This window comes from Kineobactrum sediminis (assembly GCF_002868715.1).
Lineage (GTDB): Bacteria > Pseudomonadota > Gammaproteobacteria > Pseudomonadales > Halieaceae > Kineobactrum > Kineobactrum sediminis.
The window spans coordinates 1-230,686 of record NZ_PKLZ01000008.1 but is presented as its reverse complement, the minus strand read 5'-3'; the positions used below and the strand labels follow the sequence as shown (position 1 = coordinate 230,686).

General features: G+C 57.9%; 207 protein-coding genes, 5 tRNA genes, 1 other RNA gene and 4 pseudogenes (1 of these 217 cut by a window edge). 154 read left to right on the top strand and 63 right to left on the bottom strand.

Annotated elements, in window-relative coordinates:
* The 4 genes from CWI75_RS10825 to CWI75_RS10810 form a co-directional block, all read left to right on the top strand.
* A protein-coding gene (locus CWI75_RS10825; RefSeq protein ID WP_101521516.1) for a hypothetical protein crosses the window boundary here: on the top strand, window positions 1–166 show its 3' end. The gene continues 1,832 nt to the left of window position 1, outside the view; 166 of the gene's 1,998 nt are visible here — the last part of the coding sequence; its start codon lies beyond the left edge, outside the window; it ends in the stop codon at window positions 164–166.
* Window positions 167–275: 109 nt separating this feature from the next.
* Complete coding sequence (gene lpxA, locus CWI75_RS10820; protein ID WP_101521515.1) at window positions 276–1,088, top strand: acyl-ACP--UDP-N-acetylglucosamine O-acyltransferase; 813 nt, start codon at window positions 276–278, stop codon at window positions 1,086–1,088.
* A complete protein-coding gene (locus tag CWI75_RS10815; RefSeq protein ID WP_101521514.1) occupies window positions 1,085–2,077 on the top strand; it encodes a Gfo/Idh/MocA family protein in 993 nt (330 codons plus the stop codon). Before lpxA ends, CWI75_RS10815 begins: the two co-directional genes overlap by 4 nt.
* Before the next feature lie 15 nt (window positions 2,078–2,092).
* Complete coding sequence (locus tag CWI75_RS10810) at window positions 2,093–3,190, top strand: DegT/DnrJ/EryC1/StrS family aminotransferase (protein WP_101521513.1); 1,098 nt, start codon at window positions 2,093–2,095, stop codon at window positions 3,188–3,190.
* A gap of 88 nt (window positions 3,191–3,278) precedes the next feature.
* On the opposite strand, the gene CWI75_RS10805 is transcribed toward CWI75_RS10810, so the two are convergent.
* The 3 genes from CWI75_RS10805 to CWI75_RS10795 all read right to left on the bottom strand — a co-directional run bounded on the left by CWI75_RS10805 (window position 3,279) and on the right by CWI75_RS10795 (window position 7,741).
* Window positions 3,279–5,330, bottom strand: a complete 2,052-nt coding sequence (locus CWI75_RS10805; protein ID WP_101521512.1) for a CocE/NonD family hydrolase — start codon at window positions 5,328–5,330, stop codon at window positions 3,279–3,281.
* 7 nt (window positions 5,331–5,337) lie between these two features.
* The gene (locus CWI75_RS10800; protein WP_101521511.1) at window positions 5,338–6,678 is read right to left on the bottom strand and encodes an ATP-grasp domain-containing protein; all 1,341 of its coding nucleotides are present in this window, start codon (window positions 6,676–6,678) and stop codon (window positions 5,338–5,340) included.
* A gap of 115 nt (window positions 6,679–6,793) precedes the next feature.
* Window positions 6,794–7,741 carry a bifunctional enoyl-CoA hydratase/phosphate acetyltransferase gene (locus tag CWI75_RS10795; RefSeq protein WP_101521510.1) on the bottom strand — a complete coding sequence of 316 codons (948 nt, stop codon included), beginning with the start codon at window positions 7,739–7,741 and terminating at the stop codon, window positions 6,794–6,796.
* A gap of 167 nt (window positions 7,742–7,908) precedes the next feature.
* Between CWI75_RS10795 and CWI75_RS10790 the strand changes: the two genes are divergently transcribed.
* Complete coding sequence (locus tag CWI75_RS10790) at window positions 7,909–8,316, top strand: secondary thiamine-phosphate synthase enzyme YjbQ (protein WP_101521509.1); 408 nt, start codon at window positions 7,909–7,911, stop codon at window positions 8,314–8,316.
* Between the two features lie 74 nt (window positions 8,317–8,390).
* On the opposite strand, the gene CWI75_RS10785 is transcribed toward CWI75_RS10790, so the two are convergent.
* Window positions 8,391–9,575 carry a PrnB family protein gene (locus CWI75_RS10785; protein WP_101521508.1) on the bottom strand — a complete coding sequence of 395 codons (1,185 nt, stop codon included), beginning with the start codon at window positions 9,573–9,575 and terminating at the stop codon, window positions 8,391–8,393.
* A 127-nt stretch (window positions 9,576–9,702) separates the two neighbouring features.
* On the opposite strand from CWI75_RS10785, the gene CWI75_RS10780 reads away from it, so the two are divergent.
* Together CWI75_RS10780 and CWI75_RS10775 are read left to right on the top strand one after the other, a co-directional pair.
* A complete protein-coding gene (locus CWI75_RS10780; RefSeq protein WP_206604701.1) occupies window positions 9,703–10,497 on the top strand; it encodes a glucosaminidase domain-containing protein in 795 nt (264 codons plus the stop codon).
* A 3-nt stretch (window positions 10,498–10,500) separates the two neighbouring features.
* Complete coding sequence (locus tag CWI75_RS10775; RefSeq protein WP_101521507.1) at window positions 10,501–11,562, top strand: polysaccharide deacetylase family protein; 1,062 nt, start codon at window positions 10,501–10,503, stop codon at window positions 11,560–11,562.
* 38 nt (window positions 11,563–11,600) lie between these two features.
* On the opposite strand, the gene CWI75_RS10770 is transcribed toward CWI75_RS10775, so the two are convergent.
* Both CWI75_RS10770 and CWI75_RS10765 read right to left on the bottom strand, forming a co-directional pair.
* Window positions 11,601–12,695 carry an ABC transporter substrate-binding protein gene (locus CWI75_RS10770; RefSeq protein ID WP_101521506.1) on the bottom strand — a complete coding sequence of 365 codons (1,095 nt, stop codon included), beginning with the start codon at window positions 12,693–12,695 and terminating at the stop codon, window positions 11,601–11,603.
* Between the two features lie 4 nt (window positions 12,696–12,699).
* On the bottom strand, window positions 12,700–14,079 hold the full coding sequence (locus CWI75_RS10765) for a hypothetical protein (RefSeq protein WP_101521505.1): 1,380 nt from the start codon (window positions 14,077–14,079) through the stop codon (window positions 12,700–12,702).
* Window positions 14,080–14,303: 224 nt separating this feature from the next.
* On the opposite strand from CWI75_RS10765, the gene CWI75_RS10760 reads away from it, so the two are divergent.
* From CWI75_RS10760 to CWI75_RS10715, 10 genes are all read left to right on the top strand, one after another.
* The gene (locus tag CWI75_RS10760) at window positions 14,304–14,741 is read left to right on the top strand and encodes a DUF2267 domain-containing protein (protein WP_146003581.1); all 438 of its coding nucleotides are present in this window, start codon (window positions 14,304–14,306) and stop codon (window positions 14,739–14,741) included.
* A 47-nt stretch (window positions 14,742–14,788) separates the two neighbouring features.
* Window positions 14,789–15,334, top strand: coding sequence for a Dps family protein (locus CWI75_RS10755; RefSeq protein ID WP_101521503.1), 546 nt, complete (start codon window positions 14,789–14,791; stop codon window positions 15,332–15,334).
* Window positions 15,335–15,689: 355 nt separating this feature from the next.
* Window positions 15,690–16,952, top strand: a complete 1,263-nt coding sequence (locus CWI75_RS10750) for a tyrosine-type recombinase/integrase (RefSeq protein ID WP_101521502.1) — start codon at window positions 15,690–15,692, stop codon at window positions 16,950–16,952.
* Complete coding sequence (locus CWI75_RS10745; RefSeq protein WP_101521501.1) at window positions 16,949–17,464, top strand: hypothetical protein; 516 nt, start codon at window positions 16,949–16,951, stop codon at window positions 17,462–17,464. The genes CWI75_RS10750 and CWI75_RS10745 overlap by 4 nt, the downstream gene beginning before the upstream one ends.
* 105 nt (window positions 17,465–17,569) lie before the next feature.
* On the top strand, window positions 17,570–17,776 hold the full coding sequence (locus CWI75_RS18910; RefSeq protein ID WP_101521500.1) for a helix-turn-helix transcriptional regulator: 207 nt from the start codon (window positions 17,570–17,572) through the stop codon (window positions 17,774–17,776).
* A 19-nt stretch (window positions 17,777–17,795) separates the two neighbouring features.
* Entirely contained in the window at window positions 17,796–18,206 is a 411-nt protein-coding gene (locus tag CWI75_RS10735) for a hypothetical protein (RefSeq protein WP_101521499.1), read from the top strand.
* Between the two features lie 2 nt (window positions 18,207–18,208).
* Entirely contained in the window at window positions 18,209–18,967 is a 759-nt protein-coding gene (locus CWI75_RS10730; protein WP_101521498.1) for a helix-turn-helix domain-containing protein, read from the top strand.
* The gene (locus tag CWI75_RS10725) at window positions 18,964–19,917 is read left to right on the top strand and encodes an AAA family ATPase (RefSeq protein ID WP_101521497.1); all 954 of its coding nucleotides are present in this window, start codon (window positions 18,964–18,966) and stop codon (window positions 19,915–19,917) included. The genes CWI75_RS10730 and CWI75_RS10725 overlap by 4 nt, the downstream gene beginning before the upstream one ends.
* Window positions 19,918–20,111: 194 nt before the next feature.
* Window positions 20,112–20,291, top strand: a complete 180-nt coding sequence (locus CWI75_RS18270; RefSeq protein ID WP_146003580.1) for a hypothetical protein — start codon at window positions 20,112–20,114, stop codon at window positions 20,289–20,291.
* Window positions 20,288–20,740 carry a hypothetical protein gene (locus CWI75_RS10715; protein WP_101521495.1) on the top strand — a complete coding sequence of 151 codons (453 nt, stop codon included), beginning with the start codon at window positions 20,288–20,290 and terminating at the stop codon, window positions 20,738–20,740. The genes CWI75_RS18270 and CWI75_RS10715 overlap by 4 nt, the downstream gene beginning before the upstream one ends.
* On the opposite strand, the gene CWI75_RS18265 is transcribed toward CWI75_RS10715, so the two are convergent.
* On the bottom strand, window positions 20,727–21,044 hold the full coding sequence (locus CWI75_RS18265; RefSeq protein WP_146003579.1) for a hypothetical protein: 318 nt from the start codon (window positions 21,042–21,044) through the stop codon (window positions 20,727–20,729). The two genes, CWI75_RS10715 and CWI75_RS18265, sit on opposite strands and share 14 nt — an antisense overlap.
* Before the next feature lie 32 nt (window positions 21,045–21,076).
* On the opposite strand from CWI75_RS18265, the gene CWI75_RS10705 reads away from it, so the two are divergent.
* From CWI75_RS10705 to CWI75_RS10645, 13 genes are all read left to right on the top strand, one after another.
* Window positions 21,077–21,388 carry a hypothetical protein gene (locus tag CWI75_RS10705; protein ID WP_101521493.1) on the top strand — a complete coding sequence of 104 codons (312 nt, stop codon included), beginning with the start codon at window positions 21,077–21,079 and terminating at the stop codon, window positions 21,386–21,388.
* Window positions 21,385–21,675 carry a hypothetical protein gene (locus tag CWI75_RS10700; RefSeq protein ID WP_101521492.1) on the top strand — a complete coding sequence of 97 codons (291 nt, stop codon included), beginning with the start codon at window positions 21,385–21,387 and terminating at the stop codon, window positions 21,673–21,675. The genes CWI75_RS10705 and CWI75_RS10700 overlap by 4 nt, the downstream gene beginning before the upstream one ends.
* 74 nt (window positions 21,676–21,749) lie before the next feature.
* A complete protein-coding gene (locus tag CWI75_RS10695; protein WP_101521491.1) occupies window positions 21,750–24,005 on the top strand; it encodes a hypothetical protein in 2,256 nt (751 codons plus the stop codon).
* Window positions 24,002–25,183: a hypothetical protein gene (locus CWI75_RS10690; protein WP_101521490.1), complete on the top strand. Its 1,182-nt coding sequence runs from the start codon at window positions 24,002–24,004 to the stop codon at window positions 25,181–25,183. The genes CWI75_RS10695 and CWI75_RS10690 overlap by 4 nt, the downstream gene beginning before the upstream one ends.
* Entirely contained in the window at window positions 25,183–27,576 is a 2,394-nt protein-coding gene (locus CWI75_RS10685; protein ID WP_101521489.1) for a hypothetical protein, read from the top strand. The genes CWI75_RS10690 and CWI75_RS10685 overlap by 1 nt, the downstream gene beginning before the upstream one ends.
* A gap of 2 nt (window positions 27,577–27,578) precedes the next feature.
* Window positions 27,579–28,229: a hypothetical protein gene (locus CWI75_RS10680; protein ID WP_101521488.1), complete on the top strand. Its 651-nt coding sequence runs from the start codon at window positions 27,579–27,581 to the stop codon at window positions 28,227–28,229.
* Window positions 28,230–28,270: 41 nt separating this feature from the next.
* Complete coding sequence (locus CWI75_RS10675) at window positions 28,271–28,618, top strand: hypothetical protein (protein ID WP_101521487.1); 348 nt, start codon at window positions 28,271–28,273, stop codon at window positions 28,616–28,618.
* A gap of 9 nt (window positions 28,619–28,627) precedes the next feature.
* Window positions 28,628–29,143 (top strand): hypothetical protein, encoded by a 516-nt coding sequence (locus CWI75_RS10670; RefSeq protein ID WP_101521486.1) that lies wholly within the window; start codon window positions 28,628–28,630, stop codon window positions 29,141–29,143.
* Between the two features lie 250 nt (window positions 29,144–29,393).
* Window positions 29,394–29,672 carry a hypothetical protein gene (locus CWI75_RS10665; RefSeq protein ID WP_101521485.1) on the top strand — a complete coding sequence of 93 codons (279 nt, stop codon included), beginning with the start codon at window positions 29,394–29,396 and terminating at the stop codon, window positions 29,670–29,672.
* A gap of 430 nt (window positions 29,673–30,102) precedes the next feature.
* Window positions 30,103–30,179, top strand: a tRNA-Arg gene (locus CWI75_RS10660).
* A gap of 253 nt (window positions 30,180–30,432) precedes the next feature.
* Window positions 30,433–30,921, top strand: coding sequence for a DUF2165 family protein (locus CWI75_RS10655; RefSeq protein WP_101521484.1), 489 nt, complete (start codon window positions 30,433–30,435; stop codon window positions 30,919–30,921).
* Between the two features lie 376 nt (window positions 30,922–31,297).
* Window positions 31,298–32,539, top strand: coding sequence for an amidohydrolase (locus CWI75_RS10650; RefSeq protein WP_241521176.1), 1,242 nt, complete (start codon window positions 31,298–31,300; stop codon window positions 32,537–32,539).
* A complete protein-coding gene (locus CWI75_RS10645) occupies window positions 32,536–33,780 on the top strand; it encodes an amidohydrolase family protein (protein WP_101521483.1) in 1,245 nt (414 codons plus the stop codon). The genes CWI75_RS10650 and CWI75_RS10645 overlap by 4 nt, the downstream gene beginning before the upstream one ends.
* A gap of 646 nt (window positions 33,781–34,426) precedes the next feature.
* Here the strand turns inward: CWI75_RS10645 and CWI75_RS10635 are convergent.
* The 3 genes from CWI75_RS10635 to CWI75_RS10625 are packed head-to-tail and all read right to left on the bottom strand — an operon-like array spanning window position 34,427 to window position 39,352.
* Window positions 34,427–35,089 carry a TetR/AcrR family transcriptional regulator gene (locus CWI75_RS10635; protein ID WP_101521481.1) on the bottom strand — a complete coding sequence of 221 codons (663 nt, stop codon included), beginning with the start codon at window positions 35,087–35,089 and terminating at the stop codon, window positions 34,427–34,429.
* The gene (locus CWI75_RS10630) at window positions 35,086–38,214 is read right to left on the bottom strand and encodes an efflux RND transporter permease subunit (protein ID WP_101521480.1); all 3,129 of its coding nucleotides are present in this window, start codon (window positions 38,212–38,214) and stop codon (window positions 35,086–35,088) included. The genes CWI75_RS10635 and CWI75_RS10630 overlap by 4 nt, the downstream gene beginning before the upstream one ends.
* 1 nt (window position 38,215) lies before the next feature.
* Entirely contained in the window at window positions 38,216–39,352 is a 1,137-nt protein-coding gene (locus CWI75_RS10625; RefSeq protein WP_162300054.1) for an efflux RND transporter periplasmic adaptor subunit, read from the bottom strand.
* Between the two features lie 137 nt (window positions 39,353–39,489).
* Between CWI75_RS10625 and ffs the strand changes: the two genes are divergently transcribed.
* The 11 genes from ffs (at window position 39,490) to CWI75_RS10570 (ending at window position 48,142) form a co-directional block, all read left to right on the top strand.
* Window positions 39,490–39,586, top strand: an RNA gene (gene ffs / locus CWI75_RS10620) — signal recognition particle sRNA small type.
* An 86-nt stretch (window positions 39,587–39,672) separates the two neighbouring features.
* Window positions 39,673–41,403 (top strand): DNA polymerase III subunit gamma/tau, encoded by a 1,731-nt coding sequence (gene dnaX / locus CWI75_RS10615; RefSeq protein ID WP_101521478.1) that lies wholly within the window; start codon window positions 39,673–39,675, stop codon window positions 41,401–41,403.
* Window positions 41,404–41,412: 9 nt separating this feature from the next.
* The gene (locus tag CWI75_RS10610; RefSeq protein WP_101521477.1) at window positions 41,413–41,736 is read left to right on the top strand and encodes a YbaB/EbfC family nucleoid-associated protein; all 324 of its coding nucleotides are present in this window, start codon (window positions 41,413–41,415) and stop codon (window positions 41,734–41,736) included.
* 10 nt (window positions 41,737–41,746) lie between these two features.
* On the top strand, window positions 41,747–42,355 hold the full coding sequence (recR, locus tag CWI75_RS10605) for a recombination mediator RecR (RefSeq protein WP_101521476.1): 609 nt from the start codon (window positions 41,747–41,749) through the stop codon (window positions 42,353–42,355).
* Window positions 42,356–43,471, top strand: a complete 1,116-nt coding sequence (rnd, locus tag CWI75_RS10600) for a ribonuclease D (RefSeq protein WP_101521475.1) — start codon at window positions 42,356–42,358, stop codon at window positions 43,469–43,471.
* Window positions 43,471–43,740 (top strand): YcgL domain-containing protein, encoded by a 270-nt coding sequence (locus CWI75_RS10595; protein ID WP_101521474.1) that lies wholly within the window; start codon window positions 43,471–43,473, stop codon window positions 43,738–43,740. The genes rnd and CWI75_RS10595 overlap by 1 nt, the downstream gene beginning before the upstream one ends.
* Entirely contained in the window at window positions 43,733–44,167 is a 435-nt protein-coding gene (locus tag CWI75_RS10590) for a YcgN family cysteine cluster protein (protein ID WP_241521175.1), read from the top strand. Before CWI75_RS10595 ends, CWI75_RS10590 begins: the two co-directional genes overlap by 8 nt.
* A gap of 8 nt (window positions 44,168–44,175) precedes the next feature.
* A complete protein-coding gene (locus CWI75_RS10585; RefSeq protein WP_101521472.1) occupies window positions 44,176–44,532 on the top strand; it encodes a hypothetical protein in 357 nt (118 codons plus the stop codon).
* Window positions 44,533–44,544: 12 nt separating this feature from the next.
* The gene (locus tag CWI75_RS10580) at window positions 44,545–46,056 is read left to right on the top strand and encodes a vWA domain-containing protein (RefSeq protein ID WP_101521471.1); all 1,512 of its coding nucleotides are present in this window, start codon (window positions 44,545–44,547) and stop codon (window positions 46,054–46,056) included.
* Between the two features lie 61 nt (window positions 46,057–46,117).
* Window positions 46,118–46,963 (top strand): AAA family ATPase, encoded by an 846-nt coding sequence (locus tag CWI75_RS10575; RefSeq protein ID WP_101521470.1) that lies wholly within the window; start codon window positions 46,118–46,120, stop codon window positions 46,961–46,963.
* 3 nt (window positions 46,964–46,966) lie between these two features.
* Window positions 46,967–48,142 (top strand): vWA domain-containing protein, encoded by a 1,176-nt coding sequence (locus CWI75_RS10570; protein WP_101521469.1) that lies wholly within the window; start codon window positions 46,967–46,969, stop codon window positions 48,140–48,142.
* On the opposite strand, the gene CWI75_RS10565 is transcribed toward CWI75_RS10570, so the two are convergent.
* Complete coding sequence (locus CWI75_RS10565) at window positions 48,127–48,921, bottom strand: TrmH family RNA methyltransferase (RefSeq protein WP_101521468.1); 795 nt, start codon at window positions 48,919–48,921, stop codon at window positions 48,127–48,129. The genes CWI75_RS10570 and CWI75_RS10565 overlap by 16 nt on opposite strands.
* Window positions 48,922–48,924: 3 nt before the next feature.
* Complete coding sequence (locus tag CWI75_RS10560; protein ID WP_162300053.1) at window positions 48,925–49,833, bottom strand: IclR family transcriptional regulator; 909 nt, start codon at window positions 49,831–49,833, stop codon at window positions 48,925–48,927.
* A gap of 147 nt (window positions 49,834–49,980) precedes the next feature.
* Here CWI75_RS10560 and CWI75_RS10555 point away from each other — a divergent pair, with 147 nt between their 5' ends.
* Window positions 49,981–50,238 carry a glutaredoxin family protein gene (locus CWI75_RS10555; RefSeq protein WP_206604700.1) on the top strand — a complete coding sequence of 86 codons (258 nt, stop codon included), beginning with the start codon at window positions 49,981–49,983 and terminating at the stop codon, window positions 50,236–50,238.
* Window positions 50,239–50,273: 35 nt separating this feature from the next.
* Here CWI75_RS10555 and CWI75_RS10550 read toward each other — a convergent pair whose 3' ends face one another.
* A complete protein-coding gene (locus CWI75_RS10550) occupies window positions 50,274–50,708 on the bottom strand; it encodes a universal stress protein (protein WP_101521466.1) in 435 nt (144 codons plus the stop codon).
* 128 nt (window positions 50,709–50,836) lie between these two features.
* On the opposite strand from CWI75_RS10550, the gene CWI75_RS10545 reads away from it, so the two are divergent.
* From CWI75_RS10545 to CWI75_RS10530, 4 genes are all read left to right on the top strand, one after another.
* The gene (locus CWI75_RS10545; protein WP_101521792.1) at window positions 50,837–51,283 is read left to right on the top strand and encodes a hypothetical protein; all 447 of its coding nucleotides are present in this window, start codon (window positions 50,837–50,839) and stop codon (window positions 51,281–51,283) included.
* A gap of 166 nt (window positions 51,284–51,449) precedes the next feature.
* Entirely contained in the window at window positions 51,450–54,245 is a 2,796-nt protein-coding gene (gene topA / locus CWI75_RS10540; protein ID WP_101521791.1) for a type I DNA topoisomerase, read from the top strand.
* Complete coding sequence (locus tag CWI75_RS10535; protein WP_101521465.1) at window positions 54,242–54,706, top strand: DUF6586 family protein; 465 nt, start codon at window positions 54,242–54,244, stop codon at window positions 54,704–54,706. Before topA ends, CWI75_RS10535 begins: the two co-directional genes overlap by 4 nt.
* Window positions 54,707–54,771: 65 nt before the next feature.
* Entirely contained in the window at window positions 54,772–55,023 is a 252-nt protein-coding gene (locus tag CWI75_RS10530) for a hypothetical protein (protein ID WP_101521464.1), read from the top strand.
* Between the two features lie 22 nt (window positions 55,024–55,045).
* Here CWI75_RS10530 and lexA read toward each other — a convergent pair whose 3' ends face one another.
* Together lexA and CWI75_RS10520 are read right to left on the bottom strand one after the other, a co-directional pair.
* Window positions 55,046–55,648 (bottom strand): transcriptional repressor LexA, encoded by a 603-nt coding sequence (gene lexA / locus CWI75_RS10525; protein ID WP_101521463.1) that lies wholly within the window; start codon window positions 55,646–55,648, stop codon window positions 55,046–55,048.
* A gap of 71 nt (window positions 55,649–55,719) precedes the next feature.
* Window positions 55,720–56,073: a DUF6763 family protein gene (locus tag CWI75_RS10520; RefSeq protein ID WP_241521174.1), complete on the bottom strand. Its 354-nt coding sequence runs from the start codon at window positions 56,071–56,073 to the stop codon at window positions 55,720–55,722.
* A gap of 221 nt (window positions 56,074–56,294) precedes the next feature.
* On the opposite strand from CWI75_RS10520, the gene CWI75_RS10515 reads away from it, so the two are divergent.
* Window positions 56,295–57,053: an S-methyl-5'-thioinosine phosphorylase gene (locus CWI75_RS10515; RefSeq protein WP_101521462.1), complete on the top strand. Its 759-nt coding sequence runs from the start codon at window positions 56,295–56,297 to the stop codon at window positions 57,051–57,053.
* On the opposite strand, the gene CWI75_RS10510 is transcribed toward CWI75_RS10515, so the two are convergent.
* Both CWI75_RS10510 and mfd read right to left on the bottom strand, forming a co-directional pair.
* A complete protein-coding gene (locus CWI75_RS10510) occupies window positions 56,998–58,263 on the bottom strand; it encodes a CsiV family protein (protein ID WP_101521461.1) in 1,266 nt (421 codons plus the stop codon). The two genes, CWI75_RS10515 and CWI75_RS10510, sit on opposite strands and share 56 nt — an antisense overlap.
* Window positions 58,263–61,727 (bottom strand): transcription-repair coupling factor, encoded by a 3,465-nt coding sequence (mfd, locus tag CWI75_RS10505; RefSeq protein WP_101521460.1) that lies wholly within the window; start codon window positions 61,725–61,727, stop codon window positions 58,263–58,265. Before mfd ends, CWI75_RS10510 begins: the two co-directional genes overlap by 1 nt.
* 203 nt (window positions 61,728–61,930) lie before the next feature.
* Between mfd and CWI75_RS10500 the strand changes: the two genes are divergently transcribed.
* From CWI75_RS10500 to CWI75_RS10445, 12 genes are all read left to right on the top strand, one after another.
* Window positions 61,931–63,400 carry a glyceraldehyde-3-phosphate dehydrogenase gene (locus CWI75_RS10500; protein WP_101521459.1) on the top strand — a complete coding sequence of 490 codons (1,470 nt, stop codon included), beginning with the start codon at window positions 61,931–61,933 and terminating at the stop codon, window positions 63,398–63,400.
* A 162-nt stretch (window positions 63,401–63,562) separates the two neighbouring features.
* Window positions 63,563–64,909, top strand: coding sequence for a Na(+)-translocating NADH-quinone reductase subunit A (locus CWI75_RS10495; RefSeq protein ID WP_101521458.1), 1,347 nt, complete (start codon window positions 63,563–63,565; stop codon window positions 64,907–64,909).
* A 3-nt stretch (window positions 64,910–64,912) separates the two neighbouring features.
* On the top strand, window positions 64,913–66,109 hold the full coding sequence (locus CWI75_RS10490; protein WP_101521457.1) for an NADH:ubiquinone reductase (Na(+)-transporting) subunit B: 1,197 nt from the start codon (window positions 64,913–64,915) through the stop codon (window positions 66,107–66,109).
* Window positions 66,099–66,866, top strand: a complete 768-nt coding sequence (locus tag CWI75_RS10485) for a Na(+)-translocating NADH-quinone reductase subunit C (protein WP_101521456.1) — start codon at window positions 66,099–66,101, stop codon at window positions 66,864–66,866. The genes CWI75_RS10490 and CWI75_RS10485 overlap by 11 nt, the downstream gene beginning before the upstream one ends.
* Window position 66,867: 1 nt before the next feature.
* Window positions 66,868–67,530, top strand: coding sequence for an NADH:ubiquinone reductase (Na(+)-transporting) subunit D (locus tag CWI75_RS10480; RefSeq protein WP_101521455.1), 663 nt, complete (start codon window positions 66,868–66,870; stop codon window positions 67,528–67,530).
* A complete protein-coding gene (gene nqrE / locus CWI75_RS10475) occupies window positions 67,530–68,138 on the top strand; it encodes an NADH:ubiquinone reductase (Na(+)-transporting) subunit E (protein WP_101521454.1) in 609 nt (202 codons plus the stop codon). The genes CWI75_RS10480 and nqrE overlap by 1 nt, the downstream gene beginning before the upstream one ends.
* Before the next feature lie 16 nt (window positions 68,139–68,154).
* Complete coding sequence (nqrF, locus tag CWI75_RS10470) at window positions 68,155–69,378, top strand: NADH:ubiquinone reductase (Na(+)-transporting) subunit F (RefSeq protein WP_101521453.1); 1,224 nt, start codon at window positions 68,155–68,157, stop codon at window positions 69,376–69,378.
* Between the two features lie 5 nt (window positions 69,379–69,383).
* Window positions 69,384–70,442 (top strand): FAD:protein FMN transferase, encoded by a 1,059-nt coding sequence (locus tag CWI75_RS10465; protein WP_162300052.1) that lies wholly within the window; start codon window positions 69,384–69,386, stop codon window positions 70,440–70,442.
* Between the two features lie 29 nt (window positions 70,443–70,471).
* Window positions 70,472–70,705: a (Na+)-NQR maturation NqrM gene (gene nqrM, locus CWI75_RS10460; RefSeq protein ID WP_101521451.1), complete on the top strand. Its 234-nt coding sequence runs from the start codon at window positions 70,472–70,474 to the stop codon at window positions 70,703–70,705.
* 33 nt (window positions 70,706–70,738) lie between these two features.
* Entirely contained in the window at window positions 70,739–71,968 is a 1,230-nt protein-coding gene (locus CWI75_RS10455; protein WP_241521173.1) for a lipoprotein-releasing ABC transporter permease subunit, read from the top strand.
* The gene (locus tag CWI75_RS10450; RefSeq protein ID WP_101521449.1) at window positions 71,961–72,656 is read left to right on the top strand and encodes an ABC transporter ATP-binding protein; all 696 of its coding nucleotides are present in this window, start codon (window positions 71,961–71,963) and stop codon (window positions 72,654–72,656) included. Before CWI75_RS10455 ends, CWI75_RS10450 begins: the two co-directional genes overlap by 8 nt.
* Window positions 72,643–73,881, top strand: a complete 1,239-nt coding sequence (locus tag CWI75_RS10445; RefSeq protein ID WP_101521448.1) for a lipoprotein-releasing ABC transporter permease subunit — start codon at window positions 72,643–72,645, stop codon at window positions 73,879–73,881. Before CWI75_RS10450 ends, CWI75_RS10445 begins: the two co-directional genes overlap by 14 nt.
* On the opposite strand, the gene CWI75_RS10440 is transcribed toward CWI75_RS10445, so the two are convergent.
* Window positions 73,856–74,401, bottom strand: a complete 546-nt coding sequence (locus tag CWI75_RS10440) for a DUF2062 domain-containing protein (protein ID WP_101521447.1) — start codon at window positions 74,399–74,401, stop codon at window positions 73,856–73,858. The genes CWI75_RS10445 and CWI75_RS10440 overlap by 26 nt on opposite strands.
* 132 nt (window positions 74,402–74,533) lie before the next feature.
* Between CWI75_RS10440 and CWI75_RS10435 the strand changes: the two genes are divergently transcribed.
* The 10 genes from CWI75_RS10435 (at window position 74,534) to CWI75_RS10390 (ending at window position 85,184) form a co-directional block, all read left to right on the top strand.
* Entirely contained in the window at window positions 74,534–76,834 is a 2,301-nt protein-coding gene (locus CWI75_RS10435; RefSeq protein ID WP_101521446.1) for a DNA internalization-related competence protein ComEC/Rec2, read from the top strand.
* 69 nt (window positions 76,835–76,903) lie between these two features.
* Entirely contained in the window at window positions 76,904–77,527 is a 624-nt protein-coding gene (locus CWI75_RS10430; RefSeq protein ID WP_101521445.1) for a MotA/TolQ/ExbB proton channel family protein, read from the top strand.
* Window positions 77,524–77,955: an ExbD/TolR family protein gene (locus CWI75_RS10425; RefSeq protein WP_101521444.1), complete on the top strand. Its 432-nt coding sequence runs from the start codon at window positions 77,524–77,526 to the stop codon at window positions 77,953–77,955. Before CWI75_RS10430 ends, CWI75_RS10425 begins: the two co-directional genes overlap by 4 nt.
* Window positions 77,952–79,790, top strand: coding sequence for a lipid A export permease/ATP-binding protein MsbA (gene msbA / locus CWI75_RS10420; RefSeq protein WP_241521172.1), 1,839 nt, complete (start codon window positions 77,952–77,954; stop codon window positions 79,788–79,790). The genes CWI75_RS10425 and msbA overlap by 4 nt, the downstream gene beginning before the upstream one ends.
* On the top strand, window positions 79,771–80,766 hold the full coding sequence (lpxK, locus tag CWI75_RS10415; RefSeq protein ID WP_241521171.1) for a tetraacyldisaccharide 4'-kinase: 996 nt from the start codon (window positions 79,771–79,773) through the stop codon (window positions 80,764–80,766). Before msbA ends, lpxK begins: the two co-directional genes overlap by 20 nt.
* A 13-nt stretch (window positions 80,767–80,779) precedes the next feature.
* Entirely contained in the window at window positions 80,780–81,562 is a 783-nt protein-coding gene (kdsB, locus tag CWI75_RS10410; protein ID WP_101521442.1) for a 3-deoxy-manno-octulosonate cytidylyltransferase, read from the top strand.
* Window positions 81,549–82,574, top strand: a complete 1,026-nt coding sequence (gene murB, locus CWI75_RS10405; protein ID WP_206604699.1) for a UDP-N-acetylmuramate dehydrogenase — start codon at window positions 81,549–81,551, stop codon at window positions 82,572–82,574. The genes kdsB and murB overlap by 14 nt, the downstream gene beginning before the upstream one ends.
* Complete coding sequence (uvrC, locus tag CWI75_RS10400; protein WP_101521440.1) at window positions 82,571–84,397, top strand: excinuclease ABC subunit UvrC; 1,827 nt, start codon at window positions 82,571–82,573, stop codon at window positions 84,395–84,397. Before murB ends, uvrC begins: the two co-directional genes overlap by 4 nt.
* Window positions 84,398–84,420: 23 nt before the next feature.
* Entirely contained in the window at window positions 84,421–84,975 is a 555-nt protein-coding gene (gene pgsA / locus CWI75_RS10395; RefSeq protein ID WP_101521788.1) for a CDP-diacylglycerol--glycerol-3-phosphate 3-phosphatidyltransferase, read from the top strand.
* Between the two features lie 135 nt (window positions 84,976–85,110).
* Window positions 85,111–85,184, top strand: a tRNA-Cys gene (locus CWI75_RS10390).
* A gap of 105 nt (window positions 85,185–85,289) precedes the next feature.
* On the opposite strand, the gene CWI75_RS10385 is transcribed toward CWI75_RS10390, so the two are convergent.
* Window positions 85,290–86,192: a helix-turn-helix transcriptional regulator gene (locus tag CWI75_RS10385; RefSeq protein ID WP_162300051.1), complete on the bottom strand. Its 903-nt coding sequence runs from the start codon at window positions 86,190–86,192 to the stop codon at window positions 85,290–85,292.
* A 163-nt stretch (window positions 86,193–86,355) separates the two neighbouring features.
* Here CWI75_RS10385 and CWI75_RS10380 point away from each other — a divergent pair, with 163 nt between their 5' ends.
* From CWI75_RS10380 to CWI75_RS10370, 3 genes are all read left to right on the top strand, one after another.
* Window positions 86,356–88,623 (top strand): TonB-dependent receptor, encoded by a 2,268-nt coding sequence (locus CWI75_RS10380; RefSeq protein WP_101521438.1) that lies wholly within the window; start codon window positions 86,356–86,358, stop codon window positions 88,621–88,623.
* Window positions 88,624–88,745: 122 nt separating this feature from the next.
* The gene (locus CWI75_RS10375) at window positions 88,746–90,323 is read left to right on the top strand and encodes an amidohydrolase family protein (protein WP_241521170.1); all 1,578 of its coding nucleotides are present in this window, start codon (window positions 88,746–88,748) and stop codon (window positions 90,321–90,323) included.
* Window positions 90,320–90,724, top strand: a complete 405-nt coding sequence (locus tag CWI75_RS10370; protein ID WP_101521436.1) for a hypothetical protein — start codon at window positions 90,320–90,322, stop codon at window positions 90,722–90,724. The genes CWI75_RS10375 and CWI75_RS10370 overlap by 4 nt, the downstream gene beginning before the upstream one ends.
* Before the next feature lie 149 nt (window positions 90,725–90,873).
* On the opposite strand, the gene CWI75_RS10365 is transcribed toward CWI75_RS10370, so the two are convergent.
* The gene (locus CWI75_RS10365; protein ID WP_101521435.1) at window positions 90,874–92,178 is read right to left on the bottom strand and encodes a PepSY-associated TM helix domain-containing protein; all 1,305 of its coding nucleotides are present in this window, start codon (window positions 92,176–92,178) and stop codon (window positions 90,874–90,876) included.
* Between the two features lie 9 nt (window positions 92,179–92,187).
* On the bottom strand, window positions 92,188–94,308 hold the full coding sequence (locus CWI75_RS10360) for a TonB-dependent siderophore receptor (RefSeq protein ID WP_241521169.1): 2,121 nt from the start codon (window positions 94,306–94,308) through the stop codon (window positions 92,188–92,190).
* 296 nt (window positions 94,309–94,604) lie between these two features.
* On the opposite strand from CWI75_RS10360, the gene CWI75_RS10355 reads away from it, so the two are divergent.
* The 7 genes from CWI75_RS10355 to CWI75_RS10325 all read left to right on the top strand — a co-directional run bounded on the left by CWI75_RS10355 (window position 94,605) and on the right by CWI75_RS10325 (window position 101,172).
* Window positions 94,605–95,390: an outer membrane lipoprotein-sorting protein gene (locus CWI75_RS10355; protein ID WP_101521434.1), complete on the top strand. Its 786-nt coding sequence runs from the start codon at window positions 94,605–94,607 to the stop codon at window positions 95,388–95,390.
* Window positions 95,391–95,420: 30 nt separating this feature from the next.
* Entirely contained in the window at window positions 95,421–96,647 is a 1,227-nt protein-coding gene (locus CWI75_RS10350; RefSeq protein WP_241521168.1) for an ABC transporter permease, read from the top strand.
* Window positions 96,647–97,894, top strand: a complete 1,248-nt coding sequence (locus CWI75_RS10345; RefSeq protein ID WP_101521433.1) for an ABC transporter permease — start codon at window positions 96,647–96,649, stop codon at window positions 97,892–97,894. The genes CWI75_RS10350 and CWI75_RS10345 overlap by 1 nt, the downstream gene beginning before the upstream one ends.
* 13 nt (window positions 97,895–97,907) lie before the next feature.
* A complete protein-coding gene (locus CWI75_RS10340; protein ID WP_101521432.1) occupies window positions 97,908–98,588 on the top strand; it encodes an ABC transporter ATP-binding protein in 681 nt (226 codons plus the stop codon).
* Between the two features lie 34 nt (window positions 98,589–98,622).
* Window positions 98,623–99,870 (top strand): hypothetical protein, encoded by a 1,248-nt coding sequence (locus tag CWI75_RS10335; protein ID WP_101521431.1) that lies wholly within the window; start codon window positions 98,623–98,625, stop codon window positions 99,868–99,870.
* Window positions 99,871–100,100: 230 nt separating this feature from the next.
* A complete protein-coding gene (locus tag CWI75_RS10330; RefSeq protein WP_101521430.1) occupies window positions 100,101–100,499 on the top strand; it encodes a helix-turn-helix transcriptional regulator in 399 nt (132 codons plus the stop codon).
* Complete coding sequence (locus CWI75_RS10325; RefSeq protein WP_101521429.1) at window positions 100,465–101,172, top strand: succinate dehydrogenase iron-sulfur subunit; 708 nt, start codon at window positions 100,465–100,467, stop codon at window positions 101,170–101,172. Before CWI75_RS10330 ends, CWI75_RS10325 begins: the two co-directional genes overlap by 35 nt.
* 52 nt (window positions 101,173–101,224) lie before the next feature.
* Here CWI75_RS10325 and CWI75_RS10320 read toward each other — a convergent pair whose 3' ends face one another.
* From CWI75_RS10320 to CWI75_RS10310, 3 genes are all read right to left on the bottom strand, one after another.
* Complete coding sequence (locus CWI75_RS10320) at window positions 101,225–102,082, bottom strand: hypothetical protein (protein WP_101521428.1); 858 nt, start codon at window positions 102,080–102,082, stop codon at window positions 101,225–101,227.
* 116 nt (window positions 102,083–102,198) lie between these two features.
* The gene (locus CWI75_RS10315) at window positions 102,199–103,638 is read right to left on the bottom strand and encodes a cryptochrome/photolyase family protein (RefSeq protein WP_101521427.1); all 1,440 of its coding nucleotides are present in this window, start codon (window positions 103,636–103,638) and stop codon (window positions 102,199–102,201) included.
* Window positions 103,639–103,659: 21 nt separating this feature from the next.
* Entirely contained in the window at window positions 103,660–104,499 is an 840-nt protein-coding gene (locus CWI75_RS10310) for an NAD-dependent protein deacetylase (RefSeq protein WP_101521426.1), read from the bottom strand.
* A 92-nt stretch (window positions 104,500–104,591) separates the two neighbouring features.
* On the opposite strand from CWI75_RS10310, the gene CWI75_RS10305 reads away from it, so the two are divergent.
* A complete protein-coding gene (locus tag CWI75_RS10305) occupies window positions 104,592–105,503 on the top strand; it encodes a TIGR01777 family oxidoreductase (RefSeq protein WP_101521425.1) in 912 nt (303 codons plus the stop codon).
* On the opposite strand, the gene CWI75_RS10300 is transcribed toward CWI75_RS10305, so the two are convergent.
* A complete protein-coding gene (locus tag CWI75_RS10300) occupies window positions 105,479–106,780 on the bottom strand; it encodes a sigma-70 family RNA polymerase sigma factor (RefSeq protein WP_101521424.1) in 1,302 nt (433 codons plus the stop codon). The two genes, CWI75_RS10305 and CWI75_RS10300, sit on opposite strands and share 25 nt — an antisense overlap.
* A gap of 159 nt (window positions 106,781–106,939) precedes the next feature.
* Between CWI75_RS10300 and CWI75_RS10295 the strand changes: the two genes are divergently transcribed.
* On the top strand, window positions 106,940–107,971 hold the full coding sequence (locus tag CWI75_RS10295; protein ID WP_241521166.1) for a MerR family transcriptional regulator: 1,032 nt from the start codon (window positions 106,940–106,942) through the stop codon (window positions 107,969–107,971).
* 57 nt (window positions 107,972–108,028) lie between these two features.
* Complete coding sequence (locus CWI75_RS18480; RefSeq protein ID WP_175580211.1) at window positions 108,029–108,202, top strand: hypothetical protein; 174 nt, start codon at window positions 108,029–108,031, stop codon at window positions 108,200–108,202.
* A gap of 31 nt (window positions 108,203–108,233) precedes the next feature.
* Here the strand turns inward: CWI75_RS18480 and CWI75_RS10290 are convergent, their stop codons facing one another.
* Together CWI75_RS10290 and CWI75_RS10285 are read right to left on the bottom strand one after the other, a co-directional pair.
* Window positions 108,234–109,592: a sodium-dependent transporter gene (locus tag CWI75_RS10290; protein ID WP_101521784.1), complete on the bottom strand. Its 1,359-nt coding sequence runs from the start codon at window positions 109,590–109,592 to the stop codon at window positions 108,234–108,236.
* Between the two features lie 68 nt (window positions 109,593–109,660).
* Window positions 109,661–112,435 carry an AsmA family protein gene (locus tag CWI75_RS10285; protein ID WP_101521423.1) on the bottom strand — a complete coding sequence of 925 codons (2,775 nt, stop codon included), beginning with the start codon at window positions 112,433–112,435 and terminating at the stop codon, window positions 109,661–109,663.
* A gap of 132 nt (window positions 112,436–112,567) precedes the next feature.
* Here CWI75_RS10285 and CWI75_RS10280 point away from each other — a divergent pair.
* Window positions 112,568–112,654, top strand: a tRNA-Leu gene (locus CWI75_RS10280).
* 420 nt (window positions 112,655–113,074) lie between these two features.
* The gene (locus CWI75_RS10275) at window positions 113,075–113,491 is read left to right on the top strand and encodes a c-type cytochrome (RefSeq protein ID WP_101521422.1); all 417 of its coding nucleotides are present in this window, start codon (window positions 113,075–113,077) and stop codon (window positions 113,489–113,491) included.
* A 100-nt stretch (window positions 113,492–113,591) separates the two neighbouring features.
* Here the strand turns inward: CWI75_RS10275 and mscK are convergent, their stop codons facing one another.
* Window positions 113,592–116,864, bottom strand: coding sequence for a mechanosensitive channel MscK (gene mscK, locus CWI75_RS10270; protein ID WP_162300050.1), 3,273 nt, complete (start codon window positions 116,862–116,864; stop codon window positions 113,592–113,594).
* A 181-nt stretch (window positions 116,865–117,045) separates the two neighbouring features.
* On the opposite strand from mscK, the gene CWI75_RS10265 reads away from it, so the two are divergent.
* Window positions 117,046–117,675: a dUTP diphosphatase gene (locus CWI75_RS10265; protein ID WP_241521165.1), complete on the top strand. Its 630-nt coding sequence runs from the start codon at window positions 117,046–117,048 to the stop codon at window positions 117,673–117,675.
* A gap of 3 nt (window positions 117,676–117,678) precedes the next feature.
* Window positions 117,679–118,614: a hypothetical protein gene (locus CWI75_RS10260; protein ID WP_101521419.1), complete on the top strand. Its 936-nt coding sequence runs from the start codon at window positions 117,679–117,681 to the stop codon at window positions 118,612–118,614.
* 18 nt (window positions 118,615–118,632) lie between these two features.
* Here the strand turns inward: CWI75_RS10260 and CWI75_RS10255 are convergent, their stop codons facing one another.
* The 7 genes from CWI75_RS10255 to CWI75_RS10225 form a co-directional block, all read right to left on the bottom strand.
* Complete coding sequence (locus CWI75_RS10255; RefSeq protein WP_101521418.1) at window positions 118,633–118,914, bottom strand: 4a-hydroxytetrahydrobiopterin dehydratase; 282 nt, start codon at window positions 118,912–118,914, stop codon at window positions 118,633–118,635.
* A gap of 90 nt (window positions 118,915–119,004) precedes the next feature.
* The gene (gene trmA, locus CWI75_RS10250; RefSeq protein ID WP_101521417.1) at window positions 119,005–120,105 is read right to left on the bottom strand and encodes a tRNA (uridine(54)-C5)-methyltransferase TrmA; all 1,101 of its coding nucleotides are present in this window, start codon (window positions 120,103–120,105) and stop codon (window positions 119,005–119,007) included.
* Between the two features lie 52 nt (window positions 120,106–120,157).
* The gene (locus CWI75_RS10245) at window positions 120,158–120,475 is read right to left on the bottom strand and encodes a TusE/DsrC/DsvC family sulfur relay protein (RefSeq protein ID WP_101521416.1); all 318 of its coding nucleotides are present in this window, start codon (window positions 120,473–120,475) and stop codon (window positions 120,158–120,160) included.
* A 5-nt stretch (window positions 120,476–120,480) separates the two neighbouring features.
* Complete coding sequence (gene tusB / locus CWI75_RS10240) at window positions 120,481–120,774, bottom strand: sulfurtransferase complex subunit TusB (protein ID WP_101521415.1); 294 nt, start codon at window positions 120,772–120,774, stop codon at window positions 120,481–120,483.
* A 3-nt stretch (window positions 120,775–120,777) separates the two neighbouring features.
* Window positions 120,778–121,149 (bottom strand): DsrE family protein, encoded by a 372-nt coding sequence (locus CWI75_RS10235; protein WP_101521414.1) that lies wholly within the window; start codon window positions 121,147–121,149, stop codon window positions 120,778–120,780.
* 3 nt (window positions 121,150–121,152) lie between these two features.
* Window positions 121,153–121,545, bottom strand: coding sequence for a sulfurtransferase complex subunit TusD (tusD, locus tag CWI75_RS10230; RefSeq protein WP_101521413.1), 393 nt, complete (start codon window positions 121,543–121,545; stop codon window positions 121,153–121,155).
* A gap of 69 nt (window positions 121,546–121,614) precedes the next feature.
* Window positions 121,615–122,289, bottom strand: a complete 675-nt coding sequence (locus CWI75_RS10225) for a Bax inhibitor-1/YccA family protein (protein WP_101521412.1) — start codon at window positions 122,287–122,289, stop codon at window positions 121,615–121,617.
* Window positions 122,290–122,463: 174 nt separating this feature from the next.
* On the opposite strand from CWI75_RS10225, the gene dauA reads away from it, so the two are divergent.
* From dauA to arsJ, 6 genes are all read left to right on the top strand, one after another.
* Window positions 122,464–124,272: a C4-dicarboxylic acid transporter DauA gene (dauA, locus tag CWI75_RS10220; RefSeq protein ID WP_206604698.1), complete on the top strand. Its 1,809-nt coding sequence runs from the start codon at window positions 122,464–122,466 to the stop codon at window positions 124,270–124,272.
* Window positions 124,265–125,110, top strand: coding sequence for a CvfB family protein (locus CWI75_RS10215; RefSeq protein ID WP_101521410.1), 846 nt, complete (start codon window positions 124,265–124,267; stop codon window positions 125,108–125,110). Before dauA ends, CWI75_RS10215 begins: the two co-directional genes overlap by 8 nt.
* A complete protein-coding gene (locus tag CWI75_RS10210; protein WP_101521409.1) occupies window positions 125,107–125,619 on the top strand; it encodes a YehS family protein in 513 nt (170 codons plus the stop codon). Before CWI75_RS10215 ends, CWI75_RS10210 begins: the two co-directional genes overlap by 4 nt.
* Before the next feature lie 113 nt (window positions 125,620–125,732).
* Window positions 125,733–126,893 (top strand): cyclopropane fatty acyl phospholipid synthase, encoded by a 1,161-nt coding sequence (cfa, locus tag CWI75_RS10205; RefSeq protein ID WP_101521408.1) that lies wholly within the window; start codon window positions 125,733–125,735, stop codon window positions 126,891–126,893.
* A 172-nt stretch (window positions 126,894–127,065) separates the two neighbouring features.
* Window positions 127,066–128,079, top strand: coding sequence for an ArsJ-associated glyceraldehyde-3-phosphate dehydrogenase (locus CWI75_RS10200; RefSeq protein WP_101521407.1), 1,014 nt, complete (start codon window positions 127,066–127,068; stop codon window positions 128,077–128,079).
* A gap of 3 nt (window positions 128,080–128,082) precedes the next feature.
* Window positions 128,083–129,297: an organoarsenical effux MFS transporter ArsJ gene (gene arsJ, locus CWI75_RS10195; protein ID WP_101521406.1), complete on the top strand. Its 1,215-nt coding sequence runs from the start codon at window positions 128,083–128,085 to the stop codon at window positions 129,295–129,297.
* Between the two features lie 24 nt (window positions 129,298–129,321).
* On the opposite strand, the gene CWI75_RS10190 is transcribed toward arsJ, so the two are convergent.
* Complete coding sequence (locus tag CWI75_RS10190; RefSeq protein ID WP_162300049.1) at window positions 129,322–130,593, bottom strand: metallophosphoesterase; 1,272 nt, start codon at window positions 130,591–130,593, stop codon at window positions 129,322–129,324.
* Window positions 130,594–130,747: 154 nt separating this feature from the next.
* On the opposite strand from CWI75_RS10190, the gene CWI75_RS10185 reads away from it, so the two are divergent.
* Together CWI75_RS10185 and CWI75_RS10180 are read left to right on the top strand one after the other, a co-directional pair.
* Window positions 130,748–133,624 (top strand): TonB-dependent receptor, encoded by a 2,877-nt coding sequence (locus CWI75_RS10185; protein WP_101521404.1) that lies wholly within the window; start codon window positions 130,748–130,750, stop codon window positions 133,622–133,624.
* A 26-nt stretch (window positions 133,625–133,650) separates the two neighbouring features.
* A complete protein-coding gene (locus CWI75_RS10180; RefSeq protein ID WP_101521403.1) occupies window positions 133,651–135,816 on the top strand; it encodes a phytase in 2,166 nt (721 codons plus the stop codon).
* Between the two features lie 26 nt (window positions 135,817–135,842).
* On the opposite strand, the gene CWI75_RS10175 is transcribed toward CWI75_RS10180, so the two are convergent.
* Window positions 135,843–136,277, bottom strand: a complete 435-nt coding sequence (locus CWI75_RS10175) for a MaoC family dehydratase (RefSeq protein ID WP_101521402.1) — start codon at window positions 136,275–136,277, stop codon at window positions 135,843–135,845.
* Between the two features lie 129 nt (window positions 136,278–136,406).
* On the opposite strand from CWI75_RS10175, the gene CWI75_RS10170 reads away from it, so the two are divergent.
* The 4 genes from CWI75_RS10170 to CWI75_RS10155 are packed head-to-tail and all read left to right on the top strand — an operon-like array spanning window position 136,407 to window position 142,115.
* Window positions 136,407–137,522, top strand: a complete 1,116-nt coding sequence (locus CWI75_RS10170) for an LLM class flavin-dependent oxidoreductase (RefSeq protein WP_101521783.1) — start codon at window positions 136,407–136,409, stop codon at window positions 137,520–137,522.
* 50 nt (window positions 137,523–137,572) lie between these two features.
* Entirely contained in the window at window positions 137,573–139,996 is a 2,424-nt protein-coding gene (locus tag CWI75_RS10165; protein WP_101521401.1) for a TonB-dependent receptor, read from the top strand.
* Window positions 139,997–140,001: 5 nt separating this feature from the next.
* Window positions 140,002–140,556, top strand: coding sequence for a gluconate 2-dehydrogenase subunit 3 family protein (locus CWI75_RS10160; RefSeq protein WP_101521400.1), 555 nt, complete (start codon window positions 140,002–140,004; stop codon window positions 140,554–140,556).
* On the top strand, window positions 140,550–142,115 hold the full coding sequence (locus CWI75_RS10155) for a GMC family oxidoreductase (protein ID WP_101521399.1): 1,566 nt from the start codon (window positions 140,550–140,552) through the stop codon (window positions 142,113–142,115). Before CWI75_RS10160 ends, CWI75_RS10155 begins: the two co-directional genes overlap by 7 nt.
* 51 nt (window positions 142,116–142,166) lie before the next feature.
* Here the strand turns inward: CWI75_RS10155 and CWI75_RS10150 are convergent, their stop codons facing one another.
* Window positions 142,167–143,066 (bottom strand): cation diffusion facilitator family transporter, encoded by a 900-nt coding sequence (locus tag CWI75_RS10150; protein WP_101521398.1) that lies wholly within the window; start codon window positions 143,064–143,066, stop codon window positions 142,167–142,169.
* A 161-nt stretch (window positions 143,067–143,227) separates the two neighbouring features.
* Between CWI75_RS10150 and CWI75_RS10145 the strand changes: the two genes are divergently transcribed.
* A complete protein-coding gene (locus CWI75_RS10145) occupies window positions 143,228–143,860 on the top strand; it encodes an acyl carrier protein phosphodiesterase (RefSeq protein WP_101521397.1) in 633 nt (210 codons plus the stop codon).
* 165 nt (window positions 143,861–144,025) lie between these two features.
* Here the strand turns inward: CWI75_RS10145 and CWI75_RS10140 are convergent.
* A tRNA-Ser gene (locus CWI75_RS10140) sits at window positions 144,026–144,115 on the bottom strand.
* A gap of 101 nt (window positions 144,116–144,216) precedes the next feature.
* Window positions 144,217–147,081 (bottom strand): ribonuclease E, encoded by a 2,865-nt coding sequence (gene rne, locus CWI75_RS10135; protein ID WP_101521396.1) that lies wholly within the window; start codon window positions 147,079–147,081, stop codon window positions 144,217–144,219.
* Window positions 147,082–147,707: 626 nt separating this feature from the next.
* Here rne and rluC point away from each other — a divergent pair.
* On the top strand, window positions 147,708–148,628 hold the full coding sequence (rluC, locus tag CWI75_RS10130) for a 23S rRNA pseudouridine(955/2504/2580) synthase RluC (protein ID WP_241521164.1): 921 nt from the start codon (window positions 147,708–147,710) through the stop codon (window positions 148,626–148,628).
* Between the two features lie 106 nt (window positions 148,629–148,734).
* On the opposite strand, the gene CWI75_RS10125 is transcribed toward rluC, so the two are convergent.
* Window positions 148,735–149,313, bottom strand: coding sequence for a Maf family protein (locus CWI75_RS10125; RefSeq protein WP_101521394.1), 579 nt, complete (start codon window positions 149,311–149,313; stop codon window positions 148,735–148,737).
* A 97-nt stretch (window positions 149,314–149,410) separates the two neighbouring features.
* On the opposite strand from CWI75_RS10125, the gene CWI75_RS10120 reads away from it, so the two are divergent.
* From CWI75_RS10120 to CWI75_RS10020, 21 genes are all read left to right on the top strand, one after another.
* Window positions 149,411–149,938, top strand: a complete 528-nt coding sequence (locus CWI75_RS10120) for a YceD family protein (RefSeq protein ID WP_101521393.1) — start codon at window positions 149,411–149,413, stop codon at window positions 149,936–149,938.
* A 12-nt stretch (window positions 149,939–149,950) separates the two neighbouring features.
* On the top strand, window positions 149,951–150,133 hold the full coding sequence (gene rpmF / locus CWI75_RS10115) for a 50S ribosomal protein L32 (protein WP_101521392.1): 183 nt from the start codon (window positions 149,951–149,953) through the stop codon (window positions 150,131–150,133).
* A gap of 123 nt (window positions 150,134–150,256) precedes the next feature.
* Complete coding sequence (gene fabD / locus CWI75_RS10110; protein WP_101521391.1) at window positions 150,257–151,237, top strand: ACP S-malonyltransferase; 981 nt, start codon at window positions 150,257–150,259, stop codon at window positions 151,235–151,237.
* A 24-nt stretch (window positions 151,238–151,261) separates the two neighbouring features.
* Entirely contained in the window at window positions 151,262–152,035 is a 774-nt protein-coding gene (gene fabG / locus CWI75_RS10105) for a 3-oxoacyl-ACP reductase FabG (RefSeq protein ID WP_101521390.1), read from the top strand.
* Between the two features lie 139 nt (window positions 152,036–152,174).
* Complete coding sequence (gene acpP, locus CWI75_RS10100; protein WP_101521389.1) at window positions 152,175–152,411, top strand: acyl carrier protein; 237 nt, start codon at window positions 152,175–152,177, stop codon at window positions 152,409–152,411.
* A gap of 99 nt (window positions 152,412–152,510) precedes the next feature.
* A complete protein-coding gene (fabF, locus tag CWI75_RS10095; RefSeq protein WP_101521388.1) occupies window positions 152,511–153,752 on the top strand; it encodes a beta-ketoacyl-ACP synthase II in 1,242 nt (413 codons plus the stop codon).
* An 11-nt stretch (window positions 153,753–153,763) separates the two neighbouring features.
* A complete protein-coding gene (pabC, locus tag CWI75_RS10090; protein ID WP_162300048.1) occupies window positions 153,764–154,600 on the top strand; it encodes an aminodeoxychorismate lyase in 837 nt (278 codons plus the stop codon).
* On the top strand, window positions 154,597–155,634 hold the full coding sequence (gene mltG / locus CWI75_RS10085) for an endolytic transglycosylase MltG (RefSeq protein ID WP_101521386.1): 1,038 nt from the start codon (window positions 154,597–154,599) through the stop codon (window positions 155,632–155,634). Before pabC ends, mltG begins: the two co-directional genes overlap by 4 nt.
* A gap of 12 nt (window positions 155,635–155,646) precedes the next feature.
* Window positions 155,647–156,318, top strand: coding sequence for a dTMP kinase (gene tmk / locus CWI75_RS10080; RefSeq protein ID WP_206604712.1), 672 nt, complete (start codon window positions 155,647–155,649; stop codon window positions 156,316–156,318).
* Window positions 156,315–157,325, top strand: a complete 1,011-nt coding sequence (gene holB, locus CWI75_RS10075; RefSeq protein WP_101521384.1) for a DNA polymerase III subunit delta' — start codon at window positions 156,315–156,317, stop codon at window positions 157,323–157,325. Before tmk ends, holB begins: the two co-directional genes overlap by 4 nt.
* The gene (locus tag CWI75_RS10070; RefSeq protein WP_101521383.1) at window positions 157,318–157,671 is read left to right on the top strand and encodes a PilZ domain-containing protein; all 354 of its coding nucleotides are present in this window, start codon (window positions 157,318–157,320) and stop codon (window positions 157,669–157,671) included. Before holB ends, CWI75_RS10070 begins: the two co-directional genes overlap by 8 nt.
* 357 nt (window positions 157,672–158,028) lie before the next feature.
* A complete protein-coding gene (locus tag CWI75_RS10065) occupies window positions 158,029–159,114 on the top strand; it encodes a beta-N-acetylglucosaminidase domain-containing protein (RefSeq protein WP_162300047.1) in 1,086 nt (361 codons plus the stop codon).
* A gap of 223 nt (window positions 159,115–159,337) precedes the next feature.
* Window positions 159,338–159,422 (top strand) — tRNA-Leu (locus CWI75_RS10060).
* 86 nt (window positions 159,423–159,508) lie between these two features.
* Entirely contained in the window at window positions 159,509–160,831 is a 1,323-nt protein-coding gene (gene tig / locus CWI75_RS10055; protein ID WP_101521381.1) for a trigger factor, read from the top strand.
* A gap of 60 nt (window positions 160,832–160,891) precedes the next feature.
* Entirely contained in the window at window positions 160,892–161,533 is a 642-nt protein-coding gene (gene clpP / locus CWI75_RS10050) for an ATP-dependent Clp endopeptidase proteolytic subunit ClpP (protein WP_101521380.1), read from the top strand.
* A 116-nt stretch (window positions 161,534–161,649) separates the two neighbouring features.
* Window positions 161,650–162,945 (top strand): ATP-dependent Clp protease ATP-binding subunit ClpX, encoded by a 1,296-nt coding sequence (gene clpX, locus CWI75_RS10045; RefSeq protein ID WP_101521379.1) that lies wholly within the window; start codon window positions 161,650–161,652, stop codon window positions 162,943–162,945.
* Between the two features lie 120 nt (window positions 162,946–163,065).
* The gene (gene lon / locus CWI75_RS10040; RefSeq protein WP_101521378.1) at window positions 163,066–165,477 is read left to right on the top strand and encodes an endopeptidase La; all 2,412 of its coding nucleotides are present in this window, start codon (window positions 163,066–163,068) and stop codon (window positions 165,475–165,477) included.
* Window positions 165,478–165,689: 212 nt separating this feature from the next.
* Window positions 165,690–165,965 carry an HU family DNA-binding protein gene (locus CWI75_RS10035; protein ID WP_101521377.1) on the top strand — a complete coding sequence of 92 codons (276 nt, stop codon included), beginning with the start codon at window positions 165,690–165,692 and terminating at the stop codon, window positions 165,963–165,965.
* Window positions 165,966–166,046: 81 nt separating this feature from the next.
* The gene (locus CWI75_RS10030) at window positions 166,047–167,960 is read left to right on the top strand and encodes a SurA N-terminal domain-containing protein (protein ID WP_101521376.1); all 1,914 of its coding nucleotides are present in this window, start codon (window positions 166,047–166,049) and stop codon (window positions 167,958–167,960) included.
* 10 nt (window positions 167,961–167,970) lie between these two features.
* Entirely contained in the window at window positions 167,971–169,146 is a 1,176-nt protein-coding gene (locus CWI75_RS10025; RefSeq protein ID WP_101521375.1) for a phosphoglycerate dehydrogenase, read from the top strand.
* A 100-nt stretch (window positions 169,147–169,246) separates the two neighbouring features.
* On the top strand, window positions 169,247–169,780 hold the full coding sequence (locus CWI75_RS10020; protein ID WP_101521374.1) for a DUF1285 domain-containing protein: 534 nt from the start codon (window positions 169,247–169,249) through the stop codon (window positions 169,778–169,780).
* A gap of 83 nt (window positions 169,781–169,863) precedes the next feature.
* On the opposite strand, the gene CWI75_RS10015 is transcribed toward CWI75_RS10020, so the two are convergent.
* The gene (locus CWI75_RS10015; protein ID WP_101521373.1) at window positions 169,864–171,516 is read right to left on the bottom strand and encodes an electron transfer flavoprotein-ubiquinone oxidoreductase; all 1,653 of its coding nucleotides are present in this window, start codon (window positions 171,514–171,516) and stop codon (window positions 169,864–169,866) included.
* 272 nt (window positions 171,517–171,788) lie between these two features.
* Here CWI75_RS10015 and CWI75_RS10010 point away from each other — a divergent pair, with 272 nt between their 5' ends.
* Together CWI75_RS10010 and CWI75_RS10005 are read left to right on the top strand one after the other, a co-directional pair.
* Window positions 171,789–172,541: an electron transfer flavoprotein subunit beta/FixA family protein gene (locus tag CWI75_RS10010; RefSeq protein ID WP_101521372.1), complete on the top strand. Its 753-nt coding sequence runs from the start codon at window positions 171,789–171,791 to the stop codon at window positions 172,539–172,541.
* A complete protein-coding gene (locus CWI75_RS10005; protein ID WP_101521371.1) occupies window positions 172,538–173,467 on the top strand; it encodes an electron transfer flavoprotein subunit alpha/FixB family protein in 930 nt (309 codons plus the stop codon). Before CWI75_RS10010 ends, CWI75_RS10005 begins: the two co-directional genes overlap by 4 nt.
* 56 nt (window positions 173,468–173,523) lie before the next feature.
* Here CWI75_RS10005 and CWI75_RS10000 read toward each other — a convergent pair whose 3' ends face one another.
* The 4 genes from CWI75_RS10000 to CWI75_RS09985 are packed head-to-tail and all read right to left on the bottom strand — an operon-like array spanning window position 173,524 to window position 178,280.
* Window positions 173,524–174,531: a hydroxyacid dehydrogenase gene (locus CWI75_RS10000; RefSeq protein WP_101521370.1), complete on the bottom strand. Its 1,008-nt coding sequence runs from the start codon at window positions 174,529–174,531 to the stop codon at window positions 173,524–173,526.
* A 46-nt stretch (window positions 174,532–174,577) separates the two neighbouring features.
* Complete coding sequence (gap, locus tag CWI75_RS09995; RefSeq protein WP_162300045.1) at window positions 174,578–175,570, bottom strand: type I glyceraldehyde-3-phosphate dehydrogenase; 993 nt, start codon at window positions 175,568–175,570, stop codon at window positions 174,578–174,580.
* 57 nt (window positions 175,571–175,627) lie between these two features.
* Complete coding sequence (locus CWI75_RS09990; protein WP_146003578.1) at window positions 175,628–176,443, bottom strand: copper resistance protein B; 816 nt, start codon at window positions 176,441–176,443, stop codon at window positions 175,628–175,630.
* A complete protein-coding gene (locus CWI75_RS09985) occupies window positions 176,427–178,280 on the bottom strand; it encodes a copper resistance system multicopper oxidase (protein WP_101521367.1) in 1,854 nt (617 codons plus the stop codon). Before CWI75_RS09985 ends, CWI75_RS09990 begins: the two co-directional genes overlap by 17 nt.
* Before the next feature lie 170 nt (window positions 178,281–178,450).
* Between CWI75_RS09985 and CWI75_RS09980 the strand changes: the two genes are divergently transcribed.
* Entirely contained in the window at window positions 178,451–180,550 is a 2,100-nt protein-coding gene (locus tag CWI75_RS09980; protein ID WP_241521163.1) for a heavy metal translocating P-type ATPase, read from the top strand.
* Between the two features lie 32 nt (window positions 180,551–180,582).
* On the opposite strand, the gene CWI75_RS09975 is transcribed toward CWI75_RS09980, so the two are convergent.
* Together CWI75_RS09975 and CWI75_RS09970 are read right to left on the bottom strand one after the other, a co-directional pair.
* Window positions 180,583–181,050, bottom strand: coding sequence for a DUF934 domain-containing protein (locus tag CWI75_RS09975; protein ID WP_101521366.1), 468 nt, complete (start codon window positions 181,048–181,050; stop codon window positions 180,583–180,585).
* Entirely contained in the window at window positions 181,034–182,698 is a 1,665-nt protein-coding gene (locus tag CWI75_RS09970; RefSeq protein WP_101521365.1) for a nitrite/sulfite reductase, read from the bottom strand. The genes CWI75_RS09975 and CWI75_RS09970 overlap by 17 nt, the downstream gene beginning before the upstream one ends.
* A gap of 275 nt (window positions 182,699–182,973) precedes the next feature.
* On the opposite strand from CWI75_RS09970, the gene CWI75_RS18495 reads away from it, so the two are divergent.
* The gene (locus tag CWI75_RS18495) at window positions 182,974–183,090 is read left to right on the top strand and encodes a methionine synthase (protein WP_193817266.1); all 117 of its coding nucleotides are present in this window, start codon (window positions 182,974–182,976) and stop codon (window positions 183,088–183,090) included.
* 23 nt (window positions 183,091–183,113) lie between these two features.
* Here CWI75_RS18495 and CWI75_RS18905 read toward each other — a convergent pair whose 3' ends face one another.
* On the bottom strand, window positions 183,114–183,416 hold the full coding sequence (locus CWI75_RS18905) for a DUF2970 domain-containing protein (protein WP_420913254.1): 303 nt from the start codon (window positions 183,414–183,416) through the stop codon (window positions 183,114–183,116).
* Window positions 183,417–183,459: 43 nt separating this feature from the next.
* Complete coding sequence (gene metH, locus CWI75_RS09960) at window positions 183,460–187,152, bottom strand: methionine synthase (RefSeq protein ID WP_101521364.1); 3,693 nt, start codon at window positions 187,150–187,152, stop codon at window positions 183,460–183,462.
* A 155-nt stretch (window positions 187,153–187,307) separates the two neighbouring features.
* Between metH and nfuA the strand changes: the two genes are divergently transcribed.
* Window positions 187,308–187,883, top strand: a complete 576-nt coding sequence (gene nfuA, locus CWI75_RS09955; protein ID WP_101521363.1) for a Fe-S biogenesis protein NfuA — start codon at window positions 187,308–187,310, stop codon at window positions 187,881–187,883.
* 51 nt (window positions 187,884–187,934) lie between these two features.
* Here the strand turns inward: nfuA and CWI75_RS09950 are convergent, their stop codons facing one another.
* Window positions 187,935–189,014, bottom strand: coding sequence for a 3-deoxy-7-phosphoheptulonate synthase (locus tag CWI75_RS09950; RefSeq protein WP_101521362.1), 1,080 nt, complete (start codon window positions 189,012–189,014; stop codon window positions 187,935–187,937).
* A 226-nt stretch (window positions 189,015–189,240) separates the two neighbouring features.
* Here CWI75_RS09950 and recC point away from each other — a divergent pair, with 226 nt between their 5' ends.
* The 3 genes from recC to recD are packed head-to-tail and all read left to right on the top strand — an operon-like array spanning window position 189,241 to window position 198,607.
* Window positions 189,241–192,759, top strand: coding sequence for an exodeoxyribonuclease V subunit gamma (gene recC / locus CWI75_RS09945; protein WP_206604697.1), 3,519 nt, complete (start codon window positions 189,241–189,243; stop codon window positions 192,757–192,759).
* Window positions 192,756–196,472 carry an exodeoxyribonuclease V subunit beta gene (recB, locus tag CWI75_RS09940; RefSeq protein ID WP_101521361.1) on the top strand — a complete coding sequence of 1,239 codons (3,717 nt, stop codon included), beginning with the start codon at window positions 192,756–192,758 and terminating at the stop codon, window positions 196,470–196,472. Before recC ends, recB begins: the two co-directional genes overlap by 4 nt.
* Entirely contained in the window at window positions 196,472–198,607 is a 2,136-nt protein-coding gene (gene recD, locus CWI75_RS09935) for an exodeoxyribonuclease V subunit alpha (RefSeq protein ID WP_101521360.1), read from the top strand. Before recB ends, recD begins: the two co-directional genes overlap by 1 nt.
* 67 nt (window positions 198,608–198,674) lie before the next feature.
* On the opposite strand, the gene CWI75_RS09930 is transcribed toward recD, so the two are convergent.
* The 4 genes from CWI75_RS09930 to gloB form a co-directional block, all read right to left on the bottom strand.
* Window positions 198,675–199,544 carry an LLM class F420-dependent oxidoreductase gene (locus tag CWI75_RS09930; RefSeq protein ID WP_101521359.1) on the bottom strand — a complete coding sequence of 290 codons (870 nt, stop codon included), beginning with the start codon at window positions 199,542–199,544 and terminating at the stop codon, window positions 198,675–198,677.
* Window positions 199,545–199,662: 118 nt separating this feature from the next.
* Window positions 199,663–200,916, bottom strand: a complete 1,254-nt coding sequence (locus CWI75_RS09925; RefSeq protein ID WP_101521358.1) for a class I SAM-dependent methyltransferase — start codon at window positions 200,914–200,916, stop codon at window positions 199,663–199,665.
* A complete protein-coding gene (locus CWI75_RS09920) occupies window positions 200,900–202,174 on the bottom strand; it encodes a LysM peptidoglycan-binding domain-containing protein (RefSeq protein ID WP_241521162.1) in 1,275 nt (424 codons plus the stop codon). The genes CWI75_RS09925 and CWI75_RS09920 overlap by 17 nt, the downstream gene beginning before the upstream one ends.
* A gap of 107 nt (window positions 202,175–202,281) precedes the next feature.
* The gene (gene gloB, locus CWI75_RS09915) at window positions 202,282–203,064 is read right to left on the bottom strand and encodes a hydroxyacylglutathione hydrolase (protein ID WP_101521357.1); all 783 of its coding nucleotides are present in this window, start codon (window positions 203,062–203,064) and stop codon (window positions 202,282–202,284) included.
* Window positions 203,065–203,131: 67 nt separating this feature from the next.
* Here gloB and CWI75_RS09910 point away from each other — a divergent pair, with 67 nt between their 5' ends.
* Genes CWI75_RS09910 through sohB form a run of 5 tightly spaced genes read left to right on the top strand, consistent with a single transcriptional unit; the run spans window position 203,132 to window position 206,963 of the window.
* Window positions 203,132–203,911, top strand: coding sequence for a class I SAM-dependent methyltransferase (locus tag CWI75_RS09910; RefSeq protein WP_146003577.1), 780 nt, complete (start codon window positions 203,132–203,134; stop codon window positions 203,909–203,911).
* Window positions 203,908–204,366 carry a ribonuclease HI gene (gene rnhA / locus CWI75_RS09905; protein WP_101521355.1) on the top strand — a complete coding sequence of 153 codons (459 nt, stop codon included), beginning with the start codon at window positions 203,908–203,910 and terminating at the stop codon, window positions 204,364–204,366. The genes CWI75_RS09910 and rnhA overlap by 4 nt, the downstream gene beginning before the upstream one ends.
* Window positions 204,363–205,088 carry a DNA polymerase III subunit epsilon gene (dnaQ, locus tag CWI75_RS09900; protein WP_101521354.1) on the top strand — a complete coding sequence of 242 codons (726 nt, stop codon included), beginning with the start codon at window positions 204,363–204,365 and terminating at the stop codon, window positions 205,086–205,088. The genes rnhA and dnaQ overlap by 4 nt, the downstream gene beginning before the upstream one ends.
* Window positions 205,085–205,903: an NAD(+) diphosphatase gene (nudC, locus tag CWI75_RS09895; RefSeq protein ID WP_101521353.1), complete on the top strand. Its 819-nt coding sequence runs from the start codon at window positions 205,085–205,087 to the stop codon at window positions 205,901–205,903. The genes dnaQ and nudC overlap by 4 nt, the downstream gene beginning before the upstream one ends.
* A 4-nt stretch (window positions 205,904–205,907) precedes the next feature.
* A complete protein-coding gene (sohB, locus tag CWI75_RS09890) occupies window positions 205,908–206,963 on the top strand; it encodes a protease SohB (protein WP_101521352.1) in 1,056 nt (351 codons plus the stop codon).
* Between the two features lie 262 nt (window positions 206,964–207,225).
* On the opposite strand, the gene CWI75_RS09885 is transcribed toward sohB, so the two are convergent.
* The 8 genes from CWI75_RS09885 to CWI75_RS09855 all read right to left on the bottom strand — a co-directional run bounded on the left by CWI75_RS09885 (window position 207,226) and on the right by CWI75_RS09855 (window position 213,449).
* On the bottom strand, window positions 207,226–208,308 hold the full coding sequence (locus CWI75_RS09885; protein ID WP_146003576.1) for a helix-turn-helix domain-containing protein: 1,083 nt from the start codon (window positions 208,306–208,308) through the stop codon (window positions 207,226–207,228).
* A 185-nt stretch (window positions 208,309–208,493) separates the two neighbouring features.
* A complete protein-coding gene (gene arsB / locus CWI75_RS09880) occupies window positions 208,494–209,522 on the bottom strand; it encodes an ACR3 family arsenite efflux transporter (protein ID WP_101521350.1) in 1,029 nt (342 codons plus the stop codon).
* 142 nt (window positions 209,523–209,664) lie between these two features.
* A complete protein-coding gene (locus tag CWI75_RS18820) occupies window positions 209,665–210,204 on the bottom strand; it encodes a DUF4351 domain-containing protein (RefSeq protein WP_277621764.1) in 540 nt (179 codons plus the stop codon).
* Window positions 210,201–210,614: an Rpn family recombination-promoting nuclease/putative transposase gene (locus CWI75_RS18535; RefSeq protein WP_206604695.1), complete on the bottom strand. Its 414-nt coding sequence runs from the start codon at window positions 210,612–210,614 to the stop codon at window positions 210,201–210,203. The genes CWI75_RS18820 and CWI75_RS18535 overlap by 4 nt, the downstream gene beginning before the upstream one ends.
* A gap of 112 nt (window positions 210,615–210,726) precedes the next feature.
* Window positions 210,727–211,644, bottom strand: coding sequence for an Rpn family recombination-promoting nuclease/putative transposase (locus tag CWI75_RS09870; RefSeq protein WP_101521349.1), 918 nt, complete (start codon window positions 211,642–211,644; stop codon window positions 210,727–210,729).
* 158 nt (window positions 211,645–211,802) lie between these two features.
* The gene (locus tag CWI75_RS09865) at window positions 211,803–212,288 is read right to left on the bottom strand and encodes a DUF4351 domain-containing protein (protein ID WP_101521348.1); all 486 of its coding nucleotides are present in this window, start codon (window positions 212,286–212,288) and stop codon (window positions 211,803–211,805) included.
* A 97-nt stretch (window positions 212,289–212,385) separates the two neighbouring features.
* Complete coding sequence (locus CWI75_RS09860; RefSeq protein WP_101521347.1) at window positions 212,386–212,841, bottom strand: VanZ family protein; 456 nt, start codon at window positions 212,839–212,841, stop codon at window positions 212,386–212,388.
* A complete protein-coding gene (locus CWI75_RS09855; protein WP_101521346.1) occupies window positions 212,841–213,449 on the bottom strand; it encodes a DUF938 domain-containing protein in 609 nt (202 codons plus the stop codon). Before CWI75_RS09855 ends, CWI75_RS09860 begins: the two co-directional genes overlap by 1 nt.
* 414 nt (window positions 213,450–213,863) lie before the next feature.
* Between CWI75_RS09855 and CWI75_RS09850 the strand changes: the two genes are divergently transcribed.
* The 20 genes and pseudogenes from CWI75_RS09850 to CWI75_RS18880 form a co-directional block, all read left to right on the top strand.
* On the top strand, window positions 213,864–214,190 hold the full coding sequence (locus CWI75_RS09850; protein WP_101521345.1) for a MarR family EPS-associated transcriptional regulator: 327 nt from the start codon (window positions 213,864–213,866) through the stop codon (window positions 214,188–214,190).
* A 417-nt stretch (window positions 214,191–214,607) separates the two neighbouring features.
* Window positions 214,608–215,885, top strand: coding sequence for a lipopolysaccharide biosynthesis protein (locus CWI75_RS09845; RefSeq protein WP_101521344.1), 1,278 nt, complete (start codon window positions 214,608–214,610; stop codon window positions 215,883–215,885).
* A 15-nt stretch (window positions 215,886–215,900) separates the two neighbouring features.
* Window positions 215,901–217,091 (top strand): UDP-N-acetylglucosamine 4,6-dehydratase, encoded by a 1,191-nt coding sequence (locus tag CWI75_RS09840; RefSeq protein ID WP_101521343.1) that lies wholly within the window; start codon window positions 215,901–215,903, stop codon window positions 217,089–217,091.
* 7 nt (window positions 217,092–217,098) lie between these two features.
* Window positions 217,099–218,247, top strand: a complete 1,149-nt coding sequence (locus CWI75_RS09835; protein WP_101521342.1) for a LegC family aminotransferase — start codon at window positions 217,099–217,101, stop codon at window positions 218,245–218,247.
* A complete protein-coding gene (locus CWI75_RS09830; RefSeq protein WP_101521341.1) occupies window positions 218,244–218,882 on the top strand; it encodes a PglD-related sugar-binding protein in 639 nt (212 codons plus the stop codon). The genes CWI75_RS09835 and CWI75_RS09830 overlap by 4 nt, the downstream gene beginning before the upstream one ends.
* Window positions 218,879–219,883 carry an N-acetylneuraminate synthase gene (gene neuB, locus CWI75_RS09825; protein WP_101521340.1) on the top strand — a complete coding sequence of 335 codons (1,005 nt, stop codon included), beginning with the start codon at window positions 218,879–218,881 and terminating at the stop codon, window positions 219,881–219,883. The genes CWI75_RS09830 and neuB overlap by 4 nt, the downstream gene beginning before the upstream one ends.
* Window positions 219,880–221,073 carry a UDP-N-acetylglucosamine 2-epimerase gene (neuC, locus tag CWI75_RS09820; protein ID WP_101521339.1) on the top strand — a complete coding sequence of 398 codons (1,194 nt, stop codon included), beginning with the start codon at window positions 219,880–219,882 and terminating at the stop codon, window positions 221,071–221,073. Before neuB ends, neuC begins: the two co-directional genes overlap by 4 nt.
* Entirely contained in the window at window positions 221,070–222,125 is a 1,056-nt protein-coding gene (locus tag CWI75_RS09815; RefSeq protein WP_101521338.1) for a nucleotidyltransferase family protein, read from the top strand. Before neuC ends, CWI75_RS09815 begins: the two co-directional genes overlap by 4 nt.
* Window positions 222,118–222,813, top strand: coding sequence for an acylneuraminate cytidylyltransferase family protein (locus CWI75_RS09810; protein ID WP_101521337.1), 696 nt, complete (start codon window positions 222,118–222,120; stop codon window positions 222,811–222,813). The genes CWI75_RS09815 and CWI75_RS09810 overlap by 8 nt, the downstream gene beginning before the upstream one ends.
* Before the next feature lie 185 nt (window positions 222,814–222,998).
* Window positions 222,999–223,121: pseudogene (locus CWI75_RS18260) on the top strand (transposase); the annotation flags it as partial.
* A gap of 63 nt (window positions 223,122–223,184) precedes the next feature.
* Window positions 223,185–224,191: pseudogene (locus tag CWI75_RS18680) on the top strand (IS3 family transposase); the annotation flags it as partial.
* A 655-nt stretch (window positions 224,192–224,846) separates the two neighbouring features.
* Window positions 224,847–225,476, top strand: a complete 630-nt coding sequence (locus CWI75_RS18675) for a reverse transcriptase domain-containing protein (RefSeq protein ID WP_338152706.1) — start codon at window positions 224,847–224,849, stop codon at window positions 225,474–225,476.
* Window positions 225,477–225,558: 82 nt separating this feature from the next.
* The gene (locus CWI75_RS18670) at window positions 225,559–225,909 is read left to right on the top strand and encodes a group II intron maturase-specific domain-containing protein (protein WP_241521160.1); all 351 of its coding nucleotides are present in this window, start codon (window positions 225,559–225,561) and stop codon (window positions 225,907–225,909) included.
* Entirely contained in the window at window positions 225,906–226,160 is a 255-nt protein-coding gene (locus CWI75_RS09785; RefSeq protein ID WP_277621763.1) for an IS3 family transposase, read from the top strand. The genes CWI75_RS18670 and CWI75_RS09785 overlap by 4 nt, the downstream gene beginning before the upstream one ends.
* Before the next feature lie 21 nt (window positions 226,161–226,181).
* Window positions 226,182–226,372 (top strand): annotated as a pseudogene (locus CWI75_RS18425) (IS256 family transposase); the annotation flags it as partial.
* A gap of 61 nt (window positions 226,373–226,433) precedes the next feature.
* Window positions 226,434–227,534, top strand: a complete 1,101-nt coding sequence (locus CWI75_RS09775) for a polysialyltransferase family glycosyltransferase (protein WP_146003575.1) — start codon at window positions 226,434–226,436, stop codon at window positions 227,532–227,534.
* Between the two features lie 5 nt (window positions 227,535–227,539).
* Window positions 227,540–228,724 carry an O-antigen ligase family protein gene (locus CWI75_RS09770; RefSeq protein ID WP_101521333.1) on the top strand — a complete coding sequence of 395 codons (1,185 nt, stop codon included), beginning with the start codon at window positions 227,540–227,542 and terminating at the stop codon, window positions 228,722–228,724.
* Complete coding sequence (locus tag CWI75_RS18255; RefSeq protein ID WP_162300044.1) at window positions 228,672–229,493, top strand: glycosyltransferase family 2 protein; 822 nt, start codon at window positions 228,672–228,674, stop codon at window positions 229,491–229,493. The genes CWI75_RS09770 and CWI75_RS18255 overlap by 53 nt, the downstream gene beginning before the upstream one ends.
* Window positions 229,486–230,244, top strand: a complete 759-nt coding sequence (locus CWI75_RS09765) for a glycosyltransferase family 2 protein (protein WP_101521332.1) — start codon at window positions 229,486–229,488, stop codon at window positions 230,242–230,244. Before CWI75_RS18255 ends, CWI75_RS09765 begins: the two co-directional genes overlap by 8 nt.
* 316 nt (window positions 230,245–230,560) lie before the next feature.
* Window positions 230,561–230,641, top strand: a pseudogene (locus tag CWI75_RS18880) (transposase); the annotation flags it as partial.
* Between the last annotated feature and the right edge of the window lie 45 nt (window positions 230,642–230,686).

Sequence of the window (230,686 nt, the reverse complement as noted above, 5' to 3'; positions counted from 1 at the left end):
ATTTGCCTCACGGCTTTACATTTTCCACTTCGACCCACTCGAGAGCGGAGAACTGGCGATCATTCCCGCTGAGGAACTGAGCGAGGTGAATGCGCGGATATCCCGAAGCTGGGGCGTTGACCGCTTACCCGCCAACGAGCTACAGGCAAGCCCCGGTACCACCTGAGAACCGCCCGAATACCAGGTTGGATTGCGGCTGACCAGTTATCGTCTATGCTTCAAGAAAGCGAGTCGGTGACTGAAGTCACGGAGCGCGATTCCAAGAGTTCAGGTAAATGGATGGGCAGCTCAATAACCGTAAGGAACATGGGGTGCTTCTGCATCCCACGGCAATTATTGATGCCAGTGCGCAACTGGATTCGGATGTTGTGGTCGGGCCCTATGCCATAGTGGGCCCGCAGGTTGAGATCGGCGCAGGCACACGTATTGCGTCGCATGTGGTGATACTGGGGCATACCCGTATCGGGCGCGATAACTCCATTCATGCACATGCATGCCTGGGCGATGCGCCCCAGGACCTCGCCTACACAGAGGAGCCAACCCGCCTGGAGCTGGGCGACAACAACACAATCCGCGAGTTTGTCACCATACACCGGGGCTCCGCCCGCAGCGATGGTGTTACCCGGGTCGGTGACCGGGGGTTGTTCATGGTCCACAGCCACATTGCCCACGATTGCCAAATCGGTAACCACGTTGTCCTGGCCAATGGTGCGACTTTGGGAGGCCATGTGAGCGTGGGTGACCGCGCTATTGTTGGCGGACTTGCCGGCATTCATCAATTTGTACGGATTGGCGCGCAGGCCATGGTCGGCGCCTGTAGCATGGTAACGCAGGACCTGCCGCCCTTCGTGACAGCTGCCGGCTCTCGCGCCTCCCTGCGGGGCCTGAATAGTCGGGGTCTACAGCGGGCCGGTATGTCAGCGGACCGCCGGCGGACGTTGAAACAGGCTTACAGACTCCTGTTTCGGTCCGGTTTGCGACTGGCCGAGGCTTGCCACGAGGTGCGCGAACAAGGGCTAACCAGTGTTGATGTATTGCAGCTGCTGGCGTTCCTGGAACAAGAATCCACCCGGGGTATTCTGCGATGAAGCCGCTGCGGGCGGCCGTTGTTGGTGCGGGCCATCTGGGTAATTTTCATGCGCAGAAGTACTGCCGCAGCACAGCTACCCGCCTGGCCGCCGTGGTTGATGTGATACCGGCAAGGGCGCACCAGATTGCCCGTCATAGTAATGCTCGAGTCTATTCCGATCATCGGCGGTTATCCGGGCAGGTCGATATTGCAAGTGTGACGGTGCCAACCGTGCATCATTACAACGTAGTGCGTGACCTGCTGGAGGCGGGCATCCATGTGCTGGTGGAGAAACCATTTACCGCGACACTGGCAGAGGGGCGCGACCTGCTGGCTCTGTCCGAATCCGTTAACCGTATTCTCCAGGTCGGCCATATCGAACAGTTCAATGCGGTAACTCGCGCGATCAGGCAGCATATCGACGAGCCGATGTTTATCGAGTCGTGCCGAATTTCGCCCTTCCAGCTACGGGGTACCGATGTCAATGTGGTGCTGGATCTTATGATCCATGATATTGATCTGATTCACTCCCTGGTCAATGCCCCGATACGGCATATCCATGCCAGCGGTGGTGTGGTGCTCAGTAGCCAGATTGATATCGCCAATGCGCGGATACAGTTCGAGAACGGCTGTGTGGCCAATGTAACCGCCAGCCGGGTCAGCAAAAAAAGCGAGCGGAGCATGCGCATTTTTCAAGCGAACTCTTACCTTTCTGCAGACTTTATCAAGCAAACCCTGGCACTCTATTCCAAAAGCGGGACCGTTATCACTGATGATATCGATCCGGAATCGATTCTTTCGACCTCGGTAAAGATCTCCCCGGGAGACGCCCTTGAAGCCGAGATTGATGATTTTGTGGGCAGCGTACAAACGGGCCGGGCACCATTGGTAAGTGGACGCGAGGGCCTGCAGGCCCTCGAAATAGCCTTCGATATTATGCGGCAACTGGAGTCAAATCCTTTGCCGGGACAGCGCCCCCGGCTACACGTGGCCGGCGCGGGATCCTGACCGTGGGGGCCAGCCATGATTCCGATGGTTAATCTGGCCGCATTGCATCGATTGATCCATGAAGAAGTCGAAGCCGGAATGCAGGAAGTGATGCGCAGCAGCCAGTTCCTTGACGGTGCCAATGTTGCCGGGTTTGAAAATGAAGCCGCCAATTACCTCCAGGTTCGCCATGCGATCACCTGTGGTTCAGGGACCGATGCCCTGCATTTATCGCTGCGAGCGCTGGGAGTGGGCGAGGGTGATGAGGTCATCACCACTCCCTTTACTTTTTTTGCCACCGTAGAGGCGATCCTCTATACAGGTGCACAGGTTGTATTCGTGGATATCGACCCTCAATCCTGGACGCTGGATATCAATCAGCTGGAAGCCGCCATTACACCGCGGACCCGTGCCATTATCCCTGTACACCTGTTCGGCAACCCCGCGGCAATGCCGGGGCTTATGGCGCTGGCGCAGCGGCATGGATTGCCGGTAGTCGAAGATTGTGCCCAATCTTTTGGTGCCCGCATTGATGGCAGGATGACCGGGAGCTGGGGAGCGACCGGGTGCTTCAGTTTTTTCCCGAGCAAGAACCTGGGAGCCTATGGTGATGGCGGCATGATAACCACGGATTCTGACTCATTGGCCGACCAGCTTCGAAAATTGCGTAATCACGGTAGTCAAGAGCGCTATCAGCACCAGGTGCTGGGCTACAACAGCCGCCTGGACGAGCTACAAGCGGTGGTATTGCGTACCAAATTGAGACGCATCGAACAGGACAATGAGGCGCGACGCACTGTTGCCCGGCGTTACCGCAAGGCTTTTGCCGGTATTAAAGGGCTGGCGATGCCTCACGAGGCAGTGGGCAGCGTTCATGTCTATAACCAGTACACGGTGCAGCTGCCGCAACGGGACGCTATGTTCGACTACTTGCAGGCACGGGAGATCGGTTGTGCGATTCACTATCCCCGGGCGCTGCACCAGCAACCAGTGCTTCATGACCAGTTTGACGGTCATAGCTTCCCCGCTGCAGAGCATCTGGCGCGACACTGCCTGTCGCTGCCGATATGTTCGCAGGTCACTGATCACCAGGTTGATACGGTGATTACTGCCGTGCAGGAGGCACTGCGGTAACAAGGCGGGGCGGTCGCCGGTAATGGCGAACAATCAGTAAAATTGCCCAATTGAAACAAGCGAGGTTCCTCGCCTGCGTGTAAACCTGTTATAGGAAATCCCGGGCAAAACTCAGGTTCCAGTTTTTGCAGAAAATGCGTTTATCATGCTCCCACGCGTCGAGCTCCGCCCACACATAAAAATACTGCCGGTCAGCAGTGAGCACGGTGCGGGTTGTGGTGCGTACGCACCAGTCTCTGCGCCGGAAAGTGCGCTCGGTACGGGTTTCGCCTTGCAGTGATTCAAAATCATCATCATGGCAGGTATACCAGTTCCAGGTACGCTTACCGACTTCGAGATCGATATCCTCCAGGTAGTGAACCCCTTCGTCCTGGATAACTTCCAGAGTGGAAATATCTTCAGCCAGATCACGATGAACCAGCCAGTTATGGTGCTCGGGTTCGATGAGGCGTGTGGCCGGCGGCGAGGTTGCCTCCGGTTCGGCAAAGTTGATTTCACTATCTGTTTCCCGAAACGGGCGTACCGGTAGCATCAACTCACTGCGCTGCGACCGGATAGTCAGTCTTACGGGTTCTGGCGGGCCCCAGCACAAAGGCCAGTAAGAGGTTGAAATGCTCAGCCGCAGTCGATGCCCCGCCGGAAAGCGCTGAGCGATGTTATTGAGCGAAACCCGGGCCTGGAAAAATGTGCCCGGCTCAAGTGAGGCGGCCTGTTCGTGATCATTGCGATGATTCAGGTTACACAGGCCATAAGTAACGCGGGTGGCTTTGCCATCGGGTGCCACATCGGATAGTCGCGCCGCTACCATGGCGACTGGTCTGTCGCTGGCCACCTCCAGCGTGACTACAACCTGGCCCATGATCTCCAGGTCGGTAGCAAGTGTCGCAGTCTCGAATACCAGTGCGCCGCCATCCTCCTCGCGCTGATCGTGTGGCAGGTCAGGTGCCGCGGTATAGGAGCACCATTTGCCGGCAAAAAGGCCAACGCTGAGGGGTGACTGGATTGCCAGCTCATCATCCTGGTCCCCGTGATTCAGCCGCTCGACACCGGGAGTGTCGCCAGCGACCACCGCATACAAGTCTGCCAGTGAATATACCTGTTCCCGGATCCGGGGGGAGGGCCAGCGGGTCTCGCCGACCCAGCGACCGGGCCTTTCATTATAAGCGGTTGTCGGTGGCACACTGTCCTGCATCCAGGCACGGATCATCGGCTCCCGCATGATGCCTGTGTCTCGCCCCTTCAACCAGTGATCCCACCAACGCAATTGTTCCTGCAGAAAACCGATAGCGGGCCCGGGCATGCCCAGGTGCGGATATTTGTGCCCCCATGGGCCGACCAGGCCCTGCCGGGGAACCTGCAGATGCTCCAGCAACCTGAAAACGGCATTGGTATAACCATCGGCCCAGCCGCCTACGGTCATGACCGGGCACTGGATGGCGCCATAATCTTCGCATACGGAGCCGTGTCGCCAGTAGTCGTCCCGGCGCTGGTGCTGTAACCACGGGTCCAGCCATAAACCGCTGTTTTCAAGCCGGTCCAGCCACATCTCACGCCATTGCTCGCCCACCAGTGCCGGATCCGGCGGGCAGCTGTTGATCGAAAACATGGTAGTGGACTCCGACAGGTTGTCGGTCAGCAGGCAACCGCCCATATAATGCATGTTGTCCAGGTAGAGATCGTCGGTGGAGCAGGCTGTAATGATAGCTTTCAGTGCCGGTGGTCGCCGGGCCGCAACCTGCAGCGCATTAAAGCCTCCCCAGGAAATCCCCACCATGCCGACCCCGCCATCACACCAGGGCTGGGCGGCAATCCATGCGACTGCCTGCACGCCATCGTCGAGCTCCTGTTCGCGGTACTGGTCTGCCAGAATACCATCGGATTCGCCACTGCCCCTGAGGTCAACCCGAACACAGGCATAGCCATGAGCTGCGAGGTAAGGGTGCATTCGGGCATCCCGCTCTCGGGTCATGTGGCGCTTGCTATAGGGTATATATTCCAGTATTGCCGGCACCGGCCGCGCGATTGCGTCCCGCGGGCGCCAGACGGTCGCCGCGAGACGCTGGCCATCAGCCAGCGGTATCCAGTTGTTTTCACAACATTCGACCTGGCAAGGCAGTGCGTCGGGTTTGATCTCGCGCATAAAAAGCTCAGCCAGCGGAGGTTGCGGTGGTAAAGTCGAAGGGCAGCATCTCGACCGCTTCCCTGTAGTTCTCCAGCATTTCGTCGCGGGTCTTGCCGGCGACGAATATTTCCGCCAGCACGTAGCTGTAGGCATCCTCATCCAGCATGGTCGACAGCTTCTGGTCCTGTTCTACCGTAATTTTAACCAGGGTGTCCGGTTGTCGCTTTTTGAGCCTGTCAAGATCTTCCTTGTCTGGTACCCGGGTCACGATCGCATCTTCGGTATCATAACGCCGCAGCAGGCACTTGGCCGCATGTCGATAGCGGCCCGCTCCCGGCTCAAAATGGGGCGCGACTCCCAGCGCAACATGCACGGCTATCTCGTGATTGGACATGCCATCGACCATCTTGAACTGGTAGGAATGGGACTGGGAAATCCGGGGATTGATTTCGATGATCCACAATTGGTCAGTGTCTTCGTCCCAGAAGAACTCCATGTTGAAGCAGCCATTGTCGAAGCCAACCTGGCGCAGTACTTTTTCCGCAATCCGGCAGGCGCGCTCCTGCACGTCGACAGGCACCAGTGAAGGATACTCATAACGGGCAAAACTCTTGTCATTCTCGCCCCGGATCATGTCGAAAGCGCCATGGGTATGAAACTGTCCATCCAGCATATATCCCTCCGGTGCAAATTCGCGTCCCCCAACCAGCTGCTCGGCGATAAGCCAGTTACCGTTGATTTTCTCGATTTCCCGAGGCAGATCTATACGTGATAGAAGGTCGTTGATGGGATCCCCGAGCCGGCGGATTTTTTGCTTCACGATATCCAGCGCCTGTTTCAGTTCCCCTGTGTTGTCAATGCGGAAACCGAGGGCAGAGCCGTAGGCCTTGATAGGCTTCAGCCAGAATGGAAAATCGATGCCCGGGCGGTCGACTGCCTCTTCGTCAAAGGGGTCGATGGCCGCAAAGTCGGGTGTGTTTTCAGGCGCAGCTTTTTCCTGTTCCAGGCGACTCCAGTATTTATGAGAACACTTCGTAATCGCCTCGAGTGACGGCGAGGGCAGCTTGAACTCCGCGCACAGAATCGCGGCGATTGAGGCGGCAGGGAAGTCCCAGTGGCAGATGATGCCATCGATACGTTCATGTTCCTGCAACACGCTGCGGGCACGATCAAGGATATCCTCAAGATCGTATTTTTTCAGGTGAATCAGTTCATTGCTTTGCAATAGCGGGTGGAATTCGAATTGTTCTGGGTCGGCTACCTGGTGGATATACTCACTGTGCTCCTCGTCGAAGCCGAGTACAAAAATGTTCTTATGTGCGGTTTTGTCAGCCTTGCTGACAACATCTTTCTGGTAAGTGTTCATAATACCCTCACTCCCTCATTGGAGATCGTAGCTTCCGTACTGTGCCGGCTAGCAATCAGGTGGTCGCTGGGGGATCGTGGATGATTCCCGACAACAGGCTTATCAGAAAGTATAGTTAAGGATTCGCGAAATCAGCAAATTGCGCCCCACGGCGGCAAACGATCAACGCCAGCGCGGCAGAGGCCTTGCGTGTATGCACCTCGCTGGCCCGGCTGGCCAGGATGACCGGAACCCGTGCCCCAAGCACGATGCCGGCGCCATCAATGCCTGACAGATAGCGCATCTGTTTGTACAGGATATTGCCCGCCTCAATGTCTGGCATGACCAGAATATCCGCGTCGCCCGCAACTTCAGAATGAATGCCCTTGGCCTGTGCAGCGGCTACCGAAATGGCATTGTCCATACCCAGGGGGCCATCGAGTATGCCGCCAGTGATCTGGCCGCGATCAGCCATTTTGCAGAGCGCAGCTGCATCAAGCGTACTCTGTATCTTTTCATCTACGTCCTCGGTGGCGGACAGTATGGCGACTTTGGGTGGCTTGCCTGTCAGAAGCCGGAAGCAATCGATCGCGTTCTGAACTATATCCTTTTTTTGCGCGAGGTTCGGGGCAATGTTAACTACTGCGTCAGTCAGGAATAGTGGCTTGTGATATTGCGGAGGATCCAGGGCAAATACGTGACTCATACGTCGCTCCGTGCGCAAGCCCGAGGTGCGGGACATAACGGGTAACAGCAATTCCCGGGTGTGGATTTTGCCCTTCATGATGGCCTCCACCCGGCCCTCGCGCACCAGCTCCACGGCTCTTTCAGCCGCAGCATGGCTGTGTTTGGTATCCACCAGCTCACAGTCGGCCAGCGACAGCCCGGCCTCTTTGGCTGCTTGCCTGATTTTTGCTTCAGGCCCCACCAAAACCGGAATGATGAGTTGCTGTGCCGCAGCTTCCAGCGCACCGCATATTGACAGTACGTCGACGGGATGTACGACCGCGGTAACCAGTGGTTTCATCTCTGCGGTAAGTGCAATCAGGTGTTTGTAATATCTCCCGGTTTCGTCATTCGTCATGCTCTGCTCCGCGCCATGAGGTTATTCTGCCAGAGGTAGTAGTCTAGACAACCTGGCGCTACCGGGGGTTACAAGAACTGTGACATTTGCGCCGCTGAAATTTGACGGATCTCTGGGGAGGCCATAATACTGGTAAACCAAAGTATCGTATGCCGGGAGGCGACCCGATGATCGAACAACTGCAGATAGATACCCACGGCCAGGGATTGGTGGCCTTTACCGGGCAGCTTGCGCGAGTCGTGCGTGAGAGCGAGCAGCGCGAAGGACTGTGTACAGTGTTCATTCGTCACACCTCCGCGAGCTTGCTGGTGCAGGAGAATCATGATGCGTCCGTGCGGCACGATCTGGAGCAATGGCTGGATCGGTTGGTGCCGGAGGATGACTCGCTGTACACCCATACACCGGAAGGGGCTGATGATATGCCGGGGCATATCAAGTGCGTATTGACCGCGACCAGTCTCGCGATCCCGATTATCGGGGGGGAGCTGGCATTGGGTATATGGCAGGGGGTGTTTCTCTGGGAACACCGACACCATCCGCAGCGCCGATCAGTGGTCGTTCATATCGGGGATTGAGATCGCGGTAAAAGCATGTGTGCAACCGCGCTCTATTGCGTCATCACCATGAACCACAGGTGATTGATCAGCATTCACGTTCCGTTTTCCAACATGTTGCGAAGGCGCTGGATGTCCGGGAAGCGTGAGGGGATATCCGTGCGGTCTGCTGCCGAGCGCAAATCGCACAACGTACGCAAGCCTTTCAATAATACCGGTAGCGGTGGCCCACTGGCGCTGAGGTCCTGCTGGTTCTCCAGACCCGCATCCCGGGCAGGTGCCACGATGAATTTCTCCACCAGCTGCTGGTGATGCTGTTGCGCCACCTGGCCGTGCATTTCGCAGACTTCCAGAAATGCAGCCACATTACGGCGGAACCATGGTGTCTGGCCGTGTGGCTGCAGCTCCTCCAGAAAACTGGCCAACAGGCTCTTGCGACGCATGCAGTCACGCAATACCAGTTGGTCTTCGGGACGCATGAACAAAAACTTGTCCACTAACAGCTGGGAGTAATAGGGGTCATCAGCGCGACACAGCCCCAGCAGCAGGTCAATGACATTGATGCCCGCGAAATCGCCCGCATTTGCGCCGCGGTATTCATGTAACCCTACGCGATGAGGCTTGTAATAAGGACGTATGCAATAGAAAAATCGCTCGGTATCCAGCGCCTGGAACAACTCGCGGTTGGAATCGAATACATCCTCCAGCGCCACTTTTGCGACCCGCAGCAAATCCAGACTGACCGGGTGCGAAATACCCAGCGGCAGGATGTGCAGCAATGCTTCGGCGGCACGAATATAAGCAAAAACACCCCGGGTGTTATAGTCCAGGAAAATACGTTCGTCAGGGAGACTGGTAAAACTCTTATAGACGCCGTTGATCGCGCGGTTATGGGTTTCCAGATGTGCGGAGGCAAAGCGGGGAATAGCCCCCAGCGAAGCGCCCAGCTGCATGGCCAGGGCCGATGCTTCAGTCAGCGGAGAACGGTGCTCGACGGCAGGATCAGTGATCCCATGGCGACGGCACGCGGCCATATAAAAACCGACGTTGCCCAGCAGGTCGAAGCCGTGATCAAATCCCTCGTCTGTATTGCCTTCCTGCAATAACTGAACGATATACTCGCGCCCCTCGTCGACCAGCTGTTGCTTGATATCGTCGCCAACTCCCGTGACCCGTTCGGGATGTTCGCCGCTGAAGTAGAGTTCCTCAAGCCGGGTATTCATATCGCGAAAGTCATCGCGTATCCAGGTATCAAAAGCCTGGGCGAGTGGGGTGCGCATAATGGCAGCGGTGCTCTTTCAGCTGGGACAAAGGCACCAATGGTAACAGCTTTTACTCCAGCTGCCGACTTGCATACTGGGGACACCGGTGCAACCATTGGAGCATGGAGAAGGAGGAATTTAATTGATGGAATGGATTAAGCACCGGCTTGGCCAGCATCAGCCGGGTCCCATAGGCGTTGCAATTATCGTTGGCTCGATCCTGTTGCTGTTACTGATGATCTGGGCATGGAATGCCAATCGTTCCCCGAACTTTGGTGAGCTGCCGGATCTGGCGGCCATCAAGGAAACCGAGGTGATGAAAGTCACGTTCTTTGATTACCTGGCCCCTGTTGTCGAATATCATAACGACCGCATTCGCGAGCAGCGGCAGCGGCTTCGCCTGCTGCACGAGCGTTTTGAGGCCGGTGACGCTCCCGGCTTTTTTGAACAGCGATGGCTCAGTGCGTTGGCGCAGGAATACGAGCTTCATTGGGATCCTGAACAGTCTTTGCAGATTACCCGGCAATTGCTGATGCGGGTAGATACGTTGCCGGTACCATTGGTGCTGGTGCAAGCGGTTAAAGAATCCGGTTGGGGCCGTTCGCGATTTGCGGTGGAAGGTAATAACCTGTTCGGGCAGTGGTGTTACGTTCCCGGTTGCGGAATTATTCCCCGGAATCGCGCGCCGGGCAAGATACACGAAGTACAGACTTTCGACAGTGTTTCGGAAGCGGTCCGCCGCTACATGAACAATCTCAACACCCACGAGAGTTATGCGCAACTGCGACGCATCCGGGCCGATTTGCGGGCCGAGGAAGAGCCGCTCACGGGGCTGGCGCTCGCCAATGGCCTACTGCGTTATTCGGAGCGCCGCGAGGCCTATGTTGCGGAAGTAAAATCGCTGATCCGTCAGTACCATCGCTACGCGCAGGAGGGCTGAAATATGAAGTGGTCGTCACGTCTGGCGCTGGTTTTAATGCTGGGTCCACTGGCAGCGGTGGCTGCAGATCACGGCACAATCCTGCTGTACCATCATGTCGGCACCGATACGCCGGCGAGCACCAGTATTACCCCGAATCAATTCCGGACACAACTGGACTACCTGCAGGAACATGGCTTCAGGGTGATGCCGCTGACAGCGATGCTGGACGCACTCTATGCGGGAGAGTCGTTGCCCGATAATGCGGTCGCGATCACCTTTGATGACGCCTATGAATCAGTCTATTCAAATGCGTATCCGGAACTTGCATCCCGCTCGATGCCCTTTACGGTCTTTGTCGCGACCGAACCGCTGGATAAAGGCTACGATGGGTTTATGCGCTGGCAGGATATGGCGGCCATGGATGCCGATCTCGCTGATTTTGGTGCGCACTCGGTTTCCCACAAGCATTTACTGGCACTTGACCCCAAGGAGCGCCCCAGGGCCTGGTTACGTCGTGCCAGAGATGAGATTGTCGACAGTGCGGCGCGCATCGTCGCCGAGCTGGGCCGGCCCGTGCGAACCTTCGCCTATCCTTTCGGGGAGTACGACACCAGACTGGCGGGCCTGGTGCGTGAACTGGATTTCTATGGCCTCGCCCAGCAATCGGGTGCCGTGGGTTCCGGCACAAACCCCCAGATTATCCCCCGGATACCGATCTCCCGCAGCCATGCCGATGATTTGCAACGGTTTGCCACCGCCATTAATGCCCGACCGCTGCCAGTTCGTGAAGAGGATCCGGGCAGGATTTTGATTCACGCGGATATCGCTGCCCCCGACAGCTTCGCCTTCGAGTTGGGAGAGGGGCCGTTCCGGCGCGGACAACTGGCCTGTTTCAGTGCCTCTGGTGCACCACTGGAGATCACCGCTGTTGATGCCGGGTATCGCGTGGCGTTACCGGAACTGACTCCGGGGCGCAACAAAATCAACTGCACCGCGCCTTCAACAGAGCGAAGTGGTGAGTACTTCTGGTATTCCCGCTTGTGGATACTGGCGGACGAGAAGGGCGTATGGCTGCGGCGCTGAGCCAGGCTCTGGCTTTTTGGGGGCCGTGACCAAAACCCCTAGCGCGGCAGGTACCTGGGCACCATGAAAGGGCGTGAAATCCAGCGGTCAAAACGCTGGTTCACGGCTTCGAGATTCTGCGCCCACCACTCGGCGTCCAGTTCAATCGCGGTGGTGAGGTTGTGCTCTTCGGTAGGTAGCATACGGCGCATGTCCGGTTCAACGTATTGCAGTGCGGATCGTCTTACCGGGCCATAGGGAATCAGATTAGCCTGCCGCGCCAGGCTGTGAGTGGAGGTCGCGAACTTGATAAAGTCCAGTGCCAGCTCGGTGTTACGCCCATTCTTGGGAATACCCCAGACATCGTAAATCCAGATCTGGTGATCCCAGAGTATCTCCAGTGGCTGGCCTCTCTCCACCGCTTCGTGGATTCGGCCACTGAAGATGGAGGACATCGTCACCTGTCCGGTCTCGAGCAGTCGTAGAGCATCCTCGCCGGTACGCCACCAGTCGATATAGGGTTTGATACGGGTAAGCACATCAAACGCACGATCAATACCTTCAGGCGTAGAGAGCACCTCGTAAACCTGCTCCCGTTCCACCCCGTCCGCAATCAGGGCCCATTCAAGATTGCCCTGTGGCGACTGCCGCAACCCTCGTCGGCCCGGAAAATCGGCCAGATTGAAAAAGTCCCTGACATGCTGGGGGGATTTGTCCAGCCGTTCGCTGTTGTAACTAACGACGGTTGAGCCGACGATATTACCCACACCGCAGGTGGTCAGGCTACCCTCGATAAAGTCCTCGCGCGCGGGCGTGCCGTCCGGTGCCGGTGGCAATTGGTCGGGATCGATCCGTTCCAGCAGGCCCTGCTCACACGCATGCATCGCATCGAACAATTCCAGGTCAACCACATCCCAGCGCACATTCCAGGCGCGCACCTGACGCCTTATTTCCTCAATGCCACCGCTGTACTGAAGAACATTGATTCTGACGCCGGTTTTCTCCTCATAGGGGCGAACAAATCCCAGGATCTGGCTTTTGACATAGGCACCGTCCCAGGAAACAACATTCAGAGACTCCTGGCCGCTGGCGGATGAGACGAGGAACGGGTATGCAAGAAGCAGCAGGAGTCGGCTCAGGAAGCGTTGAATCATGATTTCACCAATAGTATCCGATGTTGATATTAAAACGGCTGTGCCACTTATCCTCGCCACCACCGGCCATCGAGCCGTTGCCGAAAAAGGCCATGTTGTTGGCGAGGATCCAGTCGATATAGGTAAACAGGGGGCCACTACCGATGGCGCAGCCCAGGGTGTTGATTTGTGAATCGAGACTGCCGGAGCTGTCCTTGAACAGGCGGGAATAGTCGTTGTAGCAGGTGATCTGGTCTATTTCTTCCCAGGGCGAATCGAAATTATAGGCGAGATTGGCAATGGCAATATCGGCTTCGCTGGCAATATCATAGCTTGTCGCGAAGGCGCCCACCCGCACTGCCTCGTCGGTCACGCCGTTTGGGTTGACCGGATCATAGCGATAGCGCGTGGCCTGGAGTTGCAGGTTCCAGCGGCCACAGTGGCTGTCCAGGTGTGCCGCCGCGGCCCAGTGGTCGCCTCGGCGGTCGGTGAGGGTGTTGTACACTTCAGCAAGCTGCGCCGAGCCACCGAGTTCAACTTCACAGGCGGTGCCATGGCCAAAGGTATAATCCACGCGGCCGTTGAACTGGTTGACCTCTTCATTCTGCTGCTCGTCTACTCGTACCAGGTCAAACGAATAGCGGCCGGTGTCACTGGCGTCGTTGAGTTCCTCGTTTTTGTAGAAGGCAAGTTGCGTACCCCAGGGCCCGTCGCTGCGGATATATTTTACGCCCATATCGTAGTCGTCACCGAGGCCGACATAGTAGGGCACGCCGAACCAGACGTTGTGGGCGTCATAGGGTAACAAACCGAACGGCACCTGGCTGATGCCAAACTGTACCTGGCTGTCATCGTCGAACCGGTAGCCAACCCAGCCATGGTGAATGGTCTGCATGAACGAATAATAACGGTATTCCGCAGAGATCAGGATGTCGTCCAGCTCACCGTCAATATTGAGCCGGAACACATCCAGGCCGCTTTCGCCACGTTTGCCGGACGAGGAGTCGGCAAAATCCCGGTGTACAACGTTGAATCGCAGGGCCCCACCGATGCTGATTGGTGGGGCCGTGCGCTCGGCCGCCGCGATAGTGGTGGGCCGCTCTGCTCCGGGAATGGCCTGGCCAAGATCTTCTGTCGGCTGCATCGTTGTTTGCGCGGCGGCTCCGACCTCACCCCCTGGCGGAACCGGCTGCTCAACAATTTGGTAGGGCTCGGATGGTCTGCCGCGTTCAGACTCCAGTTCCAGCAACCTTTGTTCCAGAGCCTCAATCCGGCTCATAAGGGCTGAAACATTTTCGTGCGCCTGGGTGCTGGCCACTCCCATAAATGTGAGGGCAATGCCAACACGAACAACCAGTGATGTAAGGGTTCGCCGATCCTGACTGCGGTGTGCGGGTGCACTCATGGAGGTTGTCCTCGTTGGCAGTCTTCGGGTTCACACCCCCTGAACTCGTGCTGCATGTGGTGAGGTAGGGTTGCGGTCTGCTACAACCATTCTATAAATCTAGCAAAGCCGTGAGTCAACGTCCATTCACTTTCCGCCTATCCGCCGCGCTTCGCATCTTTTTTGCCAAACCTGGAGAGCTGGCCTAGACTCAGTTGAGTCAGGTGATTGGAGAGGCATACGATATGGTACAAGGTACCTTGAAGATTATTGAGCACTCCTCACAGGATGCCTACAAATGGCTCAGTGAAATTGCCGATGGACTCGACCGGCCACAGGATCTTGGTGCCGCCTGCCATGCACTGCGCGCAGTACTGCATACCCTGCGCGATACCCTGGTGCCCGATGAAGCCATGGATCTCGGTGCTCAGTTGCCGACACTGATTCGCGGGATTTATTACGAGGGTTACAAACTGACCGAGCGCCCCGTTGTCCACCGGCATGAGGCTGATTTTCTGCAGGCTATCGCCTCTTCACTGGAGCGTGGCAAAGCTCCCGAACTGGACTCAAGGTTGTGTGCCACCACGGTGTTCGCTACCCTTGCAGGGCACATTAGTGCCGGAGAAGCGGGTCAGGTACGCGATATGCTAAAGAAGGAAATACAGGAACTCTGGCCCGTTTAGTACTGTCCGAACAGTACCTCCCCCTGCAAAAGAAAGAAGGAGTAATTATGAATACAACCAACTTTACAGTTCCCGGAATGAGCGATAGCAACGCGAGCAAGACCATATCAATACTGGGTGAGCGCATGATCGCTTTGATCGATCTTGCGCTTACTTTGAAGCACATCCACTGGAATGTGGTCGGGCCAAATTTCATCGCCGTACACAAGATGCTTGATCCACAGGTTGACGCAGCCAGAGCCATGGTTGACGAGATTGCCGAACGGATCGCAACACTGGGCGGAGAGCCCGTTGGTACCCCAGCCGCTATAGTGGAGCGTCGTTCGTGGAATGATTATTCGCTGGGCAAGGCGTTGGTCAACGAGCACCTCGCCGCGCTTGATGTGGTCTACAACGGAGTTAACGAAGACTCACGCGAGGCTATCGCTCAATTGGGTAAACTGGATCCTGTTTCTGAGGATATGATGATAGGTTACCTGCGTGAGCTGGAGTTGGCCCAGTGGTTTGTCCGCGCTCATCTGGAATCCGCTGACGGCAAGCTTCCCACCAGCGGAGTTGATACCCTGAAGGGTGCAGCGAAGTCAGTAGACTGACAGTCGAGTCTGGGGTTGAGCCCCTGCGTCGTTGGATGTCTCTTTGTAAGGTGGCATCCACGACATCTGATGGTATACTCGCGGCCGCCTATTGGTACGATGGTGCCAATAGGCTGTGCACGATACCTCGGGGGTATAGCTCAGCTGGATAGAGCAACGGCCTTCTAATCTGATCAACCCCATTTTTACCATCCTCGCGCAGTTACTGGCCTCCGGCCTGAAAACCAGCAAAAACCCAGCAAATATGCGGCCTTTGGCCCATTTCCCTCTGTACACGCTTGGGCATAACTGTCTATAATTTCTCCCTATAGCTACGGTAAAGTGTCACCGAAAAGTGTCACCGGCAGGGCTCAGGATGGAACTCACGGACAGGTATCTCAGGGCGCTGCGCGTCGATTCTCGAATCCAAGTCAACGACGAAAGCCGGCGGCCTGACACCCGGAGGAAACGCCGCGGCCTGGTCCTCCGCGCGAACCCTGGCGGGGCCCGTACCTGGTATGTGCGCAAGAAGGTGGACGGTAAGCAGTTCATGCGCGCTATTGGCACCTACCCGGAGCTGTCACTCGCCCTGGCGCGCGAACTCCTCGACACCATAGACGATTACCCGGGCACTCCAGCGGAGGCCGTGGAGGTGCTGCTGGCTCCCGAGGATCCGCAGGGCTCCGGCCTCACGGTGAGGCGCCTGGTGAATCGCTACATCGAGCAGGAGTGCGAACCATTTAACCGGGATTGGCGGAACCAGGAGCGCACCCTAGAGAAAGAGCTGGTGACCGAGTACGGCGACCTGCCAGCCGAGGAGCTGACCGCGGAGCACGTCCTGGACATCGTGCAGGGCTGCCTTAACCGGGGCGCGCCCAGGGTGGCACAGGAGGCGCTCAAACAAATCAAGGGGCTCTATAACTGGGCGATGGGCCGCAAGCGCGTAAGGCGCCGCACGGTAGCCAAGGCGGACGCCAAAACCGCCATGCGCCGGACTGCCATTCTGGATATCACCCGCAACCCCGCAGAGGGCGTTATCGCGCCCACTTACACGGTCCGGAGTTTCCATCTGGAAGGCAAACCTCTGCTGGCCATGCCGGCCCTGATACGCGCCCAAGAGTCCAATCTCCGCGAGGACGTGAAAACCATCCTGCTGTTGCAGATGTACACTTTTTCCAGAGTGGGCGAGTGGTGCGGAGCCAGCTGGCAGGAAATCGACCTCCGCAAGAAGATCTGGACAGTCCCGGCGCGCCGATACAAAACAGGGCGCGACCACATCGTGACCCTGCCAAAGCAGGCTATCAAGATCCTGAAGGCCTGGCCGAAACAAGAGGGGCACTTATTCCCACTACCGCGCACGCCTCACTTGCCACTGACCAGCGACATTATCGGAAAAGAGCTCAACAAGCGGCGCAAGGTCATGCGCTTGCCCGAGGGTTTTTCCAGCCACGCGCTGCGCCATAGTGGTGCCACCTGGTTGGCTGCCAATCACTGCCCGCACGATGTCCGGGAGCGCCTGCTGGGCCACGTCATCGATCAAGCCGGCGACATGGCCCAGCGCTATCAGCACCATCAATTTCTTGATGAACGGCGGGAGTGGACCCAGCGATGGTGCGATTACCTGGAGGCGAAGCAGTGATAAATGAAAGTGGCGACACTATGCTTTCGGAGATGCGTGCCGGCGAAAGCCTGGTAATCAAAAAGCTCGGTAGCGGTGACGCCCTAAGCTGGCTGCAAGCCGCCTATCTTTACGACCATGGGGACGCTTCCATGGTAGCAATCATGATTGAACGTGATCACACCGGCATGCTGCTCGAGGACAATGTTAAGCGCTTTCTAGCCAGTGTAGTCACTGGAGCCCGTAGATGCGCTATACCGAAAGGCTACAAAGGCGAGCCCAAAGAAAGGCTTAGCGCCTTGCTACGAGTGCTTTATATTTCAGAGATTCTGGCAGTGTTGCAGTCTGTCAAGATTTGTCAAGAAATGGCCCAAGATTTTGGAGAGGAGCCAGCAGACTTAATCGCAACATGGGGGCAGATCAGGCACAGACTGCATGAACGAAATCGGGATCACATTGGCGTCGGGGAGACGGCACTAAAGAAGGATCTTGCTGAATTCCGGAAAAGAATTAAAAAATACCCTGATTTGTAGCCTCAAATATGGTGATTCACGCCGTTTTACCATACAGCACTTTTTCTCTTTCAATCCATTGAAGGGCATTATTTCTCCACGGCTAACAAGTTCACGTGGAGAACAATGATGCAAACACCAGCCAGAAAACCCGCGCATCCCGGAGACAGAATTCTCTGGGTCCCTGAAATCTGCGAGCTTACCGGCTCAAGCAACAAGACCGTATATGCCTGGTTCTCCCGGGGCGTGCTGCCATGCGTGAAGCTGGGCGGCCGCCGTGGCTGTTGGCGCTCCGACCTTGAGGAAATCACACAGCCGCAGACTGCAGCATAAAAATACCGGGACTTGCTCGATGAGAATCGCTACGAATCCCACGACTGCGCAACAGGATGCACAGCGCCCTGCTGGCGGTCACCGCAGTTTTGCTGATGGTAGCCTGCCACTTTCGGCTGAGGCCATACAGAGCGAGATCCGTCGCGTTCGTCGTCAGGCGGACGATCAGCTTCACCAAAGTATGCTGGGTAAACAAAAACTGTTTGATGAATTTGCGCTGAACGAGTGCGCTGATCTGCGTAAGTTGGGACACCTCATCCCTGCCGACATCCTGCAGGCTGAAGCCGAGGCTCTTGCCCGGATGAATGATGCCGCCGTTATTGATCTGTGCCGGGCGATCAGGTCGGCGGGCGAGCGTCTCGCGACGTCACATCAGTCGAGGTTTCGGGCGGCACTGGTGCGCCTCAGCTCGACTCAGCCAGGGGGGTAAGGGTGAGTCTCGAAGCCATGAAATGGGCCAAAAAAGTGATGGTCGGCAAGAGCACGGCTAAGGCTGTATTGATCGCGCTAGCAGATATCCATCACGCGGAAAACAACAGTTGTTACGCCTCCGAGGCCAACCTTGTTGAGTTCACCGAACAGAACTGGAAGACAATTAAAAAGGGGATCCAGTACCTGGTGGAAGTGGGCATCATCACACCGAAAACGCGGACCGGTCAGGCGCCAAATTACCGTCTCCACATTGGAGAAACCCCCTCCAAAATTGGAGGAGGTAAAGCGGGCAATTGTGGCAACCTTCGGCAGGGAACTCCCTCCAAATTTGGAGGAGGTAAGGAGACCGGGACCCCCTCCAAATTTTCCGGGACCCCCCTCCAAATTTTCCCCGAGCCTCCTCCAAATTTGGAGGACAAACAGGTAAACAGGTTAAACGAGTCCGACAAACTCTCCGGTGAAGATATGCGATTGGCGCGATGGATGCTCGACCGGGTTCTACTGATCGCCCCCAAGACCAAGACGCCCAACCTGGACAAGTGGGCCAACACTATCCGCCTGATGCGTGAGCGTGACGGACGCGAGCACCGCGAGATCGAATCGCTGTTCAAGTTCGCCAACGAGCACAGATTTTGGGCGGCCAATATTCGTAGCCCGGAAAAGCTTCGGGACCAGTTCGCCACATTGGATGCCCAGCAGCGTCAGGCCGCCAACGGCCCCAATCAACCCAGCGAGCAGCGCCGGAGACTTGCAATATGAATAACGTGCGAGATGTCGATTTTTCTAACATCCGCGTGGCCGAGATTCTGGCCGAAGCCGAGGCGCAAGACATTGACTGGCTGCCCGCGCATCGAGATCGAATCCTGGAGCGCGCAGCGAACCCCAGGGCCATGACCGGGTTCTGCCTTCCCTGGCCGAAAACCCACGACAAGCTCAGGCTGCGCTCTGGCGAGTTGTCTTTGTGGGGCGGGCCCAACGCCCACAACAAGACCACTATGGTGTCGCAGGTCGGGCTGCACATTGCGAAATCAGCAAAAGTCGGCTTCGCATCGCTGGAGATGGAGCTAGAGGACACCAGCGTGCTCCTGGCCTCGCTGGCAGCCGGGACACCAAATCCTGCCAGGCAGTGGGTTAACGATTTTATTACCTGGTCGGGCAATCGAATTTCTATCTACGACCGGCTGGACTCAGTGAAACCAGAGGTCGCCCTTGCCTGCGTGTATCACATGGCCGCCAACCTTGGGTGCGAATTCATCGTGCTGGATTCGATGATGATGTGCTCTGTTTGCGATGATTACGAGCGGGAACGGAAATTTATCAGCTCCCTGGCCGCCATCGCCAAGCTGCAAAAAACACACATAGCTCTTGTCCACCACATGCGGAAACCGCAGGGGCGGGACGAGTCCTACGTACCCAACAAGTTCGATTTTCTCGGCTCCTCGCACATCACTAACCTGGCTATGACGGTGTTCATTTGCTGGCACGACAAGGCCAAGGCCGAGGAACGTGAAATGTCCCTGTTGTCGGGCGAACAAATTGATGATGAGAGGCCAGACCAGCTCCTGATCGTCGCCAAGCAGCGACACGGAAAGTTTGAGGGCCGGATTAACCTCTGGCAGCACGAATCTCGTCAATTCACTAGCAACAGCGCCCGCCGAGCCCAACACATCGACATTCACAGCGATCTTAATCTGGAGGCCGCAAGTTGAATTTACAGCTAGTCACCATCAACGGCAGGCCAGTCGACAGTTTATCGCCTGGCGAATTACTCCTGCTCACGCTCAAGAACCGGCCATATGCCGATTTAACGGACCGGGAGAAACTGGAGGTACGCAGGTTAGTGGAAGGCCAACACACATTAAAACAACTTAGGAGGTTCGGCGACATGATGGAGCTAGCGCATTTGAGATTTGGTCAACTGGTGGTCCGGGACTGGCCGCCAATCAGCGGTTGGTATGTCACAGACTGTGACTGCGGTGTCGGTGTGGAGCTTGTTACCCGCGAGGAGCTGGTGGAGGGCACGGTGGACCGGTGCGAATACTGCCAGGACGCGGACGATAACGGAGGCAATAGCGGCGGATGACGGTCAAAAAAGAGCGCAACCCGGACGGAACATTCCGGTCCGGCAACGTGGTCTGCAAGGGGTCACGTAAGCGGGTCCCGAAATCCCTGCTGAAGTCGGCCGTGACTGATCAGGACTTCCGGGACCTGCTCACGGCTGGGCTCAAGAAGGCCAAGGGCGGTGATGATTCCTGGGCGCAGTGGCTGCTATCCCGCCGTATTCCTGCAGTGCGTGCGATCGCTCCACCGGTGCAGGTGGATCTGGACCTGACCAACCTGGACACGGCGCTTCGCTCCATCCTGCAGTCCGTGGCAGACGGTGAGCTTTCATCTGACCAGGGGCGAGACCTGATCAGCGCGGTGCAGGGGGTAGCGGTCGCTGTCAAGATCGAAGAGCTGCAGGAGCGGATGGAGGAAATCACCAGGCAACTGAACGAGAGGGCAGGCCATGCGAGACTTACGGCGGTTTGAAAAGCAAATACAACGGCTTCAGGCGGAAGTCGGGCCCAAGGACGTGCCGATCAGCTTCAATCAGCTGAGCGAAACGGATGCGAAGGCCGTCAGAATTCTGGCTCGTGTAAGCCGAGATCTGCACGGCCACCCGGCGATTCTCCGGCCATCGTTCCGAGGCGATGAGGCAGCAATGAATGCTATTTCTCGCAAGGCTGTTGCGCTGGCGGTTAAATACCAGGCATTGCCATTTTCGGAGAAGCCAGGGATTGACGAGGAGTTCCATTGCTACCTGCTGGAACACCACGCGCAGCACGTCGACCATGAAGCGTACGCGCGGAACAGGGGGCAGTAGCAGTGAAACCCGATCAATCGCCCATCATTGAAGAAATCGACGGCTTCCGGGTTTGGGCCTACTTCGAAATGAAGATTGACGGCAAGCCGCAGCTGTTCGCGTGGACCCTGTCGGACATTCTGCTGGCTGGCCCCATCAAGTCCACCGAGCGCGGTTTCTGGCGCGCCGGCACCTGGTTTGCATCCATGCTGGAGATCGAGGAGGGGCTGGAGGAGGAGCGCGGATTCCTCGGGCCAGCGCAGGGGCGGGTTCTGAAGCTGGCAGATCACTTGTTTATGCACGGCGACAGCGTGGAGCTGGAGGCGATACATTGAATTGCTACCGCTACGCATTCGCGGTCGAAGAGATCAAGGCGGCGGACCTGTCGCCGGATGCTCGAGCGGTAGCACTGGGCGGCCTGAATGAATCGCAACTCAAGACCGGGCGCCGCCACCTGCTGGTGGCTCAGTACATCGAGCAGGCACTGGCAGAGGGCCGCACCCTGGCCTACGCCATCGAAACAGCGGCCACGCTGTACTGCTTCCGTGATACGCGGTGGCCTGAGCGCATCTGGCAAAGGCACGTGCAGCGCAAGCGCGCGGTGCTGGTCAGCACGGCCTAAAACCCTATGAAACCGACCGTGCACAAGCCGCGCGAACATTGGCAGTATCGTTGTGATCAGGAGGGCGTGCACACATGAAGCTGCCAGGAATAAATTACCGCCAAGTACAGGGCCCGAATAGCTCGATCAGCCCCAGTGTCGCAGCCCTTGAATTTCAGTCGAAACAGCAGGTAAATCAAAGCCTGCAGGAGTTCGGCACCACGCTGGCCGACATGGCCACGACTCGCCAGTCGGTGGGCGCAAGCCAAAAGTTCACCGATGATTTAACCGGCTTCATGCAGCAGCACCTATCCCGGCCGCAGTACACGGCAGACGAAGTGCGGGAGCTCGGCCTGGATACTCGCATCGACCTGGCTGGCAAGGAGGGCGCGGATACTGTCCCGGCGTGGGAAGTGCAGCCGCATTTGCTGGAGCGGACGCTCCGGGACTCCATTCATTCGCACTCCGCTGTTATTGCTGATCGGTCCGTCCGAGCTGAATGGACCGCGCGCGCTGAGGGGCAAGCCTCGAAGTTACTTCAATCCGCGGTGCAGATCGCCAGCCGTGAGCGCGTCCGCTATGACCTCAACCTGGGGCAACAGCAGATCGGCCAGGCGCAGGAATCTGGCCTGTTTGACCAGGCGGTGGATTTGATTGACACCCTGCCGGTGTCGGATGATTACCGACAGCTGATGCGCGCGGACAATGCCCAGCTGCGAGAGCTGCACCGGGTGAACCTGCTGGCCGACAGTGACAGCTACCAGTCCATACAGACCGAGCTGGAAAAACTCCGCGAAGGTGAAACCAGTCTCAACCCTGCGAACGCGACCAAGGCAGAGAGCTCGCTACAGCAGGGCTACAAGCGTGCCCGGGGTCAGGCGCTGGAACAGGAGATCGCGCCCTTTTACAGGGCCATGCGCACCGAGGATACTGCGGAACTGGATGCCAATATTGAGGCGCTGCAGTCCGAAAAGTACAGCGGTAAATTGGATGACCACGAGCGATACACCTGGATCAACACTCTGGAGCGCGCCCGCAGCGACATAGCCCGGGCCAACAATACGCGGGATAAGGTCGCGGAATGGCAAGTTAAGCGTAACCTGTCAAAGCTGAACAGCGGCATGACGGCTGGACATTTCCCGGGCCCGTTGCAGCTGGCCGAGATGGGGGAGACCGCCGCGGCCCTGGTGCAGGGTGAAGCTACCCCGGACGGACTGCGCACCGAGGCAGCCGACTACCTGGAAAACCTGCGGTACATGGGCGAGCTGCAGCAGGCGCAGCGCAAAAGCCCCACCGAACAACAGGAACGCATCAACGAACTGCAGGACCTGAACTTGCCACCGGATCAGGAGGGCGACCGGGTAACCCTGCTGCGCAAGCTGGAGCAGGTGCGGGACCAGACTGCCAGCGCTATTCAAAGTGACAGCATGGCCTTTGCCCAGCGCACTGGCCAGGTGCAGAACGTCCTGCCGACACCGCAGGCCCCCGAGTTTTTCGAGATCCTCAAGGAACGCGACGCGGCGGACCTTTCGATTCAGCAGGCCTATGGCAACAGCACTGGCCTGATGAGTTCAATCGAGGCCGATGCCATGCAGGGCTGGCTGATGACCGCGGACATGAAACAGATTACTGACCTGTCCGTCATGGTAGGCACTGCCATGGGAGACCGCGCGCCACTGTTTTGGGAGCAACTGGTCAAGTCTGGCGCGGGTGTCCTGGCGGTGGCCGGCTCACTGGACCATCACACCGCGGGGCGAGTCCTCGCGGGGCGTGACGTGCGCCAGGAGGAGATTTACACACCAGCCCAGCTGAAGGGCTTGCGCTCCGATGCCATGGACGTGATGGGCGGAGCCTACGGCCTGAACACGACAGAACGCCGGGCCCGGGCGGAGGCAGCAGTAAATTTTGTGATCGCCACCGAGATAATGGGCGGGGAAACATCGATTGATGACGCCGTGGAGGCGGTAACCGGTGGCCTGATCCAGTTCAACGGGCAGACCCTGAACGCACCCGAGCCGGGAACGGACAGCACTGATGTTCGGAATTGGGTACGCGGCCTGACTTCGGAAGACTTGCCATTCATCCGCCAGGGCAGCCGGGAGGACATCCTGGAGCAGCTGCAGGATGGTGGTATCAACCTCATTCCCGCGGGCGTGGGGCGCTTTGAACTGCAACGGGTGGACACCGGCACACTGCTTACCACTGGCGATGGCCGCACACCGGCAACGCTGTCATGGCCGGGGCTCGATGCAGTGCAAGAGCGCTGGCGCAAGGGCCCGCTGGGCTACCACGAGGCCATGAGCCAGGGTTATATGCCACCGAACTATAGGGCAGGGCAGGTGCTGCAATGAGCTTCCGCGAGAATCAAGCGGCCATCAACCGGCGCCGCGACCTGATGACGGACCAGACGGATGATCCGCTGGAGCTGGGCTTCGGTGCCTCGGTATCAACCGCCTTTGAGCAATTCCGCGCCGAGGACGTGACCAACTCCGAATCCCGGGCGGTGGAGCGTTTCCAAGGTATCCGCAACCGGTCCATCGATAGCATGGTAGAGGCCGGAGAGATCCCCGCCGAGGTAGTGGACGAGCACACCCGGGCGGTGGGCATGAACCAGATTAACGGCATGACGCAAACCGAACTGGACTACCACGGCCTTGCAGCCTGGGCGAACGAGAACACCGGCGCCGAGTTCGAAGCCGACGACGCGGAAATGATCCGGACCATGCGCTGGGAACGCAACCAACGACAGCGGGCCCTGGCCAACGGGAACATGGCTGGGGAACTGATCGGCACCATGGGAGCCGCACTCACTGATCCGGTACTGCTGGGCGCTACGCTGGTTACGCTTCCCTTCGGTCCCGGCTCTCTGCCTGCTACGGGCGTCCTGCGCTCTGTGGTGGCACGCGCTGCGCTGGTCGAGGGCATGGTGGGGGTGGCCACTGAGATCCCCATCCAGGAGGCGGTGGAGGATTTCAAGTATCGGATTGATTCGCCGTTTACCTTCGAGGACAAGGTGCGCAACATTCTCACGGCAGGCGCAGCCAGCGCGGCCTTGGGCGGAACCGTACAACTCGCTGCGCTGGGCGCACATCGTTACCTGTTGAACCGGAGGCCGGAGCAGTTCCTGGAGGACAGCGCCGCGGCTCCAAGCAACCCCGACACGGTGCGGCTCGCGGAGGAGCTGGACCAGCTGCGCGACGTACCCGATGCGCCTGACAGCGTAGGGGGCCACCTGGACCGCCTGCTGGAGGCTGAGCAGCGTCTGAACCACCCCGAAGCGCCCGAGTACACACCGCAGGCGCGGGAGGCGGAGCAGCCGCAGGTAACCGCAGACGGCCTGCAGGACGATCTGGCGCCGCTGTGGGAGCCCGAGGACCCGCGGGAGTGGGATCTGGAAATCGAGACCGAGGCCGGGGAGGTGCGCACCTTGCGTGACCTGGACGAGCAGTACCAGGCAGAACTGCGGGGAGAGGAGGAGCAGCTGGACGCGCTGGTGTCCTGCACCCTGTTGCCGCGAGGTGTTCTCTGATGGCCAAGCAGACCCGCGAGGAGTGCATCCGCCAGGCATCGTCAAACTTTACGCCGGAGCAACGCCGGCGCATGTGGGGCACCGACCGGCTGGACGATCTGACCGATGAACAGATCACCAGCGGGGTGCGTCACCAGAAGATACTGCGCCGCGATGCGAAGACCGGGAGAATTCTGGAGGACTACCGACTGGCCCGGGTGCGTCGATACGTGCACGACTACCAGCAGAAGAATGGCGTATCCGACAAGAACCGCCGCAAGGCAATTGAGAACGTGCTGGTGCGCAGCCTCGACGATAACGCCGGCCGGGTGTCGATTGAGGCAAATGCCCAGGGGATCACGGCTATCTACCAGTCCCGTATTGCACAGGCTGCCGAGGCCATGAAACCGGACCGGCTGGGTTGGCGTAAGCAGGTAGAGTTGCTGGACGATCTCGCGGAGGAGCTCCACAAGCCGAAATCCACCGGCAATGCGCGGGCGTCACAGTTCGCCAAAGCGGTGGCCGATGTGCTGGAGGATCTGCGCCTGCGCTTCAATCGGGCCGGGGGCGAGATCAAACAGCTGGAAGGCTGGGCGCTTCCCCACACCAGTGACTCGACCAAGATGGCGCGGGCAGGTGTCGAGCAGTATGTGGAAACCACGCTGCCGCTGCTGGACCGTAACCGCATGCGCACCCCGTACGGGCGCCCCATGGACGAGAAGGAGCTTCGGGAGTCGCTGCGGGCGATCTACAGCAACACGGTGGGGGAAACCCTGGCAGAGGAAGGGCAGGGCCCGCAGGCGATCGCCAACCGCTACCAGGAGCACCGGCAGCTGCACTTTCGCAACGGCAAGGAATACCGGGAGTATGCGGACAAGTTCGGGGACACGAATTATTACAAGGTCATTACTGACCACATCGAGCGCCTGTCGCGGGAAATCGCGCTTATCGAGACCCTGGGCCCGAATCCCGCCAAGGCGTTTGAGCGCATGACCGCGGGACTGGATAAAGCCTTCCTGGTCAACCATGAGGCGATATTCAAGAACCTGGCCGGACTCAATCGCCCGGACAAAGGTCTCCTGATGAACTTCAACGCGGGACTGCGCCCGGCCCTGTCCGCCGCCCAGCTGGGGAGTGCGACGATTTCATCATTTAGCGACATTGGCACGGCCTCGGTGGCTGCAGCATTCAACGGGCTGGGCTGGTCCCGGATGCTCCGGCGCTTGGGCAGCCTGACCGGGGAGGAATCCCGGGTGTTCGCTGCGCGCCTGGGTGGTTCCATTGACTACGCGCTGGACAACGTGGGCATAGCGGTGCGCTTCGATGATACGGCCGGGGCAGACTGGTCGCAGCGTCTGGCGGACACGGTATTCCGCGCTTCGGGCCTGAACGCCTTTACCAACCTTATGCGCCGTGCGCATTTTATCGAAATGGCATACACCCTAGCCAGCCACCGCGGCAAATCACTGGACGCGGTGGAGCCACGTTTCCGCAAGATGCTGGAATCCTACGGGATCGACGGCCTGGAATGGGACCTGATCCGCAAGGCCAAAATGCGGCAGCGCAACGGCGAGCAGTTCCTGGACGTCACCAGCATTCAGGACGAGGGCGTGCAAACCAAGCTGATGGGCATTATCCATCAGGAGCGGGACCTGGCCGTTCTGATGCCGGACACCCGGACCCGGGCGCTGATGAACCAGGGGCAGGAGCAGGGCACAGTGCTGGGGGAGGGCCTGCGCGCCTTCGGCCAGTACAAGTCATACAGCGTGATGATGGTTATGAACAACCTGCACCGTTACCTGTCCAGCAAGCGACTGAACACGGTAGACCGGGTGGGCTATATCTCCTCTCTGGTGGTCTCGACCACGTTGCTGGGCGCGCTGTCGCTGCAGCTGAAAGAAGTCGCCAAGGGCCGCGACCCGCGCAACATGCGGGATACTGACTTCTTCAAGGCGGCACTGCTGCAGGGTGGCGGCCTGGGAATCATGGGCGACTTCTTTTTCTCCGATTCCAACCGCTACGGCCAGCCGGGCCTGGTGACTGCCCTGGGGCCTACCGGTGGCTTTGCGTATGACATCTACCGCACCGGCCGGGACATGATCGAGGACGAGAACCTGAATGCTAGCCGGATGCTGCGCTACACGCCGGGGCAGTCCCTCTGGTACGGGCGTCTGATCTTTGATCGCAACGTTATTGACCAGTTCCAGCGGCTGGCAGATCCCGACTACATGACCAATAAGCGGGCCCAGGTGCGCCGCCGCAAGACACAGCAGGGGCAGGACTACTTCTGGCCACCGGCCCGGAGCTTCCCATCAACACCGGAGAGGGCGCCCGATGCGGCGGCCGCAACCGAGACACCACCCCAGCGCGGTAATACCAGCTGGATTAATAACCTCACCATTGGAGGATCTTGAAAATGTACGCATCTCCCTATCTGCAGAAAGACCGCGAGCGCAAGTTGTTGGAGCAGCACCTGGAGAAAGTCCGGGAGCGGTGGAAGAGTCAGGACCTGAGCGTCCTCGAAATGTACGAGCTCAAAGGCAAGCTGATGACCGAATTGCACGCGGCGCCGCCTGCAGTGCGGGATCGGATGGAGGCGGAGCTCGACATGTTGGATAACGTGCTCAAGGAGGAGGACCCCAAGCCGGACACCGAGGATGATATTGCAAGCCTGCGGGCGCATGGCATGAAGGACGAGGCCGACGACCTGGAGCATTTCCACAATAGGCGCAACAAGCGGGAGGAAGTGGACAGGCTACGCGCACGGCTGGAGCTCCCCGACTTGCCTGGCTACGAGAAGCCCAGCATTGAAACCGCGCTGAAGAAAGCGCAGGAGGAGTTGGCCCAGCTGGACAGCCATAACCCCTATGAGCGGGAAGACCGGATGCGCGCTCTACGGGCTGAGGCTGAAGTCCTGAAGGATCAGATCAACAGCCTAGGCACACCCCAGAACGATACCAGCCGTCGGATCCGCCAAGGCTTCGTGGAAATGCGGGAGGCCCGGCTTGCCGAAGCCTACGCGCTGGAGCAGGGCGAAGATCGCACCGATGAAAGCGATGTTGCGTAAGCGGCACGCTATAACGCGAGTAGCATAACGGAGGGTTTGCAATGGAAGCTGTAATTGAAACGAACAATGTGCCCCGGCCCGGAAGCGTGTGCCGTTTCACCGCGGATAACTTCATCCCGTCGGGGGTAACGCTTCGAGTGGCCGGCACCAACGACACCGGCCCGGACTTCGACAAGAGCTATACCACAGACGAAGCCATGACCATTCAAAAGGCCGTAAGCAAATTGTGTAATGCCATCACCACCAGGTCGGTCTCGCCTCCGGAGGGGCCGCCGGACCTGAACCTTACCGCCTGGACTACCCAAGACCACGAGGGTGCGCGGCTGACGCTTCGACCCTGTGACGGCTTTGGCGCCGTGCAGATCGCGTCAGTATCAATCAATGAGTAGGTGACGGCTATGGCACTCAATACGCAAACTTCTGGCGCCCTCGGTGGCGCTGCCCAGGGCGCTGCTACGGGCTTTAAGCTGTCGGGCGGTAATCCCATAGGGGCGGCAGTCGGCGCGCTTGCTGGCGGCCTCCTGGGCGGTCTGACTGGTGGTTCGGATAAGAAGGCAAAGCGGCTGGCGGGACTGCAGGCGGACCTGATCCGCAGGACTGCGCAGGAGAACCAACGCCGGGCGGAGCTCGAAATGGGGCAGGTGTTGGGCTATGGCCGTGCCGCCATCGCGGCGGGTAACCTCCTGGAGACCGGCAGCAGCCGCAATTACATGAACCAGCTTCGTTCGCAGTTCCAGCAGGATATAGAGTGGGAGCGCGTAAAAGCGCAAATGGAGGAAAAAGCCGCGCGGATGGGTGGGCAGATCACCGCGGGACAGATTCAGGCACGCGGCCTTTCCTCAATGATCGGCGGATTTCAGCAAGCAGCTGTAGCGTTCGGCCCGATATTTTCATCGAAGCCAAAAGGTGGATAAAAGCTTGCCAACCATACGATTCGAGTCTAGGATTTAAGGGTGGCAGCACAATCTGCCATCAGGATTGGAAACCTGGAAAACCAAGGCGCACAGGCGCTGTTCAGCGTCTTTTTTATGCCTGCGATTTATGGCGGGCTGGCGGGCCACTTCGGTGGGCCGGTCCTTGGTCCGGTATTTCCAACCCGTCAGTTCGCCTCCTATCGATTGGAAACGAGGGAGGCAGATAACTTAAACCAAGGAGATACAGACCATGAATGCAAACAATCCCTCAGTGACCCACGCTCAGAAAGTATTGGAAAGCCTGCAGAATATCGAATCCCGAGGCACCCGAGTGCTGGGCATCGCGTCGGGCCTGCAGTCGATCGGTAAGCTAATCCACCGCAGTCAGCACGATACCGGGTATGAACTTGTCCGGGAAGAGGTCGAAGGCCTGGGGCTCGCCGTGGCTGCCCTGGGCGACGCTCTCGCCGATGTGTGGTGCGAGATTGACGACGCCCTGGCGGACGGCATGCATCCGGCTGGCAGCTAAGAGGCACACGTCTACCACCAGCCCGCCATGCGCGGGCTTTTTTGTGTCTGGCCAGCGGGCAATGGTCGCAGCCAATCATTGTCGGTTGTTTGCATTCAGGTAGCTGCTAAGTAGGCTAGTCCGCCGTAGAATAGAAAAAACCCGATGTAATCTAGCAAGCGTGATGGCCTGGGGCCTTCTCCTAGAAGCTTCAAGAGTTGGTATGCGCCCAAAATCACGCAGGCCCAGACAATGTACTCAACTAGGTTCATAAGAAAACACTAGCATGCCGATGGCCAGAGTAATACTCCTGTATGTGTCTGAGATTCTGGACTACCCGAACCCTCGAATAGACCGGGCCGGGCCACTGGGGTTATACTCGTACCTCGCTTTGTCATCCCGGACAACCGACAGGCGAAAAGTGCCACCAAAAGTGTCACCACATACCTCGGGGGGTATAGCTCAGCTGGATAGAGCAACGGCCTTCTAAGCCGTAGGTCGAGGGTTCGAGTCCTTCTGCCCCCGCCATGTAAGGTTCTGAAATATAAAGAAAACCGAAGTCTTCTTTTGTCGTTTTTATAAGACCGGAACCCCAATAGGGCGGTTCTTATTGCTGGTCCGTCTTCCTTCTTTAGCTGAAAACCTTGCTCGTCGCCTTATCGATCAGCGTCCACCCGATGTAAAGGGCCCTCCGCATGCCATAGAGTGGCATCGTGATTGACAAGGTGCGCGTATCATCATTTGATGCCTGAACGCTTGAAGCCTGAAAAGGAGTAGAACCATGGCTCTTCGTTATATAAAAATAATTCTCGTTATGTTTCTCGCGCTGCTATGTCTTCTGTACGGCGCACAAAACCTGGCAAATTTTGCCGAGGCACAGTGGTTCATGGCAACCGTTCTGAGTATGCAAGACCATGTTGCCTACCCACATACTTTTGCCTTTTCCATAGAGAACCCGGTACTGGTAAGCAGTTTGCTGATACTGGTAATTGCGCTCGAATTGGCAGCGGGAGTGCTATTGGCAAAAGCAGCGGTGGATCTCTTTTTGGCAAGGAAGGAATCGGCTACCGCTTTTAATCATGCAAAGTACTTTACCTATATCGGGGCAGGCATTGGCTTGATCGTCTGGTTTGGCATGTTTACCGTGCTTGGCGGCGCATTTTTCCAGATGTGGCAGACCGAGCTTGGTGGGGGTGCTTTAGCAGGCTCTTTTCAATATGTGGGTTCAATTGCTCTTGTTACCCTGTTTATAAGCCTCCCGGATAATTGACTGCGCGTGCTTTCCCAGATCGATTGATCCTTGCCTTTCCACGTTTCCGATGAATTTTCAGCTGCTTGCGTTGTCAGTTGTCAGGCTCAGGTTGGGAGCAGGTAATTTACCAGTACTTCGATGCTACAATGCGAGATCTGACCCCAGTCCCTGGGTTGATGGAAAATAGCGTGTATTTTACGATCAGACGGTTTTAGGAACGAGGCAATATGACAGGTTTTACCCGAGTAACACTCGCTGCGGTGTTAGTGAGTGCGCTTGTTGCTTGTGGGCAACAGGCGAACACAGACCAGCCAGCATTGGTAGAAATAGACAAAAATCCCTTCCCGACCACCTACACCCCCTTGCCATCACCTCCTGTGGTGATCACTCTAACGTGACCCTGCTGGACGGTGTTGGCGGTATGCTTGAGGGCGCTTCGGTGCTGTTTGAAGCGGGTAAGGTAGTTGCTGTTGGTACGGATTTTCAGATTCCCGATAATGCAGAGGTCCTGGATGGTACGGGCAAATGGGTTACCCCCGGCATCATTGACGTACACAGTCATTTGGGGGTTTATCCATCACCGGGAACTGACTCCCATTCTGACGGCAATGAAATGACCAGGCCGGTTACCGCACAGGTCTGGGCGGAGCATTCCATCTGGGTACAGGATGCGGGTTTTAGTCGGGCACTGGCGGGCGGCGTAACCGCGTTGCAAATCCTGCCGGGCTCAGCCAACCTGGTGGGTGGCCGCACAATAACGGTAAAGAACCTGCCGAATCGTACTGTTCAGTCCATGAAATTTCCCGGCGCGCCCTATGGTCTTAAAATGGCCTGTGGTGAGAATCCCAAAAGAGTATACGGCAGTAAAAAAGATGGTCCGTCGACCCGCATGGGTAATGTGGCCGGCTACCGTCAGGCCTGGGCCGATGCGCAGGATTACAAGCGCCAATGGGAAAAGTACCGCGCCGAACACAAGGCGGGCAAGAATCCGACTCCTCCCAAGCGGGATCTTACGATGGATACTCTGGTAGGTGTGCTGGATGATGAGATCATGGTACATATGCACTGTTACCGTGCCGATGAGATGGCCATCATGATGGATCTGATGAAAGAGTTTGGTTATCAGATAACGTCTTTCCAGCATGCTGTCGAGGCCTACAAAATCACTGACCTGCTGGCTGAGAACAATGTTTGTTCAGCCATGTGGGCTGACTGGTGGGGCTTCAAAATGGAAGCCTATGACGGTATTCGTGAAAATGTGCCCATGGTGCATCAAGGTGGCGCCTGTGCGATTGTTCATTCTGATGATGATCAGGGAATACAGCGTCTGAACCAGGAGGCCGCCAAGGCATTGGGTGACGGTTTGCGCGCCGGTATCGAAATATCCAAAGCCGATGCCTGGCAATGGTTGTCAGCGAATCCGGCAAAATCACTGAAGATTTTTGACCAGACCGGTTCGCTTGAAGTCGGTAAAAATGCTGACCTTGTACTTTGGAGTACCGACCCGTTCTCTACTTATGCAAAGGCCGAGCGCGTCTATATTGACGGAGGACTGGCCTATGACCGCCAGGATCCGGAAAGCTGGCCGGTGCAGGATTTTGAGCTGGGCCAGCCTGGCCAGGGAGACGCAAAATGAGACACATCGCCATTGTATTACTTGCAGCCATGAGCTGCGTCGCTGCGCAGGCTGAAAATGTCGCCATAATTGGTGGCCACGTGCACACCATGTCCGCGCAGGGTAGCCTTGGGAAAGGCATGGTACTTATCGAAGACGGTCGTATTCAATCAGTCTCCGAGCTACAGACGGTGCCTGCGGGATACCGGGTAATCGACGCTACGGACAAGGTGGTTACGCCCGGCCTGATTGGCGCGTACACGTCGCTGGGGCTGGTAGAGGTGGGCATGTCTGCCGGAACGGTGGATTCAACTGTCGAGAGTGTGGATGTCAATTACTCACCTTATGGTGCTGCGCTGGATGTCAGCTATGCCTTTAATCCGGACTCAACGCTGATCGCAATAAGCCGCATCGAGGGCTTTACATTAAGTGTCTCGGCAATGTCCGATACCCCCAGCCTGTTTGGGGGCCAGGGTGCGGTATTCAGCCTGGGCGATGATGACAACCTGGTGAAAAAACAGGCATTCATGACGTTGTCAGTGGCCAACGCAGGTGCCGATAACAGCGGGGGCAGTCGGGCGGCTTTATGGCCAAAGCTGGAAAATGCCCTGGCTGAGGCGAGGTCGCTGGAGGGCAAGGCACTGGGCCCAAAAGATGAGTGGAACGGCAGTATGAGCAAAGCAGATGTTAATGCGCTGCTGCCAGTGGTGTCTGGTAACACCCCCCTGTTTATCGACGCTCGACGCAAAGCCGATATTCGTCAGGTGGTTGCTCTCAAGGAACGTTATCCGGACTTGAATCTGGTATTACTATATGCCTCAGAAGGCTGGCGTGTTGCCGATGAAATTGCAGAGGCGGAAATACCGGTTATTGTTGATCCTGAAAGCAACTTGCCGGTCAGCTTTGAACAGCTGGGAGCGACCATGGCCAACGCGGGCAGATTGGATGCTTCAGGTGTCAGTGTTTCTATCGGCATGGAGACACATAACCTGCGTCTGGCAACCCAGCATGCGGGCAATGCAGTGGCCAACGGTTTACCCTGGGAACAGGGTCTTGCAGCACTGACCATTAATACTGCTCGATTGCTGGGGATCGATAAGGATTATGGCAGTCTTGAGCCAGGCAAAGTGGCCGATGTGGTGATTTGGTCGGGAGATCCGTTACAGGTGATGGAGGCCCCGGAAAAAATATTGATCAAGGGTGCCGAAATCAAGCTGGAATCCCGACAGACCAAGCTAAGGGACAGGTATATTTCCTCTTAACGCCTGTGCTTGCATCCCGCATACAGCTGGCGCCAGGCGTATCTGCATAACGTCATTGACCGCCGCCAGCGGTCTGCGGGTGAAGCACCTGATTGTCGAAATAGCCGGAATCAATTTGAATGAAGTTGCGATTACCGGCTCGCAGGGCCTCCTCACCGATAGCCTTCTAGTCTGTATTCGAATCCCGTAACCGCTGGCTATACCAGTTAGTAATCCACCTGATTTGTTGAGCACTTCTCATACTGGCAAGCATAAGACTCTCACAAATCTCTATGCTTTTCTCCCAATCTTCTCGATCGGTGGACATATGGCTTAGTGTTTCAATGCAAAGCGTTTCGATGGTTTGAGCGTTCGACGCTATTCTTTCCATCACATGATCAATTTCGTGATCCGTGAATATTTCGGGCGGGCCTATGGTGTTGTTATCAATGATGCTCATAGAAATGGCCTCATTATTTTTGGTTTTCACCGGATGTTTAAACATCTTTGGGCCGTAAGCCTGTCAACATATCCGGAGATTAGATCGGTGTCAATTTCCCGGGAACCCCGGGGAACTGGCGAATTTAAGGGTTGTCAATCAAGACGGGTTGGCTGGAAAGGGATCAATGGACCAATGCTGCAATGCGAGACCTGACCCCGGCTGTTGCTACAATGCGAGACCTGACCCCGGTTTGCTGTGTTTGACGCCTTCGAGAAAGGTGTGGGTGGTGCTTTCGAGTAGTGCGTAGACATCGGCGCCGGGGAGAAAGCGATCAATATGACCGTGCATGGCGATGCCGCTGAGGCCGTGGGCCATGGCCCAGAGTTTGATGGACAGGGCGAGGGCATCCTCATCGCTGCGGCCTATTTTCAGGCACCAGGCGCGCACGGTGTCTTCGAGTACGTAGAAGCCCGAGCTGCTGGCGTTGTGGTCGGGTTTGGCGACCTGGCGCAGGCTCGAATCGCCCCACATCAGGCTGTAGAATTGTGGGTGCCCGGTGACAAAACGGATGTAGCCTTTGCCAATGGCGATAATGGCATCAACACTGCCTTGTTCTTCTTTTGCCGCACAGGCTTCGGCTTCGAGCCCGAGCGTGAAAAAAGCAAACTCGAGTACCGCCTCCAGCAGGGCCGTTTTATCCTTGAAGTGGCGATAGGGTGCAGCGCTGCTTACTCCGGCGCGGCGAGCGGCGTCAATCATCGCAAAATCCTCACTGCCTCTTTCCTCAATCAGGGTTGCCGCAGCGATGATCAGCGCATTGCGCAAATCGCCATGATGGTAGCGTTTGTTTTTTTCGGTTTTGCTCACGACATGTCGCTCTCTGTTCATGTTGGGGACGCCGTCATGGCGCCGGCAGCGACGGTTTTTCGGCCCACCCGGTTTACCAGGAGAAACATCGGGGGTACCAGAAAGAACGATACAACCGTAGATAACAGTACGCCACCGGCAATCGACATTGCGAAGGGCGGCCAGAATTGGCTTCCTTCGAGAATCAGTGGTAAAAATCCACCGAAAGTTGTCACAGTAGTGGATACGATATGCCGGCTTGAGCCCATCACTACCCTGCGCGTCGCGTAGAGACCACCAGCCAGGGCACCCTCGTCCAGTTGCAATGCAGTCATGATTATAATGGCCGCGTTGATTGATACCCCCACCGAGCCTATTACCCCGATCATGGCCTGCACCCCGAACGGATACTGGAAAATGGCGAGTGAAAGCAAGCTCAGGCCCATGGAGCAGATGCAGACCAGTATCGCGATTGCGGAAAGGCGCCAGGAGTTGAAGGTGAGTACGATAGTGGCGATCAGCAGCGCGATAATCAGTCCCATCGACCCCATGATCTGCTCGACAACCTCGGCGCGTTCGCCACTATCTCCGCCAAATTCGTAGCGATAGCCCTGGGGCAGCAGTATTGGGTTGTCAGTGAGATCCTGGCGTAATTGTTCCAGTGCTTCTTCCGGCAGGATGCCCCGCGTCAGAAAGGCCTGGACAGTGTTTGTGCGCTGGCCGTTGGTGCGTGCAATCGGGCTGCGTGACGGTGCCAGGGTAAAGTCGCCGAGGCTGCGCAGGCTCACTGCATTGAGGGTGTCGGCGCGCGACTCCAGGCCATTGGGTAACGGCAGGTACAGGGAGGCAATGTCATCGGCACTGCGCCAGGCACTTTCTTCCAGCCGGGCGCGCACCGGCAGACGCTGGGTGCCCTCCAGTAATTCGCCACCGGTGACCCCGCGCAGGGCCCCGTCGAGTGCCGCCGCAACATCCCGGGCCTGCAGCCCCGATCGCTGCAGCAAAGTGCGGTCGGCGTTGAATATCAGTTTTGGGGCGCCTGCGACCAGGCTGGTATTGGTGTGGGTGACATCGGGCAGCTGTTCCATGCGCAGGCGGAACGTCTCGCCAAGGTCACGCAAAATATCGAGGTTGTCACCATAAATCTCAATTTCCAGTGGTGCACTGACCGGTGGTCCCTGATCAATGCCACGAACGATAATCCTCGCCTGTGGATACGCCGTATCGACTTCGCGTTGCAGGCGCCTGATCAGGTCATCGGTTTCTTTAGCGTTGCGGGTGAGTACCAGCGCCTCCGCCCAGCTTGGCATCCGTTCGCGGCTGCGGAACATGTTGTAATAAAAGGCGGGAGCGCTCTCGCCAATGGTCCAGTCAACACGGCGAATTAGCGGGTCCCCGCGTAACCGGGCATCCAGCTGTTCGACCAGCGTGGTGGTATCCTGCAGCGAACGACCATCCGGGAGCTTAACCTGAAGATACATCTGGTCCCTGTCCGTGCCCGGGAAAAATTGTGCGGTCAGGGTAGGGAAGCTCAGGAAGCCGGTAATGGGTAGCACCAGTGCCAGGGCGATGGAACTACCGGGATTGCGCAAAGACCAGTCCAGACTTCGAGTCAACGCCGCGCCCGAGCGCCCGCTGTCGATGCCGGTTTCCCACCAGTGGCCCTTCCTGGTCAGTCCCTTGGGCAGCAGCCACGCGGCCAGAACCGGGGTCACGATCAAGGCGAGTAACAGGGAGCCCACCAGCATCACCACCACAGCTATGGCAATAGAACCCATAAAATCCCCCGAGGGTCCGGGCAAGATAACCATGGGCATAAACGCCAGTACTGTGGTGGTCGCAGAAGACAGTAGTGGTATCCGCAGACGTCCAACCGCGCCGGTAATGGCGGACGTGGCGCTGTCGCCGTGGTCGATCAGACGCTTTCGCACTTCATCGGTCATCACGATGGATCCATCTACCAGCAGGCCCAGTGCGACCACCAGGCCGGTAACGGACATCTGGTGAATGGCTACACCCAGCTGATAGAGTACGGCGATGGAAAACAGGCTACACAACGGCAGGATAAAGGCCACAACCAGGGCCGCCCGCCAGCCCATGGTGAACAGCAGTACCAGAATCACCAGAACTACACCGACTGCAAGGTTGGCCGAGACACCTTTGAGGCGCTCGACGGTATAGACGCTCTGGTCGTAACTGATTTCAATATTGACTCCCCGGGGTGAGAGCAGCCGGTAGTCCGCAACAAAGTCAGTGAACTGCTTGCTCCACTTGTCTACCTGGAGGCCGTCGGTCATGGCGATTCCCACCAGGATGCCTTCCTTGCCCTGGGCCAGTACGCGCGCCGCCGGTGGCGTTGACCGGGTCTTGTAGACGCGAGCGATGTCACGCAGGAGGATGCCGCCGCCGTCGGCATCGGCACGTAATACGACATCCCGAATCCGCGCCAGGGAATCAAATTCACCGGCCACTTCAATGATCAGTTCGTTGTCGTCCCCGATACTCCGCCCTGCCGATACCCTTGGATCGGCCGCCCGCAATGCCGCCGCTATTTCAGCCAGGCCGAGGCCGCGAGCTACCATCGCCTGTTCGTCAAGCGCGACTCGTACCTCTTCTTCAGGTTCGCCATAAAGGTCCACCTGTTTGGTGCCGGAAAAGTTACGCGCACGGTCGGCAAAATCCAGTGCTATCCGGTGCAGTAGTGATAATGGTACTTCCACGCCGTTGGCCCCGTTCAGGGCAACAATCATGGTGTAGGCGTTAAGGCGATCATCGTCGAACACAGGTGCCGACGCACCCACCGGAAAACCGGCGGCAGCATCGCTGGCCGCATCGCGTATTTCCGACCAGGCCCGTTCGATGCTCTCTGCACTGAGGGTTTCAACCAGGGTAATGCGCAGCGATGCAACACCGCTGGAGGAGGTCGAGCTGATTTCATCGATTTCGGTGATTTCGCGTAATTCATCTTCCAGAGGCCGGGTGATCATGGCTTCAATGCGGGCGGGGTCCGCACCGGGGTAGAAGGCGGTTAGCGTGGCAACAAAATTGGTGATGGTGGGATCTTCCTGCCGGGCGATTGAGCGCAGGCCGGCCAGGCCCACGATGATGATCACCAGGACCAGCAGAGTAAAGTAGCGGACGTTGCCATACAGTATGCGGGCCAGCATATCAGTACTCCCTGTCCAGGGCTTGCACCGGTGTACCCGCCGCTATGCGATGAACTCCATCGGCGATGACGTCTTGCCCGGATACAAGGCTACCGCGTACATAGGCGCGATCACCATCCACTGCGAGCACTTCTACGGCCTCGCGAACGGCTACGGTGGAGCCCCCTGTAGCCTGCTCCAGGCGCAGCACGGTCCAGGCGCCTCGCTCGCCTTCCAGCAGGGCGCTAATCGGCAGCCAGCCGCCGTTCGCGGCAATGGTCTCTTGCAATTGCAAGCTGACGGTTTCACCGTCGAGTGCGTTAGCGGTATCAGGTAATTCGAATAGCGCAAGGGCGGTATGAGTATGGGGATTGATGTCTGCACCCACGGCGCGCAGGGTTGCCTTCACGGCCCCGGAGCGCAGCTCCAGCAGGTAGCGCTGCCCCGGCTGCAGCGTGTCGAGTTGCGGTGCCGGCAGGCCGATGCGGGCCTCTGGTGCGCCTGTGCTCACCAGCTGTATTACCGGGCTGCCGGCGGCAACCACGGTGCCCGGATCTGCCCGGCGCGCCGTAACCGCGCCGTCGTAGGGGGCATATAAAGTTGCATTGGCCAGGTCAATAGCCAAGCTTTCCAGGCGTTCGCTCAGTGCTTGTCGTCCCGCCTCCAGGGCCACTACAGCCAGTCGCGCTTCATCGAAGTCCTGCTCGGAGACGGCACCACTGGCGCGCAAATCCCGCTGCCGCTTGGCCCGCAGCCTCGCCAGTTGCAGCTCCGCCTCGATACCCGCCAGCTCGGCTGTCGCGATCCGATGCTGCGCGGCAAGCCGATCAGTATCCAGGCGCGCCAGAACGGTGCCCGCGGCTACGCGGTCGCCCTCACGGACCGTGAGCTCGGTTAACACGCCGGGAATCTCGAACCCGAGGCTGGATTTTTCCCGGGCTTTGAGGAGGCCGCTAAAGCGAACACTGCGCTGGTAATTATCCTGTGGGGTGAAAGGAGTGGTCAGGACTGGCAGTGGCTCTGGTGCGGGATGCTGCTGCGCCATGCCGGCCCTTACATGCAACAGCACAGTCAGAATCAGGGTCAGGCCGGCAGCAAGCAGCAGGCTCAACAGCAGCGCGAGCTGGCGGGAGGGGTAATGCCGGTAAAGGGATGCCATCTGGATCTGCTCAATGTTAATTGGAGTAACATGCAAAGTTACAGCAATTAACATTGATGTCAAGTGCTTGCAGCCGGCGCCCGTTTCCGCGACAATGCGCGCCCTTGCCGATTGCGGGCAGGGTATTGTGGTGATCCGGGTGGTCCCCTCGCAACGACAGGTAGTGAACTCCGCCAGGCCCGGAAGGGAGCAACGGTAATTACTGATTCGTGTGCCGGGGTGTGGCTGCCCGGGTCACCTCCACTACGGCGCTTCGCCAACCTTTCTGTTAGCCCCCTCGCTGGTGTATCCTAGTGCTTTTGTAGCAAGGCCCCGTCTTCATGTCCTATCAGGTTCTGGCGCGCAAGTGGCGACCCCGCAGATTCAGTGAAATGGTCGGCCAGGAGCATGTCCTGCAAGCCCTGGTGAATGCACTGGACCACAACCGCCTGCATCACGCCTACCTGTTTACCGGTACGCGAGGCGTTGGTAAAACGACAATTGCGCGTATTCTCGCCAAAAGCCTCAACTGTGAAGTGGGTGTCAGCTCACAACCTTGCGGCCAGTGTAGCTCCTGCATGGAAATTGCCGAGGGGCGCAGTGTCGATCTGCTGGAAGTGGATGCGGCGTCGCGTACCAAGGTCGAAGACACCCGTGACCTGCTGGAAAACGTGCAGTACTTGCCCACCCGTTCCCGTTACAAGGTGTACCTCATCGACGAGGTGCACATGCTATCGAACAGCAGCTTTAACGCCTTACTCAAAACTCTTGAAGAGCCGCCGGATCATGTCAAGTTTCTCCTTGCCACCACCGATCCGCAGAAGTTGCCCGCAACGGTATTGTCTCGCTGTTTGCAGTTCAACCTGAAGAATATGGCTCCGGAGCAGATTGCCGGGCATCTGGCGCACGTTCTCGGCGAAGAGATGGTCACTTTTGAAGAACCGGCACTATGGTTGCTTGGCCGCGCGGCTGACGGCAGTATGCGCGATGCACTCAGCCTGACCGACCAGGCTATAGCCTTTGGCTCCGGGGTTATTGCAGAAACCGCTGTCCGCAGCATGCTGGGCACGGTGGATATGCGCTTTGTCTACCAGTTGCTGGAAGCGGTGGCCGCGGCAGACCCTGCGGCGGTACTGGATACCGTTGCGACGATGGCTGAGCACGCTCCGGATTTTGAGTCCAGCCTTGATGAAATGCTGTCCCTGTTGCATCGGGTAGCGATTGCCCAGGCTCTGCCGGGCAGGCTGGATAACAGTCGCGGTGACGCCGAGCGGGTGGAGGCCCTGGCGGCAATTATCAGCGCGGAGGACGCCCAGCTTTTTTACCAGATGGTGCTCAATGGCAAGCGTGACCTGGCTTACGCCGCGGAACCTCGCGGAGGCTTCGAAATGACGCTGCTGCGGATGCTGGCGTTCAGGCCGGCGGTGTTGCCGGGCGGAATGCCGGTATCGGGTGATCAGGGTCCTGCGCCTGCCGCCGGGGAGGTCGGTGGCGGCGCAAAAAAGTCGGTTGAGCCCCAGGGTGGGCTCCCCGATCCGGCCCCGACCACTATTGCCATTCCGGCTGCCACTGTTACTTCCTCTCCGGTAGCGACCGCAGCGCCGATCAGCGTGTCCCACGACGTGCCAGCTACAGTCTCGGCTGCCGATCCGGCCTTACCCGCAACCACCAATCCCGCCGCGGATACAGCACCGCAAGCGTGGGCTGAATTGCTGGCGGGGCTGGGCCTGGTTGGGATCGTCTATAATATAGCGTCACACTGCGTGCTGCGCGAGCAGAGGGATGATCACTTTATTTTTGTACTCGACCAGGATCACGCCAGCCTGTTCAATAGCGGGCACAGCGACAAGATACGGCTGGCATTGCAGAACTACTTGAGTCGGCCGGTGTCTGTCTCTATTGAGCCTGGCAAGCCCACCATCGAAACACCGGCGCAGCGTACCAACAGGCTGGCGGCAGAGCGCCAGCGCGAAGCGGTTCAGGCCATTGAGTGTGACCCGCAACTACAGCAACTGATCCGGCATTTTGACGGCGAGTTGGATCGGTCATCGATTACGCCAATGGATCCCTGAGGAAACGGCATGAAGGGCAGTATTACAGACATGATGCAGCAGGCGCAGAAAATGCAGGCTGATATGGAAAAGGTACAGGAAGAGCTGGCCAGGGCAGAGGTTCAGGGAGAAGCCGCTGCGGGCCTGGTGACGGTTGTCATGACCGGTCGTCACGATGTCAAGCGGGTGAGTATTGACGACAGTGTGCTGACCGAGGACAAGGAAGTGCTTGAGGATCTGCTCGCGGCGGCGGTAAATGATGCCGTGCGTAAAGTCGAGGCCCATAATAAGGAGGCCATGTCCGGCCTGGCTTCGGGGCTTAATCTGCCGCCGGGCTTCAAGCTGCCGTTTTGAGAGCTGTGCAATGAAGTTCAGCCCGTCCCTGACCAACCTCATAGAGGCTCTGCGCTGCCTGCCCGGTGTTGGGCCGAAGTCTGCCCAGCGAATGACGCTACATCTACTGGAGCGTGATCGCGAGGGCGCCATGGCGTTGGCATCGGCCCTGGAGACCGCTGTTGCCAGGATCGATCACTGCAGCTTGTGCCGCAATTTTACCGAGCTTGATATTTGTGAGATCTGTTCCGATACCCGGCGTGATCGTCAGGTCATCTGCGTGCTGGAAACGCCCGCGGATGTGCTGGCCGTTGAGCTAAGCGGCAGTTACCGCGGCCTCTATTTTGTATTGATGGGGCATCTGTCGCCCATCGACGGCATTGGCCCGCGGGAGATTGGCCTCGACAAGTTCCGTGACCGGGTGCTGGAAGAGGGTATCGCTGAAGTGATTCTGGCCACGAACCCCACGGTGGAGGGTGAGGCTACCGCTTACTATCTCACCGATATGTTGTTACCCCGAGGCATAAAGGTGTCGCGTATCGCCCACGGCGTGCCGCTGGGTGGCGAACTTGAGTATGTTGATGGCAATACCCTGGCTCACGCTTTCACCGGGCGCAGACAGTTGTTGCAGGAGCAATAAATGGATTGGCAATTAATTGAATCGGATGCCGCGCTGGCGCAGGTGCTCGCGGACCACGGGGATTGCGAGGCGGTCGCCGTGGATACCGAATTCATGCGTACCAACACGTTCTATCCCCAGGTCGCCCTCGTGCAACTCTGCTTTGGCGACGATGCCTGGCTGGTCGACCCGCTGGCGCTGGAGGATCTGGAGCCGATGCGGCAGTTGCTGCGCAATCCCCGTGTGGTAAAGGTGCTGCATTCCGCCAGCGAGGACCTTGAGGTCTTTGAGCGCTGGCTGGGGGTGCTGCCGGAACCCCTGTTCGATACCCAGCGGGCCGCAGCACTGATCAATCAAGGCTTCGGGATGGGCTACCGGGCACTGGTACTGGACCTGTGTGGTATTGATCTGCCCAAGGGCGAAACCCGCTCCGACTGGCTGCAGCGCCCGCTCACCGCTTCGCAGTGCGAGTACGCGGCGCAAGACGTTGCTCATTTGCTACCCGCCTGGCGTCACTTGCAGGCGCAATGCGTGGCTCAGGACAAGCTCGACTGGGTGCTGGCAGATGGCCGGGATACCCTGGCTGCATTTCGGGCTCCCGCTGTAAACTATGCCCAGCGTGTCAAATCATCCTGGAAACTGGGCCGGCGCCAACTGGCCAGGCTGTCGGCGCTGTGTGACTGGCGCGAAGAGGTCGCCCGGCAGCGCAACAAGCCCCGGGGCTGGATCATTGATGATGCCACCTGCCTGGCCCTGGCCACGAACAATCCCCAGTCCACGGCGGAGTTGGCGCGAGTGGAAGGGCTCAGTGGTGGGGTCATTCGCCGTGACGGCGATACGCTGCTTGCCTTGCTTGCGCAACAGCAGTCACTGGCCGACGATGCTTTGCCACCGCAGCTGCCCCAGCCACTGGATGCTGGAGCCCGCAAACTGCTGGCCAGGCTGAAAACCCGGGCCAGGGCCGTGGCTGCGGAACAGGGAGTGGCCCCGGAGGTGTTGTTGCAGGCGCGCGACTATGAACTGCTACTGCGCCAGGCAATGGGTGCCGACCTGCCCGAGCCCTTGTCCTGGACCGGCTGGCGTCGTGATATTGCACTGAAGCCCCTGCGTGAAACCCTTGCCGGTGAGTTGGGCTGATGCGCATCTGTCAGGTGTTCAGAAGTCCGCGCACGGCTGAAATGTATCTGTACGTTGACAAGCAGCGTGGCCTCGAGGATGTGCCCGAGGCCTTGCTGGCTCGTTTTGGTGATCCACAGCCGGTTATGGTGTTATTGTTGAAGCCGGAGCGCCGCCTGGCGCGGGTGGCTGTGGCAGATGTGCTTGCGGGCATTGAGGCGCAGGGTTTTTTCCTGCAGATGCCGCCCAGTGCGGCGACGCTACTGCAGCGGGAGGGAATCGGTGAGTGAGTGGTGGGAGCAACCCCTGGAAGCACTCAACACCGAGCAGTGGGAGGCGCTGTGTGATGGTTGCGCCCGCTGCTGCCTGCACAAGCTTGAAGACCAAGACACCGGCGATATTTTTTTCACCCGTATTCGTTGCCGCTACCTGAACGAAAACCGTTGCAGTTGTACCCGCTATAGCGAACGCACCCGGCTGGTGCCGGAATGTATTGAACTGACGCCAACCAACAGCGCCGCCCTCGAGTGGCTGCCACCGACCTGTGCCTACCGGTTGCGGGCGCGGGGAGAACCGCTTCCCGAGTGGCATCCGCTGCGCACAGGCGATCCGCAATCGGTGCACGCCGCTGGCATTTCCATCCGTGGAAGGGCAATATCAGAAGAGCACGTGCATCCGCAAGGTTATGATGAACATATCATCCACTGGGTTGAGTAGGAAAATGTATGGCAGGTGAGGGCGGTTATCTGGCGGCAATGCTGATCTATATTGGCGCGGCGCTGATAGCGCTGCTGGCCATGGCGTGGTGGCTGCGGCACAGCTGGCGGCCGGTCTGGATCTGGTTGCTGGTACTGGTGGGCGCTGCTTTGCTGCTTACCCCGGCTTACCCTCACGAGGGCATTACGACGCTTGCACCGGCGCTGGTGGTGGCGGCTTTCCAGCTGTTGACTGCAGGTCCCGAGGCCGCTCAACACGCGTTTCGACCGTTGGCAGTTGCCCTGGGGCTGGCGGTTTTGATCACTCTTTTTCTACGACTGGTGCTATTGCGCAACGGTCGCGAAACTACTGCCGGGCGCAGCTGAGGAGAACCAACCATGCAACAGCTATCTGTCAATCGTGGCCAGTTTGTCGCTCTATTAATGGTCCTTGTATGTGCCCTGCTGGTTGCAGCGGCACCCAGGGCGGACACGAGTCTCGGGCCAAAGCCGGACCTGCGGCTGCTGATCGATATTTCGGGCAGCATGAAGCAGTCTGATCCCGAGAATCTGCGCCGGCCCGCACTGGAACTCATCGTACGATTGTTGCCCGAGGACGCTCGAGCCGGTGTGTGGATATTCGGTGAATCCGTGACCCAGATTGTGCCGCATCAAAAGGTTGATGCGGCCTGGCGGGAACGTGCGCTTGAGGCGGTGGGGGCGATTGACAATTCGGGGCAGCGAACCAATATCCCCGCCGCCCTGGAAGCGGCAACCTATGATCTGGGCAGCATGAACCCGGAGTATCGCACCAGTATTGTGCTGCTCACCGACGGCAAGGTCGACGTTTCCGCATCGCCGATGGCAAATGCCGCCGCAGCGCGCGAATTGCTGACGGACACCGCGCCGGACCTGGGTGCAACGGGTATACCGGTACATACCATCGCTCTTTCCGATGAAGCCGACTGGGACTTCCTGCGCTCACTGGCTCACGCGTCTGCCGGCAGTGCCGAAAAAGCACAAACTGCGGCCCAGTTGACGGAAATTTTCGTGCGCTCGCTGGAAATGGTCGCCCCCACCCCCCGCGTGCCCGTTATAGGCAATATTTTCCTGATTGACGATACTGTCGACGAATTCACCGCTCTGGTGTTCTATGAACAGGCAGACACAGTGGTTTCCCTGGTCAGCCCCTCGGGGGACCTCTTTGCCCCCGGCGACGAGCGCCCTGGAGTGGACTGGTTTCGTAGTAGCCAGTTCGCCCTGGTCACAGTGGTTGATCCCGAGCGAGGAGGCTGGACGCTGCAGGCGCCCGATGGCGCACGTACCCGGGTGTCGGTGATTTCCGACCTGGAACTGGAGGTTGACCCACTACCCAATAGCTTGCCGTCGGGCCGGGTTACCGAGCTCGGGATCCGCCTGCGCGAGAGTGGCGAGGTGATCACCAGTCCCGAGTTGCTGGAAGTGTTTGATATCAACGTGGTCATTACCGGCCCCGATGACTATCGGAATACGATTGATGTCAGCGGCCTTTACCCAGTGCCGGAAACAGGTGAATACCGGGTCAGCATTCCTCCCTTTGAAACCGGTGGCCGGTATGAAATTACCGTCTTGCTTGCCGGGCCGACGCTGCAGCGCGAATTGCCGATGTACGTGGACGTGGTTGCGCCGGTGGTGACACCCTCAATCAGTACCCGGCCGGTTGCCGTGCCCGAAGATGACTTTTTACGCCCGGCACTGACCCTGGCGGGAATCCTGTTGGCGGCCCTTGCGCTCGGGCTTTGGCTGCTGCGCCGGCGCAAGCAGCGCAAGCTCGAATTGTGGCGGCAACGATTCCAGCAGGCACCTGCGGATTCGGAAGCGTCGGCAGTGGCCGGGATGCGCGCAGATGACGATGATAATAAATCGCCTTGATCTGGGGGCCCGCCATCGCTAACCTTGTGCGCTTTACTTTTTACCTGTTAACGGACTGATTATGAAATTTGAGGGAACCGAACGCTACATCGCCACGGCGGACCTGCGCATGGCGGTGAACGCGGCGGTCGCATTGCAGCGGCCACTGCTGATCAAGGGCGAGCCCGGCACGGGCAAGACCATGCTGGCGGAAGAAGTCGCCCTGGGGCTGGGCAAGCGCCTGATCCAGTGGCACATTAAAAGTACCACCAAGGCCCAGCAGGGGCTTTACGAGTACGATGCCGTATCCAGGCTCCGCGACTCCCAGCTCGGCGACGAGAAAGTGCACGACATCGCCAACTATATCAAGAAGGGCAAGCTGTGGGAGGCCTTTGATGCCGACGAACAGGTCGTTCTGCTGATCGACGAGATCGACAAGGCAGACATTGAGTTTCCCAACGATCTGCTGGTGGAACTGGACCGGATGGAATTCTTTGTCTACGAGACGGGTGCTACCATCAAGGCCCGACACAGGCCGATCATAATCATTACCAGCAACAACGAAAAAGAGCTCCCCGATGCGTTCCTGCGGCGTTGCTTTTTCCACTTTATCAATTTTCCCGATCGCGAGACCATGCGCTCGATCGTAGACGTGCACCATCCCGGCATTGCCCAATCGCTGGTCAAGGAAGCGATGGAAATCTTCTTCGATTTGCGCAGTATCCCCGGCCTCAAGAAAAAGCCGTCAACCTCGGAGCTTATCGACTGGTTGAAACTGTTGCTGGCCGACGATATACCCGATGCCATTCTCAAGGACCGCGACGCCAGTAAGGCGATTCCACCGCTTTATGGCGCCCTCCTGAAGAATGAGCAGGATGTGCACTTGCTGGAACGGCTGGCCTTTATGCATCGCAGGGAAAGCCGCTAAATCATGCTGGTTAATTTTTTCAACGGTTTGCGCGACGCAGGCGTGCCCGTAACTACCCGGGAACTGCTGGACCTGTTGACAGGGCTGGAACAGCATGTGGCCTTTGCTTCCATCGATGATTTTTACTACTTCAGCCGCACCTGCATGGTGAAGGATGAGAAGTACTTCGATCGTTTTGATCGCGCGTTTGGCCTGCATTTCAAGGAGCTGGAAGCTCTTGACGATATTATCGACGCCTTGATCCCCGATGACTGGTTGCGTACCGAATTCATGAAGCAGCTCAGTGAGGAAGAGAAAGCGAAAATCGAATCCCTCGGTGGGCTCGAAAAATTGATCGAAGAGTTCAAGAAACGTCTGGAAGAGCAGAAGAAGCGCCACGAAGGCGGCAGCAAGTGGATAGGCACCGGTGGTACCTCGCCCTTCGGCCAACAGGGTTACCATCCCGAGGGCGTCCGGGTGGGGCCCAACGGCGGCAATCGCAAGGCGGTAAAAGTGTGGGATCGCCGCGACTTCAAGAATCTCGACGATAGCGTGGAGCTTGGCACGCGCAATATCAAGGTTGCCCTGCGTCGCCTGCGCAAGTTTGCCCGCACCGGTGCGGCCGATGAGCTTGACCTGGACGACACGATCACGTCCACGGCCCGCAACGCCGGGCTACTGGATATCAAGATGGTGCCCGAACGGCATAATGCGGTCAAAGTGCTGCTGTTTTTCGATGTCGGTGGTTCGATGGACCCCCACGTCAAAATCTGTGAAGAGCTGTTTTCGGCGGCGCGCACTGAATTCAAGCATATGGAGTACTTTTACTTTCACAATTTCATTTATGAAAGTGTGTGGCGCAATAATGTCCGCCGCCATAACGAACGCATGCCGCTACTCGATGTGCTGCACAAATACAGTCATGACTACAAAGTCATTTTTGTGGGCGATGCCGCCATGTCACCCTACGAAATCGCCCAGCCCGGGGGTTCGGTCGAGCACTGGAACGAGGAGGCGGGCGAAGTGTGGATGCGCAGGCTTCGGGAAACCTATGAAAAGGTGGTCTGGATCAACCCGGTACCACAGGATGAATGGGAGTACACCCAGTCAACCGCGATGACCCACAAGCTGCTGGAAGGGCATATGTACCCCCTGAGCCTGAAGGGTCTTGAGCAGGCAATGTCCTACCTTTCGAAGTAGGCGCCAAAGGCGATCAGGCTGGCGGTAACCGCCACATTCAGTGATTCCACACCATTATTCATGGGTATGGCGAGTCCCTGATCCGCCTGCGCCTGGACCGCCTCTGATACCCCTTCCGTTTCATTGCCCAGTACATAAATGCAGTGGCCACGAGGACGGTGCTCAAACAGGGACAGGGGCGCATCGGCACGCAGGGTACAGACCTCAAAACCTGCCTTGCGGCAGTCCGCCAGTGCGGAAGGCAAGGTGTCACAATGGAGCAGGGGAGCACGGTATAAGGTGCCGGCGCTCGCCTTGATGACCAGTGGCCCCAGCGCGGCGTTGCCGCGTCTTGAGCACAGAATGCCGTCGATTGCACCGGCAGCAGCCGAACGTATGATCATTCCCATGTTTTGTGGATTGGTAATGCCATCCAGTGCCAGCAGGCGCTGCCGGGAAGCGGTCGGTGGAGCCGCCAGGTAATCGGCCAGCTGGCGAAAGCCCGGGCAAAGAATATCAGCCGCTACGCCCTGGTCTTGGCGACCATTGTGGGAAATACGCGCGAGTTCAGCTCTATTATGGCGGTGTACCGGAATACCGCGCTGTTCTGCCGCCCGCAGGATGTCACGCACCGGGCCGGTTTCGCGATTGCTGTCGGCAAGATGCAGGGCGTGGCAGGTGAGGGCAGGATCGAGTAAGGCCTCAAGTACCGGCTTGCGACCGTAGACGGTGAGCATCCTTTCGAAGAAAGCCTTGCGTTGGGTATAACGGCTACTGTTGTTGCCTGTGTTGTCGCCCATCACTCAGGAGATGGACTCGCCGCCACCGGACGCCAGTTGTGTCACCCGATCAGCTGATTGTTTCATTCGCGCCGCGATGTCTTCAATCTGGGCGCCGGTAATGGGGCCTTCGATGGAGCCTGCCACAAAGCACATGACCGGCACCTGGCGATACACAAACACCGGTACTGAAATAGTACTGACTTCGTAGCGTGCCTTGGGGTCTATTCGGTCCAGGTGGTAGTGTTCCTGACACAGATCCCGCTGGTATCGGTTGGTGGCGTCTTCCAGCTCGATCAGGCTCCAGGACTGGTGGATCCGGGTAAGCTCCCGGGTCAGTTCCTCTTCGGCCCTGGTCCGCAGGGTCACCTCAAAACCGCGCGCGCGGATAGCGATCACCGATACCCGTAATTTCTGGTCGAGGCGTTCGTTATAGCCGCCGAGCGATTCGTGAGCACGGGTCAGCCAGGCCTCCAGGCGCTTGGCCGGGGAAAATGCGGTAAAGCAGGCCGCAACCGGTGCCGTATTGGGCAGGCGTAAACCGAGCTGGAACGAGTCCATCAACGGGGTCGCGTTACCGTACAGCGCCAGCAATACCTGGTGCAATTTGGAGCGCGCGGTAACGGCAAAGCCGAGTTTGAGGTCGCTGTTCAGGCTCTCCAGCTCCGGTCGCGCGTATTCCAGCACCGGGAACTGTGCAAAAGCGGCATGCCCTGCCGCTATAATAGAGGGTCCAAGACGGTAAGCCTTGGTCTTGGGGTGCTGAACCAGGAAGCCATAATTTGCCATAGTAGTTAGAATAGCGTGGCAGGTGGCCTTATTGAGATTCAGTCGTCGGGTCATCTCGGTCAGGCCGAACGCCTGCTGAGGATTCGCCATCAACAGGTCGAGTATCGCTAGCGCGCGCGCTGTGGGTTGTGAAAACAATGCCACGAAAATACTCCCAGGCTTGGTGATTGTCGGTACAGTATACTGTACCGTTTGATCCGGAGTCCAGCTGGAGAGCGGGTATGCCATGCCTGAAACCAACCACACTGGCTCGCAATTGCGAGCTGGCATTAAACAACAGGGAGCCACGCGGTGCCAGCGCTTTGTCAGGGTAAGCTAATACTGTATGGGACCAGTGCCTGCCATCTGTGCGAGTTGGCGGAGCAGCTGCTGCAAGCCGCCATTGTCGGGGGCTACCCGGTTGTCTTTGAAAAGGTCGATATCAGCGAGAGCGACGACCTGTTCGAGCGTTTCGGTGTGAAAATCCCGGTAGTCAGGCGGGCCAGCGGGGCCGAGCTCTGCTGGCCATTTGGTCAGGTCGAGCTCGAGTGTTTCCTGCGGGGTGAGTGAAAGCTGTTTCGGGTTTCTCCACAGCCTTTTCCCGATTAAGACCCGACCTTGACCGCGAGTACGTCGCAGCTTGCACCGTGGAGAACGCCGTTGGCAGTCGAGCCCATTAACAGGGCGAGACCATAGCGACCGTGGCTGCCAACCACGATAAGGTCTGCATCAAGTTCCTTGGCTTTGTCATGAATTTCAACCTCAGGCCTGCCCAGTACGATATGCTGTCGCTCCGGGGCAATGTTGTAAATCTCGCCGAACCGGGTGAGTTGCTGTACCGCTTGCTGGTGGATTTCATCCTGTATGCCGGAAAAGTCCATTGGAATATCGCCACCGTAGGCAAAACTGAGCGGCTCAATGACATGAATAAGGTGAAGCTCGGCTCCGGTTCCGGCAACGAGCGCCCGTGCGCGCTCCGCTACCGTGGCTGAATCTTCACTCAAATCGACAGCAATCAAGAGTTTTTTGTAATGAGACATCTTTTAGCTCCGCAGCTTTTCAGTAAAACCAGTGCTCCTTATAGCATACAACGTTGCCCAGGTAATGCCCCGCGGCTATGTCAGCGGGACCCGATAGCCTTCGCATTGACCTGAGTCAGAGGCTGTTTGTGAATTATCTGCTGATTTTTTTTATTATCATGGTGGCGCTCGCGCCGCTGACGCATTTCCTGCCCAGCAAACACCAGCGCAAGCAGGTGGCCTTGCGCGAGTGCGCGGCCCTCAATGGCTTGTTTGTGGAGTTCAGGTCGCTGCCCGGGCAGGCCGCTGGTAACCGCGGCGAACCGGGCAGTGTCATTTACTATGGCCTGCGCTTGCCTGCCTCACGGCAGCGGCCTGTGCGTCGCCAGGCATGGCTGCACACCGGGAACCAGTGGCGATCAGTAGGCAATCCCGCACCGTTACCGGAGCCATTGGCGGCTTGCCCCGAGGCCATACTCGCGTCTAGTCTTGAGGAAGGTAGTTGCGGTATCTACTGGCAAGAGCAGGGCGATGAAGGTACGGTTGCGGAAATCTCCCGTATCCTCAGGGTGTGGGCGCAACAGATTCATGACTGATACCAGGCCCGCGATTCCGGCTTGCTATAGTGCGCCAAAGGCACCCGGGACGAGAAATCCGGGTGGTACTTTTCGGTGTTTTGCTTGACCCGGGCCGGCTTGGCCCTTATATATGCCACTTTTTTGGCCCGGCCTGGAACTCGCCAGCGGCCTTTTGCAGGAGTTTATGGGTAAATCACTCGTTATCGTTGAGTCGCCCGCCAAGGCGAAGACCATCAACAAATATCTGGGCCCGGATTTCATTGTGAAATCCAGTATTGGCCATATCCGGGACCTGCCGACAGCCGGCAGCTCCGGGCCGGTTGACGCCAAGGAGCGCGCAGCACAGGCCGCGATTACCCGGAAAATGTCGCCGGACGAAAAAGCCGAGCACAAGAAGCACAAAGCCCGGCAGCAGCTGGTTCGGCGTATGGGCATAGACCCTGAGCATGGCTGGAAGGCGTCCTACGAGATACTACCGGGCAAGGAAAAAGTGGTCGCCGAATTACGCAAGCTTGCGGCTACCAGTGACGCCATTTACCTCGCGACCGACCTTGACCGCGAGGGGGAGGCGATTGCCTGGCACCTGCGGGAAGCCATAGGCGGCGACGAGTCGCGCTACCAGCGTGTCGTATTCAACGAGATCACCAAAAAAGCGATAACGGAAGCATTCAAGCAGCCAACACAGGTCGACCAGAATAGAGTTAATGCCCAGCAGGCGCGCCGTTTCCTCGACAGGGTTGTAGGTTATATGGTGTCGCCACTGTTATGGGCAAAGGTCGCCCGAGGCTTGTCTGCGGGACGGGTGCAGTCGGTGGCGGTGCGGTTGATCGTGGAGCGTGAGCGGGAAATACGCGCCTTCATGCCGCAGGAGTACTGGGAAATACATGCGGACCTGCTGCCGAGTGGCGCGGACGCCATAAAATTCCAGGTTCGCAAGCATCGTGGTGAACAATTCCGTCCCGACAATGAAGCCGTGGCCAGTGCAGCTACCGCCGAGCTTGAGCAGTTGCCCTACAAGGTCAGCCAGCGAGAGGACAAACCCACCCGTTCGAAACCATCGGCACCGTTCATTACCTCAACGTTACAGCAGGCGGCAAGTACGCGACTGGGTTTTTCGGTGAAAAAGACCATGATGATGGCTCAGCGCCTGTATGAGGCGGGCTACATTACCTATATGCGTACCGATTCGACCAATCTGGGCGCGGATGCCGTGAGCGCCTGTCGAGATTATATTGCCGGCAATTTTCCTCCCGCTTACCTGCCGGAAAAGCCCAATCGTTATAGCAGCAAGGAGGGCGCGCAGGAGGCGCATGAAGCAATACGTCCTTCGGATGTCATGGTGCTGCAATCAAATCTGCAGGGAATGGAACGGGATGCAGAGCGACTCTACGAGATGATCTGGCGCCAGTTTGTGGCCTGCCAGATGACACCTGCAGAGTACACCGCAACCACCGTAACCGTAGCGGCAGGCGAGTATGAACTGTCGGCAAAAGGCCGGATCATACGCTTTGACGGGTATACCCGGGTTCAGTCCTCCGCGGGTCGCAAGGGAGATGACGCTGTGCTGCCTGATATCCAGCAGGGCGACACTCTGGCCTTACAGGCGCTTGAACCCGTACAGCACTTTACCAAACCGGCGCCGCGTTATGGCGAAGCCAGCCTGGTGCGTGAGCTTGAGAAACGGGGTATCGGCCGTCCCTCGACCTACGCGTCGATCATATCGACGATTCAGGACCGCGGTTATGTGCGCCTGGAGAACAAACGGTTTTATGCGGAGAAAATGGGCGATATCGTCACCCAGCGCCTGCAGAACAGCTTCACTGAGTTACTGGATTACGGCTTTACCGCGCGAATGGAAGAGCGGCTCGATGAAGTGGCGCAAGGTGAGCTGGACTGGCGCCAGCTGCTCGATATGTTTTACGCTGATTTTCGGGAGCTACTGGACACGGCCGTGGAGCCGGAGCCGGCGGGTATGCAGCCCAATGAACCCACCATGACCGATATTCCCTGCAGCAAGTGCGGCAGGCCCATGCAAATACGTACCGCCAGTACCGGTGTTTTCCTGGGCTGTTCAGGTTACGCGTTGCCACCCAAGGAGCGTTGCAAAAATACCATTAACCTGACTCCGGGCGATGAAGCCATTCGCGAAGATGCGGATGATGAAGCCGAGTCTCGCCTTTTACGCAGCAAGCACCGCTGCGCATTGTGCAACGCGGCCATGGACAGTTACCTGATAGACGAACAGCGCAAACTGCACGTCTGTGGCAATAACCCGGACTGCCCGGGTTTTGAAGTGGAAGAGGGCAAGTTCAAGATAAAGGGTTATGACGGCCCGGTACTCGAATGCGATAAATGTGGCGCGGAGATGCAGCTGAAGACGGGGCGTTTCGGCAAGTACTTTGGCTGCACCTCGGAAACCTGCAAGAACACCCGCAAGCTATTGCGCAGTGGCGAGGCAGCGCCGCCGAAGATGGACCCGGTGCCCATGCCCGAGCTGGCCTGCGAGAAGGTTGAGGATCACTACATCCTCCGCGATGGTGCCGCGGGGCTGTTTCTCGCTGCAAGCCAGTTTCCCCGCAATCGGGAAACCCGCGCGCCTTTCGTTGATGAGCTGCTGCCACACCAGGATGAGATCGATCCCAAATACACCTTTCTGTTCAGTGCGCCCGTGGTTGATCCGGAGGGCAATCGCTGCCAGGTTCGCTATAGCCGCAAAACAGCCGAGCAGTATGTGATGACCGAGCAGGACGGCAAGCCCACCGGCTGGCGAGCGTTTTATCGTAACGGCGTGTGGCAGGCAGAGGAAGGCAAAAGCAGCGGCGGCAAGGGCAAAACAAAACCCAAGGCCAAGGCCAAGGCAAAAACCAAGGCTAAGGCGAAGGCGAAGTCCGCCACCAAGACCAAGCCAAAGGCCAAAACGAAAACAAAGGCCAATGCAAAGACCACAGCCGCTAGCAAAGAGGCATCGGAGAAGGCATGAGTTCCGCGCGCGGGCAGGCTAATCACAAGCTGTATCTGGCCCGTTTGGTATTGGCGGGTTGGGAACAGCAGCGAGCCGGCCAGGCCATTCCCGCCAGTACCCTGGCGCAGGCATTCGCACCTGGGGTACGTGCACACCTTCTGGATGCCTATGGTTGGCTGTTGCTTGGCCTGGTGGGCGAGGAACAGCCGGCGGCAGGCATACCGCATGCGGTAGCTGAGCTTCCGGCAGTGGCGCCGGGCAAGGCGACGCCGGCACAACTACAGGAATTTATCCGTCTGGAAAACGCCGGCTGGCTCGCGGAGTTGCAACGCCAGCCAACCTACAGCGTGGCAAGCCGCGGCGGTAGTAGTCTGGCCCGAACCGCGGATGATATTCCCCTTCCGGAAGATTTTCAGCAATGGGCGCAACACCTGGAGAGCAGCCTGGTGCAGATAGGCGACCTGCTGGATGAGTGCTAGCTGGCTGGCAGCCGGAAGTGGGCCCTGCTACACTGAAAATCCAGCCTCATGAACAGGAGTATTGAGTGCCTACCTCAGTATTGGAGATTATTGATTACGGCGATGGCGAAATCGTGTTGCAGCGGTCCGGTGACGATTCCGAACCGCTGTTGCGCATTTCTTTTTCCGAGGAGTCGCAACTGTACCTGATGGATAACGGCCTGGATGTTGCGAAGGTCATGATACAGGCAGGGCTACAGGCAGCCGCCACCCTGGTAGAGCAGGATGATGCACCGGAGAATGCCAACCCTGTCGCGGAGCATCGAATACTGCACTGACGGTCCGCCTCCGGGGCAGGCGTCAGGCTCCGCGCCGCAGTACCCCGACGCTTAGCCCTTCAATGGCGAAAGCCTGCTCTCGCAAATCGACAAGAATGGGCTGGAAATCCTGGTTTTCCGCCAGCAACTCCACCATGAATTTGCTGCTCCCGCGGCGAAACCGTTTGACAGTGACTTCATCTTCAATTCTTGCGACCACAATATCGCCGTTGCTGGCAACGTTAGTGCTGTGCACAGCCAGCAAATCGCCATCAAGGATGCCGGCATCCATCATGCTGTCGCCCTGGACCCGCAGGAAGTAATCGGCAGCGGGCTTGAAAAATGTCGGCGGTAGTGCGCAGTAATCCTCAATATGCTCCTGGGCAAGCAGTGGACTGCCTGCGGCGACCCTGCCTATAACAGGAATGCCCGGAGCGTCGGGCAGGCGAATTCCCCGGGAGGCCCCCGGGATTATTTCAATGGCTCCCTTGCGGGCGAGTGCCTTGAGGTGCTCCTCAGCCGCATTGGCGGATTTGAAGCCGAGGTCCCTGGCGATGTCCGCACGCGTCGGCGGATAACCGGTTTGGTCGATGTGCTGGCGCACGATATCCAGAACCTGCTGTTGTCGCTGCGTTAGTTTTTCCATGATCAGCCATCTGTGTATTTGTACAGTGGCTGTGATTATATACAGTAAAGGGCGCGACCCACAAGCGGCACTCAGTAATCCTCTGCGCCGTAAAGGCTGTCGGGTTCAATGGTGGTCAGGGGGCTATTCCATTGTTCCGGGTGCAACGGTGTGTCCGGGTCCAGCGCATCTTCCCTGGGCAGCTCATACGACGTGCGCCAGTCCTCGGGCGCCTCCGCTTTCTGCAGTGCCATCTGTTGCCAGGTCTCAAGGTCATATTCGGTAATTTCACCATCCAGGTGCTGGGCTTCGATAGTCTCGGCAGACGGGTCCCAGGCCACGACTTCAAACAGTGTGTTGGTATCGCGATCCTTGTACCAAGCGCCGATAATGGGATCCAGTATATGCATATCCTTGCTCGCTTTTGTCGAGTGAATAATCAACATACCACCTCATCACACACTGTCCATTATGTATTATTGGTCTAAAAACCATCACCTGAAATAACCACGATTGAGGCGCCAAAAAGTTTATGTGGAAGATCAATCGCTTGCAGTATCCCCATAGGGGCTCCCTGATACCCTTCCCACAGGGTTATAATCAAATCTTGTTCCGCTGGTGGTCTCAACATGAAAAAATTGTCTAAAGCGCTGTGGGAAGTCTCATCGTGAGCGCCCTGGGAATCATCGGGGGTACCGGTGTGGATCAGCTTGAGGGGCTGGCTATTGACCGTGAGCACGACCTCGATACCCGTTTCGGTGCTCCGTCACGCCCCATTCAGGAAGGGCGTGTAGCCGATCGCCAGGTCTTTTTTTTACAGCGTCACGGCAGCCCCAGGGCCATCCCCCCTCACCGGATCAATTACCGCGCCAATCTGCAGGCGCTGCATACATTGGGTGTGCGGCAGGTGGTGGGCATTAATGCGGTGGGAGGTATCAGTTCTGAAATGCAACCCGGGCGGCTGGTGATTCCCGATCAGCTGATCGATTATACCTGGGGGCGCGAGCATACCTTTGACGACGGTAGCGCCGGCAGCCTGCTGCACATCGATTTTACCGATCCCTATGATCTGGGCCTGCGCCTGGCACTGCTTGACGCTGCGGACCGAGCGGGTATCGGCTATGAGCCTTCGGGTGTGCACGGAATAGTCCAGGGGCCGCGGCTTGAAACAGCGGCGGAAGTGAGGCGTATGGCCGTCGATGGTTGCGATATCGTGGGTATGACCGGAATGCCGGAAGCCGCGCTGGCCAGGGAATTGGGTATTGCCTATGCATCGGTATGCATGGTGGTCAACCTGGCTGCGGGTTTGGGCGATGTACCGTTGTCGCTGCCAATGATGCAGGAGATCCTGCGGCGCGAAGCTGCAGTGGTCAGAGCTCTGCTGGAGACCCTGCTGCGGGCTCTTCCGGTTCAGCCTGTCGGCTAAGGTAAGGTGAAATTTCCTCGTCGTAGTCGGCCTGTTTCAGGTCGTCGACCTCCAGCGGGGTGAATTTGACGATTACCCCGAACAGTGGGTGATCAATATAATGCACTTCATTGGAACGCATTTTTCGTTCTTGTTGCAGTGCTACCGCGTGGCGATAGGGGTAGCCCGGCTCGTCGTCAATATCCAATTCTGATTCCGATAGTGGCGCACCGGCCTCATCAATTTCAGGGGCTTCCATGGCCAGCCCTGGCTCTGGTTCTGCCAACGGTTCAAGGTCGAGCCCAATAAGGCCGTCGTCATGCGTGTCTGGGTCGGCGTGGTTATCTGGATCGCCGGGCGGGTTTAATGGTGGCGGCTCTATAACCTGCAGCGAGGCCGGACCTTTGGGTGGCGCCGGCATCTGCCAGTCATCGGGCAGATAGCTGCCGTCAGTGTTCAGCCATAATTGAGTGGCAATATGCAGGAAACGTGATCGGTGCAGGGCGATGGATCCCTGTAGCAACGGGTAGGTGCCCGTGTCACCGGAGCGGTCAAGGATGATCGGGAGGGCGTCCTGTTCGCCATCTACCGGTTGCCACCAGGTTTCATGAAACAGGATCCGGTATTGTCCGTTGCGTTCCATGTAGGCGGCTTTGCCGCGGAATTCACGCTCGCTGGCTGGCAACAGCACAAACGGCACCGGCAGGCGGGGAGGGGTCTCTGCGTCGGTTGTCTCGGGTTCTTTCGCGCGCTCGGCATGTTCGCCCGCAGCCTGCTCTGTTGGTATGCCGGTACTGTCGTCTGTAGCAGGGTTGCCCGCCAATGCCGAGCGGTCGTCGGGTGCAACCGGCAAGTCCTCACTTGGCAGGCCCTCAACCGGAAATGTCTCGGCCGGCAGGTAAATTAACTGTCGACCAAATTCGTCTATTTCGCTTTCCGGGATACTTTCGGGGGTTTCAGCCGGGGCTTGCCCGGGGGCGGCAACGCTTTCAAGGTTGGCGATGATGCGTTCGGGGTCCAGCAGGAACCTGGCCGGCTCCGGGTACTCCAGCGACGGCAGGGCCGGCCAGTGCTCAGCCCGCAGTGCGGCAGGGTTCGTGTGCGCGATGACCAGTATTTCGACCTTGTACCAGCGGCTGTCATCCACTGTCTGGGCCACGGCCAGCGGCGCGGCAACTACCAGGGCGAGGGAAAGCAGGCGGGCTGGCAGGTGGTAGTTGAAGATGGGCATCAGGCGGCAGGTTCCATGGCATCGGCGGCAAAAGTATCCAGCAGGTCGTCGATAAACTGCTGGCGCTGTTCCGGGTCGTCCAGTGCGTGCTTGAATCGCAGCCTGGTAGCTCCCGCCAGCTGGTACGCTTTCGGGTCCGATTGTACCAGCTTGACGAGGCTTAACGGGTTCACCTGGGTGGACTCCCTGAAATCGATGTTACCACCGCTTGCGCCAACCTCAATCCCGGCAATACCCATAGCCTCGGCACGTATCCGCAGCCGGGCGACCTGTACCAGGTTTTTTACCTGTGGGGGCAACAGGCCGAAACGGTCAATCATTTCCACCTGGATGGCCCGCAGGTCATCTTCCGAGCCGGCACCGGCAATACGCTTGTAAAGTACCAGCCGGGTGTTGATGTCGGGCAGGTACTGTTCCGGTATCAGTGCAGGCAGGTGAAGGTTGATTTCGGTGCCGGCATCCAGCGGTGCATCCACGCTGGGGATCTCGCCCCGTCGAAGCGCCGCCACTGCCCGTTGCAGCATGGTCATGTACAGGGAGAAGCCGACACTGTGTATCTGGCCGCTCTGTTCGTCACCCAGCAGCTCCCCGGCACCGCGGATCTCCAGATCATTGGTTGCCAGCAGGTAACCCGCACCGAGGTCACCGGCGGCTTCAATGGCCTCCAGGCGTTTTTCCGCGTCCGGGGTAATCGCCGAACGCGGCGGGCACAGCAGGTAGGCGTAGGCCTGGTGATGCGAACGGCCCACCCGGCCCCGCAGCTGGTGCAACTGGGCCAGGCCGAACTTGTCTGCCCGCTCGATGATGATGGTGTTGGCATTGGGAATATCAATGCCGGTTTCAATGATCGTGGTGCACAGCAGGATGTGGTGGCGCTGGTGATAAAATGCGGACATCACCTGTTCCAGCTGGGTCTCGCGCATCTGGCCGTGGGCGACCCCGATTGAAAGGTCGGGCAGCAGTTCGCGCAGTTTGCGTGCGGTTTCCTCGATCGTTCGCACTTCATTATGCAGGTAGTACACCTGTCCACCACGCAGCGTTTCGCGCAAGACTGCCTCCCGAACCAGGGCGATGTTGTGCTCGCGGACAAAGGTCTTGATCGACAGCCGGCGTGCCGGCGGCGTTGCGATAATCGACAGATCGCGCATGCCGCCCAGGGCCATGTTCAGTGTTCGTGGAATCGGTGTTGCGGTGAGGGTAAGAATGTCCACCTCGGCGCGCAGTGCCTTGATCGTCTCTTTCTGCTTGACCCCGAAACGGTGTTCCTCATCAATGATCAGCAGGCCGAGATCCTTGAATTTGAAATCCCGCTGCAGCAACTTGTGCGTGCCGATCAGAATATTCACTTCGCCACTGGCGGCGCGTTGCGCTACTGCATCGGTCTGTTTGCCTGATTTGAAGCGGGACAGCACATCAACCGTCACCGGCCAGTCGGCAAAGCGATCAGAGAAAGAGCTGAAGTGCTGTTGCGCCAGCAGGGTGGTGGGCACCAGTATCGCGACCTGCTTGCCATTCTGCGCGGCAATAAACGCAGCGCGCATAGCGACCTCGGTCTTGCCAAATCCGACATCGCCACAGACCAGCCTGTCCATGACCCTGGGGCTGGTCATATCATCAATCACTGCAGAGATCGCCGCGGCCTGGTCCGCGGTCTCCTCGAAGGGAAAACTGGCGGAAAACTCCTCGTATTCCGGGATCGGTAACTCGAAACGGAAACCCTCGCGAGCCTCCCGTCTGGCATACACTTCCAGCAATTGGGCGGCGACATCGCTGGCCCTTTCGCTGGCCTTGCGTCGCGCCTTTTCCCACTGGTCGGACCCCAGTTTGTGCAGTGGTGCGAGGTCCGGGTCACTGCCCGCATAGCGGCTGATCAGGTGGAGCGAGGATACGGGTACATACAGTTTGCTGCCGTGGGCATATTCCAGCGCCAGAAATTCCGTGTCGGCGCCTTCCACCCCCAGGGTCTGCAGCCCGAGATAACGGCCGACGCCATGTTCCAGGTGCACCACCGGCGCGCCCTCGCGTAACTCGTTGATATCCCGGAACAGGTTCTCGGTACTTTTATCGTCCGTCTTGCTGCGTCGCCGGCGCTGGGCAACGCGGTTGCCGAATAACTGTGACTCGCAGACCAGGGTGGGCAGCTCGGGACCAAAGTACATGCCGCGATCAATGGGGGCGATAGTGATGGCGAAGTCCAGGCCGGAGGCAATGAATTCCTGCCAGTTGGCCACCTCCGGCGGTGTCAGCTCATGTGCCGCCAGCGTCTCCAACAGCATTTCACGGCGTCCGGCCGATTCGGCGCACAGTAGCAGGGGGGCCGGGTGATTTTGCAGAAAGTGCCTTAGTCGATCGGCTGGTGCCTGGCGGGCGCCGGGGGTTGCCAGGTCGGGCAGGGCGTGTGACGGCGTAGTGACATGTACCGGGGCGTCTTCGTTGCGGCGCAACTCCAGCACCGGGCAGGTTCCGAGCAACTGATACAACTCCTCCACCGGGGTGAAGCAGCGGCGGGGCGGCAGCAGGGGGCGGCGGGGATCAACGCCATACTCCTCGAAACGCGCATTGGCGTCCTCCCAGAAGCGCTGTGCCGCCTGGTAGTGATCGCCGATGGCAATGACCGGGGTTTGCGGGGGCAGATAGTCGAACAAGGTGGCGCAGTGCTCGAAAAACAGGGGCAGGTAGTATTCACAGCCGCCTGGAGAACGACCGGCGCTGACTTCCACATAGGTCGGGCAGGCGTCGTGGTCAACCTCAAACGCATCGTACCAGTTCATCTGGAAGCGGCTGATCGCCGCGGGATTCAGCGGGTATTCGCGCGCCGGCAGCAGGTTGATGGAGTCTACCTTTTCAATGGTGCGCTGGGTTTCCGGGTCAAAGGTACGCAGGGTGTCCACTTCGTCATCCAGCATATCCACCCTGAACGGACGATCACTACCCATCGGGAAAATATCCAGCAGGGCGCCCCTCAGTGCAAATTCGCCGTGCTCATACACCGTATCCACATTGTGGTAGCCGTTGCGTTCCAGGCTGCGCCTGAAACTGGTGAGCTCCAGTGTCTGGCCCGGGGAGAGTACAAGGCTGGAGCCGGCAATATAATCGGCGGGGGCCAAGCGGTGCATCAGTGTGGGGATGGGGACAATCAGGATCCCGGTCGCCAGGCTGGGTAGTCGGTACAGGGTCTCCAGACGCTCCGATACGATATCCTGGTGGGGCGAGAAGTTATCGTAGGGCAGGGTTTCCCAGTCGGGAAACGCCAGAATGGCAATCGATTCCTCAAGAAAAAAGGGGAGTTCCCGTTCCAGTGCCAGCGCCGAGCTGGTGTCGGCAGTGACCACCAGCAATAATTCCCCGGGACGTGCCAGCTCGGCAATACAGCGCGCCTCGGCGCAGCCATGAAAAGGGCCCAGTGCGGTGCGGCTGCCGGGTTTGGCGGGCCAGGGCGTGGCGTCTACCAGGGATCTGAACATAGGAATCGGGCTGTCGGTGGCGGTGGCGGGCGCCTATTGTAAGGAAATTGGGAGAAGATGGAACGTTAGTGGCCACATACGCGGCCACGCTGCAGGCCTGTGGCCGTAAATTTGCCTCATGCGCCTTGCGGTGAAGGAGCGAGAATACGATAATATGCGCCCGTTGTATTCCCCCTCACCCCGGCCAATAAGGTAGCGTGCACGTGAATGAACGCAAGCGAGAGCGTCCCGATGATTATTTCAAGGACTGGAAAGAGCGAGAGGCACTGGCAGAGGGCATGATCCCGCTGGTGGGTCAGCTTTCCCGCAGCAAGAACGTCAAGTGCTACATCTACGGTAAATCCCTGGTTAACCGTGCTGTGACCCAGATTATGAAGGACCACCGCTATGTGCGGCAGGTGGAGGAAAACGAACTCTCGGAGTTTGAAACTTTCCCCATCCTGAAAACGCTTTCAGAGCTGGATCTGGGGCCCGCGCACATCGATATCGGTCGCCTGGCCGTGCAATATTACGATCACGGTGAGGGTGCCGGGCTTACTATTGAAGACTATGTCAGGCGCGAAGTCGCCGATCTGATTGGCGCCAGCGCCAAACCCGCCTCGAAACCCGTTGATGTGGTGCTCTATGGTTTTGGCCGTATAGGGCGTTTGATGGCGCGTATTCTCATCGACAAGACCGATGGTGGCGATTCCCTGCGCTTGCGCGCGGTGGTAGTGCGCAAGGGCAGTGCACCGGACGACCTGGTGAAGCGGGCGAGCCTGCTGCGTCGCGATTCGGTTCATGGGGCCTTCGATGGCACTATCCGGGTGGACGAAGAGCGCGAATCCTTCATCGCCAATGGTAATGAGATCAAGGTGATCTATTCAGATTCCCCGGCCTCCATCGATTACACCGCCTATGGTATCGACAATGCGGTGATTATCGACAACACCGGTGTTTGGCGCGATGAAGAGGCTTTGTCACAGCACCTGAAGTCGAAAGGCGCAAGCAAGGTGATTCTCACAGCGCCCGGCAAGGGCAGCATGAAGAATCTGGTGGCGGGTATCAACAACGATATTCTCACCGACGCCGACAAGATTGTGTCTGCGGCGTCCTGTACCACCAATGCCATTGTGCCCCCGCTCAAGGCCATGGATGACAAATTCGGTATTGTCAGCGGCCATGTGGAAACAGTGCATGCCTACACCAATGACCAGAATCTGACCGATAACTACCACAAGGCTGACCGTCGTGGCCGCAGTGCGCCTTTGAATATGGTGCTTACCGAAACCGGCGCCGCCAAGGCGGTCGCCAAGGTTTTGCCGCAGCTGGAGGGCAAGCTCACCGGCAATGCGATCCGGGTACCGATTCCCAATGTATCCATGGCCATCCTCAACCTCACCCTTGCCCGGGAAACCAGCAAAGAGGAAGTGAACGAGTATATGCGTTACATGGCTCTGCACTCGCCCATGCGCAAACAGATCGACTACTCCAACTCGCCGGAGGTCGTATCCAGCGACTTTGTAGGCTCCCGCCACGCCTGTATTTTTGATGCCCAGGCGACTATTGTGAATGGTACCCAGGCCGTGCTTTATGTCTGGTATGACAATGAATTCGGTTACAGCTGCCAGGTCTACCGGATCCTTGAGCAGATGGCCGGGATCAAGTACACGCGGTATCCCAAAAAATCATGAAATTGCCATGCCGGCGGCGTTGTTCCGTGGCAACGGGACAAGCCGGCGCCACAGTGGCCTTTTGGCGGGATCATCCGTTATAATGCGCGCGGCCTGAAGCCGGGCGGCAGTGCGCAAGCCCCGGTAGTGACAACCTTATCTCTGAATCTGTAGGCGGATCGTATGATCAAGATCAAGCGGGGCATGGACATCCCCATCGAGGGCGCGCCCCGACAAACGATTGAAGACGCACCCCCGTGCCGCACTGTCGCGATTGTTGGCCCGGATTACGTGGGCATGAAGCCCACCATGGAAGTGGCCGAAGGCGATCGTGTTAAAGCCGGACAGTTATTGTTTACCGACAAGAAAACGGAAGGCTTGCGCTACACTGCCCCCGCAGGTGGGGTGGTTACCGCCATTAACCGCGGTGCCCGCAGAGTGCTGCAGTCGGTAGTGATCGAAATTGAAGGCGATGCGTCAGAGAGTTTTCCATCCTGGGACGCCGCCGCTGCCCGGGATCTGGAACCTGCGACTATTCGCGAAAACCTGAATGCCGCCGGCCAGTGGACGGCACTGCGCGGACGTCCGTTCAGTCGCGTTCCCGCTCTTGATGCCGAAGCGGCCGCGATTTTCATTACCGCAATCGATACTCACCCGCTGGCGCCCGATCCCGCACTCTTTATCATGGAACAACCAGAGGCCTTTGCCCTGGGCCAGGAATTGCTCGCAAAACTGACGACAGGCAAACTCTATCTTTGCTGTACGGCAGGCAGGGAGCTGCCACTTGGCAAAGCGCCGAATATTGAGGTGGCGCCTTTCGCCGGTCCTCATCCTGCCGGCCTTGCGGGCACCCATATTCACTTTCTTGAGGGCGGTGTCAGCATAGACAAGTCGGTATGGACGATCGGTTACCAGGACGTTATCGCGATCGGCCGCCTGTTTCTGGATGGGTGCATTTTTACCGAGCGAGTGATCGCCCTGGCCGGTCCCCAGGTTGAGGATCCGCGTCTGCTGCGGACCCGGCTTGGAGCCGACCTGCAGGTTCTTTGCGCGGGCCAGTTGAAAGAAGGCGAGAACCGGGTGATTTCCGGTTCGGTACTCGGCGGTCGCCGGGTGCAGGCGCCAACAGCCTATTTGGGGCGCTACCACAACCAGGTATCGGTATTGCGGGAAGGGCGCGAGCGCCAGTTCATGGGATGGCTGTCCCCCGGCGCCAGCAAGCATTCCAGCCTGGGCATTTACCTGACCAGCCTGTTCGGCAGCAAACCATTGCCAATGACCACCACGACCAATGGCAGCCAGCGCGCAATGGTGCCGGTGGGTACCTATGAGAGGGTAGTCCCGCAGGATTACCTGCCGACCTATCTGCTGCGGGCCCTCATTGTGGGCGATACCGAAACCGCACAAGCGCTGGGTTGTCTCGATCTTGACGAAGAAGATCTGGCGTTATGCACCTATGTGTGCCCCGGCAAGTACGAGTACGGTCCCATTTTGCGGGATAATCTGACCAGTATTGAGAAGGAGGGTTAATCCGTGGGACTGCGTAGTATTCTTGATGGTGTAGAGCACCATTTCGAAAAAGGCGGGCGCTACCAGAAGTGGTATGCGCTCTATGAGGCGGTAGACACCATTTTCTATTCGCCGTCCTCGGTAACCCGCAATACGGCTCATGTGCGCGACGGGGTCGACCTGAAGCGGATCATGATCACAGTCTGGTTCGCCACCTTTCCGGCCATGTTTTACGGCATGTATAACCTGGGTTTCCAGGCCAATGACATTCTGGCAGGTGCAGGCCAGGTGGAAGGCTGGCGCGGCACCCTGATCGGCCTGTTTGGCGGCTACGACGCCAGCAGTGTGTGGGACTGTTTTTTCTTCGGCGCCCTCTATTTCCTGCCGATCTACCTGACGACGTTTCTGGTGGGTGGTTTCTGGGAAGTATTGTTTGCGATGAAGCGCGGGCACGAGGTGAATGAAGGCTTCTTTGTTACCTCCATCCTGTTTGCCCTGATCTGTCCGCCCGATGTGCCATTGTGGCAGGTCGCGCTCGGCATCAGCTTTGGTGTGGTGATCGGCAAGGAGGTGTTTGGTGGCACCGGCAAGAATTTCCTCAACCCCGCCCTGACCGGCCGCGCCTTTCTTTACTTTGCGTATCCCGCCCAGATGTCTGGCGATGCGGTCTGGACCGCTGTTGACGGCTACACCGGCGCCACGCCGTTGTCGGTAGCGGCTTCCGACGGTATGGCCGCACTGCAGTCGCAATGGACCTGGTTTGAGGCCTTTATCGGCGCCATTCCCGGCTCTATCGGCGAGACCTCAACCCTTGCGATCCTGCTGGGCGGCGTGGTGTTACTCGCAACCCGGATTGCCTCCTGGCGCATTGTAGCCGGGGTGTTCCTGGGTATGGTGGCGCTGTCCACCCTGTTCAACCTGGTTGGCTCGGAATCCAACCCGGCCTTCGCCATGCCTTTCTACTGGCACCTGGTTACCGGTGGATTCGCCTTCGGCATGATATTCATGGCGACCGATCCGGTATCGGCGGCCTTCACCAATACCGGCAAGTTTACCTACGGGATCCTGATCGGGGTGATGACGGTGCTTATCCGCGTGGTCAACCCGGCCTTTCCAGAGGGCATCATGTTGGCGATCCTTTTTTCCAACCTGTTCGCACCGCTCATGGATCACTTTGTGATTCAGGCAAATATCAAACGGAGGCTCGCCAGTGTCCAGTAACGACAGCATCCGCAAGACGCTGCTGGTGGCATTGTCACTATGCATTGTGTGCTCGGTCATCGTATCAACGGCGGCGGTGATGCTGAAGCCGGTCCAGGAAGTGAACAAGACCCTTGATCGCAAGCGTAACATCCTTGCCGCGGCGGGCATGCTTGAGCAAGACCGCTCGGTTGAGGAGCAGTTTGCCCAGGTCAAGACCCGGGTAGTGGACTTGCGTACCGGTGAGTTCACTGATGATGTAGACCCCGCCACCTACGAACCGCTCAAGGCGGCGAAGAATCCCGCGCGGTCAACAGACCTTGAGGAAGACCCCGCCAATATCGGGCGCCGCGAAGACTATTCGCTGGTTTACCTGGTGGAAAATGAATCGGGTGAACTGGACAAGTTGATCCTGCCGGTACGTGGCTATGGCCTCTGGTCCACGCTTTATGGCTTTATCGCCCTTGAGTCAGATGCCAATACGGTTGCCGGGCTGGGCTTTTATGAACACGGTGAAACGCCGGGGCTGGGTGGCGAGGTGGACAATCCGCGCTGGAAAGCCCAGTGGCCGGGCAAAAAAGTCTACCGCGATGGTGAGGTTGAGCTAAAAGTAGTGAAGGGCAGTGTGGATGCGTCCAGCGACCTTGCACCCTGGCGCGTCGACGGCTTGTCGGGCGCGACCCTGACCAGTCGCGGCGTCAGCCAACTGGTACAGTTCTGGCTTGGTGAACGGGGCTACAAGCCCTTCCTGAACAACTTGAAATCCGGGGAGGCCTGACATGGCGACCATCAAAGAAACCCTGATAACACCCATCTTCAAGGACAACCCGATTGCCCTGCAGATTCTGGGTATTTGCTCAGCGTTGGCGGTGACTACTTCCATGCAGGTCACCGTTGTCATGTGCCTGGCGCTGGTGGCGGTGACCGCGTTCTCCAACCTGTTTATCTCCTCGATTCGTCACCATATTCCGGGCAGTATCCGGATTATTGTGCAGATGACCATCATCGCGTCGCTGGTCATCGTGGTTGACCAGGTTCTGAAAGCAGTCGCTTACGAGATCAGCAAGCAGCTGTCGGTATTTGTCGGTTTGATCATTACCAACTGCATAGTGATGGGACGAGCGGAAGCCTTTGCGATGAAGAATCCGCCATTGCCCAGCTTTTTCGATGGTGTCGGCAACGGCCTGGGCTACAGTGTGGTGCTGCTGGCGGTGGCCTTTTTCCGCGAGCTGTTCGGCTCGGGCAAGCTGTTCGGCATGGAAATCATGCCGCTGGTTACCGAGGGCGGCTGGTACAACCCGAATGGCCTGCTGTTGCTGCCGCCGAGCGCCTTCTTCCTGATCGGCGGTTTTATCTGGGTGTTGCGCAGTATTGATCGCGAACAGGTTGAGGAACCTGACTTCAAGATGGCCAGGCACACTGTCGCGGAGGAGGGCGCGTAATGGAAAACTTACTCAGTCTGTTTATCCGCGCCATCTTTATCGAGAACATGGCGCTGGCGTTCTTCCTGGGCATGTGTACGTTCCTGGCAATCTCGAAGAAGGTGCAGGCCGCACTGGGTTTGGGGATAGCCGTTATCGTCGTACTTACCATCACGGTGCCGGTCAATAACCTTATTTATAATTATCTGCTTGCGGATGGTGCCCTGGCCTGGGCGGGCCTGCCGGATGTGGACCTGAGTTTTCTCGGCCTGCTGTCCTACATTGGCGTGATTGCGGCAATCGTGCAGATCATGGAAATGTTCCTCGATAAATACGTGCCCGCGCTTTACAGCGCACTCGGTGTGTTTTTGCCCCTCATAACCGTGAACTGCGCCATCCTCGGCGCCTCATTGTTCATGGTTGAGCGCGATTACAACTTTGGCGAAAGTGTCGTGTTTGGTGCGGGGGCCGGCGTCGGCTGGGCACTGGCGATTGTCGCGTTGGCGGGTATTCGTGAGAAGCTCAAGTACAGCGATGTACCCGCCGGGTTGCAGGGGCTGGGCATAACCTTTATCACTGTGGGTTTGATGTCTCTGGGTTTTATGTCATTCGGTGGTATCGATCTCTAGACGGATGTAAGTAGTTATGGATATGACAATAGTTTACGGCGTAACCATGTTTACCGTGATCGTGCTCGCACTGGTCATGGTTATTCTGATGGCGCGTTCGCGGCTGGTGAGTTCCGGAGAGGTGACCATTGAGATCAATGGCGAAAAAACCCTCCATGTAGCCGCCGGTGGCAAGTTGCTGCAAACCCTTTCGGAAAGTGGCCTGTTTCTGCCCTCCGCCTGTGGTGGTGGCGGCACCTGTGCCCAGTGCAAGTGCATCATTGAAGAAGGTGGCGGCGCCATGTTGCCCACCGAAGAAAGTCACTTCAGTCGCCGTGACGCGAAGGAAGGGTGGCGCCTGAGCTGCCAGGCGCCGGTCAAGCAGGATATGAAAATCCAGGTGCCGGAAGAGGTGTTTGGCGTCAAGCAGTGGGAGTGCACGGTTGAAAGCAACCCCAACGTGGCCACCTTCATCAAGGAGCTCACCCTGCGCTTGCCCGAGGGTGAAAGCGTGGATTTCAGGGCCGGTGGCTATGTGCAACTGGAATGCCCCCCACACCATGTCAAATTCAGCGATTTCAAGATTGATGAAGAATATCGCGGCGATTGGGAGCGCTTCGGCTTTTTCAACCTGGAATCAAAAGTCGACGAGACCGTAATCCGGGCCTACTCCATGGCCAATTACCCGGAAGAAAGAGGGCTGGTCAAGTTCAATATCCGTATTGCCACACCACCTCCCGGCAGTGAGGGCATCCCTCCCGGAGTCATGTCGTCCTGGGCATTCAACCTGCAGCCCGGTGACAAGGTTAAGGTGTACGGCCCCTTCGGCGAGTTCTTTGCCAAGGATACCGAGGCCGAAATGATCTTTATCGGTGGTGGCGCGGGCATGGCGCCCATGCGTTCACACCTCTTCGACCTGCTCAAGCGCCTCAACAGCAAGCGCAAGATCTCATTCTGGTATGGCGCCCGTTCCCTGCGCGAAATGTTCTACACCGAAGATTATGACCAGCTGGCGGCGGAGAACGATAACTTCGAGTGGCACGTGGCGCTATCGGATCCGCAACCGGATGATAACTGGGATGGCCTGACCGGTTTCATTCACAATGTGTTGTTTGAGGAATATCTCAAGAATCATCCGGCACCCGAGGACTGCGAATACTATATGTGCGGGCCACCAATGATGAATGCCGCGGTAGTCAAGTTGCTGGCGGACCTTGGTGTCGAGCCGGAAAATATCCTGCTCGATGACTTCGGCGGCTGATGTCCGTGCACCCACAGTCTGCAAGCCACCCTTCGGGGTGGCTTTTTGGTATTGCCCTGCACCTGTGCCTGGCGCTGGCCCTGGTCGGCTGTGGCCGGGAACAACAGGCGGTTGAGCTTGCCGGCAGCACGATGGGCACCACCTGGCACGTAACCTATGTGCCAAGTCAGACCAGTCGCAATCCCGAGCAGGTCCAGCAGACGCTGGAGGCGTTGCTTGAAGATGTTAACGCCAGCATGTCGACCTGGCGCCCCGATTCTGAAATCAGCCGTTTTAACCGTAGCCCGGTTGGGGCGTGGTTTCCGGTGTCGCCGGATTTTGCCCGGGTGCTGGCTGTGGCCCTGGCGATTGGCGATGCATCCGACGGCGCCTATGATGTTACGGTGGGGCCGCTGGTGTCACTGTGGGGTTTTGGCCCCGGCCAACCAGGCATAACGGTGCCGGAAGAGGGTGCAATCGACGCTGCCCTGCAACAGGTGGGGCAGGGTCACCTGGAGTTTGACTCCGCGAACAGCCGCTTGCGGCGCACGCAACCGGTAGAACTGGATTTTTCGTCCATCGCCAAAGGCTATGCGGTTGATGTACTGGCCCAGGCCTTGCAATCCGAACAGATCGGCCATTATCTGGTCGAAGTAGGAGGTGAAATGCGCGTTGCGGGCAATAGCCCGCGGGGCGACGCCTGGCGGGTGGCGATAGAGCAGCCCCACTCCGGCGAGCGCGCGGTCGCGCTGGCAGTGGCGCTGACCGATAAGGCGATAGCGACATCGGGCGATTATCGCAACTTTTTCGAAGTGGACGGGAAGCGGTTTTCGCACAGTATCGACCCTCGTACCGGCTATCCCATCGCCCACGACCTGGTGTCGGTAACCGTGATTGCCGACGATTGCACCAGCGCTGATGCCTGGGCGACCGCGCTCACGGTCATGGGTGCGGATGCTGCGCTGGCGCTGGCGGAGCGGCGCCAGCTCGCGGTATATTTAATGCGCCGGTCGGAAGATGGTATTGTCACCGCGTACTCAAGCGCGTTCCAGCCCTGGCTGGCAGCGCCGGAATTTTCTCAATAGCGGCTTATAAGGCTGCAGGGATATCAGTAATGACCGTTTTTCTGCTCAGTGCACTATTGATGGGTACCATAATGACCATTATGGCCGTGGGCGTTATAGCCGGACGCAGTCCCATCAAGGGCTCCTGTGGTGGCCTGGGCGCAGTGGGAATAAACAGCAACTGTGAAATCTGTGGTGGTGATCCCAACCGCTGTGAGGAAGAGACCGGCACGCTCGCCTTACCTGCGCCAGATAGCGCGTCTTTTTACTCCGCCGATCGATAAGCGCCCGGGGTGCGTGGCCCGGGTTCCGGATATGTGCTCTTTGTCGGCCTGCGCTACAGTTTCAGTCGCAAACGTAACCGCTTCGCCAGTGTAATTGCGCTTGTTTCCATGCTGGGTATGGTCCTCGGGGTGGCGAGCCTGATTACCGTGCTCTCTATCATGAACGGCTTCTCCGCCGAACTGCGTGAACGTATTCTTGCCCTGGTACCCCATGGTTATGTCGAACCGGTAGCGGGCAATCTCAATGACTGGGAAACAGTGGCGGAGGAGTTGATCGCGTCTCCGCAGGTTGTCGCCGCGGCGCCCTATATCAGTGACCAAGTGATTCTCGCCGGCCCTTATCTGCTGCGCGGAGCCGTACTCACGGGGATTGAGCCCAACCGCGAGGCCGCGGTGTCGCGGGTGGGACAGTCGATGACTTCAGGCCGGCTGGATGATCTCGCCACAGAGCCTTTCACGGTGGTATTGGGAGCCACTCTGGCGCGCACCCTGGGAGTCGGCCCCGGCGATACGGTGCAGGCTACGCTGCCAAAGCTGACCATTACCCCATTGGGCACTTTTCCCCGAACCCGACGTCTGCTCGTGTCCGGCCTGTTCAGTGTCAACGCCCAGCCCGACAGCTACCAGGCTTATGTCTCCCTGGCCACGGCCCAGCGCTTGTTTGGCCTTGGTACGGGAGTCGACGGCGTGCAGGTAAAAACCACGGATCTGATGGCAGCCCCGCGACAGCTGGCGCAGCTCGCCAAAACCTTGCCCCCGGGACTGCAGGCAAGGGACTGGAGCCAGACCCAGGGGAGCTTGTTTCAGGCGGTCAGGATGGAAAAAATAATGGTCGGGCTATTGCTGTTGAGTGTGGTCGCGGTAGCGGCGTTCAATATTGTTTCGACACTGGTTATGTCGGTGGCGGAAAAGCGCGGCGACATAGCAGTGTTACGCACCATGGGCGCCCGTTCCATGGGCATCATGAGTATATTCGTGGCCCATGGCCTCGGGCTCGCCGCAACCGGAATTACGCTGGGTGCGCTGGTGGGCATCACCCTGGCTACCCACATAGCGGCTGTCTCCGCCTGGCTGGAACGGCTGCTGGGTGTGAGTTTATTTGATCCCACGGTCTATTTTATCAGTGAGTTGCCAGCGCGCCTGCTATGGCAGGACGTGGCCTGGGTAGTGGGGGCCTCACTCTCGCTGAGCCTGCTGGCCACGCTGTACCCGGCCTGGCGAGCCTCGCGAATTGCCCCGGCTGAGGTGTTGCGCTATGAGTAATGATGCAGTGTTGTACTGCGAGAATCTGGGCCGAACGTATCGGGATGGTAATCGCCTTGTCTCCGTTCTTGATGGAGTGCAGCTATGCCTTCAGGCGGGGGAGAAAATAGCGGTTGTAGGCGCTTCAGGATCCGGCAAGTCCACCTTGCTGAATCTGTTGGGCGGCCTGGACGAACCCAGCGCCGGTCGGGTATTGATGCGGGGCCAGGATCTGGCCACGCTGAGTGAGCGCGAGCGCTGTCGCTGGCGTAACCGACACCTTGGATTTGTCTACCAGTTTCACCATCTGCTGCCCGAATTTGACGCCAGGGAAAACGTGGCCATGCCGCTATTGATCGGCGGCATTGGCCGTAGTGCGGCCTGGCAACAGGCCGCAGAGGTACTGGAGCAAGTGGGTATGGGGCATCGGTTGAAACACCGGCCGGGGCAACTGTCCGGTGGTGAACGCCAGCGCGTGGCGATTGCGCGCGCCCTGGTAACGACCCCGGATTGTGTGCTGATGGATGAACCCACCGGTAACCTTGACCCGGAATCGGCGGCACAGGTACTGGCACTGATTGATTCCCTGAGTGCCGGTAAAACCGCCTTTGTTGTGGTGACCCATGATCCGCATATTGCGCGGCGCATGGACCGCACGCTGGAGTTGGTTCTCGGTGCCCTGCGGGAGCAAGCTCGTGAGCCGGCTTGAGCTGCTGCGGATTGCCCTGCGCTATGGTTTTGCCTTTGGGCGCGGTTACCTGTCCACGTTTTTGTCTTCGCTTTCCACCCTGGGCCTGGTGCTGGCGATTGCGCTGCTGATAACGGTGTTGTCAGTCATGAATGGCTTCGACAAGGAAATGCGCGAACGCATTCTTGCAATGGTGCCCCACATCACGCTCTACTCCCAACAACCACTGCGTGACTGGGAGCCTCTGGCCGCCACGCTGGCAACGCATCCGGAAGTGGTTTCAGTTAATCCTTTTGTGCAATTTGACGCGCTGTTTCTACGCGGCAGGGAGATTGAGACCGCTACCGGAATCGGCCTGGATGCCGAAACGGAAGGGGGCCTGCTGGCTGCGCTGTCCCCGGCCCAGCGTGCCGAGTTCCGTGCCCGGCCTGACAGCCTGCTACTGGGGAGTGGCCTGGCGGCGCGACTGGAGGTCACTGAAGGTGACAACCTGACCGTGATTGTGCCTCGCGCAGGCAGCAGTAACGCAGCCCGGGATGCACGCTTTGCCAGTGTGGTACTGGTGGGAATTGTGCACACGGCCACCGAGCTTGACGAATCGGCGGCGGTGGTGAGACTGGCCAGGGCTTCGGAGCTGGCGGGCCTGGAGGGTGGCATCAGTGGCCTGCAACTGCGCAGTCGTGACCTGTTCAGCGTTGACCGGCTGGGCTGGGAACTGCTTAATGAGTTGCCATCCGGGTTTTACAGCACCAACTGGATGATGACCCATGGCAATCTCTATGCTGCGATTCAGTTATCGCGTGACCTGGTCAGTATCCTGTTGTTTTCGATTATTGCCGTGGCCGCTTTCAATGTCGTGTCTTCCCTGGTGTTGGTCGTGTTCGACAAGCAGGGGGATATTGCCATTTTGCGTACCCTGGGGGCGACCGGCGCGGACATCAGCTGGGTATTTGTGATTCAGGGCGCCATGATCGGCATGGTAGGAGGGATTCTAGGCAGTCTCTGCGGCGTATTACTGAGCCTTGCGATACCACCCCTGGTGGCCGGCCTGGAGCAGCTGCTGGGGTTCCACTTTCTTGACACTGATGTCTATCCGGTGTCATTCCTGCCGGTGGACATCCTCGCTGCCGACATCCTGCAGGTGGCGGGTATCGCTCTGCTGATGTGCGTGCTGGCGGCGCTGTATCCCGCTCGCAGGGCGGCACAACTGGCACCTGCGCTTATTCTTCATCAGGAGCGCGTTTAGCGCGCGCCGCTCTCCGGCGCCGCCGACGGCGCCATTGTCTGGATACATGCCAACGCCAGAACAGGTTTACCCCGGTGTACCCGAGCGAGCCGAACAGCAGCCCACATAGCACGCTACCCAGCAGCAGCGGTTTCCAGATACTGCCTATCCGCGCGCTCAGCCAGGCCAGGCTCAGCTCGAACTCGAGCACCTGTACCGGCACATCGATCAGTAGAGCGCCCACGCGATAGGAGATATAGAAAATCGCCGGCATGGTGAGCGGGTTGGTTACCCAGACCAGGGCCACTGATAAGGGGAGGTTGCAACGCAGCAGCACCGCCATGATGGCGGCGACCGGCATCTGGCCAGGAATGGGTAAAAAGGCTACAAACAGACCGGTAAAAAAGGCCATGGAGGTCGAGTAGCGATTAATGTGCCAGAGATTGGGCTGGTAAATCCATTCGCCCAGTACGTGCAGGCTCTCAAGCCTGCGTATCCGGGTTGGGCTGGGAAGCCACTGTTTGAGCGTTTTTCTCGGCATGACACCATCGGTTGGTTTGGACGTGTAACGTAGTACTACTGTGTGATGAACTGCGCTTGAGGAACTGCCCGGCAGGCCCGGGCAGCGTCATCCGGGTAGTATTATGGCGTTTAAATCGGGTTATCACCACTGATGCGCAGTGTATTGCTGCTATTTGCGGCAAGCATCGTGTTAATGAGCCAGGCAGCGGTATTGCCGCCCAACCAGGTCGTTTTCCTGGCCGCTCTCAGTGGCATCCTGGCCATTCTTGCGGGCAACCACTATTGGCGCTGCGCGGGCGCCATGCTGCTCGGGGTGTCTGTGGCGTCCTGGCACGGCCAGCAGCTACTGGACCGGCGTCTGCCCGAGGCGTGTGAGCGCATTCCCGTCACCGTATCGGGCCGCATTCACAACCTGCCGCGCATGAGTCGGTTAGCGGAGGATCGGGTCAGCCAGCGGTTCGAGTTCAAGGTTGACGCACTGTCGTCGCCCCAGTGCGCCGGGCCCCGCACGCTGCTGCTGAGCTATTCCGGGGAGGCGATACTGGTACCCGGCGAGCGCTGGCAATTCGAGGTGTTGCTGCGGCGCCCCTGGGGCCTGGTTAATCCCGGGTCCCATAATCTCCAGGCGTGGTATGCGCAAACCGGTATTGATGCGGTGGGGAGTGTGCGCATGTCAGCGCCGGCGCAGCGGCTGTCAAGGGCCGACGGGCGCAGCCACCATCGCTATCGCCAGTGGCTCAGTCGGCAAATTCTGCAGGCGCTTGGGGAGGGCCCGGCCAGCGGCATCCTGCGGGCGATCACCGTCGCCGACCGCAGCGGGCTCGACCACGGCCTGTGGACTCTTTTCCAGCATTTCGGGGTCAGCCATCTGCTGGTTATCTCGGGACTTCACGTGGGCCTGGTGGCGGGTTGCGGTTTTGGCCTGGGGTCGATTGTCTCCCGGCTGCTGTCCCTGGCGGGTAATAACCGTATCGGCGGTGTTTTGCCACCGGTGTTCGCGCTGCTCTTTGCCACTGCCTATACCGCTTTGGCGGGCTTTAGCCTGGCGACTACCCGGGCATGGCTCATGTTGCTGTGTTTTCTGCTGGCCACCCTGTGCGGTCGCCCGGGGTTATCCTGGAATAACCTGTTATTCGCAGCCGTGGTGCTGCTGGCGCTGAACCCACTGGCGGCACTGGGGGCAGGGTTCTGGTTATCATTCGGGTCTGTCGCCTGCCTGTTGTGGCTGTCGCTGTGGCGCCCGCGCCCGGGGCGATCCGGCAAATGGTTGGGAGCGCACGCGTATATGTGCGTTGCGATGCTGCCACTGGGCGGCTGGTGGTTTGGCGGCGTCAGCCAGGTAGCGGCTGTCGCGAATGCTGTGCTGGTGCCTTTGGTAGGCGTATTTGTGGTGCCGCTGGCCCTGGCAGGGGTCATTTTAGGTGCCTGTGGCAGCGCGCTTGCCGGGCCCGTATGGTCGCTCGCTGCCTGGCCGCTGCTAAAGTTATTACCCCGCGGACAGAGCCTGGTCGAGCAGCATCCGGGATGGTTGTACAGCCAGCTTTCGCCTTCCTACGCGGCCCTGGTACTCGCAGTCATTGCGCTGGCACTGGTGCCTGTTCCGGTGCACAGGGCCATCAAAGGGCTATTGCCGCTGCTGGTTTTACCCCTGTTGCTGGTGCCGCGCGCGCACAGCGTGGCGCGGTCCGGTGATGTTCATATCGTGGCTCTGGATGTGGGCCAGGGCACAGCAACGTTAATCTACGATGGCCGGCGGGCGCTACTCTACGATACTGGCGGGGGTATGCCCGGTAGCTGGGACCTCGCGGGCGCGGTGGTACTGCCCTTCCTGCGTGCACGCGGGATCCGCCATCTCGATAGCCTGGTGATCAGCCACGGCGATACCGATCACAGTGCCGGCGTGGGCACGATACTGGCGCGCCTGCCGGTACACCGGCTACTGCAGGGCGCGGATCTTCCCGTGCGTCAACATGCGACCACCTGCGTTGCGGGGATGGCGTGGCAGTGGCAGGCGGCCATTCGTTTCCAGGTATTGTCGCCGGCGTCGGGGGAGTCCCTTACCAGTAACGAGGGCTCCTGCGTGTTACAGGTCACGGTGCATGGTTATCGATTGCTGCTCCCTGGCGATATTGGCGTGCGTCGGGAGCGGGAACTGGTGCGTTACTGGGGCTCACAGCTGGCCAGCGACTGGGCACTGGCTCCCCATCATGGCAGTAATACCTCGTCGTCCTGGGCCTGGCTAAAGCAGGTTCGCCCCCGGTTTGTCATTTATACCAGCGAGCGCGCCAGCCGTTATGGTCATCCGGCGGAAGAGGTGGTTTCGCGCCATGCCGGGCTTGGGATAAATACCCTGAATACTGCCAGCTCGGGAGCGCTGGAGTGGGTGATTGGCGTAAACGGTGAGGTGTCGCTGCTGGCTCATCGGGAATCTGCACCCCGTTTCTGGAAATAGCACAGTTGTTTCGCCCCATCGGGCCCTGTGCGTATAATGATGTCTCAAAATCTATGGCAGGATCTGATTGTGCTGGAACTGGTTACGGCGGGCGGCTGGCTGATGGTGCTGATAATATTCAGCTCCATTTTGGCCCTGGCAATCTGTATTGAGCGACTCTATACCCTCAATTCCAAAAAAATATCACCGCCACACCTGCTGGCCACGGTATGGAAGCAACGCAAGGCAGGTGAGCTGGACGCTGCTGCGCTGCGCAATCTGAGGCAATCATCGCCTTTGGGTACAATCCTCGCTGCGGGCCTGGCCAATGCGAATCACGGGCGCGATGTGATGAAGGAAAGTATCCAGGAAGCCGCCAGCCATGTCGTTCACGATCTCGAGCGCTATCTCAACTCCCTGGGTACCATTGCCGCGGTGGCACCGCTGTTGGGCCTGCTGGGCACGGTTGTGGGCATGATCAAGGTGTTCGCGGAAATCATGTCCCAGGGCACCGGTAATGCGAGTGCACTGGCGGGTGGTATTTCCGAGGCGCTGATCACCACGGCGGCGGGCTTGGCGGTGGCTATCCCCGCGCTGGTGATGCACCGCTATTTTGTCGGCCGCATTGACACCGTTGTGGTCAGCCTGGAGCAGGAGACCATCAAGCTGGTGGACGCCCTGCACAACGAAGCCACCGCGGACCGCAACGCTTGAAATTTCGTCGCCAGGTCACCGGGGAAGTCAGCATCAACCTGACGCCATTAATCGACATTGTGTTTTTGCTGTTGATTTTCTTCATGGTGTCCACCACCTTCAGCCGGGAAACCCAGCTCAGCATCGACCTTCCCGAGGCCAGCGGCGAAGCCCGTGACCGGGACGATCGGCAGATAGAAATCCTGGTGGACGAGCGCGGCGGTTACCGGGTCAACGGCCAGGCCCTGGTCGATACCCGCCTGCGCACGCTGCAGGCCGCGATTTACAAGATTTCGGTGGGCGATACCACCCTGCCGATGGTGATCACCGCAGACGCCCAGGCCGCGCACCAGGATGTCGTGCGCGCCATGGATGCCGCGGGCCAGATGGGGTTCGTGCACTTCAGTATTACCACGCGACAACCCTCGGGTAACGGCAGCAGCCAGTGAATAAAGACCCGCAACGTATCGGCAAACACACCGACTGGCAGCTCTACCGGCGTCTGCTGGGTTACGTTGTGCCCTACTGGTACCTGTTCGCCCTGAGTATCTGCGGCTATGTCGTCTATTCGCTGGGCAACGTGCTGCTTGCCGACCTTATGCAGTTTCTGCTCGACTCGCTCAACGGCTCGGACGAGGCTGAGTCCGGCCTGGTATCGGGGGCGGCCTACGCGTTGCTCGATGCCGGCGACAAGTCGCGACTGGAGTTTGCCCGCATTGCCGTGCCGGCGGCGATGGTATTTCTTGCCTTTACCCGTTCGCTGGGCTACTTCGCCGGTACCTATTTCATGAATCATGTGGCCAGGAACCTGGTGCATGAGCTGCGCCGGGAGCTGTTCAACAAGATGCTGCGGGCACCGAGTATCTATTACGACAGGCACAGCCAGGGCCTGCTGATTTCCAAGATCACCTTTAACGTGGAACAGGTAACGGATGCGGCAACCAAGGCGCTGAAAGTGGTAATCGGCGAGGGCCTCACGGTCGTCGGGCTGCTGGGCTACCTGTTTTACCTGAACTGGCGGCTGAGCCTGATTTTCATGCTGGTGGCGCCCTGTATCGCGCTCGTCGTGTCGGTGGTGGGCAAGCATTTCCGTCGCTACAGCCGCCGCATCCAGGAGTCGATGGGCGACGTTACCCAGGTGTCAAATGAGAGTATCGGTGGCTACAAGGAAATACGCCTGTTCGGTGGCCAGCAGCAGCAAGACGACCGCTTCGAGCGCGCCAGCCAGTACAACCGTACCCAGAGTCTCAAGCTGGCGTTTGCCGATGCCATGAGTACCCCGGTGATCCAGACCATGCTGGCGATCGCACTGGGTGCCATGGTCTGGTTCGCACTGAACCCCGATATTCTCAGCGGCTTCAGTGCGGGTTCGCTGGTGGCGTTCCTGACCGCGGCGGGCCTGCTCGGCAAGCCCATTCGGCAGGTGAGCAGCGTGCAGAGTGTTATCCAGCGGGGGCTGGCCGCCGCCGAGGATATTTTTGCCCAGCTGGATCTCGAGGAAGAGCCGGATCAGGGCACGATTACCGTGGAGCGTGCACGCGGTGATATTGCATTCAGTGAACTCTCCTTTGCCTACCCCGGCACAGATGAGGTTGTCCTGCGCGATATCAACCTGCGGATCGACGCCGGTGAAACCGTTGCCCTGGTGGGGCGTTCCGGTAGCGGTAAAAGCACACTGATCCAGCTGTTGTCCCGGTTTTACCCGATTGAAAATGGCCAGATCACCCTGGATGGTGTCCCCATCAGCGATTACCGGCTGGCCAACCTGCGCCAGCAATTAGCGATGGTGTCCCAGCACGTCACCCTGTTTAACGACACCGTATACAACAACATTGCCTACGGTGAGCTGGCGGATGCCGGGCCCGAGGCAGTGCGCGCGGCCTGCGAGTCGGCCTATGCGCTGGAGTTTATCGACAAACTGCCCCAGGGCCTGGATACCGTGCTGGGCAACGATGGCGGGGGCCTGAGTGGCGGCCAGCGCCAGCGCCTGGCAATTGCCCGCGCAATATTAAAGGACGCGCCCGTGCTGGTGCTGGACGAGGCCACTTCGGCGCTGGATAACGAATCCGAACACCGGATCCAGCGCGCGCTTGATGTCATCATGGAGGGCCGTACGACCATTGTGATCGCGCACCGGTTGTCCACGGTGGAGCGGGCCGATCGTATTGTGGTGATGGACGCGGGACAGATTGTCGCCACCGGCAGCCATGCGGAATTGCTGCAACAGAACGGGCTGTATGCGCAATTGTATAACCAGGAGTTCAGTGACCAGGACCCGGAGTGAGCCGATGCTGGTGCGAGCCTGGTATCGGCAGGCCACCTGGTTGTGGCTGTTGCGGCCGCTGGAACTGGTGTTTCGTGTGGTTGTGCAACTGCGCCGCAAAGCCTATCGGTATGGCCTGGCTACTGTCTACAGGCCACCGATACCCCTGGTGATCGTGGGTAATATAACGGTGGGAGGCACCGGCAAGACACCGGTTGTGATCGCCCTGGTGGAAGCCCTGCAGGCCCGTGGCCTGCGCCCGGGGGTAGTCAGCCGTGGCTACGGCGCGGCGCCCGGTGCCAGGTTTCCCCACCAGGTCAGCGACCGCAGTGATGCCGACCAGTGCGGCGACGAGCCGCTACTGATTCATCGTCGTACCGGCGCCCCCACGGTAGTGGACCCGGATCGTTCGGCGGCGGTGAGCACCCTGCTGGCCAGCGCCGAGATAGACCTGGTGCTGAGTGATGACGGATTACAACACTACGCACTGGCGCGGGACTTTGAAATCGTCCTCATGGATGCCCTGCGCGGCACCGGCAACGGCTTTTGCCTGCCTGCGGGCCCCTTGCGCGAGCCACTGGGGCGGCTCGCCGAGGTTGATTACGTGCTGTTGCGGGGCAGCGATGACCCGATCCAGGGGGTGCGTTATGACGTTCAGGGCCTACGCCCGGTGCGCGAAAATGACGCTGGCGAACAGGCGGCGCCGCTGCCCGGCAGCGCAATACACGCCGTGGCCGGCATCGGCCAGCCGGGGCAGTTCTTCAGCACACTGGAGGAGGCGGGCTTTGTGGTGGGAAAACATTCCTTTGCCGACCATCATCGCTACACTGAGCAGGATTTTGCCGCTTTTGCCGACCGACCGATTATCATGACGGAGAAAGACGCGGTAAAATGCCGCTCCATGGCACATGCGCAGATGTGGTACCTGAAGATCAGCGCACGCTTGCCCGAACCCCTGGTCGACGCGGTGGCAGCACTGGTGCGCTCGCCGGCCTGAACACGGACTCCCCATGTCATTTACGGTTGTAATTCCCGCGCGCTTTGCCTCGACCCGCCTGCCGGGCAAGCCGCTGCTGCCCATTGCCGGCAAGCCGATGGTCGAGCACGTGTGGGAACAGGCGCGACTGAGCGGCGCCAGCCGGGTGGTTATCGCCACGGACGACCTGCGTATCCTTGAGGTGGCGGAAGCGTTTGGCGCCGAGGTCTGTATGACGGACGCCAGCCTGCCTTCGGGCACGGATCGCCTGCAACAGGTCGCGCAACGGCTGGGGTTTGCAGGTGACGCTATTGTGGTCAATGTGCAGGGCGACGAACCGCTGATCCCACCGGGGGTGATCGACCAGGTGGCCGGTAATCTGGCGGCCAACCCAAAGGCTGACATTGCCACGCTATGTGTGCCGATCATTGATGTTGAGGAACTGCATAACCCGAATGCCGTGAAGGTGGTATTTGGCGAAGACGGGCGGGCACTGTACTTCAGTCGGGCACCGATTCCCTGGCCGCGGGATGCCTTTGCCGCTGGCAACGGTAACGTGCTACCCACCGCTGGCAGCTGGTATCGACACGTTGGCATTTATGCTTACCGGGCACGCTTTTTACACCAGTATGTGACGTGGCCGACGGCGCCATGTGAGCAGCTTGAGCAGCTGGAACAGCTGCGCGCCCTGCATCATGGGGTGCAGGTTCATGTCGCACTGGCACAGGCCACAGTGCCTGCCGGCGTGGACACTGCCGCCGATCTGGCGCAGGTGGAAAGTCGTTTGCAGGAGGTGTCCCTCCGTGGGCCCCAGTAGCAGCCTGCAAACGCTCAACACCCTGCGTTTACAATCGCAGGTGCCGTTCCTGCACAGCATTACCAGTCTCAATCAGCTGCGCGATGTACTTGACCACGCCCGTGCCCTGGATTTGCCGGTACTGCCGCTGGGGCATGGCAGCAACGTTGTTCTGTGCGGTGACATGCAGGCAATGGTACTGAAGATCGAACTGAGCGGTCGCACAGTGGTCGGTGCTGACGCGGAGGCGGTGACCGTGCGTGTGGCCGCCGGGGAGGACTGGCACCAGCTGGTGCTGTGGAGCCTGGCGCAGGGGTATTATGGCCTGGAGAACCTGGCCCTGATCCCCGGCACCGTCGGCGCCGCGCCGATCCAGAACATCGGTGCCTATGGCCGCGAGCTGGGATCCTTTGTCGTCGCCGTTCGCGCACTGCGTTGCAGCGATGGTGAAATGATCACCCTGAGCCGCGAGGACTGTGCTTTTGGCTACCGCGACAGTATATTCAAGCACGCCTTGCGCGACGCCGTGGTGATCACCCATGTTGATTTGCGGTTGTCGCGACAACCCGCCCTGGAGATCAGCTATCCGGGTTTGCAGGCCGAGCTTGCCCGCTCCTGTTATGAACAGACGCCCACCCCGCAGACGGTGTGTGACGCGGTGGTGGCACTGCGCAGGGCCAAACTGCCCAACCCGGCCCTGGAGCCCAATGCGGGCAGTTTTTTCAAGAACCCGGTGGTTGCGCGCGGCAAGGCGGAAGCCCTGCGCGCCCGTTATCCTTACATGCCGTTGTACCCATTGGATACCGATACGGCCAAGCTTGCCGCCGCCTGGCTGATAGAAGAAGCCGGCTGGAAAGGCGTGCGCCAACATGAGGTGGGGGTTCACCCGGGACATGCGCTGGTACTGGTAAATTACGGCGCCGATAACGGCGGCGTACTGCTGGCCCTGGCGCGGGACATCCAGGCGGCCGTTGCAACCCGGTTTGATATTGCGCTGGAAATCGAGCCGCGTTTGTACGGAGAGCCGGCGTGACGGCGTTTGATGCCACCTCCTTTCTGCAGCGCCTGACCACCCGGCCCGGTGTGTACCAGATGTACGACGCCGAGGGCAAACTGCTCTATGTGGGCAAGGCCCGTAATCTCCGTAGCCGGGTCAGCAGTTATTTCCGGGCCAGTGGCCTCACCACCAAGACCATGGCGCTGGTGGCAAAAATCAGTGATATCCAGGTCACGGTTACCTCGACTGAAGTCGATGCCCTGTTGCTGGAACACAATCTCATCAAGAGTCATCGGCCGCCCTACAATATCCTGTTGCGCGACGACAAGTCCTACCCTTATATTTTCCTGTCCACTAATGACGAGTTCCCCCGGCTGGCCCTTCACCGCGGTACCAAGCGTCACAAGGGCAGTTATTTCGGGCCTTATCCGAGCGCCTCTGCGGTGCGCGAATCCCTGCATTTCCTGCAGAAGGTATTCCGCGTGCGCCAGTGCGAGGACAGCTTTTTCCGCAACCGTTCACGGCCCTGCCTGCAACACCAGATTGGCCGCTGCACGGCGCCGTGTGTAGGCCTGGTCAGCCCGGAGGATTATGCCCGCCAGGTGGAGGACACCGCCTTGTTCCTGGGTGGCAAGTCACAGGAATTAATGGTGCGCCTGGCGGATGACATGGAACGTGCCGCCGCGGCGCTGGAGTACGAGAAGGCGGCAGTGTACCGGGATCAACTGGGCCAGTTGCAACACGTGCAGGCCAGCCAGGGTATCGAGGGCAGTGTCGGTGAGCTGGATATTCTCGCCGTGGCGGTTGAATCCGGCCGCGCCTGTGTGCAGGTATTATTCATTCGCAATGCCCAGGTGCTGGGCAGCAAGTCTTATTACCCGCCACTGAAACTGGACGAAACCGGCGCCGAGGTACTGGCCGCGTTTTTACCGCAGTTCTATCTGGCTGAGGCTCGGCCCATCCCGGGCGAAATCATTGTTAACGAATTACCGGAGGACAGCGCCATTCTGGCGGAAGCACTGTCCTCGAAGGCCGGGCGCAAGGTGACCATCCGCGCCCGGGTGCGGGAGGCCAGGGCGCGCTGGCTGCAGCTTGCGGTGCAAACCGCGCAGACCAACCTGAGCTCGCACCTGGCGGGCCGGCAGTCCACGCTGGAACGGCTGCAGCGGCTCCAGGACGTGCTCGGCCTGGCCGAGCTGCCCGAACGGATGGAGTGCTTTGATATCAGCCATAGCAGCGGTGAAGCCACGGTGGCGTCCTGTGTGGTGTTCGACGCCAGTGGCCCGCGCAAGTCTGACTACCGCCGCTTTAATATCGAAGGCGTGACCGCCGGCGACGATTACGCCGCCATGCAGCAGGCGCTGGAGCGACGTTACCGGCGCCTGCAGGCGGGCGAGGGCAGTTTACCGGATATATTGTTCATCGACGGGGGCAAGGGTCAGGTAACCCAGGCCATGTCGGTCATGAAAGAAATGCAACTACCATCGGTTGAGGTGGTAGGCATTGCCAAGGGCACCACCCGCAAAGCCGGGTTTGAAACGCTGGTACGCGGCCAGACCGGCGCGGAGCAGCAGCTCAGGGGCGATGATCCTGCGCTACACTTGATCCAGTATATCCGCGATGAGGCCCATCGCTTCGCCATCACCGGCCACCGGGCTCGCCGGGACAAGGCGCGAGGCCGATCCACGCTGGAGGGTGTGCCGGGAGTGGGTGCAAAACGGCGCCGCGAACTGTTGCGGCATTTTGGCAGTGCCCAGGGTGTGGGGAACGCCAACGTGGAAGAATTGAAAAAAATCACCGGCATTAGTGCTACGCTGGCACAACAGATATATGACCACCTGCATGGGGTCGGCGACTGAATGGAGAGTTCGAACCCGTGAGTATCAATATTCCCAATACCCTGACCATCATGCGGATTCTGCTGATCCCGGTGCTGGTGGTCGTGTTTTATGCACCGTTCCAGCACAACCTGTTGGTGGCCGCCGGCATTTTCACCGTTGCCGCCGTCACCGACTGGCTGGACGGCTACCTGGCCAGGCGCCTGGGCCAGATGACCAAATTTGGCGCCTTTCTCGACCCGGTGGCCGACAAACTCATGGTTGCAGTCGCCCTGGTCTTGCTGGTTGAACGCCACGACACCATGCTGTTGACCCTGGCTGCCTGTGTGATCGTGGGCAGGGAGATTGTGGTATCCGCGCTGCGCGAGTGGATGGCGGAGCTGGGCCAGCGAACGTCTGTGGCAGTGTCCTACATCGGCAAGATAAAAACGGTGTTCCAGATGATCGCCATTATCGGCCTGCTGGCAATCGACCCGGCGACGGCAGAGAGTTGGCTGCTAGCCGTCAGCTACGTGATGCTGTATATCGCCGCTGTGCTTACCCTCTGGTCCATGATCATCTACCTGCGCGCAGCCGCCGAAGTGATGAAAGGGCAATAACTGGTTGGAAAACAGGGCGTTAAACCCTAAACCCGGTATTGCCGCTTGACAGTGGCCGCACAACTCATAGAATAGGCGCCCTCACGCGGTGTGTCGCTTCAGCTCCTTGCTGGTGCACAGGTAGTGTTGTTCCGAGGCTCGGTGGCAGAGTGGTCATGCAGCGGATTGCAAATCCGTCAACGCCGGGTCGATTCCGACCCGAGCCTCCATCTTCAAGAAAGTAACTCCCCATAAGGCTCAGCGCGCCAACGCCGGCCGGGACGCCGGGCCGTCGATTCCCACCGACCTCCATTTTCAAAGTAATTCCCAGTAAATTACCTTGGTAAATCTTCCTTGGGAGAGTGGTCAAAGAACTTCTTGTAAGCGCGGCCGAAGGCAGACTGGTCTTCGTAACCAACGGTCAGAGAAACCTGCAATATCGATTGCTTTCCACTCCGCAGTAGCTGCCGCGCGAGATCCATACGCCGCTGTAACAGGTAGCCGCTCATGGTTATCCCGAAACTGGACTTGAAGGCATGGGCCAGTGAAGTGCGAGAGAGGCCTACCTGTAATGCGAGTTCATCCGGTCCCGGTGGAGCCGCAATATTATTGTTGAGGATCCCTACAACCTGCTTGATGGCCTGCGCCTTCTTGTTTGAGAGGGGATTGTCGTCCTTGAACTCCTGCTCCGGTGCAGTCAGCAACTCGCACAGGAGGCACAACCACTCCAGAATTTTTGCTTCCATGTACCTCTCCGCCCGCATACCTGCAAAGGGCATATCGATAAGCTCATCGAGCATATTCAGAAGCCGGCCAGTCAGGGGCAGCGTTGTTGTGCGTTCCCCTTTTAGCTTAATGATGTTCTGAATGGCGGGTGGACATTTCTCGAGGTCCAACCCGAACTCATCGACCAGCAGTGCCGGGGGAATGAACAGGCCTGCACTACGGACGCGGTCCCCAGCTTTAAAGATCCGGGTGATGTGGCTGTTTTCCGGATGACTTGCCAGATAAGCGCGGGGCATACCGGTATCAGGCCTTTCATGCCCGCACAATTCGAGGTCTGAGCCACCGCTGATGATACATTCCAGGCTGATTATATTGCTGACGGGTACTGGAATTGCGAACGGCCTGAGTACTTTCAGGTCGCGAATTCCCATAGAAACGTCGCAGTGACTATAGCGCCAAACGTTGAATTTCCCCTGAACGATCCCCGATTCCTCCAGGCCGAATTTTTCCACTAGTCGCACTGGCCCCATATGTGATCGGTAATTGAGTTCATAAAAGCTGTCGAATCCCAGATCGTGGGCTTCCGGGGGGAGATATACGTTGATGGAGGGGATAGTCATATAAACCACTTGCCTGGTGACTGAAGTAGGAGTGAGAACGCACGGGCTGGAATACATGCAGCTGTTGTCGCCAGCGCCTCAAATGTACGTCCTGCCGAAACTTCTGGCTTTACAGCAGAGTTTCACCAGCGCTTATTCGGATAATAAAGGCTTGAGGACGCCTGAGTCCAAATACTTGCGTACGCAGAGGAATGTAACGATGAATAAGAAAACCCTGGTCGCGGCTGTTGTTTTCGGAATCGGCTCCAATAGTGCCCTGTTATCTGCTCAAGGTCTTGAGGAAGTTGTCGTGACCGCCACCAAGAAGGGCAGGGCAGAGAATCTGCAAACCGTACCTATTGCAGCGTCTGTCATGACGGGTGACCAGATAGAGGCCATGTTTGCTGAGAATATCGCTGATATCGGCCGCCAACTGCCAAACGTCCGTCTGCAGTCCGTGGGTACGTTTCCGGGGGTGACCAACTTCAGTATTCGGGGAATGGGTGTTGCCTCAAGTATCGCAGGGGATGAGCCGACAGTTGGGGTGATTCTGGATGGCATCTACCTCGGCACAAACTACGGCTCTGATCTCGATACCTTTGACATAGAGAGCATCGAGGTTCTGCGAGGTCCGCAGGGCACTCTGTTTGGCCGCAATGTTACGGCAGGTGCTGTTGTTGTTCGCTCACAGCGCCCAAAGGGGGAGTTTGGCGGCAAGATCAAGGTTGGTGTCGGTAACAACGGACGGGAGAATTTCTCCGGAACCATTCAGGGAGCCCTGAGCGATACAGTCTCGGCCAAGGTCTTTGCCAATTACAGGGACAGGGATGGTGACTGGAAAAATATTACCTTGAACGAAGATCAGGGCGCGCAAAAAACAAAATTCATCAGACCCAGCCTCCTCTGGACTCCCAGCGATAATCTTGATGTGACGTTGATTGCCGAAAGAGGGGATATCAGTGGCCACGGCTCCACGCCCAATACCTCTGTGATTCTGGGCCAGACCACCGACATTGCGGATGACGAGGTGGCTGGCACCGACCCGGGGGGCGTTAGTATCGAATGGGAACAGATCGTCCTGGAGGCGAACTGGATGCTGGGTGAGGGCGTGCTGACCTCGATAACCGGTTATCGCAATGTAGACTTCGGAACGCCATTCGCTGATGCGGATGGCACCCCGCTCGAGGTTTTCCGCAACGGCATTTCAGTAGACCAGGACCAGATCAGCCAGGAGCTCCGCTATGCATCCACCGCTTTCGATGAACGACTGGAATACACCCTTGGAATCTATTATTTCCAACAGACCATCGAGCAGCGAGAAAATCGCAGTGTTCTCGGAGGCCTGAATGTCAGCAATACGGATGGACGGGTCGACAACGAATCGTACGCCGCTTTTGTCAACGGCACCTGGTTTATCAATGATGCAATATCCCTGACTGTTGGGCTTCGTTATACCTATGAGGAGAAAGACGTGCTTATCGCCACCGGCGATGGCTGCAACTTTGATTTCACTCTCTGTGACTTCGGCACGGATGACGCCACCGATTGGAACAACCTGAGCCCCAAGCTTGGTATTAACTGGGAGCTCAATGATAAGACGTTCCTGTATGCCTCTTACGCCAGGGGGTTCCGCAGTGGCGGGTATAACCTCAGGGTTGCCAGCGCATCGCTTGACCCCGGTCCCTATGACGAAGAAACTGTTGACTCCTTTGAGCTCGGCTTGAAGACGGACTTGCTTGATGGCAAGGCCAGGGCCAATGTGGCGCTGTTTTACGCAGAGTACGACGACCTGCAACGGGTTGTTCTGGATCCAGCAACCCTTCTTCAAAATACACGGAATGCTGCAGCAGCGACCGTGCAGGGTGCTGAAGCGGAATTCACCTATAGGCCATGGGAGGCCCTGCTTGTTACCACGACCGTGGGTTATACCGATGCCAGCTACGATGAATACAATGGCCTTGATGTTACGGGGGATGGTGAACCAGACCCTGGCCTGGCAAGGAATTTAAAATTGGTCCGAGCGCCGGAGTGGACCTACGCACTCAGCGCCTCTTACGACCTGGATCTCCGCGGTAATGGCTACTTGAATTTCAGGACAGCATACAGTTATACCGACGAGATCCCGGTCAACGACATAAACTCGTTCTTCCATGACGATTACGGACTTTTTGATGCCAGTGTCAGCTGGTACTCGGAAAATGAGGCGCTGAAGGTCGCTTTTTGGGGCAAGAACCTGACGGATGAAAGACGCATTGAAACCGGAGCGTTCGTCAGCATTTTCTCATATGAATTCCTGACCGAGCCAAAGACCTTTGGAGTAGAAATCAGCTATCAGTTTGACTGAGCCGGCTTATCCGTTACTCAACCCAAAGAGCACTGTGCTCGCTCAAATCCGGAAACAAAACAATGCAGACTAAATTAAAAACAACATGCCTGTCATTATCGTTTGCGCTGGTTGCCACGCTGGTGCTGGCCGACACCGAGCCAGGCGAAGAGATGATTGCCGTTGCCATGGCGATGGGGGCTGCACCGCCTGGGGTAACGCCAGCGAGTGGCAACGAGAGCGTCGGCCCCTTTAGGTACCTGATTGTCAAAAATGCCTTCATCATCGACGGCACAGGAGCACCACCGCAAGGCCCGGTCACCATCGTAGTGGAAGGCGACCGCATTACCAGCATTGTCGGGTCGGGGATGCAAAGCGCGCATGTGGAAGCTTCTGATCCGGGTCCGGGTATTCATGTGATTGATGCGGCCGGCAAATATGTTATTCCCGGCATGATTGATTCCCATGCGCATTTTGGCAGTCCTTATCATGCACTGGGTGGCTCGATCACTGCTCCGGACTATGTCGGGATGCTGTACCTGGCTCACGGAGTTACTACCCTGCGTGATGTAGGTTCCCTGATGGGATTGAACTGGACTTTGCAGCAAAAGAGGCGCGGCAACTCTGGAGAAATCTCGATTCCTCGTATTGAGGCTTACGCCATGTTCCCGGAGCGAACGCCCGATGCAGAGGCGGCACGGCAGTGGATTCGGTCGATCAAAAAAAATGGGGCTGATGGTGTCAAATTCCTGGGTGCAGCCCCCCAGGTCATGAAGGCGGCGCTGGACGAAGCCAACAACTTAGGTCTCCGCTCTGCGTATCATCATGCGCAAACCAGTGTCACCCGAATGAATGCACTTGACAGCGCGGCTTTGGGCTTGACCAGCATAGAGCACTGGTATGGCCTTCCAGAGGCGATGTTTGAAGATCAAGTTATTCAAAACTATCCCCCCGGTTACAACTATAGCAATGAGCAGGACCGATTTTCCGAGGCCGGCCGCCTGTGGTTACAGGCGGCGCCTCCCGCCTCAAAGACCTGGCGCCGCACCATTGATCAGTTGCTGGATAAAGACATGACCATGGTACCTACTTTTAGTGTGTATGAGTCCAACCGGGATGTGATGAGACATGTCACCCTGGAGTGGCACGAGGATTACACCATGCCCTATATGGCCAGAATATTTGAGCCCAACCCGAAGATCCACGGCTCTTACCATTTTGACTGGACCACGGCCGATGAGGTGGCCTGGAAAGCAAACTATCGCCGCTGGATGGACTTCGTCAACGACTACAAGAACGCAGGTGGGCGCGTAGCCGCCGGATCCGATTCAGGCTTTATCTACAATATCTACGGATTCTCCTACGTGCGTGAACTGGAGATGTTGCAGGAGGCCGGCTTCCATCCTCTTGAGGTACTTCAGGCCGCCACACTTAATGGGGCACAACTTCTGGGCATGGAAGCGGACATCGGTACGCTGGAAATCGGCAAGAAAGCGGACATGGTAATTGTCGATGACAACCCGCTGGCGAATTTCAAAGTGCTGTATGGTACCGGCCACCGCCGTTTCAATATGGAGTCCGGCAGGATGGAACGAGCAGCCGGCATTCTCTATACGGTCAAGGACGGGATTGTTTACGACGCCAAGCTTATGCTCAAAAAGGTGCGCGAGATGGTTGCCCAACGTAAGCAGCTTGAAGCACGGGGGGCCACATCAAGATGATGAAACTGCCCACGTTGATCGCCTTGCAGGCGTGGTACGCGTGCATGGCACTAGCGTATCTACTGCTCAGTGAGTGGCGTCTGCAAGCGACCGGGGAGGCACTGAGTGCCGTGCCGAGAGGAAGCTCCATGGTGCTTTTTACTGGCTATTCACTGACACTGCTACTGCCGCGCTTCGGATTCGAGCAAAGCTACCGCGTTGCCATGGTCATCGCGGTACTACTCTTTTGCGGGTCAGGCGTGATCGGAAATATGATACGCTTTTTACAGTCAGGCCTGGACTACTATGCAAGTTTTCTGGCATTCACAATAGCTGTAGCTATCAACCTATTCGGTTCTGTGCTCAACATTATCGCTGCCTTCGGTTGGTATTCCCGCCCCAATGCCGGCAGCGTCCATTGACGAGACTCGTTCCCCGGCGAGGGAGGGCACCGCCGGACCGTCAATTCCGGCCCGACCCACGACGGTGTTGCCTACATCCTCAGCGCTGTCGACGGTGAACTTGGTTCCAGCCGCAGTGAGATATACTAAAAGCTACGCGGTACGCTGATTCACACACCCGATGCCGGACGCCGGAACCCGGTTCTCTTGGCGGATGACGCTGGTTCCCGTTGGCCAGTCCCTGCTGGTTGCTGTTGTTGTGTCCTGCGCCGCTCTCTCGCCGATGTCTTGCGCCACCAGATAATCACGCCGGTAATACTCAGCATGGCGACAATAACGCCCATCACCGAAATCAGTATGCGTCCGGGCAGGCCGAGAATGCGTCCGGAATGCAGGGGAAACTGGGCCTGCACGAAGATATCCGCGGCTGTACCCTGCCAGGGAATGAAATCCCCGAGATATTTCCCATCGATACCATCGAAATAGAGCGCCTTGTGTCCCACACCGCCGGTGCCGTGCCCATCGGCTGCGGTAAAGAATTCCGCCCGGTAGAGACCAAATTCGCGAGCGTACCACAGCGACCCCAGGGGCTCACTCCAGCCCAGCTCACGTGACTCAGCCGCGGCAATTCTGGCGATGTCGGTAAACGCCAGTACGGGTTCAATGGGATTGTCATGTCCGGATGGCGTGCGTTCATCCAAAGGGGACGGGGTGACGTCGGACACCAGGGACATGGCGGGAAAGAAGACTTCCCGGTACAGGTTCAGGGAAAAAGCGGTGAAGGCGATCACAAAGAGCAGCATCCAGATCCACAGGCCCACTGCGCGATGGAGGTCAAAGGTGAAGCGGTTAGGCCCGGCGGCGCGGTTGATTTTCCATGCCGGTTTCCAGCGTTCGAACCACCCGGCACGCTTGTCCCGGGCTTTGCGGCGGGGGAGCGTGAGGTAAAAGCCTATGAAATTATCGAAGGTCCAGAGGAGGGCGATTATACCCAGCAGCCAGATTCCCCAGTGGTCGATACCGCCAATTTCCGGTATATGCAGACTGAAATGGAGTGTGTAGAGAAACGACATGAAGGTTTCCCTGGTGATGGGCCACACAGCGCCCCATTCCCGCGTACCCTGGATGTCGCCGCTGACCGGGTCCACGTAAACCTGGTTGAAACCCGGCTCGTAGAGGCGCCCGGTCTCCGGATCGACCTTGGGTTCCACCCAGAAATACTGGGCATGGCCAGGTTCGTCGTGGAGTTCGAAATAGCTCACGTCGACCTGCGGGAACTTCGCTTCCACTTGCTCCGCCAGTGACACGGTTGGTTGTGGAACGCCGGGCGTGCGGGCCTCGAACAGGTGAGGGTTCAGCCATTCGTCCAGTTCGTGGTCCCAGGAGATTACCGCACCGGTGAGGCCGGTAATCACCAGGAACAGGGCAGTGGTGAGTCCCAGGTAGCGATGGAGTTTGAGCATCAGGGTTCGCATTGAAAATTCCTAGAATCGCCAGGCGACAGAGGCCTGGACATTGCGCGGCGCACCGTAAAAAGCCTGGTCCCAGTAAAGGCTGTTGAGATATTTCTCATCGGTGACGTTTGCCAGATTCACCGCCAGGCTCAGGGTGGGGCTGAGTTCATAGTGCAGGGCCAGGTCCAGGAGGGTGTAAGCTTGCTGCTCGGCCAGGCCACTGCTGGTGGTAATATCGTCCTGCCATTTGAGCACACCGCCAAGCTTCAGTGCGGGCAGTGCCGGGACCCGATAGGACGCGGACATTTTCACCAGCTTGGAAGGGACATATGGACGAATGTCCTCGCCGTTGTCATCCTCCAGGTCAACCCGGGTAAAACCGGCACTGATGTTCAGGCCCTCTATCAACTCGCCGGACAGTTCCACCTCATAGCCCTGGCTGTCGATGTCCCTGGGCTCGTAGATGGCGATACCCTGGGAATTGCGTCCCACGAATTCGCCGAGGTTACTGTGTTGTGCCTGGAACAGTGCCAGGGTGAGAATCGCCCGTTCGTTGTTGAATGATTTTTTCAGGCCGATCTCGGTATTGTCACCCTCGGCGGCGCCCAAAGGCCGAAGCTGGTCATTGACCCAGGTTTGCTGCTTGAACACCTCGCTGTAGCTACCGTAAGCCATCAGGTCGCTGGCAATTTCGTAAGTGACACCGTAATAGGGAACCGTCTTTTCCGCTTCGGCGTCTGCGGAACCGCCATAGCTGATACCTTTCTGGTCCAGTTTCGTCCGCCTTGCTCCCAGTAAAAGTGAGAGATTGTCTGTGGCGTTGAGGCGGGCGGAGACATACAGGGCCTTCTGGCTGAGCTCGATATCGCTGGCATCCGTCGCCGGGTTGTGGGCGACAAAATCAGGGCGTGGCGTATTGCCTTGTGCCCAGTCGCTGCCCAGCACGGGAAATCCGCCGACCGGGTCAGTGAAGGAGGCTTCATCAACTTGAATATCGGAATGGTTATAGCCCACCACGACCTGGTGTTCACGGCCGCCTAACTGAAAGCCGCCGGAGACGAAAAGGTCATAGTTTTCCTGGGTCTCTTCCCGGCTATAGGCGCTGGCCCAACCGTTCAAGCCGGTTTCGTCTTCACGGCTCGGCGCGCCGTAAACGTAAAACAGTTCCGAATTGAAATCGCCGGTATTGCGGGTATAGATGGCGTTGAAAAGCCACTGTCCGGTTAATTGGTGTTCGAGTTCGACAAAGGTCTGGTTCTGGGTGCTGTCGGCAAACGTCCAATCCGGGGCGTTGCTGGTGGATACGTCGTAATCAGTGGGTGTTCCGTCAGCGTAGCGAAGCGGCAATGCGCCCCACATGACGCCGTCAGAAGCGCTTTTGTTGTAACTGTGGCCGAGGGTAAGCAGAGTCCGCTCCGTAAGGTCCACTTCGACAATGCCGTACATCAGGTCAGTCTGGTCCTCGTGGCGATCCAGGTAGGACTCACTGTCCTCCCGCGCCACAACCAGGCGGCCGCGCGAGTTAGCGGATAGAGCGCCGGAGATGTCGCCGTCCAGTCGTACCCCGTTCCATTCATTTGCCGAAACCCGGGTGCCAATTTGCAGCTCATCGGTAGGGCGTTTGCGCACGTAGTTGATAGTGGCGGAGGGATTCGCCAGGCCGGTGATCAGGCCGGCAGCGCCCTTGACCACTTCGACCTTTTCGTAAATCGCGGTGTCCTGCTGCCCCAGGTTCAGGCCGGAAACGAAAGGAACGCCAACGCCATCATACTGGAAGTTGACAATGTCGAAGCCCCGGGCCGTATAGTAGGTTCGATCCGTTTCCACTTCCTCAACGGTGACGCCAGGGGTGTAGTTCAACAGGTCACTGATATTGTTGAGCGCAAAGTCATCCATCTGGGCCCGGGAGATGGCCGTTACGGTCTGGGGTGTTTCAAACAGAGTCAGGTTCAGCTTGGTGGCGGTGTCGGTCTTTCCCTGCTCTCCGTAAACGTAAACCGTTTCCATGTGGCTTGCGCTTGCGACGGAGGCCTTTTTATCGCTGTCTACCGATTGAGCCAAAGCCAGGGTCGGGTAGCTGGCAATTGCTATCGCCATAGCGGTCAGGGGCAGACTATAAGGCGGGCGGCTGTGAGTACTGGTTTTTTTCATGGTTGGCCTCGTATCGTGAGCAGTGGTTGTGTGGGGCAGCTTGCAGGCTGAAACTGTAGGATTATTGAACGCGAATGTCAATCATTCTCATTTAGATTTGATTGGGTTTCAGTTTGGCGAGCGCCACCCTTGTCAAACGTACCGGGAGGCATTTTCCTGGAAGGAGTCGGCCTTATGGCCATAATGAAGATTCGACCATTCAGGCACCTTACCCTATGCTGTTTTGGGAATGATGGGTTCTACCCCATTTTCGGGGCGTTAGAATAAGGCTCATTGCCGGGTACCGGGGAGAGATTATGGGCAGCAGGTTTCTCGCAGGTGCTTTCGTGTGCCTGGTGTGTTGTTCGCTTTGGTTGGCGACTCCTGGCTTTGGCGAGGATCAGCGGGGTGGGGAGCCCGATGCGCGCGCCATCCTTCAGGCCGCCATTGATCACTGGCGCGGTACCAGCTCCTATGCGGAGGTAACCATGATCATTCACCGCCCCGAATGGGAGCGGCGCATGGCCATGCGAGCCTGGACCAGGGGCGAGGATCACAGTCTGGTGCGGGTGATGGCACCGCCTCGGGATGGGGGTAGCGGTACGCTGCTGATCGATAAGGACATGTGGAGTTTCGCACCCAACATTAATAGAGTGGTGAAGGTTCCCTCTTCCATGATGGCCCAGAGCTGGATGGGTTCCGACTTTTCCAATCAGGACATCGCTCGTGCGGACGATATTCTTGACCACTACGAGCATCGTCTTCTCCAGACCGAGACCACTGAAAACGGGCTGGTGTACTATATTGAAGCCATTCCCCATGAGATGGCGCCAGTGGTCTGGGGGCGACAGGTGGTGCAAGTCCGGGAGGATCATCTGGTGCTCCAGGAAGACTATTACGATCAGGACGACCGACTGGTCAAACGCCTGGTGACGCACGATATCGCCACAATGGATGATCGGGCAGTGGCCAGGGTACAACGCATGAGCAAACTGGAAGAACCCGGCGAGTGGACCGAGGTGCGTATCGACGCCATTGATTTCGGAGTCGAGCTGGAGGATCGTGTTTTCACGCTCTCCAATTTGCGAAATCCACGGCAGTAAGCTGCGCCTGCAGGTGAAAGGGGAATACCCTTGCTTGAACTGCGATTAGCTTCACGCAACATCTGGCGGCATTCCCGTCGTACCTGGTTGACGGTGGGTGCCATGGTCTTCTCCAACATTCTGTTGGTGTTCATGATCGGGCTGCAATTCGATACTTATCAGCTCATGATCGACAACACACTGCGGGTGTTCACCGGCCACATTCAACTGCAGGCGCCTGGTTATCTGGACGAGCCCGGTATCCGTAAAACCCTTCCCGACATTCAGGCACTGGCCGAGGATGTTCGTGCGAATATATCCGGAGTAGACGTGAGTGCTCGCGCAACCGGTTTCGCTCTGGCGTCAAGCGAGGAGCGTAGCTATGGAATTCAGGTGGTGGGTGTCCAACCGCAGTATGAAGCGAAGGTTTCCACGTTGGCCGGACTCATTACTGCCGGTCGCTACCTGCAGCAAGGAGACACCAATGCGACGGTCATCGGCAAAATACTGGCCCGTAATCTGAAAATTGGCGTTGGTGAGGAGCTGACGATTCTGGGTTCCGGTCGCGATGGCTCGATGGCCGCCGATGTGCTCACGGTAGTGGGTATCTTCGAAAGCAATATGCCGGAGATGGATCGCTCCCTGGCCCTGATGCCCCTGGAGCGATTCCAGAACGTGTTCTTCATGGAAGGTCGTGGCCACACTGTGGTAATCAGGGCCGGGGAGTTCTCCCTCGTCGACAGTAAGGCCGCGCAGCTCAGGCAGCGCTACGGTGCGGCTGCGAATCGCGTGGTGCTGCACTGGGACGAGCTGAAACCGGGGTTGCGCCAGGCCATTCAGGCGGATATGGCCAGTGCCTGGTTCATGTATGCGGTATTGATTGTCCTGGTGGCATTCAGTGTCATGAATACCCAGCTTATGTCCGTTCTGGAGCGTACTCGTGAATTTGGCATGATCATGGCCCTGGGGCTGCGACCCGGGCGTTTGGTGCGCCTGGTCCTGCTGGAGACGGCGGTGATAGCTTCTATAGGCCTGCTGCTGGGTGTGCTCCTCGGCGGTGGACTGAACCTGGTACTGAGTCATACTGGCTTCGCCTATCCCGGCATGGAAGAAATGGCCCAGCGCTTCAACCTGCCGAACAGAATCTTCCCCGAGGTCACCTTGTTCACGGTATTGCTTGGGCCGGGGATAGTGTTTGCCGCAAGCATGCTGGCGTCCCTGTATCCGGCCCTGCGGGTAAAATTTTTGCAGCCGATAGCTGCCATGAAGGCCGTCTGATGGAGCTTCTGCGCAGCACCGGGCAATACAGCCGGCGGATTCTTGTGACCCTGGCCTGGCGTTACCTGTGGCGTAACTACCGTCGTACCATCATCATGCTGCTGGCGATCACCATCGGTGTGTGGGCCATGATCTTCATGATTGCTCTTCTGCGGGGCATGGTGGATGACATGGTGCAAAGCAGCCTGGAATCCTTCCTGGGCCACGTGCAGATTCACCACCCGTCGTACCGGGACGATCCCAGCATCGTCAACCATCTGCCGACACCCGGTAGTGAGTTGCGCGAGTACCTGGATCGGGCCGGGCTGGACTGGACAGCGCGCCTGCGGGTTCCGGCGGTGGTGTCCAGTGAGCGGGAGTCGCTGGGGGTGACACTCATGGGAGTGAAGCCGGACCGGGAAGTCCGGCTCTCCAAGCTGCCCCGCCAGATCAGCAATGGACGTTTTCTGGAGAGCCCGGATGACCCCGGCATCGTGATTGGCGAGAAGCTGGCGCGACGCCTGGAAACAGGGCTGGGCAAACGTATCGTGGTCATGAGCCAGGACCCCGATAATGATATCGCGGACCGGGGGTTTAGGATCGTGGGTATTTATTTCGCCGAGTTGCCGGCCATGGAAGAGCAGTTTGTCTTTGTGGGGCTCAATGTCGCCCAGCAGATGCTGAGGGTGGGGGAGAGCGTGAGCGAGATCGAAGTCCAGGGCCCTGATTTTCGTGAAGTGGACTGGTTTTACCAGGCTATTGCGAGATTGAAGCCCGATCTTGATGTGAGTCCCTGGTACGAGCGGGACACCTATCTGGGCACCATGCTGAGACTGATGGACGGAGTGGTGCTGGTGTGGATCATCGTCATCTTTCTTGCACTGTCTTTCGGTTTGGTTAATACCCTGGTCATGGCTGTGTTTGAGCGGGTGCGGGAGATCGGCCTGATTCTGGCGCTGGGCATGCGCCCATCGGCCATTATGGGGCAGGTATTGCTGGAAACACTGATGTTGCTGGCGCTGGGCCTTGCGCTGGGTAACGCTCTGGCGCTGGCCACCATCATTCCCCTGGCCGACGGCATCGACCTGTCCGTCGTCTCCGAAGGCCTGGCCATGATGGGGGCGGGCAGTACCCTCTACCCGGCGCTGTACTGGCAGGACCTGCTTCTGTCCAACGGCCTGGTAATTGCGCTGGGCCTGCTTGCCGGTTTGGCACCGGCCCACCGGGCCAGCCGCTACAATCCGGTTGAAGCCCTGACCAAAACCTGACAATGGCGAATATATGGCAGCGGTAATTTGCGAAGACCTCACCAAAATATTCCGGCAGGGGGATGCCGTCATCAAGGCGCTGGATCACCTCGGCGTTACCATTGAGGACGGGGAGTTCATCAGCCTGTCCGGTCCCTCCGGCTCCGGTAAAACCACCTTGCTCAATGCTATCGGCGGGCTGGATCAGCCGGACAGCGGGCATATCACCATCGGCGGCCAACGTATCGATCAGCTGCCCAAGGCCAGGCTGGCGGACATGCGCCTGCATAACATCGGTTTCGTGTTCCAGTCCTACAATCTTATTCCGGTTTTGTCCGCGCGGGAAAACGTGGAGTTCGTGATGCAGGTCCAGGGAATTACCCCGAAGGAGCGCCGGGAAAAATCGGCAGCTATTCTCAGGGAAGTGGGTCTCGAAGGCATGGAGGACCGCCGCCCCGGCGAATTGTCCGGTGGTCAGCAGCAGCGGGTCGCGGTAGCGCGAGCTATCGTCTCGGAGCCGGCGCTGGTACTGGCCGACGAGCCCACCGCGAATCTGGATTCAGAGACTATGGCGCAGCTGATGGATTTGTTCGTCAAACTCAATGAACACCATCGTGTGACCTTCGTGATCGCCACCCACGATCAGCGTGTCATGAACTATACGAAGCGCCGTATCCACCTGAAGGACGGCAGGATCGTCAGCGATGAGGTATAGCAGGCCCCTGCTTGCAAGCGCTTACGGATTACTTATGTCGCTGCGGGCCACGGCTGTGGAAGGCATGCCGGATCCGGATATCCATGGCCACGTCAAATACCGCTACCTGACCGCTCGCTACCCCGAGCACAGTATCTATCACCATTGGTACGGCGAGACCAGCAGCGATCACTTGCTGGACAGCCGCTTCAAATTCAGCTTCCGGGAAGGCCGGTTCGACCTTCAGGTGGACTACCAGATCCAGGCTCTGCACAGTGACCTCCTGCGTACTCGACAGGTAACCGGAAGCCCGCAGCCGGGCCAGGCCTATCCCGAGGATGACCGGCGTTTTGTAGACCTCACCAAGGTAGTCAGTGAAGGCCGCGACACGGCAATCCTGCACCGCTTGGACCGTTTCAATATCGGCTACAGCAGCGACCAGCTGGTGCTTCGCGCAGGCCGTCAGGTTCTGAGTTGGGGCAACGGCTTGATGTTCAATCCCGTGGACTTCTTTAATCCCTTCGATCCCGTCGCGCTCGATACCGAGTACAAAGTGGGTGATGACATGCTCTACGGCCAGTACCTGTTCGCTGACGGCGATGATATCCAGGCCGTAGCCGTAGGCCGGCGCAATAGCCGCGATTCCGTAACTGCCGATGAGAGCAGCTTCGTCGTCAAGTATCACGGCTGGCTCGATGACCGAGTCGCCTGGGTGGGCCTCGCGGGCGCGGAACTGGACTTGCTGGCTGGCGTACATTTCGAGCAAACCATCCTTGCCGCAGGACTGGTCAAGAGCATGGGCGGAGCCATCTGGCGCGGCGACCTTATGTTCACTGATACGGACGAGGGCGGCGTGCTCTCGGCGGTTGCCAACCTGTCCTACTCCTGGACCTGGGGCGAGACCAACATCAGCGGCACCGCGGAGTATTACCACAACGGCTTCGGTCTTGATGACGGTCGCTACAGGCTGCCCCGGGTGCTGCGTGACGACGCTCTCCAGGCCCGCCTCGGTCGTGGCGAACTCTTTACCCTCGGGCGTAACTACCTGGGCCTGGCCGCCACCATTGAACTCACCCCGCTCTGGCTGCTCACCCCCACGTTCCTGGTGAACCTGGATGACCAGTCCGCACTTCTGCAACTCGGCAGCCGCCACGACCTTGCCCAGGACTGGCACCTGATCGCTGCACTCAATCTCCCGCTCGGTCCGAAGGGTTCGGAGTATGGCGGTATCAAATCGGGTTTCCGGGACACCACGCTGGCTAGTGAAGGTGGGCTATTTGTGCAGTTGGCTTATTATTTTTAGGGGCCGCCAGTCCTGTTCAGCAGTAACAATCGCGAAGCTTTACCAAAAATCAACCCAATGCGCTGCGCTCTTTCTTCTCCCCGCTGACTCAGGCCCCAGGCTTCATCCAATTCCGGCCAGTCCCGCCTTTGACACCCAATAAATGGTCTACACTCATTCTGGCGTGTAGCGTATCCCCGAACTGAAGCCAGGTTGCAAGTGTCGCTCGGTATGGCTACCGGAGGTGGTGAATGAGCGGTTATCGACAGGCCATTACAGACATCGACGTATCCAGCGGGACTTCGGTTCGTATACTGCGCGAACTGCATGAAATGAGTCAGCACGACCTGGCTGTCGCAACCGGTATACCGCAATCAACGATTTCTTCCATAGAGAATGATCGGGTGTGCCTTGGTGGCCGGCGGGCAAGAGTGCTTGCCCGGATATTGCGCTGTCATGTTTCCATGCTGGTATTCCAGGGCGGGAGGGCACAGCAAGTGCCTGTCGCACAGCCGGCTACGGCAACCGATGCAGTTTTACCGCATAGCGGATCGCGCCGCGCCAGGGATCCGGCACACGCGCCTGTAGAGCGCAACGTTAAAAGGGAGAGAGCGTGTGATCGACGTTCAGATATACCGATACAACCCTGAGCAGGATTCTGCCCCTTACATGCAGTTTCTGTCACTTCCCGAGGAATTTCGTAGTCGAATGGTCCTGGATGCCCTGGAGTACCTGCGGGAAACAGATCCAACGCTGGCCTATCGACGCTCGTGTCGGGAGGGGGTCTGTGGTTCAGACGGCATGAATATCAATGGCAAGAACGGGTTGGCCTGCATAAAACCGGTTGCGGAAGCAATTGGAAGCTCTGGCTGCCTGGTTATCAGGCCGTTACCCGGGATGCCTGTTATTCGCGATCTTGTTGTAGATCAAACTCTTTTCTTCGAGCACTATAAACGCGTCAAGCCATGGCTGATGCCCAATGATGCGGCCCCTGCGATCGAGCGACGGCAATCTCCGGAACAGCGTGCGCAACTGGATGGCTTGTGGGAATGTATTCTCTGCGGCTGCTGCACCTCGCAATGTCCGTCCTGGTGGTGGAATCCCGAAAAGTATCTGGGGCCCGCGGCATTGCTACAGTCGTTGCGGTTCCTTGTCGACAGCCGTGACCAGGCCCGAAGCGAGCGGCTGGGAGAACTTGAGGATCCTTTTAGCCTGTTTCGTTGCAGGAGTATCGGCAACTGCTCCTGGGTGTGCCCGAAAGGACTTAACCCCATGGGAGCAATTGGCAGGATTAGACTTGAATTGATGCGCGAAGCCAGTTGAGGGTAAGAAGGAGAGGAGGGACTTGCCCAGCCGCCCCTCCCGGTATCAGGTTTCAGTTACCGAATAATTTACCGAATGCCTTACCCACTTCGTTGCCGATTTTTGTGGCGGCTTCCTCGATGTCCTGCGCCGAAGGTTTTTTCTCCTGGGTCTCCTCCTCGCTGTTGTTATTGCCGCCAAACAATCCGGACAGTCCGCCGCCTGATGAATTGTCCGCGCTGTCTTTGCCGCCACCGCCGAACATTTTGCCGAGGCCGGACATGTCGGTGGGTTCTGCCGGCAGGACGAATCTGGCGGGATCAACGACGGTAGCGTCAATGGTGCTTACCTGCATATCGGTGCCATAGCGCAGTACACCCAGGTTTCTCGAGGTGAGCTGGCCCTGGAGATGGTCCGAGCTCTGCTGCTGGTCCAGCAAGCCAGCCAGGTTGGTGGCCATACGGTTGATGGCATCGCGGAAGCCTAGGGCGCGAGGGTCCGGAGAAAGGGTCATTTCCGTCTGCTGGGCCTTGCCTTCATGATCTGTGAATTTGAGCAGATAAACTTCACCCTGTATGCCGGCAAGCGTCTCCTTGCGACCCGTTGCCTGCAGGGACTCAACCCGGACATCGGTCATGTCGGGTACGGCGGCTTTGGCGAAACCGCCAAACATGGACATGGCCTGGCTCAGGTCTATCACTGCGAATTCACCCTGGTCCTCGGTAACCACGTAGAGCTTCCGGTCACGCATGATCATGTAGCCCTGCTGGTCGTCGCTATTGATCCGCAGTTTGTCCCCCTCGTATTCGAAGGTCGTGCGGTTGCCCTGCTGGTCAACCACTTGCGCAATGTCGGCGCTGGAGAGGCTGCTAGCCAGGACAAGGCCCAGTGCGGCCGTTGGATAAAGCGCATAACGCATCAATTTAAGCATAGCGTGACTCCTTGTCAGTCAGGGCCGGGAGTGACCCAGTCTGTGCCCAGTATCGACCTTAATGCAGCGAATTTCCAGTGCGTGGGCGTCGATCGCATTGGCCCTGTTATGCAAGCTCAGCCAGAGCGGATCTGCTGATAGGCCGCCAGGGCCGCCTCGCGTGCCTCCCGATGATCCACAACCGGTGCCGGGTAATGATCGCCCAGGACCACTCCGGCTTCGGCCAGGACCGGAGCCGGGGCCTCCCAGGGGCGGTGCAGATAACGATCCGGCAGTCGGGCCAGTTCCGGTACCCAGCGCCGTACATACTCGCCCTCGGTATCAAACTTCTGCCCCTGGGTGACGGGGTTGAAGATCCGGAAGTAGGGCGCGGCATCGGCACCGCTACCCGCCGCCCATTGCCAGCTGCAGGCGTTGGCTGCCAGGTCCGCATCCACCAGGGTATCCCAGAACCAGCGTTCGCCCTCGCGCCAGTGGATCAGCAGGTGCTTGGTCAGGAAGGAGGCGGTGACCATACGCATACGGTTGTGCATATAGCCCGTTTGCCACAGCTCGCGCATTCCCGCGTCTACTACCGGGTAGCCTGTCTGGCCGCGCTGCCAGGCCTGTAACAGTGACTTGCCGCCAAGCCAGGGAAAGCCCGCAAACTGTGCCTTGAAGGGCTCACGCGGTATGGTGGGGAAGTGGAACAACAGGTGGTTGGAGAACTCCCGCCAGCCGATCTCGCTTAAAAACTTGTCTACCTGGCTTTCCAGGGCCGGTTTTTGAGCCACCCGTTGCCGGGCCCTGTGCCAGACTTCGCGGGGCGATATTTCGCCAAAGTGCAGATGCGCGGACAGTCGTGACGTGGCATATTCAGCCGGGCGGTCCCGGCCATCGGCATAACGGCTCACCCCGTCGTCCAGAAAGTGTGCCAGCCGTTCGCGCGCACCCGCCGTGCCCGGAGTCCACAGCTCGTGCCATTCTGCGGCCCAGTCGGGGTTCCGCGGCAACAGGTTCCAGCTGTCGAGATCGTCCGACCGACCAATGTCCGGGACCCAGGGCCACTGCTGGGGCTGAACCAACGGCTGCGCAGGGTGGTCGCCGCGCAGGCAATGGCGCCAGAAGGGCGAAAATACCTTGAACGGCTGTCCTGCCTGGTTGGCGATGGCTTCGGGCTCAAACAACAGCGTCCCCGGAAACCGCTTGAAGTCTACCCCCGCCTCGGTAAGTGCGGCGTGTAGTGCTTTCTCCAGCGCCACTTCGTGGGGCGCATAGCCACGGCTGCAGTACACAGCCGCCGCGCCAGTCTGCGCCACCAGGCGCTGCAGGCACCTGGCGGTGTCACCACGCTGCAGCACGAGGCGGCCACCGGTTGCGGTAATGTCGGCACTCAGGGCGGCGAGGCTGTGATGTAACCACCAGCGGCTGGCGCCACCCGGGGTATTCTCGCCAAGGGTGTCATCATCGAGAATGAACACCGGCAGGATGCGGCCCACTTGGGCGGCAGCAGCCAGGCCGGGTAGGTCGGCAATGCGCAGGTCGTGGCGGAACAGGTAAATACACAGGTCAGTCATGGCTGGTCTTCATTCGGCAGATTAAACGGAGTTGTTGCCAAGGCCGCTAAGCAAGGTGTCACAGGGACTGGCAAATTTCAGGGTGGCCAGATCATCCGCACGCGTGTGGCCGGGATTGAATAACACCAGCGGTTTACCCTGCGCATGCGCTGCCCGGCAAAAACGAAAACCGGAATACACCTGCAGCGAACTGCCGATAACCAACAGGGCATCGGCCCGGGCAATGGCTTCCAGGGTGAGGTCAACCCTCGTTCGCGGCACAGTGCCGCCGAAGAATACGACATCGGGGATAAGCACACCACCACAGTGCTCGCAGGCGGGTACCCGGGTATTGTGGGCATGGGCATCCGGGGTGGCCATGTCGCCATCGGGGCGTTGTAACACCGCCTGGACCAGGCTGTTCAGGCCTGGATTATGTTGGCTCAGTTGTGCCTGCATCCATTCCCGGGGAACACAGCGCGCGCACGTGAGGCAGCGTACCCGGTCCAGTCGACCGTGCAGATCAATAACCTCGCTACTTCCGGCCCGCTGGTGCAACCGGTCGACATTCTGGGTTACCAGCAAATCCACATGCCCCTGGCGCTGCAACAGCGCCAGGGCGCGGTGTCCGGCGTTGGGTTGGGCATCCCTGATTGCCGGCCAGCCATAGAATGAACGGGTCCAGTAACGCTGACGGGTTTCCGGCTTCTGGATATAGTCACGATGCTGGATCGGTTCACTGTATAGCCACCGACCCTCCGCGTCGCGATAGGTTGGGATACCCGAACCCGCACTGATACCCGCCCCGGTCAGGATTACCAGGCGCGGGTGTTGGCGGACGAAATCCCGGAATTGAGTCAGTTCATCTGCTAACGTAGTCATAGGTTCTCTGTAAAGGGTTCTTGCCGTGCCATTGTGGATTGATCCAGTAACTGGCAAGACCGTATCAAGTTTAAAACTAACGGGGCATAAGCATGCATCTATTAATAACCGGTGGCACGGGCTTTATCGGCAGTGCATTGATCCGCAATCTGACGGACGACGGCCATGAGGCTACCGTACTGAGCCGCGGCGCTCACGACAATAGCGCTTCCTGCCGCTACGTGCGCGCGTTGGACGATGTGCCCCTGGCCCCCCCCATAGACGCGGTGATCAATCTTGCCGGTGCTTCTCTGGCGGGCAAACGCTGGGACGCGGCCTACAAGCGTGAGCTGGTTGCCAGCCGCACTGAAACCACCCGCAATCTGGTTGACTACCTGGCGCAACGGGAGCAAAAGCCCGCAGCATTTCTCAGTGCCAGTGCCATCGGTATCTATGGTCATCAGGGGGAGCAGCCGCTGGATGAAAGCGCGCCGGTCGGTTCCGGCTTTGCCGCCGACCTGTGTCGGCAGTGGGAAGCTGAAGCGGGGCGCGCGGCGGACAGTGGAATTCGTACCTGTATCATGCGTTTCGGTGTAGTGCTCGATGCCGGAGGTGGGGCCCTCACTGATATGGCGCGCTCTTTTCGCATGGGGATTGCCAGTTGGCCGGGTACCGGCGACCAGTATTTCAGCTGGGTCCACCGCGCGGATGTGGTCGCGGCCATGCGCTTCCTGTTGCAGGAAGAACAGTTGCATGGAGTGTTCAACGTCACCGCGCCCAATCCTGTCACCCATCGGGAGTTCTGTGAGGCGATGCGTGCCCACTTCAGCACGTTGCCCGGCATGCCAGTCCCTGGGCCGGTATTGCGGTTGCTGCTGGGCGAAATGGCCGATGAGCTGTTGCTCAACGGCCAGCGCGTGTTGCCCGCTGCCCTTACTGAAGCCGGCTTCAGCTTTCGTCACCCTCATGTGGAATCGGCCCTGGACGCTATTTTCAACGGTCACGCCGGGGACAGATTGCCGTGATCCTGCGCAGCGGCGCGCACGACACTATTGTGGCTTAACTTTTCCAGCGCTGAACGCTCCAGTTGCCGTACCCATTCCCGACTGACCGACATACGGTCGGCAATTTCGGCCCGGCTTAGCGGTGGCCCCTGATGCAAGCCCCAGCGCGCAATGACCACCTGTTTTTCAGCTGGCTCAAGGCTCTCGATTTCCTGCAGCAGGCAGCGTTGCAGAGAGGCCGACTCCGCCGGTGCGGCGATATCCTCAAAGGGACCACCATCAAAACTGTCGATTAGCGAATCATCCTCGTCTTCAAATCGCGGCGCATCCAACGACACCGCCATATTCCTGAGCTGACGTAGCTGCCGGGTTTTGTCGGGCTCCATACCTGTAGCGCTGGCCAACTCGTCTTCGCGCGGCTCTTCGCCGGTTGCTGACCAGATCGCATTGCGTTCCCGGTACAGCTTGCCGACCTGCTCGCGCACATGTGTCGGGTACCGAATCAGGGCCGCCCCGTCGTTGACATAGCGTCGAACTGCCTGTGAGATCCAGTTGTAGCTGTAGGTGCTGAACCGGTAGCCCTTGGCGGCCTCGAACTTTTCGGCGGCTCTTATCAGGCCCAGGGTTCCCTCCTGGATGAGGTCGCGATAGGGCGCGCCCTTGCCGGTGTATTTGCCGGCAATGGAATACACCAGGCGCAGGTTGTGCAGGGTCAGCGTATCCCGCGCCTGGTTGAAGCGCGAAAGCGCCAGCTTGATCGGTGCCAGGCTGGCGTGATCGAGCGCATAGCGCGACGCCTGTAGCTGGCCGTCATCGGCCGCCGCACTCCAGGCGGCCAGGGCATCGGCCACGCGACACTTGATCGTCAGACCATTGTGGCGTGCGACGAGTCCGCCGATGCCGACGACCAGGCTGGCCGGAAGCTTCATGTCCTGGGCTGCCTCAAGTGCAGCGTCCCGTTCATCCGCTGTCAGGGCATTGGCACACAATTTCAGCTGTGTGACCCGGGCGCCGCCAGGCAGATAGTCCACCAGTTCCCGGCGCAGCAGGAAATGGTGTTCGCGGCTGGCAAAATCGGCGACGTCGGGTGGCTGGCTACCGGTTCTCTGCAGCAGATCGCCCAGCATATTTCTGCCCCCCTGCGCTTTTATCAGCAGGTTTAATAGCTCCTCGACAGCCCGCCATTTGCTGGAGTCGATGTCACGCTCCTGGGCCGCGCTGAGTAATGGGTAACGGCGCGCTTGTGCGAACAGCTGTTCGAGTTCGCCTTCGTCTGTATCAATCTTCCGTATATCCACAAGTCTCTCCTTCTGGTTTGCTGTGTATACGTGTCGGAGCCGAAAGTTGGACAAGTTATCTGGTCAGTTGTCCAGATAACATGCAGACATAACCTGGTCAGGGCATCCAGGCGCGGCTTTGCAGCGTATCAACTCTAAAATTACCGAGGTGTTAAAGCCATGAAAGAAGCTATTGCGATGAAAGAAGCTGTTCTGGAGTCCAGGCCATTGTACGGCATAGGCACGGTTGCCCGCTTGACCGGGCTCAAGCCCGATACCCTTCGGGTATGGGAGCGCCGCTATGGCCTGGGCGCCAGCTACAAGTCGCCCACGGGTCGGCGACAATATACACAGTCCGACCTGGAGCATATGCAGATTATTGCAGCGCTGGTCAATAACGGGTCGCGTATTGGTGAAATCGCCTCTACAGAGCGCAAGACGCTGGAGATGCTCTTGCGGGGTCGCGGCAAGAATGGTCGCGCGGCGGTGCCTGCGGCGAAGCCACGGGTCGTGTTTGTCGGTGATCAGCTGTGTGAATGGCTGGATGAGCACCAGGGCTGCCTGGCTAACGTTAATGCGCTACTGGTGCGTACGGCGCTGGCCGATATCGGGACGGATTTTTATCCGCAGATCGGGACGGCCGACTCTCTGGTGGTCGAATGTACAAATCTCGGCGGGACCCAGGTTCGCCAGCTTGGCGACCTTATGCAGGCACTGGATGTTGAGCGGGCAGTCGTGTGCTACCAGTTTGCCAACGAGCGCTGGCTTACCGCGCTGGAAGAGCAGAATATCGCCGCGACAACATTCCCGCCCGATCCTGCTTATCTCGCTTACGAGCTGGCGCGTAGCATCGCCGATAAAACGCGTAGCGCAGGTGACTCGAATCTGGGTGAATTGATGACTGCCAAGCCCCGCCAGTTCAACGAACTGCAGTTGCGCGGAGCGCGTCAGCTCAAAAACGCCCTTGACTGCGAGTGTCCCCGCCACATCGCCGACCTGATTCGGTCGCTGGCCTCGTTTGAGGACTATTCGGCCAGTTGCTCGGTGGAAAACTGGAACGAAGCGGCGGTGCATGCCTGCGTTTATGCGTATGCGGCGCAAGCCCGCTGGTTGATGGAGAAAGCCCTGCAAGCAGTGCTCGAGGGCCATGCCGATGAATACCAGAGCGTTCTGAGGACGATTACCGACTCGCCGGTAGGAGATGCAGCCTGAGCGCCCGGGGAATGCTATGATTGGCCCTTGAGCCAATGGTTTTGACGGGAGGTGGAAATGTCCGCCACAGCGCGTGCTATCGGGATTGTTGTTACGCTGGCCATGCTGGTGTTCAGCGGTTGGGTCTATCTGCAAACCGGTGACTGGGTGGCGCTGGTATTCGCCATCGCCAGCCTCGGCTATGGCATCTTTTTCTTCTCGGTAACCCCGCGCGACAACAAGTCTTCCTGAGCTCGCGCAGGGCGCTCATTACGCGGGGCGATTAGCTGCTACCAAACAGGGACTGTACAAAGATAACGAGAATGATCAGCGGGCAAACCAGACGGACATACCAGGGCCAGATCTTCCAGAACAGCGTGTGTTCAACATTCTCATTGCCGCGGCGCAGTTCCTGCAGGAGCTGGTCCCGGCGCCACACCCAGCCGGCATAAAAACAGAACATGAAGCCCAGCAGTGGTTGGCTATAACGTGTTGTTATCGCCACCACCAGCCCGAACAGGCTGTCAAAGTTAATCAGGATGATAGTGCTGAAGAGGGCAATGACCAGCCCGATGACAACGACAGCCCGCTTGCGAGTGACCCCATGTTGTTCAATGGTATAGGCTACCGGGACCTCAAGCATGGAGATGGACGAGGTAAGGGCGGCGATACTCATCAGGAAAAAGAATACGCATGAAACAACCACCCCCGCCAGCCCCATGCTGGTAAACAGCGCCGGCAATACGGTGAAAATAAGCGTATCTTCGGAGATCAGGTCCCCGGTGGCGGTAAAGATTTCAACGCCGTTGTGCAGGGCCACATACATCGCCGGCAGTACCAGAAAGCCGGCGAGTACTGCAATGGAAATGTCTACCAGGGTGACCAGGCCGCCTACCACCGGCAGGTTTTCGCGATCGTTGATGTAGGAACCGTAAATCAGCATGGTGCCAACCCCGAGTGACAGGGAAAAGAAGGCCGCCCCCAGCGCCTTGACAATAAGCCCGGGAGACAGCGCGCGATCAAAGTCCGGTAGCAGGTACACGCGCAGGCCGTCCATGGCGCCATCCAGGGTCAGCACGTAGGCTACCAGCAGAACCAGTGAAACCAGTAACAGTGGCATCAGGCGGCTGGACCAGCGTTCAATCCCCGCTTGAACACCCTCGGAGATGATGCCAACGGTCAGGGCCATGAAGGTCAACATAAAGAGTATATTGCGCTCCAGCCCGAATCCCGTCAGCCACTGGGAGAGTCCGGTTAGCTGGAACAGGTCGGCAATGGCGGCGAGGCAATAGGCCATCATCCAGCCAGCGACGATGGCATAGAAGCTGAGAATAAAGCTGGCTACAATGAAACCGATAATACCGGTGCCGGCCCCAATCCGGCGTAGCGTCGCATTGGGGGAAATCTGGCGCAGGGCACTGACCGCATTGGCGTGAGCATGGCGGCCAATAATCAGTTCCGCCATTAGAGCAGGGTAGGCGAGGGTGAAGGCGAGGATGAGATAGATCAGCAAAAATGCCGCGCCACCGTTACTGGCCGCCTGGGTAGGAAATCCCCAGATGTTGCCCAGGCCTACGGCGCTGCCCGCCGCCGCCATAATAAAACCGAATCGTGAGCTGAATTCGCCCCGGGTAGATGCCATATTGTCGTCCATGCCCTGCTTTTATTGTCGGCGAAATTGTAACATGAGGTCCGTGGTCAACGCCTGCGCTATTGCACGGGCATAATCTTGCAGGGATGCTCGGTGGTCTCGGCCGGTTTGCCGGCACCGAAAATTTTGAGTACCAGTCGCGGTAGAAAAAGCATTGCTTCGGAGTAAACATCAAGCGTCGCCGTCACGGGCGATATCGAGGTCCGTGGGCTAGCCATGTCACCGCGGAGGCTGATGCTGGAGGGCACCTGGATGGTTCTGAGCCTGGAGCGAGGTGTCAGGGTAAGCGACATCTGTTTTTGTGGCAGATCAAGCTCACCAATACCGGTCGCGATCATGTTGGGGGATTCGATGAAAATATCCTGTGTGCGGGCAATGCCCTGTGCGACGGAAAACTGTGCCATGACACAATCGACTGAGGTCGACTTCCTTAGCGCGGCTCCGGAAAACAGCCAGTTCAGTAATCCGCTCGCCAGGACATCGTAGGCGGCCCCCTCGATGGTGGCGTCTTCCAGCGCAATACCCAGCGTACCGTCCAGCGTTGTCAGTAATTCCGCGGCCGTCAGCCCCCCTGCGCTAAGTCCCCCACGCAGATTGAGTGTGCCGCTAATATTTTGCTTTAGGCCAAGATCCTGCCCCAGACTGCTCAGCGGCACTGACAATGCCTGTCCGGCCACGCTGAACCGGGGCGGGTCCAGGGTGATGTCCACAATACCGCGAATTTCCGCGCGAGCATCGGCGTAGCTGAAATCAAATTCACGCAGAAGGTACTGGTTCTGCTCACCGGTAATGTGAATGTCCAGCGCATCAAAGGCCGTGGCGGCGCCGCGCAGAGCGCCAAGGTTTATTCTCAGGTCCAGGGGATAGCGTGGTACCAGCTCGAGTGCCCGTCGCAGGGAGCCGCGTTCCAGCACCGGGTCCAGCTGTTCCACCGGTCGATAAGATGCATTCACGCCCGTTTCCGCCTGTAGCCCAAGGTCACCCAGTTGCACCCGGGGAGAGGCAATAGTCGCGCTCAGGCTGGTGACCTGACCTTCACGGTGTGCCAGTGCCGCCTGGGTCGAAATATCGGTTGTACCGACACGGGTAGTACCTGCCACCAGGGTTTCCAGGGGGTTGAGCGTCAGGTTCAGTTCACCCCTGACCGGCTCGAGCGGCAGGCCGCTGAGCGACTCAAGCAGCGCACTGTTGGTGCTGGTGTAATCGAGTCTCACTTTGACTTGATAATGCCCCGTGACATCATGGATGTTACCGGTCGCTGTCGCGGTAGTCTGTTGGCCCTGTAAGCTGGCTTGCAGGTCGAGTAAGTCCACCTGCTGTTGTCGGTATTGCAGTCGCCCTCTGGCCTCAATACGTTGGCCATCGACCTGGAGATAGGCAGGCAGTTCGAACTGCAACGAGTCGGCCGCTTTTGCAACATCAGGGCTGGCAATATCCCAGTCCAGGTTGATGCCCTTGAAGGCCTCGGGGTGTGATAGCGTCTGCAGGTCAATGCTGGCGATGTTGCCATTGATATTAAGCAAAATGTCTTCAGCCCGGCCCAGTTGTCCCTTGATATCCTGCAGCCGCAGCTGCCCCTGGTTTTCCAGCAAAGTCGCCGACAGCCACCCGGGTCCCGCATCAAGTGTCAGCGGTTGTGCAAGCCAGGGATTGAGTGCCGCCAGGCTCGGGGCGTGTACGTACAGGCTGAACTGGCTCTCCGGGGGCAACCGGGCAGCACCCAGGCTACCGGCGCCGGAGCTGCCGTTGAGGCTGATCCACAACCCCTCGCTGTTTTCGGAGACGATGGTCAGCTGATCGACCGCTATGGCGGCGGGGGTGCCGGAGAGGGCAATGCTGGCGCGGACACTGCCCAGCGGTGACACATCGAAATCCAGCCAGCGCAACAAATGTTCAAAACTGTCCATTTGCCCGGAGGCGACGAGTGCCAGAACGGGGTCGGCATGCCCCTGGCGGCGCAGGCTGCCGCTGGCTTCAAAGGTGTAGGCGGGTGCGTTGTCCAGCTTCACAATACTGTCAGTGAGTTGGTATCCTGAACGGTCTCCCGCGAGACGCCCCTGCAGGGTGAGTGACCCGGACACTGCTGGCGCGCCAGGGAACGCCTCAAGCAGCGTAGCCACATCCTTGAGGGCGGCGGTTAGCGAAAGATCGTAATGAAGGTCGCGGGCATCCGCAGTTATGGTGCCTGCAAGCTCGGCGCGGCTATCGCTGTTGGCCGCCTCGACCGTTGCGTTGATTATGATGCCCGCCCGCTGGCCAACCTCGTCCAGCGCCGTGGTCTGTAGCTGCACGTAATGTGTCTCGCCGTTATGATCCACCTCGGCTGATACCTGGAAACCGCCTTGCGCCAGTCGCGACCCCTGCAGGTTAACAAGCGGGAAAATGGCTACGGCCTCGCCGCTTCTTATGGCATGAATACTGCCGATGTCCGTCTGGCGGGGCAGGTATCGGGAATATTCCAGCCACTGTCGTGGGGTGGGGTCAGGGGCGGTATCGTCGGTGTCTACGTAGACCACGATGCTGGCGGCACGGATATCGGTAGCCAGGAGGTTACCCTGCCAGAGATCGCGCAGAGTCGTACTGCCCCTGAAATCCAGCATCGAAAACAAAGCGGGGCCCTGGGTATCCTGCTGGTAGAGATGCAGTGCCTCGGCGCGCAGATCAAGTGCGGGTAAACTCAGCTCAAGCCCCGCTACTTCCAGGCGCATCGGGGTAAAGCGCGCGACCGCCCACTGCGCCGTCGGCACGAGCAGGGCGGGTGTCGATAACAACACGGCACCGGCTGCGAGCAGGCTCGCAAGCAGCACAACAGGCAAGATCAGGAAGGCACGCATGGCTCAGGTTTCATCACTGCAGGGCCCAAGTATAACACCAGTGAGCCCTCAGGCCTTGCCCGGATTCAGTGGTGTGCTATCATCGCGGCGCGCTGAGGCCAGCGTTATAATCAGCGGTAGCCAGGGAATCATGCGAGTGTGGTGGAATCGGTATACACAACAGACTTAAAATCTGTCGGCCTCGCGGCCATGCGGGTTCAAGTCCCGCCACTCGCACCATCCAGCGCCCTGTTTTCGACAACGAATTCCTCAATCCTCCGGTTGTCCCCACGCACAAAAGCATCACGGAATTCCAGAGTGGGCCCGCTGTACGTCGGCCCTCTTTCCCCCTTGCAATGTCCTCTCTCCGCGTCAGCTCGCTGATGTCCTGCAAAAACTATGTTTTGTCCAGATGGAATTCGTCATCGCGCCGAGGATGAGGGTCTTCAACCTGCATCGGGGAGCACGAAAGATGTATAGTCCGCGGCGCGGTCTGCTTCCGGTAGAGGTCTTGAAAATACCTGTCGGGATGCAAGGAGCGTTATGTTCAGGGTATTAAAAAACCATGGAAGACAAACTCCTGAAAGTTCGGGTTGTGAGAACGAAGGAAAGACGGTAATGAAAATTAAACTCAATATGCTGAAGTAGCGGAGACTAGCAATGAAAGCGGCGGTTACGGTATCCATCATCTTTATTACAGGTCTCTGTTATTATGCAATGTCCTCAAACAACCCGGATTGGAGTGGCAATGGCAACCGGTGCGTTGGTGACTGCTACGAATCCTGGCTCGCCGAAAACGGCAGCGTAGTACAGCAGGAAAAAATCAAACAAATCGCGGCGGCTTCCTCATCCCCGGCAGAATTGGGTGAAACCTACTATGCGCAGTGTATTGGTTGCCATGGTGCTCAGGGGGGAGGTGGCATAGGCCCCGCATTAACAGGGGATATAACCAGCAAACTGGAAGCTTACCGAGCGGGTGAAACACGCGGAAAGCAAAGCATGTTGATGTGGAGTGTCGCAAAACCAATGACTGATTCCGACATAAACAACCTGGCGGCATACGTAAAAACTTTTTAAGCCGGTAAGGCCAGCCAAAAGAGCCCGGCCAGGTTTCTGGTTCGGGTAAGCAGTATTCAACGGCCAGGGCAGTCATCAGGTCGATCGGGGCGGAAACCGGTTATTTTGCCGGTAACCGCGCCACCAGCTGATCAAGGCCTTCACTGCTGCGCAGGTTGAGGTCCACCTGGCGGAAGGCAATTTCAATATTATTCTCTTTGAAGAGTGTGTCTACCTGCCGGTTTACCTCGTCGAGAACGGTAAGCCGGGTGTTCAGGTCACCGACAAAAATCCGCAATTCGTGATTCAGGCTACTGTCGCCGAAACTCAGAAACAGTACGGTCGGTTCCGGCTCTTTGAGCACATCCGGATGGTCCCTGGCGATCTGCAGCAGCAATTCTCTCGTTTTCTCAAGGTCGGAACCATAGGCCACGCCCACACTTATCACCAGTCGAATCAGCGTATCGCTCAGTGACCAGTTGATCAGCTGGCCGGTGACAAAGGTTTTGTTGGGAATAATGATTTCCTTGCGATCAAAATCGGTAATAGTGGTAGCACGGATACGAATCTGGCTGACGGTGCCCGAAAGATCCCCAACAGTGATCACGTCGCCAATACGGACCGGGCGTTCAAACAGGATGATCACCCCGGAAACGGCATTGGCAAAAATTTCCTGCAGGCCGAAGCCCAGGCCGACGCTCAGTGCCGCCACCAGCCACTGCAGCTTGTTCCAGCTCACTCCCAGGGCGGAGAGTGTGCTGATAATGCCCACACTGACGATGACATAGCTGAGCATGGTGGTCATGGCAAAACTGCTACCCTGCTGCAGGTTCAGCCGCGAGAGCACCATTATTTCCAGTAGCCCTGGCAGGTTGCGTGCCAGGGTGATGGTAAACACCACAATAAGGAGTGCGCCGAGGACGTCGGCCACGGTCATCGGGGCAAGTTGTGGAGACTCGCTGGTGCCCGCGTTATATTGCCAGAGGCTGATGGAATCCAGGTAGGCCGCAGCACCCACCAGGTCGGACCAGACCAGGTAAATGAGCACCGCAAACAGTACAAAAATACCCAGCCTGGCCAAGCGTAATGATTGCTGGTTTACCTCTCGGGTCTCCAGGTCAGCTCCCGGTTCGGGGGTATCCTCATTCGTTTCCGGCTCCCGTTTTGTCAGGGCACGCTGGTATGCCAGCTTACGTGCGGCGACACTCAGGCTACGCACAACAGTACCTTCGGCAAGCAGCCAGCCTACCATCAGGTATAGGGTATAGAGATAGCGGTTGGCTACATTCATGGCAGTGTACTGGTAGCCCCAGAACGCCATCCCCGCCAGTACCAGAGGCGTCAGCACGAGGGCCAGCATCGCCCCAAGGTAACGCGTTCGCGACTCGTATAAATGCTTGCTGGACCGCATGGTGCGATAAAAAAGTGCACCCAGCAGCAACATGCCCACCAGGATAAGTACCCTGCCAATAACGTCCTGGCCGAGATATTCAGGCACGGACAGATTGACGGCAATAGTCAACACCAAAGGTAGTAAAATCGGTGCGATACGGCTGATCAGTTTATGCAGTTGCTGCACCATCGGTTCCGGCCAATGGAAGTGGCGACAGGCAATTCCGTCGTTATCCAGTACCCGGTAGAACAGGTGCAATACGAACCACGCAAGCGCGACTTGTAACAGGACATACCCCGCTATGGGCAGGGGCGGTTCAAGCGTGAACAACAAGAGGGCGAACGCAGCGATCAGCAGGGGCACCGGAGCAATAATGGCCACGGTTAGCAACAGCGCTTTTAACGTGTGGGTAGCGCTATCGCGATGGAAGTCCCTGACGTCCTCATTAAGAGCTGCGAGCAGGCGACGTAATGCGGGCCTGGCGCGGGCATAAAGGGCCAGGATACCCGAGAGGGCCAATAGCCAGCCCCAGTTGTTTGCGAGCGATCGGAGTAACAGCTCAAGCCCCGTTGCCAGTGGCAGGCTTTGCCACTGGCGATAGACATTTTCGGGTAGCTCCAGCAGCCAGGGCAGATCAATGCGTCGTGCGCTTGCCACCCAGATAAGCTGGTTGTTGATAACCTGTTTCAGGTTGTCAGTCAGGTCCTGTAGCTGACGCTGTCTCATTTGCAGGGTAATGGCCTGGCTCAACTGGGAGCTGGTGATATCCAGCAGCTGTTCAATCAGCCTGGTGCTGTCATTGACAATACGCTGTAAAGGCTTGAATTGTTCTGCCCGGGCGTGTTCCGGCAGCTCGACAAGTAGCATCGACACATAATCGTCGGGGTCGCTGCGTTCAGTTTGCAACGCGTTGAGTTCGAACTGACGCAGGCGCAGGTCCGCTATTTCGTCGGCGATATCCGCCTGCAGGCGCACCCTGGGCAGGGTTGCTTTTTGTTGCTGGAGAATACGCGACAGCAGGATGCTGCCTTCGAGTACGGCAATCTGCTGCTCCAGGGCACGGTCAACCTGGATCAGGTTGTCAACCTGTTGGGCGAGGGTAATATTCCTGCGGGTTATCTCCCCGATCCTTACGGTAGAGGCCAGTAATTGTTCGCTCAGCTGTCGGTTCAGGCTAACCTCAGTGAGCAATATCGTGTGGGTATTGGCCGAAAGCTGCTGTTCCCGCGTTGCGGAGATCGCCTGCTCCGATTGGGTGCGCCGACGATTATCCAGTACCTCCTGGAGGACATCGATTTCAAGCTCCATTGCGCGTATCTGGCGTCTTAACAAGTCGCGCTGCTGTTGCGCCAGATCCTGGAGCAGTCTGTTACCCGCAAGGCGTTGTTGTAACAGATCATTCAGTGCCGCCAGATTTGCGCGTTCGGCTCTCAGTTGCTCAATACGCGCCCTGTTGCTGCGGCTTTCCGGCTGTTTTTGCGCCTGGCGCAGTTGTTCGCTCAGCGCCTGTTCCCGGGCCTGGTTGTTGGCAATTCGCGCCTGGGAGCGTTCGGGGAGTGTTTGTGCCGCAATCAGCTCGCTGTTGATATTGGTCAGTTGCCCCTGCCAGACAAACAACTGGGCCAGCTTGTCGCGCAGTAACTCTTCCACTTCGGGGAGTTCGAGTTCGGCAAAGCGACTGCGCAGAGCCTCGGCTGCTGGCAGCTGAAGTTCTTCAACTCGCTGGCGCAGGCTGCTTATTCGGCCGGGAGCCTCAGCCAGCTGCTTGCGCAATTCCGCCTGCTCTGTTTCCAGCCTTTGTGTGTCGAGCAAAAAGTCCAGGGTAGCCTGATACAGGGTCTGTAACTGCTGTCTTTCAGCCTCGGGCAGGCCGCTCTCGCCAAGCAGCCGGAGTTCGCTCTGTACCGAGGTGATTGCAGTGGTTTCGGTCTGCGCCACAGCCGTAAAGGCCAGATGGCCCAGCAACAGAAAACCCAACAGCCTGAGGCTGAATCCAGACATACATACCATTCCCGAATAACGAGCGGGAAGGTTAGCCCTGCAGCGCAACTATGGGAAGTGCAGTCAGTGTAAAAAATAGCCAAGAGCGAAGCGAATTGTAGCCGTTGCAAACCGCCGTGGTGCGCGCTGGGCTGCGCTGTTATCCTTGCACCTTCAGCCAGCCAAATTGCAGGAGCGTAATGTGGAGCAGGCATTCAGAACAATGCTGACCATGCAGGACCGGATGAACACGCGGGTTCACCCGCAATGGACTGAACAGGGCTTCGCCTGGTATCGGGCGCTCTGGATTGAATGTGGCGAGCTGCTGGAGCACTACGGCTACAAGTGGTGGAAAAAGCAGGCGCCGGACCTGCCACAGGTGCAACTGGAGGTGATTGATATCTGGCACTTTGGCCTCTCTGCGCTGTTTGCCGACGGCGACGGTATCGACACCATGGCGGCCAGGATGGCAACCGAGATTGGCGACTTTGAGCCCGAGGGACTGGGTGTGCGCGAGGCCACAGAGGCCCTTGCCTTGCACGCCCTGCAGACCAAAGGTTTTTCACCGACCCGTTTCTGGGAACTGATGCTGGCCGCCGGGCTTGACTTCGGTACCCTCTACACGGCCTATGTTGGCAAAAATGTCCTTAATTTCCTGCGCCAGGACTACGGCTACCAGGAGGGCACCTATATCAAGATCTGGGAGGGCCGGGAAGACAACGAGCACCTGGTTGAAGTGCTGGCCAGTCACGACAGTACCGCGGCAGACTTTGCCGAGCAGGTGTATGCGTCGCTGGAAGCGCGCTACAGTGCCGCGGCAGCCGGAGGCTAGACGGTGAGCGGGGATGACAGCCGTCTGTCCACTACCGCGCTGGCCCGGGCCCTGGATATCCCGCTGCAACAGTTGTTTGCCACGCTCAGGGACTATGGCTGGATTGAGCGCCGCGACGAGCACTGGCTGCTGACTCCGAAAGGCGAGTATGAAGGAGGCTGTTACCGCGACAGCAAGCGCTATGGCCGTTATATCGTCTGGCCGGAGGCGTTAGTGCAACATCCCCTGCTGAGCGCAATCGAATCCAACCAGCGTATCAGTGCCAGCCAGATGCGGCGCTATTACCCCGGCCTGCAGCCACGCCACCTTAATCGTGCGCTGGCGGAATTCGGTTTGCAGCAGTCCACTATCCTGGGCTGGGAACTCACGGCCCTGGGCAAGCATTTCGGGGGGCAGCAGGTGCAGAGTGAGAGTAGCGGTGCCTTTTATGTGAGCTGGCCGCATGAGATCGTCGACCATCCGGTGATCCAGCGCGAGCTTGAGCGGCTGACTGCCCGGCAGGCGGTTACAGCCGCGGCGGAACCGGCCGGCCCCGTCGAGCGAACGGTATCCGGCCATGACTCAACGGACCTGTTTGCCAGTGCCGGCCCGATCGCCGCGCCCATGGTTGAATGCCGCGGTATCGACGGCCATCACCCGGGCACCTGTCTTCAGGCTGCGGTCTGTGACTGGCTCTATTTTGCCCAACAGGCACATGCTCTCAAACGCGCGCTACCCGTCGAAGAAGAACTGTATGCTGATTTTTACCTGCCTGCGGGCCGTGTCTATATCGATTGCTGGGAGGACGGGGCGCCCGCGGCACAACTGGCTGCCTGGCTGCGCAACAAGGAGGTCTATGCGTCTCTGGACTTGCGCCACCTGGAAATAAAAGCCGGCGACGCCGAGTACCTGGACGAGGTGCTGGGCCGCGGGCTGCTTGCCTTCGGGATTCGTTGTTGAAGGTTTTACGATTTGCCGTCAGAGCAGGTCAATCGCTCGGGCCAATTTGAAGTCACGCTCGGTAATACCACCAGCATCGTGGGTAGTGAGGTAGATTTCCACCCGACCATAACTGTTGCTCCACTCCGGGTGGTGATTCTGTACTTCCGCCAGCAGGGCTACCTGGCTCATGAAGCCCCACGCTTCAATAAAGGTTGTGTAAACATAGTGCCGATAGAGCTTGTGCCGGTCCAGGCCCCATTCAGGAAGGCTCACCAGGCGTTGCTCTATTTCGTCCGCGGTCAGTTTTTCAGCTTGCATAATGGCTACCTTTAACGGGAACATTATTGAGTATAGACGCTGACACTGCCGTTGCCGGCCGCATGATCGCAGTAACAGTAACGATTTTTGCTATTGCGACTTCCGCTGCAGCACCACACCACATTCCATGTGATCAGTGTAGGGAAACTGATCAAACAGCGCAAAGTCGACGATATCGTGGGTGACTGCCAGGCTCTGCAGGTTTTCAGCCAGGCTGTGGGAATTACAGGACACGTAGATGATGGTCGCAAAGCCCTGCACCATAGTCTCTGTTGCGGCGTCCAGGCCGGCTCGTGGAGGATCCACCAGCACCGTATCCAGGTTATAGGCCGGCAGCGGCTGCGGCAGGTCGGCCAGGCGGCGAAACTCCCTTTCCCCCGCCATGGCCTGGCACACCTCTTGCGCTGCCAGGCGGATCATTTGTACATTGTTAACCCGATTGGCCTCCAGGTTCCACTGGGCGGCGCGGATGGAAACCTTGGCCAGCTCTGTGGCCACCACGGCGTTGAAATGGCGGGCGAGGGGTAGGGTAAAATTACCGTTACCGCAATAAAGCTCCAGCAGATCGCCGCCCAGTGGCGCAGCGGCCCGACAGGCCCACTCAATCATGCGGATGTTCACCCTGGCATTCGGTTGGCTAAAGGCCTGTTCGTATTGTCGGTAGTGATATTCCCGGCCCTCAATCGGCAGTACTTCGGTGACATAATCCCGGCCGATTATCTCTTTCTGCTTGCGAGCGCGTCCTACCAAGGGAATATCCAGGAGTGCCGCCAGTGCAGTCGCGGCTTCCCGCCAGTGTTCATCAAGCTTGCGGTGGTAAATGAGGGTGACCAGCGTATCGCCAGCCAGGGTGCTGAGGAATTCCACCTGAAACAACTTGTGGCGCAGTAGCGGTGTGTCCTGCAGCTGCTGCCGCAATAGCGGCATTAGCGCCCGAATCCGCTCGCAGGCGATGGGCAAGTCATGTATCGGTATCGGCTTGTCGGGCTCACCCGGGCGGAACATGACATAGTCCAGCTTGTGCCCATCGTGCCAGATCCGAAACTCCGCCCGCATCCTGAAACCGGTGGGCACGGAGGGTACTATCATGGGTTCAGGCATTGCAAAGGGTTGCAGCAGCGCACTGGTGGTTGCCGCCTTGGCGGCCAGAAGCTCGGGGTATCGGTCGGGATCAAAGCGGCTCAGGGGCATCGGGGCGGGCTCATCAGGTCAGTCTCGTTGGATCAGGGTCAGGAGTTATGGTTTAAAGGCAGTTGTCGGGCTTGGGCAGGCCGGCAATCTTGCTGCCCAGCTTCGCGGGAGAACCCGGGAACAGTGACAGCAGATACAGGCTTTTACCCTTTTCCGGCCCCAGTTGTTGAGCGGTATATTTTACCAGTGCGCGCATTGCCGGTGAGCTGTCGAAACGCTGGTAGTAGTCGCGCAACAACTGCAGGATCTCCCAGTGAGCTGGCGTCAAAGCCAGGTTTTCGCGCTCTGCGATCTGTTCCGCAACCGCAGGCGTCCAGGCATCGAGCCGGCGCAGGAACCCGTCCTTGTCGAAGGCAGACTCGGGCAGCATGGGGGTCAGTGCCAGGCCATTTGTTGTGGCCAGTGTTCTGTCAGTGCGACAAACCCGGCATCGTCTATTACCGTGGCTTCCGACATGAGTCGTGTGGCCACGCCGGCGGCCAGGGCATCTGTCCGCAGCACATAAATGGTCGCACCACTGGCAGCCAGCCGGGAAGCTGCCGCCGTTGTTGCCAGCGCAGCGTAAACACCGTCCCCCAGCAGTACTAGTGCATCATCCGCCGCCAGTCGTTCAATACAGTCGCTGAATGCGTTGTGTCCGGGCGCCTTGTTGAGGGTGTGCAACGGCATCGGTCAGAACCCCAGAATATGGTCGTGGTCCGCCAGTAGCTGTCGCTGCCGGTCGAGACTGATTAATTGCGCCTGGGGTGGCAGCAACTCTGCCTGCAGGGCATAACGCGCGGCGGCAGCGGCGTCGACGTAAATGGGGGTAATGTCATAAAGGGGCAGGGACTCTATAACCTTGCGCAGGTTGCGAATACCCGCCTCGGTACAATCCTGCTCTGGCAGCAGCTGCAGTACGCCTTGCCCCTGGAACAGCAACGTCACTGGCAGCTCGAAGGTGGCGCTGACCAGGGCAGCGTCCAGCGCCGACCGGCCCAGTGCACTGCCCTGGTGGGCGTGGCGGGTGACTACCAATACCGACTTGCGTGCCGTGGTCGCCATCAGCTACTGGCCAAAGGTGATGAGACGATCAGAGGTCTGCATCGCTTCCACCAGTAATCCCAGACCACCGAGTTCAAAGTCGGGGTGCATGGTGGCAGTATTGCGTTCGTAGCGCTCGGCCTCGGTCGCATCAAGCACTCCGCGCTTGAGGGCGGAGCTGATACACAATATCAGTTCTACTTCGTGGTTGGCGCCCAGCTGTTGCCATTGCGCCAGTGCCGAGGCTTCGTCCTGCGGGGTTATCGTGCCGGCAAGGCCCGTGAGGGCACCATCATCCAGGAAGAATACCCGTTTCAGCTGGTGTCCCCGCGCCACGACCGCCTGGGCGAAGCGGGCCGCGGTCAGGCTGGCATGGCCTGAGGTGGGGGCCGCGAGAACCAGTAGTGAATAGATCATCGTGTGGACGTCGCCGCAACAAAAAACCCCGGCATAGACCGGGGTTCAGGGGCGTTGCGCGCGTGGCTGTCAGTCATCGCCGCCGAAGGCGGTGAGCAGGTGCAGCATGTGGATGAACAGGTTGTAGATGCTCAGGTACAGGCCGACCGTTGCGCGAATATAATTGGTTTCCCCGCCATTGATGATGCGGCTGGTGTCATACAGGATGAGACCCGACATGATCATGACTACGGCAGCGGATATGGTCAGCGATAGTGCCGGAATCGCCAGGAAGATATTGGCGATCATGGCGACGACCGCCACCAGCAGGCCGACCATGAGAAACCCGCCCATGAAGGAAAAGTCCTTGCGGGTAGTCAGGGCATAGGCGGACAGGCCGAAGAACACGATGGCGGTGCCACCCAGCGCCTGCATAACCAGCGCCGGGCCGCCGGGCATTGCCATATAATGGTTGAGCATGGGGCCGATCGAGGCACCCATCACGCCGGTAAAGGCAAATATGGCCAGTAGACCCTTGCTGGAGTCGGCCATTTTATGCACGACAAACAACAGGCCAAAGCCCACCAGCATTAATATCAGTGCAGCGCCCTGGGGTAGCCCCATGGCCATGGAAATGCCGGCCGTGATGGCGCTGAACAACAGTGTCATGCCGAGCAGCATATAGGTATTTTTCAGTACCCTGTTGGTACTGACTACCGAATCCATCCCGGCTGAGTTCATGTTGTATAAGGGTTTCTCTTGCATTGCCTGACACTCCGTTGCGTTGCGTGTGAGATTGGTCACCGAGTTAGACACATGATAGTGCTGAAGTTCCCAAAAACCAACCTTCTTCGTATCTGTTTGGAAGGCCACAGCCCGGGGGGGCTCAACCGTGTGTGGTATGCTTTCTTGCCGTTACCCAGGATAAGGGACCGCACAGTGGCTTTTCGATCACTCCGCGCACGCCTGCCCTCGGTCGGAAGTGGTTTGCGCGCCGGCATCGCCGAAGCCTACGGGCTGGCTGAACTGCGTCGGGACCTGATGGCGGGCCTGACCATCGGCACCGTTGCCATTCCGCTTTCAATGGCACTGGCCATTGCTATTGGCGTGGCTCCGCAACACGGCCTGTATACCGCTATCGTAGCTGGTTCCCTGGTCGCCCTCACCGGCGGCTCTCGCTTCAATATCTCCGGGCCCACAGCCGCCTTTGTGGTGATCCTGTTGCCCATCGTTGAACAGTACGGCCTCGGCGGGTTGCTGCTGGCGACGATGATGGCCGGGGTTATCCTGATTGCCTTTGGTGTTGCCGGGATGGGGCGGTTGATCATGTATATCCCTTATCCAGTGGTGGTCGGCTTCACTGCGGGCATCGCTGTGGTGATTGCGGTACTGCAGGTGCCGGATTTTCTTGGCCTGGTGATCGCACAACCAGGTGCTCACTTTGTGGACAAGGTGGTGGCGATACTCACAGCACTGCCTGGGTTCGATCCGGCAGAATTGGGTATTGGCTGCCTTACCCTGCTTGTTCTGGTGTTCTGGCCACGCCTGACGCTATTGGTACCGGCGCCACTGGTCGCCCTGGTGCTGGCGGCCATTGCGGCGCTGGCCTTGCGCCACTGGCTGCCCGGGAGTGGGTTTGAGGTCGAGACCATTGCCTCCCGCTTTTCCTGGGCCATCGACGGACGGTCCGGCACCGGTATTCCGCCGGTACTGCCAAATCTGGTGGCGCCCTGGCAGTTGCCCGGGGCCGACGGGCAGCCTCTGGTCGTAGACTTCAGTCTGTTTCGCGCCCTGTTGGGACCGGCCCTGGCCATTGCCATCCTGGGCGCGATCGAGTCCCTGTTGTGTGCGGTAGTCGCCGACGGCCTGACCAAAACCCGTCATGACTCCAATGCCGAGTTGATCGGCCAGGGTATCGGTAATGTGGTGGCGCCTCTGTTCGGCGGGATTACCGCCACCGCCGCCCTGGCGCGCACCGCGACCAGTATTCGCAGCGGTGCGGTGTCGCCGGTTGCCGCGTTGGTACACGCGCTGGTGGTTCTGCTGGCCCTGACCGGACTGGCCGGACTGCTCGGCCTGGTGCCGATGAGTGCACTGGCCGCACTGTTGTTTGTGGTGGCCTGGAACATGAGTGAATCGCGGCATTTCGTCCATACCTTACGCGCTGCGCCACCGGGTGATGTGGCAGTGCTTGTGGTTTGCTTTGCATTGACAGTCCTGTTCGACATGGTGTTGGCGGTTGGGGTTGGGGTGGGGCTTGCAGGTGCGCTGCTGATCCGCCGAATGGCCAATCTGAGCTATACCGACAAGCGCAGTTCCCGGCTTGCGCGGGGGGTATCGACCTTGCCGGCGTCGGTCTCGGTCTATGATATGAACGGCCCTTTGTTTTTCGCGGCCGCGGAGCGGGCACTGTCGTCGCTGCGGGTTATTGACCCCGGTACCCGAGTCGTCATTATCGACATGAACAATGTACCGAGTATGGATTTTACGGCTATTGTGGCCTTGCAGGCGTTGATTGATGACTTCCGTCGCCATGACATCGGCCTGATCCTGGCCGGTCTCTCACCACGAATCATCGTCAAAATGCGTCGGGCAGGGGTGCGCAAGCAAACCGGTGTTTTGTGTTATTGTGCCGACCTCGAGCACGCGGGTGCTACAGCAGTGCGCTGGCTCGATAAAGCGCCGGGTAACACGGTAGCGGATCAAGACGATGACAAGGGCAGGACAGTGACAGGACAGAATGGCTGAAATTGGAAAAAGTGCACGCTTGATCGTGATAAAAACCGTCGAATTTGGCGTGTATCTGGACGCCGATAATCTGGGCGAGGTTTTGCTGCCGCGTAAATATGTGCCGGCAGGCGTCGACGTGGGTGATGTCGTGGAGGTGTTTCTTTATCACGACTCCGAGGGCAGGCCGGTGGCCACGACTGTGGAGCCGAAAGCCAGGGTGGGCGAATTTGCCTATCTGAAGGTGGTGGATACCACGCCGGTAGGCGCTTTTCTCGACTGGGGCCTGGATAAAGACCTGCTGGTGCCGTTTTCCGAACAACATCGGCCGCTGGTGGTGGGGCAGTTTTGCCTGGTCTATCTGTTCCTGGACAAGATTCACGGTCGGGTAACCGCATCATCAAAAATCGAAAAATTCCTGGATGATGAAAAACCACATGATTTTCGTGCCGGTCAACAGGTGGAACTCATTATTGCCAACAGTACCGACCTTGGCTGGAAAGCCATTATCAATCACAGCCACTGGGGCGTGCTCTACAAGAGTGACGTGTTCCAGCGCCTGAGCTTTGGCCAGACCATTACTGGTTATATCAAGCATGTACGCCCCGATGGTAAAATCGATTTGGCGCTGCAGGATGCCGCCAGTGCCCGAGACCGGCATGTGGATGCGCTGCTGGCCTACCTTCGCCACCATGGGGGCTTTGCACCATTACACGACAAAACCGACCCGGAGGTGATTGCAGACCTGCTCGGCATGAGCAAGGGTGCATTCAAGAAGGCGGTGGGAAAACTCTACAAGGCGCGCCGTCTCACGATTGAAAACGATGGCATTCGCCTTACTGATCAGGACCTGAAATGACCAATAACGATATCCTGCGTCGCCTCCGCTACGCATTTGATTTTGATGACACTAGCATGATTGCCGTGTTTGCCGAGGCCGATCACCAGGTCACGCGGGAGCAGGTCTGCAACTGGCTGAAGCAGGAGGATGACAGCGAATATGCCGAGCTGGCCGACCGGGACATGGCCTTGTTTCTCAATGGACTGATCAATCTCAAACGGGGCCGGAGAGAGGGCGCACAACCGGAACCCGAACAACAACTGACCAATAACATGATTTTCATGAAGCTGAAAATTGCGCTGGACCTGAAGTCCGAAGACACACTTGCGATCCTCAAGCTGGCCGATTGTCCCATTAGCCGACATGAACTCACCGCCTTTTTTCGCAAGCCGGGCCACAAGCACTATCGCGAGTGCAAGGACCAGATCATGCGAAATTTTTTGCAGGGGCTGCAGTTAAAGTGTCGCGGAGAATCGGAAGCGGTGACAGAGAGCCCCTGGCGGGTGCCGCGGAGTACTTCCGGATAACCGGCATCGGCGATTTCGCGATGTTTTTCAGGCGATTTGCCCGAAAATAGACTATCACTATTGTTAGCGCTACTGGAGGCGCACGACCCAGCAAGAGTGATAGGAGCCTGATAATGTCCAAGTCAACCTTCCTTTCGAACAGCGATGAGGTCTCAGCCCGGTCCAGCCTGCACCAACAGATGATGGATTTATTACAGCTTGCGGATATCAATGTGGACGGCAATCGTCCCTGGGACTTTCAGCTCAAGGCGCCGGGGGTCTTTGAGCGGGTAAGCGCCAGCGGCAGCCTCGGGCTTGGTGAAAGTTATATGGACGGCGCCTGGGATGCACCGCAACTCGACGAGTTTTTCAATCGGCTGTTCAGGGCGTCTCTCGACCAGAAAGTAAAGCCGTTGGGGCTGGTACTTCACGGCCTGCGCAATCGCCTGTTCAACCTCCAGTCCCTGCAGCGCGCGTGGCAGGTAGGCGAAGCTCACTATGACCTGGGCAATGATTTTTACGCGGCAATGCTCGACAGGCGCATGACGTATACCTGCGGCTACTGGCGCAGCGCGACCAACCTGGAGGAAGCACAAGAGGCGAAACTTGACCTGATTTGCCAGAAGCTGAAGTTGCAACCGGGCATGCGGTTGTTGGACATCGGCTGTGGCTGGGGCAGCCTGATGGGCTTTGCCGCTGAGCATTATGGTGTCAGTTGTGTTGGCGTCACGATCTCCCGGGAACAGGTGGAATGGGCGAAAGAGTACTATCACGGACTGCCGCTCGAATTCCGCCTGCAGGATTACCGGGATACCGACGAGTCCTTCGACCGCATCGCCAGTGTCGGCATGTTCGAGCATGTCGGCTATAAGAATCATCGCAGTTTCATGCAGGTGGCACACCGCTGCCTGAAGGACGATGGCTTGTTCCTGTTGCATACCATCGGGGCCAATATGCGCCGCGGCGGGGCCGATCCCTGGATCGACCGGTATATTTTTCCCAATGGCAATCTGCCCTCCATCGGCCAGATTGGGGATGCGGCAGATTCTCTGTTCGTGCTGGAAGACCTGCACAATTTTGGCGCTGACTACGACAAGACCCTGATGGCCTGGCATGCGAATTTCGAGGCTGCCTGGCCGCGCTTCAGTGCCCGATTGGGTGAGCGCTTTTATCGCATGTGGCGTTATTATCTACTGTCTTGTGCCGGCGGCTTCCGGGCGCGCAATCTGCAGTTGTGGCAATGGGTATTCTCGAAAGAGGGGCTCGACGGAGGCTATATCCGCTCGGGTGTTTGATACACCATTAATTGCCTGGGCAACGGCTGCCGCTGAATGTCTGTCTTGCCCGGACCGGCCTTTAAATGCTGACCTCGCTTTCTCGCTGACCTGCTTTCCCCTATAGTACGCCCGCCCGGTTGCGGTTTGTCTGCCGCTTCCCGGTAATGCGGCATATCAGGGGGCAACTGCAATGACCATACGGATTGGCATCAACGGTTTTGGCCGAATGGGTAGGCTGGCCCTGCGCGCGCTGTTTGCGCAGCACGAGATCGCCTGTGTACAGATCAATGACCCCGGCGGTGATGCCCCCACTCTCGCTCATTTGCTGAACTTTGACTCCGTGCACGGGCGCTGGAGCGAGCAGGCCAGTGCCGTTGCGGGTAACCTGCTGATCGGTAGCCGGCGCATTACGCTAAGCCACAATACAGCCATTGCCGAAACTGACTGGTCCGGTTGCGATATGGTCATTGAAGCCTCGGGCAAGATGAAGACCCGGCCGCTGCTGCAGGCCTATCTCGACCAGGGCGTAAAGCGAGTCGTTGTGACCGCGCCGGTAAAAGAAGAGGGCGTATTGAACGTGGTGATGGGGGTGAATGATGACCTCTATGACCCGGGCCTTCATACCATAGTGACTGCCGCCTCCTGTACTACGAACTGCCTGGCGCCGGTAGTAAAGGTGATTCAGGAGCAATTGGGCATCGTACATGGCTCAATGACCACGATTCACAGCCTGACCAACACCCAGACCATTATTGATGCACCGCACAAGGACCTGCGCCGGGCGCGGGCCTGTGGCATGAGCCTGATTCCCACTACCACGGGTTCGGCCACTGCCATTACCCATATCTTTCCCGAGTTGAAGGGCAAACTTAACGGCCATGCCATTCGGGTACCCCTGACCAATGCATCCCTTACCGACTGCGTATTTGAAGTGGCGCGCCCGACTACCGCGGAGGAGGTTAACGCACTGCTCGCGGCCGTGGCTGAAGGTGAGCTCAAGGGTATTCTCGGTTATGAAGAACAGCCCCTGGTATCGATCGATTATCGTACCGACCCCCGTTCCGGTGTTGTTGATGCGCTGTCCACGATGGTGGTTAATGGTACACACGTAAAGCTCTATGTCTGGTACGACAACGAATGGGGTTATGCGAATCGTACGGCGGAGCTTGCGCTCAAGGTCGGCAGACTGGACCTGGCGCAATAAGGTATGGAGTTCCTGGCTCGCTTGTCACCCGGTGTGCGCCAGTACCTGCTGGTTACCGGGAACTATTGGGCTTTTACACTCACCGACGGCGCCCTGCGCATGCTGGTGGTGCTGCATTTTCACGGCCTGGGTTACAGCCCGCTGCAGATAGCGCTGCTGTTTCTGTTTTACGAATTGTTCGGCGTGGTGACCAATCTGGTGGGCGGTTGGCTGGGCGCCCACCTGGGGCTCAACCGGATCATGAATATCGGCCTGGCGTTGCAGGTGGTCGCGCTGTCCATGCTGTTGGTGCCCAGTGCGCTGCTGACAGTGCCCTGGGTGATGGCGGCCCAGGCGCTGTCCGGGATCGCCAAGGATCTCAACAAGATGAGCGCGAAAAGCGCGATCAAGCTACTGGTGCCCGCGGAAGCGCCCGGTAGGCTTTATCATTGGGTGGCGCTGTTGACGGGCTCCAAGAACGCGCTCAAGGGGGCGGGCTTTTTCCTGGGTGGTGTGCTGCTGATGGTGCTGGGCTTTACCGGGGCCGTTGCCTTGATGGCCGTTGCCCTGGCGGTGGTCTGGCTGCTCAGCCTGTTGCTGCTGCAGCAGGATCTCGGCAAGGCGCTCAACAAACCGAAATTTCGGGAAATGTTCTCCAAGAGCCGCGCCATCAATACACTGTCCGCGGCGCGCCTGTGTCTGTTCGGGGCCCGGGATGTGTGGTTCGTGGTGGCCTTGCCGGTTTTTCTATCACAATCCCTGGGCTGGGATCACTGGCAAACCGGCGGTTTTCTCGCCCTGTGGGTCATGGGCTATGGCCTGGTCCAGGGCCTGGCGCCGCGTATTACCCAACGTGTGGGTGGCGGCCTTCCGGACGGTAGCGCAGCCGTCTTCTGGGCCTGGGTCCTGGCGCTGCTGCCGGCACTCATTGCCCTGGCGCTGTACCTTGGCCTGGCCCCCGCACAATCACTGATTATCGGCTTGATGCTGTTCGGGGTGGTGTTTGCCATCAATTCATCAATGCACAGTTATCTTGTGGTCAGTTATGCCGACCGCGACGGTGTGTCCCTGGATGTGGGATTTTACTATATGGCCAACGCCATGGGCCGGTTGCTGGGCACACTGCTCTCTGGCTGGGTGTTCCAGGTGGCGGGGCTGGAAGCCTGCCTGGTGATATCGAGTGGCCTGATTGTGCTGGCGGCGCTTATCTCAAGACAGTTGCCCCGAGTAGTGGCCTGACGCCAGCGCAGTACTTGGGGAAGTTCAGTCAGCTTGTCGCGCACCACCAGAGCGGCGGGTAAACGTCACCGTCTTTTCCACGGTTGATGAACCGCTGAAATCAGTATCTGGCACAATGGCTTCAATGTGCATCTGTTCACCATCCAGGGTGACATACATAAAACCCCAGGTGGGTCCCCTTGACCACACGGTCGTGAGCCCCGGGTACTTTTTTTCCTGCTGAGCGATAAAGGCCGGGTGATTGGGACGCCATTTTGCGCCGGCCCCGGTCACCATGGTGGGTAATGGGGCGGCCGCTGCGCCTTCAATGCCCGCGCAGCCATCAGTGTAGATCTCCAGCATGTGGTCATCGCCGGAAAAATAGGCATCGGCATGCCTGCACAAAGCCGGTAAAAACAGCTTGCGCAGAGCGCGGGCTTTTTCAAACTTGCTGCCACCTCCGGACCAGAGCGCATGATGGCCCAGAACGATTTTCCACTTGGCGGCAGAAGTAGCCAGGGCATGTTCCAGCCAGTCGACCATGTTCTGCTCGGCCGCGGTTTGAGGGGCGGCGTGTGCCGGGAATTCATCGATTTCGCTGTCGCTGACCTCGCGTCCGCTACCATCCGCTGCCAGCTTGTCTTTATAGACTGTGGTACTGGCGAGCAGCATTTCGGTATCAATAACAAATATTTCAACATCGCCGGCGGTAGCGGGCGGTGACACCCGGTAAAAGTAATCCGGCATATAAAAAGATGGATGCTCCTGCAAATACAGCATCTGGCTCATCGTTGCTTCGCGAGAGATACGCCAGTCATGGTTGCCCATCACCGAGTAGATAGTGAAGTTTTCAATGCCGCTGCCCAGGGTGTGAAAGGGCTTGTGCAGCATGTCACGGTAGCGCCGGCTGTCAAAGCGTGCGTCCGCGCCCAGGGTACCTCCGTCAGGGTAAACATTATCCCCGAGCATGGCGGCAAACTGGCAGCCTTTTTGCTTACAGGTGTCTTCCATGGCCCAGGCAACCGGATACAGGCCACTCGCGGGTAGGAACCCACCGACAGTTGATTCAAAGACCATTGGTGCCGGTTTGAATTCAGTTGTGTTATGTCGCTTTTCCCATGCGCTACGCTCTTCCGCGAGATAGTCCTCAACCGTTACCAGTGGCGTTTCGTCAGTATCGACGTCTTCGTAGGCAGGTATATAGCCGCTGTCGCCGAAGATTACAAAGCTGTATTCGGCCAACGTGTGACTACTGATAAAAACGGTCAAAAGCAGCACCAGCCCTGCAAAAATAGTGTTGTAACGTATTGAATACATCAACATCCCCTTTGATTTTCTGCGGAGTCTAACAAGTTCAGGTGACATTTTTATTTCTCAGTGAGGGGGTCATCTTACTGTCACGATATGGACCCGATATTGTCATAGATGATACTTATTCTGTTCGCATCCACACGTAGCAAGGTACGGACAGATGCACGATTTGAAAATGAAAGCTCCACTGAATGTAATGCCCCGTGAAAAGAAGGGAACCCCTCAATTCCTGCGCAAGCTGTCCATCGCTTCGGCTCTTGCGCTGGCAGGCAGCTTTGCAGCTGCGCCGGTTGCATTCGCGCAGCAGGTTACGGGTGAAGTCACGGATCGCAAGGGCAGCGCTGTGTTTCAAGGTGCCATGGTGTCCCTGCAGGAGTTGGGTATCTCTACCGCCACTGACGAACGTGGGCGCTTCAGGCTGGCCAACATACCACCGGGTAACTATACGCTTCTGATCAGTTATGTCGGTGCCCCGTTAACTCGCATTCAGGTTGTTGTGGGTGTAGACGGATTGCAGCTGGGCAGTGTAGTGCTTGGTGGGGCCGACTCCGCTGAATTGCTGGCCCTGGAAGAAGTGCTGGTTACCGGGCAGTCGGCAGCGATGGCCGGCGCCATTAACCAGCAGCGTGCCGCCAACAGTATCAAGTCCGTCCTGGACTCTGACATGATGGGGCAGTTTGCAGATCAGAATGTTGCGGAATCCCTGCGCAGGCTATCGGGTGTTTCCGTGGAAAACGATCAGGGTGAGGGTCGTTATGTAGTGATCCGCGGTATGAACCCCGACCTGAATGCCACCTCGATTAACGGCGTTCGAGCCTCCTCGGCAGAAGATCGCCGCGCGCTACAGCTGGACGTGATCCCGACAGATGTGCTCGATGGGCTGGAAGTCCAGAAGTCACTCACCCCCGACATGGATGGTGACGCGATTGGTGGTTCGGTCAACGTTAAAACGCTTAGCGCATTTAGCCGCAAGGATGCCTTCTTTAAAACTCGTCTGGAGGGCGGCTATAACGAGCTTCGGGAAGACTGGAGCCCTAAAGGCTCAATCGCCGGCAGCCAGATTTTTGAACTGGAGAATGGCCGTCGCCTGGGAGTGGCAGCGGCGGTCAGTTGGCAAGACCGGAAGTTATCTGCAGATAACGCCGAGGGTGACGACTGGAGTGAAGCAGACAACGGCGAGTTCTTTCCTGAGACCTTTGAACCCCGTTACTACAAGATTGATCGCCAGCGCATCGGTGCCGTACTGAACCTGGACTATGATTTGAACGACACTACAACCGTGTTTGCGCGTTCATTGTACAGTGAGTTTGAGGATAGCGAGGCGCGCTATAACCAGACATACGGTGATATTACGCCGCTGAACGATACCAGTGTACGTGCCGACGGCGTTGATGTCGGTTTCGTGGAAATTGCTACGGGTACCAAGGACCGGGTGCAGACCGCGACAAACCTGTCCTTGTCGTTTGGTAGCGAAAGCCAGTGGGAGCAGTGGGCGCTGGATACCAATCTTGGCTATTCTTATGGTGAGGAGGAAGAAACGAACTCGGTTGAATCAGAGTGGGTTGCCGAGTTTGAGTCGGGCAGTGACGATATTGCCGGTGACAGCCCGGTGATGATCCTTGATATCAGTGATGCGCGCAGGCCATTGGTCTCGTCTTCTCACTTTGATCTGCTACGCTCGCCTGAGCGTTACGAGCTCGACGAAATTGTATTTGAGAAAGCGCTAATTGAAGACAGGCAATGGTCGTTCCAGTTTGATGCTACCCGGCAGTTTACCGATTTTGAAATACAATTTGGTGCCAAGGCGAGGTTGCGTGAAAAGACGTCCAACGCCGATGCTGATGTGTACGGTGGTGACGACGTATTCACAGTAGCTGATATTTTCAACCCTGACGCTACCAGCGCGTATGGGTTTGCTAATGTGCTGGAGCCGTTCCCGACCTTGGGGGGCGTGCACGACATTCTGGCGTCGGGCGTCGGTATAGAATTTGAAGCGATCGATAGTCAGCTGGATTCCCTTTCCGATGATTGGGTGGTGGAGGAAGACGTTTACGCCGCTTACGGTATGATTCAGTATGATTTCGAAAAGCTGGTTGTTATCGCTGGTGTGCGAGTTGAATATACCGACTTCGGATCAAGTGGCAACCGGCTAGAGCTCTTTGAAGAAGGCAATGAGCTCAATGGTGTTGTACTCGAAGAGGACTTTGTTTCTGTAGAAACGGTTAGTTCAAGCAATAGTTACACCGATATCCTGCCCAGTATCAATTTGCGTTACGATGTGACGAACGACTTTGTGGCACGCGCCGCGGTGTCGCGCTCCATAGTACGACCTTTGTTTGAGGTAGTGGCCTCTCGGGTTGCTGTTGAAGACAATGAAGCTGAAATCGGCAACCCCGACCTCGATCCTTTCAGTTCATGGAACTATGACTTGTCGCTGGAATACTATCCTTCGGATATCAGCGTTATTTCGGCCGGATTCTTTTACAAAGATATTGACGACTTCATTTTCACTCAGACGTTCGATGATTTTGACTTCGGCGGACGGGTATTCGATCAAGCGGAAATAGCGCGTAATGGCGATAACGCAACAGTCACTGGCCTCGAATTCAGCTATCAGCAGCAGTTCGGATTTTTGCCTTCTCCGTTCGATGGTATGCTGGTGAGTCTCAATTATACGATGGTCGATAGCGAGGCCACCTTTGACGGCAGGGATATTCCACTGCCCAAGCAATCGGACAATATTGCCGGCTTTGTTCTCGGGTATGAGAAATATGGCCTTGATTTGCGGCTTGCCATGTCCTACCGCGACCGCTATCTGGACGAGGTTGTCGACGAAAACCTGGATCGTTATACGGATTCCCACATGCAGTGGGACCTTACTGCCAAGTACCATGTGAACGACAACTGGATGGTATACGCGGAGTTGATCAACCTTAACGACGAGCCCGAGTATTATTATGCCGGTAACAAGAGCCGCGTGCTGCAATATGACGAATTTGGCAGAACGACCGTAGTGGGTCTGCAGTACGTCTATTAACGGAATTCCAGGAAGCGGTTTTGGTTATGATCAAGTACAGGGTTGTTGTCCTTCTGGCATGTATTGCCTCTGCGTTGGCATCAGGATGTGGTGGTGAGAGCCCGGAAGGGGTTGCGGCTGTAGCAATGACCGAGGCCGGGGCAAACAGCCTGTCACTGGATATCGCTTTAATCCCGGTTTCTGCGGAAACGCAGCCAGCCGGTCATGAGGCGAATGCCGTAGCAGTGTGGGTAAATACCGGCGCCCCCGCCTCAAGCCGTATTTATGGCACGGCGGGGACCAGTGGTGTTGAGACGTATGACATGAACGGCATGCGTCTTGCGGTCATGGAAACCGAAGGTGAGATCAAGGGGCTCGATGTGCTGCCCGCTTTTGCCAGCGAGGCAGGAACGATGCCTTTGCTGGTGGCGCTGGACGTGCATTCACCAGCTGTGGCCGTTTTTTCAATAGATCCGGTAACTGGTGATCTCAGTCGCCGGGAACTTGCAGGCATTAATCTCGAGGGTTCTTATGAAGGTCTTTGTGCCTATCAAAGCCTGCTTGATAAGCAATCCTATATATTCCTCACAAAGGGTTCCGGAAAGCTGGAGCAGTGGTGGTTGCGTGATGCCGGTGCTGGTGATATCCACGCGCGCCATGTGCGCGATCTTGCAGTTGCCTCCGAAGCCGGCTTTTGCACTACAGACAGTACCAGCCACTCGCTTTTTGTGTCCGAAAAAGAAGTTGGCATCTGGCGCTTCAACGCGGATGTGGAGACGGAAGTAGTCCCTGAAATTATAGATATCGTCAAGTTTGGAGCTATTACCGAGGAAGTAGGCGGCCTGGCAGTCTATCGCAGTCCAGCAGGCATGGCCCTGTTAATGGCGTCGGATGCTGCTACCGGCCGCATTCACTTTTACGACATGAATAACGATTACACCTTGCTTTCACGGGCCTCTCTACAGGGCGAGGGTGCTGTTGATGGCGTCGAGGAGGCCGGTGGTCTCTTGGCAAGCGCTGCCGACTTTACCGGCAGTTTCAGCGCGGGGCTTCTCGTTGCCACGGATGATGATAACGAGGAGTCGGCAAGTAATTACAAGCTGGTTGCCTGGCGTGATGTGGAGGCCGCTCTTGGGCTCCAGCAGCGTATATCCAGGGATGCCACGCCGCCTGCCAGGGCCGGGTTTGTTGCGGTGCAGGCGGGACTGCAAACCGCGCCTGTTGCGACCCCTGGCGATGCCGCTGACGACCCCGCAATCTGGGTTCATCCCACAGACCCGTCCCTGAGTACACTGATTGGCACCAACAAGCAGGGCGGCCTATATGTGTACGATCTGCGGGGCAATGTCATTCAGTACCTTGAAGACGGCCAGATCAATAATGTTGATCTGCGCTATAACTTTGCCCTTGGTGGCGAGCAGGTCGATTTGGTAACAGCCAGTAATCGAACCGATGCCAGTATCAATATCTACAGGGTTGACCCTGCTTCCGGCAGGTTGACCGAGGTGGCTGATGGTCTGCAGGCAACAAATATGGCGGATACCTATGGGGCTTGCATGTATCAGCACCCGGTTACCAGGGCCACCTACGTTTTTGTCAATGACAGCAGCGGACTCTACCGGCAATGGCAATTACACGATAGCGGCAACGGCCGGGTTCGCACCGATCTGGTGCGCGAGTTTTCGGTGCCGAGTCAACCTGAGGGTTGTGCCGCGGACGACGAATACGGTGTACTTTACGTGGGTGAGGAAGACGAGGCACTGTGGCTATTCGATGCCACCGCCGACGGTGACAGCGAGGGCAGGGTGATCGCCTCAATTGCTGAAAATCCAGCAGTTAAGGACGATTTCGAAGGTGTTGCGATCTATTACGGCGAGAGCGGTAACGGTTACCTGATCGTATCCAGCCAGGGTAACGACAGCTATGCGGTGTATGACCGCCGTGGGGGTAATAGGTATCTGGGCAGTTTCGTCGTCACTGCCAATCCGGTACTTGATATCGATGGCGCGTCAGAAACTGATGGGCTGGATGTTATCAGCACCCCACTGGGCGAGGATTTCCCCTTTGGCCTCTTCATTGCCCAGGATGGGCGTAACCTGATGCCAGCTGCTTATCAGAACTATAAAGCAGCGGCCTGGGAACATATTGCCGACGCATTGGAGCTTGAAAAGCACACCGGCTGGAATCCGCGTGCGGCGGTATTGAGGCACTGATAGCGCACGGTTTTGGTGCGCGCTGCCTAAACCAGGTACAGTGCCGTCGTTTTCATGTGTAACACTTCCACCCCATCCTGGCGTTGCAGGCACACATGTGCGGTTATCACTCCCCGGTCCGGCTTGCTTCGACTGAGGCGGGTTTCTTCGATCATACAATGCCCACTCACTATGTCGCCTGGCCGGACGGGGGCAAGCCACTGTATTTGCTCCACCCCCGGAGCCGCTACCGAGCTTGAATCGGTGATGAAAGCGTCACACATCAGCCGCATGGCAATGGCGCAGGTGTGCCAGCCGCTGGCTATCAATTCGCCCATCGGTGAATGCGCCGCGGCCACCGGATCGGTGTGCATTGGCTGAGGGTCATAACGGGTTGCAAATTCAATGATTTCTTCCGCTGTCACCGGGTAGTCTTCCAGCGCAATTGTTTGTCCAGCCTCAAAATTGTTGAAACGCCACATCCTTTCTCTCCCGATGATCGTTATTACGATTGTTAAATATTCTGTAGTCAGGGTATTTACAACACCGCTGACTAGTTCTATTATCCAGAACACTTTAGGTCTAAAATGTTATTCTCGGAGAATAAAAACATGCCTTCAAGTCCAATGTTCAACAATAACAAATTCAAACTGGGAACATTTTCGGCCAATTGCTCAGGGGGAATGGCGGTTACCAAGGTCGATGAACGTTGGGACAATACCTGGGAGAATAACATCAAGCTGGTGCAGATGTGCGATGAAGCAGGTATTGAGTTCATGCTGCCGATAGCGCGCTGGATCGGCTACGGCGGCGAGACCGATTTTCATGGTGGCGTACTGGAAACCGTCACCTGGGCCGCCGGCCTCCTGGCGAACAGTAAGCGGATCCAGGTATTTGCGACTGTACATACCGCCTTCAATCACCCCATTGTTACTGCAAAGCAGCTCGCTACGATTGACCAGCTCGGTGGCGGCCGGGTGGGGTTGAATGTTGTGGCCGGCTGGAATAAACCCGAATATGACGCCTTTGGTGTTGATCTGCCGCAGGGACACCCGGAACGCTATGAGCGTGCCCAGGAATGGTATGACTATATCCAGAAAATATGGCACGAAGATCAGCCTTTTGACTGGGACGGCAAGTATTTTCAGGGAACCGGAGTCTACGGCAGGCCTCGTCCGGTGCAGGATCATGTGCCTGTACTGAACGCGGCGGCATCAAAGGAAGGGCGCGCGTTTGCGATGCGTAACGCGGATTTCCTGTTCACGCCGGTATTCGATTTTGAGCAGGCGGCAGCGACCGCAGCTGAAATACGCGAAACCGCCGCGGCGGCCAAGCGTGATGTCGGCGTGTTCACCTTTTCCGCCGTGGTTTGCAGGCCTACCCAGGCGGAAGCAGAAGAGTACCTTGATTACTATGCAAATCAACATGCGGATTGGGAGGCGGTCGATTACCTGATGAAACTGCAGGGAATGCACGCGCAGTCATTTACGCCCGAGGCACTGGCCAGCTTTCGCGACCGCTTTGCCGCCGGCCATGGCGGTTTTCCCCTCGTCGGCACGCCCGATCATATTGCCGATCAAATCGAAAAACTCAGTAATGCCGGTCTTGCCGGCACGACTTTGTCGTTTGTTGATTATGCAAAAGAATTCCCTTATTTTCGTGACGAGGTGATCCCCCGTCTTGAAGCAAAGGGCCTACGTGAACCTGTGGCCAACAACAGGGCCTAGCTCTTTTAAAACAAAAATTATTGAATCAAGAACAAAAATAGGGAAATTTCATGAAGAATAGATCTGTTTTCAAGCTTGGATCGTTATGTGCCGCCCTGACTGTTCCATTGACCGGAGCCGCCCAGAACCTGCTCGAAGAAGTAACTGTCACTGCCCAGAAGCGCGAACAGAATTTGCAGGATGTCGGTATCGCAATCACGGTTTTCAGCGGTGACCAGGTGCGTGCGCTGGGTGTCCAGCAGAGTTTCGATATTGCCGGGTTTACGCCCGGGGTTCATATCAGCGGAAATATAGCGGGGCAGAATACACAGTTCTCAATTCGTGGTGTAACCCAGAATGACTTCAACGATATTATTGAGGCGCCCAATGCTGCCTATCTTGACGAGGGCTATCTGGCGGTGGCACAGGCCCAGACCTTTGCAGTTTACGATATCGAACGACTGGAGATTCTGAAAGGTCCCCAGGGCACACTGTTCGGTCGTAACGCAACCGGCGGACTGATCCATTATATTTCGAACAAGCCAAATTTTGATGGTACCGAAGGCTACCTCGATTTTCAGGTTGGTGAGTTTGATACTCCGGCTAACGCCAACCAAATGGTCATTGAAGGCGCTTTGGGTAGCGCGCTGACAGAAACCGTTGCGGGCAGGGTGGCCTTTCGTTATAAGGAGCAGGACGGTTATCTGAAAAACCTCTATCCGGATAGCGCGTTCCTCGGCCCCCCGGGACCCGGTGCCGGCGCTGATCTGGGTGGGCAGGAAGACAAGTCCGCACGCGGCACACTGCTGTTCCAGCCCGACGACAAAATGCAGGCCATGGTGTCGCTTAACTATTCGAAGTCCGAATTGTCAACCGGGCCGTACCAGAGCAAGCCCACTATCGGCATACTGGATGAAAATGGCGAGCTCATCAATGTAATCGATATGCCCGCTGATGAAACCCGTTTCACTATCCAGGGTGACCAGGACGGCGGCGCCAACGCGATTGATGGCAGCAGCTTTCTTCCCGGTGCAGGCATTGGTTTGCCCAGCCGCCTGGCTCCCGGCGCTGATTTTTTTGGTTATATTGATCCCGATGGCAAAGACTTTACGTTTTCCGGGGACTTTGCGTTTGAGGACCAGGCCTTTACTGAAACCTGGGGTATCAATGTTAATCTGCAGTACGAACTGTCAAGCGGTGTTCAATTCACCTCAATTACAGACTTCAAGGATTATGAAAAGCTGCTGTTCATTGATGTGGATGCCGCGCCGGCCAATCAGCTGGCTAACTATGCAGGGGTTGATGCAACCAGTTTCACCCAGGAATTCAGGCTTAACGGTGAAACCGAACGCACCCGCTGGGTTGCCGGTGCGTTTTACCTGAATATTGATACCACTTCCGACAACGGCCTGAAGGCGCCAGTGAACAGTATTGCCGGCAGCGCACCCTTCGCGCCCGTCGATATCGGTGTGGTTGCCGACCTGGAAACCAATTCCTATAGTGTATTCGGGCAAGTCGATTACGACCTGACCGAGACCCTGACATTGACTGCAGGTGCCCGGCTGATCCAGGAAGAGAAAGATTTTGACCTGTTGATCGCCATCTTTCCGTCCTTTGACAGTTTCTCGGTTAATCGTGGGGAGCCCATTCCCAATGCTTTTGGGGCCGGTTCGCCGTATACCAACACGGATGACAGTTCCGACACCCTGTGGACGGGCAAGTTGCAACTGGACTGGCATTACACCGAAGACCTGTTGTTATATGCCGGGATCAATCGCGGCGTAAAGGCGGGCAGTTTTAATGCGCCCTTGCTGGGAGCATTTCTCGGCGCCGGCGGGGATGAAAGCCTGCCCTACGATGAAGAAATCCTGGTGTCCTACGAAGGCGGCTTCAAGAAGTCTTTTGCCGGTGGCATGACCCGCTTGAACGGCACCGCGTTTTACTACGATTATAGCGATTACCAGTCTTTCCTCTTTGTGGGTGTTGGTGGGGTCGTGCAGAACAATGACGCACGTACCTACGGCGCGGAACTCGAGTTGCAGACATCGCCCATGGACGGTCTGGACATCATGCTCAGTACAGCGTGGTTTGATGCGACGGTGAAGGATGTACCGCTGCGCAGGGGATCGCCTTTGCCGCCACGTGACGTCAAGCCAACCTATGCGCCTGAATTGCAGGCCGCAGGCCTGATTCGCTATCAGTGGCCTGCTCTGGGCGGTGATCTCGCGGTGCAGGCGGATTTCTCCTATTCGGACGAGTTTTTCTACAATCTGCGCAACTTTGATGCGGACAAGTTCGACAGCTACACCATCTACAACACCTCGCTGGTCTGGAGCAGCACCGACAGCCAATGGCAGGCGACACTGGCTGTGCGTAACCTGACCGATGAAAGGGCAGGAACCCAGGGTTTTGACCTGGCATCCCTGTGCGGCTGTAATGAAATTGCATTTCGCGAGCCGCGCCTGTACTCCGTGGCCCTGCGGTATGAGTTCTGAGCCTGATGCATCCGTTACGTGGGCGGCGCAGCGTTGTTAAAGCCCTGGTGCTGGCATATCCGCTGGTATCGGGGGCGCTGTTGCTGTCGCCGGCACAGGCCCGGGAACGGAAGCTGCCACTTGCTGTGCTGGATGTCGAGGAGGCTGCGGATCTCGAGGCGGTTATAGAAGCACTCGTGCCCGGTTCTGCCGAGGCGGGCGCGGTGCATTTTATCGATTACCAGCTGGCGCGGCCCGCAATCGACAGTCTGCTGATGCTTCGTTACCTGGGTGTGCCTCAGCCCCATGTGAATTTTTATCGCAGTGGCCTGGCGGCGCTTGCACAGCATGCCATCGCACGTTACGGCAAGCGTCCGTCGCAATTGCCGGCACCGGTTCTGGATCAGCTGATTACCGATCTCATTACTGATGACACACCCGACTGGGCCGGGCCGCCAGCCTCGTTTCTTTATTTTGTCTGGCGTAGTGACGGCGTTGATGTGACCTATGGAACGGAAGATGGTATGGCAGCGCTGGATACTCCCTACATGGCCCACATAAGGCCCGAAAAACTATGGTGACGGTGCGCGACAAGGTCGATCTGCTGGTGGTCGGCAGTGGTGCCGCGGGCAGCGTATTCGCCGCCGAGGCGAGCGCGGCGGGCAAGCAGGTCCTGGTTCTTGAGGCGGGGCCGGCGCGTACCCCCAAGGATCTGGTCAGCTCCCAACTCTGGGCGCGTCGACACAAGTGGGGCGGCGCCCATGTGGAAGAGGAGGGCGATCACCGGGTTGGACATAACTTCAATGCCGGCTGGGGTACTGGCGGTAGCACCATGCACCATTACGGTGTCTGGCCGCGGCTTCACGAAAATGATTTCCACACATTTACGGAGCATGGCCAGGGCCTCGACTGGCCTTTCCAGTATGCCGAGTTGCGACCTTACTATGACAGGATACAGGACGCTATAGGGCTCAGCGGTGATGCGACCCAGGAGCGCTGGCGACCCCCCGGCGCCGCGTACTCCATGCCGCCGGTCCCGGTGTTCGGCCAGGGACGCCTGCTTGCCGAGGGGTTTTCACGGCTGGAGATGCATACCGCACCGTTGCCGCTGGCCATCAACACGATTCCCTATCGCGGGCGCCCGGCGTGTCTTTATGATGGCTGGTGTGATGCGGGGTGCCCGATCGGTGCCCTGGGCAATGCCCAGACCGTGTTCCTTGCCCAGGCGGTAAAGTCGGGCGCGGTAATACGGCACGAGGCCACCGTAACGCGACTCCTCACCAGTGCGAATGGTCGACGTATTGAGGGCGTTGAATACCACTCCGCGGATGGTGTGCTGCATCGTCAGTATGCAGAGGTTGTGGTACTCGCGGCATTTACCGTACAGAACGCCCGGCTGTTGCTGGCTTCTGCCAATAGTCATCATCCGCAGGGCCTCGCCAATCACAGTGGGTTGGTGGGGCGTTATCTGATGACTCATCCCACAGTAAGCCTTTACGGGATGTTTGAGGCGGAAACCCAGCCGGGTCTTGGTCCCACCGGGGGGCAGTTGATCAACCAGGATGGTTACGACAACAAACGTGCGGTAAAGGATGCCTATGGCAGCTTTCAGTGGATTATTGCCAATGCCGTCAAGCCAAACGGATTGCTGGGGATCGCCAACAACCGCGCCGATATTTACGGGCCGCAACTCAAGCCATTTTTGCAGCGAGCGGTGAATCATCTTGGGGTAATGACACTCGTGGCGGAGGACCTTGCGTTGCCGGAAAACCGGGTGGAACTGAGCAGTAACCGCGATGCATTTGGCGTACCTCTGGCCCGTGCGGTGCATAATCTGGCCAAGCCCAGTGCGGCGTTGGTAGTCCATGCGCTGGAACAGGGGCGCGCCGTCTTTGATGCCGCCGGCGCGCGGGAGCAATGGCGTGGGCCCCAAGCCGGAATGCACATACTGGGGGGCACGGTAATGGGAGTGGACCCGGCAAAGTCGGTGACCAACAGCTATGGACAAAGCCACGAGATTGATAATCTTTATATCGCCGGTCCCGGCCTGTTCCCCGGCTCAGGCGCAGTCAACCCCACTTTCACGATACACGCCCTGGCGCTGCGTGCAGCCGAACACCTGCTCCGCCACTGGCCCTGACCAGAACTCGGGAGTCAAGAATTCGGGGTCAGGTCTCGCATTGTAACAATGTTACAATGCGAGGCCTGAGTTCTGGCATCTGGCGGCAAACTCGGTGGATTCCTGTTGCAGCGCAGCGTGCTGGATTCCGAACCGTGCTTTTAGCATCGCCACAGCCTGTTCCAGGAGTTCATCATTGGCCGGGTAACTTTCTACAACGAGATGTGCTGTCAATGCATTATCCTCAGTACTCATCGCCCACACATGCAAGTCGTGGACGTCGATGACGCCCGGCAGTTCCAGCAGCGCCGAACGTACGGCGTCAAATTCCAGTCCGTAAGGCACACCATCAAACAATAAATGCAGCGACTGGCGAAACAGTGACCAGGTGGCAATGATAATCATCATCGCAATCAACAGTCCTACCGCGGGATCAATCCAGGTCCAGCCGCGCCAGAGATAGAGGCCGCCGGCGATAACCACGCCCACTGAGACCAGCGTGTCCGCCGCCATGTGTAAAAAAGCGCCGCGGATATTAAGGTCGTGTTTGCTACCTGCGAGGAAAAGCCAAGCGGTTGCGGCGTTGATGACCACACCAATCCCTGCAACTATCATGACCGTGCCGGCGTCTACTGTGACCGAGGTCTGTAAGCGCTGGATTGATACCCAGGCCAGATAAACCATGCCGACCAGCAGGACCGTAGCGTTGACCAGGCTTGCCAAAATAGAGGCGCGGCCCCAGCCATAGGTGCGTCGCCGGGTTGCCGGCAAGCGACCGGCAGCAAATGCTGCCCAGGCCAGCAGCAAAGCTCCCACATCACTCAGGTTGTGTGCCGCGTCCGCAAGGAGTGCCAGGGAACCGGTTCTCCAGCCGTAAATGGCTTCGATAATCACAAACCCGAAGTTCAGCGTGATACCGATGGTGAAGGCCTTGCCATAACTGGCAGGCGCATGTTGGTGTTGTGCATTCATGTGGATGAACTACCTCCGGTTGCTGACTCCGAAAGGGTTTAAAGACAGTTTAGCACTGTGCGTGCTTTGGAGCGCGTTGCGGCGGATAGGCGCCAGGCTCTCGCCTCACTGGAGGCATCACGATAGACTGGCTTTTTGTTGGAAAAGGATTGTGCGTACTCATGAACCATCTCGCCCATGCACTGCTGGCCAATGCGGGTCACCACAGTCTGATCGGCAACCTGTCGGGTGATTTCGTGAAAGGTCCGCTTGACGGGCTGGAGATCCATGCGCGGGTGCGGGAAGGTATCAGGCAGCATCGGCGGGTGGATGTTTTTACTGACCAGCATGAGGTAACAGCGGAGTTGAAAAAAATCTTCAAGCCGGTAAACCGGCGTTATGCCGGCATTCTACTCGATGTTGTTTTCGATCATTACCTGATTAAGCACTGGTCGCGATTTTCCGAGGTCATGCAAAGGCCGTTTGTAAATGAGGTTTACGCGACGCTGACTACGCATGAAGCGATTCTTCCCGGGCAGCTGGCTGATTTTGTACCGCGCATGATCGCCGCTGACTGGCTGTATAGCTGCGAGAGTCTTGTGGGGGTCGACAGGGTATTGCAACGTATTTCGAACAGGTTGCGGTATGAAAACCCGCTGGGGCACGCAATTGACGACATAAACAGGCATTATGAGGTATTCGAAACGGGCTTTCTCGTATTTTTTCCCGAGGCAATGGCTAGCCAGGGATGGGGCCACCAAGGCCGGGGTCAGGTCTCGCATTGTAGCATTCACCCGGACACCCATTCGGGTTAACCCGCAGTACAGGAAGGCAGTGAGCTCCCGCCCTAGGCCGTGCAGCTCGAGTATGAGGTGGGTTTTACCCCCGTTGCTACAATGCGAGACCTGACCCCAGGGGTTTGAGTGTGGGGATCGGAAACAAAAAAGCCCGGATATCCGGGCTTTTTTGTGTTCTTTGTATGGCGGTGGGCCAGGGATTCGAACCCCGGGAGGGGATAAACCCTCAACGGTTTTCAAGACCGCCGCTTTCGACCACTCAGCCAGCCCACCGTGTTGTTGCACCCCACTGCAGCGAGGCAGGCGAGATTATACAGTGCTGTCTAGCGTGCACAAGGGCCGGAGCTCCCCGGGCACGCTTTTAGCAGCATTTTTTAGCCCTCTGCAGTTTCCTGCGTTGCAGCCGTCGGGCGCTGACCGCGGGGGTCATTGCTGGCACGCGGAGCCGCACGCTCTACCGCGGGGGCCGGCGGCGCCTGCTCCGCCTTGAACAGTACCGGATGGCCGGTGGCTATCTCGACGCGTTCAATACGGTTCGGGGCTACCCGGGGATCGTTGCAGGCGCGGCCGTCGGCAGTAATGCCGGCGGGTGCTTTGGCCTCAACAACCTCAGGGGTTTCGGCTGCCGGCTTGGCCCTGGCGCGCGACTTGGCTTTCGGTTTGGGCTCTGCTTTCGGTTCGGGCTGAACCTCTGCAGCAGGCTCTGGCGCTGCCTCGGGCTGGACCTGGGCCTCAGCCATCGCTTCAGGCACAGGCTCGGTCTGTGCTTCGGGCTTGGTTTCGGCTTCCGGTTCTGAAGCCACAGCCACAGCCGCGGGGGCTTCGGGTTTGACCTCAGCCTCCGGTTCGGACGCAACAGGCGCAGCCGTTTCGGGCTTGGCCTCAGCTTCCGGTTCGGACGCAACTGATGCTGTCGGCTGCTCTTCCTGCGCTTTTGGCGCCACTTCCGCAGCTTCAACACTTTCTGCAGTCTCACTCGCACTGGCGCTCGCCTCGCTGACGGCGGCCTCACCCTCGGTCGCAGCAGTTGCCTCATCTGTTTTTGGCTTGCTGCGACGGCGGCGGCGGGGTTCGCTGCGCTTCATGTCACCGGGCCGTTTGCGCGGCTTGTCCTGTTCATCACCGGTATCGGCTTCAGTGACCGGTTCTTCAGTAGTCGCCACCTCGGCTGTTGCCTGGCCTTCTTTTTCGGAGCCCTGTTCGGAGCGACGGCGTTTGCCTCCGCGCTTGCGGGGGCGAGGTGCGGCCTCGTCGCCTGTACGTTCTTCCTGCTCGGCACGCGCCGGACGTTCACTCCTGGCCTGGGTAGTGCCGGAATCTGCTTCTGCAGTCGCAGCGCCTGCCTGTGTTGCGCTACCACTGCTGCGCCGGCGTCCACCCCGGCCACGACTGCGACCGCGGCCTTCGGATTTTTCATCGGCTTCGGGTTTCTTTTCTTCCTTCGCAGGCTTGCGTGCCTTTACGGGTTCCGGTTCCGGCGCCTTTTCAGCCTCGCCGAACAGCATGCCCATCAGGCGACCAACGAGACCAGGCCTGGCGGCGGACGGCTCTGCCCGCTGCTGTGCTTTTGGCCTGCTGGCCTGCTTGCGCGGGCGCTTCTCCTCAACGGGTTTTTCAACCGCTTCGGGTGCGGGCATTTGCGGCTTCAGGCGTTGTACAGCGGCTTCCTGAGGCGGCAGTGTTGCAGAATGGGCGTCGCTGACAAGGTCCGGATCCGGTACTGCGATCTCGATCTTGTAACTGACCGCACGATCTTCGGAGATTTCATCATCGCGCAGGCGCTGAACTTCAAAATGCGGTGTTTCCAGGTTGGGGTTGGGGATGACCAGCATGCGGGCGCGGGTGACCTGTTCGATTTCACTCAGGGCAGCGCGCTTCTCGTTCAGCAGATAGGCGGCGACATCCACTGGCACGATAGCGCGAACTTCGGCGCTGCGGTCCTTGATGGCCTCTTCTTCCATCAGGCGCAGGATGGAGAGTGCCAGGGACTTGGTGTCGCGAATGGTGCCCTGGCCGGTGCAGCGTGGGCAGACAATCGCGCTGGTCTCCCCCAGGGAAGGCCGCAACCGTTGACGTGACATTTCCAGCAGGCCGAAGCGGGAGATGCGACCCACCTGGACGCGTGCCCGGTCGACCTCGAGAGCGTCGCGTACGCGGTTTTCAACCTGGCGCTGGTTGCGTGGCGCGAGCATGTCGATGAAGTCGATAACCACCAGGCCGCCCATGTCCCGCAGGCGCAGCTGGCGGGCGATTTCATCGGCCGCTTCAAGGTTGGTCTGCAGCGCAGTATCTTCGATATCGGTACCCTTGGTGGCGCGCGCAGAGTTGATGTCAATGGACACCAGCGCTTCGGTAGGGTCGATCACGATGGAGCCACCTGAGGGCAGCCGTACTTCGCGCTGGAAGGCCGTTTCAATCTGGCTCTCTATCTGGAACCGGTTGAACAGGGGGATGTTGTCTTCGTAGCGGCGGATCTTGCTCTTGTACTTGGGCATGACCATGCTGACGAATTCGAATGCCTCGGCGAAGGCGTCGTCGGAGTCGATCACCACCTGGTCAATATCGTCGCGCAGATAATCCCGAACGGCCCGGATAATGACATTACTTTCCTGGAAGAGCAGGGCAGGTGCCCGGACTTCCTCGTTGGCTGTGGTAATGGATTCCCAGAGTTGCAGCAGGTAGTTGAGATCCCACTGGAGTTCTTCTGTGGAGCGGCCGACCCCGGCGGTGCGGATGATAACGCCCATGCCGTTGGGGATTTCGAGCCCGCTCAACGCCTCGCGCAGCTCGCTGCGCTCCTCGCCTTCAATGCGACGGGAAATGCCGCCGGCGCGGGGATTGTTCGGCATCAGGACCATGTAGCGACCGGCGAGACTGATAAAGGTGGTCAGGGCCGCGCCCTTGTTGCCACGCTCTTCCTTGTCGACCTGGACGATGATCTCGGTGCCTTCCTTGACCACTTCCTTGATCTTCAGGCGGCCCTCGACGGGACCCGGGTCCTTGTAAAAGTATTCCCGGGAAATTTCTTTCAGGGGCAGGAAGCCGTGCCGGTCGGCGCCGAATTCAACGAATGCCGCCTCCAGGCTGGGCTCTACGCGGGTGATCTTGCCTTTATAGATGTTGGATTTTTTTTGCAGACGGGTGCGGTTTTCGATATCCAGATCGTACAGACGCTGGCCGTCAACGAGGGCGACGCGCAGCTCTTCGGGCTGGGTCGCATTGATAAGCATTTTTTTCATGATGTGCCATTTTACCTGGTGCGCACAGGTCTGGCAGGGCGAGTATCAGCTATACAGCCGGCTGTGAGCCAGGCATAGCAGAGTTGTGGAAAGCCGCTACAACAGTTGCCGGGCCCGAAATGGGCAGGGCGTTGCATTGGCGCTACTCTGTACGCTCAGGTGATCTGTATGGCAGCGGCGCACCCGAGGGAACGGCGCCGGGCAACGCTGGGGAGGGAAGATGCGCTGGCGCTCTACCCCCCTTTTTGGTAGTGTCGCAACACCTGACGAATGCGACAACGTTGCCCAAAGTAACAACTGATTCTGTGCCCCGGCAGTCTTACTGCGCGGTTCATATGTATCGACGCGATAATAAGGTCGGTGCCAGGGGGTTAAGACCCACCAGGCGCCAGCTACGTCGACAGCCTTTTGTGTGTTTACACGCGTGTGCTTACCCTGATGGAACCTTGCGATTGCGTCGGCAGGCCCTGCTGTCATCCGGGAAGTGCGTGAGTGGGGGAAGGCTGTTTTTGCACCTCGACCCCGGACACACGCGCCGGACTATAGCAGTAAATGGTAAGTGCTTCAATTATCAAACGTTTTTCTTATTAAAGAGTGATCTGATCCTGAATGAGCCAAAGGGCGCCGTGCGCCAGCAACAGATTGAGGCCGACAGTGCGGGCCAGCGCCTGGATAACTACCTGTTGAAAATTCTCAAGGGTGTACCCAAGACAAGAATCTATCGGGGTTTGCGTAAGGGTGAGTTCCGCATTAACAAAGGCAGGGTTAAGGCTGACTATCGTCTGGTGGAAGGCGATATACTGCGCATTCCGCCTTTGCACCAGCCGGCGCCCAGTGCCGCGCCCATGATACCGGGGTTCTGGGCGGCACAGATCGCGCAACGTATTGTCCACGAAGACCCCGGCCTGCTGGTGATCAACAAGCCCTCGGGGCTTGCAGTGCACGGTGGCAGCGGCCTTAACTACGGGCTTATCGAGTGTCTGCGGCAATTGCGCCCGGAGGACAGGTTCCTGGAGCTGGTGCACCGGCTTGACCGGGATACTTCGGGACTGATCATGGTGGCTCGCAAGCCCGCTGTGCTGAGGGAGCTTCATCGCCAGTTGCGCGGGGAGGGCGTGGACAAGCGTTATCTGGCACTGGTGGCAGGTCGTTGGCCGAAAGAACGGCGTATTGTAGAGGCGCCCCTGCAAAAGAATATCGTTCAATCCGGTGAGCGGATGGTCAAGGTGGATCGCGAGGGCAAATCTGCGGTGACCGGGTTTTCAATAGTGGAACAGTTCGCCGACGCTACACTTGTGGAGGCCCGCCCGATTACCGGTCGGACTCACCAGATACGCGTACATGCGCAGTTTGCCGGGCACCCTATCCTTGGCGACAGCAAATACAGCGATGACCAGGCCGAAACTCTCGCGCGCTCGATTGGCCTCAAGCGTTTGTTTCTGCATGCCCGCTCGCTGCGTTTCTCGCTGCCAGAACAGCCGCCCCTGCAGCTCGAGGCGGCGCTGGACGACGACCTTGAGTTTATATTAAAAAACCTGCGCAAGTAGCTGTTTTTTAATCAATAATATAGGCATATATCTGGGCTGATCACTAGGGTGTTGCCAACGCCGGCTTCGAACGCGCCCTTGCGGCGGGCGAAAGACCGGTTCCGGTTCAGGCAAGTACGGGGTGGCCGGCTCGCGCAAGCAGCGTGGTCAGCGCTATCAGCGGCAAACCCTCAAGACTGGTGGGGTCCTGCCCCGACAGGCTCTCGAACAGGGCAATGCCCAGCCCTTCGCACTTGAAGCTGCCGGCGCAGTCGTAGGCTTGCTCTCGCCGCAGGTAGTTGTCGATCATGCCGGCGGTTAGTGGCCGGAAGTGAACGCTGAAGGGCTCAACATGGGTTTCTTCGATGCCCCGTTCGATGCAACACAGGGCAAGACCCGTGTAAAAATGTACGGTTTTGCCCGCGCAGGCAGCCAATTGCGCGCTGGCCCTGGCATGATCCAGGGGTTTGCCCAGCACGACAGTCCCCAGTGCCGCGACCTGGTCGCTTCCAATCACCAGGCTGGCCGGATGCTGGGTGGCGACTGATCGCGCCTTGGCCAGGGCCAGGCGCCCGGCTACAGCCGCGGCGGCCTCTCCCGGCAGCGGCGTTTCATCGGTTTCCGGGGAGAGGCAGCGAAAGGGTATTTGCAGCCGCTCCAGCAAGTTTTTGCGGTAGGGTGATGTGGAGGCTAGAATAAGACCCATGATCAGTTTCCTCGAGTGCGGCAGGGAAGCGGTGAACTGGTTGTATTTTAAAGAATTTTTTTGACAAAGTGTTAAACCATCCCTATGATGCGCGCCTATGTTGACCGACCCTCTTCCCGTCACGCTGGATATCCGCAAGGCTGCCACCCGTGGTGTGACCGTCAAGGGCACGTTAAAGCCGCTTGAATTGCCGCGTTTGCGGGGCTTGCTTGCCAGTGACGAAGGAGAAATCGAGACGGTATTTACGCTGTCCCGGGACGAGGAGGGCAGGTACGTGGTGCGAGTTGTGGTGGATGCGTCCGTCACAGTGACCTGCCAGCGTTGCCTGCAACCGGTGCGTACGGAATTGCACACTGACAGCACACTCGGAGTGGTCTGGACGGATGAGCAGGCAGGAAATTTGCCGAGCCATCTCGAGCCCGTCATTGTAGCGGGCGAGGAATGTGAGCTTCGGGAGCTGGTCGAGGATGAATTGATACTGGCGTTGCCAGTAGTTAATTATCACGAGCAGACGGATTGTAATAAATTATTGGTGGACCTCGCTGCGGAGACTGCTCAAGCACTCCCTGAAAGGCCCAACCCCTTTGACGTGCTGGCGCAATTAAAAAAGCCCGGCGGTAAATAGCAGGAGTAAGTCATGGCTGTTCAGAAGAGCAAGAAAACGCGCTCACGTCGCGGTATGCGTCGGTCCCACGATTCGCTGAAGGGGCCTACCCTGAGCGTGGACCAGACTTCCGGTGAGACCCATCGTCGCCACCACATCACTGCCGACGGCTTTTACTGCGGCAAGAAAGTGGTCGACACCGGTAACGACGAGTAGGCGGGCACCCGATTACGGGCACCCCCGGGCGTCCAGCTGCAGCAATGCAGGTATGACGCGCCAGCATAGACGGGAGCCCAGGCTCCCGTTTTTGCGTTTTACTATTTGGAGAATTCAGCTGCCATGACATCATCAACCATCGCGTTTGTTTTTCCCGGCCAGGGCTCGCAGAAAGTCGGCATGTTGGCCGCAGCCTATGCCCGATCGGAGGCCGTGCGAGCCACATTCGCCGAGGCAGCCGATGCCCTCGGCTACGACGTCTGGGCATTGGTGCAACACGGTGAGCAGGAAACGCTTAACCTGACTGCGACCACCCAACCCGTATTGCTGACCGCGAGCGTAGCATTGTGGCGGGCCTGGCGGGAGGCTGGTGGTCCCGATCCCGCCATGATGGCGGGTCACAGTCTGGGTGAATTCTCCGCTCTGGTGTGTGCCGGATCCCTGGAGTTTGCCGATGCGGTGCAGCTGGTGCGCAAGCGCGGTGAGTTCATGCAGACAGCGGTGCCGGTCGGCGAAGGTGCAATGGCCGCCATCATCGGCCTCGATGACGACAGTATCAACAAGGTCTGCGCGGAAATCAGCGCCGGCACCGCTGGCGAGGTGGCCGCGGTCAACTTCAACTCACCGGGGCAAGTAGTGATTGCGGGGCACACCGCTGCAGTGGCCGAGGCCAGCCACGCGCTTAAAGCCGCCGGAGCCAAGCGCGCCTTGCCCTTGCCGGTAAGCGCACCTTTCCATACGCAGTTAATGAAGCCCGCCGGTGAGCAATTGGCCCAGGCGTTGGCAGAGCTGACGCTGAAAGCGCCGAAAATACCGGTTGTTCATAATGTGCATGCCGAGACCGAAACAGATCCCGAGCGCATTCGCAGCTTGCTGGTAGAGCAGATTTACAGTCCGGTCCAGTGGACCCGCTGCATCGAACACATGGCGTCGGCGGGCATCTGCAAAATAGTGGAATGCGGCCCGGGCAGGGTCCTCAGTGGTTTGAATCGTCGCATTAACAGCGAGCTGCAAAGTTATTCGCTGGAGGAACCCCTGGCATTGTCACAGGCCCTTGAGGAGCTTGCGGGCCAGGCGGCGGGTTCTGCGACGGATACGGAATAAAACAATTGACCAAGGATGTAAGCGATGAGTGATGCCGGTAGTAACGATGCGACAGCAAGCGACACAGGCAAAGTGGCACTGGTCACCGGTGCCAGTCGCGGTATTGGCCGGGCAATTGCGGAACGGCTCGCCGGTGACGGTTTTACCGTTGTCGGTACTGCCACCACCCAAGCCGGTGCCGATGCCATCAGTGGTTATTTACAAGAGGGCGGCTATCAGGGTTGCGGCATGACCCTGGATGTAGCTGACCAGGTTGGGGTTGAAGCTGTGGTCAAGGGTATTACCCAGCGCTTCGGTGCCCCGCTGGTGCTGGTGAATAATGCCGGCATTACCCGTGACAATATTCTCATGCGCATGAAAACCGACGAGTGGCACTCGGTGATTGATACCAATCTCAATGCCCTGTACCGGGTGAGCAAGGCCTGTTTGCGCGGCATGACCAAGGCGCGGTGGGGACGTATCGTGAGCATTACTTCCGTAGTCGGGGCCATGGGCAACGCCGGGCAGAGCAATTATGCGGCCAGTAAGGCGGGTGCAGAAGGCTTCTCCCGGGCGCTGGCGCGCGAGCTGGGCTCCCGTGCAATTACCGTAAACTGCGTCGCTCCGGGCTTTATCGATACCGACATGACCCGGGAACTCGGGGACGAGCAGCGCGATTCGCTGGTGCGCCAAATACCGCTGTCGAGATTGGGCGAAGCCGCCGAAATCGGGGCTTTGGTTGGCTTTCTCTGCAGCGATAACGCCGCTTATATCACCGGCGAAACCATTCATATCAACGGCGGCATGAACATGGCATAGACCGCCTCGGCGGGTGTATACGCGCCCCGCTGAAATACAGCCTAAAAAAAATTTATTACTCAGCGGAAAAACAGAGTAAAATGCCGCCTCGGACCGGGTCATCAGGTTTATTTAAATTATCTCAGGAGTAACCAACGACATGAGTAGCATTGAAGAACGCGTTAAGAAAATTGTTGCAGAGCAGCTTGGAGTCAAAGAGGACGAAGTGCAGACCGAAGCGTCTTTTGTGGAAGATCTGGGCGCAGATTCTCTTGATACCGTTGAATTGGTGATGGCTCTTGAGGAGGAATTTGAAACTGAAATTCCCGATGAAGAAGCCGAAAAAATCACTACAGTGAAACTGGCGATCGATTACATTACCGAAAACCTCGCCTGATACTTCTCGCTGTAACCCGAAAAGCCGTTTCTATGTTTTGATAGAACGGCTTTTTCTGTTTATGCTTCCTGCCTTTTTGTTAAATGAGGAGTTGCTGCTGTGATTGGTAGACGAGTTGTAGTCACGGGTCTCGGTATGGTCAGTCCCCTGGGCCTCGATGTCGACACGACGTGGTCGAACATCGTAGCGGGAAAAAGCGGTGCCGCCCCTATCGAGGCGTTTGATGTCTCCGCTTACAGTACCCGGTTCAGTGCCAGCGTTAAAAATTTCAGCGCCACTCCTTACCTGAGCGAAAAAGATGCCCGTAAAATGGATATCTTTGTTCAATTCGGGATGGTTGCCGGTATTCAGGCAATGGAGGATTCCGGCCTTGAAGTGACCGAGCACAATGCGCCCCGTATCGGTTGCGCGATTGGCTCGGGAATAGGTGGTATTGGCCAGATTGAAAAAAACTCGGAGATCGTTGCAAAATTCGGGCCTCGCAAGATTTCCCCGTTTTTTGTGCCGGGCTCCATCATCAACATGATTTCCGGCAACCTCTCGGTCAAATTCAACCTCCAGGGCCCGAATCTGGCGGTTGTCACGGCATGCACATCGGGCACCCATAATATCGGCCTGGGCGCGCGTCTTATTGCCCTGGGTGACGCCGACGCCATGCTGGTAGGTGGTGCCGAAATGGCCACCACACCGGTTGGGCTGGGTGGCTTCGCGGCCGCCCGCGCGCTCTCGACTCGCAACGATGATCCAGCTGGCGCCTCCCGCCCCTGGGACCGAGACCGCGATGGTTTTGTCCTGGGCGACGGAGCTGGTGTGATGATGCTGGAGGAGTATGAATCAGCGAAGGCACGGGGTGCCCGCATTTACGCGGAGCTGGTTGGTTTTGGCATGAGTGGTGATGCCTATCACATGACCCTGCCGCCAGAAGACGGTCGCGGTGCGGCAACTGCGATGCGCAATGCTATCAACGATTCAGGCCTGAATCCCGATGTCGTGGATTATATCAATGCCCACGGGACCTCAACCGTTGCCGGCGATCTGGCGGAAAGTCGCGCTATCGAAACCGTGCTGGGCGATGCCGCCAGTGGTGTCGCGGTGAGCTCTACCAAATCCATGATCGGTCACCTGCTGGGTGCCGCGGGTGCAGTGGAAGCGATCTTTTCGGTGCTCGCCATTCGCGATCAGGTCGCCCCCCCCACCATCAACCTCGACAACCCGGATGAGGGCTGTAACCTGAACTATGTACCAAATACTGCGCAGGAGCGCCGTATTCGCTGCGCACTATCCAACTCCTTCGGTTTTGGTGGCACCAACGGATCACTGTTGTTCAGTGAGTTGGGCTGACTACGCAACGGGTGCCGACCGCAACGACGACATGGGTAGACGGGCAACAGGCGGACGCTCTACCGCTACCCGACAGGGCCCTTGCGTACGGCGATGGCCTGTTCGAAACCCTGTTGCTGGCAGGACAGCGTATTACCTTGCAGGATTATCATTTTGCCAGACTCGGTGAGGGGCTGAGACGCCTGGGTATACCCGATTGCATGACTGCGGTTCGGGAACAGCTGGCTGTGGCCTGTAAGGCGGTGACTCATGAGCACGAGTTCAGTGTGATGCGCCTGACCGTCAGTCGTGGTGCCGGGCCCCGTGGTTACGCGCCCCCGACTGATGCTATTCCCCGGATTATTATTACCCTTGCCCCTTTATCCGCGAATCCTTGGGTCTTGAGCTCGCCGGCCGACCTGGGCGAAACCGCTGTGCGGTGGGGCAAGCAACCGTTGCTGGCCGGCATAAAGCACCTCAACCGGCTTGAACAGGTGCTGGCGGCGGCCGATTGTGCACGTAGTGGCCACGACGAGGTACTGATGCTGGGGCAGTGTGGTGAGCCGTTGTCGGTCACCACCGGTAACCTGTTTGTATGCCTGGGCGACAAGCTACTGACGCCGCAACTGTGCGACGCCGGGATTACCGGTACCCGGCGCCAGCTGATTATCGAACAGCTGGGCGCGGCCTGCGGCCTGCAGGTCAGCGAAGCGCGGCTGGACGTGGCACAGTTGCTGGCGGCCGACGAGCTGTTTTATTGCAATACCGTTGTCGGCCTGCGCCCGGTCTCCCGTTTCCGGCATCGCCGCTGGCTCCGGCACCCTGTCACTTCCGCCCTGCACGGGGCCTATGTCGGGTGGCTTGCATGAGGCGGGCTCTGCGCTGGGCTGCAGTGCTGGCGGTGGTCATCGCCTGCGTGGGGGCGCTGGCGGGACGCGAACTGCTGGAACGCTGGCATACCCCGCTGGTGGTGCCGGCGGAGGGCGCGGTGATCACGGTGGCGCCCGGAGACACGCTGCGCACTGTCGCCGCCGGCCTGCACCAACAGGGCATCCTGGCCCATCCCCGGTTGTTAATTGCCTATGGGCGAGTGACCGGCCTGGATTCAAGGCTACGTCGGGGAGAGTACAGGCTGATTCCCGGCACCACTCCTGAGGCGCTGCTGGCTTTATTGGTGAGCGGCAAAGTGCTGCAATACCAGGTCACGCTGCCGGAGGGTATTACGGTAGCCCAGGCGCTGGTGCTGCTGGAGAAGGAAGCTGCGCTCGAGACAGTGCTTGTGGGGCGCGACGACGAGCGCCTGCTGCAGTTGGTGGCCCCTTATCAGGCCCTGGAGGGGCTATTTCTTCCGGAAACCTACCGCTTTGAACGCGGTGATACCGACCTGGACATTCTTCGCCGGGCGCACCTGGCCCTGCGCGATGTACTGGCGCGAGAGTGGCAGCAGCGACCACTGGGTCTGCCCTATAGTGAACCGTATGAGGCATTGATCATGGCCTCTATTATTGAGCGGGAAACCGGGGTCCCGGACGAGCGCGAACAGATCGCCGGTGTGTTTGTCCGGCGCCTGCAGCAGGGGATGCGCCTGCAGACGGACCCGACCATTATCTATGGGCTGGGAGCAGAGTTTGACGGTAACCTTGCCCGCAGCCACCTGCGAGACGCCGGTAACCTGTTCAACACCTACCGCCATCACGGCCTGCCACCGACCCCGATTGCGCTGCCCGGCCTGGCAGCGATTCGCGCCGCGCTGAATCCGGCACCGGGTGATACTCTGTTTTTTGTCGCCAGAGGTGACGGCAGCCACGAGTTCAACGCAACACTTGAAGGCCATCAACAGGCTGTGCGTAAATACCAGCTAAAGCGACGGCAGGACTATCGCTCCACTCCAGGGAAACTTTGATACATGCAGTCAATGCGCGGATTATTCATTACCGTTGAAGGCGGGGAGGGCATGGGTAAGTCCACTAATATTGCCTGCATCAGCGACTATCTGCGAGCCCGGGGAGTCGATCTGGTAGTCACCCGTGAGCCGGGTGGCACCGGGCTGGGCGAGGACGTGCGCAATGCCCTGCTCAGGGTTCGGCCGGAGCCGGTGGCGCCGATGGCCGAGCTGCTGCTGTTGTTCGCCGCTCGCGCCCAGCATCTGCAGCAGGTAATTCTCCCGGCCCTTGAAGCAGGCCAGTGGGTGCTCTGTGATCGCTTCACCGATGCCAGTTATGCCTATCAGAGCGGTGGTCGCGGCATTGATGCTGCAGTAGTGCGTGCGCTTGAGAACCTTGTTCAGGGAGAGCTGCGTCCGGATTACACCCTGCTGCTGGACGCGCCGGTCAGTATCGGCCTGGAGCGTGCCCGGGGCAGGGGAGAGCTGGACCGTTTTGAGCAGGAGGCGCTGGATTTTTACCAGCGAGTGCGCGATACCTACCTGCAACTGGCGAAAGAGAGCAGTGGTCGCTACCACCTGGTTGATGCCAGCGAACCGCTTGCCGAGGTACAGCGACAGTTGCTGGTGATTTGTGAGGAACTGTTCGCTTGTTGGGCTCCACGGCACCGGGAATTGCCTCAACGAGGGGCACCGCGGCAATGAATCTGACAGAGCTGCCGGCCATAAGCCCGCCCTTGCCCTGGCAGTCTGTCCCGTGGGCGCGGCTGCAGGAGCAGCTGGCCGCCGGTCAGTTGCCCCATGCACTGTTGTTGAGTGGCCCGGCGGAAATCGGCAAGAACCGTCTGGCCCTGGCACTGGCGCGTCTGCTGTTGTGCCATGCGCCGCAAGCCGGCCACAACTGTGGCCACTGCTCCGGCTGTCAGTACAGCCGAGCCGGTAGTCACGGGGATTTTCGCTGGTTGCAACCCGAAGGCAAGAGCCGTGTTATCAAGATTGAGCAGATACGGGATGCGGTAGCGTTCGCTTTTCGCACCGCCGGCTTTGGCAAGCGCAAGGTGCTGGTGCTGGCGCCCGCCGAGAGCATGACCGTGGCGGCTGCCAACGCACTGCTGAAGTGTCTTGAGGAGCCGTCGTCCAACACGCACATCGTGCTGGTATGTGATCGGCTGCAGGGCCTTCCCGCGACCGTGCGTTCGCGCTGCCAGCAGTTTCCATTACCCCTGCCGGACAGGGAGTTCTGTCTGCCTTGGCTGGATCACCTGTCCGGCGACAGGACTGCCAGTGCCAGGTTGTTGCAGCTCGCGGCGGGCAAGCCCTTGCGCGCGGAGCGCTTGTTTCATGACTGTGGTGTGGAGCCGCTTGAGGCGAGGCGAGCCGGGCTGGCGGCACTCGCTGCAGGGCAGCCGCAGGTAGCCAGGGTGGCGCCGCTGTTCGGGCAGCTGGAATTGCCGGCCGCACTGGCCGAGGTGGCTGAATTTCTGCAGCAATGGCTGTGCTTGCAGGATGGTGCGACTCTGCGCAACGCAGCGCGGCCCGTGTTTGGCTTGCTCGACCGGCTGTGTGTACTGCAGCGGGCTGCCGATGCCGGTTCCAACCCGAACCCGCAACTGGTGCTGGAATCCATTTTTATCGACCTTCAGAACTGTTTGGGGAGTGCGACTGGCGGTGCTACCATGAAGCCCTTCTCTGGGAGAGTAATCTATGACTGATACTGCTGCAGGCGGCCGCAATGGCATTCTGTCACTGACGATCAAGGACAAGGCTGTACTCTATTCGGCTTATATGCCCTTCCTTAACCACGGTGGCCTGTTTGTGCCCACCAACAAAAGCTATTCCGTGGGTGATGAAGTATTCATGTTGCTCACGCTAATGGATGAATCGGAGAAGATCCCCATTGCGGGCAAGGTCGTGTGGGTGACGCCCCGGGGTGCGCAGGGTAACCGGACTGCAGGAATCGGCGTCCAGTTCAGCGAGCAGGATGCGACCGCCAACAGCAAAATAGAAAACCATCTGGCCGGCTCCCTTACCTCGGATCGCCCGACCCACACGATGTAACACGCCAGGCCGTCTCCGGACAGGGCATCCGGACAAAAAAAGGGCCCCGTGCGGGGCCCAAAAAGACCATTAGGAGTGAAACTCAAAGGAATTGCTTCCTTTGCAGGGCATTGGGGGATGCCCTGGCGGTTGCCTGATGTTGCGAGGGGGATAAGCAACCGCTCTTGAAGTATTGCTCATGCTGGGTATTTTGCCACCGTCATATGCAATCAGTTTTAGGTTTTTTAGCGATAAGGAATTGGTTTTTATTTCCTTCAGGAATGACGCGACCGCTTTACGCAAGGAATGCCCTATGACCGCTCCAGTGATTCAGCCGTTCTGCCTCCGGGTTTGTCCGCTGTGCCAGGGATTGCAACTGTGGTGATTCCGACTGCGCGGGAACCGGCAGCCCCGACCTTTCTTAGCGGCGTTATAGAAGGATTCTATGGTCGCCCCTGGAGCCACCAGGTGCGCATGGACTATGCCGATTATCTCAGCCAGCTGGGTCTCAACAGTTATATTTATGCGCCCAAGGCAGATCCGTGGCTGCGCCGGCAGTGGCAGCGGCATTGGCCGCGGGAGGAATGGCTGGGGCTGCAGGAACTGGCGCAACATTTTGCCCGGCTCGGCATCAGCTTCGGTATTGGTTTGTCACCTTTTGCCCTGTATGCCGAATATGGACCTCGCCAGCGCGATCATTTGTGGGCCAGGATCGACCAGCTTAACGGCCTCGGAGCACCGCTGCTGGCGATTCTGTTCGATGACATGCCAGGGGACCAGGCGGATCTGGCGGGTCGTCAGGCAGAGATTGTCGCCGACATCTGCGCCTGGACAGTCGCCGAACGGATCATTGTCTGTCCTACCTACTATTCCTTTGATCCGGTGCTGGAGCGGTTTTTTGGTCGCAGGCCGGAAAATTACTGGGCGCAACTCGGGCACTTGCTGGCGCCGGAAGTCGATATTTTCTGGACCGGCAACCGGGTCTGCCCGGACAGCGTCAGCATTGCGGACCTGCAGCGCGCCCGGGCTGAATTCAAGCGGCCCCTGGTACTGTGGGACAACTATCCGGTGAACGACGGCGCGGTACGCAGCAAGCACCTGTTCCTGGACCCCCTTCAGGGCCGGGAGCAGGCCCCCGCAGACATAGTGCATGGTCATTTCTGCAATCCCATGATCCAGGCCCGGTGCTCACTGCCGGCACTGACCGGGCTTGCGGCGCTGTATTCGGGCGCAGCGGCGACACAGAAGGTGCCATGGCTGCAAGCAACACTGGGTGAGTCGACCTGGCGACTGCTGCTGCGCGACAGCGTATTATTTCGGGATATCGGTCTCCACGGGCTCGGCGTGGCCCGCAGACAGTCACTGCAAGCCGAATACGCGGCCCTGAACAACCCTGCAGCCGCGGAAGTCGTGGGTTGGTTGCGCGGCGATGACGATTTTGACCCCGCTTGCCTGACCGATTGACGGGGCCACTCGGCAAAAGCCTCGGTGTCTTGCTGCCAGCCCCCGTGTTCCATGGGTTTGCAGTTGTGCCGAGGCGGTGTTTGTGGCAGAATCTGCGCCCTTGTGAATGCTTCAGCCCAGCGCCGTAAAAAGCGTTTAACCCCAAAGAATCAAAAGCTTACGGCATTTTTTCGGGATTGGTCGAGGGTGCCGGGGCCGCTGCATTGAGCAGCAACAGGAATACGCGGAAGTGGCGAAATTGGTATACGCGCTGGATTTAGGTTCCAGTGCCGCAAGGCGTGAGAGTTCGAGTCTCTCCTTCCGCACCAACTTGTTGTGGCGTTTCAACAGAAGCGTCACTCCTAATTACAGGGCGTTCAAGCGCCCGCTATCGATTGGAATGTGAGGAAAAACCATGCAGGTGTCCATTGAAACGACTTCAGGCCTGGAGCGTCGTCTTAACGTTGTCGTTCCCGCGGTGCGTGTTGACAGTGAGGTCGATTCCCGGCTGAAGAAAGCCGCCCAGAATGTTCGTTTGCCGGGTTTTCGTCCCGGCAAGGTGCCTATGAACGTGATGCGCCAGCGCTTTGGTCCGGGTATCCGCCAGGAAGTCGTGGGAGAGGTCGTCAGCCGTTCATTCCAGGAAGCTGTAGTGCAGGAAAAGATGCGTCCCGCAGGCCAGCCGAATATTGAGCCAAGAACCCTGGACGCCGGCAAGGATCTTGAATATGTAGCCACCTTTGAGGTGTTTCCGGAAATTGAAGTGGCCGAAATGAGCGGCTTTGAAGTTACCCGTCCGGTAGCCGAAGTGACCGACGCCGACGTCGACAACATTATCGAGGTGTTCCGTAAGCAGCAAGGCAGTTGGGATGAGGTTGAACGGCCCGCGGAGATGGGCGACAAGGTCAATATCAATTACACCGGTACCCGCGACGGCGAGCCCTTTGAAGGTGGCAGCGCCGAGGATTCTGACCTCGAGCTAGGCTCCGGCAGGATGATTCCCGGTTTTGAAGACGGTATTGTGGGCATGAAGGCTGGCGATGAGAAAAACCTCGAGCTGACCTTTCCGGAAGATTACCAGAACGAAGAGCTGCGCGGTGCAACCGTCAACTTCGCGATAAAAGTGAACAGCGTCAAGTCCCTGACTCTCGCGCCCCTCGATGAAGCGCTGTTCAAGCTTTATGGCGTAGACGAAGGTGGAGAAGAGCAGTTCCGCAAGGAAGTTGCGGAAAATATGACCCGCGAGCTCAAAAACGCCGTAACAAACAAGGTTAAGCAACAGGTCATGGACGCGGTAGTGGAAGCGCACCGGGAACTCGAGGTGCCCAAGGCCCTTGTCGCCCAGGAAGCTGACGTGTTGCGCAAGCAGATGTTCCAGCAATTCGGCGGTGCGGCGCCGGAAGGGCTTGACCTGAAGTCGCTGCTGCCGGATGAGATGTTCAAGGACAATGCGGAACGTCGGGTGAAGCTGGGGTTGATATTGTCGGAAATGATCTCCAAATACGAACTTAAGGCTGATCCTGCCCGGGTACGTGAGACCATTGAAGAAATGGCCGCAACCTACGAGGATTCCGAAGAAGTGATCAATTGGTACTACGGCAACCCCGAGCAGCTGGCTTCGGTGGAGTCCAAGGTGCTGGAAGATACGATTGTGGAAAAACTCCTCGAGAACGCAACTGTTCACGAAGAGGCCTGCAGTTACCAGGAAGCCATCAACCAGGCGCAAGCGCAGGGTTGATCAAATGGTCGGCGCACTGTGCGTCGCCCATCACTATCATTTTGTAAGGGAAGTGACGCCATGTGGAACCCTGAAAACGGCCGTAACAGCAGCACCATCAACAACCTCGGCCTGGTTCCGATGGTGGTTGAGCAGACCGCGCGCGGTGAACGGTCCTATGACATTTATTCTCGCCTGCTCAAGGAAAGGGTGATTTTTGTGGTTGGCCAGGTGGAGGACCACATGGCCAACCTGATCGTTGCCCAGCTGCTGTTTCTGGAATCCGAGAATCCCGACAAAGACATTCACCTGTACATCAACTCCCCGGGTGGTTCGGTAACGGCAGGGCTGTCCATTTATGACACCATGCAGTTCATCAAGCCCGACGTGAGCACCATGTGCATCGGCCAGGCTGCCTCCATGGGCGCATTCCTGCTCGCCGGCGGCGCAGCCGGCAAGCGCCATTGCCTGCCCAACGCCCGTACCATGATTCACCAGCCCAGCGGGGGTGCTCATGGCCAGGCCTCCGATATTGATATCCACGCTCGCGAGATCCTGATCATCCGCCGTCGTCTCAATGAACTAATGGCGGAGCATACTGGTCAGACCCTTGAGACCATTGAACGCGACACCGAGCGTGATCGCTTCATGAACGCCGAACAAAGCAAGGAATACGGGCTGGTGGACGCGGTTATCGATCGCCGTGTCGCCACCGTAAAATAGGCCGGCCCGCCGCCTTCCGGGGTGTACATGTCTCCGGACTTGCAAAAACCCGCAAAAAACATCATCTTTAAAGACAGATGATACAGTTAGAGTAATTTCACGGCACAGGATGAAGCATGACTAAAGACACCACAAAATCAGGCGACGACGGCGGCAAGTTGCTGTATTGCTCATTTTGCGGCAAGAGCCAGCACGAAGTTCGCAAACTGATTGCCGGTCCGTCGGTATTCATTTGCGACGAGTGTGTTGATCTCTGCAATGACATCATCCGCGAAGAGGTGCAGGAAAACAGCAACGATGCCAAGGGCGATCATCTGCCCACGCCGCTCGAAATCAAGACGATTCTCGACGAATATGTCATCGGCCAGCAGCGCGCTAAAAAAGTGCTGTCGGTAGCGGTGTACAACCATTACAAGCGGCTGCGCCATAGCCAGGGCGTTGCCCGCGCCGATGATGTTGAACTCGGCAAGAGTAATATCCTGTTGGTGGGCCCCACTGGCAGCGGCAAGACGCTGCTGGCGGAAACCCTGGCCCGACTGCTTGATGTTCCCTTTACCATTGCCGACGCTACCACGCTTACTGAGGCGGGTTACGTAGGTGAGGATGTCGAAAACATCATCCAGAAGCTGTTGCAGAAGTGTGATTACGATGTTGAGAAGGCACAGGTCGGGATTGTCTATATCGACGAAATTGACAAGATTTCGCGCAAGTCCGACAACCCCTCCATTACCCGCGATGTCTCAGGGGAGGGTGTGCAACAGGCGCTCCTGAAACTGATTGAGGGGACCGTTGCATCCGTGCCCCCCCAGGGTGGACGCAAACATCCCCAGCAGGAATTCCTCCAGGTAGACACTTCCAATATCCTGTTTATCTGTGGCGGCGCTTTCGCGGGCCTGGAAAAAGTCATTCGCAATCGTTCGGAGAAGGGCGGCATCGGTTTCAGCGCCGAGGTCAAGAGCAAGGACGAAAAACGCAACGTCGGTGAGCTGTTGTTTGATCTGGAGCCCGAAGATCTGGTCCAGTACGGCCTTATTCCCGAGTTTGTCGGTCGCCTGCCGGTTATTGCAACGCTTGAAGAGCTCGATATCGACGCTCTGGTGCAGATCCTTACCGAGCCTCGCAACGCCCTGACCAAGCAGTACAGCAAACTGTTTGAAATGGAAGGGGTGGAGATCGATTTTCGGGAAGACGGCCTGCGTGCCATTGCCGACAAGGCCATGGAGCGCAAGACCGGCGCCCGTGGCCTGCGCTCGATCCTTGAGGGCGTGCTGCTTGATTCAATGTATAACATCCCGTCGCGGGATGACGTCAGCAAGGTGGTGATTGATGAGTCGGTCATTCGCGGCGACTCAGAGCCCTTGCTGGTATACCAGAACCACGAGCCTCCCCGGGTAGCGGCAACAGAAGACTAGCGCCGCGCCTGCTGTCTTCCCGGTGAGCACGGTGGTCTTTACCGAACACCGTGCTTGCTTTATGTGGAACTGTCCCCACATAAGCCTGAGGTTGAATATATCCACAACCCGGAGATAATTATGGGTTCCTCTTCTATTACAGAACTTCCCCTGCTGCCATTGCGTGACGTTGTTGTCTACCCGCACATGGTGCTGCCCCTGTTTGTCGGTCGCGAAAAATCCGTCGAAGCGCTCGAAGATGCCATGGAAGGCGGCAAGCAGGTACTGCTGGTTGCCCAGCGCAATGCCGCTGACGATAATCCCGGCGTCGACGATGTCTACCAGGTCGGCACGGTGTCGAATATCCTGCAGTTGCTTAAGCTGCCCGACGGCACCATCAAGGTCCTGGTAGAAGGCAGCTACCGCGCAGTCATTGACAACATTGACGACGAAGGGCGCTTTGCCGTCGCCGGGGTCCGCGAGCTCGAAGCCGAGGACATTCCCGACGATGAGGCCCAGGGCCTGTTGCGCTCCACCGTGAGCCAGTTCGAGAAATACGTCAATCTGAGCAAGAAAGTACCTGCCGAGGTGCTTACCTCGCTGTCCGGCATCGATGAGCCGGGTCGTCTCGCGGATACCATTGCCGCCCACATGAGCGTGGATCTTGAGGAAAAGCAGAAAATCCTGGAAATCTCCCAGGTGCGGGCGCGTATCGACCATCTGATGGGGCTTATGGAAGCGGAAATCGACCTGTTCCAGGTAGAGAAACGCATCCGTGGCCGGGTCAAGAAGCAGATGGAGAAGAGCCAGCGCGAGTACTACCTGAATGAGCAGATGAAAGCCATCCAGCGCGAACTCGGTGACATGGACGATGCACCCAGCGAACTGGATGACCTGCAGGCGCGTGTCGAAGAAGCCAAGATGCCGGACGAGGCGCGCACCAAAACCATGTCCGAGCTGAACAAGCTGAAGATGATGTCGCCGATGTCAGCTGAAGCCTCCGTCGTGCGCAGCTATATTGAATGGATGGTTTCTGTTCCGTGGGCCAAACGCAGTAAGGTAAAACACGATCTCAAGCGCGCCTCCGCCATTCTCGACGAAGATCATTACGGTCTTGAAGAGGTGAAGGAACGTATTCTCGAATACCTCGCCGTACAAAAAAGAGTGCGCAAGATAAAGGGTCCGGTATTGTGCCTGGTCGGTCCTCCTGGTGTGGGTAAAACCTCGCTGGGCGAATCCCTGGCCAGGGCGACCAATCGCAAGTTCGTGCGCATGGCCCTGGGTGGCGTTCGCGACGAGGCTGAAATTCGCGGCCATCGCCGCACCTATATCGGTTCCATGCCGGGCAAGCTGTTGCAGAAAATGGCCAAGGCCGGTGTGCGCAATCCACTGTTCCTGCTCGATGAAGTCGACAAAATGGGCATGGATAATCGCGGTGATCCCTCCTCGGCCATGCTGGAAGTGCTGGACCCCGAGCAGAATCATGCCTTCAACGATCATTATCTGGAAGTGGATTACGACCTCTCTGATGTGATGTTCGTGTGCACCTCCAATACGATGAACATCCCCGGCCCGTTGCTTGACCGCATGGAGGTCATCCGTATTCCCGGCTACACCGAAGACGAAAAGGTCAACATAGCGCTCCGCTACCTGGTGCCCAAGCAGTTGCGCCAGAACGGTCTTACCAAAGGTGAGATCGAGATTGGTGAACAAGCAATTACCGATATTATCCGTTACTACACTCGTGAAGCCGGAGTGCGCTCGCTGGAGCGCGAGATCGCCAAGGTCTGTCGCAAGATGGTCAAGCGTTACGCGCTTGAAGAGGCGAGCGGCACGGTGGAAATTACTTCCGAGATGCTTGCCGACCTGCTTGGCGTGCGCAAGTTCAACTATGGCATTGCCGAAGAACAGAACCAGGTAGGGCAGGTAACTGGCCTTGCCTGGACGTCCGTCGGCGGCGAATTGCTTACCATTGAGGCGGCTGCGGTCGACGGGAAGGGGCGTTACGTCAAAACCGGGTCACTCGGTGATGTCATGCAGGAATCAATTCAGGCGGCAACCACGGTAATGCGCAGCCGTTCGCAAATGCTGGGTATCGCAGCATCGTGGCATGAAAAACACGACGTCCACATCCACGTTCCGGAAGGTGCCACGCCCAAGGACGGTCCCAGTGCCGGCATTGGCATGTGTACTGCGCTGGTGTCGGTCTGCACGGGTATCCCCGTACGAGCGGATGTTGCCATGACGGGTGAAATTACCCTGCGTGGTGAGGTATTGCCCATCGGTGGCCTGAAGGAAAAATTACTGGCAGCACGTCGCGGCGGCATCAAGACGGTGATCATTCCAAAAGAGAATGAGCGCGACCTGAGAGAAGTGCCAGACAACATCAAGCGGGACCTCGAACTGCGGCCAGTGAAGTGGATTGATGAAGTATTGGCAATTGCACTTGAACATATGCCGGAGCCGCTCACCGACGAAGAGTATCTTGCGCCGGCACCGGGAGCGGGCAAAGAGGCTGAGCAGGCTGAAAAAAACAGGATTAATACGCATTAAAGCAGGCAGTGCGGTTGACCGCTATCCGGGCACTGGTATAAAGTCTTTCGCTCGAACCCAGTGCCTGCGGTGGTTTTCATGAACCTTCCACCATCGGCTGATCCAGACCGGGTGGACTTCCGGAGCTGCCAGCAAGGGCTCCAATCGCAGCCGCAAACACCTGCGGTGCGTAACAACGACGCTTTGCCAAATAACACTTCAAGGGGATACACGTGAATAAAACAGAACTTATCGACGCCATTGCTGCATCTGCTGACCTACCGAAAGCGTCGGCCGGACGTGCACTCGACGCCGTGGTCAATAGCATTACCGAAGCCCTTGCCAAGGGTGACCAGGTAACTCTGGTTGGTTTCGGCACATTTGCGGTCAAGCACCGTGCCGCGCGTGAAGGGCGTAACCCTCAAACCGGTAAAACGATCCAGATCAGCGCCTCCAATGTTCCCGGTTTCAAAGCGGGCAAAGCATTGAAGGACGCTGTCAACTCCTGAGCGTTGTTACCAACGCGGTCAGTACAGAATGCAAGGTTCTGTCAGTGACTGAGTAACCATCAAACGAAAGGCGCACACAAGGTGCGCTTTTTTATTGATATCGATTGGATAAAACCCATGCTCCAGGACATACGTAAAAGCACCCGTGGTACGACCGCCAAGGTAATCATTGGTGTAATCGTGCTTTCGTTTGCGCTCTTTGGTATCGAGTCAATTCTGGTTGGCGGCAATAGCAACAGCGTCGCCGAAGTCAATGGCGAACCTGTCACGCCGATAGAGTTGCAACAGGTGGTGGACACCCAGCGACGCCAGATAATTTCCATGATGGGAGAGAACCTTGATCCCGCCATGCTCGACGAGCAGCGGCTCAATAGCGCTGCGCTCGAGAGTATCATCAATCGTAAATTGCTGATGCAGGCTGCCACCCGATTGGGACTCACCGTGTCCGAACGGGAGCTGGGAGTCATGATCAGTGGCATGGAGCAGTTCCAGGTTGACGGTCGCTTTGCGCCGGACATGTACAAGGGCCTTCTGGCATCGGCGGGTTATACGCCCGGCACCTTCAAGCGGGCGCTTAAAGATGACCTCATCCTTTCCCAGTTGCAGGCCGGGCTGTCGGGAAGCGATTTTGCAACCCCGGCTGAGCTGGCCCTGAACGCCAGGATACTCGCCGAACAACGAGATATCCGCTACCTGACTATTCCACTGGCGCGATTCCGCGATGATGCGGTTGTTGATGAATCGGCAATTGAGGCGTTCTATGCCGACAACCAGTCTATGTTCATGACACCTGAATCCGTGGAGCTGAACTATGTCGAGCTGTCTCTTGATGACTTTCGCGAGCCGGTGGCAGAAGCGGCGATTGAAGAGGAATACCGGATAGAAGCACAAAGTTACCAGTACCAGGATGAGAACCGTGTCTCCCACATCCTGCTTGAGCAGCGCAGTGGCGAGTCCGACGAGGCGCTTGCCGAACGTGTTGCCAGGGTGCAGGCCGAGCTTGCCGCAGGCAGGGATTTTGCCGAGGTGGCCGCGGAGCTATCGGACGACATCGGTTCGGCGGGCAGCGGCGGTGATTTGGGCTTCACCGCCGGTGACGCGTTTCCGGACGAAATGGAAGAGGCGATCGCGGCACTGGAAGTAGATGCAGTATCAGCTCCGGTGAAGACTGAGGCCGGTATTCACATACTGAAAGTGACCGAGCGTCGCGAAGCCGGTGCTCCCAGCCTTGCACAACTCAGGCCCGAGCTGGAACAACGGGTACAGGAGCGCCAGGCGAAGCTGGCATTGTTGAGTACCGTGGAAAAACTGCGCGACCTGGCGTTTACCGCGGATAGCCTGGCCCGGCCCGCCGAGGAGCTGGGTCTTGAGATCAAGCGCAGTGAACCCTTGTTGCGAGACCAGCCCACCGGACCTTTGTCCAATCCCCAGGTGCTGCGGGCAGCGTTTTCCGAGGATGTGCTTGAACGCGGCCACAACAGCGAAGTCCTGGAATTGCCCGACAATCGTTTCGTGGCGGTGCACCTGCACCGCTATAACCCCGCTGCGGTGCAGGAGCTGGAAGCGGTGCGCGAGGACATAGCAGCCGCCATTATCGAACAGCGCGCCAGGGAAGAGCTCGCTGCGGCAGCAGAACAGGCGATGGAGGCAATCGGATCGGGTGAAGGTGTCGAGGCCCTGGCAACACGTCTCGGTTACGAATGGCAGGTGGAGCTGGGCGCCCGTCGCGATAGCCGGATGGTGCCGAGAGCGGTGTTACAGCGCGCTTTTGCGCTGGCAGCACCCGCTACGGAGCCTGTTGTTGATTACGTGGTAGAGCCCGGTGGCGATGCCCGGGTAGTGCAATTGCTGCGCGTCACCCCCGGCGACCTCGCCCGTCTTTCCCGCGAGGAGCAGCGTGGCCTGGCTCAACGTATTAGCGAAGAGTACGGCGCAATAGTGCAGGTTGAACATCAACAGGGCCTGCTCGCCGACGCCGACATCACCGTATTCTGACAGGGACATCATGGCCAAACGGATCCTTACACTTAACCAGATTTCCGTGCGCGGGCTGGAGCGCCTGCCACGCGAGCGCTATGAAATCGCCAGCGAGTTCACCAATCCCGATGCGATCCTGCTGCGCAGCCATAAACTGGGTGCCGCTGACATCGCTGATTCAGTGCTTGCAATAGCTCGTGCGGGTGCGGGGACCAACAATATCCCGGTGGATGCGTGTACCCAGCGTGGCATTCCGGTATTCAATTCCCCGGGTGCCAACGCCAATGCAGTCAAGGAGCTGGTGGCTGCAGGGCTGTTGCTGGGTTCCCGCGGTATTATCGACGGCGTGGATTATGTGGCGGGGCTTCGCGGTATCAGCGATGCAGCGGCACTCAACCAGGCGCTGGAAGCCAACAAGAAGCGTTTCAAAGGTAACGAATTGCAGGGCAAGACGCTGGGCGTGGTTGGCCTTGGCGCGATAGGCTCTCTCGTTGCCGATATGGCCCTTACCCTGGGTATGGATGTTATCGGTTACGATCCCGCGCTGTCGGTCGATGCGGCCTGGCGGCTGTCAAGCCAGGTGCGCAAGGCCGATACCCTGTCGATGGTTTTTGCCCGCAGCGATTACGTGACCCTGCATCTTCCCGCCCTGGAATCCACTCGCGGACTGGTGAGCGCCGAGCTGCTGCAGGCCATGCCCGCAGATAGCTGCCTGCTCAACTTTGCCCGCCAGGAAATTGTAGACGAGGACGCTTTGCTCGCCGCTCTGGAACGTGGCGGCCTGCGCAAGTATATTGCCGATTTTCCCAGCCCGGCGTTGATAGGACGCAAGGATGTGATCCTGATGCCGCATATTGGTGCCAGCACCGACGAGGCGGAAGACAATTGCGCGATCATGGCGGCGGATCAACTGCGGGACTTCCTGGAAAACGGCAATATCCGCAATGCAGTGAACTTCCCCACACTGCAACTGGAGCGTGCCGGTACCTGCCGACTTGCCATCACCAACTCCAACGTGCCCAGAATACTGGGTAGTGTGCTGGCGATACTCGCGGAGCTGGATATCAACGTGGTTGATATGCTCAACAAAAGCCGCGATGAACTCGCCTATAACCTGATTGATATTGATCGCGCCCCGACGGCGGATAGCCTGGCAAAGATGCAGGCCCTGGACGGTGTTATCAACGTACGTCATATTGCCTGAGCACGGCTGAGTACTAATCCGCCAGGTGTTTGTAGCCGTAAGCTGGGGATAGAGTGTGGCCTGGCACAGGTCGCGTGACTTTGGCAGAAGGCAACGACTGATGACCGATAAACTCGCCGCTATTGAGCAGCAGGCCCGCAAGGGCCGAAACTTCGATACCCCGCCCCTGCATCTCTGGCATCCTCCCCTGTCCGGGGATATTGATATTCGTATTGCCGCGGACGGCACCTGGTACCACGAGGGCAGGCCGATTGTGAGGCCCGCGCTGGTACGCCTGTTTGCCAGTCTTTTGCGGCGCGAAGCGGACGGTGATTACTACCTGGTGACGCCGGCGGAAAAATGGCGTATCCAGGTGGAGCTGCACCCTCTTGTTGTCACTGAGATTGACGCTGAGGAGGAGGGCGGTCGCCATCTGCTCCGGGCACGGCTCAACACCGGTCGTGAGGTGGTGATCGACGCCGCGCATCCCCTGTTTCTGGAGCCCGCTGTGGGTGAGGTAGCCGCAGTCAGGCTCGACCATGGCCTGACCGCGATATTGTCGCGGGCGGCCTGGTATCGCCTGGTGGACAGCGCGGAAGACGTGGACGGGCGGGCACAAGTCCGTAGCGGCGACGAGTGGTTCCCTCTGCAGTAACTGAGCGCAGCACCGCCACGGGTTCGCGGCGGTGCTGGTTTGGTACCTGTTTTGGTACCTCTTCTTGGTACCTCTTCTTGGTACTACATATTCGGGTAAGTGGGACCGCCAAAGCCTTCCGGTGTTACCCAGACGATGTTCTGTGACGGATCCTTGATGTCACAGGTTTTGCAGTGAACGCAGTTCTGCGCGTTGATCTGGAAACGCTGTCCCTGGGCGTCCTCCACTACTTCGTAAACACCGGCCGGGCAATAGCGCTGGGCGGGTTCATCGTATAGCGGCAGGTTATGCTCAATGGGTATGTTCGGATCAATAAGGGTCAGGTGGCAGGGCTGGTCTTCCTCGTGATTGGTATTGGACAGAAACACCGAGGACAGGCGATCAAAGGTGATCGTATTGTCCGGCTTTGGATACACCGGCTTTTTACACTCTGCCGCCGGTTTCAACGCGGCGTAATCCGGCATCCGATCATTGAGGGTAAAGGGCAGCCTGCCGCGGAAGATGGTCTGGTCGACCCAGACCATGGCGGAGCCCAGCAGGAAACCGAACTTGTGCATGAAGCCGCTGAAGTTACGGGTGGTATACAGTTCATCCTGCAGCCAGGAACCGGCCACCTTGTCGGCATAGGTCGACAGGTCAGCGGGTGCCGACTCGCCCTTTGCCAGTGCCTCAACGACCGCCTCGGCAGCCAGCATGCCGCTCTTCATGGCCGTGTGATTGCCCTTGATCTTGACACTGTTGAGGGTACCGGCATCACAGCCGATCAGCAGGCCACCGGGGAAATGCATTTTCGGCAATGAGTTGTAGCCACCCTTGGCAATGGCACGGGCACCGTAGCTCAACCGCGAGCCTCCCTCGAGATATTTCAGGGTTTGCGGGTGTTTTTTCCAGCGCTGAAACTCTGCAAAGGGATCCAGGTGCGGGTTGCTGTAATTGAGGTCCGTAATCAGGCCCAGATACACCTGGTTGTTTTCGGCGTGGTAAAGGAAGGCACCGCCGCTGGCGTTGCTTTCCTGGAGCGGCCAGCCGAGGCCGTGTACAACCAGCCCCGGCTGGTGTTTGTCCGCGGGTATTTCCCATATTTCCTTGATCCCGATCCCATAATGCTGGGGATCCTTGCCGGCATTCAGGTCGAACTTGCTGATCAGTTGTTTGCCAAGGTGGCCCCGGACGCCCTCGGCAAACAGGGTGTACTTGGCGTGCAGTTCCATGCCGGGAGTGTAACTGGCCTTGTGTTCGCCGCTGGCACTGACTCCCATATCGCCGGTGGCAATACCCTTGACGCTGCCGTCAGCGTGATAGAGGACCTCAGCCGCGGCAAACCCGGGGTAGACTTCCACACCCAGGTTTTCGGCCTGTTCTGCGAGCCAGCGACAGACATTACCCATTGAGACAATGTAATTCCCGTCATTATGGGTGGGCTTGGGAATTAAAAAGTTGGGCAGTTTTATGGCACTTTTGGCGCCGGTGTAGAAGAAAAACCGGTCTTCGGTAACCGCGGTGGCCACTGGCGCGCCCATTTCCGACCAGGAGGGAAACAGTTCGTTAAGGGCCCGTGGCTCCAGTACGGCGCCGGACAGGATATGTGCACCGACTTCGGAACCCTTCTCAACGACACAGACAGTGATTTCGCGCTCCTGCTCCTGGGCCAGTTGCATAATGCGACAGGCGGCGGACAGGCCCGAGGGGCCTGCACCAACTATCACTACGTCAAATTCCATTGATTCACGTTCCACGGACTGTTCCTCTCGTTGCAGGTGGGCAACCGAAAACGGCGTTTCGAGTCGTTAAAGACAGTAATTATATAATTTTTGGGACTTAAAAACTATCAACGCGGTGAATGACAAGTATAGCCTTTATGTTCGCTGGGGTTTAATTCGCTGTCATCTGGCGCTATTGACCTGCCACCGCTTTGGCGGCAACATAGCCGCCCGATACAAAACGGGGTGGCCTGCGTGCTGCAGGTCGATCCCCTTAAATTCACCTCAGCATACATGTTGGAAATCCTATGAAGGTTCTTGTTGCCGTTAAGCGCGTGGTTGACTATAACGTCAAGGTCCGTGCCAAAGGGGATGGCACTGACGTTGACCTGAACAATGTCAAAATGGCCATCAACCCATTCTGTGAAATCGCCGTTGAAGAGGCGGTACGACTCAAGGAAGCCGGAGTTGCCACTGAGGTGATCGCCGTTTCCGTGGGCGCCAAGCCCTGTCAGGAACAGATCCGTACCGCCCTGGCACTGGGTGCCGACCGCGGTATCCATGTTGAGGCCGAAGGTCGCCTGGAGCCGCTCGTTATCGCCAAGCTGCTGAAGGGCGTGGTCGACAAGGAGGAGCCCCAGCTGGTAATCCTGGGCAAGCAGTCCATCGACGGCGACAACAACCAGACCGGCCAGATGCTGGGTGCCCTGGCCAATATGCCCCAGGGGACTTTTGCCTCTGAAATCAAGGTTGAAGGTGACAAACTTAATGTGATTCGTGAGGTCGATGGCGGCCTGCAAACGCTCAGCTTGAGCCTGCCGGCAATCGTCACCACAGACCTGCGCCTGAATGAGCCGCGCTACGCGTCATTGCCGAATATCATGAAGGCCAAGAAGAAGCAGTTGGACGTATACACTCCGGAAGATCTCGGTGTCTCCGTAACGTCGCATGTGTCCCAGCTCAAGGTTGAGCCGCCGGCCGAGCGCAAGGCGGGCATCAAGGTTGAAGACGTTGCCCAGTTGGTAGACAAACTGAAGAACGAGGCGAAGGTAATCTCATGAGCACACTGGTTATTGCAGAACACGACAACAGCAGCCTCAAGCCCGCCACTCTCAATGCGGTAGCAGCTGCGCAGGCAATGGGTGCCGAGATCGCTATCCTGGTTGCCGGCGCCAATTGTGCCGCGGTGGGCGAGCAGGCGGCGGCCGTTGCCGGCGTCAGCCGGGTCCTGGTTGCCGATAATCCGGCCTATGAACATCAGTTGGCTGAAAATGTCAGCCTGTTGATTGCAGAGGTTGCCGCCGGTTTTGACAATATCGTCGCGCCGGCTACCAGCAATTGCAAGAACACCATGCCCCGGGTCGCCGCGCTGCTGGACGTATCGCAGATCTCGGAAATCCTGAGCGTGGAATCCGCCGATACCTTCACTCGCCCGATCTACGCGGGTAACGTGATCGCCACGGTGCAGAGCACAGACGCCAAGAAAGTGATCACCGTGCGTGCCACGGCATTCGACGCTGTGGCTGCGGAAGGTGGCTCCGCCACTATTGAAGCCGTTCCCGCGGTACACGATTCCGGCCTTTCCACTTTCATTAGTGAGGAAGTGGCAGTCTCTGACCGCCCGGAACTCACCGCAGCCCCGGTAGTCGTCTCTGGCGGGCGGGGGATGCAGAATGGCGAGAATTTCAAGCTGCTCGAAGGTATCGCAGACAAGCTGGGTGCTGCTATCGGTGCTTCGCGTGCGGCGGTGGACGCAGGTTTTGTGCCCAACGACATGCAAGTGGGCCAAACCGGCAAGATCGTCGCCCCGGACCTTTATATCGCCGTTGGGATTTCCGGCGCGATCCAGCATCTGGCGGGCATGAAAGACTCGAAAGTCATCGTTGCCATTAATAAGGACGAAGATGCGCCGATTTTCCAGGTAGCTGATTACGGCCTGGTTGCGGATCTGTTCGAGGCGCTGCCCGAGCTTGAAGCAAAGCTGTAAGTACATACGGTAACACCCTGAAAAGCCGGCCCAGGGGACCGGCTTTTTTTACGCCCTCAGGTTGCTACCACATTATCTGGCTGTTGGTCTTGCGCATAAAGCTCCAGATTGTCGATGGTTGAGCTGAGGATCCGCTCTACGGCTTCCCGGGTATTGAACGCGCTGTGGGGTGTTACCACGACATTCCTCATTCGCAGGAGCACCTCGTCTGCGAGCAGCGAAGCCAGGTCGTGCTTTTGTTCATACACAGAGCGCAGCACTTCGGTATCCTCCCGCATCACCGGTTCCCCCGGGAGTACATCCAGGCCCGCAGCCGACAGTTTACCTTCCGCCAGAGCTTTGGCTAACGCGGTGATGTTAACGATATCGCCGCGGGCGGTATTTATCAGTACCGCACCGGGCTTCATTTTTGCGAATTGCGGCTCGCCGATGAAGTCACGTGTCTTCGGTGTCGACGGTAAATGTACCGTAATGACATCCGCATTCTCCAATAAAGTATCCAGGTCCACGTAATTGAAGCCCAGTTCACGAGCCGCGGAGGTATCCGGTTTAATGTCGAAGGCGAGGACTTTCATGCCGAAGCCCGCGGCAATGCCAATTGCGGCCTTGCCGATATCACCGGTGCCAATAACGCCAATGGTTTTCCCGCGCAGGTCGAAACCGGTTAGTCCCCGGGGCGAGAAATCACCTTTACGTGTTCGGTCCACGGCCTCCTCAAGACGGTGGCTGATCATCAGCAGCAATCCGAATACATGCTCGGCCACTGTGTTGCGACCATAGCTGGGCACGTTACAGACGGTAATGCCTCGCTCTTTACAGGTATCCATATCAATGTGATCCACGCCTGTGGACCGCGACGCAATAATCCCCAGGTGGGGCAGGGCATCCAACGTTTCCCGGGTGAGCTGTGAGTAAATAAACGTCGAAATGCCTTCAGCATCGGCATAATCAGTGGCGTTGTCGGCGCTAAGTGTCTCTTCCACGAAACTGATCTCGTAGCTGCCGGATAGTTTATCGAATGCTTCGCGCTCCCAGTTTTCAACTTCAAAAATATACAGTTTCACGGTGCAAGTCCTCGTTGGTCTGTGGGTTCGGAGCCGGTTTTTCGTTTTAGCGCATCCTGGCCATCATATCGACGCAGCGATGGGAAAAAGCCCACTCGTTGTCGTACCATGCGAGTACTTTCACGAGGTGCCCACCCATGACCTGGGTGTCCCGGGTGCTGATAATTGCGCTTGCTTCAGTGCCGATAATGTCACTGGATACCAGAGGCCCGTCATCCACGACCAATATGCCTTTCATTGCGCCTTCGGCATATTGCTGCAGCGCTGCATTCACCTGCTGTACGTCTACTTCGCGTTCCAGGGTGCAGGTCAGGTCGAGCAACGAACCGCACTTTACCGGCACTCGCACAGCGATACCGTTTAATTTTCCGTCGAGGTCGGGAATAATCTTGCCGATCATCGCCGCCGCTCCGGTGGTGGTGGGTACGATATTTTCGGATGCGGAGCGTCCCCGACGTAGTTTCTTATGGGGGCCATCCATCAGGTTCTGCGAGGAGGTGTAGGCGTGAACGGTGTTGATGAGCCCCAGTTGGATGCCAAATTCATCGTGCAGCACTTTTGCGACGGGCGCCAGGCAATTGGTCGTGCAGCTGCCGATCGAGATGACGTGATGCTGCTCTTTGTTATAGTCGCGCTCGTTCACCCCGATAATAAAGTCTCCGTCGAGGTCGCCCTTGCCCGGTGCTGATATGAGGACTCTTTTCGCCCCCGCCGAGAGATGCATTTCGGCGTTATCCCTGGTGCGGAACATGCCTGTTGCCTCCAGCACAACATCGACATTTTTATCGTCCCAGGGGAGCTGGGATGGATCCTTTTCCCCGGTTACTGAAACCTCCTTGCCATTGATGGTCAGCACCCCGTTTTCTCCCCGGACCGTATGTTGCCAGCGCCCGTACGTGCTGTCGTACTGCAATAGCGAAGCCAGTGTCGCCGCGTCCGTCAGGTCATTGATGTGTACTACTTCCACGCCGTCGTATTCCTGCGCTATTCGAAATACATTACGGCCAATTCGGCCAAATCCGTTAATACCTATTCTCATGATGATCTCTCCGCTAAAGAAAAAATGCGGGCTTTCAAGCCCGTCCCGGATACATAGTCAAAAGGCAAAGCGCAATCCCGCGATCAGTAACCACTGCTCGGTATCCTGTCCCTGGGCCTCGGCAATGTCTCGGGTATCACCGACAAGAAACTGGTAACGGACGCCTGCATAGGGTGCAAACTCGCGTTCGATCGCGTACCGCAGGCGCAGGTCGAGATTACCATCGGTGATGCCGGATCCCAGGTTTCTCTCGGGGATGTCATCGACCGCAAAACCCAGTGCCATGCGGGGCTGGACTGCCAGGCGTTGGGTTACCCGAAGGTCATACTCCGCTTCAAACTCGAACAACACGTCGCCGTCTTCGGAGACATAGAGCGAGCTGTCGACTTCGAACTGGTAAGGCGCCATACCCTGTAGAGCAAGCACATACGACCAACGGTCGGTATAGTCATCCGGCGTCCATTCGTTGGCGTACTGCACCCCGGTCTGGATACTCCAGAACGGCGTGAGGAGACGGGAGTACAATAGATCATTCTCGCTTTCGCCCTCATTGGGGCCGTCGAAAAAGGCTTCACCCTCGCTTTTCCACCAGAACCTGTTGAAGTCTCCGCCGTACCAGCCCTCGGCCTCCCAGCCGAGATGATCGGGTGAATCATCATCGGTAACGCGGTATTCGAACTGGTCGAACAGGGTGAAGGCAAACAGCTGGTCGTCCGGGACCGGGTCCGGAAAATGTGGGGGTGGCCCTTCGTCGGCATAGTCCAGTGCCTGATCCAGGGTAATATCCGGGGTGTCCTGTGCAGCTGTCGAGACGGAGTACAGTGCCACAAGGAGCATTGCCGTCACCCAGCGAGCATTACGTATCAGTTTCAATTGAGTCTCCCTCGAGCGAACGCACAACAGCAACAGTACGAAACATCCCCGCGTCCATGTGGTAGAGAAGGTGGCAATGAAAGGCCCAGCGACCGGGAGCGTCAGCGGTAATGTCTACAGTAATCAGCTCCGCTGGCTGGACATTGACCGTGTGTTTACGGGGATTGGTAGCAAGATTGCCACCGGCATACAAATCCATCCACATGCCGTGCAGGTGAATCGGGTGGTTCATCATGGTGTCGTTGATCATGTTGATCCGCAATCGCTCACCATACTCGAAGCGGATCGCGTCTGCTTCGGACCACTTCTTGCCGTCGAAGCCCCAGATGAACTTGTGCATGTTGCCGGTCAGGTGCAGGGAAAACTCCCTGGTCGGTGGGCGTCGAAGCGGCGGCCGCTCCAGGGCCCGGAGCTGGCTGTAGGTCAGCACCCGCCAGTTGTCCTCGCCAAGGCCCGCGCCGGGATAATCCAGGCGCCGGTAGGCATTCTCCGCCATGGTAATACTGGCGGGCCCATGCTCATCAGGGCCGTGTTTGATACTGTCGACCAGGTTGTCGGTAGGTAGCTCACCGTCACTTGATGACGGCAGCGACTGCGTGTTGTGCCGCTTGTCACTTTTTGGGTGTTCCATAGCGGCCATATCATTGCTGTCCGACCCGTGCCCATTCATCATCATGCCCATGTCAGCCATGGTCAGCATCGGCCGCGGTCGCTGCTGCGGTACAGCTGCCGACATGCCTTCCCGGGGTGCCAGGGTGCCGCGCGCATAGCCGCTGCGATCCATGGATTCTGCAAACAGCGTGTAGGCCTGTGCATCGGGCAGGGTGACTATCACGTCGTAGGTCTCGGCAACGGCGATGCGGAACTCATCGGTTACCACTGGCCTGGTGTTTTGCCCGTCTGCCTGCACTACCGTCATTGGCAGGCCCGGGATTCGGACATCGTAAAAACTCTGTGCCGAGGCGTTGACGATACGCAGGCGAACGCGCTGTCCGGGCTGGGCGATAAAGACCGGGTTCTCCCGTGCCGCCTTTCCATTCATGAGAAAGGTGTAAGTCGCGCCGGTAACGTCCGCAAGGTCGGTAGGGTCCATGCGCATTCTCTGCCACGCCAGGCGCTTTTTGAGTACTTCACGCAGGGTCATCCCGGTGGCCCGCATCTGGTCGTCAATGTTGGCCAGGGTGGGTCGCTGAAAGTTGTAATAACCTTCTATGGTTTTGAGGTTGCGGAGAACATCGTGAGGGTTTTCAAAGGTCCAGTCCGACAGTACGACCGTGTGCTCCACATCATAGGCAACGGGGTCAGCCTGGGCGGGTTCTATGATGAGCTGGCCGTAGTGCCCCAGCTGTTCCTGTAGCCCGGAATGGCTGTGATACCAGTACGTCCCATTCTGCCGAACGGGGTAGTGGTAGGTAAATGTCTCCCCCGCGGGAATGCCGGCAAAGCTGATACCCGGTACGCCGTCCATGTTGTAGGGCAGGAGTATGCCGTGCCAGTGAATCGAGGTAGATTCAGGCAGCCGGTTATGAACGCGGATTAACGCCTGCCTGCCTTCTGTCATGCGTATTACCGGCCCCGGAATAGAACCGTTTATCGCGATAGCACGGCCGACCCTGCCATTGATCAGCAGCTCCCGGTGTTCAAGGTAGAGATCGATGCCTCCCTCTGCAGTGGCGTTGAGTTCAGTGAAGTTCCCTGCCCGCGGCACTGCCGGATTTTCAGCCCAGGCCTGGTTTTGAAGTAACAGGTAGCTGCCGAGCGCCGAAGAGCCCGTCATGGTGAGAAACGTGCGACGGGTTACAGCGGCCGATCGTCTGGGCCTGAGGTGCTTTGTCATGCGGCCTCCTGATGGGTGGACTCTGGCCTGCCGTTGGTTTCTAGCAAAGCTTAGTAGCTCATCAGGTATTTGCGAATTCCGCGGTCTCACCGGTCGGCGACTATACTGTCAGGAGATGATGCCGGCAGGAGGGCAAGCCCACAGAACGGCCGGCGATAAGGAGGCGTTATATGAATAATCAGCAAAGCCAGGAAGGCCAGGAAGGTCAGGAAGGTCAGGAAGGTCAGGAAGGTCAGGAAGACCGGAACCGGTCCGATAAAAACGGGGAAGCGAAGAGTCACAACAATCACGGCGGACAGCAGGGCAAACATGCAGGCCACCACGCCGGCATGTTCAAGCGCCGGTTCTTCATTGTTCTCGTTTTGACGATTCCAACGCTGATCTGGAGCGACATGCTACAGCAATGGTTCGGGTTTGCCGCCCCCGAATTCTCCGGCGCGCAGCATATCCCCGCCATTTTCGGCACCCTCATTTTCTTTTACGGCGGCTGGGTGTTTCTGCAGGGGGCCTGGCGGGAATTGAGCAGTCGTCAGCCGGGCATGATGACCCTGATCGCGCTGGCTATAACCGTGGCCTTTGTATTCAGTGCCGCCACGACACTGGGATGGGAGGGCACCTCACTGTGGTGGGAGCTGTCCACCCTGGTCCTTATCATGCTGTTGGGGCACTGGATCGAAATGCGTTCCATTTCCCAGGCCCAGGGCGCGCTGCAGGAACTGGCCAAGCTATTGCCGGACACTGCGCTGCGCATTACCGAGGGCGACCAGACTGAAGAGGTTCGCGCAGACCAACTGCGCTCGGGTGATCGCATTCTGATACGCCCGGGCAGTAGCATACCCGCCGATGGCGTGATTGAATCCGGCAACAGCTCTGTTAACGAGGCATTGATTACCGGTGAATCCCGCCCGGTAAAAAAATCCGAGGGAGAGGAGGTAATTGCCGGCACCACCAATGGCGAGGGGTCGCTGCGGGTGAAAGTCACCGGTGCGGGCGAAGAAACCGCACTGGCCGGAATGATGAAGCTGGTGGAAGAAGCGCAGGAATCGCGGTCAGGAACGCAATCTCTCGCCGACAGGGCGGCCTTTTACCTGACCCTGGTGGCAATAGCCGCCGGCCTGATCACGCTCACCAGCTGGTGGCTGCTGGGTGCGGAGTGGGACTTTACCATTTCCCGGGTAGTGACAGTCCTGGTGATAGCCTGCCCACACGCATTGGGTCTTGCCATTCCACTGGTGGTGGCGATCTCGACCACTATCGGTGCGGGCAACGGGCTGCTGGTACGCGACCGTACTGGCCTGGATGAAGCGCGCAATCTTACTGTGGTGATGTTTGATAAAACCGGCACACTGACGCTGGGCGAGCACCGGGTGGTGGCAACGCAAGCGGCAGAGGGCGAGAGCGAAGATGACGTATTGCGCCTGGCCGCCGCTGTAGAGCGTGATTCGGAGCACCCGATTGCCCAGGCGCTGCTGAAGAGTGTGGAAGAACGCGATCTCGAGTTGCCGCAAGCGAAAGACTTTAAAGCCATAGCCGGCCAGGGGGTGCGCGCTACTGTAAATGGACGTGAATTACAGGTAGGCGGGCCGGCATTGCTGGAAGACCAGGCTATCGATGTGCCGGACAAGTTGAAGCAGGCGGGTGAACGCTTTGGTGAGGAGGGGCAGGCCGCAATCTATTTGCTTGAGGGCGATCGCGTACTCTGCGTATTTGCCATCGCCGATGCGATTCGACCGGAGTCCCGCGAGGCCATTGATACCTTGCATGAAATGGGTATTGAGGTGGCGATGATGACAGGCGATTCCCAGGCCGTGGCCGACAGTGTCGCGAAAGAACTGGGCATTGATACCGTGTTTGCCCAGGTCCTGCCCGACAAGAAGACAGAGAAGATCAAGGAACTGCAAAGCCAGGGTAAGCGGGTTGCCATGGTCGGTGACGGCGTCAATGATGCCCCCGCGTTGGCCACCGCCGACATCGGCATCGCCATTGGCGCCGGTACGGATGTTGCGGTCGAGGCCGGGCATGTGGTGCTGGTGCGCTCGGACCCGCGGGACGTGGCGCGTATTGTTACCCTCAGTCGCGCCACTTACCGCAAGATGATACAGAACCTGTGGTGGGCCGCGGGCTACAACATTGTTGCGATTCCACTGGCCGCCGGGGTCCTGGTCTGGGCCGGCGTGCTGTTATCGCCGGCGGTGGGGGCCATCTTGATGTCGGCCAGCACCGTGATTGTGGCGATTAACGCCCAATTGTTGCGGCGGGCTTCGATCTGAGCCGGTGAGCTGGCCCGGTGGTGGTTAGTGGTTCAGACACGCCGCCGGAACAGGGGCAGGGGCTCATCAATTGCAGCCTGATAGTGCTCTGCGGACAGGTTTGCCTGTCGCAAGCCTTCCTCGAGCCGCGCCTCGTCACTGAACTGGAACGCGTCAAAACCGCAGCGCTGCAGGTAGTGGATCTGGTCCGGCAGGAAATACCCCAGAGCACGCAGCTCACCGCGATAGCCGCGCTCCCGCAGCTCCCGGCCATAGGAGAAGCCGCGGCCGTCGGTAAAAACCGGGAAATGCACCGCCACCAACACCAGTTGATCCAGTGACGGCAGCACGTTACTGACATCATCGCCAGGCTCCAGCTGCAGTGCAGAGCCGGATTTATCCGGCAGCGCCTGCCACTGGGCGAGGCTGGGCAAATGACCGGCCGGCGGGGCTTCCGCATCTGTGTCCGCGGGCAACCAGTTGTCTTCGGTAATGTCGCCGTCTTTAATGAGTTTTGGCATAGACCTGCTCCTTGAAGGGCGCTATGCCCACGCGATTATAGGTTTGCAGGAAAGTCTCTTCCTCCTCGCGCAGCGCTACGTAGGTGGCGAGAATTTTTTCAACAATCTCCGGCACATCCTCCTGGCTGAAGGAGGGGCCGAGGATCTTGCCGATAGCGGCGTCTTTTGACTGGCTGCCGCCGAGGCTGATCTGGTAGAACTCGGCGCCTTTCTTGTCCACGCCCAGAATGCCGATATGGCCAATGTGATGGTGACCACAGGCGTTCATGCAGCCGCTGATGTTCAGTTCCAGCGGCCCGAGGTCATACAGGTAGTCGAAGTCTTCAAAGCGGACCTGGATAGCCTCGGCCACCGGCAGGGATTTGGCATTCGCGAGCGAGCAGTAATCGCCCCCCGGGCAGCAGATGATATCGGTAAGGTAACCGATATTCGCCGTTGCCAGGCCGGCGGCCTGCAGCTGCTGCCACAGGGTGTAGAGCGCGGATTCCTCAACGTCTGCCAGCACCATGTTCTGCTGGTGAGTGGTGCGCAGCTCGCCGAATGAAAAGCCGTCCGCCATGTCGGCCAGCAGTTCCAGCTGCTGGTCGGTAACATCTCCCGGGGCGAACCCGGTGGCCTTGAGGGAGATGGTGACGGCCCGATAGCCGGGCACTCGATGCGCCTTGGTATTGCGCAGCACCCAGTTGCCGAATATGGGCTCTGCGGCACAACGTGCCTGCAGGCTTTGGGCGCTGGCCTCGCCATCCAGGGTGGCGTAGGCAGGAGCGGTGAAGAAAGATTTTGAGCGCGCGATAGCCTCCTCGGTAAGCGTGGAGGGCCCGTCGCGCAGGATTTCCCACTCCCGTTCAACCGCTTCCCGAAAAGCGTCAACACCCATCGCCTTGACCAGGATCTTGATCCGCGCCTTGTATTTGTTGTCGCGGCGACCGTGCTGGTTATAAACCCTCAGGATGGCTTCCAGATAAGTAAGCAGGTGCTTTTTCTCAAGCCAGTCGCAGACCACGGCGCCAATCACCGGGGTGCGGCCCAGGCCGCCGCCCGCCAGCACCCGGAAACCGTATTCGCCCGCTGCATTGGCGAGCAGTTCCACGCCGATATCATGTGCATGAATGGCGGCGCGATCCTCTTCGCTGGCACAGACCGCAATCTTGAACTTGCGCGGCAAAAAGGCGAATTCGGGATGAAATGTTGACCACTGGCGAATCAGTTCGCACCAGGGGCGGGGGTCCTCGCGTTCATCGGCAGCCACCCCGGCAAACTGGTCAGTGGTGGTATTGCGAATGCAGTTGCCACTGGTCTGGATGGCGTGCATCTGCACGCTGGCCAGTTCTTCCAGGATATCCGGAACCTCTTCCAGTTGTGGCCAGTTCAGCTGGATATTCTGGCGGGTACTGACATGGGCATAACCCTTGTCGTAGTGTCGGGTAATGTGCGCCAGTTTGCGCAACTGGGCGCTGTTGAGCATGCCGTAGGGTACGGCGATGCGGAGCATGGGCGCCAGGCGCTGCACATAAAGGCCATTTTGCAGGCGCAGCGGCAAAAATTCGGCATCGCTGAGCTCACCTTCCAGATAGCGGGTGGTCTGCTGCCGGAACTGGTTAACCCGTTCGTCAACGATGCGCTGATCATACTGGTCATAGAGGTACATCTGGGCGTCCTGTCATTATGGAACCGAAGTCACGGAACCAAAAAATTTGAGGCGTTACCTTACCAGAAAAGAGGGGCGTTAATTATGCTGAATATGTATAAGGTTAGAACCAGTGGTGTGGCCGGCTCACCCGCCGGATTACCGGTTTCGGGTAGCAGCGATGTGGTATTCACGGATTGGTTAAACGGCTTTTCCTGCTATAATCCCGCGACCGTTTTACCGCCGGGTGTTATGCCTCGGCTTGGCCCGACCACCCATTACAAGGAATCCTCTCCATGACAGACCAACCCAAGCCGGACAAGGATGGTGCCGCGGACGCGATTGCCGCCACCGCTGTTATCAGCATCGTCATATTTGCCCTCTACCTGTGGCTGTCGGGCATGCCCGGTTAATAACGGAACCATGTGCACGCTGGTCAGGAGCCGGCCCCTTTTATAACCAGCTGCACAATGCCCACCACCGCCAGGATGAACAACAGGGTAAAGATGAAGCCGGCAGCGATAAATACGCCGGCCTTGCCCTGCTTGAAATCACGCTCGCGATTGCGGCTGCTTTGTACACCAAGCCCGGCCGCCAGCACGCTGGTAATCACCTGCCATACCTTCATCCCGCTTTTCTGCTCCGGTTCCTGCGGGCTCCCTGCGCGTTCAGCGCCTTCTTGCGTTGCCTGTTCTGTGTGTTGCTGTTCGCTTTCTTCATTGTTCGGGTGTTCAGCCATGTTGGCTCTCCATACGTGGGGCTTTACCTGCAAGTCCGTCGGGTCAGTAATCCAGTACCGGGGCCAGCCAGCGTTCCACTTCATCGGTTGTCATGCCCTTGCGCTGCGCAAAGTCAGCCACCTGGTCGCGGCCGATCTTGCCCACCGCAAAGTAGCGCGCCTGGGGGTGGGAAAAATAAAATCCACTGACCGAGGAGGCGGGCGACATGGCAAAATTATCTGACAGGGTAACGCCGCAGGTCTCGGGTGCCTTCAGCAGCTCAAACAGGATGGTTTTTTCGGTGTGATCCGGGCAGGCCGGATAGCCCGGCGCGGGACGAATACCCTGGTAACGCTCACGAATAAGGTCCGCGGAGCTCAGCTGCTCATCCGGTGCGTAGCCCCACAATTCGGTGCGCACCAGCCTGTGCAGGTATTCGGCAAAGGCTTCCGCCAAACGATCTGCCAGGGCCTTGAGCAGAATACTGTTGTAGTCATCGTGGTCCGCCAGAAACCGGTCGGAGAGGGCATCCACGCCGTGGCCGGTGGTCACGCAGAATGCGCCCAGGTAATCCGGCGCGCTGGAGGCCATCGGTGCCACATAATCCGCCAGGCACAGGTTCGGTTCACCGTTGGGTTTGGCCATTTGCTGGCGCAGGTGATGCACGGTAGCCACGGTCTCCTGGCGGCTTTCATCACTAAACAGGTCGATGTCGTCGGTGCCGTTGCGGGCCGCGGGCCAGAAGCCGATGGTGCCGCTGGCAGTGATCAGCTTTTCGTCGATAATGCGCTTGAGCATGGCCTGGGCGTCGGCAAACAGTTCCCGCGCCTGTTCACCCACAATCTCATCCTCGAGAATGTTGGGGTATTTGCCGGCCAGCTCCCAGGAGATGAAAAATGGCGTCCAGTCGATGGTGTCCACCAGGTCAGCCAGGGGGAAATTTTCAAATACCCGGGTGCCGATAAAGGAGGGCTTGGGCGGCGTGTAGTCAAACCAGTTCAACTCCGGCGCGTGAGCGACGGCTTCCTGGTAACGCATCAGCCGGGTGCGGGGCTTGCGGTTGGCCACGCGCTCGCGCACGGTAGTGTATTCCTGCCGTCTCTCCGCCACGTACTTGCCCTTGCCCTCGCCCAGCAGGGAGGTCGCCACCGACACGCTGCGCGAGGCATCGGGTACATAGACCACCAGGTCGTTGCTGTAGCGGGGCTCGATTTTAACTGCGGTGTGGGCCTTGGATGTGGTGGCACCGCCAATCATCAGCGGCACCTGGAAGTCCAGGCGTTGCATCTCGTTGGCCACATGCACCATTTCATCCAGGGACGGTGTAATCAGGCCGCTTAAGCCTATGATATCGACCTTCTGTTCCCGCGCAACCCGCAGGATTTCATCGCAGTGCACCATCACGCCGAGATCGATCACCTCGAAGTTATTGCACTGCAGTACCACCCCGACAATGTTCTTGCCGATATCGTGCACATCGCCCTTCACCGTGGCCATCAGGATTTTACCGTTGGTCTGGGTGCTGTCGGACTTGCTGGCTTCAATGTAGGGCTGCAAATACGCCACGGCCTGCTTCATCACCCGGGCGCTCTTGACCACTTGGGGCAGGAACATCTTGCCCTCGCCAAACAGGTCGCCGACCACGTTCATGCCGTCCATCAGAGGCCCTTCAATCACTTCGATGGGCATCGCAAACTGCTGGCGGGCCTCCTCGGCATCTTCCACCACCCAGGTGTTGATGCCCTTGACCAGCGCATATTCAAGGCGCTTGGTCACGGGGGCCTCGCGCCAGCTGAGGTCTTCCACCCGGGCCTTGCCGCCGCCATCATCACGGTAGCGCTCGGCCAGTTCCAGCAGGCGCTCGGTGCCGTCGCTGCGGCGGTTGAGAATGACATCCTCCACCGCATCGCGCAGCTCCGTGGGGAGGTCGTCGTAGATCGCGAGCTGACCGGCGTTGACGATGCCCATATCCATGCCCGCGCGAATGGCGTGGTAGAGGAATACGGAGTGAATGGCCTCGCGTACCATGTTGTTGCCACGGAAGGAAAACGAGACATTGGACACCCCGCCGGAGATCAGTGCACCGGGGAGGAAATCCTTGATGTAGCGGGTGGCCTCGATGAAGTCCATCGCGTAGTTGTTGTGTTCTTCAATACCGGTGGCAACGGCGAAAATGTTCGGGTCAAAAATGATGTCGTTGGGGTTGAAGCCCACGGTGTCTACCAGCAGGTCCCAGGAGCGCCGGCAGATCGCCTTGCGCTTTTGCAGGTTATCCGCCTGGCCGTTTTCGTCGAAAGCCATGACCACCACAGCGGCACCGTAGCGCTTGCACAGGGTGGCCTGCTCTATGAATTCCGCCTCACCGGATTTCAGGCTGATGGAGTTCACCACCGGCTTGCCCTGGATGCAGCGCAGGCCTGCCTCAATCACCGACCAGCGCGAGGAGTCCACCATGATCGGCACCCGGGAGATATCCGGTTCCGAGGCCACCAGGTTGAGGAAGGTCACCATCGCCTCTTCGGCGTCGAGCATGCCCTCGTCCATGTTGATGTCGATGATCTGGGCGCCGTCTTCCACCTGCAGCCTGGCGACATCCAGCGCCGCTTCATAGTTACCGTCCAGCACCAGCCGCTTGAAACGCGCGGAACCGGTGACATTGCAGCGTTCGCCGATATTCACGAACAGGCTGTCGGCGGTGATGTTGAACGGTTCCAGCCCACTCAGGCGGCAGGCCGGCTCGCGCTCGGGCAGGGGCCTGGGTGCGACGCCCTGTACCGCGCGGGAAATGGCTTCAATGTGATGGGGGGTAGTGCCGCAACAGCCACCGGCCAGGTTGAGAAAGCCGCGCTCGGCAAAGCTGCGAAAGTCGGCGTACATGTCTTCGGGGGTCTCATCGTATTCGCCAAAGGCATTGGGAAGGCCGGCATTGAGGTGGGCGCTGAAATAACAATCGGCCACCGTGGACAACTCTTCCAGGAACGGCTGGATCTCCTTGAACCGGCGCCCGCAGTTGCTACCCACAATGAGCGGGTTGGCGTGGGCGATGGCGTTCCAGAAGGCCTCTGGGCTCTGCCCGGACAGTACCCGGCCGCTGATATCGGGGAAGGTGACGGAGATCATCAGCGGCACTTCCATGCCCAGTTCCTCGAACACCGAGTGCACCGCAAAGATGGCGGCCTTGGCGTTGAGGGTATCGAAAATGGTTTCGATCATCAGCAGGTCGACACCGCCCTCAATCAGCGCGCGGGTGGCAGCGGCGTAGTCATCGTGCAGTTGCGCAAAGTGTATGTTGCGCGCGCCCGGGTCGTTAACATCTGGCGAGATGGAGGCCGTGCGCGGGGTGGGGCCGAGTACACCCGCCACATAACGGGGTTTGGCAGGCTCCCGGGCAGTGAGCTCATCGGCCACTTCGCGGGCGATCCTGGCCCCCGCCAGGTTGAGTTCCACGGCCACGCCGGAGAGATCATAGTCGCCCTGCGCCACCGCGGTACTGTTGAAGGTGTTGGTGCCGATAATGTCGGCGCCGGCCTCCAGGTAACGGCGGTGAATACGGGCGACCACGTCCGGGCGGGTGAGCGACAGCAGGTCATTGTTGCCCTTCAGGTCTGCCGGGTGGTCCAGGAACCGTTCGCCGCGATAATCGGCTTCCTGCAGCTCCTCAGCCTGGATCATGGTGCCCATGGCCCCATCCAGCACCAGAATACGCTCTTTCAGCGCCCGTGCCAGTGGATGCTCTGCCTGCTTGTTACTCGCCATATTTGTTCCCGTCATCCTTAGAGATTCGGTCCATACTAAACGGGGCGCATTCTAGCAGATTCGGATCGACTTTGGCTGTGTGTAAACACTACTCGCGCAGCCCGGCAGAAGTTTGCTAGAATACTTGACTAATTTACTCGGAATGGAAGGAATCCATGGTCACCATTACAGAATCGGCTCAGGGTTATCTGGCCGAACTGCTCTCCAAGCAGGAGGACGCCCTCGGCGTTCGGGTGTTCATTAACCAACCCGGCACACCGAAGGCTGAAACCTGTATCGCTTACGCGCGCGAGGGCGACCTTGCAGAGGGCGATGAAAAACGCAACTACGGTGAACTCACCGCGTGGTTTGATGCCCGCAGCCTGCCTTTTCTGGAGGACGCCCTGGTCGACTACGCCAAAGACCGCATGGGTGGGCAACTCACCATCAAGGCGCCCAACGCCAAACTGCCGCGCGTGGATGCCGATAGTCCGCTGGAAGATCGCATCAACTATGTACTCTACAACGAGGTCAACCCGGCCCTGGCTGCCCACGGCGGTGAAGTGAGCCTGCTCGACATTACCGAGGACGGCTATGCCATTCTGAAATTCGGTGGTGGCTGCCAGGGCTGCGGCATGGTCGACCAGACCCTGAAAAGCGGTGTTGAGAAGACCCTGCTGGAACAGTTGCCCGAGCTCAAGGGTGTGCGCGATGAAACCGACCACTCGGATCGCAGTAACGCCTACTACTGATTAGCCCGCGCTAACCCGCCGGCCGCCGCTCCACGCGAGGCCGGCGGGTGGTCAGGCCACTCCCAGGCGCGCCGGCAATACCTCGCGCAGTTGTCTGCGCAGGGCGCGCAGTGAGTCCTCGGTCTCTTCCCAGCCGATACAGCCGTCGGTTACCGACACACCGTACTGCAGTTGCTCCAGATCCGCGGGTATTGCCTGGCTGCCCGGGTTTATGTGGCTCTCGATCATCAGCCCCACCAGCGAGCGGTTGCCCTCGATGATCTGGTTGCCCACATTTTCCACCACCAGTGGCTGCAGTTCCGGCTGTTTGTTGGAATTGGCGTGGCTGCAGTCCACCATGATGTTTTGCGGCACCCCGGCTTTTTCCAGCGCCTGTTCGCAGAGCCGGATGTGTACCGAATCATAGTTGGGGCCGGTGCTGCCGCCGCGTAACACGATATGCCCGTAACGGTTGCCCCGGGTGGTGAATACCGACACCTTGCCCTGGCTGTTGATGCCGAGGAAGCGGTGCGGCTTGGCCACCGAGTTGAGTGCGTTGGTAGCCACGGTAAGACCACCATCAGTGCCATTCTTGAAGCCTACCGCGCAGGACAGGCCACTGGCCATTTCCCGGTGGGTCTGGGATTCCGTGGTGCGGGCGCCAATGGCGGACCAGCTGATCAGGTCCTGCAGGTATTGCGGGGAAATCGGGTCCAGGGCCTCGGTTGCGGTTGGCAGGCCCAGTTCCAGAATGTCCAGCAACAGCTGCCTGCCAATATGCAGCCCCTCTTCAATCCTGAAGGAATCATCCAGGTGCGGGTCGTTGATCAGTCCTTTCCAGCCCACCGTGGTACGGGGTTTTTCAAAATATACCCGCATGACAATGTACAGGGTGTCTGACAGTTCATCCGCCAGGGCCTTGAGGCGCCGGGCGTAATCCATGGCGGCATCGATGTCGTGGATGGAGCAGGGACCCACTACCACGAATATGCGGTGATCCTTGCGGTCGAGAATATCCTGGATGACCCGGCGGCTCTCGGTGAGGGTGGCGCGCGCGGCGGCGCTGATCGGCAGTGCCTGCTTCAGCTGCGCCGGTGTCACCAGTACTTCCTGGGATGCCACGTTAACGTTGTGTACTTCCATCGTGTTCATTGCTCATTACCTGATAAAGTGTTCCAGCCGGCGCCGGCACCATGGCCGGGGCGCTAATCGCGGCGCGCCATTCTATAACAGGCCGGTACCTGTGGATAGAAACGTGACTGAAAAGGCGACAGGGAAAAGGCATATGGCTGGACATCCCGCGGCGGCAGGGTAACCTTGCAGCTCAACTCCGGCCGCTTGCCAAGCGCCGCTGAAATCCTCAACGACAGGGCCCTCCGTGCAGGCAACCGCAGACCTCGAACCCGGCATGATGATTATTCACGGCAATCGCCTGGAGTCCCTGCGCGAGCTGGTGGTAGCGTGGATGCGTCGCTATCCGCTGGCGCCGCTGGAAAACGAAGTCGTGCTGGTGCAGAGCAACGGCATTGCCCAGTGGCTGCAACAGGCCCTGGCGGCGGATCCCTCTGCCTCCGGTGGCGGCGGTTGCGGCATTGCAGCAGCGCTGGATGTGCAGTTGCCGGCCCGTTTGCAGTGGCAGGCTTACCGGGCGGTGCTGGGCGCTGATGCCGTGCCCGTGGCCTCGCCACTGGACAAGGCGCCACTCACCTGGCGCCTTGTCCGACTGCTGCCCACATTGCTGGATAAACCCGTATATGCACCGTTGCAGCGTTTCATGGCGGATGATGTCGACTGCCGCAAGCGCTACCAGCTGGCCGAGCGGCTGGCGGACCTGTTTGACCAGTACCAGGTGTACCGCGCCGACTGGCTGGCGGACTGGTCTGCGGGACACGATCGCATTCGGGGTTTGCGCGAAGGGCCCGGGCTACTGGCGGAGGCGGATACCTGGCAGCCGGCGCTGTGGCGGGCACTGCTGGAGGATGTGGGCGAGCAGCGCCTGGCGGACAGCCGGGTGGGCATTCACCCGCAGTTCATCAAAACCCTCGGCGATCTTGAGCAGCGCCCCCAGGGCCTGCCGAGGCGGGTGATCGTGTTCGGCATATCCTCGCTGCCGGCCCAGTCCCTGGAGGCCCTGGCGGCCATGAGCCGGTTCAGCCAGGTGTTGCTGTGCGTGCTCAATCCCTGCCAGCATCACTGGAGTGACATCGTGGCGGACCAGGACCTGCTGCGCCACGCCTACCAGCGCCAGGCACGGCGCCCGGGCATGCCCGTTCAACTGGACGATGCCAGCCTGCACCAGCATGCCCATCCGCTGCTGGCGGCGTGGGGCAAGCAGGGCCGGGACTACATTAACCTTCTGGATAGCCACGACGAGCGCAGCAGTTACGAACACCTGTTCCGGGACATTACCCAGGGCCGGATCGACCTGTTTGAGCCGCCGCCCCGGGACCACCTGCTGGGCCAGCTGCAACACGATATTCTCGACCTCGCACCGCTCAATGAAAGCCGCGATCACTGGCCGCCGGTGGACCCCGCCCGGGATCAATCGGTACGGTTTCACAGCGCCCACAGTGCCCAGCGTGAGGTACAGGTACTGCACGACCAGCTGCTGGCCTGGTTCAGCGAGGATACCACCCTGCGACCGCGGGATATTATCGTCATGGTTCCGGATATCGACCTGTACGCGGCATCGGTACAGGCGGTGTTCGGCCAGTACGCTCCCGGGGAACAGCGCTATATACCTTTTACCCTGGCCGACCAGGGCCAGCGCGGGCGAGAGCCGCTGTTGATCGCCCTGGAGCACCTGCTGGGCCTGCCCGACAGCCGCCTGCCGGTGAGCGAAGTGCTGGACCTGCTGGATGTGCCGGCGCTGCGCGCCCGCTTTGCCATTGCCGAAGCGGATCTGCCCATGCTGCGCCGCTGGCTGGACGGTGCGGGCATCCGCTGGGGCCTGGACGCGCGGCGACGCGAGGCCCTGGGCCTGTCCGCGGGGCTGGACACCAACACCTGGCGTTTTGGCCTGCGGCGCATGTTACTGGGTTATGCCTCGGGTAGCGGCGAGGCCCTGGCGGGGATTGAACCCTACGATGAAATCGGTGGCCTGGATGCGGCACTGATAGGGCCGCTGGTACAGTTGCTGGATGCCCTGGATGACGCTACCTCGCTCCTTACCGAGCCGGCATCCCCGGCGCGTTGGGGCGAGCGCCTGCGGGCGCTACTGGCGCAGTTTTTTGTGCCCGGGGGAGACCGCGATGAGCGTCTGCTGACGCAGTTGCAGACAGCCCTGGACCAGTGGCTGGAGCTGTGCGACAGCGTCGCGCTGGAAGAGGCGCTGCCACTCAATGTGGTGCGGGAGGCGTGGCTGGCAGCGGTTGAGCAGAGCCCGCTCAACCAGCGATTTCTGGCTGGGGCGGTGAATGTCTGTACGCTGATGCCAATGCGCGCGATTCCCTTCCGCCGGGTGTGCCTGCTGGGCATGAACGACGGTGACTACCCCCGGGCCCATGTGCCCCTGGATTTTGACCTGATGGCCCGGGATTATCGCCCCGGCGACCGCTCCCGCCGGGAGGATGATCGCTACCTGGCACTGGAGGCGTTACTCTCCGCCCGGGAGCGGCTGTATATCAGTTGGGTGGGGCATAGCATACGCGATAACAGTGAGCGGCCCCCTTCGGTGCTGGTCGGCCAGTTACGCGATCACTTCAGCAGTGGCTGGCGCTGCGCAAACGATGCCGACCTGCTGGCGGCGCTCACCACCTGCCATCCGCTACAACCTTTCAGCCCCGCCTATTTTGATGGCCTGAATCCGGCGCTGTTCAGCTATGCCCGGGAATGGCTGCCGATGCACCGCGCCGGCAGCGATGCCGTCAGGGCCGCGGTGACAGGCCAGGCTGCACTGCCCCCGCTGTTGCCGGAAGCGCCGCTGGAAGTGCCGAGCGTGCAGCGTTTTTTACGGGATCCGGCCGCGCACTTTTTCAGCGGCCGGTTCAATGCCTGGCTGGATACTGGCAGCGAGGCCCAGGACGATGCCGAGACTTTCGCCCTGGATGGGCTGCAGCTCTGGCAATTACGGCAGCAGGTCCTGGCGGTGGCGGGCCAGTTGCCGCCGCAGGCCGATATGGCTGAGGTGCTGGAGTCGTTGGCCGATGGCCTGCAGCGCGCCGGTCAACTGCCGCTGGCGGGGTTTGGGGCATTGGCGAGGGCGCAGGTGCTGGAGCCACTCGCTGCCCAGTTACAGCAGTATCAGGGCCTGCTGCAGCAGTGGCCGCTACTGCTGGACAGCCCCCTGGTGCTGGCGGACGGCATCCCGGAAGCCCAGCTGGAAAGCTGGCTGGGGGGCCTGCGCAGCAGCCCTGATGGCGCCTCGCTCGCACGGCTGGTATTGCTGCCTGGCAAATTACTGGGCAAGAGTCCCAAAAAACTGCGCTGGCACAGCCTGTTGAATGACTGGGTGGTGCATGTGCTGGCCGCCGCCAGTGGCCGCCCGATCAACAGTTACCTGGTGGCCACCGATGCGGTGGTTCATCTGCAACCGCTGCCCCGGGAGGTCGCCCGGGAGCAGCTGCAGTGGTGGCTGCGGGCATGGCTGGCGGGGCTTTGTGAACCCCTGCCCTGTGCTCCCCAAACCGCCTTTGCCTGGCTCGAGGGGCTGGAGAAGGGCGAGGAGCAGGCAGCGGCAAAAGCGTGCCTCGTATTCGACGGCAACGGGGCCTTCAACGAGGGCGAGGTTGCCCGCAGTACCGCCCTGGCAAGCCAGTACCCGGATTTTAATGCACTCAGCGCCGACGGCCGTTTCAGCGAGTACTGCGAGGGCTTGTACGCCGGTCTGTTGCAGGCTTTCAGGGCTGAGCAGATCACCTTTGCCGTTACTCCCGGCGCCCTGGAGGATGATGCATGACCAGTGAACAACGGCCCCTGGCGCTGCGTTTTCCCCTGTACGGCAGCCGTCTGATTGAGGCCAGCGCCGGCACCGGCAAAACCTGGACTATTTCGGCGCTGTATCTGCGGCTGATTCTGGGCCATGGCGGGACCGACGCCGGGTTGGGCCGGGAGCTGCTGCCGCCGGATATCCTGGTGGTCACCTATACCGAGGCGGCAACCCGTGAGTTGCGCGACCGCATCCGCCAGCGCCTGGTACGGGCTGCCGTTGCGTTCCGTGATGAGGCCCCGGAAGCTGACGCCCTGTTGCTGGCGCTGCGGGAGGACTTTGAGCCGGCGGCGTGGCCCGCCTGCGCCCGGCGCCTGGATATCGCCGCGCAATGGATGGACCAGGCCGCGGTATCCACCATCCATAGCTGGTGCCAGCGTATGTTGCGCGAGCACGCATTCGATAGCGGCAGCCTGTTCACCCAGACCCTGGAAACCGACCACAGCGAGCTGTTTCTGGAAGTGGTGCGCGACTACTGGCGTCGGCACTGTTACCCCTTACAGGGCGACGCGCTGGACTGGGTCAACGAGCACTGGGCAACGCCGGACTTGCTGGTGAAAAAGATCCGGCTGGCGCTGGCGGATGCGCCGCCGTCGCCCACGGTGGATATCGGCTCGGTTATTGTGCCGGTGCTGCGCCAGCGTGCCGAGCAACTGGCGCAACTCAAGGCGCCCTGGAGCCGCTGGCTTGAGGAAGTAGAGCCCCTGCTGGACGCCGCCGTTGCGCAAAAACAGGTGAATGGACACAAATTACAGGCGCGCCACTACAAAGGTTGGCTGGGCCTGTTGCGGGCATGGGCGAGTGATCCCGCACTGGAAAAACCGGGGCTTACCGACTCTGCCCTGCATCGACTCAGCCCCGAGGGAATGGCCGAAGCCTGGAAGAGTGATGCACCACCGCAACACCCGGCGTTCGCGGCCCTGGCGCTGCTGCCCGAGCGGCTGGCCGGGCTGCCGGAGCCGGCGTGGGCCGCGCTGCAACACGCCGCCGGCTGGGTGCAGGCGGAATTTGAGGCGGCCAAGCGACGGCGCGCGGAAATGGGTTTTGACGACATGCTCAGCCGACTGGACAGTGCCCTGCAGGGCGGCAATGGCGAGCGTCTCGCGCAGGTCATCCGGCAGCAGTTCCCCGTGGCCCTGATCGACGAGTTCCAGGATACAGACCCGGTGCAGTACCGCATCTTTGACGCGGTGTACCAGGTGGCGGCGAACAATCGCGACTGCGGCCTGTTCCTGATCGGTGATCCCAAACAGGCCATTTACAGCTTCCGCGGGGCCGATATTTACACCTACCTGCAGGCGCGACGGGATACGGCGGAACGCCACGAACACCTGGGCACCAATTTTCGTTCCAGCCAGGCCATGGTAGCGGCGGTCAACACACTTTTCGGGTCGGCGGAGCCCCGGCCGGGTGGTGCCTTTGCACTGGCCACGGAGAGCGAGAACCCACTACCGTTTGCCGGCGTTGCCGCCAAGGGCCGCAACGAGTGCTGGCAGGTGAACGGCCAGCCGGCTCCGGCGCTGACCGCCTGGCAGCTGGATGTGGGGGAGTCCTTGGGCGCCCCGGCCTATATACGCTCCATGGCGCAGCGTTGTGCCAGTGAGATGGTGCACCTGCTCACCCTGGGCCAGCAGGGACAGGCGGGTTTTGCCGGCCCCGACGGTCACTGGCAGCAGGTGCGCCCGGCCGATATGGCAGTACTGGTGCGCAACTTCAGGGAGGCCCAGGCCATGCGCGCTGAACTGTCCGCGCGCGGGGTGAAGAGCGTGTACCTGTCGGACAAGGATTCGGTGCTGGAAAGCCCGGAGGCCGCGGACCTGCTGCGCTGGCTGCGTGCCTGCGCGGCCCCCGATGACGACCGCCTGTTGCGGGCCGCACTCGCCAGTCCCACCCTGGCCCAGCCCTGGGCGCTGCTGGACCGACTGAACCAGGATGAGCGTGAGTGGGAGGAGCGGGTGCTGCAGTTTCGCGGCTATCGCAACCTGTGGTTACGCCAGGGCGTGCTGCCGATGTTGCAGGTAGTGCTGCACGACTTTGATGTGCCGGCACAGTTACTGGCGAGTGATGATGGCGAGCGCCGCCTGACCAACCTGCTGCATCTGGCTGAGTTATTGCAGCAGGCTTCGCGCGAGCTGGACGGTGAGCAGGCACTGATCCGCCACCTGGATGACCAGGTTCAGGGCAGGGCAGGGGGCGACGGCGATGACCAGGTACTGCGGCTGGAGAGTGATGCCGAGCTGGTCAAAGTCGTGACCATCCATAAGTCCAAGGGGCTGGAATACCCCCTGGTGTTTCTGCCCTTCATCAGTAATGCCCGCCTGGAAGAAGGCAAGGGCAAGCCGCTGCGAGTGCGCGAGAATGGTACTCAGCGCCTGGTCATGTCAGCCACCGAACCCGACCTGGTACTGGCGGACCACGAGCGCATGGCGGAGGATATGCGACTCCTGTACGTGGCGGTCACCCGCGCCCGCCACGCCTGCTGGCTGGGGCTGACCGACCTGGTGCGCGGCGCCGGCAAACACCCGGTACTGCACTTGTCGGCGATTGGCCGCTTGTTGAGCGGCGGTGAAGAAGTAGCGACCGCCGCCGATCTTGGTGGTCATCTCGCGCGATGGCAGGCATTTGAAGGGGTGGCGGTTACCGACGCGCCGGTGGTGGCTCACCTGCGTTTCATACCGGAAGAGGCCGGCGTGCCTGATCTGCAGGCTCGCACCCCGGTGCGCGCCGCGGCGGAACACTGGTGGATCGCCTCTTACAGTGCACTGCGCATGGACTCCCAGGCCGCGAGTCGCCAGGGTGGCCAGTTGCGTACCGATGACGCCGGCCCGGAGAGCGCCGCTGCCGCCAAGGCCAGTGACGACGAACGGCACGCCGTATTCCTGCCCCTGCGGCCAGGCGAAACTCCCACCATCCACCGTTTCCCCCGTGGGCCGGGGCCGGGCACCTTCCTGCATGGCCTGCTGGAACTGGCGGCCCGGGAGGGGTTTGGCACCCTGGCAGACTCCGCCACCTGTGCCGAGGGGTTACGACCTCGCTGCCTGCGGCGGGGTCTGGGTGAATGGGTTGAAACACTGGGCCTGTGGCTCAGTGAGCTGCTGGAACGCGAATGGCCCCTGCCCGGAACCCCGGGGTTGTCACTGGCCGGCTTGCCGCCCGCTGCCTTCCAGCCGGAGCTGGAGTTCCTGTTCGCCGCCAGTCATGTACAGGTGGCGGAAATGGATGCGTTGATCCAGCAGCACATTTTGCCCGGCCGGCCGCGACCGCCCGCGCTTGACGACCAGGTCAACGGCCTGCTCAAGGGTTATATTGATCTGGTGCTGGAACATGAGGGCCGCTATTACGTGGTGGATTACAAGTCCAACTGGCTGGGCACCGATGCCGTGGCCTACCACGCACAGGCGATGGAGGAGGCCGTGCTGGAGCACCGCTATGACCTGCAGTTCACACTCTACCTGCTGGCTTTGCACCGGCAGTTGAAGGCCCGCCTGCCCGGTTACGACTACGACCGCCATATCGGCGGCGCCGTGTACTGGTTTGTGCGCGGCAGCGCGGATAGCGACGCCGGTATCTGGCACCAGCGCCCACCGCGCGCCCTGATTGAAACCCTGGATCGGCAGTTTGCCGGCGAGGACCCGCTGTCTGCGCCGTTACTCGCGCCGAACCCCACGAGAGAGCTCGTCTGATGACGGAATACGAACAGGCCGTGTTGCCATTGGGGGACCCACTCGCCGCCACCGAAACGGCGGACCGCGGCCCCGGTGGCCAACCCGGAGACCCGCTGCAGAACGGCTCCAGGAGCCCCCTGGAGAGCACCGGGGCGCTGCTGGCACAGCTTGACCAGTGGGTGGAACTGGGTTGGCTGCGAGCGCTGGACCGGGCACTGGCGGGATTTCTGCTGGAGCTTGAGCCGGATAGTGACCCCGCCCTGCTACTGGCGGCGGCGCTGGTCAGCCACCAGCTCGGCCACGGCCATATCTGTATGGATCTGGCGGCGACACTCGCGGCGCCCGACCTGGCGTTGTCACTGCCGCCCGAAGGGCAGCAGGCAGCACCGGCGGCGTTGCTGCCCTCGCAACTGTTGGCTGGTCTGGCGGCCACGGACTGGCTTGCCCGGCTGGCCGCCAGCCCCCTGGTCGATAGCTGTGCCGCGGCTCCCGAGAGCCCCCTGGTGCTGGTGGGGCAGAGGCTGTATTTGCGCCGTTACTGGCGCTACGAACACGAGGTTATGGCGGCCCTCCACGAGCGGGTCAGCCGGCCGCCGACACCGGTGAACGGGCTCTTCGAGGGCCTGGCGGAATTGTTTGCCGATACGGGCCAGGGTGAGGATCAGGGCGGCGCAGGGGATGACCAGCCCGACTGGCAGCGCCTGGCCTGTGCCCTGGCCGCGCGCGGCGCTTTCAGCATCATCACCGGTGGCCCGGGTACCGGCAAGACCACGGCGGTGGTGCGGCTGCTGGCCCTGTTGCAATCCTCGGCAGTGGCCGCTGGCCAGCCGCTGCGTATTCGGCTGGCGGCACCCACCGGCAAGGCCGCCACCCGGCTCACCGAATCCATTGGTCGGCAAGTGGGCGACCTGGCAGTGCCGGAGACAGTACGCCAGCATATTCCTGCCACAGTAAGCACCCTGCACCGCCTGTTGGGCAGCCGCATGGACAGCCGTCATTTCCGCCACCACGCGGGTAACCCACTGCCGCTGGACGTACTGGTGGTGGACGAAGCCTCGATGATTGACCTGGAAATGATGGCCTGCCTGCTGGCCGCGCTACCGCGCGCGGCACGGTTGATCCTGTTGGGTGACAAGGACCAGTTGTCCTCGGTGGAAGCGGGCGCGGTGCTGGGGGACTTGTGCCGCGACGCCGAGGCGGGGCATTACACCGACGACACCGTGGCGTGGCTGGAGTCGGTGAGCGGCCAGTCCCTGGCCGCTGCAGGCTTGCGACCCGGTGTACCCGGGCAACATGCCCTGGCCCAGCAGACCGTGATGCTGCGCCGGTCACACCGGTTTGGGGCCAACAGTGGCATCGGTGAACTGGCGCGGGCGGTCAACCGCTGCGATGTAGCTCGGGCGGCCAGTCTGCTCGGTGCCGGCGAGTTTGCCGATATTGCCTGGCGGCGTATGAACAGTGCCAGTGACCCGGCTTTTGCAGCCCTGGTGGTGGGCCGCGATAACACGCCCGGTTACGGCCTTTACCTGCGACAGCTGCAGGCACTGCGTCCTGCAGCCGCCGCACCGGGAGATCTGGCCTGGGAGGCCTGGGCACGCACGGTGCTGGCAACTTTTGACCAGTTCCAGCTGTTGTGTGCGGTGCGCCGCGGCGACTGGGGCGTGGAGGCGGTCAATGTCCGGGTAGCAGCTTTGCTGCAGGGCGAGGGTCTGTTGCCGGCGGCGCAGGGCTGGTACGAGGGGCGCCCGGTGATGGTCACCCGCAACAATTACAGCCTGGGCCTGATGAACGGGGACGTGGGTATTACCCTGCAGGTACCCCTGGTGGCACGATCAGGCATCAGCCAGGCGCAACTACGGGTGGCATTTCCACGCAACGACGGTCGCGGCGGAATCCGCTTTGTGTTGCCCAGCCAGCTGACCGACGCCGAAACCGTGTTTGCGATGACCGTACACAAATCCCAGGGTTCGGAGTTCAGCCACGCCGCACTGGTGCTTCCCGAGCGCCGCAGCCCGGTGCTCACCAAGGAGCTGGTCTATACCGGCATCACCCGGGCCAGTCGGCAGTTCACCCTGGTGACAACCCGGGCAGAGGTATTTGAACAGGCGGTGGCCACACCGGTCAGGCGCATCAGCGGGCTGTTACCGCGGTAGTTACCCGGCACAGTCAGGCGGCTCAGGCCGTGGTTCAGGCATGGTTCGGGCATGGTTCGGGCATGGTTCAGGAAAGCGGCGCGATCACCTCGTCCGCATAGCGCCTGGTGCCGTCGATTTTCAGCGCCACGTCTTCCGTGTCGCCGTGGTAGAACATCCACGGCATGGTCAGGATATGGGTGACGCCGGCATCCTCCAGCCGCTTGTAACCGTCGGCGTCCCAGGCATCGTTGGGGGTGGCCATGACCTCAAAGGGTTCGTGCTCCCGGCCGTATTCTCTGCGCCACTGTCGGATGCGCTCGATGCTTTCGATGATCTCCGCGGAGGGCTGCAGGTCGGTCACCCAGCCATCGGCCAGACGCGCTGCCCGACGCATGGCCGGGTCTGAAATGCCGCCAATCCAGAAGGGGATGCGTTCGCTGGGGGCAGGGTTCATCTCCAGTCGGTCAAACTGGTAGAACTGGCCCTGGTACTCCACCATCTCGCCGCTCCAGAGCAGGCGCATGATTTCCAGCATTTCATCGGTGCGCTTGCCGCGAGTCCGAAAATCCTGCTGCATCAGCGCAAATTCATCCTCGGACCAACCCACCCCAAAGGCCGGAGTAACCCGGTTGTCGGAGATAATGGCAGCGGTGCTAATGGCCTTGGCTACCAGGAACGGGTTGCGCATGGGCAGCACGAAAATGTTGTTGGTAAAACGCAGGCGGGTGGTGATAGCTGCCAGTGCGCCGATGACAACCCAGGGGTCCGGCCAATCGGTAAAGGCCGACCAGCGGCGGCTGCCATCCTCGGTGTAGGGGTAGTCGTGGCTGATCTGTTCGGGATGCACCACGTGATCGGAAAACGACATCGCTTCCCAGCCATATTCGTCTGCCACTGGCGCAATCCGGGTGAGATGGGCAACGGTGCTGAACGAGGTGGAAAGGACAAATTTCACAATCAGGACTCCGCAAGGAATTTTTGGTGTTATGGCCTTACTCTAGCAACCTTGGGCGGCCGCTGGCAGCGGTGGGACGTCGCTCGCGTATGAAAGGGAATAATCAGAAGGCGAGCGGTCAATTTGTCATACCCCCGCCTTCGCGGCGGGCGAGGTAGACCCTGAATTTGCTATTCTGTGCCAGCACCACAGTACGGAAGTGGCGCTGCAGGGTAGGGCGGTAATCCAGGTGGCGATTGGCTACCAGGCACAGATGGCCGCCCGGCGCCAGGCTGTTGGCCGCCTGGCCAAGAAGGCGGCGGCCGGCAAAGTCATCCACCGCATGTTGCAGGTGGAAGGGCGGGTTGCACAGGATCAGCTCGGGTGCGGGTGCGTCCACGATTGAGTCCGAAACCCCGCCCGGTGGGGACTCCAATACGTTATCCAGCAGTCCGTCGCCGTGGTGGAAGCCGGCCTGCGCCGCGGGTAGCAGCCGTTCCCGGTTGGCCCGGGCCGAAGCCAGTGCCATGGCCGATTCGTCACAAAACAACACGTGTTGTGCAACGCCCTGTTGCAATGCCGCCAGCCCCAGTACGCCGTTGCCACAGGCCAGATCCACCGCGTTTTGCACGGGTGCCAGCTGGCCCAGCTGTTCGATCAGGAAGCGGCTGCCCTGGTCCAAGCGGTCGCGGCTGAATACGTTGGGCAGCGCCGCGAGGGGGCCGCCCAGCAATGGGCAGTCGTATTCGACCCAGGCATTGTCGGGGCTCGTGCCCGGGCTTGCAGCAGGCCGGTGCGCAGGGGCGAGTGGTGGCTGATGGGCTGCCAGCGGTGCGGTGGTTGTGCCCATACGGTCACCCATACGGGCACTGAAGTAATGTGCCTTGTAGCGCCCATGGTGACGCTCGCAGGCGCCCAGGTAACGCTCCATCAGCGCCGCCACGTCGCCTGGCAGGTGTTTGTCCATGCCCGCCGCCAGCACCTGTGCACCGACGGGCAGCTGCGCGGCCAGTAACGCCAGCTGGTATTCAAGAAAGGCCTTTTGCTTGGGGATACGCAACAGCACCAGGCTGGCCGGCGGCGGTCGCTCGGTGCTCCACACCACTGCTATTGGCGGGCACTGGTTGGCCTCGCGGTTGGCGGCAACTGCCAGGGCGGCCAGCGCGGAATCGGTCCAGAGAGTCACCGTGGCTTGTGCTGTCGCCAGGGGCACGCTCAGAGCACCGTGCTCATCATTAACGGTGAGCACCCGCGGGGGCAATGTGTCCAGCGCCGCCGCCGCATCGAGCAACAGGGTGTCTGCGCCGCACCAGGCGCGCAGGGGTTCCTTGCGTCGGGCCGGATAGCGGCTTAGTGCAAACGAGCCAAAGGGGGTGTCAACCGTCTCCGACATACAGGGTCAGTTGCTGGCCGGGATAAATGTAACCACGGGGATTCAGGGCATTCCAGGCAATGATGTCATCGATGCTGACCTTGAAACGGCCCGCGATACGGTACAGGGAGTCGCCGCGGCGCACTTTGTAATCGGTCTCCCTGGATTGGCCGGCACTGCGCCCGGCCAGACTGGTGGCCCAGTCTCCGCCCTGGGGGATCATCAGGCTCTTGCCGGCGCGAATAAAGCTGCCATTGAGTTTGTTCACTTCCTGCAGCAGGGTCACCTGGGTGTTGAAGCGGCGCGCAATCGCCCCCAGGGTGTCGCCGTTACGAATGGTGTAGTGCTGCCAGTTAACACGCTGGTCCGCATCCAGGTCGGCCAGGCGTTCGGCAAAGTGCGCGGCGCTCTCGGGTGGCAGTAACAATTCGGCCGCTGTGGGTGCTGTGGCCCAGCGCCGATGGCCGGGGTTCAGTGCCTGCAGGTGGGCCAGCTCAATATTCGCCAGCTCCGCTGCCCGGGCAAGCTCGATCTGGCCGCCGGTGGGTACCGCCACGAAGGCCGGTGCATTGGCCAGTGGCGGCAGGCTAACTGCCCAGGTGTCCGGGTCGCTGACCATACTGCTCAGTGCCAGCAACCGCGGCACATAAGCGCGGGTTTCCCGCGGTAGAGGCAATGACCAGAAATCGGTCTTGCGGCCCTTGGCCCGGTTGGCGCGCACGGCCCGGCCGACCCGGCCGATACCCCCATTGTAGGCGGCAATGGCCAGCATCCAGTCGCCGTCCAGCGTGTCGTGCAGGCTTTGCAGGTAGTCCAGCGCCGCCGCGGTGGATTCCCGCAGATCGCGGCGACCGTCGTACCACCAGTCACTGGTGATACCCAGCTGGCGGCCTGTGGCGGGCATGATCTGCCACAGGCCCAGGGCGTGCTGGGAGGAGCGGGCAAAGGGATTCAGGCCGCTTTCCACCAGCGGCAACAGGGCCAGCTCCATGGGCATGCCGCGGCGCTCCACCTCGTCCACAATGTAGTGCAGGTAGAGCGTGCTGCGTGGCCCCAGGGCCTCCAGGTAATTGTTCTGCCCAAGGTAATGGGTTCTCGCCTTGTGCACCTGTGGGTTGTCCGGTATCTGCCAGGCCATGCCCTGACGCATGCGATCCCAGAGATCCACCGGAGGCTCGCTGACAGGCATCTTTGCCACTATCGACGCATTCGCTTTTGGTGCCGGTACCCCGGCCACGGAGGGGGCCGGTTGCGGGAGCCTGCTGGTGGCAGCACTCACCTCGGCTGACTCCTCAGACGGTGGTAGAAGCTGGCAGCCCGTGACCCAAAAAATGCTCGAAAATACTATAGAAATTAGTTTTAACGTATTGTTTTTTAGTGCGTTATTCAAAAGGAATCCTTCCAGGTTCTGAGGGCGGCAAACACCTCTTCCGGTTTTTCACCCTGCCACTTACCCTGGCTGTGCAGGGTGGCGGCGACCGCCGGCTCCGCGCAGCGCAGGAATGGGTTGGTGGCGCGTTCCTGCGCCAGCTCCGAGGGGACGGTGGGGTCATCAGTGGCGCGTAGCGCAGCCACCTCGCGGGCTCTCTCGGCAAGGGCCTCATTGTCGGGTTCCACGGCCCTGGCGAACCGCAGGTTGGCCTGGGTATATTCGTGGGCACAGTATACCCGGGTACTACCGGGCAGGGCAGCCAGTTTTGCCAGTGAGCCGTGAAGCACCGGCGCGGTACCTTCAAACATGCGACCGCAGCCACCGGCAAACAGCGTATCACCGCAAAACAGCAGCGGTGGCTGCTCGCTATCCCCGGCACAATAGTAGGCGATGTGATCCATGGTATGCCCCGGCACCGCCAGCACACTGAACTCCAGGCCCAGCACCGTCAGGGTGTCACCCTCCGCGAGCCGATGGTCAACGCCCTCAATAGCGGGGTTGTGGGGGCCATAGACTACGGCGGAGGTGTGCTCACGCAACAGCGGCAGGCCTCCTACATGGTCAAAATGGTGGTGGGTCACCAGAATGCCGGCCAGGGTCAACTGACGCTCAGCCAATACCTCGAGTACCGGTTCGGCGTCACCCGGGTCAACCACGAAACAGTGGTTGTTGGCGGTATCAGTGAGCAACCAGATATAGTTGTCGCTGAAGGCGCGAATGGGTTCAATTGTCAGCATGCATAACCTCCCAAAGCTTTAAAAATGCAGTAACATGGGCCCTTGAGCCAACAACAGACAGGCCGGTTTGCCGGCACCTGCCACCAGGGTGATGATGGGCGAGTGTAGCGATATTCTAACGGAACTGGAATCCTGGTATCAGACTGACCAGGGATTAAACCTGCAGGCCAGCCTGCAAAGTGCCCTGGAACCGATTCTGGACACCGCCTTCGGTTACCATCTGGTACAGGTGGGCCACACTCGCCAGCAGCCCCTGTGTAATAATAGCCGTATTCACCATCGGGCCTATATTGCGCCCCAGGGTGGTCAACATATCAGCCTGGTGGCAGAGGCTGCGGAGCTACCGCTGGAGAGCGAGAGTGTGGACGTGGTGGTTGCACACCATTGCCTGGAATTCTCCGCCCAGCCGCACCAGGTATTGCGAGAGCTGCACCGGGTACTCACGCCCCAGGGGCAACTGTTATTGATCGGTTTCAATCCCTACAGCCTGTTAGGCATGGTGCAGCGCCTGCGCGGCCTGGTGGGCAATAGCCTGTGGCAGGAACAACATGCGGTGGGTCGTACCCGCTTGCTGGACTGGCTGCGGTTGCTGGGCTTCGAGCAGGAAAACTGTCATTTCCTGAGCCCGTTACCCGTGGGGGGCTCGGGCAGTGGCGCGCGGCTCGCGGGCCGCCTCAACGCCTGGAGCGAGCGCCACAAGCTGCCCCTGGGCGGCGTATATGTCATGCACGCAGTAAAGCAGGTAGGCGGCAGTGCCCGGCCAGTGCGTCGCGCCCGCAGCAGGCCGCGGTTGATAGGCCTGTCAGTACCCGCGGCCACGCCCCGGCAGGGGGATCATGCGGCGTGAAAGCCGTGCAGATCTTTACCGACGGCGCCTGTCGCGGTAATCCGGGCCCCGGTGGCTGGGGAGCGTTACTGCGTTTTGGCAGCCGCGAGCGCCTGTTGTATGGTGGCGAGCCTGACACCACCAATAACCGGATGGAATTGCGGGCCGCCATCGAGGCACTGCGGGCGCTGAAGGAGCCTTGCCAGGTAGAACTGACTACCGATTCCGCCTATGTGCGCGACGGCATTACCCGCTGGCTCCCCGCCTGGAAGGCGCGGGGCTGGAAAACCGCCGGCCGCGCGCCGGTTAAAAACATCGATTTATGGCAGGCGCTGGAGCAGGAAACCCACCAACACCAGATTAGCTGGCACTGGATCAAGGGCCACAGTGGCCACCGCGAAAACGAGATTGCCGACCAGCTCGCCAATCGTGGCATAGACGAACTCAAGCGAACGCCCGGGAAGGATACATTGTGAGGCTGATCGTACTCGATACCGAAACCACCGGCCTGGAAAGCAGCCAGGGCCACCGCATCATTGAAATCGGCTGCGTGGAGATGGTGAACCGGCGCCTGACCGGCAACCGTTTCCACCGTTATATCAACCCCGAGCGGGAGATTGACCAGGGCGCCATCGAGGTGCACGGCATCACCCGGGAAATGCTGGCAGACAAGCCCGTATTCAAGCAGGTGGCAACGGATTTCCTGGCCTTTGTCAGCGGTGCCGAGCTGGTCATTCACAATGCGCCCTTTGATATGGGCTTTCTCAATGCCGAGCTACGGCGCATGGATGATACCCATCCCGGGCTGGAATCCGTATGCCGGGTAACCGATACCCTGGTGATGGCTCGCGGCAAGCACCCGGGGCAGCGCAACAGCCTGGATGCCCTGTGCCAGCGCTATGGCGTGGACAACTCCCAGCGCGACCTGCATGGGGCGCTGCTGGATGCGGAGATCCTGGCGGATGTCTACCTGGCCATCACCGGCGGCCAGACGACCTTCCAGCTCGCGGACCACGGTCCCGGTGAGGCCGGTGGTCATGGTCGCAGCGAAGGTATCCAGCGGCTGGCTGCGGGCCGTGCACCGCTGCCGGTTATTCGCGCCAGCGCCGATGAGTTGCGCGCCCACGAAGAACAGCTGGAGGCCATTGCCCGCAGTAGCGGCGGCACCGTGTTATGGCGAGAGAGGATAGACGCATGAGTTTCCAGGCAGGCAATATCCCACCTGTATCTGCCGAGGGCGCACTGCACATCGTGTTCCAGCGCGAACAGCTGGTGAGTGATATGCAGTCGCCGGATCCGTTGTTGCCGCGGTCGCAGTTGCAGCAAGCCGGCTGGGACGTACTGCGTGAGCAGTTTCTCGGCTACTGGCAGGGCACTCCCTGTTACGCCGTGGATATCGACAGTGGCATTGAACTGGACCCGCTGCGGTTTCACCGCGGCAACCTCTACCAGATGCTGGGGCGCATGGACGACAGCCTGTTCGCCCTGGCCGGGCGGGCCCTGCAGCTGCTGGCCTGGGAGCGCGACCACCAGTTTTGCGGGCGTTGCGGCGCTCCCATGGCGGTGGACATCACCGAGCGCGCCATGCGCTGTGCACCCTGCAGAACCGTTAATTACCCGCGCATCAATCCCTGTGTCATCACCCTGGTGCACCGGGGAGAAGAGCTGCTGCTGGCCCGCAACGTCAACTTTCCCGGACGCCTGTACAGTACACTGGCGGGGTTTATTGAAGCCGGGGAAAGTGCCGAGCAAACCCTGCACCGTGAAGTGCTGGAGGAAGTCGGCGTGACGATAGGGCAGCTGCGCTATTTTGGCTCCCAGTCCTGGCCGTTTCCCAGCCAGCTGATGCTGGGCTATTTCGCCGAATACGAAGCCGGTGAGATCGTCTGCGAACCCGGCGAGATTGCGCACGCCGACTGGTTTCACTACCGTGACCTACCACAAATACCGCCCGCCACCTCCATAGCCGGGCAGCTTATCCGCCACTATATTGGCAACCTCACAGGGGAGTAGACTCTTGGAATACCTTTTCGATTACGGACTTTTTCTGGCCCAGACCATTACCTTTGTGGTGGCCGTGCTCTTGCTAATGAGCGGCATCGTCGCCATCAGCCAGCGCAGGAAAGCCGAGCAGGAAGGCCACATTGAAGTGCACAAGGTCAACGACAAATACAAAGACATCAGCGACACCCTGAACGAGGCGGTAACCGACCAGCAGGGGCGCAAGGCCCTGCTAAAGGCCCGTAACAAGTCCGACAAGGCGACCGCCAAGGCGGCAAAGAAGCAGCGCAAGAAGGGAGAAGACGCTGTAGAAAGCACCCGTAAGCGATTGTATGTACTGGACTTTGATGGAGACATGAGAGCCAGCGCCACCGACCAGTTACGCGAAGAAGTGTCCGCGGTCCTGCCGCACATACGCGATGGTGACGAGATCCTGCTGCGACTGGAAAGCCCCGGCGGCCTGGTACACGGCTACGGCCTGGCCGCAAGCCAGCTCAAGCGCATCACCGATGCCGGCGCGCCACTCACCATCGCGGTGGATAAAGTGGCCGCCAGTGGCGGCTACATGATGGCCTGTGTTGCCCCGCACATCATCGCCGCGCCCTTTGCGGTACTGGGCTCCATCGGCGTACTGGCGCAACTGCCCAATTTCCATCGCCTGCTTAAAAAGCACGATATCGATTTTGAACTGTTAACCGCCGGCGAGTACAAGCGCACCCTCACCCTGTTCGGTGAAAACACCGACAAGGGCCGGGAGAAGTTCATGGAAGACCTGGAAATCACCCATAAGCTGTTCAAGGCTTTCGTGGCCGAGAACCGCCCCACCCTGGATATCGATAAAGTGGCCACCGGCGAGATCTGGTACGGCAGTGACGCATTGAAGATGGGGCTGATTGACGCCCTGCAAACCAGCGACGCCTTCGTCCAGGAACAGCTAAAGAACAAGGACGTATTCGAAGTGCGCTACGCCAAAAAGAAACACTGGCAGGAAAAACTGGGCCTCGCCGCCAGTGGCGCCGTCGAGCGCAGTGTCCTCAAGTTGTGGCAGCATAATAGCGGGCCGCATAGCTGAAAGGTGGGGTCAGGTAGCACTTGGTGGTGAGGCTTGAAGGGCTGGGGTCAGGTCTCGCATGGTAGCATTTGGCGGTGAAATTTAAAGGCTGGGGTCAGGTCTCGCATTGTTGCATGTGCCCCGACGGGCGCATGCAACAATGCGAGACCTGACCCCAGCTCCCACCCCCCCACACCCAAATGCTACCATGCGAGACCTGACCCCAGCTCCCACCCCACCACAACCAAATGCTACCATGCGAGACCTGACGCCAGCCTCACCCTCACCCCGAACACTCCCGCACCCAGTCATCGATGCGGGTGGCTTGGCGCCAGTAGCCGGCGAGGGGATTACTGGTATTGGCCGCAGGCACGGCGACGCTGGCGGTATTCCTCGCCTGAAGCGCATCCAGCGCGCTGATACCGAAATGCTTCTTAAACTGGCGAGCAAAGGTGCCCACCGTACTGAATCCCCAGGTAGTTGCTAAAGCGTCCAGTAAACCCTGGTGGCCGCGTTGCATGCGGGACAGTTCATGCAGGCATTGCTGCAGCCGTTGTTTCTGGATATAGGCCGCCACCCCACCGTCGGGCTGGAACAGGCGGTATAGCGTGGCCCGGGAGCAGTGAAAGATGGCGACCAGCCGCTCCGGTCCCAGGCCACGCTCCTGCAAATGTTGATTGAGATACTGCTTCATCAGGTTCAGCCGGCTGTCGTCCGTGTACTGGTGACGCAACAACTCACGGTCATTGAGCAGCAGGCCATCAAGGAGGCCGATAAAGCCGGCGGCCAGCACTCGTGCCTGCTCCGCGGTGGCCTGTTCAAGCTGGGCTCTCATGGTGAACAGGGCGGATTTCAGCAACAGGTATTCGGTTGAGTCCGCGCACCAGACGGTTACCGGTGCCCTGGTGTTCATCAGGGAGCTGCTGCGCAGCAGATCCCTGGGCACCATTACGGACAGCATCTCACAGGCGCTGGTGGCCGTCGTAAAAGGCTGCAACCAGTCTTGTACCGTGATGTTACCTACCCGGGCATGAAAATGATGGCGGTCATCAATCACACTGTTATGGCTGCCCTGCAACAACAGCTTGAGCATGACACAGCCTTTTCGGCCGGGTCGGGTGTGCTGCGGGGTGCGGCGATATTGAGTAGGGGAGGTGTGCGCATGCATGAACACCAGGTCACCCGCATGCCAGGTAGAGGTGGTGCCGAGAAATCGCCACTGTTCTTCCAGTGGCTCTACGCGGGTGCCAAAGCCGCAGGCCTGACGCCACAGCTGCAGGTGGTATTGCCGCGGTATTTCGCCCGGAACAAAGTGGGTTGCGGCCACCGGTTCGGGTTTTATTGGGGTGACTGAATCAGGACTCACAGGGGACCTTAGCGGGGAAACACTACCGCGTGACGGATTATTGACGCCTGCTACGTTAACAACTTCAACAGGGGTTGAAAAACTTGCCAAGTTTCCAATTTCTCCCCAACCGTAGTAGTGTACCGGCCCCGTCGATTCAGCTATCTGCGGCTGGAAAACTGCCCCTTGATACGTGTGCCATCCCTCTATTCAAACCAATGCCGCGTCCGGTTAGCGAAAGCCACCAGCGATAACATCACCGGCACTTCCACCAATACGCCCACGACCGTCGCCAGCGCCGCGCCGGAATTGAGACCAAACAGTGAAATCGCCACGGCCACGGCCAGTTCGAAAAAATTCGAGGTGCCGATCAGGCAGGCCGGCGCGGCGATGTCGTGCGTCAGCCGTAGCCGTCGCGCCGCGAAATAAGCGATAAAGAAAATCCCATAACTCTGGATGGTCAGCGGGATCGCAATCAGGAAGATATGAAGCGGTTGCTGTAAAATGACTTCGGCCTGAAAGCCGAACAGGAGCACCACCATGGCCAGCAGGCCGGACACGGATGCCGGTTTCAGACGATGCACCAGGCGCTGGACTCCAGCCTCGCCAGAGCGCGACAGCAGGTACCGGCGGGTGAGTACCCCAGCGACCAGCGGTAGTACCACGTAGAGCAGCACGGACAATAACAGGGTTTCCCACGGCACCTGAATGTCAGTCATGCCCAGCAAGAAGCCGGCCAGGGGTGCGAAGGCAAAGATCATGATCAGATCGTTCACCGACACCTGGATCAGGGTGTAATTGGGGTTGCCACGGGCGAGCTGGCTCCATACGAACACCATTGCCGTGCAGGGGGCAACACCGAGCAAAATCATGCCGGCGATGTATTCGGTGGCCGTGGTCGGTTCTACAAACCCCGCGAAGAATACCCGGAAAAACAACCAGCCCAGCGCCGCCATAGTGAAAGGCTTGATCAACCAGTTAACCACAAGGGTGAGCGCCAGGCCCCGGGGACGCTGGCCAACGGCCTTGATGGAAGCCAGGTCGATCTGGAGCATCATCGGGTAGATCATGACCCAGATAAAAACCGCCACAACCAGGTTAACGTGAGCGTATTCGAGCTCGGCTATGGCTGCGAAAGCCTCCGGCGAGGCAATCCCAAGCCAGACACCCAAGCCGATGCAGAGCGCAATCCACAGGCTCAGGAGCCTTTCAAACGTACCGAGGGGTGATTCCATTCATCTGCTCCGGTTGTTAGGTACAGTGTTATAGCCGTGAGCACCATTTTTTGCGGAAGGTTACTGCCATGCACCGCGATGCCGCGCTTACATCGGAGGGTCGGGCAATAATAGAAGAGCGATAATTGCGCCCGCCAAGGCGCTACCGGCCAAACAGCTCGTCAAGGGTTTGAGCCGCCAGAATGTCATCAGCCCAGATGTCCAGCTGCTCCGCGGAAGCGGCCTCCAGCTTTTCAGCAGCCCAGGCAGGCAGTTCACCGAAACGGCGGACCAGTTGGCGCTGGAGCACCCGGCGCTCGCCTTCCAGACGCCCTTCCTGCCGCTCTATCTTTGCCCAATGTTCCAGATTTTCCGCTAACATGTCCCGTTCCTCCACCAAGCTATTCAACTTCTCCAGATCGATATGCGCACCGAGCTGCTGCAAATGTCGCTTGAGCCAGCGGGTGACGATTGCATCGGTGCGCTCTTTCTGGGGATCAGCGCGGATGATGGTGACGACCCGATCCACGGCCCGCTGCAGCGATTGCCGGTTTCGCGAGGCTTTTTCGATGCCAAACACCCCGCTCAAGGGCGTGCGCCGTGTGGCCAGCTCCTGGTCAGTATAACGCGCTTCATCGACCAGGTAATAGCGCAGGTGTGGCTGGTAGGCCTGCAGAAAGACTGGCGGCTCTGGCCGAATCATGTGGTAAATATCGTGACAGGCAGTCCAGCGGCGAGCGCCGTTGTAAAGCACAATCGGCAGCCCCTTCGACGGTGTGGTAACGCCGGACTTGAACAGATGATCGTAGAAGCACGCACATAGTGCAGCAGGCGGATGGGGATGCGCCGGTCCACCGAGGACTGAAACTCGAGCAGGATGTAGAGGTAGACCGTTGAGCTAACGCCCTGCGAGTGGATAGCGACTGACCAGACCACGTCCTCGAATTTTTCTTCGAACAGTGGCGTGATGTAGTTGCCGGAGTGGATCTGCAGCGTCGTGAAGTCCATCAACCCTGCAATTTCCGCCGGGGCGAAGCCCTCGATCAGTTGCTGGACGAACTCCGGGTGGCTGAACAGTTCCTTGTAGCCGGTGTCGTGATGCTGGCTGGCCATGGCGTCCCTGCCTGCGACCAATTATCTGGGCGCTTTAAGTCTGGCTCGGGGCAGGGCGGTCTGCAAGCGAATGGACGAATCTGACTATCCGGGATATTGAGGTGCCGAGGCTCTAAAGCTTGAAAAGCTCATCCAAGCTACCGGCCGCCAGAATGTCATCAGCCCAGATGTCCAGCTGTTCCGCGGATGCCGCCTCCAGTTTTTGAATAGCCCAGGCAGGCAGTTCACCGAAGCGGCGGACCAGTTGGCGCTGAAGGACCCTGCGTTCACCTTGCTCCAGGCCCTGCTCCAACCCTTGCTCCAAACCCAGTTCCAGCCCTTCCTCCCGCGCCGCCCGAATCGATGAGTTCCAGTCCCGCAACCCGCGCTCGCGCACAAACGCCAGGCGCTGGGCTTCCTCATCGGCGCTGAGTTCCAAAATTCGGCCCATCGCTTTCTTGACGGGTTCATGCGTGATATCGGTCATGATGCTGTCCTCCTGCCAATGCTCGAAAAAGCGGATCCAGTCGCCGGTTTGGGTGGGCAACTGCCCCAGCCGATCCGCCTTCTTCAGCTCGATCACCGTCAATTGTAGCGCGGTTCCCAGCAGTACGTCAGGTTGTATCGCGTCGCGCATTTCAAACCGCCACAGGGCCTGGTTGCGCTGGGATGCGTTGGCTGTAAACAGCTCAAAATCCAGCAAATGAATGCCAATCGCACTGGCCACCGCCTGATAGACCTCACCCGCGCTCAGCTGCTGGGACAGCAGTCGCGCCAGATAAAACAGGCTCCGGGCACCCCAATCCAGCTGCCGCCGGACCTGCATCTCGATATTGTATTCGTGGCCGTCCACACACCGGGCCCGCACATCCAGCACAATGCCCTTTCCGGTAAGTTCCGAGGCCTCGATAGTGGGGTTGACGATATCCACTGAAGTCACCCGCGGCAGGTCCGGGCGCAGGTCATTGATCAGTGCGACCGTTAGATCCGGGTCGCCGGCAAACAGGCGCTTAAATACGTAATCGTTTTTTGGGTCCAGCAGTGCGACCATCGCGCCCTCCGTGGCGGTGGTGTCAGGCTTCCTTACCTGGAGACCTCACTGTGGAGCAGGGCAGGGCGCCGGGCAAGCCAATGGCTGGATCTGACGAAATAGCCGCAGGCGCCAATGGTCCAAGCACCCGGTGACCGCACCCGAGGTTAAACAAAACGTTACCGCCCAAACACCTCGTCAAGTGTTTTGGCCGCCAGAATCTCATCAGCCCAGGTATCCAGCTGCTCCGCGGAAGCGGCCTCCAGCTTTTCAGCAGCCCAGACAGGCAGTTCACCGAAGCGGCGGACCAGTTGGCGCTGAAGAACCCTGCGCTCGCCCTGCTCCAACCCTTGCTCCAAACCCTGTTCCAGTCCTTGTTCCAGCCCTTCCTCCCGCGCCGCCCGAATCGATGAATTCCAGTCCCGCAACCCGCGCTCGCGCACAAACGCCAGGCGCTGGGCTTCCTCATCAGCGCTGAGTTCCAGAATGCGGCCCATCGCTTTCTTGACGGGTTCATGCGTGATGTCGGTCATGATGCTGTCCTCCTGCCAGTGCTCGAAAAAGCGGACCCAGTCGCCCGTTTGGGTGGGTAACTGCCCCAGCCGATCCGCCTTCTTCAGCTCGATCACCGTCAATTGTAGCGCGGTTCCCAGCAGTGCAACCATCGCGCCCTCCGTGGCGGTTGTATCAGGTTTTCTGACCTTCAAACCTCACTGTCGAACAAGGCAGGGCGCCGAGCAAGCCGCTGCCCGCATCGGATGATTATTGCCGCACCTCGACTCGCCGCGCCACCAGCCACGCTCCTGACCGCACCCCCAACCAGATTCCCAGCACCGCCCCGACCATATCCGCCACAACATCCCACACATCGCCCGAGCGTCCCGGTATAGCCAACTGTGCCAGCTCTGTGCACACGGCCATTACCGTCAGCCCCATAAAAGCCAGCACAAAGCGTGAAACCGTAGCACCCTGCAGCCACCCCCACACCAGCAGCACACCGCACAGGGCAAACAAACTGGCGTGGCCGAGCTTGTCCATGGGAAGCTCAAGTCCCGGCACATCCGGCGCAGACGCAGGAAACCATCCTCTTGCCAGATCAACCAACACTTCCACCGCAGGGCCCGGCAATAACAGCAGCACAAGCGTACCGACCAGGGCGAAGAGGGCGAACGCCTGGGAGTGACCGGCATGCAAAACAGTAACCCGCTTATCGACCACTAGTGCGCTCGAGCCTGGCGCCACACCAGCAGGCGGTTATTGGCGGGCATGGGGTGGTCGGCTTCCAGCGCGATGCCGACTTCCTGTGCCAGGTGAATGAGGTCATCCCTATCGCGGATGCCCATGTGCGCCGCCTGTGCGCGCAGGTGAGCGTCAAATGCCTGGTTACTCTCGCTGGTGAACCGGCCCCCATAGTTAAATGGGCCGTACAGGCAAAAGGGCGCACCCGCAGTGAGCACGCGTGCCAGCCCGCGGAACATGGCCTGCACCTCTGGCCAGGCCATAATGTGCGCGGTATTGGCGGAAAAAGCAGCGTTGGCTTCGGCTAGTGGCCATTTGGCCGCACCCACATCCAATCCCAAGGGGGGCGCAATATTGGGTAGTGCGGCCTCCTGCAGGCGCTGTTCACACTGCCACAGGTTATCCGGGTGGTCACTGGGCTGCCACAGCAGGTGGGGCAGGGCGGTGGCAAAATATTCCGCGTGCTGGCCGGTACCGGTGCCGATCTCCAGGACTGTGGCGGGGGCGGTGAAGATGTTCCGCAGGTGCTCGAGGATGGGTTGCTTGTTGTTTTCGCGGGCCCGGGAGAAGGGGGGTGGGGTGGTCATGGGGTGCTCCGCGGTAACTTAAATTTGATAGTGATGAATTAAACACCCATTTGATAAACGTTTTTGGCCCATCGGGGTTTATTCAGGGCGTTCCTCTCAATCGAGGCATGATACGATATCGTGATGGGTTTATCTTAACAAATGGTGATTGCGCAACTGGCGGTATTCAAAATAGAAACAGGATTTTGTGGCATACAGGTACAGCTCAATCGCGACAACCCGTAGGCCGTTAACTCCTTACCTGTGCGGGGCAGCTAACGCTACTTTTCGGAAGAAATTGCCTTGCAAGGCCCATTAACCCCGTATAACCTGTTCACGCTCTGAACAATCCGATCCACCCAGCGGGTAGCATTCTCATGCATTCCCTGCGGTAGCCTGCCCGAACCCCCGGTTTTTGTCACAAAATTGCCCCCCATGTCAGACACCGAACAGCACCTCAAGGTACTGCGCCTGCTGCAGGAAAACCCTGACATCACCCAACGGCAGATGGCCCAGCACCTGGGTATCAGCCTGGGTGGGTTGAACTATTGCCTTAAGGCCCTGGTGCAGAAGGGGTGGGTGAAGATGGAAAATTTCAGTCGGAACTCAAACAAGCTGAAATATACTTATCTACTCACCCCGCGTGGCGTTAAGGCGAAGACAGTGCTCACCGCCCGGTTCCTGAAGCGCAAGCTTTTAGAGTATGAGGCATTGAAGGTGGAAATCGAAGTGTTGCGTACGGAGACGTCTAAGCGGACGTAAGTACCGTGCCATATTTAATCAAACTTGAACGATACCGGATGCACGCCAAGACAAAGTCAGGTGTTCGCACACATTCCACGCAAATGAGAAATCACAGGTAGGAAAGCGTACCAACCCTGCGCCAGTCTATACGCTTCCCGTCCGAGGTGCTGGGCACTCCCGTCGATCTGTTGCAGGGAAAACGCTATCGTTTCCCTTCTTCAAGAAAGTGCATAATGATCCCGTTGGAGCTGAATTGCCCTCACTGAGAAACACCAGCCGAAAAACATTGCGATCACAACTCTCGACGTTGTTGAGATGCATTTGGTCGGTGCCCGTGCTTTGCGGACGAACGGAGATTAAATCTCAGACTAATGGGCCTTGAAGGAAAAATTTGACCAAATATTCACGCGAAAACCAGAAAGGCAGAGCTAGCTATTGTTTTCCAAATTAAAAGGCAATACGTTTTTGGCAGGCTCGGCTGTATACTTGGCTTCCAATATTCTGAATGCAGCCATACCTTTCGCGCTACTTCCAGTATTGACACGTTATCTTAGCCCGGAGGAGTACGGTCAAGTTGCCATGTTCCAAACTTTGCTTGGGGCCTTAACTGCGTTCATCGGGCTGAGTCTTCATGGCGCTGCCGGCCGGAAGTTTTATGATGGAAACTTGGCGGCAAATGACTTAAAAGAATTTATCGGCTCTTGCTTGCAAATCCTGCTTGTAACGACGTTGATTATGCTCAGTATTCTGTTTGTGTTCAGTGGTGAATTTGGGCAATGGCTAGGTCTTGACACTAAATGGGTGCTTTTAGCCGGCCTGACAACAGCAGCAACCATAATCGCTCAGATTCGGCTGGGGCAGTGGCAAGTCAGAAAAAAGGCCAAATCCTATGGAGCGCTGCAGATTTCCAAGAGTCTCCTTAACGTTGGTCTGTCACTTCTTCTGGTTGTTGTGTTCTTGCAAGGATCAGACGGTCGTATTCTCGCGCAGATTGTGGCGGCGGGGAGTTTTGGACTTTTAGCGTTGTGGCTATTGAAAAGAGATGATCTACTCAAATTTTTTGTGTGGCGGGCTGACTATATTCGAGAAGCGCTTAGGTTCGGTGTTCCACTCATCCCGCATGTGGGAGGTGTATTCCTGTTAACCACCGTAGACCGTTTCGTGATCAGCGCTGAACTAGGTTTGGCTGAAGCAGGTATTTACATGGTTGCGGTGCAGTTCGGGATGGCTATATCGTTAGTATTTGACGCTATCAATAAAGCTTACGTACCGTGGCTTTTTGAGCGACTAAAGCGAGATGATGAAGCTGAAAAGCGACAGATTGTTCGTTATACCTATGCTTGGTTTTGTTTTATCCTTTTGGGGGCAGGTGTTGGATTCCTCGTTGGGCCCTGGTTGATATTATTTGTTGCCGGAGCAGATTACGCCAGAGCTGGCGACGTCATTGGATGGCTCATATTGGGGCACGTCTTTAGTGGCATGTATTTAATGGTTACAAATTACATTTTTTTCTCAAAGCGAACGGGCCTCCTGTCTGTAGCAAGCGTGCTTGCGGGTTTGGTTAATTTTTTCCTGCTGCTTGTCTTAGTTCGTCACCTCGGCCTTGAGGGCGCGGCATACGCCTTTTGCTTCTCAATGGCACTCCGTTTTTTACTTTCATGGTATGTCGCTCAGAAACGACACTCCATGCCTTGGTTTGCATTGAGGAATTAACTTTTGGAATGAAGTATGAATTCAATTCTAAGTCTGATAGACAGAGACAAAGAGCTCTTCTCCACCGACATCCAAAACCATGAAGCCGAACTCTCCGAAATTGTTGGCGCTTCTCGATTCCTAATCCTCGGCGGTGCCGGCTCGATAGGCCAGGCTGTCACCAAAGAAATCTTCAAACGTGCCCCTACAAGGCTCCACGTTGTCGATATTAGTGAAAACAATTTGGTGGAGCTGGTTCGCGACATTCGAAGTAGTTTTGGTTATATCCCGGGTGATTTCCGTACTTTCGCGCTAGATATTGGTTCCATTGAGTACGATGCGTTTTTCAAGGCCGATGGCGGTTACGACTACGTTCTTAATCTGTCAGCGCTTAAGCATGTGCGCAGTGAGGAAGATCCTTTTACGCTCATGCGTATGGTCGACGTCAATGTGTTTAACACAGACAAAACTGTGCGGCAGGCAAGTGAGGCAGGCGTGACCAAGTATTTCTGTGTGTCCACGGATAAGGCGGCGAATCCAGTGAATATGATGGGTGCGTCGAAGCGCATCATGGAAATGTTCCTGATGCGCCGTAGCCAGGGTATGAAAATTTCCACTGCGCGGTTCGCCAACGTGGCGTTTTCGGATGGCTCATTGCTTCATGGCTTTAACCAACGCCTCGAAAAACGGCAACCCATCGTTGCCCCCATGGATGTCCGGCGTTACTTTGTTACGCCAAAAGAATCTGGCGAGCTTTGCCTGATGTCCTGCATTTTTGGTGATAACAGGGATATTTTTTTCCCGAAGCTGAGCGAAGTGCTTCACCTGGTCTCTTTTGCTGATATCGCCGTGAAGTACCTCAGACAGAAGGGGCTGGAGCCGGTACTGTGCCGTGATGAGGATGAGGCTAGAGAGTTGGCAAAGACCCTTCCGGAGCAAGGGAAGTGGCCGTGCCTGTTTAGCAATAGTGATACCACTGGAGAAAAGGATTTCGAAGAGTTCTACACAGATCAAGAAGTGCTGGACATGGAACGTTTTGACAACATGGGGATCATTAAGAATGAAGCTATATTTGATGAGGAGCTGCTGAGTGAATTCGAGGAGCGCATAGCGTCGATGAAACATAAGCTAGCCTGGAGAAAAGAAGATATCGTGCAACTATTTTTTCGCCTAATTCCGGATTTCGGCCATAAAGAAACCGGCAAATACCTCGACAGTAAGATGTGAGGCCATTTTGAGTAAGCACCTGACTGAGTTTGTTCGGGATTACTTCGGTACCAGCGAATTTATTCCACTTCACGCGCCGGTTTTCCCGGGCCGAGCGAAAGAGTATGTGGTTGACACTATAGAATCCACGTTTGTTTCCAGTGTTGGCGCCTATGTAGATCGCTTTGAGAAAGACATGGCGAATTACACAGGGTCGCCCCGGGCGGTTGCCACTGTGAACGGTACGGCCGCGTTGCATGTCGGCTTGAAGCTGACTGGAGTTGAGCCCGGGGATTTGGTAATCACACAGCCTCTGACGTTTGTAGCGACTTGTAATGCTATTGCCTATTGCGGCGCTGAACCGGTATTTGTAGATGTCGATCGCGATACGCTGGGTTTGTCGCCAGACGCACTGGAAGCCTGGCTGGACGAAAACGCTCAAGTCGATACTGAGGGAGTGTGCCGCACTAAATCGGATGGTAAAGCCATACGAGCCTGCGTACCGATGCACACCTTTGGTCATCCTGCCGACCTGGATGGGTTATGTGAGGTGACTCAGCGCTGGGGTCTCCACATGGTTGAGGATGCCGCGGAATCCCTTGGCAGCTTCTATAAAGGTCAACATACCGGTACTTTTGGAGCTATTGGCATCTTGAGCTTTAACGGCAACAAAATTATGACCACTGGCGGTGGCGGCATGATTTTGGCGGGAAAGGCTATGGCGGATAGAGCTAAACACCTGACAACAACGGCCAAAAAACCCCATACCTACGAATACATTCATGATGAAGTGGGTTACAACTATCGGCTACCCAACCTGAATGCTGCGCTTGGCTGCGCCCAGTTAGAACAGCTGGGCTCCTTTATAGAAGCCAAGCGAATGCTTGCCGCTGCCTACGAGACCTTTTTTAAAGGCGGTGCGCTACAGTTTGTGAAAGAGCCCGTCGATTGCCGCTCTAACTATTGGCTTAATGCAGTTATTTGTGAAAGCAAAGAAGACCGGGATAGTCTGCTCGATAGTACGAATAAAAAAGGGGTGATGACCCGCCCTATATGGGCATTGATGAATCATCTGATAATGTACCAAAATTGCCGGCGAGGGGATCTAACCAACGCACAATGGCTGGAAGAGCGGGTGGTGAATTTGCCGAGCAGTGTAGTGCTTGAGCGTCTATGAAAAAGCGTATTGGTATTTTCGGAACTTCTGGTATGGGTCGAGAAGCGGGTGACGTTGCTCGGGCTTGTGGGATTGAACCGTTTTATGTTGCGCGAGATGAGATCGAGGTTGCGGGTTGGATAGGTGCCGGAGAAGTCATTCTCGAAAAAGAGGTTGGAGCTTATTCTCATTATCCATTTGTGATTGGGATTGGTGACAACGAAATTCGGCGAAAAGTGGCTCTTCGATTTGAGGGCAAATTAGATTTCTCCAACCTCGTTCATCCAAGCGCCACATTTGGTTACAGGCAGCGGAAAGTAATCAATGAAGCTCAGGGCGTCATAGTTGCCGCAGGTGTTCGTTTTACTAGTAACATCGCAGTTGAAAGCTTTGTGCTATTCAATCAAAACGCCACCATCGCACACGACTGCGTGGTTGAGCACTTTGTCCACGTCGCTCCTGGAGCCAATATATCGGGCAATGTTCACCTAAGACAAGGCGTTTGGGTTGGAGCAGGTGCCGTCATTAATCAGGGTGACGACAAGCGCCGACTTACTATTGGCATGAATTCGGTTATCGGTTCCGGTGCTGTGGTGACCGAAGACTGCGAACCAAATGGCATTTATGTAGGTGTGCCGGCAAAGAGGATTAAATGAAAACTCTGATCATAGCAGAAGCGGGTGTTAACCATAACGGTGACATGGTTCTGGCGAAAAAGCTGATTGCTGCTGCGGCAGAAGCCGGTGCAGACCTTGTCAAATTCCAGACGTTTATTGCGAATAAGATCGTTTCCAAATCTGCCCCGAAAGCGGACTACCAAAAAAACACAACCGACCCTGCGGAATCTCAGGGGGATATGATCCGACAACTTGAGTTGACCCGAGAGAATCATGTCGAATTAATAGATGAATGTAAGAAATACGGGATCGGATTTTTCTCAACAGCCTTTGACCATGAGAGCATTGATTTACTCGAAGATCTGCACGCGCTGGATTATGTGAAAGTCCCCTCTGGAGAGTTGACCAATCTGCCTTATCTCAGATATTTGACCCGGCACGGTAAGCCGGTATTCCTCTCCACTGGGATGGCCACGATGGGTGAGATCGAAGCTGCCATAGACGCGGTTGAAAAAGCCGGCACCCCTAGGGAGTGCATTACTGTTCTGCATTGCACCACAGAGTACCCAACGCCCATGGATGAAGTGAATCTAAACGCTATGGCTAACATGGGTAAGGCCTTTGGTGTCGGAATTGGATACTCTGATCACACGCAAGGTATCGAAGTCCCCATTGCAGCGGTTGCGCTGGGCGCATCAGTGATTGAAAAGCATTTCACGTTGAACCGCTCCTTGCCAGGCCCCGATCATCGCGCAAGCCTTGAACCAGATGAGCTAAAGGCCATGGTATCGGCCATCCGTAACATAGAAAAAGCTATGGGAGACGGCATTAAACGCCCGGGCTCCAGTGAACTAAAGAACAAACCTATAGCCCGTAAGTCGCTGGTAGCGGCTCAGCCAATCAGACGGGGCGAACTTTTCAGCGCTGAAAACCTTGTTGCAAAGCGGCCCGGTACAGGCGTTTCTCCCATGCGATGGGATGAGGTCCTTGGTCGTAAAGCACCCCGGGGCTTTGACGAAGATGAGTTGATAGAGTTGTGACCCGAAAGGTTTGTGTTGTCACTGGTACTAGAGCCGAGTTTGGTCTTTTGCGCTACTTAATGGAAGATATTCGGCAACATCCGGCGCTTGAACTCCAGGTTGCTGTAACCGGAATGCACCTGTCACCAGAGTTCGGATCTACCTACCAGGAAATTGAAGCTGCTGGTTTCATCATTGATATAAAAGTTGAAATGCTGCTAAGTTCCGACACGAGCACAGCTGTCACGAAATCTATGGGGCTTGGTGTTATAGGCTTTGCAGATGCCTACCAACGCTTGAAGCCTGATATCGTTGTGGTATTGGGTGACCGGTTCGAGATTTTTTCAGCGACATCTGCAGCTTTGATTGCAGGGATTCCGATCGCACACCTGCATGGTGGAGAAACGACAGAGGGTGCGTTTGATGAGGCTATCCGGCATTCGATTACAAAAATGTCTCACCTGCATTTTGTGGCAGCGGAAGAGTATCGGCACCGTGTCATTCAACTAGGTGAGTCTCCGGAGCGTGTGTTCAATGTCGGGGGAATGGGTATCGATGCTATTAAGCGTCTTGAGTTGTTGAGCCGGGAAGAGCTGGAAAAGTCAATCGACGCTGTTTTGGATGATAAGAACCTACTGATCACCTTTCATCCGGTGACTCTTGAAAGGGAGGAAAGTTCTAAAGAGCAACTGAATGCCCTGCTTAATGCTCTAGCCGAGCTAAAGCAGACTCACCTCATCTTCACTATGCCCAACGCTGACACTGGCGGACGTGAACTAACCAAGATAGTTCATGAGTTCGTAAGTTCTCATGACAATGCCAGCATGTATGCCTCTCTTGGCCAACTTCGATATTTTTCCTGCATGGCTCAGGTAGACGGTGTTATTGGTAATTCTTCAAGTGGTCTATTGGAAGCACCGGCTTTTAACATTGGTACTGTCAATATCGGAGATCGGCAAAAAGGGCGTCTGAAAGCTGCGAGCGTAATTGATTGTGAACCCACTAAAGCCGCTATTCTTGAGGCAATCGATAGATTGTACTCGCCAACTTTTAGGAGCTCGCTTGATGCCGTCGACAACCCATATGGTAATGGTGGTGCGAGTAAAGCGATTGTGCAGGTACTTGCAGACTCCTCGCTCGATAACCTATTGAAAAAATCTTTTTACAATTTGTCACTTTCGGGTACTTACAAAGCAAGGGAACAGCAATGAAGCAGTGGCGTAACGCATTAGTGAATCCTGACGTGAGCCTGGAACAAGCCATTGCGGTTCTGGACAAAGCAGCCCTTCGTATTGTTCTGGTTGTGGATGAAGCCGACGTTTTACTTGGTACGCTCACAGATGGTGATGTTCGACGCGCTTTGCTGAAACGCTTACCGCTGGATGCGCCGGTTAACAAGGTGATGAATGCCAATCCCAAAACTGCGGGGCAAGGCTGGACTGAGAGTCGTCTTCTGGCACTCATGGAGCAGTACGAGGTGCTTCAGTTACCGCTGGTGGATAGCTATAGAAAAGTAGTTGGTCTCGCGAACTTACATGATCTGCTGAACAAACACCGCCATGACAACCCAGTCTTTCTAATGGCAGGAGGGTTTGGTACTCGGCTGCGCCCATTGACTAACAATTGCCCCAAGCCAATGTTGAAAGTGGGTGACAAGCCAATTTTGGAGCAGATCCTTCTCAATTTTGTAGATGCTGGCTTTCACCGCTTCTACATATCGACCCACTACATGCCGGAAGTGATTCGCGAGCACTTTGGTAATGGTGAAAAATGGGGGATCAGTATTCAGTACGTTTACGAAGACGAACCTCTGGGGACAGGTGGTGCTCTGGGCCTTTTGCCGCATGATGAAATAGATCTGCCGCTGTTTATGATGAACGGAGATTTACTGACATCGCTAAACATACACAGCTTTCTGGAGTTTCACGAAAATCATGGTAGCGCTGCAACCATGTGTGTGAGGGAATATGAGTATCAAGTTCCCTATGGTGTAATTACCAGCCAGGGTACACAGATCAAATCGATGGTTGAGAAACCGATACAGAAATTTTTCGTGAATGCCGGTATCTATTTGCTCAACCCTGAACTCGTTAAAAGTGTTGGGCCTGACATCAGAATTGATATGCCCACGCTACTGGAGCAGCAGATCGACGCAGAGAAGCCGGTTTACATGTTTCCGATCCACGAGTATTGGTTGGATATAGGGCGGATGGATGACTTCCAGCGTGCCCAAGGCGAGGCGGCGAGTGGCTTCAATGGATGATTCCCACAAAGTACTTATGGTGATCCCTGCCAGGGGTGGAAGCAGGCGGCTACCCCGGAAAAACATACTTCCACTTGCCGGCAAGCCTCTGATTTGCTGGTCCATCGAAACAGCCTTAGCAACATCCTTGGATGCACGCATTTTGGTAACAAGCGATGACGACGAAATTTTAAGCCTGGCACAGGAATACGCAGAGCAGGGTGTCATCGCTCACAAGCGCCCTGATGAGCTGGCAACTGATACTGCAACAACTGCGGATGTGCTGATTGATGCTATTAAAGCAGAGCATGCAGCCGGTTATGCAGCGGATATTTTGATTCTTTTACAGCCGACATCTCCGCTTCGCAATACGGATGATATCCTGGCAGCGGTAAAGGTGTTTGAGGAAACGGGTTGCAGCGACACCGTTGTAAGCGTTTGCGAGGTTGATCACCCGACGTCCTGGGTTGGTGTTATCGATGATCACTCGACTTTCAGCGGCGTTGATTTGTCGGGTAATCGGTCTCAGGGCTACCGAATAGAGTATCGATTAAATGGGGCTGTTTATGTGGCTAGGGCAGAAACTTTGATGAATAAGAAGACATTGTTCACTGACCGGTTGCGGGCATCGATAATGCCTAGGGCCAGGTCTTTTGATATTGACGAACCAGTTGATTTTCGGGTCTGTGAGACTTTTGTAAGTGGTTGATAACTTATTTATCGTTGAATCAGCACTTCAGGCATTGGTGGCGGTTGAGCTGAGTTTGCAGTTTTCTGGCCAAAACAATGGAATTATTTACCGGCTTTCGGGTAAGGGGCGTGAGAGAAATTGTAGTGGTCTACTGAAACCGGACACCAATATGGGTGGTAAAATCGCCCCCAGAGAGGTGTTCAATGGTAAAACGACGCAGGTCATTTGCAACCGAGTTCAAACGTGAAGCTGCCAGCCTGGTGCTTAACCAGGGTTACTCCGTGGAGGAAGCCAGCCGGTCTCTGGAAATCGGAGAAACAGCATTATGATCCTGCCCACCAGTGATGGACACCCTGTTAAGCGAGTAAACTACGCTACAGAGGTGAATCATGACAAAGCAAACAGAAAAGAAATCAACGCCACGGCGGCAACACACTCCGGAGTTCCGGGCCGAAGCATTGGCCCTGGCGGAAAAGGTCGGAGTGGCCAAGGCCGCCAAAGAGCTTGGATTGCAGGAATCGCAGCTGTATAGCTGGAGAACAAAAGCCCGGGCAGCTCAGGATCGGTCTGAGGTTGAACAGCAACAGGCTGTCGAGATTGCCCGCCTCAAGCGCCAGTTGGCCGAGCAGGCAGAGGAGCTCGCCATAGTAAAAAAGGCGGCAACATACTTCGCCAAAAGCCTGAAATGACGTATGTGTTTATGGACCAGAATGCAGGCAATTTTAGAGTGACGACGATGGGCCGAGTGCTGAAGGTGTCCCGCAGTGGCTTCTATCGGTGGCGCGAGCGACAACAGCAGCCCTCGCTCCCTCAGGAAGAAAGACGCTATATGGACGAGGTGGTGAAAGAGGCTTTCGAACGCAAGAAGAGTCGTTACGGGGCGCCTCGATTGACGCTGGAGCTAGCAGACTCCGGGCACCAGCATGATCGCAAAACAGTGGCCAACAGCCTGCGTCGTCAGGGTTTGAGGGCCAAGGCCGCGAAGAGATTCAAGGCAACCACAAACTCCAGTCACAATCTGCCAGTGGCACCCAACCTGTTGAAGCAGGATTTCACCGCGACAGCGCCAAACCAGAAATACGTCGGCGACATCACCTACCTTTGGACCGATGAAGGCTGGCTGTATCTCGCCACGATCATTGACCTGTACTCACACATGGTAGTGGGTTGGGCGATATCGGAGCGGATGACCGCCCAACTGGTCTGCGATGCGCTGAAGATGGCGCTCTGGCGCCGTGGCATGCCCACCGGCATGATTGTGCACTCCGATCGTGGCAGCCGCCAATATTGCTCAGCTGCTTACCAGGCGCTGCTGGCCAAGCATGGCTTGATTTGCAGCATGAGTGGCAAAGGCAATTGCTACGATAATGGTGTGCCACGAACACTTCATAGAAGTGGTGTTCCATGGGAGATGAGGGTGGGCCCCTCGGAATCGGGTTGCAGGACCTGGTTTCAAACTACGTTGAGCTGCTGTGGTTAAGAGTCATGGTGGTGAGCGTCAATGAAAAGGCGTCCATTAAGACGTCATGTGTGGAATGGAAAGACGAACGTAAGTGAACTGCTGATGACGCGTCGAAAAGCAATTCAACTGACATCAAAACCGAGCAGCGTTGTTGGCTCGGGGCAAGTCCAGACGTTACCTGTTTACGGGTTGGGCGGTTTCCGGTGTGGAGGCAGCGTGAGTCCATTTCAGGCTCTCATGGGGAACGTGGGAACCTGTCGCCTCGATGATAAGGGAGAAATCCGAAAGGGCAGCCCCCTGAAGGAGAAGAGTACCGATGCGAGGCACAGGGGCGGAGTAGCCCGTAGTAGTGTTGAAGCGGCTGAAAGGTTGTGGAGCGAAGGGGCTACGTCATGTGGTTCAGCTCGTATGCCAACCGGAAACGGGAGGAGCATGTGAGCTTGAACAAGGTCTTTGATATACCGAAGTCACTGGTGTGGAGCGCCTACTGGGAGGTTAAGCGTGCCAAAGGTGGGCCCGGTGTGGATCGGCAAACAATGGAGGAGTTCGATAAAGACAGAGATAATCGGCGTACAAGATCTGGAATCGGATGTCGTCGGGTAGTTACATGCCTCCGCCGGTACTTCGGGTTGAAATACCGAAATCCGATGGAGGTGTCCGACAGCTCGGGATTCCGACTATCAGTGACCGGCTAGCGCAGGCAGCCGCTAAACGGTACCTTGAACCACTGGTGGAGCCTCATTTTCATGAGGATTCCTATGGGTATCGCCCTGGGCGCTCTGCTCTGGATGCGGTTGCGCGGGCACGACAACGTTATTGGCGGGACAATTGGGTGCTTGATCTGGATGTTTCCAAGTTTTTTGATACATTGAATCATGAGCTTGTGTTGCGTGCAGTTCGGTGGTTCACCGACTGCAAATGGGTCCTTCTGTACATCGAGAGATGGTTGCAGGCGGATGTTCAATTGCAGGGCGGGGAGCGGCTACCGCGCTCAATCGGTGCACCTCAAGGCGGCATAATCAGTCCACTGCTTGCCAATATCTTTCTTCATTTAGCGTTTGATCTGTGGATGAAGGAGAATTTCCCTGCCATTCACTTCGAGCGGTATGCCGACGATATTGTCGTGCACTGCCGGTCGTTCAAGCAGCTAAATTGGATCAAAGAGCGTATCGAACGAAAAGACGGGAGTTGTTTACTGCAAAGACTCACGTCAGCCTGAGAGCTGGGAGTGTCAAAGCTTTGATTTTCTGGGGTATACGTTTCGACCTAGATCGGCGCGGAATCGAGAGGGCAAGTTCTTTGTGAGCTTCAGCCCCGCGATCAGCCAGAAGGCCGCCAGGGCCCTACGCCAAGAAGTACGGCGGGGATGGCAGCTCAAGGCGCGTACATATGCGGATCTGGACGAATTGGCTCGGCGCTTCAATCCTGTCATCGCAGGCTGGATCAACTACTACGGTCGTTTTTGTCGATCAGCACTCCATTCTGTCCTCAACCACATCAATTCTGCGCTGGTTGGCTGGGCAATGCGAAAGTTCAAACGGTTGCGTCGTCGGCTCACTCGCGCGAATGCGTGGTTAAAGGCAGTCGCCCGGCGTGCCCCTGGGCTTTTTGTCCATTGGCAGCATCAAGGCTGGATGACAAGAGCCGTATGAGTCGAGAGGCTCACGTACGGTTCTGTGAGAGCCTGGCGGGGAGGTTCCGCCGGGCTACTCGACGACCCTGCGCTGAGAGCTTCTTTCATTCGCTTAAGGTGGAGGCGATCCATGGTGAACGTTTTGGCACCAGGGAAGAAATGAGACAAGCGGTATTCGAGTACATTGAAGTGGACTACAATCTAGATCGTCGACACAGCGCCAATGGCTATATCAGCCCTGCGGCGTTTGAGGCAAAACAAGTCGCTTAGGGGCGTGTCCACTGTTGGTGGGTAGGATCAAAGTTCCGCAAGTTGACCAAAGCCAAGGGCGGCTTCGCCAAGGATAACAGCTTACTCAAGCTCCTTTATCCGGTATACTCAAAGACTCCGAGCTATGGACGCATCCAATCTAAAACTGGAATCTAACGCTGTCCCAGCTGACGATCCAATTCCCGGATCGGCTTGATGACTACATCAGGTAATGACTGCTGATTAGCTGATACAGATTTTTGAATATCCTCTAAAAAAGTTGGATCGAATCACGTGACAATCTACTTATGCTTGAATCCCCGTCATATTCTCACTTCTATACTTATAATTCTTCATCTTAAAAGTAAGGGGAATACGGGGTCATTTTTGATACTTGCTTGCTCTGATCATTACGCAGGTAATGAAGATTGCTACGATACGTCAATCCTGGAACAATTAAATGTCGAGCTTATTTTTATAAATGAATCTAATATTAGAGATCGAATAAATAAAAAAAATATTTTTCGCATCAATCATTTTTTGTCAAATAATCTGTTTTTAAGCCTAAATAGACTATGCCATATAAAGAATATTATTAGACATGAACTTCAGGATATTTTAGTTCATGAAGATGTGGAGGAAATTTACTTGTTTCATGATAGGACCTATTTATCAAAGTACTTTAAGTCTTTTGATAAAGTAAATTTGATTGAAGATGGTCGCGCAAACTATCAGGGAAGAAAGATCGTTCGAAATTATTTGAAGCGAACACTTAGGTTTGTTTTAGGATACAGTTATCAATATCAGTTTCTCGGGGAGTCTAGTGAAATCTCATCCGTGTATCTGATGAAGCCAGAGTATGCCCCCTGCTGTATTAAAGGAAAAGTAAAGCCGTTAACTGAATTTGTAAACAGACTAAGCAATGATACAGTCAGAACAATAATTTCTTTTTTTAGAGTTGAAGCGATGGAAAGTAACGCGATACTCGTCCTCACCCAAGGGCTTGATATTGCGGGATTATGTTCAAAAAAGGACAAGCTCAATATTTATTACGTACTAGTTCAAAAGCTTCTTGATTATTACTCGCCAAAAATAGTCGTAAAAATACATCCATCTGAAGATATAAAAGAGTATACGAAATTATTTGCCGGTTTTAGTCGAGTCACGATAATTTCCGGACACGTACCATTCGAGGCTATCTCTCTGAAAATTGATGGAAAACACGATCTTAAAGTCTATTCATTGAGAACGAGTAGCTTTTCTCTCGGCCCGAATTCCTCTGTAAACGTCTTAAATCTTATTGATTCTGTTGATATGTGGACAAGATTTTCGAGTGACGAAATTCTAGAGACTGCCATAAATGAACTTGTCCGCTTATATGATCAAAATCTGTAGGGCTTATGCTACCTTCATTTCTACTAACACTTTATCCAATAAACAGAATTTCTTTAGATGTTGGCTTTAAACTTATACCGATCTATTTACTTCTGCTTTTTATTTTATTGCGATGTTTAATTAGAGGAGATAGGTTATCTGTTAAGTTCTATCCGATCGAATACTTTGCTTTTATTTTTTACATTTACGCGATGTTTACGTCGCTTTATACTTTTTCGATAGATTCTTCACTAAGGTTTATAGCAGGGTTTTCACTTGCCTGCTCTACCTACGTCCTCTCACGGGCATATATTTCACGTCATAAATTTAATTTGATTATTTATTTTGACCGCGCGGCTAAATTATTTTTACTTGGTAGCCTTTTAAATTATTTTTTTGGTCTATTGACAATGGATCTGGGGGCAGAACATGTTGACTTTTTTGGTTTGACCATAGAAAAGGGCGTCCCAAGAATGATTGGCTTATCGAATGATCCTAATATTTTTGCATTTACAATATTGATTTTCATATTTTACTTTATATATTCTTCAGGTCGGTGGTCAAGAATGTTTGCTGGTCTTGGGGTGGCTTCATTATTATTATCAATGTCCAGAGGAGGGGGGGTAGCATTTATCTTTGGCTTAGTCGGCGTTATTGTTATGGCACGTCCAAGGGCTTGGGTTTATATAATATTGAGCTTTTCGATTCTATTAACCGTGTATTTTTTTTGGCCCGCAGGTTATCTAGTTGACGTCATCGGGATATATATAGACAAACGTGTTTCTGGAATCGAAACGGCAGGTGGTCGAACGATTATTTGGAGAAATGCATTGGAGCTTTGGGAAAGCAGACCAGTGTTTGGTTATGGGATATTTTCTTTCCAGGATGTTTTGGGGGAGGTATTTAACGACTATCGGCACGCACACAACACATATTTAGAAGTGTTATTTGAGACCGGGATAATCGGCTTTGTTATTTTTTCTTCCTTTATATTATTTTCCCTCTTTTTATCGCTTCGTATTTCACTAAAATGTAATGAGCTACGATTCCTGTTCCCGTCCTTTGTCGCTTTGGTCGTGGCAATATTTGGACTGTCTGTGTATATACATCCAGTTTTCTTTTTTTACTATTTAACACTTGTAGGTTTATATGACTCCTATGTTTCTCGAAATCCTTATTTCCACAACGTTAAGCCGTATAGAAGGCGCTAAATTAATTGCAGCGTCAGCTTATAATTCAATCGGTATTCGGAGTATTGTCGTATGTCAAACGTTTGATCAGATTAACGATATTGAAGATGGGGTTCGAGAGTATTTTGATTTTGGTTATGTGCAATTTTCTAGCACACAAGGATTATCGCAAAGTAGGGGATTGGCGCTTTCTCTGTCCACCGCTCAATATATTTGGTTTTTAGATGATGATATTGATGTCCAGTTTTCAGGATTGCTAGATATTGTTGATGTAATTAAATCCGAAGAGCCTGACTTTTTGACCGCTATGTTCGAAGATTTGGATGGCAATCAGTTTAAAAATTATTCAAGTAAGTGTTTTTTTCATAGTCAGTTAACCGTAATGAGAGTTAGTTCAATTGAGATTTTTGTCAAAAGATGTCAATTCATAGATGCAGGGATCAAGTTCGACAATCAGTTTGGCCTCGGTGCAAAGTATCCATCGGGGGAAGAAAATATTTTTTTAAGTGATGCTTTAAAAGCTGGTCTTTGGGGCATTTTTTATCCTATTGTAGTTGCGAGGCATCCACCCATGACGTCGGGAAGAAATTTTAGCAGTTCATTTATACTACGTAGTAAGGGTGCCATGTTTGCTCGAATTTTTGGGTTAAGTGGTTTTGTGCTTGCTTTACCTTACGTCGCAAAACGAGTTATACGAAAAGAAGTTCCTTTTAAATCTGTTTTTTGTTCGCTCCGTGATATTTTTCACGGTACGTTTTCATATATTAAAACCAAGAGAACTCATGGATAAATTCGGCTTAGTTTCCATCATTACTCCGACTTATAATTCAAGCCGTTTTATTAAGAGCACCTACGAATCTATAGTTAAGCAGAGTTATAAAAATTGGGAATGGTTAGTCACTGATGATTGTTCGACAGATGACACTATGTCGATTTTAAGTCAACTTAGCGCGGAAGATTCTAGGGTGAGGGTTTTTTCTCTCAATATTAATTCGGGGGCAGCAATCGCAAGAAATAATAGCCTGGACCATGTTCGCGGAGACTTTGCCGCCTTTCTAGACAGTGACGACTTATGGTTGCCTGGTAAATTGGTGCGACAATTATCGTTTATGGGTGACACTATAGATTTTTCATTCACGGCCTATGAGCAGGCTAACGTCCAGGGTCATCCAACCGGCCTTAAAATTGATTCCAAAAATAAAGGATCCTTTAATTTTCAGGACATGCTTAAAAAAAGAGCGACCCTCGGTTGTTCTACGGTAATTTTGAAAAGTGATTTGGTTTCTTCTCTGCGTATGCGGGATATTAGAACTGGTCAAGATTATGCGTTTTGGCTTGACTTACTCAAGATGGGACATAGAGCACATCTTCTACCCGACGTTCTAACTCATTATCGAATTGTTCCAAATTCAATTTCGAGGAACAAGTTAAAAAAAGCGAAACGTCAATGGTTTATTTATCGTAGGGTTCATAATATCCCTTTCCCGATTTCTGTATTTTATTTCATCAATTACGCGTGGCGTGCTGTTCTCAAGCGATAGCTCACTTTTCTCGGTAACATCAGGCCGACTGTAATCCCCTCGGTAAATAGCGGTCCCCAAAAGTAGAATTTTCTCGTAATCTAGACGCAGGAGATTCTGCATAAAAAAGTCACGATTTACGGACGGCCAGATCCCCCCCTCTGTCAGCATAGTTGTCGTGTCCATTTTTAACTCTAAACCTCAGAGAGGGAGCGGTCAGTGAGACCAACGTGGGACAATATAGCGAAGAGTTCAAAGAGCGGGCAGTCAGGCGACGGGTTCTACCCCGCTTTTACGGACACTTCAAAGAAGCCCATAATGGGTAAAAGGAGTGTTTATGTCGAAGAGAAGAAAATACAGCCCAGAGTTCAAGCGCGGTGCCGTTGAGCAAACGCGCCAATCCGGCGTCAGCTGCGCTTGTAATCCCCCCATTTTTAATCGCCCTTTTGAGTAGAGGGTTACA

Excerpts from the sequence above, each read along its gene's own strand:
- lpxA (WP_101521515.1), top strand. The coding sequence starts at position 276 with ATGGATGGGCAGCTCAATAACCGTAAGGAACATGGGGTGCTTCTGCAT.
- CWI75_RS10815 (WP_101521514.1), top strand. The coding sequence starts at position 1,085 with ATGAAGCCGCTGCGGGCGGCCGTTGTTGGTGCGGGCCATCTGGGTAAT.
- CWI75_RS10810 (WP_101521513.1), top strand. The coding sequence starts at position 2,093 with ATGATTCCGATGGTTAATCTGGCCGCATTGCATCGATTGATCCATGAA.
- CWI75_RS10805 (WP_101521512.1), bottom strand. The coding sequence starts at position 5,330 with ATGCGCGAGATCAAACCCGACGCACTGCCTTGCCAGGTCGAATGTTGT.
- CWI75_RS10800 (WP_101521511.1), bottom strand. The coding sequence starts at position 6,678 with ATGAACACTTACCAGAAAGATGTTGTCAGCAAGGCTGACAAAACCGCA.
- CWI75_RS10795 (WP_101521510.1), bottom strand. The coding sequence starts at position 7,741 with ATGACGAATGACGAAACCGGGAGATATTACAAACACCTGATTGCACTT.
- CWI75_RS10790 (WP_101521509.1), top strand. The coding sequence starts at position 7,909 with ATGATCGAACAACTGCAGATAGATACCCACGGCCAGGGATTGGTGGCC.
- CWI75_RS10785 (WP_101521508.1), bottom strand. The coding sequence starts at position 9,575 with ATGCGCACCCCACTCGCCCAGGCTTTTGATACCTGGATACGCGATGAC.
- CWI75_RS10780 (WP_206604701.1), top strand. The coding sequence starts at position 9,703 with ATGGAATGGATTAAGCACCGGCTTGGCCAGCATCAGCCGGGTCCCATA.
- CWI75_RS10775 (WP_101521507.1), top strand. The coding sequence starts at position 10,501 with ATGAAGTGGTCGTCACGTCTGGCGCTGGTTTTAATGCTGGGTCCACTG.
- CWI75_RS10770 (WP_101521506.1), bottom strand. The coding sequence starts at position 12,695 with ATGATTCAACGCTTCCTGAGCCGACTCCTGCTGCTTCTTGCATACCCG.
- CWI75_RS10765 (WP_101521505.1), bottom strand. The coding sequence starts at position 14,079 with ATGAGTGCACCCGCACACCGCAGTCAGGATCGGCGAACCCTTACATCA.
- CWI75_RS10760 (WP_146003581.1), top strand. The coding sequence starts at position 14,304 with ATGGTACAAGGTACCTTGAAGATTATTGAGCACTCCTCACAGGATGCC.
- CWI75_RS10755 (WP_101521503.1), top strand. The coding sequence starts at position 14,789 with ATGAATACAACCAACTTTACAGTTCCCGGAATGAGCGATAGCAACGCG.
- CWI75_RS10750 (WP_101521502.1), top strand. The coding sequence starts at position 15,690 with ATGGAACTCACGGACAGGTATCTCAGGGCGCTGCGCGTCGATTCTCGA.
- CWI75_RS18910 (WP_101521500.1), top strand. The coding sequence starts at position 17,570 with ATGATGCAAACACCAGCCAGAAAACCCGCGCATCCCGGAGACAGAATT.
- CWI75_RS10735 (WP_101521499.1), top strand. The coding sequence starts at position 17,796 with ATGAGAATCGCTACGAATCCCACGACTGCGCAACAGGATGCACAGCGC.
- CWI75_RS10725 (WP_101521497.1), top strand. The coding sequence starts at position 18,964 with ATGAATAACGTGCGAGATGTCGATTTTTCTAACATCCGCGTGGCCGAG.
- CWI75_RS10715 (WP_101521495.1), top strand. The coding sequence starts at position 20,288 with ATGACGGTCAAAAAAGAGCGCAACCCGGACGGAACATTCCGGTCCGGC.
- CWI75_RS18265 (WP_146003579.1), bottom strand. The coding sequence starts at position 21,044 with ATGGTCGACGTGCTGCGCGTGGTGTTCCAGCAGGTAGCAATGGAACTC.
- CWI75_RS10695 (WP_101521491.1), top strand. The coding sequence starts at position 21,750 with ATGAAGCTGCCAGGAATAAATTACCGCCAAGTACAGGGCCCGAATAGC.
- CWI75_RS10690 (WP_101521490.1), top strand. The coding sequence starts at position 24,002 with ATGAGCTTCCGCGAGAATCAAGCGGCCATCAACCGGCGCCGCGACCTG.
- CWI75_RS10685 (WP_101521489.1), top strand. The coding sequence starts at position 25,183 with ATGGCCAAGCAGACCCGCGAGGAGTGCATCCGCCAGGCATCGTCAAAC.
- CWI75_RS10680 (WP_101521488.1), top strand. The coding sequence starts at position 27,579 with ATGTACGCATCTCCCTATCTGCAGAAAGACCGCGAGCGCAAGTTGTTG.
- CWI75_RS10675 (WP_101521487.1), top strand. The coding sequence starts at position 28,271 with ATGGAAGCTGTAATTGAAACGAACAATGTGCCCCGGCCCGGAAGCGTG.
- CWI75_RS10670 (WP_101521486.1), top strand. The coding sequence starts at position 28,628 with ATGGCACTCAATACGCAAACTTCTGGCGCCCTCGGTGGCGCTGCCCAG.
- CWI75_RS10665 (WP_101521485.1), top strand. The coding sequence starts at position 29,394 with ATGAATGCAAACAATCCCTCAGTGACCCACGCTCAGAAAGTATTGGAA.
- CWI75_RS10655 (WP_101521484.1), top strand. The coding sequence starts at position 30,433 with ATGGCTCTTCGTTATATAAAAATAATTCTCGTTATGTTTCTCGCGCTG.
- CWI75_RS10645 (WP_101521483.1), top strand. The coding sequence starts at position 32,536 with ATGAGACACATCGCCATTGTATTACTTGCAGCCATGAGCTGCGTCGCT.
- CWI75_RS10635 (WP_101521481.1), bottom strand. The coding sequence starts at position 35,089 with ATGAACAGAGAGCGACATGTCGTGAGCAAAACCGAAAAAAACAAACGC.
- CWI75_RS10630 (WP_101521480.1), bottom strand. The coding sequence starts at position 38,214 with ATGCTGGCCCGCATACTGTATGGCAACGTCCGCTACTTTACTCTGCTG.
- CWI75_RS10625 (WP_162300054.1), bottom strand. The coding sequence starts at position 39,352 with ATGGCATCCCTTTACCGGCATTACCCCTCCCGCCAGCTCGCGCTGCTG.
- dnaX (WP_101521478.1), top strand. The coding sequence starts at position 39,673 with ATGTCCTATCAGGTTCTGGCGCGCAAGTGGCGACCCCGCAGATTCAGT.
- CWI75_RS10610 (WP_101521477.1), top strand. The coding sequence starts at position 41,413 with ATGAAGGGCAGTATTACAGACATGATGCAGCAGGCGCAGAAAATGCAG.
- recR (WP_101521476.1), top strand. The coding sequence starts at position 41,747 with ATGAAGTTCAGCCCGTCCCTGACCAACCTCATAGAGGCTCTGCGCTGC.
- rnd (WP_101521475.1), top strand. The coding sequence starts at position 42,356 with ATGGATTGGCAATTAATTGAATCGGATGCCGCGCTGGCGCAGGTGCTC.
- CWI75_RS10595 (WP_101521474.1), top strand. The coding sequence starts at position 43,471 with ATGCGCATCTGTCAGGTGTTCAGAAGTCCGCGCACGGCTGAAATGTAT.
- CWI75_RS10585 (WP_101521472.1), top strand. The coding sequence starts at position 44,176 with ATGGCAGGTGAGGGCGGTTATCTGGCGGCAATGCTGATCTATATTGGC.
- CWI75_RS10580 (WP_101521471.1), top strand. The coding sequence starts at position 44,545 with ATGCAACAGCTATCTGTCAATCGTGGCCAGTTTGTCGCTCTATTAATG.
- CWI75_RS10575 (WP_101521470.1), top strand. The coding sequence starts at position 46,118 with ATGAAATTTGAGGGAACCGAACGCTACATCGCCACGGCGGACCTGCGC.
- CWI75_RS10570 (WP_101521469.1), top strand. The coding sequence starts at position 46,967 with ATGCTGGTTAATTTTTTCAACGGTTTGCGCGACGCAGGCGTGCCCGTA.
- CWI75_RS10565 (WP_101521468.1), bottom strand. The coding sequence starts at position 48,921 with ATGGGCGACAACACAGGCAACAACAGTAGCCGTTATACCCAACGCAAG.
- CWI75_RS10550 (WP_101521466.1), bottom strand. The coding sequence starts at position 50,708 with ATGTCTCATTACAAAAAACTCTTGATTGCTGTCGATTTGAGTGAAGAT.
- topA (WP_101521791.1), top strand. The coding sequence starts at position 51,450 with ATGGGTAAATCACTCGTTATCGTTGAGTCGCCCGCCAAGGCGAAGACC.
- CWI75_RS10535 (WP_101521465.1), top strand. The coding sequence starts at position 54,242 with ATGAGTTCCGCGCGCGGGCAGGCTAATCACAAGCTGTATCTGGCCCGT.
- lexA (WP_101521463.1), bottom strand. The coding sequence starts at position 55,648 with ATGGAAAAACTAACGCAGCGACAACAGCAGGTTCTGGATATCGTGCGC.
- CWI75_RS10520 (WP_241521174.1), bottom strand. The coding sequence starts at position 56,073 with ATGTTGATTATTCACTCGACAAAAGCGAGCAAGGATATGCATATACTG.
- CWI75_RS10510 (WP_101521461.1), bottom strand. The coding sequence starts at position 58,263 with ATGCCCATCTTCAACTACCACCTGCCAGCCCGCCTGCTTTCCCTCGCC.
- mfd (WP_101521460.1), bottom strand. The coding sequence starts at position 61,727 with ATGTTCAGATCCCTGGTAGACGCCACGCCCTGGCCCGCCAAACCCGGC.
- CWI75_RS10495 (WP_101521458.1), top strand. The coding sequence starts at position 63,563 with ATGATCAAGATCAAGCGGGGCATGGACATCCCCATCGAGGGCGCGCCC.
- CWI75_RS10480 (WP_101521455.1), top strand. The coding sequence starts at position 66,868 with ATGGCGACCATCAAAGAAACCCTGATAACACCCATCTTCAAGGACAAC.
- nqrE (WP_101521454.1), top strand. The coding sequence starts at position 67,530 with ATGGAAAACTTACTCAGTCTGTTTATCCGCGCCATCTTTATCGAGAAC.
- nqrF (WP_101521453.1), top strand. The coding sequence starts at position 68,155 with ATGGATATGACAATAGTTTACGGCGTAACCATGTTTACCGTGATCGTG.
- nqrM (WP_101521451.1), top strand. The coding sequence starts at position 70,472 with ATGACCGTTTTTCTGCTCAGTGCACTATTGATGGGTACCATAATGACC.
- CWI75_RS10450 (WP_101521449.1), top strand. The coding sequence starts at position 71,961 with ATGAGTAATGATGCAGTGTTGTACTGCGAGAATCTGGGCCGAACGTAT.
- CWI75_RS10440 (WP_101521447.1), bottom strand. The coding sequence starts at position 74,401 with ATGCCGAGAAAAACGCTCAAACAGTGGCTTCCCAGCCCAACCCGGATA.
- CWI75_RS10435 (WP_101521446.1), top strand. The coding sequence starts at position 74,534 with ATGCGCAGTGTATTGCTGCTATTTGCGGCAAGCATCGTGTTAATGAGC.
- kdsB (WP_101521442.1), top strand. The coding sequence starts at position 80,780 with ATGTCATTTACGGTTGTAATTCCCGCGCGCTTTGCCTCGACCCGCCTG.
- CWI75_RS10380 (WP_101521438.1), top strand. The coding sequence starts at position 86,356 with ATGCAGCTGTTGTCGCCAGCGCCTCAAATGTACGTCCTGCCGAAACTT.
- CWI75_RS10370 (WP_101521436.1), top strand. The coding sequence starts at position 90,320 with ATGATGAAACTGCCCACGTTGATCGCCTTGCAGGCGTGGTACGCGTGC.
- CWI75_RS10365 (WP_101521435.1), bottom strand. The coding sequence starts at position 92,178 with ATGCGAACCCTGATGCTCAAACTCCATCGCTACCTGGGACTCACCACT.
- CWI75_RS10360 (WP_241521169.1), bottom strand. The coding sequence starts at position 94,308 with ATGAAAAAAACCAGTACTCACAGCCGCCCGCCTTATAGTCTGCCCCTG.
- CWI75_RS10355 (WP_101521434.1), top strand. The coding sequence starts at position 94,605 with ATGGGCAGCAGGTTTCTCGCAGGTGCTTTCGTGTGCCTGGTGTGTTGT.
- CWI75_RS10345 (WP_101521433.1), top strand. The coding sequence starts at position 96,647 with ATGGAGCTTCTGCGCAGCACCGGGCAATACAGCCGGCGGATTCTTGTG.
- CWI75_RS10340 (WP_101521432.1), top strand. The coding sequence starts at position 97,908 with ATGGCAGCGGTAATTTGCGAAGACCTCACCAAAATATTCCGGCAGGGG.
- CWI75_RS10335 (WP_101521431.1), top strand. The coding sequence starts at position 98,623 with ATGTCGCTGCGGGCCACGGCTGTGGAAGGCATGCCGGATCCGGATATC.
- CWI75_RS10330 (WP_101521430.1), top strand. The coding sequence starts at position 100,101 with ATGAGCGGTTATCGACAGGCCATTACAGACATCGACGTATCCAGCGGG.
- CWI75_RS10320 (WP_101521428.1), bottom strand. The coding sequence starts at position 102,082 with ATGCTTAAATTGATGCGTTATGCGCTTTATCCAACGGCCGCACTGGGC.
- CWI75_RS10315 (WP_101521427.1), bottom strand. The coding sequence starts at position 103,638 with ATGACTGACCTGTGTATTTACCTGTTCCGCCACGACCTGCGCATTGCC.
- CWI75_RS10310 (WP_101521426.1), bottom strand. The coding sequence starts at position 104,499 with ATGACTACGTTAGCAGATGAACTGACTCAATTCCGGGATTTCGTCCGC.
- CWI75_RS10305 (WP_101521425.1), top strand. The coding sequence starts at position 104,592 with ATGCATCTATTAATAACCGGTGGCACGGGCTTTATCGGCAGTGCATTG.
- CWI75_RS10295 (WP_241521166.1), top strand. The coding sequence starts at position 106,940 with ATGAAAGAAGCTATTGCGATGAAAGAAGCTGTTCTGGAGTCCAGGCCA.
- CWI75_RS18480 (WP_175580211.1), top strand. The coding sequence starts at position 108,029 with ATGTCCGCCACAGCGCGTGCTATCGGGATTGTTGTTACGCTGGCCATG.
- CWI75_RS10290 (WP_101521784.1), bottom strand. The coding sequence starts at position 109,592 with ATGGCATCTACCCGGGGCGAATTCAGCTCACGATTCGGTTTTATTATG.
- CWI75_RS10285 (WP_101521423.1), bottom strand. The coding sequence starts at position 112,435 with ATGCGTGCCTTCCTGATCTTGCCTGTTGTGCTGCTTGCGAGCCTGCTC.
- CWI75_RS10275 (WP_101521422.1), top strand. The coding sequence starts at position 113,075 with ATGAAAGCGGCGGTTACGGTATCCATCATCTTTATTACAGGTCTCTGT.
- mscK (WP_162300050.1), bottom strand. The coding sequence starts at position 116,864 with ATGTCTGGATTCAGCCTCAGGCTGTTGGGTTTTCTGTTGCTGGGCCAT.
- CWI75_RS10255 (WP_101521418.1), bottom strand. The coding sequence starts at position 118,914 with ATGCAAGCTGAAAAACTGACCGCGGACGAAATAGAGCAACGCCTGGTG.
- trmA (WP_101521417.1), bottom strand. The coding sequence starts at position 120,105 with ATGCCCCTGAGCCGCTTTGATCCCGACCGATACCCCGAGCTTCTGGCC.
- CWI75_RS10245 (WP_101521416.1), bottom strand. The coding sequence starts at position 120,475 with ATGCTGCCCGAGTCTGCCTTCGACAAGGACGGGTTCCTGCGCCGGCTC.
- tusB (WP_101521415.1), bottom strand. The coding sequence starts at position 120,774 with ATGCCGTTGCACACCCTCAACAAGGCGCCCGGACACAACGCATTCAGC.
- CWI75_RS10235 (WP_101521414.1), bottom strand. The coding sequence starts at position 121,149 with ATGGCGACCACGGCACGCAAGTCGGTATTGGTAGTCACCCGCCACGCC.
- tusD (WP_101521413.1), bottom strand. The coding sequence starts at position 121,545 with ATGATCTATTCACTACTGGTTCTCGCGGCCCCCACCTCAGGCCATGCC.
- CWI75_RS10225 (WP_101521412.1), bottom strand. The coding sequence starts at position 122,289 with ATGCAAGAGAAACCCTTATACAACATGAACTCAGCCGGGATGGATTCG.
- CWI75_RS10215 (WP_101521410.1), top strand. The coding sequence starts at position 124,265 with ATGGCTGAAATTGGAAAAAGTGCACGCTTGATCGTGATAAAAACCGTC.
- CWI75_RS10210 (WP_101521409.1), top strand. The coding sequence starts at position 125,107 with ATGACCAATAACGATATCCTGCGTCGCCTCCGCTACGCATTTGATTTT.
- cfa (WP_101521408.1), top strand. The coding sequence starts at position 125,733 with ATGTCCAAGTCAACCTTCCTTTCGAACAGCGATGAGGTCTCAGCCCGG.
- CWI75_RS10200 (WP_101521407.1), top strand. The coding sequence starts at position 127,066 with ATGACCATACGGATTGGCATCAACGGTTTTGGCCGAATGGGTAGGCTG.
- arsJ (WP_101521406.1), top strand. The coding sequence starts at position 128,083 with ATGGAGTTCCTGGCTCGCTTGTCACCCGGTGTGCGCCAGTACCTGCTG.
- CWI75_RS10190 (WP_162300049.1), bottom strand. The coding sequence starts at position 130,593 with ATGTATTCAATACGTTACAACACTATTTTTGCAGGGCTGGTGCTGCTT.
- CWI75_RS10185 (WP_101521404.1), top strand. The coding sequence starts at position 130,748 with ATGCACGATTTGAAAATGAAAGCTCCACTGAATGTAATGCCCCGTGAA.
- CWI75_RS10180 (WP_101521403.1), top strand. The coding sequence starts at position 133,651 with ATGATCAAGTACAGGGTTGTTGTCCTTCTGGCATGTATTGCCTCTGCG.
- CWI75_RS10175 (WP_101521402.1), bottom strand. The coding sequence starts at position 136,277 with ATGTGGCGTTTCAACAATTTTGAGGCTGGACAAACAATTGCGCTGGAA.
- CWI75_RS10170 (WP_101521783.1), top strand. The coding sequence starts at position 136,407 with ATGCCTTCAAGTCCAATGTTCAACAATAACAAATTCAAACTGGGAACA.
- CWI75_RS10165 (WP_101521401.1), top strand. The coding sequence starts at position 137,573 with ATGAAGAATAGATCTGTTTTCAAGCTTGGATCGTTATGTGCCGCCCTG.
- CWI75_RS10160 (WP_101521400.1), top strand. The coding sequence starts at position 140,002 with ATGCATCCGTTACGTGGGCGGCGCAGCGTTGTTAAAGCCCTGGTGCTG.
- CWI75_RS10155 (WP_101521399.1), top strand. The coding sequence starts at position 140,550 with ATGGTGACGGTGCGCGACAAGGTCGATCTGCTGGTGGTCGGCAGTGGT.
- CWI75_RS10150 (WP_101521398.1), bottom strand. The coding sequence starts at position 143,066 with ATGAATGCACAACACCAACATGCGCCTGCCAGTTATGGCAAGGCCTTC.
- CWI75_RS10145 (WP_101521397.1), top strand. The coding sequence starts at position 143,228 with ATGAACCATCTCGCCCATGCACTGCTGGCCAATGCGGGTCACCACAGT.
- rne (WP_101521396.1), bottom strand. The coding sequence starts at position 147,081 with ATGAAAAAAATGCTTATCAATGCGACCCAGCCCGAAGAGCTGCGCGTC.
- CWI75_RS10125 (WP_101521394.1), bottom strand. The coding sequence starts at position 149,313 with ATGGGTCTTATTCTAGCCTCCACATCACCCTACCGCAAAAACTTGCTG.
- CWI75_RS10120 (WP_101521393.1), top strand. The coding sequence starts at position 149,411 with ATGTTGACCGACCCTCTTCCCGTCACGCTGGATATCCGCAAGGCTGCC.
- rpmF (WP_101521392.1), top strand. The coding sequence starts at position 149,951 with ATGGCTGTTCAGAAGAGCAAGAAAACGCGCTCACGTCGCGGTATGCGT.
- fabD (WP_101521391.1), top strand. The coding sequence starts at position 150,257 with ATGACATCATCAACCATCGCGTTTGTTTTTCCCGGCCAGGGCTCGCAG.
- fabG (WP_101521390.1), top strand. The coding sequence starts at position 151,262 with ATGAGTGATGCCGGTAGTAACGATGCGACAGCAAGCGACACAGGCAAA.
- acpP (WP_101521389.1), top strand. The coding sequence starts at position 152,175 with ATGAGTAGCATTGAAGAACGCGTTAAGAAAATTGTTGCAGAGCAGCTT.
- mltG (WP_101521386.1), top strand. The coding sequence starts at position 154,597 with ATGAGGCGGGCTCTGCGCTGGGCTGCAGTGCTGGCGGTGGTCATCGCC.
- tmk (WP_206604712.1), top strand. The coding sequence starts at position 155,647 with ATGCGCGGATTATTCATTACCGTTGAAGGCGGGGAGGGCATGGGTAAG.
- holB (WP_101521384.1), top strand. The coding sequence starts at position 156,315 with ATGAATCTGACAGAGCTGCCGGCCATAAGCCCGCCCTTGCCCTGGCAG.
- CWI75_RS10070 (WP_101521383.1), top strand. The coding sequence starts at position 157,318 with ATGACTGATACTGCTGCAGGCGGCCGCAATGGCATTCTGTCACTGACG.
- tig (WP_101521381.1), top strand. The coding sequence starts at position 159,509 with ATGCAGGTGTCCATTGAAACGACTTCAGGCCTGGAGCGTCGTCTTAAC.
- clpP (WP_101521380.1), top strand. The coding sequence starts at position 160,892 with ATGTGGAACCCTGAAAACGGCCGTAACAGCAGCACCATCAACAACCTC.
- clpX (WP_101521379.1), top strand. The coding sequence starts at position 161,650 with ATGACTAAAGACACCACAAAATCAGGCGACGACGGCGGCAAGTTGCTG.
- lon (WP_101521378.1), top strand. The coding sequence starts at position 163,066 with ATGGGTTCCTCTTCTATTACAGAACTTCCCCTGCTGCCATTGCGTGAC.
- CWI75_RS10025 (WP_101521375.1), top strand. The coding sequence starts at position 167,971 with ATGGCCAAACGGATCCTTACACTTAACCAGATTTCCGTGCGCGGGCTG.
- CWI75_RS10020 (WP_101521374.1), top strand. The coding sequence starts at position 169,247 with ATGACCGATAAACTCGCCGCTATTGAGCAGCAGGCCCGCAAGGGCCGA.
- CWI75_RS10010 (WP_101521372.1), top strand. The coding sequence starts at position 171,789 with ATGAAGGTTCTTGTTGCCGTTAAGCGCGTGGTTGACTATAACGTCAAG.
- CWI75_RS10005 (WP_101521371.1), top strand. The coding sequence starts at position 172,538 with ATGAGCACACTGGTTATTGCAGAACACGACAACAGCAGCCTCAAGCCC.
- gap (WP_162300045.1), bottom strand. The coding sequence starts at position 175,570 with ATGAGAATAGGTATTAACGGATTTGGCCGAATTGGCCGTAATGTATTT.
- CWI75_RS09985 (WP_101521367.1), bottom strand. The coding sequence starts at position 178,280 with ATGACAAAGCACCTCAGGCCCAGACGATCGGCCGCTGTAACCCGTCGC.
- CWI75_RS09980 (WP_241521163.1), top strand. The coding sequence starts at position 178,451 with ATGAATAATCAGCAAAGCCAGGAAGGCCAGGAAGGTCAGGAAGGTCAG.
- CWI75_RS09975 (WP_101521366.1), bottom strand. The coding sequence starts at position 181,050 with ATGCCAAAACTCATTAAAGACGGCGACATTACCGAAGACAACTGGTTG.
- CWI75_RS09970 (WP_101521365.1), bottom strand. The coding sequence starts at position 182,698 with ATGTACCTCTATGACCAGTATGATCAGCGCATCGTTGACGAACGGGTT.
- CWI75_RS18495 (WP_193817266.1), top strand. The coding sequence starts at position 182,974 with ATGACAGACCAACCCAAGCCGGACAAGGATGGTGCCGCGGACGCGATT.
- CWI75_RS18905 (WP_420913254.1), bottom strand. The coding sequence starts at position 183,416 with ATGGCTGAACACCCGAACAATGAAGAAAGCGAACAGCAACACACAGAA.
- metH (WP_101521364.1), bottom strand. The coding sequence starts at position 187,152 with ATGGCGAGTAACAAGCAGGCAGAGCATCCACTGGCACGGGCGCTGAAA.
- nfuA (WP_101521363.1), top strand. The coding sequence starts at position 187,308 with ATGGTCACCATTACAGAATCGGCTCAGGGTTATCTGGCCGAACTGCTC.
- CWI75_RS09950 (WP_101521362.1), bottom strand. The coding sequence starts at position 189,014 with ATGAACACGATGGAAGTACACAACGTTAACGTGGCATCCCAGGAAGTA.
- recB (WP_101521361.1), top strand. The coding sequence starts at position 192,756 with ATGACCAGTGAACAACGGCCCCTGGCGCTGCGTTTTCCCCTGTACGGC.
- recD (WP_101521360.1), top strand. The coding sequence starts at position 196,472 with ATGACGGAATACGAACAGGCCGTGTTGCCATTGGGGGACCCACTCGCC.
- CWI75_RS09925 (WP_101521358.1), bottom strand. The coding sequence starts at position 200,916 with ATGTCGGAGACGGTTGACACCCCCTTTGGCTCGTTTGCACTAAGCCGC.
- gloB (WP_101521357.1), bottom strand. The coding sequence starts at position 203,064 with ATGCTGACAATTGAACCCATTCGCGCCTTCAGCGACAACTATATCTGG.
- nudC (WP_101521353.1), top strand. The coding sequence starts at position 205,085 with ATGAGTTTCCAGGCAGGCAATATCCCACCTGTATCTGCCGAGGGCGCA.
- arsB (WP_101521350.1), bottom strand. The coding sequence starts at position 209,522 with ATGGAATCACCCCTCGGTACGTTTGAAAGGCTCCTGAGCCTGTGGATT.
- CWI75_RS18820 (WP_277621764.1), bottom strand. The coding sequence starts at position 210,204 with ATGATTCGGCCAGAGCCGCCAGTCTTTCTGCAGGCCTACCAGCCACAC.
- CWI75_RS18535 (WP_206604695.1), bottom strand. The coding sequence starts at position 210,614 with ATGGCCAGCCAGCATCACGACACCGGCTACAAGGAACTGTTCAGCCAC.
- CWI75_RS09870 (WP_101521349.1), bottom strand. The coding sequence starts at position 211,644 with ATGGTCGCACTGCTGGACCCAAAAAACGATTACGTATTTAAGCGCCTG.
- CWI75_RS09865 (WP_101521348.1), bottom strand. The coding sequence starts at position 212,288 with ATGGTTGCACTGCTGGGAACCGCGCTACAATTGACGGTGATCGAGCTG.
- CWI75_RS09855 (WP_101521346.1), bottom strand. The coding sequence starts at position 213,449 with ATGACCACCCCACCCCCCTTCTCCCGGGCCCGCGAAAACAACAAGCAA.
- CWI75_RS09850 (WP_101521345.1), top strand. The coding sequence starts at position 213,864 with ATGTCAGACACCGAACAGCACCTCAAGGTACTGCGCCTGCTGCAGGAA.
- CWI75_RS09840 (WP_101521343.1), top strand. The coding sequence starts at position 215,901 with ATGAATTCAATTCTAAGTCTGATAGACAGAGACAAAGAGCTCTTCTCC.
- CWI75_RS09830 (WP_101521341.1), top strand. The coding sequence starts at position 218,244 with ATGAAAAAGCGTATTGGTATTTTCGGAACTTCTGGTATGGGTCGAGAA.
- neuB (WP_101521340.1), top strand. The coding sequence starts at position 218,879 with ATGAAAACTCTGATCATAGCAGAAGCGGGTGTTAACCATAACGGTGAC.
- CWI75_RS09815 (WP_101521338.1), top strand. The coding sequence starts at position 221,070 with ATGAAGCAGTGGCGTAACGCATTAGTGAATCCTGACGTGAGCCTGGAA.
- CWI75_RS09810 (WP_101521337.1), top strand. The coding sequence starts at position 222,118 with ATGGATGATTCCCACAAAGTACTTATGGTGATCCCTGCCAGGGGTGGA.
- CWI75_RS18675 (WP_338152706.1), top strand. The coding sequence starts at position 224,847 with ATGTCGTCGGGTAGTTACATGCCTCCGCCGGTACTTCGGGTTGAAATA.
- CWI75_RS09785 (WP_277621763.1), top strand. The coding sequence starts at position 225,906 with ATGAGTCGAGAGGCTCACGTACGGTTCTGTGAGAGCCTGGCGGGGAGG.
- CWI75_RS09770 (WP_101521333.1), top strand. The coding sequence starts at position 227,540 with ATGCTACCTTCATTTCTACTAACACTTTATCCAATAAACAGAATTTCT.
- CWI75_RS18255 (WP_162300044.1), top strand. The coding sequence starts at position 228,672 with ATGTTTCTCGAAATCCTTATTTCCACAACGTTAAGCCGTATAGAAGGC.
- CWI75_RS09765 (WP_101521332.1), top strand. The coding sequence starts at position 229,486 with ATGGATAAATTCGGCTTAGTTTCCATCATTACTCCGACTTATAATTCA.